Origin of the sequence: Sphingopyxis sp. CCNWLW2 (genome assembly GCF_037095755.1) — a bacterium.
GTDB lineage: Bacteria > Pseudomonadota > Alphaproteobacteria > Sphingomonadales > Sphingomonadaceae > Sphingopyxis.
Genome location: NZ_JBAWKJ010000003.1, coordinates 627,989 through 847,324 on the forward strand (window position 1 = coordinate 627,989; position 219,336 = coordinate 847,324).

General features: G+C 63.8%; 191 protein-coding genes, 3 tRNA genes and 3 pseudogenes. 97 read left to right on the plus strand and 100 right to left on the minus strand.

Features of this window, described 5'->3' with window-relative positions; genetic code table 11:
• Window positions 1-76 precede the first annotated feature (76 nt).
• A complete protein-coding gene (locus tag V8J55_RS20385) occupies window positions 77-673 on the minus strand; it encodes a response regulator transcription factor (RefSeq protein WP_336447400.1) in 597 nt (198 codons plus the stop codon).
• Between the two features lie 32 nt (window positions 674-705).
• Window positions 706-3,699, minus strand: coding sequence for a sensor histidine kinase (locus V8J55_RS20390; protein ID WP_336447401.1), 2,994 nt, complete (start codon window positions 3,697-3,699; stop codon window positions 706-708).
• A 118-nt stretch (window positions 3,700-3,817) separates the two neighbouring features.
• Here V8J55_RS20390 and V8J55_RS20395 point away from each other — a divergent pair, with 118 nt between their 5' ends.
• The 9 genes from V8J55_RS20395 to V8J55_RS20435 all read left to right on the plus strand — a co-directional run bounded on the left by V8J55_RS20395 (window position 3,818) and on the right by V8J55_RS20435 (window position 10,258).
• On the plus strand, window positions 3,818-4,198 hold the full coding sequence (locus V8J55_RS20395; RefSeq protein ID WP_336447402.1) for a hypothetical protein: 381 nt from the start codon (window positions 3,818-3,820) through the stop codon (window positions 4,196-4,198).
• Window positions 4,199-4,451: 253 nt separating this feature from the next.
• Entirely contained in the window at window positions 4,452-4,805 is a 354-nt protein-coding gene (locus V8J55_RS20400) for an ArsR/SmtB family transcription factor (protein ID WP_336447403.1), read from the plus strand.
• Window positions 4,792-5,268 (plus strand): SRPBCC family protein, encoded by a 477-nt coding sequence (locus V8J55_RS20405; RefSeq protein ID WP_336447404.1) that lies wholly within the window; start codon window positions 4,792-4,794, stop codon window positions 5,266-5,268. Before V8J55_RS20400 ends, V8J55_RS20405 begins: the two co-directional genes overlap by 14 nt.
• On the plus strand, window positions 5,258-6,169 hold the full coding sequence (locus V8J55_RS20410; RefSeq protein WP_336447405.1) for an alpha/beta fold hydrolase: 912 nt from the start codon (window positions 5,258-5,260) through the stop codon (window positions 6,167-6,169). Before V8J55_RS20405 ends, V8J55_RS20410 begins: the two co-directional genes overlap by 11 nt.
• A 428-nt stretch (window positions 6,170-6,597) precedes the next feature.
• On the plus strand, window positions 6,598-7,359 hold the full coding sequence (locus V8J55_RS20415) for an SDR family oxidoreductase (protein WP_336447406.1): 762 nt from the start codon (window positions 6,598-6,600) through the stop codon (window positions 7,357-7,359).
• A 28-nt stretch (window positions 7,360-7,387) separates the two neighbouring features.
• Window positions 7,388-7,804 carry a hypothetical protein gene (locus tag V8J55_RS20420; RefSeq protein WP_336447407.1) on the plus strand — a complete coding sequence of 139 codons (417 nt, stop codon included), beginning with the start codon at window positions 7,388-7,390 and terminating at the stop codon, window positions 7,802-7,804.
• 36 nt (window positions 7,805-7,840) lie between these two features.
• Window positions 7,841-8,305: a carboxymuconolactone decarboxylase family protein gene (locus V8J55_RS20425; protein WP_336447408.1), complete on the plus strand. Its 465-nt coding sequence runs from the start codon at window positions 7,841-7,843 to the stop codon at window positions 8,303-8,305.
• Window positions 8,306-8,419: 114 nt separating this feature from the next.
• Window positions 8,420-9,004 carry a glutathione transferase GstA gene (locus tag V8J55_RS20430; protein WP_336447409.1) on the plus strand — a complete coding sequence of 195 codons (585 nt, stop codon included), beginning with the start codon at window positions 8,420-8,422 and terminating at the stop codon, window positions 9,002-9,004.
• 60 nt (window positions 9,005-9,064) lie between these two features.
• Complete coding sequence (locus V8J55_RS20435) at window positions 9,065-10,258, plus strand: bifunctional alpha/beta hydrolase/OsmC family protein (RefSeq protein ID WP_336447410.1); 1,194 nt, start codon at window positions 9,065-9,067, stop codon at window positions 10,256-10,258.
• A 27-nt stretch (window positions 10,259-10,285) separates the two neighbouring features.
• Here the strand turns inward: V8J55_RS20435 and V8J55_RS20440 are convergent, their stop codons facing one another.
• The 4 genes from V8J55_RS20440 to pdxR form a co-directional block, all read right to left on the minus strand.
• Window positions 10,286-10,708, minus strand: a complete 423-nt coding sequence (locus V8J55_RS20440) for a DUF1810 family protein (protein ID WP_336447411.1) — start codon at window positions 10,706-10,708, stop codon at window positions 10,286-10,288.
• Between the two features lie 9 nt (window positions 10,709-10,717).
• A complete protein-coding gene (locus V8J55_RS20445) occupies window positions 10,718-11,002 on the minus strand; it encodes a GNAT family N-acetyltransferase (protein ID WP_336447412.1) in 285 nt (94 codons plus the stop codon).
• Between the two features lie 96 nt (window positions 11,003-11,098).
• Complete coding sequence (locus tag V8J55_RS20450; RefSeq protein WP_336447589.1) at window positions 11,099-11,749, minus strand: FMN-dependent NADH-azoreductase; 651 nt, start codon at window positions 11,747-11,749, stop codon at window positions 11,099-11,101.
• A gap of 21 nt (window positions 11,750-11,770) precedes the next feature.
• Entirely contained in the window at window positions 11,771-13,222 is a 1,452-nt protein-coding gene (gene pdxR / locus V8J55_RS20455; protein WP_336447413.1) for a MocR-like pyridoxine biosynthesis transcription factor PdxR, read from the minus strand.
• Window positions 13,223-13,494: 272 nt separating this feature from the next.
• Between pdxR and V8J55_RS20460 the strand changes: the two genes are divergently transcribed.
• The 8 genes from V8J55_RS20460 (at window position 13,495) to V8J55_RS20495 (ending at window position 22,802) form a co-directional block, all read left to right on the plus strand.
• On the plus strand, window positions 13,495-15,429 hold the full coding sequence (locus V8J55_RS20460; RefSeq protein WP_336447414.1) for a ferritin-like domain-containing protein: 1,935 nt from the start codon (window positions 13,495-13,497) through the stop codon (window positions 15,427-15,429).
• A gap of 31 nt (window positions 15,430-15,460) precedes the next feature.
• On the plus strand, window positions 15,461-16,210 hold the full coding sequence (locus V8J55_RS20465; protein ID WP_336447415.1) for an SDR family NAD(P)-dependent oxidoreductase: 750 nt from the start codon (window positions 15,461-15,463) through the stop codon (window positions 16,208-16,210).
• A 149-nt stretch (window positions 16,211-16,359) separates the two neighbouring features.
• Complete coding sequence (locus V8J55_RS20470; RefSeq protein WP_336447416.1) at window positions 16,360-17,010, plus strand: response regulator transcription factor; 651 nt, start codon at window positions 16,360-16,362, stop codon at window positions 17,008-17,010.
• Window positions 17,011-17,095: 85 nt separating this feature from the next.
• Entirely contained in the window at window positions 17,096-17,491 is a 396-nt protein-coding gene (locus V8J55_RS20475; RefSeq protein ID WP_336447417.1) for a response regulator transcription factor, read from the plus strand.
• Complete coding sequence (locus V8J55_RS20480) at window positions 17,488-19,527, plus strand: PAS domain-containing sensor histidine kinase (RefSeq protein WP_336447418.1); 2,040 nt, start codon at window positions 17,488-17,490, stop codon at window positions 19,525-19,527. Before V8J55_RS20475 ends, V8J55_RS20480 begins: the two co-directional genes overlap by 4 nt.
• Window positions 19,528-19,674: 147 nt before the next feature.
• Entirely contained in the window at window positions 19,675-20,571 is an 897-nt protein-coding gene (locus V8J55_RS20485) for an alpha/beta fold hydrolase (protein WP_336447419.1), read from the plus strand.
• 198 nt (window positions 20,572-20,769) lie between these two features.
• On the plus strand, window positions 20,770-21,729 hold the full coding sequence (locus tag V8J55_RS20490; RefSeq protein WP_443030840.1) for an alpha/beta fold hydrolase: 960 nt from the start codon (window positions 20,770-20,772) through the stop codon (window positions 21,727-21,729).
• 155 nt (window positions 21,730-21,884) lie between these two features.
• Window positions 21,885-22,802 (plus strand): MBL fold metallo-hydrolase, encoded by a 918-nt coding sequence (locus V8J55_RS20495; RefSeq protein WP_336447421.1) that lies wholly within the window; start codon window positions 21,885-21,887, stop codon window positions 22,800-22,802.
• A gap of 204 nt (window positions 22,803-23,006) precedes the next feature.
• On the opposite strand, the gene V8J55_RS20500 is transcribed toward V8J55_RS20495, so the two are convergent.
• The 6 genes from V8J55_RS20500 to V8J55_RS20525 all read right to left on the minus strand — a co-directional run bounded on the left by V8J55_RS20500 (window position 23,007) and on the right by V8J55_RS20525 (window position 32,577).
• Window positions 23,007-23,960 carry a hypothetical protein gene (locus tag V8J55_RS20500; RefSeq protein WP_336447422.1) on the minus strand — a complete coding sequence of 318 codons (954 nt, stop codon included), beginning with the start codon at window positions 23,958-23,960 and terminating at the stop codon, window positions 23,007-23,009.
• A gap of 116 nt (window positions 23,961-24,076) precedes the next feature.
• The gene (locus V8J55_RS20505) at window positions 24,077-26,431 is read right to left on the minus strand and encodes a TonB-dependent receptor (protein WP_336447423.1); all 2,355 of its coding nucleotides are present in this window, start codon (window positions 26,429-26,431) and stop codon (window positions 24,077-24,079) included.
• Window positions 26,428-27,363, minus strand: a complete 936-nt coding sequence (locus tag V8J55_RS20510; RefSeq protein WP_336447424.1) for a FecR family protein — start codon at window positions 27,361-27,363, stop codon at window positions 26,428-26,430. Before V8J55_RS20510 ends, V8J55_RS20505 begins: the two co-directional genes overlap by 4 nt.
• Window positions 27,356-27,901: an RNA polymerase sigma factor gene (locus V8J55_RS20515; protein ID WP_336447425.1), complete on the minus strand. Its 546-nt coding sequence runs from the start codon at window positions 27,899-27,901 to the stop codon at window positions 27,356-27,358. The genes V8J55_RS20510 and V8J55_RS20515 overlap by 8 nt, the downstream gene beginning before the upstream one ends.
• Window position 27,902: 1 nt before the next feature.
• Entirely contained in the window at window positions 27,903-28,970 is a 1,068-nt protein-coding gene (locus V8J55_RS20520; RefSeq protein ID WP_336447426.1) for a TIGR03032 family protein, read from the minus strand.
• A 28-nt stretch (window positions 28,971-28,998) separates the two neighbouring features.
• Window positions 28,999-32,577: an autotransporter outer membrane beta-barrel domain-containing protein gene (locus tag V8J55_RS20525; protein ID WP_336447427.1), complete on the minus strand. Its 3,579-nt coding sequence runs from the start codon at window positions 32,575-32,577 to the stop codon at window positions 28,999-29,001.
• A gap of 429 nt (window positions 32,578-33,006) precedes the next feature.
• Here V8J55_RS20525 and V8J55_RS20530 point away from each other — a divergent pair, with 429 nt between their 5' ends.
• From V8J55_RS20530 to V8J55_RS20540, 3 genes are all read left to right on the plus strand, one after another.
• Window positions 33,007-33,837 carry an alpha/beta fold hydrolase gene (locus V8J55_RS20530; RefSeq protein ID WP_336447428.1) on the plus strand — a complete coding sequence of 277 codons (831 nt, stop codon included), beginning with the start codon at window positions 33,007-33,009 and terminating at the stop codon, window positions 33,835-33,837.
• A 138-nt stretch (window positions 33,838-33,975) separates the two neighbouring features.
• Window positions 33,976-34,674: a dienelactone hydrolase family protein gene (locus V8J55_RS20535; protein ID WP_336447429.1), complete on the plus strand. Its 699-nt coding sequence runs from the start codon at window positions 33,976-33,978 to the stop codon at window positions 34,672-34,674.
• A gap of 101 nt (window positions 34,675-34,775) precedes the next feature.
• Complete coding sequence (locus tag V8J55_RS20540; RefSeq protein ID WP_336447430.1) at window positions 34,776-36,224, plus strand: catalase; 1,449 nt, start codon at window positions 34,776-34,778, stop codon at window positions 36,222-36,224.
• Window positions 36,225-36,309: 85 nt separating this feature from the next.
• Here V8J55_RS20540 and V8J55_RS20545 read toward each other — a convergent pair whose 3' ends face one another.
• The 3 genes from V8J55_RS20545 to V8J55_RS20555 all read right to left on the minus strand — a co-directional run bounded on the left by V8J55_RS20545 (window position 36,310) and on the right by V8J55_RS20555 (window position 39,704).
• Window positions 36,310-37,446: an epoxide hydrolase family protein gene (locus V8J55_RS20545; RefSeq protein WP_336447431.1), complete on the minus strand. Its 1,137-nt coding sequence runs from the start codon at window positions 37,444-37,446 to the stop codon at window positions 36,310-36,312.
• A 189-nt stretch (window positions 37,447-37,635) separates the two neighbouring features.
• Window positions 37,636-38,589, minus strand: coding sequence for an SDR family NAD(P)-dependent oxidoreductase (locus V8J55_RS20550; RefSeq protein ID WP_336447432.1), 954 nt, complete (start codon window positions 38,587-38,589; stop codon window positions 37,636-37,638).
• A 218-nt stretch (window positions 38,590-38,807) separates the two neighbouring features.
• Complete coding sequence (locus tag V8J55_RS20555) at window positions 38,808-39,704, minus strand: LysR family transcriptional regulator (protein ID WP_336447433.1); 897 nt, start codon at window positions 39,702-39,704, stop codon at window positions 38,808-38,810.
• A gap of 98 nt (window positions 39,705-39,802) precedes the next feature.
• Here V8J55_RS20555 and V8J55_RS20560 point away from each other — a divergent pair, with 98 nt between their 5' ends.
• Genes V8J55_RS20560 through V8J55_RS20570 form a run of 3 tightly spaced genes read left to right on the plus strand, consistent with a single transcriptional unit; the run spans window position 39,803 to window position 41,657 of the window.
• Window positions 39,803-40,552 carry an SDR family NAD(P)-dependent oxidoreductase gene (locus tag V8J55_RS20560; protein WP_336447434.1) on the plus strand — a complete coding sequence of 250 codons (750 nt, stop codon included), beginning with the start codon at window positions 39,803-39,805 and terminating at the stop codon, window positions 40,550-40,552.
• 31 nt (window positions 40,553-40,583) lie between these two features.
• Window positions 40,584-41,009, plus strand: coding sequence for a hypothetical protein (locus V8J55_RS20565; protein WP_336447435.1), 426 nt, complete (start codon window positions 40,584-40,586; stop codon window positions 41,007-41,009).
• Between the two features lie 39 nt (window positions 41,010-41,048).
• Window positions 41,049-41,657 (plus strand): outer membrane protein, encoded by a 609-nt coding sequence (locus V8J55_RS20570; RefSeq protein ID WP_336447436.1) that lies wholly within the window; start codon window positions 41,049-41,051, stop codon window positions 41,655-41,657.
• Window positions 41,658-42,272: 615 nt separating this feature from the next.
• On the opposite strand, the gene V8J55_RS20575 is transcribed toward V8J55_RS20570, so the two are convergent.
• Window positions 42,273-43,151 (minus strand): alpha/beta fold hydrolase, encoded by an 879-nt coding sequence (locus tag V8J55_RS20575; protein WP_336447437.1) that lies wholly within the window; start codon window positions 43,149-43,151, stop codon window positions 42,273-42,275.
• Entirely contained in the window at window positions 43,148-44,314 is a 1,167-nt protein-coding gene (locus V8J55_RS20580; RefSeq protein WP_336447438.1) for an aromatic ring-hydroxylating oxygenase subunit alpha, read from the minus strand. The genes V8J55_RS20575 and V8J55_RS20580 overlap by 4 nt, the downstream gene beginning before the upstream one ends.
• A 65-nt stretch (window positions 44,315-44,379) precedes the next feature.
• On the opposite strand from V8J55_RS20580, the gene V8J55_RS20585 reads away from it, so the two are divergent.
• A complete protein-coding gene (locus tag V8J55_RS20585) occupies window positions 44,380-45,000 on the plus strand; it encodes a TetR/AcrR family transcriptional regulator (protein ID WP_336447439.1) in 621 nt (206 codons plus the stop codon).
• A 43-nt stretch (window positions 45,001-45,043) separates the two neighbouring features.
• Here V8J55_RS20585 and V8J55_RS20590 read toward each other — a convergent pair whose 3' ends face one another.
• From V8J55_RS20590 to V8J55_RS20625, 8 genes are all read right to left on the minus strand, one after another.
• Window positions 45,044-47,398, minus strand: coding sequence for a TonB-dependent receptor (locus V8J55_RS20590; protein ID WP_336447440.1), 2,355 nt, complete (start codon window positions 47,396-47,398; stop codon window positions 45,044-45,046).
• Window positions 47,399-47,499: 101 nt separating this feature from the next.
• A complete protein-coding gene (locus tag V8J55_RS20595) occupies window positions 47,500-48,498 on the minus strand; it encodes a YeiH family protein (RefSeq protein WP_336447441.1) in 999 nt (332 codons plus the stop codon).
• Between the two features lie 11 nt (window positions 48,499-48,509).
• A complete protein-coding gene (locus V8J55_RS20600) occupies window positions 48,510-49,808 on the minus strand; it encodes an MFS transporter (RefSeq protein ID WP_336447442.1) in 1,299 nt (432 codons plus the stop codon).
• Between the two features lie 45 nt (window positions 49,809-49,853).
• Window positions 49,854-50,237: a carboxymuconolactone decarboxylase family protein gene (locus V8J55_RS20605; RefSeq protein ID WP_294048180.1), complete on the minus strand. Its 384-nt coding sequence runs from the start codon at window positions 50,235-50,237 to the stop codon at window positions 49,854-49,856.
• Window positions 50,234-50,818, minus strand: a complete 585-nt coding sequence (locus V8J55_RS20610; protein ID WP_336447443.1) for an RBBP9/YdeN family alpha/beta hydrolase — start codon at window positions 50,816-50,818, stop codon at window positions 50,234-50,236. Before V8J55_RS20610 ends, V8J55_RS20605 begins: the two co-directional genes overlap by 4 nt.
• 15 nt (window positions 50,819-50,833) lie before the next feature.
• Window positions 50,834-51,898: a 3-keto-5-aminohexanoate cleavage protein gene (locus tag V8J55_RS20615; protein WP_336447444.1), complete on the minus strand. Its 1,065-nt coding sequence runs from the start codon at window positions 51,896-51,898 to the stop codon at window positions 50,834-50,836.
• A gap of 20 nt (window positions 51,899-51,918) precedes the next feature.
• Window positions 51,919-52,767: a TauD/TfdA dioxygenase family protein gene (locus tag V8J55_RS20620; protein ID WP_336447445.1), complete on the minus strand. Its 849-nt coding sequence runs from the start codon at window positions 52,765-52,767 to the stop codon at window positions 51,919-51,921.
• Between the two features lie 12 nt (window positions 52,768-52,779).
• Complete coding sequence (locus tag V8J55_RS20625) at window positions 52,780-53,757, minus strand: quinone oxidoreductase family protein (protein ID WP_336447446.1); 978 nt, start codon at window positions 53,755-53,757, stop codon at window positions 52,780-52,782.
• A 112-nt stretch (window positions 53,758-53,869) separates the two neighbouring features.
• Between V8J55_RS20625 and V8J55_RS20630 the strand changes: the two genes are divergently transcribed.
• Window positions 53,870-54,907 carry an AraC family transcriptional regulator gene (locus V8J55_RS20630; protein WP_336447447.1) on the plus strand — a complete coding sequence of 346 codons (1,038 nt, stop codon included), beginning with the start codon at window positions 53,870-53,872 and terminating at the stop codon, window positions 54,905-54,907.
• Between the two features lie 50 nt (window positions 54,908-54,957).
• Here V8J55_RS20630 and V8J55_RS20635 read toward each other — a convergent pair whose 3' ends face one another.
• The 10 genes from V8J55_RS20635 to V8J55_RS20680 form a co-directional block, all read right to left on the minus strand.
• Window positions 54,958-56,604: an FAD-dependent oxidoreductase gene (locus tag V8J55_RS20635; protein WP_336447448.1), complete on the minus strand. Its 1,647-nt coding sequence runs from the start codon at window positions 56,602-56,604 to the stop codon at window positions 54,958-54,960.
• Between the two features lie 14 nt (window positions 56,605-56,618).
• Complete coding sequence (locus V8J55_RS20640) at window positions 56,619-59,540, minus strand: TonB-dependent receptor (RefSeq protein WP_336447449.1); 2,922 nt, start codon at window positions 59,538-59,540, stop codon at window positions 56,619-56,621.
• Window positions 59,541-59,618: 78 nt separating this feature from the next.
• Entirely contained in the window at window positions 59,619-60,584 is a 966-nt protein-coding gene (locus tag V8J55_RS20645) for a FecR family protein (protein ID WP_336447450.1), read from the minus strand.
• Entirely contained in the window at window positions 60,568-61,185 is a 618-nt protein-coding gene (locus V8J55_RS20650) for an RNA polymerase sigma factor (RefSeq protein ID WP_336447451.1), read from the minus strand. The genes V8J55_RS20645 and V8J55_RS20650 overlap by 17 nt, the downstream gene beginning before the upstream one ends.
• Window positions 61,186-61,292: 107 nt before the next feature.
• Entirely contained in the window at window positions 61,293-62,135 is an 843-nt protein-coding gene (gene kduI, locus V8J55_RS20655) for a 5-dehydro-4-deoxy-D-glucuronate isomerase (RefSeq protein WP_336447452.1), read from the minus strand.
• A 115-nt stretch (window positions 62,136-62,250) separates the two neighbouring features.
• Window positions 62,251-64,407: a hypothetical protein gene (locus V8J55_RS20660; RefSeq protein WP_336447453.1), complete on the minus strand. Its 2,157-nt coding sequence runs from the start codon at window positions 64,405-64,407 to the stop codon at window positions 62,251-62,253.
• A 43-nt stretch (window positions 64,408-64,450) separates the two neighbouring features.
• Window positions 64,451-67,234 (minus strand): TonB-dependent receptor, encoded by a 2,784-nt coding sequence (locus V8J55_RS20665; protein ID WP_336447454.1) that lies wholly within the window; start codon window positions 67,232-67,234, stop codon window positions 64,451-64,453.
• Between the two features lie 110 nt (window positions 67,235-67,344).
• Window positions 67,345-68,118 carry a FadR/GntR family transcriptional regulator gene (locus V8J55_RS20670; protein WP_235211909.1) on the minus strand — a complete coding sequence of 258 codons (774 nt, stop codon included), beginning with the start codon at window positions 68,116-68,118 and terminating at the stop codon, window positions 67,345-67,347.
• A gap of 262 nt (window positions 68,119-68,380) precedes the next feature.
• Window positions 68,381-68,875: a YdeI/OmpD-associated family protein gene (locus V8J55_RS20675; protein ID WP_336447455.1), complete on the minus strand. Its 495-nt coding sequence runs from the start codon at window positions 68,873-68,875 to the stop codon at window positions 68,381-68,383.
• 10 nt (window positions 68,876-68,885) lie between these two features.
• Window positions 68,886-70,211, minus strand: coding sequence for an MFS transporter (locus V8J55_RS20680; RefSeq protein WP_336447456.1), 1,326 nt, complete (start codon window positions 70,209-70,211; stop codon window positions 68,886-68,888).
• Window positions 70,212-70,380: 169 nt separating this feature from the next.
• Here V8J55_RS20680 and cyoA point away from each other — a divergent pair, with 169 nt between their 5' ends.
• The 7 genes from cyoA (at window position 70,381) to V8J55_RS20715 (ending at window position 77,189) form a co-directional block, all read left to right on the plus strand.
• Complete coding sequence (gene cyoA / locus V8J55_RS20685; protein WP_336447457.1) at window positions 70,381-71,562, plus strand: ubiquinol oxidase subunit II; 1,182 nt, start codon at window positions 70,381-70,383, stop codon at window positions 71,560-71,562.
• A gap of 17 nt (window positions 71,563-71,579) precedes the next feature.
• The gene (cyoB, locus tag V8J55_RS20690) at window positions 71,580-73,589 is read left to right on the plus strand and encodes a cytochrome o ubiquinol oxidase subunit I (RefSeq protein WP_294048184.1); all 2,010 of its coding nucleotides are present in this window, start codon (window positions 71,580-71,582) and stop codon (window positions 73,587-73,589) included.
• Window positions 73,590-73,593: 4 nt separating this feature from the next.
• Window positions 73,594-74,220 carry a cytochrome o ubiquinol oxidase subunit III gene (gene cyoC / locus V8J55_RS20695; protein ID WP_336447458.1) on the plus strand — a complete coding sequence of 209 codons (627 nt, stop codon included), beginning with the start codon at window positions 73,594-73,596 and terminating at the stop codon, window positions 74,218-74,220.
• 68 nt (window positions 74,221-74,288) lie between these two features.
• Entirely contained in the window at window positions 74,289-74,642 is a 354-nt protein-coding gene (cyoD, locus tag V8J55_RS20700) for a cytochrome o ubiquinol oxidase subunit IV (RefSeq protein WP_336447590.1), read from the plus strand.
• A complete protein-coding gene (locus V8J55_RS20705) occupies window positions 74,639-75,340 on the plus strand; it encodes an SURF1 family protein (protein ID WP_336447459.1) in 702 nt (233 codons plus the stop codon). Before cyoD ends, V8J55_RS20705 begins: the two co-directional genes overlap by 4 nt.
• A complete protein-coding gene (locus V8J55_RS20710; protein ID WP_336447460.1) occupies window positions 75,340-76,647 on the plus strand; it encodes an ATP-binding protein in 1,308 nt (435 codons plus the stop codon). Before V8J55_RS20705 ends, V8J55_RS20710 begins: the two co-directional genes overlap by 1 nt.
• Window positions 76,644-77,189, plus strand: a complete 546-nt coding sequence (locus V8J55_RS20715; protein WP_336447461.1) for a response regulator transcription factor — start codon at window positions 76,644-76,646, stop codon at window positions 77,187-77,189. The genes V8J55_RS20710 and V8J55_RS20715 overlap by 4 nt, the downstream gene beginning before the upstream one ends.
• Before the next feature lie 12 nt (window positions 77,190-77,201).
• Here V8J55_RS20715 and V8J55_RS20720 read toward each other — a convergent pair whose 3' ends face one another.
• The 5 genes from V8J55_RS20720 to V8J55_RS20740 form a co-directional block, all read right to left on the minus strand.
• A complete protein-coding gene (locus V8J55_RS20720) occupies window positions 77,202-79,316 on the minus strand; it encodes a prolyl oligopeptidase family serine peptidase (protein WP_336447462.1) in 2,115 nt (704 codons plus the stop codon).
• 149 nt (window positions 79,317-79,465) lie between these two features.
• Window positions 79,466-79,888 carry a DUF4112 domain-containing protein gene (locus V8J55_RS20725; protein ID WP_336447463.1) on the minus strand — a complete coding sequence of 141 codons (423 nt, stop codon included), beginning with the start codon at window positions 79,886-79,888 and terminating at the stop codon, window positions 79,466-79,468.
• A 42-nt stretch (window positions 79,889-79,930) separates the two neighbouring features.
• Window positions 79,931-81,454, minus strand: a complete 1,524-nt coding sequence (locus V8J55_RS20730) for an ABC transporter substrate-binding protein (protein WP_336447464.1) — start codon at window positions 81,452-81,454, stop codon at window positions 79,931-79,933.
• A gap of 149 nt (window positions 81,455-81,603) precedes the next feature.
• Entirely contained in the window at window positions 81,604-81,960 is a 357-nt protein-coding gene (locus V8J55_RS20735) for a hypothetical protein (protein WP_336447465.1), read from the minus strand.
• Between the two features lie 13 nt (window positions 81,961-81,973).
• Window positions 81,974-82,059 (minus strand) — tRNA-Leu (locus V8J55_RS20740).
• An 89-nt stretch (window positions 82,060-82,148) separates the two neighbouring features.
• Between V8J55_RS20740 and V8J55_RS20745 the strand changes: the two genes are divergently transcribed.
• Together V8J55_RS20745 and V8J55_RS20750 are read left to right on the plus strand one after the other, a co-directional pair.
• Entirely contained in the window at window positions 82,149-83,096 is a 948-nt protein-coding gene (locus V8J55_RS20745; RefSeq protein ID WP_336447466.1) for an ABC transporter ATP-binding protein, read from the plus strand.
• Window positions 83,093-83,860, plus strand: a complete 768-nt coding sequence (locus V8J55_RS20750) for an ABC transporter permease (RefSeq protein ID WP_037511456.1) — start codon at window positions 83,093-83,095, stop codon at window positions 83,858-83,860. The genes V8J55_RS20745 and V8J55_RS20750 overlap by 4 nt, the downstream gene beginning before the upstream one ends.
• 40 nt (window positions 83,861-83,900) lie before the next feature.
• Here V8J55_RS20750 and V8J55_RS20755 read toward each other — a convergent pair whose 3' ends face one another.
• The 4 genes from V8J55_RS20755 to aroA all read right to left on the minus strand — a co-directional run bounded on the left by V8J55_RS20755 (window position 83,901) and on the right by aroA (window position 88,324).
• Window positions 83,901-84,179: an integration host factor subunit beta gene (locus V8J55_RS20755; protein WP_037511459.1), complete on the minus strand. Its 279-nt coding sequence runs from the start codon at window positions 84,177-84,179 to the stop codon at window positions 83,901-83,903.
• Window positions 84,180-84,380: 201 nt separating this feature from the next.
• Complete coding sequence (gene rpsA / locus V8J55_RS20760; RefSeq protein WP_037511462.1) at window positions 84,381-86,093, minus strand: 30S ribosomal protein S1; 1,713 nt, start codon at window positions 86,091-86,093, stop codon at window positions 84,381-84,383.
• A gap of 276 nt (window positions 86,094-86,369) precedes the next feature.
• The gene (locus V8J55_RS20765) at window positions 86,370-86,999 is read right to left on the minus strand and encodes a (d)CMP kinase (protein ID WP_336447467.1); all 630 of its coding nucleotides are present in this window, start codon (window positions 86,997-86,999) and stop codon (window positions 86,370-86,372) included.
• Window positions 86,996-88,324 (minus strand): 3-phosphoshikimate 1-carboxyvinyltransferase, encoded by a 1,329-nt coding sequence (gene aroA / locus V8J55_RS20770; protein WP_336447468.1) that lies wholly within the window; start codon window positions 88,322-88,324, stop codon window positions 86,996-86,998. The genes V8J55_RS20765 and aroA overlap by 4 nt, the downstream gene beginning before the upstream one ends.
• Window positions 88,325-88,449: 125 nt before the next feature.
• Here aroA and V8J55_RS20775 point away from each other — a divergent pair, with 125 nt between their 5' ends.
• The 3 genes from V8J55_RS20775 to V8J55_RS20785 all read left to right on the plus strand — a co-directional run bounded on the left by V8J55_RS20775 (window position 88,450) and on the right by V8J55_RS20785 (window position 89,439).
• Complete coding sequence (locus tag V8J55_RS20775; protein WP_037511471.1) at window positions 88,450-88,773, plus strand: TIGR02300 family protein; 324 nt, start codon at window positions 88,450-88,452, stop codon at window positions 88,771-88,773.
• A 134-nt stretch (window positions 88,774-88,907) separates the two neighbouring features.
• Window positions 88,908-88,983, plus strand: a tRNA-Ala gene (locus tag V8J55_RS20780).
• 270 nt (window positions 88,984-89,253) lie between these two features.
• Window positions 89,254-89,439: a hypothetical protein gene (locus tag V8J55_RS20785; protein ID WP_336447469.1), complete on the plus strand. Its 186-nt coding sequence runs from the start codon at window positions 89,254-89,256 to the stop codon at window positions 89,437-89,439.
• Between the two features lie 149 nt (window positions 89,440-89,588).
• Here the strand turns inward: V8J55_RS20785 and V8J55_RS20790 are convergent, their stop codons facing one another.
• A complete protein-coding gene (locus V8J55_RS20790; protein ID WP_037511473.1) occupies window positions 89,589-90,035 on the minus strand; it encodes an RrF2 family transcriptional regulator in 447 nt (148 codons plus the stop codon).
• 151 nt (window positions 90,036-90,186) lie between these two features.
• Here V8J55_RS20790 and V8J55_RS20795 point away from each other — a divergent pair, with 151 nt between their 5' ends.
• From V8J55_RS20795 to V8J55_RS20805, 3 genes are read left to right on the plus strand one after another with little or no spacing between them, the layout of a single operon-like run.
• Entirely contained in the window at window positions 90,187-90,744 is a 558-nt protein-coding gene (locus V8J55_RS20795) for a hypothetical protein (protein ID WP_336447470.1), read from the plus strand.
• Complete coding sequence (locus tag V8J55_RS20800; protein WP_336447471.1) at window positions 90,728-91,444, plus strand: hypothetical protein; 717 nt, start codon at window positions 90,728-90,730, stop codon at window positions 91,442-91,444. The genes V8J55_RS20795 and V8J55_RS20800 overlap by 17 nt, the downstream gene beginning before the upstream one ends.
• A 33-nt stretch (window positions 91,445-91,477) precedes the next feature.
• On the plus strand, window positions 91,478-92,080 hold the full coding sequence (locus V8J55_RS20805) for an HD domain-containing protein (protein ID WP_336447472.1): 603 nt from the start codon (window positions 91,478-91,480) through the stop codon (window positions 92,078-92,080).
• Window positions 92,081-92,165: 85 nt separating this feature from the next.
• Here V8J55_RS20805 and V8J55_RS20810 read toward each other — a convergent pair whose 3' ends face one another.
• Both V8J55_RS20810 and V8J55_RS20815 read right to left on the minus strand, forming a co-directional pair.
• Complete coding sequence (locus V8J55_RS20810) at window positions 92,166-92,969, minus strand: enoyl-CoA hydratase-related protein (protein ID WP_336447473.1); 804 nt, start codon at window positions 92,967-92,969, stop codon at window positions 92,166-92,168.
• 257 nt (window positions 92,970-93,226) lie between these two features.
• Window positions 93,227-93,865, minus strand: a complete 639-nt coding sequence (locus tag V8J55_RS20815) for a hypothetical protein (protein ID WP_336447474.1) — start codon at window positions 93,863-93,865, stop codon at window positions 93,227-93,229.
• 77 nt (window positions 93,866-93,942) lie between these two features.
• Between V8J55_RS20815 and V8J55_RS20820 the strand changes: the two genes are divergently transcribed.
• Window positions 93,943-95,535: a peptide chain release factor 3 gene (locus tag V8J55_RS20820; RefSeq protein ID WP_336447475.1), complete on the plus strand. Its 1,593-nt coding sequence runs from the start codon at window positions 93,943-93,945 to the stop codon at window positions 95,533-95,535.
• A gap of 25 nt (window positions 95,536-95,560) precedes the next feature.
• Here the strand turns inward: V8J55_RS20820 and V8J55_RS20825 are convergent, their stop codons facing one another.
• Both V8J55_RS20825 and dinB read right to left on the minus strand, forming a co-directional pair.
• Complete coding sequence (locus tag V8J55_RS20825) at window positions 95,561-97,321, minus strand: hypothetical protein (protein WP_336447476.1); 1,761 nt, start codon at window positions 97,319-97,321, stop codon at window positions 95,561-95,563.
• A gap of 268 nt (window positions 97,322-97,589) precedes the next feature.
• Complete coding sequence (gene dinB / locus V8J55_RS20830) at window positions 97,590-98,729, minus strand: DNA polymerase IV (protein WP_336447477.1); 1,140 nt, start codon at window positions 98,727-98,729, stop codon at window positions 97,590-97,592.
• Window positions 98,730-98,830: 101 nt separating this feature from the next.
• On the opposite strand from dinB, the gene V8J55_RS20835 reads away from it, so the two are divergent.
• A tRNA-Gly gene (locus V8J55_RS20835) sits at window positions 98,831-98,904 on the plus strand.
• A gap of 200 nt (window positions 98,905-99,104) precedes the next feature.
• Window positions 99,105-100,322, plus strand: coding sequence for a tyrosine-type recombinase/integrase (locus V8J55_RS20840; protein WP_336447478.1), 1,218 nt, complete (start codon window positions 99,105-99,107; stop codon window positions 100,320-100,322).
• A gap of 123 nt (window positions 100,323-100,445) precedes the next feature.
• Here the strand turns inward: V8J55_RS20840 and V8J55_RS20845 are convergent, their stop codons facing one another.
• The 6 genes and pseudogenes from V8J55_RS20845 to V8J55_RS20870 form a co-directional block, all read right to left on the minus strand.
• Complete coding sequence (locus V8J55_RS20845) at window positions 100,446-101,018, minus strand: GNAT family N-acetyltransferase (protein WP_336447479.1); 573 nt, start codon at window positions 101,016-101,018, stop codon at window positions 100,446-100,448.
• A gap of 61 nt (window positions 101,019-101,079) precedes the next feature.
• Window positions 101,080-102,585, minus strand: a complete 1,506-nt coding sequence (gene tnpC / locus V8J55_RS20850; protein ID WP_336447480.1) for an IS66 family transposase — start codon at window positions 102,583-102,585, stop codon at window positions 101,080-101,082.
• Between the two features lie 64 nt (window positions 102,586-102,649).
• A pseudogene (gene tnpB / locus V8J55_RS20855) lies at window positions 102,650-102,994 on the minus strand (IS66 family insertion sequence element accessory protein TnpB); the annotation flags it as partial.
• Window positions 102,991-103,410, minus strand: coding sequence for an IS66-like element accessory protein TnpA (gene tnpA, locus V8J55_RS20860; protein WP_336447481.1), 420 nt, complete (start codon window positions 103,408-103,410; stop codon window positions 102,991-102,993). The gene tnpA and the pseudogene tnpB, both read right to left, overlap by 4 nt.
• A gap of 25 nt (window positions 103,411-103,435) precedes the next feature.
• Window positions 103,436-103,729 carry a hypothetical protein gene (locus V8J55_RS20865; RefSeq protein WP_336447482.1) on the minus strand — a complete coding sequence of 98 codons (294 nt, stop codon included), beginning with the start codon at window positions 103,727-103,729 and terminating at the stop codon, window positions 103,436-103,438.
• 90 nt (window positions 103,730-103,819) lie between these two features.
• Entirely contained in the window at window positions 103,820-104,518 is a 699-nt protein-coding gene (locus V8J55_RS20870) for a helix-turn-helix domain-containing protein (RefSeq protein ID WP_336447483.1), read from the minus strand.
• A gap of 145 nt (window positions 104,519-104,663) precedes the next feature.
• Here V8J55_RS20870 and V8J55_RS20875 point away from each other — a divergent pair, with 145 nt between their 5' ends.
• From V8J55_RS20875 to V8J55_RS20915, 9 genes are all read left to right on the plus strand, one after another.
• On the plus strand, window positions 104,664-106,862 hold the full coding sequence (locus tag V8J55_RS20875; protein ID WP_336447484.1) for a TonB-dependent receptor: 2,199 nt from the start codon (window positions 104,664-104,666) through the stop codon (window positions 106,860-106,862).
• A gap of 85 nt (window positions 106,863-106,947) precedes the next feature.
• Complete coding sequence (locus tag V8J55_RS20880; protein WP_336447485.1) at window positions 106,948-108,675, plus strand: peptidase M61; 1,728 nt, start codon at window positions 106,948-106,950, stop codon at window positions 108,673-108,675.
• Window positions 108,672-110,042, plus strand: coding sequence for an MFS transporter (locus tag V8J55_RS20885; RefSeq protein WP_336447486.1), 1,371 nt, complete (start codon window positions 108,672-108,674; stop codon window positions 110,040-110,042). Before V8J55_RS20880 ends, V8J55_RS20885 begins: the two co-directional genes overlap by 4 nt.
• Before the next feature lie 3 nt (window positions 110,043-110,045).
• On the plus strand, window positions 110,046-111,005 hold the full coding sequence (locus V8J55_RS20890; protein ID WP_336447487.1) for an ornithine cyclodeaminase family protein: 960 nt from the start codon (window positions 110,046-110,048) through the stop codon (window positions 111,003-111,005).
• A complete protein-coding gene (locus V8J55_RS20895; protein ID WP_336447488.1) occupies window positions 111,002-111,865 on the plus strand; it encodes a PhzF family phenazine biosynthesis protein in 864 nt (287 codons plus the stop codon). Before V8J55_RS20890 ends, V8J55_RS20895 begins: the two co-directional genes overlap by 4 nt.
• Entirely contained in the window at window positions 111,862-113,226 is a 1,365-nt protein-coding gene (locus V8J55_RS20900) for a metal-dependent hydrolase family protein (RefSeq protein WP_336447489.1), read from the plus strand. The genes V8J55_RS20895 and V8J55_RS20900 overlap by 4 nt, the downstream gene beginning before the upstream one ends.
• Window positions 113,227-113,356: 130 nt before the next feature.
• Window positions 113,357-114,679, plus strand: a complete 1,323-nt coding sequence (locus V8J55_RS20905; RefSeq protein WP_336447490.1) for a CapA family protein — start codon at window positions 113,357-113,359, stop codon at window positions 114,677-114,679.
• 279 nt (window positions 114,680-114,958) lie between these two features.
• A complete protein-coding gene (locus V8J55_RS20910; RefSeq protein WP_336447491.1) occupies window positions 114,959-115,288 on the plus strand; it encodes a hypothetical protein in 330 nt (109 codons plus the stop codon).
• Window positions 115,288-115,674, plus strand: a complete 387-nt coding sequence (locus tag V8J55_RS20915) for a carboxymuconolactone decarboxylase family protein (RefSeq protein WP_336447492.1) — start codon at window positions 115,288-115,290, stop codon at window positions 115,672-115,674. The genes V8J55_RS20910 and V8J55_RS20915 overlap by 1 nt, the downstream gene beginning before the upstream one ends.
• Before the next feature lie 127 nt (window positions 115,675-115,801).
• Here V8J55_RS20915 and V8J55_RS20920 read toward each other — a convergent pair whose 3' ends face one another.
• From V8J55_RS20920 to V8J55_RS20940, 5 genes are all read right to left on the minus strand, one after another.
• Window positions 115,802-116,254, minus strand: coding sequence for a hypothetical protein (locus tag V8J55_RS20920; RefSeq protein ID WP_336447493.1), 453 nt, complete (start codon window positions 116,252-116,254; stop codon window positions 115,802-115,804).
• Window positions 116,255-116,415: 161 nt separating this feature from the next.
• On the minus strand, window positions 116,416-120,165 hold the full coding sequence (locus V8J55_RS20925; protein WP_336447494.1) for a cobaltochelatase subunit CobN: 3,750 nt from the start codon (window positions 120,163-120,165) through the stop codon (window positions 116,416-116,418).
• Entirely contained in the window at window positions 120,165-120,536 is a 372-nt protein-coding gene (locus V8J55_RS20930) for a DUF2149 domain-containing protein (protein ID WP_336447495.1), read from the minus strand. The genes V8J55_RS20925 and V8J55_RS20930 overlap by 1 nt, the downstream gene beginning before the upstream one ends.
• A complete protein-coding gene (locus tag V8J55_RS20935) occupies window positions 120,533-121,066 on the minus strand; it encodes a MotA/TolQ/ExbB proton channel family protein (protein WP_336447496.1) in 534 nt (177 codons plus the stop codon). The genes V8J55_RS20930 and V8J55_RS20935 overlap by 4 nt, the downstream gene beginning before the upstream one ends.
• Window positions 121,067-121,069: 3 nt before the next feature.
• Window positions 121,070-123,079, minus strand: coding sequence for a TonB-dependent receptor plug domain-containing protein (locus tag V8J55_RS20940; protein ID WP_336447497.1), 2,010 nt, complete (start codon window positions 123,077-123,079; stop codon window positions 121,070-121,072).
• A gap of 478 nt (window positions 123,080-123,557) precedes the next feature.
• Here V8J55_RS20940 and V8J55_RS20945 point away from each other — a divergent pair, with 478 nt between their 5' ends.
• From V8J55_RS20945 to V8J55_RS20980, 8 genes are all read left to right on the plus strand, one after another.
• Complete coding sequence (locus V8J55_RS20945) at window positions 123,558-126,650, plus strand: TonB-dependent receptor domain-containing protein (protein ID WP_336447498.1); 3,093 nt, start codon at window positions 123,558-123,560, stop codon at window positions 126,648-126,650.
• 38 nt (window positions 126,651-126,688) lie between these two features.
• Window positions 126,689-128,326, plus strand: coding sequence for an AMP-binding protein (locus V8J55_RS20950; RefSeq protein ID WP_336447499.1), 1,638 nt, complete (start codon window positions 126,689-126,691; stop codon window positions 128,324-128,326).
• A gap of 273 nt (window positions 128,327-128,599) precedes the next feature.
• Window positions 128,600-130,081, plus strand: a complete 1,482-nt coding sequence (locus V8J55_RS20955) for a tannase/feruloyl esterase family alpha/beta hydrolase (protein WP_336447591.1) — start codon at window positions 128,600-128,602, stop codon at window positions 130,079-130,081.
• A 40-nt stretch (window positions 130,082-130,121) separates the two neighbouring features.
• Window positions 130,122-131,453, plus strand: coding sequence for an MFS transporter (locus V8J55_RS20960; protein WP_336447500.1), 1,332 nt, complete (start codon window positions 130,122-130,124; stop codon window positions 131,451-131,453).
• Between the two features lie 136 nt (window positions 131,454-131,589).
• Window positions 131,590-132,531, plus strand: a complete 942-nt coding sequence (kdgD, locus tag V8J55_RS20965; RefSeq protein WP_336447501.1) for a 5-dehydro-4-deoxyglucarate dehydratase — start codon at window positions 131,590-131,592, stop codon at window positions 132,529-132,531.
• Window positions 132,531-133,892 carry a glucarate dehydratase gene (gene gudD / locus V8J55_RS20970; protein ID WP_336447502.1) on the plus strand — a complete coding sequence of 454 codons (1,362 nt, stop codon included), beginning with the start codon at window positions 132,531-132,533 and terminating at the stop codon, window positions 133,890-133,892. Before kdgD ends, gudD begins: the two co-directional genes overlap by 1 nt.
• A gap of 82 nt (window positions 133,893-133,974) precedes the next feature.
• Window positions 133,975-134,826, plus strand: coding sequence for an NAD(P)-dependent oxidoreductase (locus V8J55_RS20975; protein WP_336447503.1), 852 nt, complete (start codon window positions 133,975-133,977; stop codon window positions 134,824-134,826).
• A gap of 31 nt (window positions 134,827-134,857) precedes the next feature.
• Entirely contained in the window at window positions 134,858-136,429 is a 1,572-nt protein-coding gene (locus V8J55_RS20980) for an aldehyde dehydrogenase (NADP(+)) (RefSeq protein WP_336447504.1), read from the plus strand.
• A gap of 30 nt (window positions 136,430-136,459) precedes the next feature.
• Here V8J55_RS20980 and V8J55_RS20985 read toward each other — a convergent pair whose 3' ends face one another.
• From V8J55_RS20985 to V8J55_RS21015, 7 genes and pseudogenes are all read right to left on the minus strand, one after another.
• Window positions 136,460-137,098 carry a LysR substrate-binding domain-containing protein gene (locus V8J55_RS20985; RefSeq protein WP_336447592.1) on the minus strand — a complete coding sequence of 213 codons (639 nt, stop codon included), beginning with the start codon at window positions 137,096-137,098 and terminating at the stop codon, window positions 136,460-136,462.
• 63 nt (window positions 137,099-137,161) lie between these two features.
• Window positions 137,162-137,383, minus strand: a pseudogene (locus V8J55_RS20990) (LysR family transcriptional regulator); the annotation flags it as partial.
• Between the two features lie 189 nt (window positions 137,384-137,572).
• Entirely contained in the window at window positions 137,573-138,331 is a 759-nt protein-coding gene (locus V8J55_RS20995) for a transcriptional regulator domain-containing protein (RefSeq protein WP_336447505.1), read from the minus strand.
• A gap of 187 nt (window positions 138,332-138,518) precedes the next feature.
• Window positions 138,519-139,361, minus strand: a complete 843-nt coding sequence (locus tag V8J55_RS21000) for a JAB domain-containing protein (RefSeq protein ID WP_336447506.1) — start codon at window positions 139,359-139,361, stop codon at window positions 138,519-138,521.
• A gap of 92 nt (window positions 139,362-139,453) precedes the next feature.
• Window positions 139,454-139,939, minus strand: coding sequence for a hypothetical protein (locus tag V8J55_RS21005; protein ID WP_336447507.1), 486 nt, complete (start codon window positions 139,937-139,939; stop codon window positions 139,454-139,456).
• Between the two features lie 29 nt (window positions 139,940-139,968).
• Window positions 139,969-140,301, minus strand: coding sequence for a hypothetical protein (locus tag V8J55_RS21010; protein ID WP_336447508.1), 333 nt, complete (start codon window positions 140,299-140,301; stop codon window positions 139,969-139,971).
• 58 nt (window positions 140,302-140,359) lie between these two features.
• The gene (locus V8J55_RS21015; RefSeq protein ID WP_336447509.1) at window positions 140,360-140,827 is read right to left on the minus strand and encodes a helix-turn-helix transcriptional regulator; all 468 of its coding nucleotides are present in this window, start codon (window positions 140,825-140,827) and stop codon (window positions 140,360-140,362) included.
• A gap of 493 nt (window positions 140,828-141,320) precedes the next feature.
• Here V8J55_RS21015 and V8J55_RS21020 point away from each other — a divergent pair, with 493 nt between their 5' ends.
• The 7 genes from V8J55_RS21020 to V8J55_RS21050 all read left to right on the plus strand — a co-directional run bounded on the left by V8J55_RS21020 (window position 141,321) and on the right by V8J55_RS21050 (window position 146,922).
• Complete coding sequence (locus V8J55_RS21020; RefSeq protein WP_336447510.1) at window positions 141,321-142,064, plus strand: helix-turn-helix transcriptional regulator; 744 nt, start codon at window positions 141,321-141,323, stop codon at window positions 142,062-142,064.
• 80 nt (window positions 142,065-142,144) lie between these two features.
• Window positions 142,145-142,756 (plus strand): acyl-homoserine-lactone synthase, encoded by a 612-nt coding sequence (locus tag V8J55_RS21025; protein WP_336447511.1) that lies wholly within the window; start codon window positions 142,145-142,147, stop codon window positions 142,754-142,756.
• A 10-nt stretch (window positions 142,757-142,766) separates the two neighbouring features.
• A complete protein-coding gene (locus V8J55_RS21030) occupies window positions 142,767-143,669 on the plus strand; it encodes a phytanoyl-CoA dioxygenase family protein (protein WP_336447512.1) in 903 nt (300 codons plus the stop codon).
• Between the two features lie 14 nt (window positions 143,670-143,683).
• On the plus strand, window positions 143,684-144,286 hold the full coding sequence (locus V8J55_RS21035) for a GntR family transcriptional regulator (RefSeq protein WP_336447513.1): 603 nt from the start codon (window positions 143,684-143,686) through the stop codon (window positions 144,284-144,286).
• 96 nt (window positions 144,287-144,382) lie between these two features.
• Window positions 144,383-144,520: a hypothetical protein gene (locus V8J55_RS21040; RefSeq protein WP_336447514.1), complete on the plus strand. Its 138-nt coding sequence runs from the start codon at window positions 144,383-144,385 to the stop codon at window positions 144,518-144,520.
• A gap of 15 nt (window positions 144,521-144,535) precedes the next feature.
• Complete coding sequence (locus V8J55_RS21045) at window positions 144,536-145,210, plus strand: lasso peptide biosynthesis B2 protein (protein ID WP_336447515.1); 675 nt, start codon at window positions 144,536-144,538, stop codon at window positions 145,208-145,210.
• Window positions 145,207-146,922 carry an asparagine synthase-related protein gene (locus tag V8J55_RS21050; RefSeq protein WP_336447516.1) on the plus strand — a complete coding sequence of 572 codons (1,716 nt, stop codon included), beginning with the start codon at window positions 145,207-145,209 and terminating at the stop codon, window positions 146,920-146,922. The genes V8J55_RS21045 and V8J55_RS21050 overlap by 4 nt, the downstream gene beginning before the upstream one ends.
• 57 nt (window positions 146,923-146,979) lie before the next feature.
• On the opposite strand, the gene V8J55_RS21055 is transcribed toward V8J55_RS21050, so the two are convergent.
• The 4 genes from V8J55_RS21055 to V8J55_RS21070 form a co-directional block, all read right to left on the minus strand.
• Window positions 146,980-148,968, minus strand: a complete 1,989-nt coding sequence (locus tag V8J55_RS21055; RefSeq protein ID WP_336447517.1) for an Atxe2 family lasso peptide isopeptidase — start codon at window positions 148,966-148,968, stop codon at window positions 146,980-146,982.
• Window positions 148,962-151,889 carry a TonB-dependent receptor plug domain-containing protein gene (locus V8J55_RS21060; RefSeq protein ID WP_336447518.1) on the minus strand — a complete coding sequence of 976 codons (2,928 nt, stop codon included), beginning with the start codon at window positions 151,887-151,889 and terminating at the stop codon, window positions 148,962-148,964. The genes V8J55_RS21055 and V8J55_RS21060 overlap by 7 nt, the downstream gene beginning before the upstream one ends.
• 81 nt (window positions 151,890-151,970) lie before the next feature.
• On the minus strand, window positions 151,971-152,879 hold the full coding sequence (locus V8J55_RS21065) for a FecR family protein (protein WP_336447519.1): 909 nt from the start codon (window positions 152,877-152,879) through the stop codon (window positions 151,971-151,973).
• The gene (locus tag V8J55_RS21070) at window positions 152,876-153,460 is read right to left on the minus strand and encodes an RNA polymerase sigma factor (RefSeq protein WP_336447520.1); all 585 of its coding nucleotides are present in this window, start codon (window positions 153,458-153,460) and stop codon (window positions 152,876-152,878) included. The genes V8J55_RS21065 and V8J55_RS21070 overlap by 4 nt, the downstream gene beginning before the upstream one ends.
• A gap of 1,075 nt (window positions 153,461-154,535) precedes the next feature.
• On the opposite strand from V8J55_RS21070, the gene V8J55_RS21075 reads away from it, so the two are divergent.
• The 3 genes from V8J55_RS21075 to V8J55_RS21085 all read left to right on the plus strand — a co-directional run bounded on the left by V8J55_RS21075 (window position 154,536) and on the right by V8J55_RS21085 (window position 157,940).
• Window positions 154,536-155,567 (plus strand): ArdC family protein, encoded by a 1,032-nt coding sequence (locus tag V8J55_RS21075; protein ID WP_336447593.1) that lies wholly within the window; start codon window positions 154,536-154,538, stop codon window positions 155,565-155,567.
• Window positions 155,564-155,983: a DUF2958 domain-containing protein gene (locus V8J55_RS21080; RefSeq protein WP_336447521.1), complete on the plus strand. Its 420-nt coding sequence runs from the start codon at window positions 155,564-155,566 to the stop codon at window positions 155,981-155,983. The genes V8J55_RS21075 and V8J55_RS21080 overlap by 4 nt, the downstream gene beginning before the upstream one ends.
• A gap of 85 nt (window positions 155,984-156,068) precedes the next feature.
• Window positions 156,069-157,940 (plus strand): ParB/RepB/Spo0J family partition protein, encoded by a 1,872-nt coding sequence (locus V8J55_RS21085; RefSeq protein WP_336447522.1) that lies wholly within the window; start codon window positions 156,069-156,071, stop codon window positions 157,938-157,940.
• Between the two features lie 183 nt (window positions 157,941-158,123).
• On the opposite strand, the gene V8J55_RS21090 is transcribed toward V8J55_RS21085, so the two are convergent.
• Complete coding sequence (locus tag V8J55_RS21090; protein ID WP_336447523.1) at window positions 158,124-158,417, minus strand: hypothetical protein; 294 nt, start codon at window positions 158,415-158,417, stop codon at window positions 158,124-158,126.
• Window positions 158,418-158,850: 433 nt separating this feature from the next.
• Here V8J55_RS21090 and V8J55_RS21095 point away from each other — a divergent pair, with 433 nt between their 5' ends.
• The 6 genes from V8J55_RS21095 to rlxS all read left to right on the plus strand — a co-directional run bounded on the left by V8J55_RS21095 (window position 158,851) and on the right by rlxS (window position 163,706).
• On the plus strand, window positions 158,851-159,174 hold the full coding sequence (locus V8J55_RS21095; protein WP_336447524.1) for a DUF736 domain-containing protein: 324 nt from the start codon (window positions 158,851-158,853) through the stop codon (window positions 159,172-159,174).
• Window positions 159,175-159,332: 158 nt separating this feature from the next.
• A complete protein-coding gene (locus V8J55_RS21100) occupies window positions 159,333-159,602 on the plus strand; it encodes a helix-turn-helix domain-containing protein (RefSeq protein WP_336447525.1) in 270 nt (89 codons plus the stop codon).
• Complete coding sequence (locus V8J55_RS21105; protein WP_336447526.1) at window positions 159,595-160,167, plus strand: S26 family signal peptidase; 573 nt, start codon at window positions 159,595-159,597, stop codon at window positions 160,165-160,167. The genes V8J55_RS21100 and V8J55_RS21105 overlap by 8 nt, the downstream gene beginning before the upstream one ends.
• Window positions 160,155-160,862, plus strand: coding sequence for a lytic transglycosylase domain-containing protein (locus tag V8J55_RS21110; protein WP_443030841.1), 708 nt, complete (start codon window positions 160,155-160,157; stop codon window positions 160,860-160,862). The genes V8J55_RS21105 and V8J55_RS21110 overlap by 13 nt, the downstream gene beginning before the upstream one ends.
• A gap of 240 nt (window positions 160,863-161,102) precedes the next feature.
• A complete protein-coding gene (locus V8J55_RS21115; protein ID WP_336447527.1) occupies window positions 161,103-161,462 on the plus strand; it encodes a hypothetical protein in 360 nt (119 codons plus the stop codon).
• A gap of 267 nt (window positions 161,463-161,729) precedes the next feature.
• Window positions 161,730-163,706, plus strand: coding sequence for a relaxase/mobilization nuclease RlxS (gene rlxS / locus V8J55_RS21120; RefSeq protein WP_336447528.1), 1,977 nt, complete (start codon window positions 161,730-161,732; stop codon window positions 163,704-163,706).
• A gap of 302 nt (window positions 163,707-164,008) precedes the next feature.
• On the opposite strand, the gene V8J55_RS21125 is transcribed toward rlxS, so the two are convergent.
• Both V8J55_RS21125 and V8J55_RS21130 read right to left on the minus strand, forming a co-directional pair.
• A complete protein-coding gene (locus V8J55_RS21125; protein ID WP_336447529.1) occupies window positions 164,009-164,965 on the minus strand; it encodes an endonuclease/exonuclease/phosphatase family protein in 957 nt (318 codons plus the stop codon).
• A gap of 11 nt (window positions 164,966-164,976) precedes the next feature.
• Window positions 164,977-165,687, minus strand: a complete 711-nt coding sequence (locus V8J55_RS21130) for an alpha-ketoglutarate-dependent dioxygenase AlkB (RefSeq protein ID WP_336447530.1) — start codon at window positions 165,685-165,687, stop codon at window positions 164,977-164,979.
• 79 nt (window positions 165,688-165,766) lie between these two features.
• Between V8J55_RS21130 and thiS the strand changes: the two genes are divergently transcribed.
• On the plus strand, window positions 165,767-165,967 hold the full coding sequence (gene thiS / locus V8J55_RS21135) for a sulfur carrier protein ThiS (protein ID WP_336447531.1): 201 nt from the start codon (window positions 165,767-165,769) through the stop codon (window positions 165,965-165,967).
• 135 nt (window positions 165,968-166,102) lie between these two features.
• A pseudogene (locus V8J55_RS21140) lies at window positions 166,103-166,195 on the plus strand (thiazole synthase); the annotation flags it as partial.
• Between the two features lie 141 nt (window positions 166,196-166,336).
• On the opposite strand, the gene V8J55_RS21145 reads toward V8J55_RS21140, so the two are convergent.
• Together V8J55_RS21145 and V8J55_RS21150 are read right to left on the minus strand one after the other, a co-directional pair.
• Entirely contained in the window at window positions 166,337-166,834 is a 498-nt protein-coding gene (locus V8J55_RS21145; RefSeq protein ID WP_336447532.1) for an asparaginase domain-containing protein, read from the minus strand.
• An 83-nt stretch (window positions 166,835-166,917) separates the two neighbouring features.
• Window positions 166,918-167,286, minus strand: a complete 369-nt coding sequence (locus tag V8J55_RS21150) for a RidA family protein (RefSeq protein ID WP_336447533.1) — start codon at window positions 167,284-167,286, stop codon at window positions 166,918-166,920.
• Between the two features lie 402 nt (window positions 167,287-167,688).
• Between V8J55_RS21150 and V8J55_RS21155 the strand changes: the two genes are divergently transcribed.
• Entirely contained in the window at window positions 167,689-168,912 is a 1,224-nt protein-coding gene (locus tag V8J55_RS21155) for an MFS transporter (protein ID WP_336447534.1), read from the plus strand.
• An 81-nt stretch (window positions 168,913-168,993) separates the two neighbouring features.
• On the opposite strand, the gene V8J55_RS21160 is transcribed toward V8J55_RS21155, so the two are convergent.
• The 3 genes from V8J55_RS21160 to V8J55_RS21170 are packed head-to-tail and all read right to left on the minus strand — an operon-like array spanning window position 168,994 to window position 171,802.
• On the minus strand, window positions 168,994-170,109 hold the full coding sequence (locus tag V8J55_RS21160; protein WP_336447535.1) for an NAD(P)/FAD-dependent oxidoreductase: 1,116 nt from the start codon (window positions 170,107-170,109) through the stop codon (window positions 168,994-168,996).
• Window positions 170,106-171,509, minus strand: a complete 1,404-nt coding sequence (locus V8J55_RS21165) for an FAD-dependent oxidoreductase (RefSeq protein WP_336447536.1) — start codon at window positions 171,507-171,509, stop codon at window positions 170,106-170,108. The genes V8J55_RS21160 and V8J55_RS21165 overlap by 4 nt, the downstream gene beginning before the upstream one ends.
• On the minus strand, window positions 171,506-171,802 hold the full coding sequence (locus tag V8J55_RS21170; RefSeq protein ID WP_336447537.1) for a (2Fe-2S)-binding protein: 297 nt from the start codon (window positions 171,800-171,802) through the stop codon (window positions 171,506-171,508). The genes V8J55_RS21165 and V8J55_RS21170 overlap by 4 nt, the downstream gene beginning before the upstream one ends.
• A gap of 206 nt (window positions 171,803-172,008) precedes the next feature.
• On the opposite strand from V8J55_RS21170, the gene V8J55_RS21175 reads away from it, so the two are divergent.
• The 5 genes from V8J55_RS21175 (at window position 172,009) to V8J55_RS21195 (ending at window position 179,460) form a co-directional block, all read left to right on the plus strand.
• Complete coding sequence (locus tag V8J55_RS21175) at window positions 172,009-172,938, plus strand: LysR substrate-binding domain-containing protein (RefSeq protein ID WP_336447538.1); 930 nt, start codon at window positions 172,009-172,011, stop codon at window positions 172,936-172,938.
• Window positions 172,939-173,324: 386 nt separating this feature from the next.
• Window positions 173,325-176,234, plus strand: coding sequence for a TonB-dependent receptor domain-containing protein (locus V8J55_RS21180; protein WP_336447539.1), 2,910 nt, complete (start codon window positions 173,325-173,327; stop codon window positions 176,232-176,234).
• Between the two features lie 365 nt (window positions 176,235-176,599).
• Window positions 176,600-176,845: a hypothetical protein gene (locus tag V8J55_RS21185; protein WP_336447540.1), complete on the plus strand. Its 246-nt coding sequence runs from the start codon at window positions 176,600-176,602 to the stop codon at window positions 176,843-176,845.
• A 65-nt stretch (window positions 176,846-176,910) separates the two neighbouring features.
• Window positions 176,911-177,747, plus strand: coding sequence for a HEPN domain-containing protein (locus V8J55_RS21190; RefSeq protein ID WP_336447541.1), 837 nt, complete (start codon window positions 176,911-176,913; stop codon window positions 177,745-177,747).
• 672 nt (window positions 177,748-178,419) lie between these two features.
• On the plus strand, window positions 178,420-179,460 hold the full coding sequence (locus tag V8J55_RS21195; protein ID WP_336447542.1) for an IS110 family transposase: 1,041 nt from the start codon (window positions 178,420-178,422) through the stop codon (window positions 179,458-179,460).
• Window positions 179,461-180,000: 540 nt separating this feature from the next.
• Here the strand turns inward: V8J55_RS21195 and V8J55_RS21200 are convergent.
• The 3 genes from V8J55_RS21200 to V8J55_RS21210 all read right to left on the minus strand — a co-directional run bounded on the left by V8J55_RS21200 (window position 180,001) and on the right by V8J55_RS21210 (window position 184,928).
• Window positions 180,001-180,420, minus strand: coding sequence for a DUF3703 domain-containing protein (locus V8J55_RS21200; protein WP_336447543.1), 420 nt, complete (start codon window positions 180,418-180,420; stop codon window positions 180,001-180,003).
• 192 nt (window positions 180,421-180,612) lie between these two features.
• Window positions 180,613-182,247: a tannase/feruloyl esterase family alpha/beta hydrolase gene (locus V8J55_RS21205; protein WP_336447544.1), complete on the minus strand. Its 1,635-nt coding sequence runs from the start codon at window positions 182,245-182,247 to the stop codon at window positions 180,613-180,615.
• A 65-nt stretch (window positions 182,248-182,312) separates the two neighbouring features.
• Entirely contained in the window at window positions 182,313-184,928 is a 2,616-nt protein-coding gene (locus V8J55_RS21210) for a TonB-dependent receptor domain-containing protein (RefSeq protein WP_336447545.1), read from the minus strand.
• 177 nt (window positions 184,929-185,105) lie between these two features.
• Here V8J55_RS21210 and V8J55_RS21215 point away from each other — a divergent pair, with 177 nt between their 5' ends.
• From V8J55_RS21215 to V8J55_RS21245, 7 genes are all read left to right on the plus strand, one after another.
• On the plus strand, window positions 185,106-187,085 hold the full coding sequence (locus V8J55_RS21215; protein WP_336447546.1) for a cellulase family glycosylhydrolase: 1,980 nt from the start codon (window positions 185,106-185,108) through the stop codon (window positions 187,083-187,085).
• A gap of 100 nt (window positions 187,086-187,185) precedes the next feature.
• Complete coding sequence (locus tag V8J55_RS21220; RefSeq protein WP_336447547.1) at window positions 187,186-188,673, plus strand: carboxylesterase/lipase family protein; 1,488 nt, start codon at window positions 187,186-187,188, stop codon at window positions 188,671-188,673.
• Between the two features lie 13 nt (window positions 188,674-188,686).
• Window positions 188,687-189,742, plus strand: coding sequence for an alpha/beta hydrolase (locus tag V8J55_RS21225; protein WP_336447548.1), 1,056 nt, complete (start codon window positions 188,687-188,689; stop codon window positions 189,740-189,742).
• Window positions 189,743-189,753: 11 nt separating this feature from the next.
• Window positions 189,754-191,910 (plus strand): glycoside hydrolase family 3 N-terminal domain-containing protein, encoded by a 2,157-nt coding sequence (locus tag V8J55_RS21230; protein ID WP_336447549.1) that lies wholly within the window; start codon window positions 189,754-189,756, stop codon window positions 191,908-191,910.
• Entirely contained in the window at window positions 191,907-193,265 is a 1,359-nt protein-coding gene (locus V8J55_RS21235; protein WP_336447550.1) for an MFS transporter, read from the plus strand. Before V8J55_RS21230 ends, V8J55_RS21235 begins: the two co-directional genes overlap by 4 nt.
• The gene (locus V8J55_RS21240; RefSeq protein WP_336447551.1) at window positions 193,262-196,591 is read left to right on the plus strand and encodes a glycosyl hydrolase; all 3,330 of its coding nucleotides are present in this window, start codon (window positions 193,262-193,264) and stop codon (window positions 196,589-196,591) included. The genes V8J55_RS21235 and V8J55_RS21240 overlap by 4 nt, the downstream gene beginning before the upstream one ends.
• A gap of 63 nt (window positions 196,592-196,654) precedes the next feature.
• Complete coding sequence (locus V8J55_RS21245; protein ID WP_336447552.1) at window positions 196,655-197,263, plus strand: TetR/AcrR family transcriptional regulator; 609 nt, start codon at window positions 196,655-196,657, stop codon at window positions 197,261-197,263.
• Between the two features lie 613 nt (window positions 197,264-197,876).
• Here the strand turns inward: V8J55_RS21245 and V8J55_RS21250 are convergent.
• Entirely contained in the window at window positions 197,877-198,104 is a 228-nt protein-coding gene (locus tag V8J55_RS21250) for a hypothetical protein (RefSeq protein ID WP_336447553.1), read from the minus strand.
• 38 nt (window positions 198,105-198,142) lie between these two features.
• Entirely contained in the window at window positions 198,143-198,601 is a 459-nt protein-coding gene (locus V8J55_RS21255) for a hypothetical protein (RefSeq protein WP_336447554.1), read from the minus strand.
• Between the two features lie 245 nt (window positions 198,602-198,846).
• Between V8J55_RS21255 and V8J55_RS21260 the strand changes: the two genes are divergently transcribed.
• Window positions 198,847-199,299, plus strand: coding sequence for a hypothetical protein (locus tag V8J55_RS21260; protein WP_336447555.1), 453 nt, complete (start codon window positions 198,847-198,849; stop codon window positions 199,297-199,299).
• A gap of 225 nt (window positions 199,300-199,524) precedes the next feature.
• On the opposite strand, the gene V8J55_RS21265 is transcribed toward V8J55_RS21260, so the two are convergent.
• A complete protein-coding gene (locus V8J55_RS21265; protein ID WP_336447556.1) occupies window positions 199,525-199,941 on the minus strand; it encodes a DUF3703 domain-containing protein in 417 nt (138 codons plus the stop codon).
• A 244-nt stretch (window positions 199,942-200,185) separates the two neighbouring features.
• A complete protein-coding gene (locus tag V8J55_RS21270) occupies window positions 200,186-200,497 on the minus strand; it encodes a hypothetical protein (protein WP_336447557.1) in 312 nt (103 codons plus the stop codon).
• Window positions 200,498-200,713: 216 nt separating this feature from the next.
• Between V8J55_RS21270 and V8J55_RS21275 the strand changes: the two genes are divergently transcribed.
• Together V8J55_RS21275 and V8J55_RS21280 are read left to right on the plus strand one after the other, a co-directional pair.
• The gene (locus tag V8J55_RS21275) at window positions 200,714-201,208 is read left to right on the plus strand and encodes a hypothetical protein (RefSeq protein WP_336447558.1); all 495 of its coding nucleotides are present in this window, start codon (window positions 200,714-200,716) and stop codon (window positions 201,206-201,208) included.
• A gap of 189 nt (window positions 201,209-201,397) precedes the next feature.
• Entirely contained in the window at window positions 201,398-202,057 is a 660-nt protein-coding gene (locus V8J55_RS21280) for a hypothetical protein (protein ID WP_336447559.1), read from the plus strand.
• Window positions 202,058-202,101: 44 nt separating this feature from the next.
• Here the strand turns inward: V8J55_RS21280 and V8J55_RS21285 are convergent, their stop codons facing one another.
• Together V8J55_RS21285 and V8J55_RS21290 are read right to left on the minus strand one after the other, a co-directional pair.
• Window positions 202,102-202,488, minus strand: a complete 387-nt coding sequence (locus V8J55_RS21285; RefSeq protein ID WP_336447560.1) for a DUF4087 domain-containing protein — start codon at window positions 202,486-202,488, stop codon at window positions 202,102-202,104.
• Between the two features lie 90 nt (window positions 202,489-202,578).
• Window positions 202,579-203,205: a hypothetical protein gene (locus V8J55_RS21290; protein ID WP_336447561.1), complete on the minus strand. Its 627-nt coding sequence runs from the start codon at window positions 203,203-203,205 to the stop codon at window positions 202,579-202,581.
• A 63-nt stretch (window positions 203,206-203,268) separates the two neighbouring features.
• Here V8J55_RS21290 and V8J55_RS21295 point away from each other — a divergent pair, with 63 nt between their 5' ends.
• A complete protein-coding gene (locus tag V8J55_RS21295) occupies window positions 203,269-203,730 on the plus strand; it encodes a hypothetical protein (protein WP_336447562.1) in 462 nt (153 codons plus the stop codon).
• Window positions 203,731-203,877: 147 nt separating this feature from the next.
• On the opposite strand, the gene V8J55_RS21300 is transcribed toward V8J55_RS21295, so the two are convergent.
• The 3 genes from V8J55_RS21300 to V8J55_RS21310 all read right to left on the minus strand — a co-directional run bounded on the left by V8J55_RS21300 (window position 203,878) and on the right by V8J55_RS21310 (window position 207,906).
• A complete protein-coding gene (locus V8J55_RS21300; protein ID WP_336447563.1) occupies window positions 203,878-205,509 on the minus strand; it encodes a Na+/H+ antiporter in 1,632 nt (543 codons plus the stop codon).
• Between the two features lie 555 nt (window positions 205,510-206,064).
• On the minus strand, window positions 206,065-206,574 hold the full coding sequence (locus V8J55_RS21305; RefSeq protein WP_336447564.1) for a DUF3617 domain-containing protein: 510 nt from the start codon (window positions 206,572-206,574) through the stop codon (window positions 206,065-206,067).
• A gap of 147 nt (window positions 206,575-206,721) precedes the next feature.
• A complete protein-coding gene (locus V8J55_RS21310) occupies window positions 206,722-207,906 on the minus strand; it encodes a DUF1624 domain-containing protein (RefSeq protein WP_336447565.1) in 1,185 nt (394 codons plus the stop codon).
• Window positions 207,907-207,961: 55 nt separating this feature from the next.
• On the opposite strand from V8J55_RS21310, the gene V8J55_RS21315 reads away from it, so the two are divergent.
• A complete protein-coding gene (locus tag V8J55_RS21315; RefSeq protein WP_336447566.1) occupies window positions 207,962-210,034 on the plus strand; it encodes a TonB-dependent siderophore receptor in 2,073 nt (690 codons plus the stop codon).
• Between the two features lie 61 nt (window positions 210,035-210,095).
• On the opposite strand, the gene V8J55_RS21320 is transcribed toward V8J55_RS21315, so the two are convergent.
• The 7 genes from V8J55_RS21320 to V8J55_RS21350 all read right to left on the minus strand — a co-directional run bounded on the left by V8J55_RS21320 (window position 210,096) and on the right by V8J55_RS21350 (window position 216,952).
• Complete coding sequence (locus V8J55_RS21320) at window positions 210,096-210,506, minus strand: Rap1a/Tai family immunity protein (protein ID WP_336447567.1); 411 nt, start codon at window positions 210,504-210,506, stop codon at window positions 210,096-210,098.
• A 51-nt stretch (window positions 210,507-210,557) separates the two neighbouring features.
• On the minus strand, window positions 210,558-211,379 hold the full coding sequence (locus V8J55_RS21325) for a TIGR04222 domain-containing membrane protein (protein WP_336447568.1): 822 nt from the start codon (window positions 211,377-211,379) through the stop codon (window positions 210,558-210,560).
• Window positions 211,376-211,846 (minus strand): glycine-rich domain-containing protein, encoded by a 471-nt coding sequence (locus V8J55_RS21330; protein WP_336447569.1) that lies wholly within the window; start codon window positions 211,844-211,846, stop codon window positions 211,376-211,378. Before V8J55_RS21330 ends, V8J55_RS21325 begins: the two co-directional genes overlap by 4 nt.
• A gap of 242 nt (window positions 211,847-212,088) precedes the next feature.
• Window positions 212,089-212,370: a CtrA inhibitor SciP gene (gene sciP, locus V8J55_RS21335; protein WP_336447570.1), complete on the minus strand. Its 282-nt coding sequence runs from the start codon at window positions 212,368-212,370 to the stop codon at window positions 212,089-212,091.
• Between the two features lie 196 nt (window positions 212,371-212,566).
• Window positions 212,567-213,079: a YcxB family protein gene (locus V8J55_RS21340; protein ID WP_336447571.1), complete on the minus strand. Its 513-nt coding sequence runs from the start codon at window positions 213,077-213,079 to the stop codon at window positions 212,567-212,569.
• A gap of 426 nt (window positions 213,080-213,505) precedes the next feature.
• Window positions 213,506-214,705, minus strand: a complete 1,200-nt coding sequence (locus tag V8J55_RS21345) for an MFS transporter (protein WP_336447572.1) — start codon at window positions 214,703-214,705, stop codon at window positions 213,506-213,508.
• Window positions 214,706-214,729: 24 nt separating this feature from the next.
• Window positions 214,730-216,952 carry a TonB-dependent receptor gene (locus V8J55_RS21350; RefSeq protein WP_336447573.1) on the minus strand — a complete coding sequence of 741 codons (2,223 nt, stop codon included), beginning with the start codon at window positions 216,950-216,952 and terminating at the stop codon, window positions 214,730-214,732.
• A gap of 301 nt (window positions 216,953-217,253) precedes the next feature.
• Here V8J55_RS21350 and V8J55_RS21355 point away from each other — a divergent pair, with 301 nt between their 5' ends.
• Window positions 217,254-217,862 carry a TetR/AcrR family transcriptional regulator gene (locus tag V8J55_RS21355; protein ID WP_336447595.1) on the plus strand — a complete coding sequence of 203 codons (609 nt, stop codon included), beginning with the start codon at window positions 217,254-217,256 and terminating at the stop codon, window positions 217,860-217,862.
• Window positions 217,863-217,932: 70 nt separating this feature from the next.
• On the opposite strand, the gene V8J55_RS21360 is transcribed toward V8J55_RS21355, so the two are convergent.
• Window positions 217,933-218,787, minus strand: coding sequence for a metal-dependent hydrolase (locus V8J55_RS21360; protein WP_336447574.1), 855 nt, complete (start codon window positions 218,785-218,787; stop codon window positions 217,933-217,935).
• 28 nt (window positions 218,788-218,815) lie between these two features.
• Entirely contained in the window at window positions 218,816-219,214 is a 399-nt protein-coding gene (locus V8J55_RS21365; RefSeq protein WP_336447575.1) for a 2Fe-2S iron-sulfur cluster-binding protein, read from the minus strand.
• Window positions 219,215-219,336 lie beyond the last annotated feature (122 nt).

The following is a 219,336-nucleotide window of genomic DNA, read 5'->3' on the forward strand; positions in this document are numbered from 1 at the left end:
CGATGCGGCGCGCGCGTGGCTATAATCGCCGAGGGGGCGGTCGATTAATCCGGCGCGATCAGTCGGTGGGCGTCTATCACAGGGTCATGATGCCGCGCTTGAGTGCGGCGGTCACCGCGTGTGTACGATCGCGCACGTCGAGCTTTGCAAAAATGCTCTTCATGTGGGCTTTGACGGTTTCCTCCGAAATCGAGAGTTTCCAGGCCACATCCTTGTTCGCCGCACCTGCAGCGACGAGGGTGAGTATGCTGATCTCACGCTCGCTGAGCGGATCATCGGCCGCGTGGTAGGCGATCTCTTGCGCTATCTCCGGTGGAATGTGGCGGCGGCCGGCGTGCACCGCGCGGATCGTATCGAGCAGTTCCTTGCGCACCGAGGTCTTCAGCAAATAGGCTGAAGCGCCCGCTTTCAGCGCCTGTGCAGCCTGCACGTCGCCGTCGTAAGTCGTCAGGACGATGACGCGCGCATTACGCCATTCACGCCGGATGGCGGTGATCGCCTCGATGCCTCCCATCCCGGGCATCTGCAGGTCCATTATCGTAACATCCGGGCGCAGGTTCGCGAAAGCCGCAACGGCTTCCTGGCCGTTCGAGGCCTCTCCCACCACGATCATGTCAGGCTGGAATTCGACGATCGCGGCGATGCCATCGCGGAGCGCGGGATGATCGTCCACCGTCAAGATCCGGATTCGCTGTGATTCTCCGCTCATCTCGCCGACCCCAACCACCGGTTCAGGAACGCGGACCACCGCCTGCGATCATAGGAGGGTACGTAGGCGGCACCGGCGGGGATCGATAGCACGACTTCGGTGCCCGCGTTCTTGCGGCTGCTTATCGTAAGAGCGCCGCCTACTCGGAGCGCCCGCTCGCGCATTCCGGTGAGGCCGAAATGCCCTGTCGGGGCATCCCCGGCCGCCAGTCCGGCCGGAAGTCCGACACCATCGTCGTGAAGGTCGAAGCGGAGTTCGCCCGACCGGTAGCTGAGGATGGCTTCGATCCGGCGCGCCCGCGCGTGTTGAAAGGCGTTGCGAATCGCTTCTGCGGCCACATTTTCCACTTCGTCATGAACCATCGGATGCAGTTCCCTTGGATGGCCTTCGACAGTCAAGGCAAAACGAGTCGTCGAATGGGCGGCCATCTCTTCGGCGACATCGGTGATGGCTTTCGCGAGGTCCCCGCTCACGGTGCGCAGTTCGCGGACGCGGTCGCGGCCCTCAATCAGCGCTGCATCAGCCCTGTCGAGCGCCTGCTCGACGACCGGCCGAAGCGGCTGGTCTGGAGGAATGCGGTCGGCGACGGCCTGAAAGCGCAACACCAGCCCCTGAAACGATTGCAGCAAGGTGTCGTGCAGTTCACGAGCAATCCTCTCGCGCTCGGCAAGGCGTGCCTCCAGGGCAGCCCGTACACCCGCGGTGACCTGCCTAAGCCGGAGTGAATAGGCTATCCACAACAGGGCGCACAGCGCCAGGATCGTCAACAGCATGAACCAGTTCGATTGCAGAAATGTCGGTGGGATGGTGAACTCGAGGGTCGCACCGTCGCGGTTCCAAACGCCGTCGTTGTTCCTGGCAATAACCCGAAAGCGATAAGTACCGGGCCCCAGATTGGTATAGAAAGCCTGACGCCGTAGGCCGGGGTTTTGCCAATGCTTTTCCGCGCCTTCCAACTGATAGCGGACTAGGACCCGCTCGGGGATGGACAGGCTGAGGGCGGAAAAAGCGATTTCAATCGAAGTGGTGCCGGACGGCAGGGTCACCCGGGTCGGATCGCGGTGAATTACTCCATTTGCGCGCAACGCCGAAACAGTGACCGGTGGGGGGATTGGATTGCGCCTCAATCGAGTGGGATCGATCCAGACCGTACCGGCCGCGGTGGCGAACCACAGCCGCCCGTCGCCCCCGCGGACGACATCGCGTTTGCCCTCCCGGACGTTGTAGGCTGGCAACCCGTCGCGCGAATCGAAAATCTGCGGGTTCAAAGGACGACTAGGATCGTCGAAAGCGCGATCGAGCTCCGCCGTCAGCACACGCGTGATACCCCGTCTGCCCATGAGCCAGGTTTCGCCGTCTGGTGTCTGCGAGATTCCGGTTAGTCCAGCAACGGCAGGAACCTGTTCCGCGTCGAGGAGGCGAACGCTTTCGCCGCGAAGCCGCGCGAGGCCGAATCCCCCGCCAAGAAGAACGCCGTCCGATCCTTCGTACATCGTCCGCAGGTCGCGCAACGGCCGCGCACGGCCGATCTCGGTCTGGCGCGGAAAGTCTATCCGGCGGAGCGAACCTGTGGTGACCGAGACGAGCAAGCTGCCGTCCCTTTTCGCGATCAGCGTCTTTCTGGCCCGCGTGCCATCGCCTCCCAAAAGTGCTTGAAACGTCCAACCGGTCCCCTTCTGGCGGTAAAGGCCGCCCGAATCCGTGAGCCACAAGGCCCCGTGCCGGTCGACGGCGCAATCGTTGAAGCCCATTTCGGAGGAGGGGCGGGGGAGGTCGGTCCGCCGGTTGTCGTGAAAGCGAACCAAGCGGCGCGCCGTGACCATCCAAATGACGCCATCCGGTCCTTCGCAAAGCGCTTCCGTGTCTCCCCCCTTGTCCAGCACGACGTCCGGCATGCCCCGCGGGCGGATTCGATAGATCCGATCGGCGCCTCCGACGTAGACGCTCCCGTCGGAGGCGCCGAGCAGGACATCTCCCCAAGCGGGAATATGGCTTAGCAAAGGCTCGACGGCGACGTGCGCATCGCGAAAACGATCCAGCCCCAGCGCCGTGCCGACCCAGATATTGCCCTCGTGATCCTCCAAAACCGCAGGGGAAAGGTTAGAGGTGAGGCCGTCGCTTTCCCGAATGACGCTGACTCGCGCAGCCGCCGCGGCGGATGAAGATTCGCCGGCCGCGTCAGGAGTCAGCACGCGGAATATTCCTTCGGGTCCGGTGATGCCCCAGAGGTTCCCGTCGCGATCGAATAACGTACCGACCGCTCGCGGCGCGGGCGGCGTTGGATATAAGAACCGGCCCAAGCGCCGCGGCGCCACGGCCCGCGTTCCACCCGCGTCCGTGAGCCAGATCTGGCCGGCCGCGTCTTCGCTCAGCGCCGCATGGCCGATGGGAATGACTGTTGCTTTCCGGAACCGGTTGGTTCCTCGGGGCAGCGAATAGACTGATTGAAGGGTGGTCAGCCATAGAGTGCCGTCGCGCGCGGCGAGGATGTCGATGGGGTGCTCCTGCGGCAACCCCCAGCTTGCGCCCACCTGTCGCCAGCCCCCATTCTGATAACGCATGAGGTGAGGGAAGACGCCGCCCAGTTCGGTCCAGATCGCGCCGTCGGCGGTCTGTGCGAAGGATATCACATAGGCCCGCGCGTTCGGCACGCCGGCGTCGCGCAGTTTTCCGCCGCGATAAGTTTCAATTCCGCCGGACGAATAACCGACCCAGACAGTGCCGTCGCGAGCGACCATGAGGGCGCTGACGGCGGTGCGGTCGTCCCGAGGCCGGGCGGGAGATATCCGCTCGAAACTGATTCCGTCGAAACGGAACAACCCGTCGCGGGCACCGATCCAAAGATAGCCATCGCGCCCCTGCGCCAGCGAAAGGATGAAGTCAGGAGCGCCATCCTCGGCCGAGGTCCAGCGGGTGTGGGTATATTGCGCGATGTTCCGGGTAGGATCGAGCGCCCATGCCGGTGCGAGCCCGACCAATGTGGCAAGCATGACCGCCGCCTTGAGCCACTGAGCCAACCGCATGGCATGCCTTTGCCCAAGCCGCCCGATCGTGCAAGCCTCGAAAGGGTGTTTGCCCCATAGCGCATATGGGGGTTCTGGTCGCCGGTTGACCCGCTACCAACAGTTCATGAAGCAATTGTTTTCGGTTTATCCCGCCGGCCTTGCTGGTTTCGCGCTGCTGCTCTTGCGATGTTCCCTTGCGCTTGTTCTCACATTCTCGGCATCGGAATTTTTCGACCTTCGTTCCTGGCCGGCGCTCCTTGTTGATGGGCTGGCGATCGCTTTGGTTGCGGGCTTTGCTACCCGGATCATCGCCGCGTCGGCGAGCGTAGCCGGTGTTCTGGTACTGGTGGCCAATGACCACGCGACGCTGATTTTTCTCGCCGGCCGATCGATCGACGCCCTCGCGCTGGCGTTGATTGGACCCGGCGCCTATTCGATTGACGCAGCGTTGTACGGGCGTGCCACGATCAACTTGCCCAGGTGAGCTTCGATCGCGGAGTTCTCCAGACCTTGCGCCGGTGAGAGCGACCGGGCTTTCCCATAGCCGCTTGGGTTCCCAATTCTCACACGCGTCCGGGACCAAGCATCTCGTTTCGGCTGTTCGTTATGTCGAAAGACGGACGAGTTCAAATCGGTCATAAAATATCGAACTAAAAGTTTCCTCTGTCGGAAACTATCCTTGACTCTCGTTGTGCTGATGATAGTTTCCTTTAGAAGAAACTATTGGATGCGAGACGATGCACGCCCAAACTCAGGCCCTTGACCGCATGTTCCTGGCGCTAGCGGATCCCCATCGCCGCGGCATGGTCGAACATCTCAGCGTCGGGCCGGCGACGGTGAAGGAACTGGCAGCCCCTGCAGGCATGCGGCTGCCCTCGGCGGTCAAGCATCTCCAGGTGCTGGAAGCGGGTGGGATCGTGACTTCCCGAAAGGCAGGTCGGAGCCGCACCTACAGCCTCGAGGCCGGGGCATTGAGAAGGATTGGCGATTGGGCGCGCAGCCGGGAAGCGGCGTGGAACAACGCTTTCGACCGGCTTGGCGAAGCGATGCTGCAGATAGCTGAAGAAGGAACCACCCATGACGAAACATAAGATCGAGCACAGCATGTTCGTGATCGAGCGTGACCTGCCCGGAAGTCCCAGGCACGCGTTCCGCTTCTGGTCCGAGCCCGAACTCAAGGACCGCTGGAGCGGTTGCCACGCGGACTGGACGACACTCGAAGACCGGTTCGACTTTCGGCCCGGCGGGATGGAGATCAAGCGCTGGCGCACCCCCGAGGGCGATGAACTGACGTTCCACGCCTTCTATCTCGATATCGTGCCCGAACAGCGGATCATCTACGCCTATGAGATGAGCTTCAAGGGCGAACGATTGTCGGCTTCGCTCGTGACGATCGAGTTCAAGTCCGTCGATAGGCGGACGCAGATGAAGTTCACGGAACAGGCCGTATTTCTGGCGGGCGGAGGCGCCGGTGAGCAGCGTGTCCTTGGGACCGAGCAAGGTTTTGACAGGCTTGCTGATGTCATGGTGCACGAGGCTTCCGATGCGGCGTGACCTTGTCGCTGTTCGACGTGCGCCGGGGCCTTGGTATGTCGCCCGGCCAATTTATCGCGCCGCCGCTCTTTGTCTCCTGTTTGTCCTTTCGGCCGCAGTCGCCAGCGCCCAGCCTGCTGGCGGGAAGAGCGGATATGCCGAGATCGGCGCGCTCAAGATGTACTATGAAGTGCATGGCGAGGGGGCGCCTTTGCTGATTCTGCACGGGGGCGGATCCACCGTTGGGACAAGCTTCGGCGCCATCCTGCCAGAGCTTGCGAAAGCGCATATGGTCCTGGCGCCCGAACAGCAGGGGCATGGCCATACCGCCGATCTCGACCGGCCACTATCCTACCGGCAAATGGCCGACGATACCGCTGCACTCTTCAAGCGGCTGGGTCTTCGTCAAGTCGATGTGCTGGGCTTCAGCAATGGCGGAGGCGTTGCGATCGAGCTGGCGATCCGGCATCCCGAGCTGGTTCACCGGCTCGTTCTGGGCTCGGTCTATTATCGCCGCGACGATATTCGTCCCGAGTTGCTGCGCTCCTTTGAGACCGCTAACGCGCAAAGCATGCCCGAAATCTATAGAAAGGCCTATCTTGCGGTAGCGCCCAATCCCGACGACCTCCCCAGGCTGACGCCGAAGCTGATGCACAACCTGCTGTCGTTCGAAGGATGGAGCGAGGCGGAGCTGGGCTCGATCCAAGCGCCAACCATGATCCTGCAAGGTAATTATGATGTGGCTCCGCTCGAGCATATTGCGGCGATGGCTCGCATCATTCCGGGCGCGCAAGTCGTCGTTCTGCCGGGAGGCCACGGCGCCTATTTGGGTGAAGCGATGGCGGCCATCCCCGGAAGCCGCCTCCCCACATATGCGACGGGCATTATACTCGAGTTTCTGAACGGAGGAGCGCCCCGATGACATGGGTCAGAAAGGCCGCGGAGAAGGCTTCTCCTGATTGTATGTAATGGCCGAAAAATGGGAGCCGGACAGGTGGGATGCTCGTCTGCCAATTCGTTGGCCATGGGGGGAAACCGGAAAAATCCCCATGTTCATCATCTCCGTCGGGTCCGATTAACACGGCTCCTTCAGTATCCGCTGCCTTGACGGCGGGGTCGTGCGCGGATCCGGGATCGGGAAGGAGGCGATCCGTCGCGCTCGGTTCTTTTGAGCGATCCGGCCGCATCGGTGTAAGATGCAAGATATGACGGTTTTCTTGTACCGAGCGGGGAGCAAAGCCCCATGGTACAGAGGCTTTCGCATGTCTCAGGTCTGCACTCCGCTGCGGACCTTCGATAGTTCTCCAGACATCGGACGCGATTGGCGTCGTTATCTGGAAGGCAAAAGCCATGAAGATCGTCGTGATCGGGGGGACCGGGCTCATCGGTTCGAAAGTTGTTACCAAGCTCGAAGAGCGCGGGCATCAGGCGATTGCCGCGGCGCCCAACACCGGCGTCAACACCATTACCGGCGAAGGGCTTGCTGATGCGCTGACCGGCGCGCAGGTAGTCGTCGATCTCGCCAACTCGCCATCGTTCGATGATCAGTCTGCGATGGACTTCTTCCAGACCGCGGGCCGGAATATCGCCGCAGCCGAAAAGACGGCGGGCGTCGGCCTGCATATCGCGCTGTCGGTCGTGGGCACCGACAAGCTGCAGGACAGCGGCTATTTTCGCGCCAAGCTGGCGCAAGAAAATATCATCCGCGACAGCGGCATTCCCTATACGATCCTGCACGCCACCCAGTTCATGGAATTTTTGCGCGGTATCGCCCAATCGTCGATGATCGACGGCGAGGTCCGCCTGTCGGATGCCTTCATCCAGCCGATGGCGGCCGAGGATGTCGCCGACGCGGTGGTAGCTGCGGCGCTCTCCGAACCGGCGAACCGCATCATCGAAATCGGCGGGCCCGAGAAATTCCGCCTGTCCGAGATCGTCGCGACGGTGCTCGCATATGACAAGGACCCGCACCCCGTCACGGTGGATTCCGAGGCGCGCTACTTCGGGGTCAAGCTGGCGGAGGATTCCTTGATCCCCGGTGAGGGCGTGAAGCTCGGCGCCACGCGCTTCGACTGGTGGCTCGCCAATGTGCCGCCGCCGCCGAAGAAATAAGCGTCCACACCATCGAAGGAGCTTCGCCATGTTCAAGCAGATCAGTCTCGGCCTGGCCGTCATTCTCGGTATCGGGGCCGAAGCAAATGGGCTTTACATGCTCTATTCGCCCGCGGGTTGGTATTTCGCGGTGCCGGGCGTCACAACGACCGGTCCTTTCAACCAGCATTTCATCCGTGACATCGGCCTGATCTTCCTTTTCATGGGGACGGCTTTCCTTGTCGGCGCCTTCCGGCCGCAATATCGGGTCTTGCTGTGGGCGACCGCCACGCTGTGGCTCTGGGGCCACGCGCTGTTTCATTTCTGGGAGGTCGCGGTCGGCATCTGCGGACCCGAGGTCCTGGCTCGCGACTTTCCCGCCGTCACGCTTCCCGCAATCCTCGGCACTCTGCTGACGGCCTGGGCCGTCGCGGACGCCCGGCGTACCCGCGCGCAGCCTGCCTGAACGATTCTACCCCACCGAAAGTGAAGGAGACGAATGATGACCCCGCGTATGAATATTTTCCAAGCTGCCCCCGACGCCATGAAGGCCATGCTCGCCGTCGAAGCCAGCTTTGAAACTTCGGGCCTCGAACATGGCCTGATCGAACTGGTGAAGCTGCGCGCGTCGCAGATCAACGGCTGCGCTTTCTGCATCCACATGCACGTCAAGGACGCGGTCAAGCATGGCGAGAATGACATGCGCATCCACCTGCTCAGCGCCTGGCGCCATTCACCGGTCTTTACCGACCGCGAACGCGCGGCGCTCAACTGGACCGAAGTACTGACGCGTGTCGCCAAGTCGCATGCCCCTGATGCTGACTTTGAACTGCTCAAGGCGCACTTCAGCGACAAGGAGATCGCCTATCTGACCGTTGTGATCGGCGCGATCAACTTCTGGAATCAGGTGCAGATCGGTCTTCGTATGATCCATCCGGCTGAAGAAGCTGCCGCCATCGCGGCCTGATGAACCCCACGGGATTCGAAGCCGCCGACCCTCCCGCTTCGATCCCGACTGTCGCTGGAGCGCTGCCCCCTCTTCCGCCGCGCTCCAGCGACTCCTTTTTCAGGGAATTGCACCATGAAGCTCTATTATTGCCCCGGGGCATGCAGTCTCGCTGCCCACATCGCGCTCGCCGAAGCTGGCGACCCGTTCGACAGCGAAAGCGTCAATCTCAAGACGAAGATCACCGCAAGCGGCATGGATTTCAACGGCGTGACGCGAAAGGGCTATGTCCCGGCGCTGCGTCTCAACGATGGCGAGTTGGTGACCGAGAATATCGCGGTGCTCGACTATATCGCCGGACGATATCCCGTCTTCGGCGTCGAAGGGCCGCTTGGCCGCACGCGGCTGCTCGAAGCGCTCGCTTACATCTCGACCGAGATCCACAAGAGCTTCAAGCCCTTCTGGCACAATGGTACCGACGAGCAAAAGGCGGTGGCCAGCGCCTATATCACCGCGCGCATGCGCTATCTCGCCGACACGATCGGCGGCGATTATCTGTTCGGCGATCGACCGAGCGTCGCCGATTTCTATATCCTTGTGATGGCCCTGTGGGCTGGGCGCTTCGGCGTCGAAGTGCCGGCGCCGCTGGCGGCGCTTGCCGAGCGACTCAAAATGCGTCCGGCCGTGCAGGCGACACTCAAGGCCGAAGGCATGGCTTGATCCATGCTCTGCAAACCAGGCGAAGAGTATTAGAACAGACGCCCAGTCAGGAGAGCCATCATGCCGACGCGCCCCTTTGATTTTCCCAATGCCGCGGGCGATACGCTGTCGGGCCGGCTCGAGCTTCCAGTCGGACCCGTGCGTGCGTGGGCGCTGTTCGCGCACTGCTTCACCTGCGGTAAAGACAACAAAGCGGCGGTACGCATTGCGCGGCGGCTTGCGGGTGCGGGCGTCGGCGTGTTGCGTTTCGACTTCACTGGTCTCGGGCGCAGCGAAGGCGATTTCGCCGCGACGGGTTTCGCGCACAATGTCGAGGATCTGGTTGCCGCGGCGGGTGCGATGGCGGCGCTGGACATGTCGCCGATGCTGCTCGTCGGACACAGCTTCGGCGGCGCGGCGGTCGTTGCGGCCGCCGGCTCGCTGCCCGGCGTGCGCGCGGTCGCTACGATCGCGGCACCTTTCGAGATCGATCATGTGCTGGCCCAGTTCGATCCCGACGCGCTCGCGCGGATCGAGCTTGAAGGGAAGGGGATGGTATCGATCGGCGGCCGCCCGTTCGCGGTCGGGCGCGAACTTGTCCGGAATCTGCGCGATCAGGAACAGGGGGGACGGCTTGCGGCGCTGAAGCGCCCGCTGTTGCTGCTCCACTCGCCGACCGATCAGGTCGTCGGCATCGACAATGTGACGAGCATATATCTTGCCGCCAAACATCCCAAGAGCTTCGTCTCGCTGGACGGTGCCGACCATCTGCTGAGCAGGGCTGGCGATGCCGATTTCGCCGCCGACATGATCGCATCGTGGGCCGCACGCTATCTGCCCGAACCGCTTCCTACCGCGCTCAGCCGTTTCGATGCCGAAGCGGAAGAGACGGGCCTCGGCAAGTTCCAGCTTGCGATGCGCGCCGGCAAGGCGAGTTTCATTGTGGACGAACCCGAAAGTCTCGGCGGCCTTGGCTCGGGACCGACGCCCTTCAATCTCCTGTCCGCCGCGCTTGCCGCTTGCACGACGATGACGCTGCGCCTCTATGCATCGCGCAAGGGCTGGCCCATCGAGCGCATCCGCACCGGAGTCGCACACCGCAAGGAAACGGGCACGGAAAGACCCGATGTTTTCAGTCGAAGTGTCGAGATCGAGGGCAACCTTGATTCCGCGCAGCACGCCGAACTGATCTCGGTCGCCGACCGCTGCCCCGTCCATCGCACGCTCGAAACCGGGTCGCGTTTCGATCCGACCGAAGCCGGCTGGGACGTCTGATCTGATCCTGCGGGACGCTGTCCGGCCTCAGCCATCGCGATGGATGCGGACGATCGTCTCCTCATGGACCATATCGTCGTACCAGACGGCGAGGACCGATCGCAGCAACACCTCATTCGTCGCTTCGGCGAAGAGGGTGAGCGAGGCGTGGAGCTTGTCGGCATCGGCTTCGCCGAATACTTCGCGTGCGCTGCTGCGCACGAGGCGAAAGAGCGTTTCGACGCATTCGCGGTAGCGGTTGCCGATCGGGGGGAAGGCGAGATAGGCGCGCGCCGCATCGAGCTCGGGGAGCGCGAAGCCATTGCCATCGTCGGCCGCGCTCGCCAGGCGCGGGAAGATATGATCCATATAGGGCGTGCACATCGCGCCCCGCCGCAGGATGTCGATCGCGTCGTCATAGGTGTCGGCCTGCGCCGCCACGAAGCGCTCAAGGTCATATTCATCGATCATGGCACGGACTCACCCCGCCACGACGTCGGCGTATTCGGGATGCTGCCGAAAAAAATTGACCATGAACTGGCAACGCAACACCGCCTTTCTGCCCGTCCGTCGCATCAGCTGGAAAGCGCCGGTCGCGAGTTGTGTCGCGATGCCAAGGCCCCAGAATTCGGCAGGCACTTCGGTGTGGATCAGCACGAGCCGTCCTTCATCGTCGACGCGATAAAAGGCGGCTGCGGTCGATCCATCGGGCAGGTCGAGCTCGAAAGAGCGCTTTTCGACATTGTCGATCACTTCGGCGTCCATGACTGTTCCCCTTGCGGAATGAGAGACTGGGATCAGCTTAGGCGCGGGGCAGAGCGGCAACAGACCCAAGGGTTGAGGATATGATTGTACCGTTTGTTAAACGGCCTCGGCGTGCGTCGGCAGGCTGCAATCGTTCCACGCCTCGGCGACCAGGGCCAGCTCTCGCCTGGCCCGCTTCAGCGCAGCTTCGCGTTCGCTCGCCCGCGCGAACTGCAGCGGCTGCGCGTCGACAAATCGGGGTTCGGCGACACCGATGAAGCCGAAAGCAGCGCGCAGCGAAGGCGTGAGCGCATCCATATCGGCGAAGGGCGTTCCGGGACGCAGGTCGACGCCGCGGGTGGTGATGAACAAAGTCTTTCGGCCGCCGAGCTGCCCGACGTAGCGACCATCTTCGGTCGCGACATAGGTCATTCCCCCGCGTACCACCGTATCAACGAACGCCTTGAACGACGCGGGCATCGTCCAGTTGTGCATCGGCATCGCAAAGAGCAGCGCGTCGGCGTCAAGCAGCCGCCGGCACAGCGTATCCGAGGGCGCTAGCGCGGCTTCCATGTCCGCTGTTCGCTCCTCTTCCGGCGTGTAGGTTGCGGTCGTGAAGGTTTCGGTGATCGCCGGCATCGGCTCGGCCGCGAGGTCGAGATAGTCGATTGTCAGCGCGGGGATGCGGAAGCGGAGCTGTTCAACGAAGAAGCGCGACAGCGTCCGCGAGTTTGAGGTCTCGGATTTCGGGCTGGCGTCGACATGCATCAGTTTCACGGCATTTCTCCCTCAGGCTGCTTTGGCTTCAACCGGCGAAGCCACCGGATTGTCGATCAGCGTGGCGAGCACGTCGCACGCCTTGTCGAGCAACGACTTGCGCAAATTGGTCACGCAGAGAACGAGTCCCGCCTGTGCTTCGGCCGGCCGGCTGTGCCAGATCGACAGCGGCGCAGGAGCAATCCCGAATTCGGGCGCGCGCTTCGCCAGCGCGACATCGTCGTAGCCGCGCGGCAGGTGCGCGATCACCGCGAGCCCCGCAAAGGCGTCGACCGCGATCCTGGGATCGATCCGCGCGTGCAGATCGTCGCGGCGTTGGCGATACAGGTCTTTCATGTGCCGCAGATGGCGCAGGAAATGGCCGTCGGCGAGAAAGTCGGTGAGCGCGAGCTGGGTCGTGACATTCGGTGCGGGGTTGAGATAGCCTGCGACCTCACCAAAGCGTGCGGCCAGCGCCAGCGGCGCGACGACGAAACCTAGGCCGAGCGCGGGGCTGATCGTCTTGCCGAAGGTGCCGATATGGATCACCCGTCCGGCGGGATCGTCGGCCGCCATTGCCGGAGCCGCGCGCCCGCCGAGCTGCAATTCGCTCAGATAATCATCCTCGATAATCCACGCGTCCTCGCGCGCCGCCCAGGCGAGCAGTGCGACCCGGCGTTCGGGCGACAGGGTAACACCGGTTGGCGCCTGCTGTCCCGGGGTGACGATGGCGAGTGCGGCATCGGGGGCGGCGCGAACGCCATGGTCGACGCGAATTCCCTTGGCGTCGACCGGCACTGGAATCGGCTTCAGTCCAGCTATTTCGAGCGCGCTGCGGGCCACCGGATAGCAAGGGTCCTCGACCCACGCCGACCGCCCGTGCACGCCCAGCGCGAGCAGAGTGAGGCAGAGGCCGTTCTTGTAACCCGTGGTGAGAAGGATTTGGTCGGGGTGGCAACATATGCCGCGCGTGATCGCGAGTTGCGCCGCAATCTGTGCGCGAAGTTCTGGCTCCCCGCGCGGGTCGGTCGGTCCGACCGGCGCCATCGCATTGGCGCGCACCGCCCGAGTGCGCAGACGCGCCCAAAGCTTGGCCGGAAAGGCATCCTGCGCCGGGGCGCCCATCTGAAAGGGGAGGGGTTGCAGCGAAAAGCCGCGCTCGAGATCCTGTAACGGACGCGCAATCTCGATCTGTTTCACCGCGATTGGCCGCGGACCCCGGCGCTCGGCGACGCGCGTCCCCGCGGCGCCGGCCGAATAGACGAGAAACTCGTCGGCGAGCGCTTCATACGCGGCTTTCACCGTCCCCCGCGAAACGCCGAGCTGTGCGGCGAGATCGAGCCATGAAGGCAGCCGCGCGCCGGGCCGCAACCGGCCCTCGGTGATCGCAGCCCGCAACGTCGCGCTGATCTGGGCGGTAATCGGTGTCGAATGCGAACGATCGATCGCGAAGGCGATCCGTCCGGGATCCCATGGTGCATTCATCTCATCACCTCATGGTACTGTTAAAAGCCTCTCGATGACGCTGAAGCTATGCCCGTCGTTGGGGTGCTGTCGAGGCGGGGGCGACCTATCCAAAGGTACAGTATGCGCTGCCCCGCTGGCTAGGTCGGGTGCGGCTTATCCGGGCAATCCGGACGCCCGGCGGATTATTTGGTACAATCGGCTTGTCAGCTCTCGTGTCTAACCGGCGGCGCTCGATGGCCTATTCTGACGCTGCATTGATCGCTTGGCGATCGTGCAAGGAGGGTCAGGAAATGGACGACGTCAAGACGGCCGTGAGCCGCGAAAAGCTTTTGCACGCGCTCTACGAAGCTGCCGAACTCGAACAGAATCTGATGTGCACCTATCTCTATGCCGCCTTCAGCCTGAAGGATGGCGAAGGGGAGGGGCTGAGTGCGGCGGAAGGCGAGGCGATCGCACGCTGGCGCCGCGCGATCCTCGACGTCGCGGTCGATGAGATGAGCCATTTGGTCGCAGTGTGGAATATAACGTCTGCTCTGGGCGGGGCGCCGCGGTTCGGACGCACCAACTTTCCGATCGATGCTGGTTATCTGCCCGCCGGGATTGTGGTCAAGCTCGCGCCCTTCAGTGCGGAGGTGATCCAGCATTTCATCTTCCTTGAACGCCCCGAAACATCGGCCGAACCCGACGGCGACGGCTTTGCGGTCGCCGACCCACCAAGCCGGACGCCCGTAGCGCCGCGGCTGACCCCGGCAGGTTATGATTATGCCACGATTGGCATCTTCTATCAGACAATCGAGGCCGACCTCCGCGCGCTGGTGGATGCGATCGGGGAGAAGGCGGTCTTCTGCGGCGATCCGGCGCTGCAATTGTCGTCGGCTGAGGTCAATCTCGCCGGCGCGCGGGCCGTCACCGATCTCAACAGCGCGCTTGCCGCGTTGACCGAAATTATCGTCGAAGGGGAGGGGGCTCCGTCGGACCTCGAGACGTCGCATTTTCATCGTTTCCTGACGGTGCGCGCCGAGATGCAGCAGCTTTCCGTCACCAATCCGGGCTTTGTCGCGGCGCACCCGGCAGCGGTCAACCCGGTGCTGCGCAAGCCGCCACGGCCCGAAGGCCGCGTCTGGCTGGAAAATGCCGATGCCATTGCCGCGGTGGATTTGGCGAACGCCATCTATGCGCTCTCTCTTCGGCTGCTCGCGGGGGCTTTTGCGTTGCCGCGTGCGAATCCCGACAAGGCGCTCTACACCGGCTGCGCGATCGGCTTGATGCACGCGCTGACCGCGATCGCCGAGCGCGCCGCGCGCCTGCCCGCGGGGCCGTCGAACCCCGGATGCAACGCGGGTGTTTCCTTTACCGCTTTGCGCGAGGCCGCATCGCTTCCGCAAGGGACGAGCGCGCGCCGGCTTTACATCGAACGCGTCGAGGAACTGGGCGCCGTTGCGGCGGCGATGGATACCGCTGATCCACGGTGCGACCGCGCGGCGCGGATTTTGCTGAAGCAGGCGGACCGGCTACGCAGTGCGCCCCTGGCGGCGACGGCATTGTCGCCCATTCCGCCTTCCGGTGCTCCCGTTTCGCAAGCTGCGCCGGCCGGATCCGGCGACCAGGCGGAAGGCAAGGATGTCACAGTCAATTTCGACGGCCGGCGCTGTATCCATGCACGCGTCTGCGTCACGCAGGCGCCTGCGACATTCCTTGCGGGGGTTGAAGGGGCGTGGATCACGCCCGACGAAACCGATGTCGATCAACTATGCAGCGTCATTCGCCAATGCCCGTCGGGAGCGCTGAGCTATCAGCGCCGCGACGGCAAGACCGAACCCGTGCCGCCCGTTAACCTGATCGGCCTCCGCGAAAATGGCCCATATGCGGTGCGCGCGGACATGGTTCTCGATGGCGCGCGCGCCGGGTTTCGCGCTACGCTCTGCCGCTGCGGCGCGTCGAAGAACAAACCCTTCTGCGACAAGTCGCACAAATATATCGGTTTCGAGGCGACGGGCGAACCGCCGGGCAAGGACACGCCGAAACTCGCTTTCCGCGATGGTCCGCTCGCGATCGATCCCGAACTCGACGGGCCGCTGCAGGTGCGCGGCAATCTGGAGATCGTCAGTGGAACGGGGCGAGCGATCGCTTGCGTCGAAACGGCACGCCTGTGCCGATGTGGCGGCAGCGGCAACAAGCCGTTCTGCGACGGTACGCACCGCAAGATCGGTTTTCGCAGCGAATGAACATCAAAATCCCCCAGAAAGAAGGTAGCCAATGAATAGTTTGCAAGGAAAAGTCGCGGTGATCACCGGCGGTAACAGCGGCATCGGTTTGGCCGCAGCGAAGCTCTTCGCGCAGGAAGGCGCAACGGTTGCGATTACCGGACGCCGTCAACAGGTCATCGACGATGCGGTGCGCGAAATCGGTGCGTCGGCGATCGGTATCCAGGGCGATGTCGCCGACCCTGAGCATCATAGCCATGTCGCCGAGATCGTTCGGGATCGTTTCGGTCACGCCGACATCTATATGGCGAATGCCGGGATCAATACGATCACGCCTTCACACGATGTTTCGGAACAGGAATATGACGTGCAATTCGCGGTCAACGCGCGCGGCACCTTCTTCGGCGTCCAGAAAATCGCACCGATCCTTCGCGACGGCGGTTCGATCATCCTCGTCGGCTCGCTTGCGAGCGACAAGGTGCTCGACGGCCATGCTGTCTATGCAGGCACCAAGGCGGCAATCGGCGCGTTCGCGCGCAATTGGGCGCTCGAGTTCAAGCATCGTGCCATCCGCGTCAACATGCTGAGCCCCGGACCGACCGAAACCGCGATTCTCGAAAAGCTGGGGGTCGCGCCCAAAGATCGCGGCGCGTTTATCGACATGATGGCAGGCGCGATTCCGCTCGGGCGCCTCGGTCAGCCGGATGAACTTGCGCAGGCGGCACTTTTCCTCGCCTCTAATACCAGCAGTTTCATCACCGGCATCAACCTGCGCGTCGATGGCGGTATGGCGCTGCTTTGACGGACAGGTTAGAACCGCGCGGCAGGGGCGATAGCCCTTGCCTCGCGAAACATCGATTTGTACGACTTCATTCCACGCAGCGTGGCGCGCTTCCGGCGCGGTCCGCCCGTGCAAAACCCTGCTTCTTCTCTAACTTCAGAGGTTCGGCCATGAGCAGCAATGTTGCCAGCGAAGAAGCGCCCGTCGTCCTGATCGTCGATGACGATGTCGAGGTGCGAACCGCAATCAGCGAGTTGATGTTTTCGGTCGGCATGGAAGCTGCCTGTTATGGATCGACCCGTGAACTGCTGGAATCCCCGCTGCTCGAAAGAGCGGGCTGCCTGGTCCTCGACGTACGCATGCCCGGATCGAGCGGGCTAGATCTCCAGCAATATCTGACGGGTTCGGGTGTCGAAAAGCCGATCGTCTTCCTGACCGGGCATGGTGACATTCCGATGTCGGTGCAGGCGATGAAGGCTGGCGCGATCGACTTTCTTACCAAGCCGGTCCGCGATCAGACCCTGCTCGACGCCGTCGTGTCGGGGATCGAGCGCGACAATGCGCAGCGCGCGAGCGCGCGCATTGTGCAGCAGCATGTCGAACGCTTTGCGACGCTGACGCCCCGCGAAAGCCAGGTTATGCGCGAAGTCGCGCGGGGCCGGCTCAACAAGCAGATCGCCTATGACCTCGGTATCACGGAGATCACGGTGAAGCTTCACCGCAGCAATGTGATGCGGAAAATGCAGGCGGCATCGGTCGGCGAGCTCATTCGCGCGTGGGAGAAATTGCCTGTCGCTTTACGCGAAACCGGCGCAGCCTAGCCTTTGGTATGGTTACAATGCGTCGCCAGCTACGCGAGAGAGATATTTTTGACCCGTCCGGTCGCGTGAAAGAGGGCCTCGCCGCTTGCCCAATACCCCCCTCGTCGCAGTCGTTGATGACGATGATTCCATCCGCGAAGCGCTGTGTGATCTGTTGATGGTTTCGGGCCTCGCCTGCCATTCGTTTGGCGATGCCGATGCCTTTCTCGCAGACTACGCACCTGGCATCTATGATTGCCTGATCACCGATGTCCGCATGCCCGGGATGAGCGGGATCGACATGCTGGAAAGCTTGCGGTCGCGCGGATCGGGCCTGCCCACGATTGTCCTAACGTCGGTTGTCGATCCGCGCGAACACGAGCGGGCAACCTGCCTGGGTATTCACGCCTGGCTTACCAAGCCTGCTGCCGGCGCGGTGTTGCTGGCGCAGCTGAAATCAGCGATTGCGAGCGACGTCTGGCCTGAGAGGCCGCAGTCATGACGCAGGCAACGCCCGGTGGCGGAGTGCTGCCGGCGCATGCGCCGGATATCGCCGATTTTGCATCCGAAAGCGTGATTATCTTCGATGCCGGCGGGACGATCCAATATTGGAACCCCGCGTCGGAGGCACTGTATGGCTGGCCGCCACTTGCGATGATCGGCCGCGGTATCGGTCACCTCTCGGCGCGAAGTGCCAATGAGCATGAATATTGGCGGCTGCTGCTTCAGGAGGGAACGTGGCAGGGCCTCGTCAGCCGGCGCACGCCATCGGGATCGCATGTCGCGGTCGACATCCGGCAATATGTGCGTTTTCACAGCGATGGGACGCCGCGCGACATTATAGAATATGGACGGCAATCGCTTGGCGAGGGCGCGGAAGCGGGCGGTGACTGGCACATCCCCGACCGGTTGATGGCAGCGAGTTGGGAGATCGACATCACTGGGGCGCAGGCGCTGATCGCTTCGCTGGCAGAGCAGCGGCAGGGAGCGCTGCGCGGCGCACCGGGCCAGTTGAACGCGGCTTATCTCGAGCTGGTACAGGCCACGCGGATCATCAACGTCAACGAGCGGACCGCACGCCTCGTCGGCGGCAATCGCGGCCGGGCCTTGATGATCGGCCAGTCAGTCGCCGGCTTCTGGCCGCTCGACAGTCGTGCCATATTGGGCGAACTGATCGTCGACGCGGTGACGACGGGGACGAAGGACGCGACCCACCGCCGGCAGCTGGCATCCGACGGCATCTTGCGCGATCCGCTGGTAACGGTGTGGCGTGCCGATGATCCGACCCGGCTTTATATTGCGGTAAACGGGACTGCGGACGACGACCGCTCCTACCTCTATCTGCGTGCGAGCGAGGCGCGCTACCGCAAACTTGTCCATTATATGCCTGTCGCCCTTTGGCAGGTCGATGCCAGCCATATGGGGAAAATATACGCTGAAATCCGTGCCACGGGCGTTGAGGATTTCGCCGCCTACCTCGCTGCGCATCCCGAACTTGTCGAGCGCGCGGCGAACACTGTGCCCGTCACTGACGTCAACCGCGCCGCGGTGCAGATGTTCGGCGGCGCCAGCGCGATCGATCTCCTCCGGCCAGTGGGATATCTGTTCGCTGAAAACCCAGCGTCGCTGCGGAACGTGATGATCGGCCGCTTCAACGGCCAGCCGAACCACAGCGAACTTACCAGGGTTCGCACCTTCGACGGGCGGGTGCGCGACGTGCGGATGTCGGTGACCTATCCCAATGCCGCGGGAGAACTCGACGTCACGATCTTCAGTTTCGAAGATGTCACCGAGCAGCTGCGGGTGGAGGCCCAACTGCGGCAGCTTCAGGCTGATTTCACGCATGCCGCGCGCCTGTCTACATTGGGTGAATTCACCACTTCGATCGCGCACGAAGTGAATCAGCCGCTCGCCGCAATCGTCACCAATGCCGAAACAAGCCTGCGCTGGCTGTCGCGTTCCGATCCCAATATCGAAAAGGTTCAGGAACTGACGACGCGCATTACCGCGAGCGCGCGGCGCGCGAACGATATCGTCCAGCGTATCCGCGGCATGGCGGCAAAGCGGCAACCCGAACGGGTCCCGATTGACCTCAACGATGTGGTCCAGGAATCGCTGCTCTTCTTGCGCCACGAGGTTGAATCACGATCGATCCGCATCACCACCGATTTCGCAAAACGATTGCCCAAGGTGGTCGCCGACCGGATCGAACTGCAGCAGGTGCTCGTGAACCTGTTGATCAACAGCGTTCAGGCGCTCGAAGCGCAGGGTGAGGACGAGCGCGAAATCATCCTGACGACGCGTCTCGACGGCGCAATGTTGATCTTTAGGCTTCGCGATAGCGGACCTGGTATCCCCGCCGACGATCTCGGCAGGATCTTTGAAAGCTTTTTCACCACCAAGGACAGCGGGATGGGGATCGGACTCGCCATCTGCCGATCGATCATCGGTGAACTGGGTGGATCGATTGCCGTCTCCAATCATCCAGGCGGCGGCGCGCAATTCGACCTCGCCATTCCGGTCCCCGCAGCCGCCTGACTTCGCTCGAAGGGACTGTGGAATGGCTCGTAAGGCCTTCTGCGCCCGCGCCTCACCAGCGGCGGCCGTGTAAAATAGACCATCCACCGCGTCGTCAGGCCGATGCGGCGCCGCAGGTCTGCGGATGGCGAAGACCCAGACAACCCTATGCTTTGGGTGGAGCCTCGCGCGACCCTGGTGTGGCCGGCCACATGCTTTGACCCGATAGGCCAGCTGGCCTCGTCGGTTCATGCTGGTGGTCATCAACAGCCAAGGAGGATTACCATGTATCGCTCTGTACGTTCGGCGGCACTTGCCGCTCTGCTTTTTTCGGGCCCCGCTCACGCGCGAGTCGAAACAGCGGCCGCCAAGCCGACCATCGTTCTCGTTCACGGCGCCTTCGCCGATTCGTCGGGATGGAAGGACGTTATCGCGCAGCTCGAAGAGCATGGCTATCCGGTGATTGCCGCGGCGAATCCGCTGCGCAGCGTCGCTGGCGATGCCGATATCATTGGCTCGATCGTACAATCGATCGAGGGGCGCGTTATCCTTGTCGGGCACAGCTATGGTGGCGCCGTCATCTCCGAAGCAGCGACGAACCGCCCCAATGTCAAAGCGCTCGTCTATGTCGCGGGCTTCCTGCCCGAACCGGGCGAGTCGAGCTTGACGCTGTCGGCCAAATTCCCCGGCAGCACACTCGGGGAGGCGCTGAATCCCGTAAAGCTGTCCGATGGCTCGACCGACCTTTACATCCAGACGACAAAATTCCGCGCACAATTCGCCGCCGACGTGCCCGAAGCCCAGGCAGCCCTGATGGCGGCAACCCAGCGGCCGGTCGCGCAGGAAGCGCTGACCGAGCCCTCGCGGACGGCTACGTGGAAAAAGCTGCCGAGCTACGTCATCTATGGGTCGGCTGACCGGAACATTCCGGCCGAAACAATGCGTTTCATGGCCAATCGAGCGCATGCGCGCAAAACAGTTATGATCGAAAACGGATCGCATGCCCTGATGGTGTCTCATCCCCGTGAAGTCGCGTCGCTTATCGAGGAAGCTGCGGCTGAATGATCCGTCTGCGCCAGTTTTTGGGACATCAAAACGGATAGGCGGCTTTCAAGTTTTTCGGCTGCGATGCTATTCTTGCGGCACAGCTGAGGCCGGCTCAAGGAACATGTTATGGTCAGTATCTCATCCGAACCGTTTGACCAGAACCGGCGGGGATTCTTGCGAGGAGGTGCGCTGATCGCCGCCACCGCCCTAGGGGGCGTGGCTCAGGCCCGAACGACCAGCGCATCGCGTGGAGCCACATTACCGACATCGTCATCCTTCGGGCCGGTCAGGCAAGTCGATGCAGGAGTCCTCAGCATCGGCTATGTCGAGGTGGGGCCGGCGTCGGGCCTTCCGATCCTCCTGTTCCACGGTTGGCCATATGCAATCGACGCCTTTGCCGAGGTGGCGCCGCTGCTTGCGGCGAGGGGCTATCGAGTCATCGTTCCGCATCTGCGTGGGCACGGCACCACGCTGTTCCGGTCCGACGCAACGCCCCGCAACGCGCAGCAGGCTGCGCTCGCGACCGACGGGATCGCACTGATGGATGCATTGGATATTGAGAAAGCGGTCGTTGCGGGCTTTGACTGGGGCGCGCGCACCGCCAATATTATGGCTGCGCTCTGGCCCGAACGCTGTATGGCGCTGGTCTCGGTCAGCGGCTATTTGATCGGAAGCCAGGCAGCGAGCGCCAAGCCGTTGCCGCCCGCGGCCGAACTGCAATGGTGGTATCAATTTTATTTCGCCACCGAGCGCGGCAAAGCCGGCTATGCAGCGAATACCAACGACTTCAACAAGCAGATCTGGAAGCTCGCCTCGCCGGAATGGAAGTTCGACGACGCGACGTTCGATCGCTCGGCAGCGGCATTCGCCAATCCGGATCATGTCGATATCGTCATCCACAACTATCGCTGGCGGCTCGGTCTCGCGGACGGCGAACCGCAATATGATGCCGTCGAGGCAAAGCTGGCGGCTGCGCCCCCGGTGACTATCCCCGCGATCACGATGGAGGGCGATGCCAATGGCGCGCCGCATCCGAATCCGGAGCAATATCGCGCGAAGTTCACCGGTCCCTATGCCCATCGCCTGATCACCGGCGGCATCGGGCACAATTTGCCGCAGGAAGCGCCGGCCGCATTTGCGCAGGCGGTGCTCGACGTCACAAAGCTTGCAGGATGAGCGGGATGAAGATCGGCGCCTTCGGAGTAGAACCTATCTCGAAGCACAGGTCCACCTGCTCCTTGAATCGCCCAATCCTGTCGGCCCGCACGATACCGGCAGCCGACTAGACGTGCGACCAAAGTCTCCCCACGAACGAAGAAAAGGAGACTGGCGTGACCCTCGAGACTGTCATAAAATCTGACGGACCTGCCCGCGACGAGCTGGTGCCGTCCCGGTATGCACTGCAGGTCGGCGACATCGACGTGCTGGTGATCAGCGATGGTGTGTTGCCGATCCCGGCGCATGTGCTGGCGCACAATGTCGAACCGAATGTCCTCGACACTTGGCTGGACGAGCAGTTCCTGCCGCGCGAAGTGGCCGAGTGGCCGCTGAACGTTCTCGTTGTACGCAGCGGCGACCAGACGATCCTCGTCGATGCGGGACTGGGCATGGACCCGAACCTCAAGCTGGAAAAGGCCGGACGTTTGGTGCAGCGGCTGGAAGCGGCCGGGATACCGCTTGAATCGATCACCGACGTGGTGGTGACCCATATGCACATGGATCACATCGGCGGACTGATCATCGACGGTACGCACGAGCGCATGCGCGCGGATTTGCGCGTTCATGTCGCGGCCGCGGAGGTGGAATTCTGGAAGAACCCCGACTTCTCGCGGACTGCCATGCCAGACGGCTTTCCCGATGCGCTGCGCGGCGCAGCGAACCGGTTCATGGCGCAATATGAGAGCCAGATCCAAACCTTCGAGAAGGAAGCCCAGGTAGCGCCGGGCGTGGTCGCGCAGCTGACTGGAGGCCACACGCCCGGGCATTGCATGGTCCGCGTCGCGTCGGGCGGCGAACAGCTGACCTTCGTCGGCGACGCCATCTTCCAACCCGGCTTTGATCAGCCCGGCTGGTATAATGGCTTCGAGCATGATCCCGAAGAATCCGAGCGCGTCCGCATCAATCTGCTGCGCGAATTCGCCGAGACCCGTGAGCCCTTCGTCGCGACGCACCTGCCGTTTCCGTCGATCTATCATGTGGCGGTTGCAGGCGACGCCTTCCGGGCCGTGCCCGCGGTCTGGGACTATTGACCGCCGACCGCGCGGAAGCGGCGTAATTTTATAGAGGTCGCCGGCAGATCTCTCTCATAAAGTGACGGCCATGATCCAGATAATGGACCATGGCCGTTTCGTTGTGGCGGTTTTAGCTTGGGAAGGCGAACAGTGTCGCGTTGCAGGCGATGAGCTTAAAGCCCCCCGACGATCTCCTGATCGGCAGGAGGCAAAGCCGGTCAGCTATCTTGGAAGCGCTATTCCAATATTCTTAAGATGGCCCGGATTCTCTCGCAGTCGTGCCTGGATGTCATGTTCCAATGACCGGCCAGCAAGCCATAGCGCGAGGTTGCGCACATATTGGCGGATCGATCTCTGCGCATCGACGGAACCGGCAAGCGAATGGCCAGGCTTCTCGCTGACGAACGTGGGACAGCCCATCTCCGGATCCCAATTATAGTCGGCGAAATGATGGAAAGTGGACTGCGCGACCGCCGGACCGCCGTTCGCCGACGGCTCGAACGCGACGGCGAGATTGAAATCCTTGCCGCTCGCCTGGCTCAATCCCGTCGCTATGACGCGCGCCGACGTCTCGCCTTCGGGAACGCCGACCGCGCCCTCGTGCGGATGGGCCGGCAGATAATGCAACAAGCCGTCGGCCGCCCACGGATCGCTAAGCAGGATATGCGGCGGATCGGCGATCGTGATCGTCTGAAAATCTCCGTTCGCGCCCGAATGATAGTTCGGCCACAGAATATAATCGGTTTCCCGGTCGTCCGGGATATGGCGGCTTGTATCTGGCTCCGGACGGGTGCTGTGGAAAAAATGCGCGTTTCCGACACCGCTCAGCGTGCAGACCGAATTACCCAGATCCATATGATCGCGCGTCACGAGCAAGCCGCGGCCATTCTCCCTGAAGCGGCTGATCGCCGCGCAGTCCTCGTTGGTCAGGCCGTCACCGGTATCGACCGCGAAAAGCCAGAGTTCGTCGAAGTCGGATTGGTCGATTTTCGACAGAACCGGATCAGGAGCGCCGGGCGCAGTGCGGTCCCGGGCGGTCACAGCGCACAACGGCCAACCGTCATCGTCGGTGAGGTCCGACAGATAGTCGCGCAACAGTGAGAAGCGCCCGATATTCCAGTCATCCTCGATCGACGGGATGGTGGTCTGAAGCAGGATGCGAATGGGGGAGGACAATGTTTTTCCTTTGGCTGACAAGATTCGTCCAGCCCTAAATTACCCGCATCGGTTTGCTTATTCAGACCCAAGAATGTGCCAATATGCTGTACCATCCGCATGTCGCCGAAATTCGGCTAGCGTCCTTCCATCCTGATGCCGAGGCTGAACCGGCGGGGCGTTTGCGGAACGAAAAGATCCGATGCGCCCGGTTGCGCGAGCGACCCGAGCGCGAAGCGATTTCCGGCGGCGTTGAAAAGATTGGCGACGCCCAGCTGGAGTTCGGCGCTGCCAAGCTTCCACGACGCGTCGAGATCGACGTCGGTAAAGCCGCCCTGCCATCGCGCGAGTTCGGGGCCGATGCCCAGTTGTGACCGGCCGGTCCGACGTAGCGTCGCCGAAAAGCGATAGGGGTGCTTCGCGTCCGCGGAACTGGCGTATCGGACGGCCAGCCGGGCGTTGATGTCGGGAATGTTGGGCAGGCGTCCTTCGGGAACGATGATATGGCTTGGCTTTGTGGTCGTGACGAGTGCTCGGTTCATCGTGATGCCGGCATTCAGTGTAAGTCGTTCGGACAGGCGCCATTGCGCCGTCGTCTCGACCGTAAACGTCTTCGCATCGCCGATATTCGCGGTCGTAAGATAGCCGGCAGGGTCGATGATATCCGCCTGCACGTTGCGCCAGCGACCCACCGACAAGCTGAGCCCTCCCGTCAGCGGCCGGTCGTCGCTTGCAGGGCGGCGGACCGCCACCTCCCACGCGGCATAGCGATCACCCGACAGGACAATGAAGCCGGCAGATGATGCCGCTGCGGTCGGAGGGCGATAGCTTGCGGCATAACGGACAAGAAACTGGACGTCGCCAGGCAGCGCCAGAAGTGCCGACGCGCCGGGAAGGACTTTCCAGCCCTCGTCGTTCCAGTTGAAAAGCGACCCGGAAGAGTTCGCGCCCGATATGTGGAGGCCATGCCCGCGCCATCGCGCCGCGCGTCCGCCGATCGAGAGGGCGAGGGACCCAATTGCCTTCGACGCTTCACCGAACAGGATATATTCGCGTATCGATGCCGCGGTGTTCGTTTCGAACGGCGGCTCATCCCGATAGTGCAGCGCGGATGAAAAGCGGGTTCTGCTGTCGACGACCGAGCCGCCGATAAGCCAGCCGCTTCCTCCCGATCCCGAGCGGCCGACTCGTATCTCGGCCGAAGCCACGTTCGATATCTCGCGCCGGGTTAGAGCCAGCGTGTCAGGAAGGGGGGCGCTCGCGTCGAAAATATCGTGCAGGCGCGTATGCGAACGCGAGAGGTTCGCGGCGATATCGAGCCCGTGTTGCTCTCCGCGGAGCGTGACCGACACCAGCCGGAAACGGTTGGAGTAAGGCTGTGCAATAGTGGTCGCCCGCGCGAGGCGGTCGAGGCGGCGATCGACATAAGCTGCATCCCGTCCCTCGATATCCTGCCAGACGCCGAGAATATCTGTGCGCCAAGAGCCGTTAGGCGCGACACCCAGGGAGATTCGACCCCCCGATATGTCGAGCAGATTGCTATTCGTGGCGCCCCGCGTGAGATCGTCGATATAGCCGCCTTCGCGCACCCGATAGCCGACGAGACGGACGGCCCCGTCGCTCCACCCGAGTGGCAGATTCAGCATTGCTGCGGCTTCCGTGCCCGGCGTCCCGCCGTTGATAGCCGACGTGGACAGCGTGGCTTGTAACTGCATGCGGTCGGGATCGGGCCGGTTGGGCTCGATCCGTATGATTCCGCCGAGCGAACCAGCTCCATAAAGCGTCCCCTGCGGTCCGAGCAGAATTTCGGTACGGGCGATATCATAAAGGCGCAGATCGGGGTCGGGACCCGAATAGTTGAGACGCGCTTCGCCAAGATATTGCCCGACTGTCGCCTGCGTGCGCCCGCTAAAGCTCGAATCGCCGACTCCCCGCAGGAATAGTTTGTCGCGCCCGGGGCCCAGATGGGTCGAGCTGAGCGACGTTCCGGCGCGTTCGATCGCTTCGGTGCCGCGAAATTCGGCATGGATCAGGTCGCTCGCGTCGATGGTCTGGACGCTGCCCTGATAATGCGATCGGCTCGTCTGGCGCTTGCTTGCCGTGACAACGATCTCGGCCTTGGGCAGAGGCGACTGAATTTTCGGCGCGGGAAGGGAGAGCTGCCCCGCGGCGCGTTGCGGGCGGCCGCGGGGCGCCAGGATAAGGCGGAAATTGGAAGGATCGAGGACCACCACGTCGATGCCAAGGCCTCGTACCATCCTGCGGAGGGCCTGTTCGGCCGTCATCCGGCCACGGACCTTGCCTATTTTTAAATTGGCGATCGCGGGATCCGCCAGAGCGATGCTCGACCGGGTTTGGGCACCCAGCGCGCGTAGCCCGGCTTTCAGCGTTCCCGCGCGAATGTCGACCGGCACAGCCTCGCGCGCGTGCGCTGGATTGGCCAGCACGAGGACGGCTCCCGCAGCGACGACAATGCCGAAACCATCCCTCATTTTCCCGGCGAAAGTGTCCACCCATCACCGTCGCGGCGCACGTCGATTCCGAGCAGTGGTCCCAACCGCGCCATGCTGCCTTCAACGTCAAGGTCGAGCTGGATGGTCGCGCTGATCCGCAGATTCGCCGCTGCCGGTGAAGCTGAAACAGGGATACCAAGCTCGCGTGAAAGATCGGCTGCGACAGTGTGTAGTGGTGCATTGTCGTAATCGAGCCTGGGAGTCGCCCATCGGCCGATCGCGTCCGTCGCGACCGAACTGCGAACTATTCGATCGCCTGTTGCAACAAGTCGCTCGCCCGGCCGCAGCTCGGCTCGACTTTTCCCGCTCTGAAATGCGATGGCCCCTTCAGCGACCGCGACTTCGGTCCTATCGCCTTGCCGGTTGACGATGAAACGCGTTCCCAAATTTTGGACCATGCCGCCGTTAAAGGTGACGCGAAACCGCGTGCGCGGATCGTGAGCGACGTCGAATAGCGCCTCGCCGGTGACGAGTTCGGCCGAGCGAGGCAAGTCGCGGTCGAGTCGCATCCGGGTCGCGCCGTTCAGGACGATCTGGCTGCCGTCGGCGAGCGATATATGTTTTCGCTGCCCTTCCCGGGTCACGACCTCATACGCCCCGTCGGGGCGGAGCGTGAAAAAGGCGAGAACGGCAAGTGCGGCCGCGGCGCCAGACGCGAACCAGCCGGTCCGGCGCCATCGCTTCGGCAGGTCTTCGTCCGCATCGGCATCGGACACGAATAGCGGCGGATCGGCCGCCAGATCGTCGCCCAATGCAGCGTCGAGCGCCGCGAGCCGCTGGTAGAGAGCTGCGTGCGATACATCGGCTTCGAGCCAGTCGGTGAATGCTTCCCAATCGTCGAACAGGGGATCGCGCTGGCGGGCGAGCCAGTCGATTGCGGCGTTCCGCGAACCGGGCCCATGTTCAGCCATTGTCTTCATCCTTCAACGCTGCAATCGCCCGATAGGCGCGTTGAATATCCTTTTCCACCGCGCTCAGGCTGATGTGATAGCGTTCGGCAATGACGCGCTGGCTCAAGCCATCGACCCGAAAAAGAAAAAAGATTTCCTGCACGCGGGTACCGCATGCCGCGAGACGGGTTCGGGCGCGGGCGACTTCCTCCTTTGCGGCTAGGTCTACCTCGGCGGCGCTCGCGACGCCGACCAGATGCGCCTCTCCCCAGGCTTCGTCGCGTGCCATATTTCGGGCGTCGGCCCGATAATCATTGAGCATTAGGTTGTTCGCTGCACGAAACAGATAGCTGAGCGGGTCCATGATCGGTCCGGTCGGCTTCGACGCGATCCGAACCCAGAGCTCCTGTACAAGGTCTTCGGCACGAGCCCCGGCACCGCGAGCGCGCAGGAAACGCAGCAGCCGATCGCGGTGCGCCAGATAGACGGCTTCGAGACCCGTGGGAAGCGCGGCGGCTGCGTTGATTATTGTCTGCTCGGTCACGGCTTGCGCGCCCATCTCAGATCGGTTCGCCGAATGCGCGAATGGCGAGGACGGGCAGTGGATCGAAGGTGAGCATCCGGTCCGCTTGCGCGCTGCGCGGGGCGACGGCCGAGGGACAGAGAATTTCCGGCATCACGGCAATGTCGAAAAGCTCGCTCTGTGGCCCGTGAAAACGCAGCCATTCTATAATGTTCCCGCTCACAAGCTCGATCACCATCACCCCGCACCATGGGGCGGCGCGGCCTATGCTGATACGCTCGTCGATTGGCAAGCCCGTGAATGATTGCTCGCGTGGTTTCGATAGAGTTACGAGCGCATGGCCGTTGTGGATCGCGAGGCCGCGCAGGAAACCGGGGCAGAAAGCGACGTCCCGGCGCTCGCCGGTGTCGAGGTTCAGACGGACGATCTGGCCGCGTCCGCTCTCGAGGAAAAAAAGGTCGCGTCCGACCAGCCGCGGCGAATGCGGCATCGATAGCCCGTCGGCTATGGTCGCGCCCGTCGCGACATCGATAATCAGCCCGCCGTCGCTGCGCTGATCGCGCCAGCCGCCCACGATGTCGCTGCGCCCCGCCGCGGTGACGAAAACGGGCTCACCATCGACGCCGAAGGCTACGCCGTTAAGGTGGCAACGATCCTCGGGGGTAAGACGGCTGATGAACTCGGGTTTCCAGAGCGGACGGAAACTGTGCCGGATGCTGGGTGTGGCGAGACAGGAGTAGGCGGTGTTTACGAAGACGATCTGCCCGCCGCGGTGCACACCCATTTCGTGGATATCGAGGTCGCCGGTAATCTGCGCATTGCGGGGAACGAAGACTGCATCATGGCCTGCGTCGTCCTGTTCGCCCGGCGGCAGGATATTTTCCAGCCGCCATATCTCACGCTGGCCGGCGAGATAGAGCCGCCCGGGGCGCCAGGCGAGCCCCATGGCACGGTCGAAGGCGGAGCGGCTGACTGCCACTGCGCCTTCGGAATCCGACCCCACCAGAATCAAAAGCCCTGTCTGATAGGATGTGCAAGCGAAGCTGAGCCGGTTGTCTCGCAGCCAACCGGCCAGCCCGCGCGATGCGGATATGTCGTCGGTCAAATCCGAATCCTCGATCGCATGCGCGTCATCAGAAACCGATCCGGAAACCGACGCGACCGGTCAGCCCGTCATAGCCGCTGCCGATTTCCCCCTGGCCCTCCGCGTAAGCTTCGAAGCCGTCGGCGGTGCGATAGGACAGACCAACACGTCCTTCGCCGAATGTTCCGAGGCGGTCGCCCTCGATCCGCTGGCTCTCGCCGGCGGTCACGGTCAGGCCATAATCGTCGCCGAAGATCCGAACCGCGTTGCCGCTGGCGTAGAGGGTCAACGCGCCGCCGTTCGCGAACTGGGTCGTGCCGCCGAACCGGGCACCGATGCGCGCCTTGACCTGCTTCGACTTTTCAAACTCAAGCCGCTGGGTCGCGGTGCCGAGGCTGTCGATGTCGGTGGCCGACCAGGCCAGGCCGACGGTCGGTTCGACGAACATGCCCGTGCTGCCGAAACGCATCCCGACTTCGCCGTCGACGCCCCAGGTCGAGCCGCCGATGTCCTGCGTCGATGCGAAAGCCGAGGTCTCGAGTTCGACGTCGTGATGGTCATATTTGACGAGCAGGTTCGCAAAGAGCCGCTCGCCGACATAATTTGCATAGATGCCGACATTGGCGGTCGACAGCTCGATCCGCTCGCCGCTGTCGCGATAGCGCAGCTTCGACGTGGCGTAACCGCCGGTCAGGCCGAAACGCAGCGCGCCGGTTTCGCCGCCGCTTCCGAACAGGTCGTAGCCGATCTGGCCGCCCCGCAGCGTCTGACGATAGTCGAGGTCGATCGCATCGTCGCCGTCGGCCGTGGACCAGTCGCGCGTCGCGCGGCCGCCCTGCAGTGAGCCCCACAGGCGTGAAACCGCACCGAGATCGCCCATCAGCGCGTCGCGGCGCGACAGGCCCTGCGTGCGCCACAAGTCGGCGCTCGCGTCCCACATATGATCGGCGGCCCGCAGCGCGCCGAGCTGGCGGAATGCCCCGGCGCCTGCGCGGCCGACAAGGCTGTAGCTTCCGCTCGCCGCATCATAGGTCAGCGCATAACGGACGAGGCCGATATCGCGCGTCGCCTCGGCGAGCGTGAAGGTGTCGGCAGCCGATTTGCCTTCGACTTCGACAAGCAGGACGCCCTTGGCCCCCGTAATCTTTGCCTCGGTGGGATCGGCGGAGAGTGCGATAGCGGTCGACCCCGATGCCGAACCTTCGATCACGAGGCGGTCCGATGCGCGGCCGGCGCCGTCGATGTCGAGATGCACTACCGCATCGTCCTCGCCGACATAGTCGCCGGCGATCGTCAGCACGTCGCCCGTCTTCTCGTTCCCGAGATCGATCACGCCGCTGTTCTCGAACCGCTCGAGGCCGTCGAGGCGGAGGTCGCCGCCCGCGCGAACGACGCCGCTGTTGCGCAGCACGTCGGTGCCGCTGCCGAAATCGCTATCTTTGGTGACGATGAAGACCCCGGCATTGTCGAACAGATCGTCTCCGCTGGAAAAGCGGATTCCGCCGGTAATCGTGCCTCGGTTTTCGAGCGTGATCGTTCCATTCTCGACCCGAACTGCAAAGCCGTCGACTGCCTCGATCGTGCCGCGGTTGATGACGTGCGCGTCGCCGGCGAAGGTCGGGAAATTTGCCGGGGGGGCTGCAAAGGCGGCAATGCCGATCCCCCCGCCCGCCGTTTCGTCGCCGGGATTGGGGCAGGGGTTCGGCGATCCGTCGCCCAGATCGGGCAGTGCGCAGCGCGCGCCGACCGCGTCGATTACCAGACCGTCCTGACCGCCGAAAACGTGCGCGCTTGCGCCAATGTCGATTGAAACATTTTTGCCCCGAGCCACCACCGCGCTGGCGATTTGCGAGCGGATGTTGCCGCGCAGATCGAGTGCGACGTCCTCGATCATATCGGTATCGATCGCCGGTCCCGACACGGCGCTGACATTGCCCGCGAGAATAGAGGCGTTGCCGAGGCCGCGCGCGCTGATGCCCATCGCCCCATCGCCGCTGACGGCGACATTGGCGGCGCGGATGTCGATGTCGCCCCCCAGGGAAACGGGGTTATCCGGAGATGGTCCCGAGTAGAAGGAGACGAAGCGGGTGCGGGCCTGAATTCCGTGCGAACCTGCGCCCTCGGTCACGATATTCTGCGCTTCGATCGAAACCTCGCCGTCCTCGCCGATTGCGCGAATCCCGATCGCCCTGTCGCCGGAGGTCGCGACGTCGCCGATCGCCCGGATTACGGAGGCCGCGTAGCGACTGGTGATCCAGAACGCGTCCGCATTGGCCCCTTCGGTCGATATCTTTCCGCTCGTTAGAACAAGATTCTCGCCGCCCGTCGTCGAACTCAATATGCCTGCCGACCAGTCACCCTTTGTCATCAAGGCGCCGAGCACGCGAATATCGTTTTCTTCCCCCGTCGCCATGATGGCGTAGGACGTGTCGCCGGCCGTAGTGACCTCGCCGGCAATGATGCTCGCCTTGCCTTTCAGGGCCGAAACTGCGATCGCGTGCGCAACTTGGCCATCGGTGGAGATGTCCGTGACGCGAACATTGGCATTACCCGCGGTAGATGCCGCCTCGGCGCCCCGCGCGAAATCGCCTTTGACATGAATCGAACCTGCCTCGGCAATTGCGTTGCCGAATCCCGATATGGCAACGATACCGGCGCCATTCTCGGCGGTGAGCGATCCGACTTTTACGAACGCGTTCCCGTCATTAGACGCCGCTACGATACCGCCGCTGCCTTCACCCTTGAACGTTGCGGTTCCCACCGAAACATAGGCCGTTCCGGCAGCCGAGGCGTTGACGCCGCTGCTCCCCGTCCCTTTGATGTCGAGGTCGCCTATCTCGATCATTCCGACACCCTGACTGTTCAGGACAATACCGCTGTTGTAATTGCCGGACAGATTGATCCGGCCGACCGAGATCGCCGTCACGCCATGGATCGATTGCCCTTCATATTCGATGCCGCTGGTGACATTGGCGCCCCAGATATAGTCGCCTTGGCCCTCGATCGTATCGACGACGATATTCGTATCGCCGCCCGAAACGACCTTGATCCCGTCCGATGCAAAACCGTTGGTCGAGATAGTTCCGGCATTGATGGATACGTTGCCGGGACCACCCTGTTCGACGACGATACCGTTCGAGTGATCGCCGACCGTATGGACCGACCCGACGTTGATCGAGGTCGATCCGAACGGGGTCGCGGCGGTAATTCCCGCAGCCACTTCGCCGGGAGTGACAACTTCGGTCGAGACGCTCGCAAGGTCGATCACGATGTCGCCGTCGGCTTCGACGGCGGCTCCGGTCGCGTCGCGGGTGGAGATCGACGTCCCGGAGCCGTTGATGGCGACTGTGCCGCCCGTCCCGAACCCGGAAATGGCGATGATGCCGGCTTCGCCGACGGCAGGGGTCAATACCAGACCATCCTCAAGATCCAGGATGATATTCCCTGGTGCGTCATATCGGATGCCCTCGGGATATGCCGCTCCGTCCGACGGGCAGAAGACTTGCCCATCGATCAACGGTCCGCAGGCGTTTTGCTGTTGGGCCGCGGCCGAATTCGCCCACAGCAGCGTCGCAAGTGCCCCGATGCTGGCGGTCGCAAGATTGCGGCGTGTGCGGCTGGAAATCATCTCTCATCCCTTTCTGTATTTCAGCGCGAGCTGAAGGTTCGAAAGGGAGACACCGCCGCTTGTGCGCACCCGCATATGAGCTGAAATATTTTTCGGCGGCGGTCGAAGGTTGACGCTCTGCCGGGGTGCGATGCACCGCGCCGTCTATAAGCATGCGACCAAAGGATAGGTCGGTTCGATCCTTGGCACGATGCACAAGCGGGTCTTCAAAACGCAATATGCACATGTCCGGTCCTCGCGTCGGGGATTTGGATATTGCGGTAACGTCGGCCAGTCAGGGGATATCATATGGCGATTTTGGAAGACTTCATGCTCAACCGCCGGTCATTTGTCGCCGCTGGTGGCGCGGTGGCGATCGCGAGCAGTCTCAACTGGCCGAGCTCGGCCCTCGGCGCACCTCTCCCTTCCGCAAATCAAGGAGCACATCCGATGAATTTCATTACCGCAGCCGAAGGCGTGCAGATTTTCTACAAGGATTGGGGGCCGCGCGACGCGCAGCCGCTCGTCTTCCATCACGGCTGGCCGCTGACCGCCGACGAATGGGACAACCAGCTCCTCTTCTTCCTGGCGCAAGGATACCGCGTGATCGCGCACGACCGGCGCGGCCATGGCCGCTCGACCCAGACCGATACCGGAAACGACATGGACACCTATGCCGCCGATGTCGCGGCGCTGGTTGCGGCACTGGACCTTAAGGGCGCGGTGCATATCGGCCATTCGACCGGCGGCGGCGAAGCCGCGCATTATGCTGCGCGCGCCAAACCGGGCACGGTTTCGAAACTGGTCCTCGTCGGCGCCGTGCCGCCGGTGATGGTCAAGAAGGCGAGCAACCCGGGTGGTCTGCCCATCGAGGTGTTCGACGGGTTCCGCAAGGCGCTCGCCGCCGATCGCTCGCAATTCTACATCGATGTCGCCTCGGGCCCCTTCTATGGCTTCAACCGCGACGGCGCGAAAGTCAGCAAGGGTCTGATTCAGAACTGGTGGCGTCAGGGTATGGTCGGCAGTGCCAAGGCGCATTACGACTGCATCAAGGCCTTCTCCGAAACCGACTTCACCGATGATCTGAAGAAGATCGAGGTGCCGACGCTCGTCATGCACGGGACCGACGACCAGGTGGTTCCCTATGCGGATTCGGCGCCGCTTTCCGTCAAGCTGCTCTCGAAGGGCGTGCTCAAAACCTACGAGGGCTATCCGCACGGCATGGCGGCGACGAATGCCGACGAAATCAACAAGGACATGCTGGCCTTCATTCGCGGGTAGCGGCCCGGCCGGGGCGGGCAGCGTTGCCGCCCCGGCCGAACCCCACTCTTCCAAGATCGAACGCCCGTCCAGTTCGTTCTCCATCGAAAACCTGCGGCCTTGGCCGCTACATTGGATGAAACGCCTGTCGGAGGACATATGGGACAGTTTATTGATATCGATCTCGAAGGTGGGTCGATGCGGGCATTCGTCGAACATCCGGCATCCGGAAGCGGCCCGGCCGTGGTGGTTCTGCATGAGGTTTTCGGCGTCAACGACGACATGCGCGCGAGCTGTGTGGAACTCGCGCGGCAGGGCTTCGTGGCCGTGGTTCCCGAACTCTTCTGGCGACAGGAACGCGGCGTGGAGATGTCCCATTGGACACCCGCCGAAGTGGATAAAGCAATTGCGCTTTATGAAGCTTACGACCGAGATCAGGGTGCAAAGGACATCGCTCGCGTCATGCAATTCGCGTCGGCGCTTTCGAGCACCACCGGAAAGGTCGGCCTTTTAGGCTATTGTCTCGGAGGTCTTATGGCTTTTCTGGTAAGCGCGCGCCATGGCGCGGACGCCGCCGTCGCCTATTATCCGGGGGCCGCTGAAAATTATGTCTCGGAAACACGCAACATCCGGACGCCCCTGATGATTCACCTCGGTGAGGAGGATGAATATATTTCCAAAGACGCGCAGAGAGCGATCAGGGAAGCGGTGGCCGAGAACCCCGCGGTGATGGTTCACAGCTATGCTGGCTGCGCCCACGCCTTCGCCCGGCACACGGGCACGCGCTATGACGCCGGCGCCGCTGCACTGGCCAACGGGCGAACCTGGCAGTTCCTGAAGACCAATTTGATCGGCTAGCCTTGAGCTTCGGTCGCCGCTGCGTCGCCCCGTGAATCGCCGGGCCGCCGCCGCCAAGCCGCGAGGCGGCAACGCTCGTCGCTCCATCCATGGAAAAGATCATGACTGACACCAACCGCCGCATGACACTCGCCAATGGCGCGCCCGTCGCTGATAATCTGAACATCAAGACCGCTGGCCCGCGCGGTCCTGCCCTCCTCGAAGACATCTGGCTCATCGAAAAGCTCGCGCATTTCGACCGCGAGGTGATCCCCGAACGGCGGATGCACGCCAAGGGCTGGGGCGCCTATGGCAGCTTCACTGTTACCCACGACATCACGCGTTATACCAAGGCGAAGATATTCTCCGGCATCGGCAAGAAGACCGATCTCTTCATGCGCTTCTCGACTGTCGCCGGCGAGCGCGGCGCCGCCGATGCCGAACGCGACATTCGCGGCTTCGCGATCAAATTCTACACCGAGGAAGGCAATTGGGACGTGGTCGGCAACAACACGCCGGTCTTCTTTTTCCGCGACCCGCTGCGCTTCCCCGACCTCAACCATGCGATCAAGCGCGACCCGCGCACTGGCCTCCGCTCGGCCGACAGCAATTGGGATTTCTGGACCCTGCTGCCCGAGGCGTTGCACCAGGTGACGATCGTGATGTCCGATCGCGGCATCCCCAAAAGCCTGCGCCACATGCACGGCTTCGGCAGCCATACCTATTCGATGATCAACGCGGAGAATGAACGCGTGTGGGTCAAATTTCATTTCCGTACGCAACAGGGCATCGAGAATCTGAGCGATGCGGAAGCCGCGGCGCTGATCGCAGACGACCGCGAAAGCCACGGCCGCGACCTGCTCGATGCCATCGACGGCGGCAATTTCCCCAAATGGACCTTGTTGATCCAGGTGATGACCGAGGAGCAAGCGCGCGTCCACAAGCACAACCCGTTCGATCTCACCAAGGTCTGGCCGAAGGGCGATTATCCGCTGATCGAGGTCGGCGAGATGGAATTGAACCGCTATCCCGACAATTTCTTTGCCGAGGTCGAGCAGGCAGCATTCTCACCGTCGAACATTGTGCCGGGGATCGGCTTCTCGCCCGACAAGATGCTGCAGGCGCGGCTCTTTTCCTATCCCGATGCCGCGCGCTACCGGCTCGGGGTCAATCACAGCCATATCCCGGTCAATGCGCCGCGCTGCCCCTATCACAGCTATCATCGCGACGGCCCGATGCGCACCGATGGCAATCTTGGCGGCACGCCGAGCTATTGGCCGAATAGCAAGGGCGAATGGATGGGCGATGACCCCGCGCTCGCCGAACCGCCGCTCACGCTCGAAGGCGCGGCGGCACACTGGGACCACCGCGTCGAGGAGGATCATTATGAGCAGCCGGGCGACCTGTTCCGGCTGATGTCGCCCGAACAGCAGCAACTGCTTTTCGACAACACCGCCCGCGCGATGGGCGATGCGCGCGACGAAGTGAAGCGGCGTCATGTCGAAAACTGCACTCGCGCCGATCCCGCCTATGGAGCGGGCGTCGCGAAAGCCCTCGGGCTTTGGTTCTAGAAAGGCGACACCTCTTGAAGACCGCGGTCTAAACGCTCGCGTCTTAGGGTTGCGGCCTGACACCCGTCGCCAATCGACATAAGCATTACCGGAATTGTCGAAACGCCTTCCGAACCTCCTCGACAAAGATTTTCGGCTGCTCCCAGGCGGCGAAGTGGCCCCCGCGTTCGACCGTGTTCCAGTAGAACAGATTCGTCCACTCTCGCTCGGCCCAGATGCGTGGAGCACGGTAAAATTCGCCGGGAAAGATCGTCGCCGCCATTGGCAGATCGATCTGGCCGGCGGAATAGCCGCCAAAGCCGGTGCGAAAGACTTCCCAATAATATCGCGCGGACGAAGTGCCCGTGTTCGTGAACCAGTAGAGCGAGATGTTGTCGAGGATCGCATCGAACGCCACCGGCGGTCCTTCGTGACCGTCATTGCCCGACCAAGCATCAATCTTCTCGAACATCCATGCCGCTTGTGCGACCGGTGAATCAGCCAAGCCATAGCCGAGCGTCTGAGGCCTCGTTCCCTGAAGGTTCGCATAGGCGGTGCCATCACTTTGAAAATCCGCCATGCTGGTGAGCGCGTGCCTTTCTTCGTCGCTTGGATCGACCGGATCAACCGCCGGAAAGACGAGCGGTAAATTCACATGCGCGGCAGCAAGGCCTGCCGGGCGAAGCTGGGCCAGGCGGTGGGTGATCAGGGACCCCCAATCGCCTCCTTGAGCGACCCAATGCGTGTATCCGAGCTTTCTCATCAAAACGCCCCACGCGCTTGCGGTGCGTTCAGCATTCCATCCGGCGACGGTCGGATGCTGCGAAAATCCGTAACCCGGTATCGACGGAATAACGACGTTAAAGGCATCTGCGGCGTTTCCTCCATATGCCTCGGGGTCGATCAGCGGACCGATACTGTCGAGAAACTCAATTACCGAACCCGGCCAGCCATGCGTCAGTATGCCCGGGAGCGCGCCTGCCCGTGGCGACCGGACGTGGATGAAATGGATGTCTAGGTCGTCAATTTTCGCGTGAAACTGGGGATGTTGGTTTATGCGCTCCTCAAAGCGCCGCCAGTTATGGCGATACCGCCAATGATCGATTAGTTGGCGGGCGGTTTCGAGTTGCACCCCCTGACTCTTGTTATCAACGACTTCGCGGTCCGGCCACCGGGTCAAGGCAAGCCGAGCTTTCAAGTCGGTGATTGCGTTTTGCGGTATCTGCACTTTGAACGGGGTCATGGAATGTCTCCTTCAAATTTCGCCCGGGATGCGCTGGCCATGTCGGAGGCTCCATCCTTTGCCGGTCGTCAGAATGAGGAGGGAGCGCTGAGTTCACCCAGGGAACGGGGCATCGTGCGGGCGCTCGGCCTTGGGTTATGCCCTCTCTCTCCGGCGGCTGGGGCGGTCGCACTCCGCTCCCAATGCGCATCATCCAACCAGTCGTTCGCTAAGGATCCAAAGACGGTCCGCGAGTTCGGGATCGCTCGCCCACGGCTTCACGCCCCGCGTCGCCCCCTCCGCGGCAACGGGCGCGATATCGCAATCTTCGCAATAAACGCCGCCAACTCCCTCAAGTTGGGTGCTGACCGCACACCAAAGCTGGGTCGCGGCACCTTGGGGCACACTCTTCCGGTCGTTCGCCGGATCGATGATGGCGGCGCCGCTGTCGGCCATGATATTGTGTCGGAGGAGAGTTTCCGACGGTGTATGGCGCATGAGTCCGGTCAGAATAGCTCCGGGGTGAAGCGAGAAAGCCCGGATCCCACGGTCCCGATAACGTGCGTCGAGGGCGACCGCGAACAGGGCGTTAGCGGTCTTCGACTGACCATAGGCGACCGACGCGTCATAGGGACGTTTCACGAAGGCGGGGTCGTCGAAATCCATCGCACCGTGGAAATGGCCGCGGGACGAGACGGACACGACCCGCGCACTTCCCGAATTTTGGAGCGCCGGGAGCAATTGCTGCACCAATCGAAAATGGCCGAGGTGATTCACCGCGAACTGACCTTCATTACCGTCAGCATCGCGGAACAGGGGTGGGATCATAATCCCGGCGCTATTGATCAAGATGTCGAGGGGCGCGCCTGACACCAGAAAATCCATGGCAAACCGGTCGACGGATGTGCGATCGAGTAGGTCCATCGGCGCGACGGTGAGCCGTGGTATCGAGGCGGTTTGCGCGAGCGCCTTCGGGACGTCTCGAGCCGGCACGATGACATGGGCACCCGCTTCCGCTAACACCCTGGCGCTTTCCAGCCCAAGCCCCGAATAGCCGCCAGTAATTATCGCGGTCTTTCCCGAAAGATCGACTCCCTCCATGATCTGCTGGGCTGTCGTGAAGGCGTTAAAACCGGAATTGAGGGGATGCTGAATGGTCGGCATGAAGGGCTCCTGGATCGAACGTGAGGTACGTCGGATGAGATCGAAGCCGAAAGGTAAGGCGAAGCGGCCTTGGAATTAGGTGCGAGAGTTGATGGTTTGAATGTACCAAGAGGCCGGAGCTGAACTGGAACAGGCGACAGCCTCATCATTCTGTGGCCCCGAGTGCGGATCGGCCTGGGCGCGGCGCATCCATCGGCGTCCTGATGTCCTCTTGGACGTCAGCCCTTCGCCGTGTGCGGTGCCAACGCCATCGCGATGAAGTCGTTGAACAGACGGACGCGCAGCGGCGGAAATCTGCCAAAAGCATGAAGCGTCTGCACCGGAACCGGCGCGAGCGGCATCGCTGGCAATATCTCGACGAGCCGCCCCGTCGCCAGGTCTTCCGCCACGGCGGCGCGCAGCAATTGTGCTATCCCGATCCCGTTCAGTGCTGCAATTCGCATCGCCTGACCGGAATCCGTATCAAGGACGCTGCCCGTATCCAATCTTGAGCCATCGGCGAAAATGATCGGTGAGGCGCGGGATCCCAACAAATAGCGGATATGTGCGGCTTCGGCGATATCTTCGACCGAAGCCTGCGCCCCGCTGCGTTCAAGATATGCAGGGGATGCTACGAGGATGAGTGACAGTTTGCCGAGCGAGCGAGCGATCCAGTCGACCGCATTCACTTCGCCAGCGCGCAGCGCCACATCAAAACCTTCGCGAACGAGGTCGACATGACGATCCGTGATGCTGATTTCCAGCGCGATGTCGGGATAAAGCGAGACAAAGTCCCGCGTCAGCGCATCAACAAGGATCGGGCCCAATATTCCGGGCAGGCTGATCCGCAGCCGTCCGCGCGCGCTGCCCGCGTCTCCGAGCACTTCGTCAGCATCCTCAAGCGCCTGAAGCAACGGCGCGATACGCTCGTAATAAGCAGCGCCGTCCGCCGTTAGCGACAACGACCGCGTCGATCTGAGGAACAACTTCATCCCGAGTTGGCGTTCGAGCCGTTCCACGCTTTTTGATATCGCAGAGGGCGTCGATCCGGCCAGCCGGGCCGCGGCACTGAAAGATCCGGCTTCGACGGCGCGGACGAAGGCCAGCAGGCCTGTGGCGTGCTCAAGAGATTTCATTCGAGAGTTTTTGGCAAAGGTGATGTGCCTTTGTCCACCCTTATTTGCCTCTCTGGAACCGCCATATCGCGTCCATCTGCAATGAAAAGGTAATGACCATGTCTCGTTTAAAAGGAAAGGTGGCGGTGATCACCGGCGGAAACAGCGGCATTGGCCTCGCGACCGCGAAGCTTTTTGCCGAAGAAGGCGCGCAGGTGGTGATCACCGGCCGCCGCAAGCAGGTAGTCGATGACGCCGTGCGCGAAATAGGCGCCGGCGCGATCGGCATCCAGGGTGATTCCGCCGATCCCGCGCATCATCGGCTGCTGGCCGATTTCGTCCGCGAACGCTTCGACGGCGCCGATATCTATATCGCCAACGCCGGCGTGATCACGATCACGGACTCGCACAATGTGTCCGAGGCCGAATATGACACGCAATTCGCGATCAACGCGCGCGGCACCTTTTTCGGGGTGCAGAGCATGGCCTCCGTCCTGCGCGACGGCGGATCGATCATCTGCCTCGGGTCGCTCGCGAGCGACAAGGTGCTCGACGGCCATCCCGTCTATGCCGGGACCAAAGCCGCGATCGGCGCTTTCGCGCGGAGCTGGGCGCTCGATTTCAAGGCGCGCGGTATCCGCGTCAACATGCTGAGCCCCGGACCGACCGATACGGCGATCATCGAAAAGCTCGGCATCGCACCCGAGGATATCGAAGGTTTCGAAGCGATGATGGCGGGCGCCATTCCGCTTGGCCGGTTCGGTCGTCCCGAAGAACTCGCACAGGCCGCACTTTTCCTCGCGTCGGACGCGAGCAGTTTCATCACCGGCATCAACCTGCGCGTCGACGGCGGAATGGCACTGATCTGACTCCGCATCTCCCCAAATGAAAGGAAATACCATGACCAAATCTACCATCGACCCCGCGATCGATACGCTGATCCATGACGTCGTTCATGTCGGCAGCGCCTATGACATCGAGGGCATGGAACAGCTGTACACGGCCGACCAGAGCTTTCTGGTGCTTGGCAGCAATGGCGAGGTCACGCGGGTCAGCCGCACCGACTCATTGGCCGAATTCCGTTCGCGCCGCGACGCCGGCGAACCGCCGCTGTCGACCGAACATCGGGTGCTTCACGTCGAACAACAGGGCGATCATGCGACCGCGATCCTTTATCGCCGCATGAGCCCCGAAGCGCCTGCTGCAATGTACGAACTGCGGCTGCGTAAGGACAGCGGCCGCTGGATGGTCGCGGGTGAAACCGTGACTCCCTGGCCCGGCGGCATCGACGGGAACTTCCTGCCCAAACGCCGGCAAGCCGCCTGAGGATCATCTTCTCCCCCCACACTGACCAAAGGATTTACGATGAAATATCTTCTTATACCCCTTGCGCTCGGTCTTGCTGCGACGAGCTACGCGCAACCCGCAGCAGCTCAGTCCTTCGAAGGTCCATATGTCGGGGCTCAGGCCGGCTGGACCCAGAACAAGCTTGGTCAACTCGACACCGATGTTGGCACGGCACAGGTCGATCGGTCGCGCGACGCAGCCACAGCGGGCATATTCTTCGGCTATAATATCGAGCCGGTCCACCGGATCGTCGTTTCTGCGGAAGGGGCGGTCAATTTCGGCTTCGATGACGGCGTCGCCCGGTCTCAGAAGGATGCGATGGCCAGCATAAATCCGGAATATGGTTTCGATCTGGGCGTTCGTGCGGGCTATCTCGTCACCGATAAAACACTCGTTTACGCGCGCGGCGGTTATGAAAATGTCCGCGCGTCAGCCCGCCTCCTCGACCTAGAGGGGCCGCGTAGCGGCAAGGATAATTTCGACGGCTGGACGATCGGTGGCGGCGTAGAGCGGTTCGTTACCGATCGCATCTCCGCGCGCATCGAATATCGCTACAGTGACCTCGGTGGCAGCGGATCCAAGTTCGAGCGGCATCAGGCGCTCGCCGGCGTCGCCTGGCATTTCTAAGCGCGTCCGGCGATTTCCGATCGAGGCAAGCCTGTCTTGCCTCGATCGATCCGCGCGGATAACCAAGCCGTGCCGAACTTGGCGGCAATCCGGCAACGGATAGGGCGGCTACGCGGGTTTACTCAGCCATCAGCTTTCGTGGTGTAAATCATGTGTAATGACGCCGCCATTCGTCGCAATGTTCTGCTAACGTTCCAAATCGTCGCCGACACGAAAAATCCAAGATTATCCGTGGTTTTCCATCTTTCACTAACTATCGAAATACCTGTTCTGTTGGACTGTAAATCTGCCCGGGTTTCCGTACGCTGGTTCGAATCCAGCCCTGTCCACCACCGCCCCAAAGGGCGCTGAAAACCCTAGAAAACATAGGTTTCTGACCTTCCGTTGCTACACAAAGTTGCTACACGGAGGCATGGAAGCTGTGTTCAATTTATCCCGCAGAAAAGGGTCCGCGAAGTGGCAGGTTCGGAAGCGTTGGCCGACTGACGTTGCCAGAATCCTCCCCGGTGAGTTCAATATGTCCACCGGAGAGAAGGACAAGAAGGCCGCGCAGGGGATGCTCCCAGTGATCGCGGCGGCATAGCGGGCTGACCGGGCGATGCGGAGGCCGGATTATCAGGCATGATGCTCCTTGTGCAGGGCATGTCTGGAAAAGGCGATGATGGCATCGTTGAAGATATCGTTGCGGTCGCCCGCGACCATGTGACCCGCGCCGGCGATATCGGCGACCTCGAGCCGGGGGAGCCGGCGGCGAAACGCCGCGATGCTGGCATCGCTCACGACATCGCTCGACAGGCCGCGAACGAGCAGGACGGGAAGGTCGGGGAGGGTGGCCAGTGTTTCGGCGGCTTCCGGCAAGGCGCCGAGTGAGTCCGACCGCTGCCTGTCCAGCATCCGCGGATCCCAATGCCAGTAGAGCCGCCCGTCGTCGCGGCGGCGGAGATTCTTCATCAAGCCGCTCGTATCGCGCGTCCGGGGCCGGTGCGGATTATAGGCATCGACCGCGGCGGCGGCTTCCTCGACCGAGGCGAAGCCGCTCCGGTGACTGTGCATGAAGGAGAGGACGCGCTCGATACCGCGGGGCTCGGGTTCAGGGGCGATATCGACCAGCACCAGTCCCGCGGGTCGCAAGCCCTTATGGATAGCGTGAATCGCGGTTGCGCCGCCGAGCGAGGCGCCGACGAGGATGAACGGGACGTGCAGGAGGCTGGCCACAGCCTTCAGATCATTGGCCCGGTCGCCGATGAAATAGGCACCATCGGGCGACCAGTCGCTGTCGCCATGCCCGCGCGCGTCGAAGTTCAGGGTTTGCAATCCCTCGGAGCGCAGGCGCTCCACCGCGCGGCTCCAGCTATGCCGCGTCTGACCCCCGCCATGGAGCAGGATCACTGCCGGGGCGCCTGCCGGACCGCCATGATCGACGACGAGGTCGAGACCGTCCGCCGAGCGAATGATGCGCTGTTGCAACGGTAGTATATGCTGGACGTCGGTCATGCGGGTTTCCTTGTGGTGGCGGTGTCGAGATGCTCCATCACCGTTTGATTGAACCGGTCGAGCGCCCCCTCGAACCGTCCGAACAGGAAATGATCGTTCGCGCCTGAAGCCAGCCCGGCGTGAATGCCTTCGCCGATCCTAATGTCTTCCTCCAGCGTCTTGATGGTGATCGCGTGGTTGCGCTGCCAATGGCCGTCGCCTTTCCCTTCGCCCGGTTCGCTGCCGGTCGGGGCGAGCGTTGCGAGGCGAAGACTGGTGCGGCCGGGCGCGAGCGGCTCCTGCCTGATCCAGACCACATGATCCTGCTGGACGAGCAACTGCGTCGTCGGAAACAGCGTGTAGACGAGGTTGGCATGGTCGCGCATCCGCCAGCCATCGCGCGAGGTATCGGTGAGCGCCGCCACGCCGGTGCGCGGCAGGACCGAGCGCAGATGCGGCCCCAACGCACGATAACCGGAGAGATTGTCCTCGAAATAGGGGCCGATGGTGTCGCGATGCGCGACACGGAAGTGATAGGATTCGATTCCGCCTTCGATCAGGAGCTTCCAGTTGGCGTTGCAGACCATGCGGTCCTCGGCCGCGATCGTCATTGCCGCCATCCCCAGCGCGTCGAGCTCGTCCGCGAGCGGCGCGAAATAGCCGTCGAAGTCGAAGCCGCCTCCGGCATCTCCCGCCACCCAGACGAAACCGAAGGCTTCATGCACCGGCAGCGGCTTCAGGCCGATACCCGTCTTGTCGATCCCGCCGAAGCCGCTCTCGAAATGGGGGGCGCCGACAAGCGGGCCCGAATTGGCATAGGTCCAGCCGTGATAGGGACAGGTGAAGCGATGCGCGCAACCCGATGCGGCCTCGACCAACCTTGCACCGCGGTGGCGGCAGACGTTGAGAAAAGCATGCGCCGCGCCCTGCCTGTCGCGCGTCAGCAGGACGGGAAGGCCGTGGACGTCGCAGCGCAGGAAGGCGCCGGGGCCAGCGAGCTCGCTGACATGCGCCGCGGCCTGAGGCAGGCGGCGCATGATCGCTTCGCGCTCGCGGGTGAAGCGTGTTTCGTCAAGATATTGTTCGACGGGGCTCTGCGCGACGGTCTCGTCGAGGAAAAAGCTTCGGGTCGCGGCGAGCGACCGCAATTCATCGATGAGTTCAAGTTCGACCCCGCGGTCCATGCGAATCCCCTTACCGGTTGGTAGGGACGTTGACTTACCGATCGGTAGGCGTCAAGTCATGGCGCATGGCTACGGCTTTCAAAACCTCCGCTTCCACCCGCGACCGCATGATTGAGGAAGCGCGCGCGCTATTCGCGGAGCGCGGCTTCTACGGAGTCAGCATCGCCCAGATCGCGGCGGAGCTTGGCCTGACGAAGCAGGCGCTGCTCCATCATTTCGGAACCAAGGAACGGCTCTATGGGCTGGTGCTGGAACAGATCGCGGTCGAGCTGGCCGGTCTGAAGGCTTCATCGGAACCGGGAGCCGACGCGGCCTGGCAGTTGCAGGACTGGCTCGTCGCGATGATTTCCGACACGCCGCCGCGGATCGAGCGGTCGCGACTTTTGATGCGCGAAATCCTCGACAATCAGGTCCGGGCTGAACGCGCCGGATCCTGGTATCTCAAGCCGTTTCTGGGCGAGCTTGTAACGATGCTTCGCGGCGTGCCGGGCTGGTCGGGCGCTTCGGACGCCCAATTGCGCGCCACCGTGGTTCAACTGCTCGGCGCGGTCAATTATCATGCCGTGTCCGGCCCGACCTTTCGGGGCATCTTTGGCACGGAGGCCGCGCAGGCCATGAACGACATATTCGCATCGCAGTTGCGGCATATGGTGCATGCCGTGCTGGCAGCAGGACCGGAGGCGTAGACGCTGCGGCACGGCATCACTGTACCGTGCCGCAGCGATCGCTTTAGAACCGGACGGTTGCGTTGACACCATAGGTTCGGGGTTCGTTCGCGAGGATGCGGTTTGCCGTGCTCCCCAGAAAGGCGCCGTTGTTGAGGCCGAGCGCCGCGCCGAGCGGTTGATAGACCGCGAGCGGGCGATAATGGGTATTGGTGAGGTTGCTGCCGAAGATCGCGAGCGACCAGCGGTCGTCGGGGCCGTTCAGCGTCAGCCGCGCACCGAGCAAAGCATAGCCGTCGGCGATCGATTGCGGATTGGCGTCGTTGACCGTGCCGACATATTGGTCGGATACAAAGGAGACGTTGGCGTTGGCCGCCCACGTCCATCCGCTCGACCCGATATCGCCGTTCCAGTCGACTGCGACATTGCCCGACCAGGGGGGCGAGAAACTGTTCGGCTTGCCGGTCAGGTCCTGCGTCCCGCCGATACCGGGCAGGCCCGAGGCGCCCGCGAAATCGGTGAATTCGGAGTCGAGATAGGCGAGCGAACCCGAGAGCGAGAAGCGGTCGGATGGGGCGAGCCTCAGGTCGAGCTCGAACCCCTGCTGGCGCAGGTTTCCGGCGTTGCGGACGACGAAGCTGACTCCGTCGAAGGCGCGATCCTGGAAGCCCGATATGTCCATGCGAAAGAAGGTGATGTTCGCGGTGAGCGCGCGATCGAGCCAGCTTGTCTTGGCGCCGATCTCGTAATTCTTGACCGTCTCGCGGTCGAAGATGCGCCGCGTCGAGATGAGATTGCCCTGCGGGTCGAAGGTCGACAGCGACGGTATGCCGCCGCCCGAGTTATAGCCGCCCGATTTATAGCCCGTCGAATGGGTGGCAAAGAGCATCACGTCGTCGGCCGGCTTGTAGTTGAGGCTGACGCGATAGGTGAAGCGGCCTTCAGAAAGACCGGGATAGTCGAGTATCTCGGGCGCGCGGATCGTCTGGGTGAAGGGGCTCGATAGCTGCGAATAGCTGCCGCGTTTGCGGTCGTTGGTCCAGCGGCCGCCGAGGGTGAGCGTGAGCGCGTCCGAAAGATAGATATTGCCCTGCGCATAGGCCGCGATGCTGCGGACCTTCTGATACACGTCCTGATCGGTCGCGGCGACGCCGCCGGTGCTCGCGAAATAGGCGGCGCAGGCGGTGCGTCCCGGTCCCGCGGGGACGAGGACGTTGCAGAATTGCGTGTCCATGTTGAGCTGCTCGCCGAGGGCGAATTTCTCCTCGAAATAATAGACCCCCGCGACCATGTCGAAATGACCGCCCAGCCATTCGCGTTCGGGTGAGATGAATTGCAGTTCGTGGTTCTGGCTGCCCGAATCGAACAGGTTGCGCCGCGTCGCGAGCGGGACGGGCAGGAAGATGATGTCACCGTCGAGCTGGTCGTTCGTCCATTTGCGATAGCTGTTGACGAGGCGCAGCGTCGATCCGCCGCCGATTTCGAGCGAAGCAGTGCTCGACACGCCCCAATTCTTGTCGAGCAGGCCCGAGGCGACCGACTGGTTCATCACCCGGTCGTTGAGGTTGGTGTCGGGGCCGCCGCTGAACGCCGCGCGGAGGAAGGCGAGCCGCGCCGGGGCGACCGAGGCGGGGTCGAAGTCGAAATTGACGACGCCGTCGCCGTCGAGCCGCGTATAATCGCCGCGCACGATCCATTCGAGATTGCCGAACTCGGCCTTCACCGTGCCGCGCACCGCGACGTCGTCCGACCCGCCATAGGTCTTGCCGTCGTAGACGTTCTTCCACGGCCCGTCATACCATTGCCCCATCGCCGCAACGCGCGCCGAGACATTCTCGCCGAGGGGGACGTTGATGTGACCCGACAGCTTGTAGCGGTCGAACGAGCCGGCTTCGGCCGACACCGCACCCGAAAATTCGTCCTCGGGCAGTGCGCTGCGGATCGACAGCGCGCCGACGCTGGCGTTGCGTCCGAACAGTGTGCCCTGCGGGCCGCGCAGCACCTCGACCCCGTCGATATCGAGGAAGGCGCCGAGGATCGAGCCCGAGCGCGGGACATAGACGCCGTCGACGAACACCGCGACGCTCGGTTCGATCAGCGTGTTGGCGAGGCTGCCGACGCCGCGGATGCCGATGCGCGTCGAGCCGGTGTTCGACGAACGGACGGTCTGGAAATTGGTCGCGACGCGGCCGAGGTCCATCACGGTGAGGACGTTGGCGCTCTCCATCGTCTCGCCGCTGACCGCGGCGATCGAGATCGGCACATCCTGGATATTCTCGGCGCGCTTCTGCGCGGTGACGACGATCGCGTCGCCCATGTCGTTCGCGGTGTCGGCGGGTTTCGCCTCCTGCGCGGCGGCAGGCATGGCCGCGAGTGCGGCAGCGAAGGCGGCAAGGCTCGTGCAGGCAATCGACTTCATATTTCCCTCCCAGGATGATCTATTGGTGATCTTTGATCGAAGGCTATCGGCGCTCGGGCGGCGATATTTCACATTTCGTGACAGGTTTTTTGCAATGCGCGTCACATGGGCACGAGCGCGAGCCAGCCGAGCACCATCGCGGCGAGCAGCACCGTCTCGCCGACCATCAGCGCGACGGGCTTCCAGCCGACCTGCACCAGATCGCCGAGCCGGGTCTTCATGCCGATCGCGGCGATCGCGGTGACGAGGCACCAGTGAGACAGCCGGCTTCCGGTTTCGGTCACCGCTGTGGGCAGGGGGATCAGGCTGTTCAGCGCGACCAGCGCGACAAAGGCGACGACGAACCAGGGCAACGACGGCGGGCGTTCGCCGCCCGCTGCGCCGGCTTCGCGGCGGCTGATCTGCCCGGCGACGAGGATGACGGGCAGCAGCATCGCGACGCGCAGCAGCTTGACGATCGTCGCGGTGTCACCGGCATCGGGCGAGATGGCGTAACCGGCACCGACGACCTGCGCGACGTCATGGATCGTCGCACCGATGAAGACGCCGGCGGCATGATCGTCGAGCCCGAGCGCCCGCGTGATCAGCGGGTAGAGGACCATCGCGGACGTCGACAGCGCCGACACGCCGATGACGGTGAACAGCGTTGCCTGTTCCTTCTTCGGGTTCGGCGGCAGCGCGGCGGACAGGGCCATCGCCGCCGAGGCGCCGCAGATCGCGGTCGCGCCGCCCGACAGGAAACCGAACAGCGGGTTGAACCCCATCGCGCGTGCCGCGAGGGTCGAGATCAGGATCGTCGCGCCGACGAGCGTCACGACCATCACCACCGGCCCCCAGCCGAGCGCCGAAACCTGGTCCCAGCCGATGCGGAAACCGAGCAGCGCGACGCCGATCCGCATCAGCCCCTTGGCGGCGAAATCGATCCCCGCCTGTCCGCGCGGCGCCTCGGTCACGAAGTTGAGCGCCATGCCGAGCAGTAGCGCATAGAGCATGACCGGCGCGTCATAATGTTCGGAGAGGAAGGTCGCGGTCGCGGCGACGACGAGCGCGACGGCGAGGCCCGGCGCCGGGGCAGCGGCGCGCGCAGCGAATGATGGCATGATGCTGGTTCCTAGGGTTGGGAGGCGACCGTATCGAGGTCGGCGAGATAGCTGCGCCGCGCGGCGAGGAAGAGCAGCGCGGCGATGACGGCCGCGATCGGCAGGAAGCGCAGCGCGTCGAGCAGGCCGATCGTATCGGCGATGCGCCCGGTCAGGATCGGCCCCGGCGCGAGTCCGAGCAGATTATGCGCGAGCGTCAGCGTTGCGAAGGCCGAACCGTGGAGCGCGGCGGGGGTGAGGTTCGCGACCATCGCGCCCGCGGGCCCGGTCGTCCCGGCGACGAAGAACATCGCGATGCCGAGCAGGACAAGCTGGGGCAGTCCCGGCGGCAGCATCAGCGCGACGGTGAGTGCGATCGCGCTACCGAAGCCATAGCCCGAGGCAAGCAGGATTTTGCGGTCGGGCCGGCCCTGCGCGGCGCGGTCGCTCGCCATGCCGCACAGCACCATGCCGCAGCCGCAGATGAGCAGGAACAGCGCGGCCATGCGTCCGGCCGCATCGACGGGCATCGCATAATAGCGGTTGAAATAGCTTGGAAGCCACGCGGGGAGCGCCCCCGCAGCGAAGAGCTGAACGCCGCTTGCGCAATAAGCGAGCCGCACGCTGCGGTTGGCGAAGAGCGCGCGGAGCGAGGTGCGCGGCGCGGGCTCCGATGTATCTGCGGTGCGCGCGGTCGATCCGGCGATCTCGGCGATCCGCTTTTCGCGGACGACCAACGGATAAGCGACGGCGAGCAACAGTCCGCCGAGCCCGATCACGGCAAAGGCGGCGCGCCAGCCGTGGCTCGCCGCGATCTCGCCGCCGATTGCGACGCCGAGCACCTGCCCGAACAACCCGCCCGCCATGAAGGCGGCCGAGAGCGTCGCGCGCAACCGCTGCGGAAAGACGCTGATGACGACCGCGATGCCGACGCTGCCATAAGCCGCTTCGCCGACGCCGACCATGATCCGTCCGATAAGCATCTGATGATAGCTCGCGGCGACCGCGCAGAAGAGGGTGGCGAGGCTCCACAGCGCCGCCATCAACGCGAGGCTGCGCACACGGCCCCAGCGGTCGGCGGCGAGCGACAGCGGGAAGGTCAGCAGCCCGACCATCAGCGCGACGACGCCCGACAGGAGCCCGAGTTCGGCGTCGCTCAACGCCCATTCGGCCTTGAGCAGCGGGAAGACCGCGTTCAGCACCTGCCGCGCCATATAGTCGGAGATCAAGAGCCCGAAGCTCAGCGCGAAGACGATCCAGCCATAGAGCGTCGTGTCGCGCGGTCCGCCGGCCGCAATGCCGCCGTTCGCCGTGGGTGCCATTACCGCCATGCCCGTCTCCAATCCGTTGTCGGGAAGCCGGTGGGCGCGATCATGTCAATCCTGCGCCGCGCCGGGCATCGCCAGCCCGCGCGCCTTCATTTCTTGAACAAGCATCGGCGCGCCGAGCGCGACCGAATGCAGTCCGAGCACCGCGACGGCTTCGAGCACCGCCATCACTTCCTCGGGCGTCGCGCCCTTGTCGAGCGCGGCGGCGATGTGGCGGCGCGTGCCCGGTGCGTACATATGCGTGCAGGAGGCATCGACCGCGATTGCCAGAAATTCATAAATCTTCGGATCGAGCACCCCGCGCCGCAGCGGCAACGTGCCCGCAGCGAGGAAGGTTTCGAGCCATTCGGGATCGAGCGCCGCCATCTCGTCCCACGCGGCGTTCCACTGGCCGCCGGCGCGCATAGCATCGCTGACGGGGGTGGCGCTCATCGCACCGCGCTCCGGGCATGATCGTCGAGCCGATCGAGCAGTCCGAACACCTCGGGCCACGGTCCATAGCCCGCCGCCGGATTGAGGTGCCCGACCTCGCCCGCGTCGTGCAGCGTCGCGCCCCACGCGTCGGCGAAGCTCGTAACCCGATCGAACGCCGCGAGCGGATCGTTGCGGCTCGCGACGACGAGCGCCGGGAAGGGCAGGGGCTTGCGCGGGATCGGCAGCCAGCCGCCTTCCTTGAGCGCGCCCGGTTCGGGATAGCCCGCGGGCAGCGGATTTTCGATGTCGGCGGGGGCGACGAGCAGCGCCGCGCGGATCGTCCGCGTTGGCGCGAGCGCCCAATGCACCGTCGTCAGGCACCCGGCGCTATGCGCGACGATCACCACCTCGCCGGTTATGGCACGGAGCGCGGCGTCGAGTGCCGCGACTTGCCCCGCGCGGCTGAGCCTGTCGGCGGCGAGCGGTGCGACCGTCACCGCGCCGGGGATCGCCCGCGCGGCATGGGTCTGCCAATGATCCTCGACATGATCCCGAAGCCCGGGAACGAAGAGGATTGTCGTCTCGCCGCCGAAAGCCATCACCGCTCTCCCGCCTCAGGCCGCGTAGCGCAGCGGCAGCGCGCGCTGGCCGGGCTGGCGGTTGGGCGCCATGCCGAGCTTGGCGAGCGTTTCCTCGACCGAATTATATTGCACGCCAATCTTGTAGATCTCGCGCGCTTCCTTCGCGGTCGCGACCTCGCGGCCGAGTTCCTTCGCGATGCGGACGATCTGCTCGATCCCCTGCACCGACGTCATCTTGTTGCCGTGCTGGTCGTAAAGCGTGTCCTCGATGCCGCAGCGGACATGCTGGCCGAGGCACATCGCCATGACGTTGACCGGCAGCACATGGCGCATCAGCGTTTCGAGCGTGACGGTCGACCCGTCGGGCGCGCGGCGGATGAACTCCATGAAATTATTGGGGTTCGGCCCGTCGAAGCCGCCGCCGATGCCAACCCATGTCAGGTTCAGCGGCCCCTTGTACAGCCCGCGGCGGACGAGCCGCTCGACCGTTTCCATGTCGGGCATGCAGGTCAGCTGGAAATGCGGCTGGATGCCCGCCGCGGTCAGCCGGCGCAGATGCTCCTCGACCCACTGCGGACCCGCGGGCACCACCATCTCGCGATACGCCTGATACAGCGCGGGATTGGCGAGCGAGGTCTGACCATATTCCTCGTCGGTCATCAGATCCATGATGTTCATCTGGGTCGTGTTGACCGCGATCGTCACCTGGTCGGGCGCGGGCTTCAAGTCGGCAAGCATGTGACGGACCTCGTCCGACAGCCACTTCGCTTCGGCCCCGTCCTCGTCGCTTTCGGGGGCGAAGGAGATCGAGCCGCCGACCTGGATGATCATGTCGGGCACGCGCTCGCGCACCCCGGCGATCAGCTCGTTGAATTTCGACAGTCGCTTGCACCCCGAGCCATCCTCTTCGCGGACGTGGAGGTGGAGCACGGTGGCGCCGGCGTTGTAGCAATCGACCGCCTTCTGGATATGCTCTTCCATCGTAAGCGGAATATCCTCGGGGAAATCGTCGGGATGCCATTCGGGGCCGTAGGGCGCGACGGTGATGACCAATTTGTCCTGCGTTTCGGGAAGCAGGCTGTCGTCGAGAAATTGCATTGTCTCTCTCCTTTTCGTTATCAGTAGGGGCGGTCGCCGACGATGCCCGCGCGCTCCATGCGGCGGATCGTGGGCGGGTAATCCATGACGGCGTAATGCTGGGTCGAGCGGTTATCCCAGATCGCGACGCTGTTCGGCTGCCAGCGCCAGCGGACCTGATATTCGGGGATCGCGGCGCGGCCGATCAGCCAGGCGAGGAGCTGGCTGGCCCCGGGCGCATAATCCTGACCGTAGCGGACGTTTTCGGCGGTGTGGAAATTGGTGAAGTGCGTCGTGAAGCCGTTGACGAACAGGATCTTCTCGCCCGTCTCGGGATGGGTGCGGACGACCGGATGCTCGGCGTCGGGAAAGCGTGCCTTCAACGCGTGGCGCTGTTCTTCGCTCATCCGTGCGCCGAAGCTCGCCTCGATCGAATGGCGTGCCTTCAGGGGCGCGATGGTCGCCTTCACAGGATCGGGCAGGTCGGCATAGGCTTTCGCCATATTGGCCCACATCGTGTCGCCGCCGACGGGCGGACAGGCGACGCAGCGCAGCACCGCGCCCATCGGCGGCGCGTCGCGCCAGGTCGCGTCGCAATGCCAGCTATTCTCATAATAATCGGGCGGCGAGGTCTCGTCCTTGTAGATCTGCACCAGCCCCGGATGCTCGGGATCGCTGCCGACCACCGGATGATCCTCGAGCGCGCCGAAGCGGCTGGCGAAGGCGACATGGTCGGCGCGGGCGATGTCCTGATCGCGCAGGAACAGGACCTTATGTTCGAGCAGTGCGGCGCGGATTTCGGCGAACAGATCGTCGCTGCGGGCCGCTTCGGCAAGGTCGATGCCGCGGACTTCGGCGCCGATATGCGTGGTGAGCTTTTCGATCTTCATCGTCCCTCTCCCTCAGAGCACGAAGATGGATGATCCTATCGTCTGGCCGGCTTCGAGTTCGCGATGCGCGGCGACGCAGTCGTCAAGGGCGTAGCGCTGGCCGATTTCGACCTTGACGCGGCCCGCGGCCAGATGGCCGAACCACAGGTCCGACAGTTCGGCGCGCTCGGCGGGGTCGGCATAATAGTCGGCGAAGCCGGGGCGGGTGAAATAGACCGACCCCTGCATCAGAAGCTGAAACGCATCGACCGGCGGGAAAGGCCCCGACGCGGTGCCGCAGGCGACGAACACGCCGCGCCGCTTGAGCGACTTGAGCGAGCCCTCGAACGTGTCCTTGCCGACGCTGTCGAACACCGTCGTCACGCCTTCGCCATCGGTCAATTCCTTGACCCGCGCCGCCACATCCTCGCGGCGGTAGAAGATGATCTCGTCGCAGCCGAGCGAGAGCGCCTTTTCGGCTTTCGCCTCGCTCGACACGGTGCCGATGACGCGCAGCCCCATCAGCTTGGCAAGCTGTACCGCGAGCAGCCCGACCCCGCCCGCCGCGGCGTGGAGCAGGATCGTGTCGCCGGCCTTCATCCGCGGATTGGTCTTCGCGAGCCAATAGGTCGCCGACAGGCCGCGCATCGTCGACGCGGCGGCGTCCTCGAACGAAATGACATCGGGCAGCTTGAACAGCGGCGCGGCGGGCATGATGCGCGCCTCGCTATAGGCGCCGAGCGGGCTGCCGTTATAGGCGACGCGGTCGCCGGGCGCGAAATCGGTGACGCCGTCGCCGACGGCCTCGATCACGCCCGCGCCCTCGACGCCGATTCCGGCGGGAAGCTGCGCGGGATAATAGCCCGAGCGGAAATAGGTGTCGGCGAAGTTGCAGCCGACGGCGGCGTGGCGAATGCGGACCTCGCCCGGATCGGGGTCGCCGACCGCGACATCCTCGACCCGGAGCACTTCGGGTCCACCGGCTTCATAAAAACGAACGGCTTTGGCCATCTCTCACTCTCCCATTACGATGGGGGGTAGAGCAGTGCCCGCTTGCACTTTTCACATTTCGTGACATAATTTTGGCATTAGACGCCAACGGGCGCGATCAGAGGAGAGAAGCGTGGCCGAACTCGTCCGCGTTGCGGCGCTGACCGGCTATTTTCCGGCGATGCGGGGGCTGGGCGCCGACCCGCGGCCCTTGCTGCGCGAATGCGGATTGTCGCCTGAACTGTTCGCGAATCCCGAACAATTGATCTCGGCGCGAGCGACCATGCGCCTTCTGGAACGCAGCGCCGAAGTGACAGGGTGTGAGACGCTCGGCCTTCGCATGGCCGGGGAGCGCGCGCTCGCCAATCTCGGCGTCGCCAGCCTGTTGATCGCGCACCAGCCGACGCTCCGCCTGGCGCTTCAGGCGATCACCGAATTTCGCAACCAGATCAACTCGACGCTCGTCCTGCATGTCGAGCCTTTCGGTGAGGAGGTCGTGCTACGCGAAGATTTTGCGCTGAGCAGCCCCGAGCCGCATCGCCAGTCATCCGATCTCGCGCTGGGCGTTCTCGTGCGCCTCTGCGCGAGCGTGCTGGGCGACAATTGGTCGCCGCTCTCGGTGTGCTTCTCGCGCGGCAAGCCGCGGGCGTCAGAAATGCAGGTCTATCGGCGGCTGTTCCATTGCGATGTTACGTTCGATTGCGAGTTCAACGGCCTTGTCATCGCCGCAGCCGATCTGGACCGGCCCGCGGCGCGCGCCGATTCCGCGCTTGCCGGTCATGCCCGCGAGCTGATCTCGTCGGTGATGAACCCCGCGATGCGCACGGCTGCACAGGAGGTTGAGCAGTTGATCATGCTCTTGCTGCCTTCGGGACGCGCCACGGTCCAATATTGTGCCGAATCGATGGGAACAACTGTGCGCACGCTGCAACGAATGCTCGACGCCGACGGGACGAGCTTCAGCGATCTCCTCAACCGTGCGCGAATGCAACTTTCTGCGCAATATCTCGCCAATCCGCGCACGCGGATCACCGATGTTGCCGAGATGCTCGGCTATGGATCGATCGGCGCCTATACCCGCTGGCATGGCCAGATATTCGGCGTGTCGCCGCGCCAATGGCGCCTTTCGGCGATCCAGAGGCAGCCCACACCATCCGCTTCTGGTAACTAGGCGCCGGGATTCATTGCCGAGTGCAATGAGTCTAGCGTCCGGGGTTCCTGTCAGTGCGCAAGTTCGAGGATCTGCCCCTCCGACGTCAGTCTTGCGCGAAGCTTGTCATAGTCGACATCCTGCACGGCGATCCGGTCGTCGATCGCGATCGATGACGCTGCGGCCGCGGACTGGCCGAGGATCATAAACACCGGCTCCATTCGGATCGAGCCATAGGCAATATGCGACGCCGACAGCGCGACTGGGACCAGCAGGTTCGTGGCTTCGCGCTTTTTCGGCACGATCGCGTCGTAGCTGATCGGATAGGCGCGGCCGGGGCTGATCTCGATATTGCCCTCGTTGCGGGCGAAGCCGCGCGCGTCGACGATCCGCTGCACATTATGCGAATCCATGTTGTACGAGCCCATGCCGACGGGCCGCGGCGTCGGCTTGGCGCCGCGCAAATGCGGTTCGGTCATCACGAAGTCGGAGACCATGCGGCGCGCTTCGCGCACATACATTTCGCGCGGCCAGTGACCGGTGCTGGCAAACTCGTCCTTGCAGAGGCCCCATTTCGACATTTCCGCGCGGGTCTCGGCGGGCACGCCGGGGTCGTTCGCCATGAACCACAGCAGCCCCTGCTGATAGGTCGTGTGCTCGCGCGCGATCGCGGCGCGATCGGCATCGCTGCCCTCGGGATAACCATAGTTCATCCCGATATTATCGAACGAGAAGGCGCCGAAATTATTCGTGTCGGTCTTGCCGTTGGGGATGCGGTCGAACTTGCGGAAATAGTCGCGGTGGCCGGCGTCCATATAGCGCTGGAGCAATATATACTGGCTCGCGTCATAACCTGCGGGCTTGGGGAAGGGCACGCGGTTCGCCGGCACGTCGGTCAGGCACATGCGATAGGTATAGGCCTGGATCTTGCGGTCGGCGGTGCCGTCGCGTGCCGGGCGTTCGGCGCTGATCCGCGGCACCAGCCCGCTCGAGGGATCGCCGGGCAAGCGATACGGGTCGATTTCGAGCGTGAACTGGTGGTTGGTGGTGTTCGCGAGCTGGACGCCGTTGAGCGTCTCGCCATAGGTCGCGTTGCTCTCACGCCCGACGGTAAAGCTGATGCCCGCGCCGGCCATCAGGTCGCCTTCATAGGTCGCGTCGATGAAGATTTTTCCCTCGAAACGCTGCCCGGTTTTAGAGCGGAACGCGGTGATGCGATTGCCGTCCATCTCGACGCCGCGCTTCGACCGGTCGAGCGGCTGATTGCGCACGATGGTGACGCCCGCCTGTTTTGCCCAATCCTCGAAGATGCGCTCGGCGACCTTCGGCTCGAACTGCCACATCGCATCGCCATCGACGAAATTCTCGGCCCGGGCGGGGCGCGGGGCGTGGACCCAGGCCGACGGGTCGTCATAATATCGCTTCACCTTGCGGTAGAATTCGAGCGACAGCCCGCCGATCGCGCGGTGATTGCCGGTGTCGGACCAGCCGAGGCCGTTGGTCGACATGCCGCCGAGATAGTCTTCGCGGCACACCAGCAGCACCGACCGGCCGAGGCGTCGCGCCTCGATCGCGGCGACAACCCCGCCCGAGGTGCAGCCATAAATGACGATGTCGGCGCGCGGATGCGGCTGGGCGGCCGCGGGAGAGGGAAGGGCCGCCATCGGCAGAAGCCAGGCGGACAGGGTGGCGAGGGCGCGGAAGCGCTTGCGGTTCATGGTGATCCTCTTGGTCAGAAGCTGGCGGCTACGCCGAAGAAGATCCGGCGATCCTCCTGCGCGCTGAACGTCAGGCGATCGGGTTCGCCCAGATACTGGCGGTCGATCGCCTTGGTCAGATTGATGCCCTCGAAAGTCAGGCGCAGATTGGGCGTCAGGTTGATCTGCGCCGATGCGTCGAGCTGACCGCGCGCGGAGATATAGGTATTACCGCCGCTGGCCGCGCCGCCGACCGAGTTCAGATATTTGCTGCGATAGGTATAGGCCGCGCGCACCGAGAAGATGTCGTCCTCATAATAGCCGATCAGCGTATAGCTGTCGCGCGATAGGCCAGGGAGCGGAAGTCGCTCGCCGGTGATCGAATCGACCAGCGGCGTGGAGCTGTCGACATAGGTGTAGTTCGCCTGGATGCCGAGATTGTCGAACGGCGCCGGCAGGAAGCGGAAGGCTTGCTGATAGGCGAGCTCGAATCCCTTGATGTCGCCGTCCTCGCCATTTTGCGGCTGCGATATGTCGAACAGCCCGAACCGCTCGGAAAAGCCGGGAATGAACTCGCGGGTCACGGTGTTGACGGTGAAGGAATCGACCTTCTTGTAAAAGACCGCGCCGGTAAGCGAACTCGAGGGCGCGAAATACCATTCGAGCGTGGCGTCATATTGCGTCGCCTCGAACGGCCGGAGATTGGGATTGCCGCGCGAGCCGGTCATGCTGACGGTGTTGGGCACGAAGCTGGCGCTGACCTGATTGAGGCCCGGCCGCGCAACGACCTCCGCCCCGGCCAGGCGCAGCGTCAGATCGTCGGTGAAGTCGATCGACAGATTCGCGCTGGGCAGCCAATAGTTGAAATCGGCCTTGGTCATGGTCGTGGCGGTCGGCGACAGAAATCCCTTTGTCGCGCGCGCCGTGCTGACATAGCGCACCCCGGCGTTGCCCGAATAATGCAGGCCGCCGATATCGCCCTCGAAATTGCCCTTCACATAAGCGCCGAGCGTATCCTGCTTGACGTCCTTGATCGAGGTCGGACCGACGGTGATCGTCGTGTCGTTGGGATCGGGCCTTGCAAGGCCCAGCCCATCGCGGGCCGCCCATTTGTCGAGCGTGCCGCCGAGGAGGTCGCGGGGAAAGGCGCCGTCGGCGCCGGGGAAGAAGGTGCCGTAATCCTTGCCGTAGCTGAGCCCGGGTAGCTCGTCGACGGTCAGGATGCCGTCGCCGTTCGTGTCGCCGGCCGCGAGCAGGCTGGCCGCGACGGGCAGGTTCTGCGGATCGGCGGCGAGCAGCTTTACGCGCTCGTAGCGCACCCCCGTCTCTACCGAGGACAGGATGCCCCATTCGGTCTGATATTCCCAGTCCAGCCGCCCGTCATAGCCGCTGTTCTCGGTCACCGCGTCATAGTCGAAGATCGACAGCAGCCGATATTGCGACGGGTCGTTCGGGTTGAAATTGGCGTCGATCGACAGATCCGGCACCGGATTGCCGGCCCTGAAATCATAGCTCGCGTTCGCGGTGTTGCCCGCGCGCGGCACGACCACATAAGCGAACGACGCACCCGGCCCGCCGTCGCTGCCCTTGCCATGAGCATAGGACATGTCGAAGCTCACGCGCGCGCGGTCGCTCTCCCATTTGACCGATCCGCCGAGCAGGGTCGATTTGAGGTCGGTCGGCTCGTCATAGATCAGCGGCCGAAGGGTCACGCCGGTGAAGGTGCCGGCGACGACCGTGTTGCTGTCGTTCACGATCGCGTCGGTGTCGTTGTTGTTGAACAACACCTGGTAATTGACGCTGTTCCGCTGGCGTTTGAGGTGGTTGAAGGTCGCGTCGAGGATGATTTCGAGTGTGTCGGTGGGGCGCCACTGCGCGGTGCCGTTCACCGTCAGCCGCTGTTCGGCGCGATTGAAGATGCGCGCCATGAAGCGGTTCGGGCGGTACAGGCCCGGATCGTCCACGCCGTCGCCATTGCCGTCGATCGCGCCGGTCTGTGTCCAGCCGCCGGCATCGAACGAATGACCCTGCGTCTTCGTGTCCGAATAGGCGATGCTGGCGAGCAGGCCGAAACGCTCGCCGAAACTCTTCGAAACCATCGCCGAGCCGCGATATCCGACATGGTCGGCCTGATCGGCATAGGCGCCCTGGAGGCGTCCGGCGGCGACGAAGTCCTTGAGGTCGAGCGGGCGCTTGGTCTTGAGGTTCACCGTCGCGCCGAGCGCACCCTCGGGCATGTCGGCGGTGGGCGACTTGATGACGAGGATCGAGGAAATGATCTCGGGGCTCACCGATTCCAGCGCCGCGTTACCGCCATTGCCCGGCCCGATATAGTTGCGGCCGTTGATCTCGAGCCGGTTTTGCGAAATCCCGCGCACGGTGAAGTTCGATCCGTCGCCCTCGCGCCGGCTGATCTGGACGCCCGTCACGCGGCTCATCGCTTCGGCCACATTCTGGTCGGGCATCTTGCCGATGTCCTGCGCGGTGATGACGTCGACGATCGACTGTGCTTCGCGCTTGGCGTTGATCGACTCCTGAAGCGACGCGCGGATGCCGGTGACGACGATGTCCTCGCCGGCTTGCGTGTCGGCTGCAGGGCCGGAGGCTTGTTGTGCGGGAGTGTCCGCCAGGCTTGCCTGCGTGACCGCCGCGCGGCGCTTCAGCACGAACGCGTTGCCGACCTTGACCGGGACCAGGTCGGTGCCGGACAGAAGCAGCCGCAGCGCCGCGGCTACCTCCATCGATCCCTTGACGCGATTGACCCGCAAGCCTTCGGTAATGGCTCCGGGGGCGAGGATCTGGATGCCGGCCTGATGCGCGAACATCGGGATGCCGGTCTGCGCGGCCTGCGCGGGAACGTCGAAACGGCGGACTTGTGCGGCCGCCTCGGCGGGCAAAGCCACGCCGCATATGATTGCGGCGGCGGTCCCCAGCAGATGAATACGCGCGTGCGTCAATTCGATCCTCCCCTTTTCATCGGGCGCCCTATTGCCGGTGCGCTCTCGATACCAAGAGTCCGCGCCGGCGGGTTTCCGTCAGGGTAGCGGGTTCTTTTTTCGCGCCAGTCGGATCTCGCCGGGGGTGGTCGTGACGGCGACGTCGAGCGAGGCGGTCAACGTCGCAGCGAAATCGGCGGGGCGGTCGATCTGGAAAAGCCCCACCAGCCGCGCGCTCGCCAGATCCGGGTCCGCGATCACCAGCTGTTGGCGATTATAGCGGTTGAACTGTTCGACGGCGCTGCCCAGCGTCTCGTTTTCCAGCGCGATCTCGCCGCTGCGCCACGCCAGCGATCGCTCGATCGCGGCGGGCTCGGTCGCGATTTCGGGTGCCGCCGCGCCGGGCCGGAAGGTGGCATATTGCCCCGCCTCCAGGATCGTCATCGTCCCGCCGCTGTCGGTCGCCCATGCGGCGACCCGGCCTTCGGTGACGGCGACGCGCACGCCGCTGTCCGTGCGGCGCACCGAGAAGGCGGTGCCGACCGCGCGCACCTGCGCGATGCCGGCATCGACGACGAAGGGGCGCTTGCGATCCTTGGCGACCTGAAACCAGGCCTGTCCCTCCCGCAGCGCGATGCGGCGGCTGTCGTCCGCCATGGCGACGCGCAAGCTGCTGCTGGTGTCGATCGTGGCGACCGAGCCGTCGGCGAGCGGAAGCCGCCTGATCTCGCCGCGCGCGGTCGTCACGCGCTCGACCATCAGGTGCGGCCAGGCGACGATCCCGGCAATCCCCGCCGCCATCGCGCCGGCGGCGCCCGCGAGTAGCCACCGCCGCGTCGGGGCGGTCGTGGGGGGAAGGGGGCGCGCAACATCGATAGGCGCGCCCGCTGCCACCGTGCCCTCTGCCACCGCACGGTCGATCGCACTCAACCCCGCCTGCGCGCGGAGCAGCGCACCGGCGTGGCGGCGATCCTGTGCCAGCCATGCATCGAGCTCGGCGCGTCCGGCCGCATCGAGCGGGTGACGCAGCGCCCAGGCGGCGGCCTCTTCAGCGTGATCGCGCATGCGCAACGCCTCCGTCCGACAATCTTCCCTGCTCGGGTTCCGGTTCGGTGATCAGCTTCAGGATCGCGCGCAGGCTGCGGCTCGCGTCATTCTCGACCACCGCCTCGCTCACGCCCATCGCCGCCGCAATTTCCTTTTGGGTCAGCCCTTCGACCCGGCGCATAAGGAAAATCCGCCGGGCGCGCTCGGGCAGGGTGGCGAGCGCCGCCTGTACGCGCTCGAGTTCTTGGCGTGCGGCCGCGAACCGTTCGGGCGAGAGCTGGTCGCTTTCCGATTCGGCATCGAAGGTTTCCGCCAGCGCTTCGATCCGGACGACGCGTGCGTGCTTGCGCTGCCGCAGCGCGAGGTTTCGGGCCATGGTGAACAGATAGGCGCGCGGCGTCGTGACGTGCGCGACGTCATCGAGCTGGGCCAGGCGGCAATAACATTCCTGCACGATGTCCTCCACGTCGGCCGCGGCGACGAGCCGTCGCTGCAGCCATAGCCGCAGGTCGCGTTCGTGCGGCAGGATCTCGCGTCCCACCCACTCGGCTAGCGCCTCGCGTTCCGTCGTTCCACTCCTCTCACCCTCTAAGAGGCCCGGCCGCGATGTTTCCGTCAACCGAGATGCTGAATCAGGTTGTTTAATTCCGCTCGATCCGCCTCCGCCGCGACGCCTGAAGGCCGTCGCTCGCCGTTTCCGCCGATTGCCGGTTAAATATCAGCAGCTTAGGCGAGCTGACAGATGTCGAGGACGTTCATGTCGTCATAGTCCTGGTTCTCGCCCGCCATGACCCAGATGAACGCGTAGGCGCTGGTGCCTGCGCCCATGTGGATCGACCAGGGCGGCGAGATCACCGCCTCGCCGTCCGCCATGACGATATGACGCGTGGCGTCGCCCTGACCCATGAAGTGCATCACCCGGCCTTGCTCGGGATCGTCGAGATCGAAGTAGAAATAAATCTCGCTCCGGCGTTCGTGGACGTGCGGCGGCATCGTGTTCCACACGCTTCCGGGCTTGAGGATGGTGAGGCCCATCGCGAGCTGTGCGCTGTCGCATACGCCCGGGATGACGAGCTGGTGGATCGTCCGGTCGTTCGCCTCTGCCAGACTGCCGCGCTCAAGTATCTTGGCCGTGGCGAGCGGCAGTTTTCGTGTGTCGAAGGCGCGGTGGGCGGGGGATGAGGCGAGATAGAAACGCGCGCCGTCGCCGGAAAAGCTGACGTCTTTCGCGCCCATCGTGACGTATAAGCTGTCCTTCGAGCCTAGCGCGAACGGCTCGCCATCGACGGTGACCGTCCCCGCGGCGCGGCCGACATTGACGATGCCGAGTTCGCGCCGCTCGAGGAACGGGTGGCCGGCAGCGGAGGCGGGTTCCGATTGATCGGGCAGGCGGACGCTCCCGCTCTCGACCAGCACCCCGCCGATCACCAGCCGGTCGGCATGGGTGTAATTGAGCACGCATTGGTTCGGGCGAAACAGATTCTGGATGAGATAGCGATCGCGCAATTCGTCATTGGACACGCCCGCCATCATGTCGGGATGAGTGGCGTAATAGGTTCGATCGAACATGGCTGCTCCGAAGAAGGACCGGGCCGGGCCAGTATGTTGGCGGCACCGCTCCGCGTCAAAAGGCCACGTGCAGTTGCCATCGAAGCGATGACGACTGCACGGGCAGGGGAGGTTCTTATTTCCCTTTCAGGAATACCGGCGGCGTGTAGGCGCCGTTCGTCGCGACGTCCCACACCTCGATGCGCGCCCATTTCCGGCCGCTGAGGTTGACGCGCTTTTCGATCGTGCGCGTGCCGAACGGCGCGGCGCCGGTCAGGTCGATGCGATCGCGATAGACTTTTTTGCCGTCGCCACTCACGACTTCGGCGAAGGCGGGCGGGAAGGTCCATTCGATCTTCGCACGCACCACGGCATTGCGTCCGAAACTGGCTTCCTCGCCGCTCTTCGCGCCGTCGATCGTGAATTCGGGGATCAGCACTTCGCCGGTGGTGGTGAAGAAGCGACCGCCGCGCAGCGCGTCGAGCACGCTCTGCCAGCCGTCGGAATAGCGCGGCAGCGGCCCGTCGAGCCGGAGATAGTTGATGTTCATATGCGCATAGAGTTCGCTCTCGTCCGAGAGCTGGAACACGTCGACCTCGCCGGGGGCGAATTTGCGCTCGGACGGTTTCGCCGCCCAATTGTTCATGTCGTCGAGCGTGTCGAGCACGCGCGTGCCGAGGCGCGGCAGCGAATAATCCGACGGCATATTCTTCCACGCGCCGCCGAGGAAGCGGTCGCTCTTGAAGAAGGGCGTGTCCTTATGCTTGTCCGGGAAGCCGTACGAACCCTTGATCCTCGGATGCGCGGTCCACATCAGGCCGTTCTCGTCCTGCATCAGCTTCAGGACATCCTCCGGCGAGCCGACATGATAGATTTTGCCGAGCTTCGGATCATTCTCGACAAAGGGCTGTCCCTCCTTGCGGTCGAGCGTCCAATAGACCGGCTTGGGGAAGAAGCTGATCCAGTGCCCGCCGAGCTGGACGTTGGGCTCCTCGCCCGGAAGCAGCAGCAGCTTGTCGTCGGATAGCCGCGCGGTCTCCGCGTGCATCGTCTTGAGCAAGGTCAGCCGGTCGCCGGCGCGATCGAGCGCCTCGCGCCCGAGGTGAAGTTCGGCGAGATGGACGATCTCGACGTTCATGTCCTTGAAGCGCTTGACGAAGGGCGGGGACTCGAGCCCGTCGGGCACGCCCGTCGATTGCTGGAACCGCGCCGTGTTCAGGAAGGCTTCGGTGTGTTCGACATGATAATGGCTGGTGAAGGTGCGATGCCCGTCGAGCGCCTTGAAACGGTCGCCGCGGGTGTAGGCGAGCGCGGCCTTGGTGACGCTCGCGGCGTCGCCGCTGTCGGGCAGCAGGAAGACACCCATGTCCTGCGTGGTGCCCGGCGGGGCGTTGACCCACGGCACGTAGCGCCGATCGCCCTCGAGCGTCTGGCGCACGCCGAAGCTCGTGCGGCCGGCGAGGTTGCGATAGTCGTTGCCGTACCACGCCGAATTGTCGTTGTTGGCGTAATCGAGCGGGTAGTAGAATTGATGCGGCGGCGGGACCACGCCCAGCGACCCGCCCGCGGTTCCTTCGGCGACGATCATGCGGGCGCGCACCTTGGGCGAGACCGCGGGTTTGCGCGATGCATCGCCTTCCTTGCGCACGATCGTGTCGGACAGATCGGTGAAGGCGATCGAGCGCCAGGGCAGCGCCGCCGATGTCGCGACGCTGAGCCCGGCGTCGAAGGTGTAGGCGGTGGCGGGGCGCTGCGTCGACATCACCATCGCCGCACGCACCAGCCGCGAACCCGGATAGATGGTGAATTGATAGGTGCCCGAGAAGGGCCCTGCCGCCGCGCCGCCGACAATCACCTTGGTATAGCCGCCCTCCGCGCGCACGCTGATGTCGCTGCGCGCGAGTGTCAGCGGGAAGCTTTCGAACGGCCGCGTGCGCGGATTGTCGAAGAAGACCGTCCAGCCCTCTTTGAGATCGCGCGTGCCGACGGTGACCACGCCGGCGGGATCGATCCCGCCGAGCACCGTCTTGCCCGCGATCGAGACCGCCTCGATCAGCGGCTTGCCGGGATCGAGCGACAGGACGAGCTGCGCGCGCTCGCCCGCAGCCGAGGGCCAGTCGATCGTCACCGAGCCCTGCGTCCGCGCAACGCGCACGTCGCCGGGTAGCGCCTTGTCCGACGCGTTGAGAACCGTCGCCGGTGCCTGCGCGTGCGCTGTGCCGGCGACCGCCAAGCTGCCCGCCGTCAGCGCGGTTGCCAGCCCCAGCGCGGTGAAAATCCGTTTCCTGTTCAAACCATCCTCCTGTTTATCGTCATTCGCGGTGCCGTCATCGGGGTCAGAAGTTGAAGCGGACGCCGAGCGAGTAGGTTGTGTCGTCGTTCCGCACCTCGCGGACGAAATCCTCGCGCGATTCGAAGTTGCGCGTTTTCTGGCCCGTGATGTTCGTACCGGCGAGGCTGACCGTGATATTCGGGGTCACATCATAATTCAGGCCGAAATCGAGCCGCCCCGCGGCGCGAATGCCGTTGAGTCCGACGGGGATCGAAACCGGCCGGAGCGAGAGGCCGTTGGTGATGTCGCCGTCGAAATATCTGGAGCGGTAGGTGTAGATCATCCGCGCCGAGATGCCGTATTTCTCGTAAATCAGGCCGATGTTGTAATTATATTTGGAGACGCCGAGCAGCGGCAGGCCCTGAAGCCGGTCGCCGGGGGTCGTCACCTCGCTGTCGATGACCGTGAAGTTCCCGATCACGCCCGCGCCGTCGAGACCTTCGGGAAGGAAGTCGAGGAACAGCTGGCCGCCCACTTCGACACCCTTGATCTTGGCCGAGCCCAGGTTGCGCGGGGTCGAGATCACATATTGCAGGCCGTCGATCGTCCGCACCTCGGTCCCGTTGATGATGCGGTCGGTGATGTCGCGATAGAAGCCGACGACCGAGACATAATTGCTGCGGCCGAAATAATATTCGAGCGACGCATCGAAGCTGTCGGCTTTTTGCGGCCGGAGGTCGGGATTGCCGCCCGATCCGGAGTTCTGGATCGTGCTGACGTAGGAGACGACATAGCTGAGCCCGGGATTGAGCTGGCCGAAGCTGGGCCGCGAAAGCGTCTTCGAATAGTTGAACCGTGCCTGGAGGCCGTCGCCGAACTGAACGCGCGCGCTGGCATTGGGCAAGAGGTCGGTGTCGCTGGTCGAGCGCTGAACCAGCACGACGCGCGATGTGCTCGTTGCCGGATCGGTCACGCGGCCCGAACCCGCAATGTTCCGGTCGGTGCGGGTGAGGCGGGCGCCCACCATGCCGTCGACCGAGATCGCATCGGTCAGCGAGAATTCATACCCCGCCTGCAGGAAGCCGGCATAGCTTTTTTCCTGCGCATCATAATCGCGCGTCGGGTCGAAGGCCGGCGTGTCGGGCGAGATGCGGTACAGCGTCCTGAGCTGCCGCTTGATCGATTCCTGCGTCAGATATCGGGGATCGATCTGCAGGAAGGATGCGCCGCCGTTCATCTGCGGGACCCCGGGGGCCTGCGAGAGAATATCGGAGGGGAGGCCGGCGCTTGCCAGCGGGGTCACGAACGAACCGCCCGGGGCCGGCGGGCCGCCGAGATATTGCTCGAACCCGGCTTTGCGCCGCGCGACGCGAACGCCGGCCTGAACATAGTCGAGGAAGCCGTCGAAGTCGTATTTGGCGTCGCTCATCACCGACCACAACGTGCCGCGGCTGCGGTTGATGTCTTCGGTCATGCCGTTGGCGAAGGCGAGGCCGGCCGGGTCGTTCATCGGGTTGCCGGGCATCGTCGCGCTGACTTCGTGATTGTCATCCCTGACCTGCACCAGTTCGGCGATGCGCTTGCCGATATCGACGCGAAAGCTGTTGTTCCGGTTGATCGACGACTCATAGGAGATGTCGGTATTCCAGCTGAGCGCGCCGATCTCCTTGTTGAAGCCGGTTGCGATCACATAGATGTCGGTGCGCGCCTTGTTGGCGACGGTCGCGGTGTAATATTCGAGATTGCGTGCGGTATAGCCGGTGGCGTTGCACAGCTGGCGGATCGTCCCGGTGCCTGTCGGATTGGTCGGGCTGCGCACATTCCCCGAATAATAGCCGTCGGGGCCGACCGCGAAATCCTCGCAGGTATCGCCCGCGGTCGCCTCGAACGACGTTCCGGTGAAGGCGCGGAAGGTCGGGCGCGCCTGATAGACGTTGCCGCGATAGCCTGCGAACAGGCCCTCGACATAGATTTTGGTGTCGGTATCGGGCGCCCATTCGAGTGAGAAATTGCCCTGCGGGCGCTCATATTTGCCGAATTCGATCGCGGCGGCGAAGCCGGTGGGCGAATGCAGGTTCTGCGGCGAGCCGGCGGGGCCGGCGCTGGTCGCGCGCGTCCAGTCGTTCCACGCGACCGGCCGGGCATATTTATTGCGTTGATAGGAGACGCTGGCCATCGCCGCGATCTCGCCTTCACCCGCGTCCCAGCGGTTGGCGACGAGCAGGCTCACCGCCGGATTGATCGTGTTCTTCGAACCGGCTTCCTGCAGATAGGTCGCGCGCGCGCTGCCCGCGATCGTCAGTTCCTTGAAGTCGAGCGCGCGGCGGAGGCGCATATTGACGCCGCCCGCCACGCCGCCTTCGAGCCGCTCGGCCGAATTGGACTTGTAGACATCGACGCCCGCCAATGCTTCGGCCGGCAGATCCTGGAATGAGAAGCCGCGGCCGACGCCGGTGAAAATCTCGCGTCCGTTGAGCGTGGTGATGATGTCGTCGAGGCCGCGGATGCGCGCGCCAACGATCTCGTTGTTGCCGCCGACGACGACCTGCACGCCGGGCACGCGCTGGAGCGCCGACGCCGTGGTCAGGTCGGGAAGCTTGCCGATGTCCTCGGCGACGATCGAATCGACGACGGCGGTCGACTCGCGTTTGATCTCGGCGGCGCGGGCAAGGCTCTGCCGGATGCCGGTGACGACGATGTCCTCGCCGTTCTGCGCGTCATTCGCCGCCGTACTCGCAGCGGTCTGATTGGCGGATGGTTCGGCGGCCGGCGCGGTCTGCGCCTTTGCGATATGGGCGCCGCTGGCGAGCGCGATCAACGCCACGGAAGCGCGAAGACTGATCTTCAATGGAACTCTCCCTGTAAGACATCATATAAGTTAAGCGGATTGATCATATAATTCTGTCGGACGTAATTCGGTGCCTGAGTTGCCCTTCAGGTCATTGATGTTGGTGGGATTCAGCCCGTCGGGCTGTGGGAGGACATAAAGTCTTGCAGATCGCGGTGCCGTTTGAGGCTGCTGCTCATGTGGCTCCGTGCCGCCACCCGTGCGGCGTCGGGATCGCGGCGGATGATGGCGTCGAGGATCGCCTCATGCTCTTCGCTGATCACCGCCTTGTAACGCGCGCCGACATAGCTTTGCCCCTGGCGCAGATAGAGCGAGCGCGGCGGGACCAGGCGGACGCCCAGGAAATCGATCAGCTTGGCGTAATAGGTGTTCTTGCTGGCCCGCGCGATGACGTTGTGGAACTCGACATCGGCCTTGACCGAATCGTCGAGGCCGATCGCCGCCTCGCCAAGGATCTTGAGCTGCTGGCGCATGCTCATCACATCGACCTCGCTGCGCCGTTCGGCGGCCAGCGCGGCCATCTCGGTTTCGACGCTGAGCCGCAGCTCGAGCAACTGGATCACGTCGCTGAGATTTTCGACCTCTTCGCGCGTGATCTGAAATGCCTGATAGCGTGCGGTCTCGCTGACGAAGAGACCCTTTCCTTGGCGCGCCTCGACCAGTCCGGCGGCGGCGAGGCGGGCGACCGCTTCGCGGACCACCGTCCGGCTCACGCCCAGCACGTCGACGAATTCCGCCTCGGTGGGAAGTTGCGAGCCGGGCCAGTTTGCGCCGGACAGGATGCTTGCGCGGATATGTTCGCACGCGGCGTCGACCAGCGACGGCCGCCGCTTGCGAAGCGCCAGCCGCTCGTCGTGCACAGCGTCGGTTCCGCCCTGCCTCACGCGCCCATTCTCCCGCCGCCAGCGCTTGATGCGCCATACCCGACTCACATTACCAGTTATAAGTTATATGACAACTTAAATAATTTCATTTCATTTTAGAAAGATGTTCGAAACGCGCAGGGCCAAGCGCGTGCGCCTGAGGCGGGGAGGTCACCCGTATATTTGCAGAGGGCAAGCGCTTCCCAGTGGGACGTCGGCTCGGTCGATCCCCGATAGGCCGGACATTGTGCCATCGGCGATGTCGCCGTGCGGGACGTGTCGCTCAGTTCCAGTCGCGGGCGAGGAAACGCGCCTTTGCGCCGCCGAGGACGCCGATGGCGCGATCGATGTTGCGTTGCCTTGCCGCGTCCGATTTCAGATTGGCGAGGTAGCGCAGAATTTCCTTCTTGAGACTCGGCTGGAGGCCGTTCCATCTGGCCTTGGCCCCGGCGTCTTCATCAAGGCGCGCCGCAAATTCGGGCAGCATGTCGTCTTGCGGGCCGCTGCGATAGGCGGGATCGAAGGCGACCGACACGTCGACGGTGTCGCCGACGTCGGTGCCCGACGCCTTGCGGACGACGCCGTCGAGATACAGGTAAAAGCCCCCGTCGCCCGTCGGCATCATGTTGATCCGCCACGCGGGATCGGGCTGGCCGTTCACCTGGACGCGCACGGGCAGGGGCTTTTTCCAGCCGGCCTTGATCCGCCGCGCCCGTGCGACGCTGACCGGCACATAGGGATTGATCCCCTTGCGCTTGATCTTCGCCCGGAATTCCATCGGTGCGCGGTCAGCCGATCGTGCTCGCCAGTTCGCGGTTGAGCCAGAGCGCGACGAGCGTGCCGATCGCGCCCGAGAGCAGATAGGCGCCCGCGGCGATCAGCCCGAACTGGCTGGAGAGCCAGAGCGCGACCATCGGCGCGAAACCGGCGCCGAACAGCCAGGCGAGGTCGGAGGTGAAGGCCGAACCGGTGTAACGGTGGCGCGGATGGAAGTTCGACGAGAGCGCGCCCGACGACTGGCCGAACGACAGGCCAAGCAGTGCAAAGCCGAGGATCATAAAGGTCGCTTCGCCCGCCTGACCGGCGTCGAGCAGTTGCGGCGCGAAGCCGCTGAACGCCGCGATCGCAGCGGCGGTGACCGCGAGCAGCGTGCGGCGGCCGACGCGGTCGGCGAGCATGCCCGAGGCGACAATCGAGCCGACGCCGACGACCGCGGCGATCGCCTCGATCATCAGGAAGCGGACCGGGCTTTCGTCGGTGAACAGGAACACCCAAGACAGCGGATAGACGGTGACCATGTGGAACATAGCGAAGCTGGCGAGCGGCGCGAAGGTGCCGATGACGATCGTCTTCCATTCCGACCGCACCGTTTCGAGCAAAGGCGCGGGCTGGAGCGCGCGGTTCTCGAACAATTCTGCATACTCGGGGGTCACAACGATGCGCAGCCGCGCGAACAGAGCGACGACGTTGATCGCGAAGGCGACGAAGAAGGGATAGCGCCAGCCCCACGCAAGGAAATCCTCGGCGGGCAGCGCCGCGATCAGGAACATGAAGAGCAGGCTGGCGACGATGAGGCCGAGCGGCGCGCCGAGCTGCGGGATCATCGCGTACCAGCCGCGCTTGTTCTCGGGCGCATTGAGCGCGAGCAGCGAGGCGAGGCCGTCCCACGAACCGCCGAGTGCGACGCCCTGACCCATGCGGAACAGCGCGAGGAGCAGCGCGGCGCCGATGCCGGCCGTTTCATAGCTGGGGACGAAGGCGATCGCCGCGGTCGAGCCGCCGAGCAGGAACAGCGCGATGGTGAGCTTTGCGCCGCGGCCATAGGCGCGGTCGATCGCGGTGAAGATGATCGTGCCGACCGGACGCGCGACAAAGGCGAGCGCGAAGATCGCGAACGACCAGAGCGTGCCCGTCAGCGGATCGAGATGCGGGAAGACGAGCTTCGGGAACACCAGCACCGACGCGATGGCATAAACGAAGAAGTCGAAGAATTCGGAGGTGCGGCCGATGATGACGCCGATCGCGATCTCGGCCGGGTCGATGCGGTGGCCGTCTTCATGGAGGGCGCGGGCGTCGCGTTCGACCTCGGTAGTGGGCACGGTATCGGCAGCCATGGTAACAATCCTTGAGCTGGCGCCATTCGCAGGACAGGATGCGACGGCACGAGTCGGTCATAGGGCAAAATTACCCCGAATGAAAATGCCCCTGCGCGATCATGGACGGTCGCGGGATTGGACAAAATGTCCTATGTGCAGTGCAGCAAAGGAGGCCTAGGCGCGCATCATGCCAAGCAATCTCCCCCGTTTTCCCGCCCGATTGCGGCTTCTGCCGCTGCTCGCCGCGCTGCCTCTCTTGTCGGGCTGCGGGCTGGTCGTGCTCGATCCCGCCGGCGACGTCGCGCGCCAGCAGGGCGACCTGATCGTCCTGTCGACCGTGCTGATGCTGCTGATCATCGTGCCGGTGATGGGGCTGACGATCTTCTTCGCGTGGAAATATCGCGCATCGAACAAGGAGGCGACGTACAAGCCCGACTGGGACCATTCGACCCAGCTCGAGCTGGTCATCTGGTCGGCGCCGCTGCTCATCATCATCTGCCTCGGCGCGGTGACGTGGGTCGCGACGCATTTGCTCGATCCCTATCGCCCGCTCGCGCGCACGGCGCCGGGCAAGCCCGTCGCGGCGGAAGTGAAGCCGCTCGACGTTCAGGTCGTCGCGCTCGACTGGAAATGGCTGTTCATCTACCCCGAACAGGGCGTTGCGACGGTAAACGAGCTGGCGCTGCCGGTCGATCGGCCGGTCCGCTTCCGCATCTCCTCCTCGTCGGTGATGAACAGCTTTTACGTACCCGCGCTCGCGGGGCAGATTTACGCGATGCCGGGCATGGAAACGAAGCTGCACGGCGTGTTCGACAAGACCGGTGAGTTTGAGGGCTTTTCGGCCAATTATTCGGGCTGGGGCTTTTCGAACATGCGCTTCGCGGTGAAGAGCCTGCCCGCGGGCGAGTTCGACAAATGGGTCGCGACCGCCAAGGCTTCGGCCGAAGGCGACCTCAGCCGCGATACCTATCTGAAGCTCGAAAAGCCGACGCACAAGGAGCCGGTCCGCCGCTTCGCCGCGAGCGATCCGCAGCTGTTCGACGCGGTCGTCAACATGTGCGTCGAGCCCGGCAAGATGTGCATGCACGACATGATGTCGCTCGATGCCGCGGGCGGCGCGGGCATAGCAGGCATCGGCAATGTCCGGCAGGTGACCTATGACAAGTTCGCCGCGCGCGGCACCGTCGACGCCGCGCGCTGGAGCATACGTTATGTCGCGGCCGCTTGCAGCGCGCCGGTGATGTCGAACGACCGCCCCGACGCGAAGCGGGTCGCGCCGGCGATGCTGAAGGGCGAGGGGCTTCCGGTCCCGGCCAAGCCCGAACGCACCGCGCTGAGCGCGCCCGCCGCCACCCGCCCGATGTCCTGAACCGAGCCGAGATCCCCATGACCCCGCATCCCGCACCCGAAACCGGCCCGATCCTTGGCAAGCTGTCGCTCGAGGCGCTGCCGCTGCACGAGCCGATCCTTGTCGTCACCTTCATCGGCGTCGTCCTTGGCGGCATCGCCGTGCTCGGCCTGATCACCAAATTCCGCCTCTGGGGCTATCTGTGGACCGAGTGGTTCACCACCGTCGACCACAAGCGGATCGGGATCATGTATATGATTCTGGGCCTGATCATGTTCCTGCGCGGCTTCGCCGACGCGATTATGATGCGCATTCAGCAGGCGATGGCGTTCGGCGGGTCCGAAGGTTACCTGACCCCGCATCATTATGACCAGGTGTTCACCGCGCACGGCGTGATCATGATCTTCTTCGTCGCGATGCCGTTTATCACCGGGCTGATGAACTATGTCGTGCCGCTGCAAATCGGCGCGCGCGACGTCAGCTTCCCCTTCCTCAATAACTTCAGTTTCTGGATGACGACCGCGGGCGCGGTGCTGACGATGATTTCGCTCTTCGTCGGCGAATATGCACAGACCGGCTGGCTGGCCTATCCGCCCTTGTCGGGCATCGCCTACAGCCCCAATGTCGGCGTCGACTATTATATCTGGGGCTTACAGATAGCCGGCGTCGGCACCACCCTGTCGGGCATAAACCTGATCGTCACGATCCTGAAGCTGCGCGCGCCGGGCATGGGGCTGATGAAGATGCCCGTCTTCACCTGGACCTCGCTCTGCGCGAACATCCTGATCGTGGCGTCCTTCCCGATCCTGACCGCGACGCTCGTGCTGCTGACGCTCGACCGTTATGTCGGCACCAACTTCTTCACCAACGACCTCGGCGGATCGCCGATGATGTATGTGAACCTGATCTGGATCTGGGGGCACCCCGAGGTTTACATCCTCGTGCTGCCGCTGTTCGGCGTCTTTTCCGAAGTCACCTCGACCTTCTCGGGCAAGCGGCTCTTCGGCTACACCTCGATGGTCTATGCGACGATCTGCATCACGATCCTGTCGTACCTCGTGTGGCTGCACCATTTCTTCACCATGGGATCGGGGGCGAGCGTCAACAGCTTCTTCGGCATCACGACGATGGTGATCTCGATCCCGACGGGGGCCAAGCTCTTCAACTGGCTGTTCACCATGTACCGCGGCCGCATCCGTTTCGAGCTGCCGATGATGTGGACGGTCGCCTTCATGCTGACGTTCGTTATCGGGGGCATGACCGGGGTGCTGCTCGCGGTGCCGCCCGCCGACTTCGTGCTGCACAACTCGCTGTTCCTGATCGCGCATTTCCATAACGTGATCATCGGGGGCGTCTTGTTCGGCCTTTTCGCGGCGATCAATTACTGGTGGCCCAAGGCGTTCGGCTACAAGCTCGACGTCTTCTGGGGCAAGGTCAGCTTCTGGTGCTGGGTGGTCGGTTTCTGGGTCGCTTTCACGCCGCTCTATATCCTCGGCCTGATGGGCGTGACGCGGCGCATGCGCGTGTTCGACGACCCGAGCCTGCAAATCTGGTTCGTGATCGCAGGCATCGGCGCGCTGATCGTCGCCGCGGGTATCGGCGCCATGCTGGTCCAGTTCGCGGTGAGCATCTGGCGCCGCAAGGAGCTGCGCGACACCACCGGCGGCGATCCGTGGGACGGCCGCACGCTCGAATGGGCGACCAGCTCGCCGCCGCCCGACTATAATTTCGCCTTCACGCCGGTGATCCACGACCTCGACGCATGGTACGACATGAAGAAGCGCGGGCATCAGCGGCCGGTCGATGGCTATCGCGACATCCATATGCCGAGCAACACCGGCACGGGGATCATCCTGTCGGGCTTCTGCCTCGTCATGGGCTTTGCGCTGGTCTGGCACATCTGGTGGCTGGTCGCGCTGAGCTTTGCCGCGACGATCGTCGGCGCGATCTATCACACCTTCAACTACAAGCGCGATTTCGATATCCCGGCGGCGACGGTCACCGCGGTCGAGGAAGCGCGCACCCGCCAGCTGGCGGCCGGAGCCTGATGCGATGAGTGCCAAGACGATAGCCGCCGACGCGCCCGTCCAGTTCTACGACCTCGACGAGCATGCGCATCCCGAGGGGCACAGCACGATGCTGGGCTTCTGGATCTATCTGATGAGCGACTGCCTCATCTTTGCGATCCTCTTTGCCTGCTACGCCGTGCTCGGGGGCAGCTATGCCGCTGGCCCGGCGCCGAAGGATCTGTTCGACCTGAAGCTGATCGCGCTCAACACCGCGATGCTGCTCTTCTCGTCGATCACCTATGGCTTTGCGGTGCTGCAGATGCAGCAGGGCAAGGTGCGGGGCGTACAGATATGGCTCGCGATCACCGGCCTCTTCGGGCTCGCCTTCCTCGGGATCGAGCTTTACGAATTCCACCACCTGATCGAGATCGGCGCGACGCCGCAGCGCAGCGCCTTCCTGTCGAGCTTCTTTACGCTCGTCGGCACCCACGGGCTGCACGTCACCTTCGGGATCGTGTGGCTGGTGACCTTGATGTTCCAGCTGTCGAAGCACGGGCTGATCGCCGCGAACAAGCGCCGCGTGATGTGCCTCAGCATGTTCTGGCACTTCCTCGACGTCGTGTGGATCGGCGTCTTCACCTTTGTCTATCTGATGGGAGTGCTGCGGTGAGCCCCAATACCAATCAAAGTGGCCCGCACGCCACCGCCCACGCGCACGACGGTCCTCACGAGATCGAGATGCCGCACGCGTCGATGCGCGACTATGTCATCGGCTTTGTCCTGTCGGTGATCCTGACCGCGATCCCCTTCTGGCTGGTGATGACGATGCCGCTCAGCGCGGGCGCGACGGGCGCGATCATCATGGGCTTTGCGGTCGTCCAGATCGTCGTCCACATGGTCTTTTTCCTCCATATGACCCCGAAGGCCGAGGGCGGCTGGTCGCTGACTTCGCTGATCTTCACCGTGATCGTCGTGGTGATCATGCTCGCGGGCTCGCTGTGGGTGATGCACCACCTCAACACCAACATGATGCCGATGCCGCACGAACCGACGAGCCAGACGGCGGGTACGACGACGGGTCAGGTGCCGTGACACGCACTCGCCGCGCGGTTTTTGCCGCGGCGGCGCTGATCGCGGCGATCGGCCTCGCGGCGCTTGGCGTCTGGCAGATCGAACGGCGCGTGTGGAAGCATGAGCTGGTCGCAGCGGTTGAGGCGCGTGTTCATGCGGCGCCGGTGGCTGCGCCGGGGCCGGGTGCGTGGGATGCGGTCGACGCGAAGAATGACGTCTATCGCCGCGTGACCGCGACCGGGCAGTTCCGACATGATCGCGAAACGCTCGTGCAGGCGGTGACCGATCGCGGACCGGGCTACTGGGTGCTGACCCCGCTCGAAACGCCGCGCTTCACCTTGCTCGTCAATCGCGGCTTCGTGCCCAAGGATCGGCGTGATCCGAAAACGCGCGCCGCGGGCAATGTCGCGGGGCCGGTGACGGTGACCGGGCTGCTGCGCGTCACCGAGCCCGAGGGCGCATTCCTGCGTTCGAACGATGCGGCGGCGGGCCGCTGGTTTTCGCGCGATGTCGCGGCGATCGCGAAGGCGAGGGGGCTCGGCAACACCGCGCCCTATTTCGTCGATGCCGATGCCTCGCCCAACCCCGGCGGCTACCCGGTCGGCGGGCTGACTATCGTGCGCTTTCCCGACAATCATCTGGTCTATGCGCTGACCTGGTTTGCGCTTTGTGCGCTCAGCCTCTTTTTTGCATGGCGGCTGTGGCGTATTCGCGATTGATGACCCGCCCAACCATCCCTGCGACCACGCCTTCGAGGGCGCCCGCCGGCCGCCGCAACATGACGCTGCTGATCCAGCTGCGCTGGATCGCGGTCGGGGGCCAGCTCGCGACGATCGGGATCGTCAGCGGGCCGATGGGTATCGCGCTGCCGCACGCGCCTCTGCTCGCCGCGATCATGGTGCTGATCGCGATCAATTTCGCGAGCATCGCCTTGCTCCGCCGCGGCCGCGCGGTGACCAATGCCGAGCTGACCGCGGTGCTGCTGTTCGACGTTGCGGCGCTCTGCTGGCAGCTCCACCATAGCGGCGGGCTCGCTAATCCCTTTGCCTCGCTGTTCCTGTTGCAGGTCGTGATCGGCGCGATCCTGCTCACCCCGCGTTCGTCGTGGGCGATCGTCGTCGCGGCGCTCGCCGCGCTCGCGGCGCTGCGCGTCGATCCGACGCCGCTCGTGCTGCCGCCCGCTTACGCCGGCGATCCGATGGGGCTGTATCTGAAGGGCAGCTTCGTGTGCTTCCTGCTGATCGCGGTGCTGTTCGTCGCTTTCGTCACGCGGATCAACCGCAACCTGCGCGATAGCGACGCCGCGCTCGCGACGAGCAGGCAGCGCGCGGCTGAAGAGGACCATATCGTGCGCATGGGGCTGCTCGCGTCGGGCGCGGCGCATGAGCTTGGGACGCCGCTGTCGACGCTGTCGGTGCTGATCGGCGACTGGAAGGCGGCGCCGCGGCTCGCGAAGGACCGCGAGATGCAGGAGGATCTCGCCGACATGGATGCGGCGGTGCAGCGCTGCAAGGCGATCGTCAGCGGCATTTTGATGTCGGCGGGCGAGGCGCGCGGCGAGGCACCGCAATTGACGACGATGCGCGCCTCGTTCAACGAGATCGTCGCGCACACGCGTGCGGTGCGCCGCCCCGGCACGGTCGAATTCAACGACCGCTTCGGTGCCGATGTCGCGATCGTGTCGGACCCCGCGCTGCGACAGGTGATCGGCAACGTGCTCGATAACGCGGCCGAGGTGTCGCCCGACTGGACGCGCTTCACGACGTCGCGTGACGGCGACATGCTGGTGATCGAGATCGCCGATCAAGGCCCGGGCTTTAGCCCGGAGATGCTGGAGAATTTCGGCCAGCCCTACCGCTCGACCAAGGGCCGCCCCGGCGGCGGGCTCGGCCTGTTCCTGCTCGTCAACGTGCTGCGTAAGCTGGGCGGTGGCGCGAGCGTGTCCAATCGCGACGTGGGCGGCGCGCTCGTCCGGATATTCCTGCCTATTTCGGCCCTGGCACGGCCCGATGGAGAGAAGGCATGACCGAGGTCGAGGATAGCGGGCGACGCTTGCTGATCGTCGAGGATGACGAAACCTTCGCGCGGACGCTGAAACGCTCGTTCGAGCGGCGCGGCTATGCGGTCGAGGTAGCGCATAGCCCGGAGGAGATGGATGCGCTGCTCACGGCGTTCCGGCCCGGCTATGCGGTCGTCGATCTGAAGCTGGGCGGCGCGTCGGGGCTGGCGTGCGTGCAGACGTTGCGGGCGTCGGATGCGACGATGCGGATCGTCGTGCTCACCGGCTTTGCGAGCATCGCGACCGCGGTCGAGGCGATCAAGCTCGGCGCCTCCTATTATCTCGCCAAGCCTTCGAACACCGACGATATCGAGGCGGCGTTCGACCGCGCCGAGGGCAACGCCGAAACGCCGCTCGACGCGCGTCCGTCGTCGATCAAGACCGTCGAGTGGGAGCATATCCACCAGATTTTGGTCGAGACCGATTTCAACATTTCGGAGACCGCGCGCCGGCTCGGCATGCACCGGCGCACGCTGGCGCGAAAGCTGGAGAAAAGGCAGATCCGCTAGGCTGCGGCGGCGCTATTTCTTCTCGACCAGCTCGCGCAGCAGGAAGCCGTGGAGCATCGCGGCGCGCACCGCATCCTCGGCATGGTCGGCGCCGACCGAATGGCCGCCCTCCAGATATTCGTGATAATAGACGCGGTTGCCGTTCTCCATCAGCCGCGCGGCATATTTGCGCGCGTGGCCGGGGTGGACGCGGTCGTCCTTGGTCGAGAGATAGAGGAAGGTCGGCGGGTATTTCACGCCCTTGCGGATATTGTGATAGGGCGAATATTTCGACAGGAACGCCCAATCCTCGGGCACGTCAGGATCGCCATATTCGGCGACCCACGAGGCGCCCGCGAGCATCTTGTCGTAGCGCCACATATCCTTGATCGGCGAGCCCGAGATTACCGCGCCATAGAGGTCGGGGCGCTGCGTCATCGCCGCGCCGACGAGCACGCCGCCGTTCGAGCGGCCCGAGATCGCGATCTTGCCCTTTGCGCTGACGCCGGTCTTCACCAGATCCTCGGCGACCGCGTGGAGGTCGTCGAAGCTCGCCTGGCGCTTTTCGCGCAGCGCCGCCTGGTGCCAGGCGGGGCCATATTCGCCGCCCCCGCGGATGCCCGCGAGGACATAGGCGTTGCCGTCCTCGACCCAGAACAGGCCGAGCGGACCGGCGCGGTACGGCTGACCGGTGAGATAACCCGGCGTCTGTGCCGAGCGGAACCCGCCATAGGCGTGGATCAGCGCCGGAACCGGCGCCTCGCTGTCCGATTTCTTCAGGACGAGGAAATAGGGCACGCGCGTGCCGTCCTTCGAGGTCGCGAAGCGCTTTTCGACGAACATTTCCTTCGCATCGAAGGTCGCGGGCAGGCTTTGGACGGCTTGCGGCGCGCCGGTTTCGCCGACGGCATAGAGCGTGGGCGGCATCAGCATCGTCTCGGCGGTGGCAAGGACGATATCGCGCCTGCCGATCGTCCCCGCGATGGTCACGGTCGCCTTGTCGGCGAGCGCGACCTCCTTCTGGCTCCATTGGCCGCTCGCGGGATCGCGGCGGAGCGCGAACAGCTTGCCCTCGACATCGTCGAGCGCCTTCACCCACAGGATATTGTCGGTCGCCGAGACATTCTCGATCGCCTGCGCCTTCGTCGGGGTCATCGCGGTGACGATCGGCACCTGCCGGTCGGCGGACATGTCGGCGAGCGACAAGGAGACGAGCGAGCCCGCGGGGATATTCGCCCAATCCTTGTTGAGGAAGATGATCAGCTGTCCGTCGACGACGTCGCGTACACTCGCGGTGTCGGGAACGATCGTCGAGATATAACGCGAGCCGTCGATGTTCCGCAGCTTGATGTCGGTGGTGTAGAAGGTCTTGCCGCGACTGATCATCGGCCAGCGCTTGTCGCCGTCGGTGAAGGCGAAGACGTTCATGCCGACGTCTTCCTGCTCGCCTTCGGCCACGGTTTCGGCCGACGCGAGCGGAGTGCCGCGTTTCCAGCGCTTGACGATGCGCGGATAGCCCGACGCGGTCATGCTACCCGCGCCATAGTCGGTCGCGACGAGCAGGGTGTCGGCATTTTCCCATGTCACGCTGCTCTTCGCCTGCGGCAGTGCGAAGCCGCCGGTGACGAAGCTTTTGGTCGTGCGGTCCCATTCGCGGACGATGTCGGCGTCGGTGCCGCCGGGGCTCAGCGAGACGAGGCAGCGTTTGTAATCGGGCGCGAGGCAGTTGGCGCCGTGCCAGACCCAGCTCTGTTTTTCGGCCTTGCCGAGCGCGTCGACGTCGATCAGCACCGTCCAGACGGGCTTGCCGGCGAGGTAAGCGTCGAGCGGGCTCTGGCGCCAGATGCCGCGCGGGTTGGCGGCGTCGCGCCAGAAATTGGTGATCGTATCGCCCATCACCTCGCCGGGCATCGCGATCTGGCGGTCGTCGTCGAGAATTTCGCGCGCGCGCTTGCGATCGGCCTCGAAACCCGGGCGGTTCGTGATCAGCTTATCGGTGGCCGCATTTTCCTTTTTGACCCAGTCGAGAGCCTTTGTGCCCTCGATATCCTCAAGCCAGAGGTACCGGTCCTTGTCTTGCGGCGCGGCGGTGGCGACGGCGGTGATCGAACAGCTGAGGGCAAGCGCGGCAAGGCTGGCGCGGATCATTCGGAAAGTCTCCCCTGGGGTGTGGAGGCGCTGTGCTAGCACCGTCACACAGTACAAGGAAGCATCGTCATCCCGGCGAAGGCCGGGATCTCGACGTAGAATGAAATCGCAACGATGAGATCCCGGCCTTCGCCGGGATGACGGATAAATTACTGGTCGATGATGATCGTGCCCGGGTGATGCTTGTCGAGATGCTTCTTGATGATCCGGAGATTGCGCGTGTTCGAGCGGAAGAAGAAGTCGAACGCGTCGCCGACGAGCGGGATCGCGCCGAGCGCGGTATCGACGCCGAGATTGCCGACCATGCGCCAGATCTTCCACTTCGGCATGCCGAGGTTGCGCGCTTCCCAGATGAGATAAGCGCCCATCGTCGCGGCGATCACGTCGCCGACGACGGGGACAAGCCCGACGATCGCGTCGAGGCCGACCGGGCGGTTGATGCCGGGGATGATAAAGCTGCGTTCGAGCAGGATTTCCAGCGTTTCGACGCGCTTGCGCAGCGCGGCGGGGTCGTTGCGATTGGAAATCAGCGCGTCGAAGATCGCATCGGGATTGGGCGTCGAAGGGGCCATCGGGGTCCTTTCACAAGCGCTCGAAGTTGCAGCGCCACTGTATTAGTTAGGTAAGGCGATCACATGATTCAATGGGTGTTGCGCGCGGCCGTTCGCGCGGAGGCCCGTGAGGCGCTGCGACGCGACCGACCAGCGGAGCGGCGTCGCGAGCGGAATGAAGGGGCCATAGCGGGCGAGAACCGCCTCGGCCTCGCTGACCTGTACCCGGCGTTGGCCGGCGTCGATATTGACCGTCGCCTGGTCGATCAGCTCCTGCGCCTCACGGTTGCACAGCGTATCGCGGCGGCACGAGAGGCGGCGCAGCGCCCAGAGCGCATCGTCGTTCGGTGCGACTTCGTCGATCAGGCGGAGGTCGGCGGTCGACGCCATCGGGACGCGCTGGCTCGGCACCCCGATCGCTTTGAAATCGGCGGAGACGTAAGCGAAGAGGATGCGCCCGCCGGGGGTGTCGGGGACCGCGATGCGCACTGGTTCGATCGCGCGTCCGGCGCCGCGCCAGGCATCGACCACGCGCTTCGCCTGTGCGAGGCGCGATGCCTCGTCATATTCGGCCCAGGCAGGGACGAGCGGCGCGGGGCCGCCGTCGCGCGCGTAGAGCGACGGACGCAGCGTGACCTGCGGCTGCCATTCGGCGAGCCCGAAGGCTTCGATCAGTCGCTCGCGCCGGATCGCGCGGATGAGTGCGTCGCGGTTGGCGTCGACCGCGAGGAAACCCTCGGCGCGGACGAACGACAGGCCGAACAGGCCGGGGACCGGATCGACGACGAGGCGCGAACGGCCGATGTTCGACGCGGCGAAATAGGGCAGGGTCGAAAAACGGCCGCCGATGACGCCATCGGCATAGCCGTTCTTGAACCGCGCGAGCGCGCCCGCGGGCGATGTGCCGACCAGCTCGATCGACGCGGCGGGGTCGTTCGCGGCGGCTTCGGCCGCCTCGGGGTCTTCGGCGAGCGGGTCGGGGACGGGCGAGAGCAGCACCGCGCGGCCGATCCTGCGCGCGCGCATCGGGCCCCAGCCCATGCCCTTGTTGACGATCGCCATCGAGGGCTGCGCGAGCAGTTCGAGGATAGCGGGCTGCGGCACCGAAAGGCGGATTTCGATCACGGTGTCGGTCATCGCCTTGATCGTCTCGACCTCGGGGAAATCATTCTTGAGGACGTGGCGGCTGGCGGGGGCGAGATAGGAGCGCAGGATTGCGGCGACATCCTCGGCCGTGACCTTGCGCCCGTTGGTCCATTTGGCTTCGCGAAGGCGGAAGATATAGCTGCGCCCATCGGTGGTGACCGTCCAGCGATCGGCGAGGCCGGTGTCGATTTGACCCTCGCCGTCATAGCGGACCAGTCCCTGCGAGGTCGCGTCGAGCAGCGCGGCATTGGCGGACGACAGCTCGCCAGCGAGCGGCGTCGCGGCAGGATTGAGCGTGCCGATCGCGGCGATCTTCACAGGGCCGCGCTCGCCGAACAAGCCGCAACTGGCGAGCGACAAGAGGGCGAGGCCGGCAAGGGTGCGGCCACCGAACCGGCGGCCCTTTTCCGCAATCATGGACGTGTCTGTTTCGAACGGCATCGCGGCGCACCATAGCCATGGGGACAGGCGCGCTTCAAGGGCCGCGAATCCTCGCCAGCAGCCAGGACTGGCCGGGCGCAGACAGCGCGAAGCGAGGGCCGGACGAAGCGACCGCCTGCCAGCTCGGCCGCGCAGCGCGGCGATACGGACTATTCAGCCTTGGCTTCGCGATAGCCCAGAAGCCATCCGCTGTCATAGGCATAGCAGAGGGCCCCCGCTGCTCTCCGCTCGGATTTTTCCAGCTTGCTGACATCGATCGTGCCAGGGCGGCCGGGCGCCGCGCAGGCTTGCAGGATCCCGCTCATTCTTATGGCCGCCCCGGGGTCGATCCCATAGCGCTGTTCGACGCTGATTGGCGGTGCAGGTGCGCGGCGCGGCCAGGGCAAGGCTGGCCGAGGTGGAGATGGTGGGTCGATCTTGGCTGCCTCCTCCGGAGAGGCTGGAGGCTGGGCCATCGCCGACGGGGCAAATGGTGATAGCGCCAGCAACAACAATATTTCACGCATAAAGCCCCCGTTCTGGTGCGGACGGCGGGACTTGAACCCGCATACCCAGAGGATGGCAGATTTTAAGTCTGCTGCGTCTACCGATTTCGCCACGTCCGCATGTTCCGGAGGGTCAAGCCGATGGGTTCATGGAGGTCAAGCGATGTTTGGCGCTTCCCGTGCCCGGACGGCTCGGCTAGACCCATGTAATGACAGCAGTCCTCGAAATTTCCGGCCTCGGAAAAACATATAAGAGCGGTCACACAGCATTGAGCGATGTCGACCTTTCCATCAACAGGGGCGAGATTTTCGCGCTGCTCGGGCCGAACGGCGCGGGCAAGACGACGCTGATCAGCATCGTCTGCGGAATCGTGACCGCGACCACGGGCAGCGTGACCGTCGCGGGGCACGACCATGCGCGCGATTATCGCGCCGCGCGGACGCTGATCGGGCTGGTGCCGCAGGAATTGCACACCGACGCGTTCGAAACGGTGATGGCGACGGTGAGTTTCTCGCGCGGGCTGTTCGGCAAGCCGCGCAACCCCGGGTTTATCGAGCAGCTGCTGCGCGACCTTTCCTTGTGGGACAAGCGCGATTCGAAGATCATGGAATTGTCGGGGGGCATGAAGCGCCGCGTGATGATCGCGAAGGCGCTCTCCCACGAGCCCGAGATTCTCTTCCTCGACGAACCGACCGCGGGGGTTGACGTCGAGCTGCGCCGCGACATGTGGAATATGGTGCGCGGCCTGCGCGAGCGCGGCGTCACGATCATCCTCACCACCCATTATATCGAGGAGGCCGAGGAAATGGCCGACCGCGTCGGGGTGATCACCGGCGGGCGGTTGATCCTGGTCGAACAGAAGGACGAGCTGATCAAGAAGCTGGGGCGCAAGACGCTGACACTCAATCTGGCCGAGCAACTGGAGGCCGTGCCCGTCGAACTTGCCGACTGGAAGCTTGCGCTCGCGGGCGACGGGCACGAACTCGTGTACGAATTCGACAGCCAGGCTGAGGCGACAGGGGTGCCCTCGCTGCTGCGGCGGATGACCGACATCGGGGTCCAGTTCAAGGATCTGCATACGCGGCAAAGCTCGCTCGAGGATATTTTCGTCGGGCTGGTGCACGAATCGAATGGCGTGAAGGGAGCCTCCGCATGACCGCGAACTGGCGCGGCGTGCGCGCAATCTACGCGTTCGAAATGGCGCGCTTCGGGCGCACCTTCTGGACCAGCCTGATGCTGCCGGTGATCACCACCGCGCTCTATTTCGTTGTCTTCGGATCGGCGATCGGCAGCCGGATGACCGAAGTCAGCAACGTCCCCTATGGCGCGTTCATCGTGCCCGGGCTGATGATGCTGACGATGTTCACCGAAAGCATCAGCAACGCCTCGTTCGGCATCTATATGCCCAAATGGACGGGGACGATTTACGAAATGCTGTCGGCGCCGTTGTCGCCGCTGGAAACGGTGATCGCCTATGTCGGCGCCGCCGCGACCAAGTCGGTGATCATCGGGTCGATCATTTTTGCGACCGCGCACCTGTTCGTCGATGTGCAGGTCGCGCACCCGCTGTTGATGGCGGCGTTTATGATCCTGATGGCGGTGACCTTCTGCCTGTTCGGCTTCATCATCGGGATCTGGGCGCAGAGTTTCGAGCAGCTTCAGGTGATCCCGATGCTCGTCATCTACCCGCTGACCTTTTTGGGCGGGGCTTTCTATTCGCTCGACATGCTGCCCGCGGCGTGGCGGACGGTGACTTTGTTCAACCCCGTGGTCTATCTGATCAGCGGGTTCCGCTGGACCTTCTTTGGCAAGGGCGATGTCGGGATCGAGGTTAGCATGGGCGCAGTGACGCTGTTCCTGGCGCTATGCCTGGGCGTCATTTTCTGGATGTTCCGCACCGGATACCGGCTCAAGAACTGATGGTGATCGCTGGACCGGCGCCGCGGCGCGGCGCCCGGTTTTAGCCGTTCAGGCGTTCGCGCATTTCCTTGCCCGGTTTGAAATAGGGCACGTTTTTCGCCTTCACGTCGACCGCCGCGCCCGTCCGGGGGTTGCGGCCGGTGCGCGATTCGCGCGACCGGGTGGAGAAGGCGCCGAAGCCACGCAGTTCGACACGCCCGCCCGAAGCGAGCTGATCGACGATGGAATCGAAGAAAGTGTCGACGATGCGCTCGACCTCATCGACCCGCAAATCGCTGTTTTCGCTCGCGATCTTTTGAACCAGTTCTGACCGGATCATGTGCTTCCCCTAATATACAGTCACGCATTCCCCGCCGAAGCGGGTCCCGGTCGTTGCCGGTCAATTGTGCGTGAGACCCCTCCCAACGCGCGGAGAAGGTATCACGAATCCTTGTTTGATCAAAATATATCGCGACACGAAAAAGGCCCGCAGAGGGACACTCTGCGGGCCTTTGTTTCGCCTGACGGCGGAAGGAGGAAATTAATCCTTCTTGCCGGCCTTCAGCGCCTCGCCGAGGATGTCGCCGAGCGACGCACCCGAGTCCGACGAACCGTACTGCGCGACGGCTTCCTTCTCTTCGGCGATCTGCATCGCCTTGACCGAGAAGTTCGGCTTTTTCGAACGGTCGAAGCCGATGACCATCGCATCGAACTTCTGGCCGACCTGGTAACGTTCGGCGCGCTGTTCGTCGCGGTCGCGGCCAAGGTCGGCGCGCTTGATGAAGCCGGTGGCGCCATCTTCGCCAGCCTGGACTTCGAGGCCGTTGTCGCGGACTTCGAGGACGGTGACGGTGATGACGTCGTTCTTCTTCACCGAACCGGCAGCGGCGGTGCCGCCGCCAACGGCCGGAGCACCCTTTTCAAGCTGCTTGATGCCGAGGCTGATGCGTTCCTTCTCGACGTCGACGTCGAGAACGACGACCTGCACGGCCTCGCCCTTGCGGTGGAGGTGCAGTGCTTCTTCGCCCGAGATGCCCCAAGCGATGTCCGACATGTGAACCATGCCGTCGACGTCGCCCGGCAGGCCGACGAACAGACCGAATTCGGTCGCGTTCTTGACTTCGCCTTCGACGACCGAGCCCACCGGGTGGGTTTCGGCGAATGCGCCCCAGGGGTTCGACTGAGCCTGCTTGAGGCCGAGCGAGATGCGGCGCTTGTCGCTGTCGACTTCGAGGACGATGACGTCGACTTCCTGGCTGGTCGAAACGATCTTGCCGGGGTGGACGTTCTTCTTGACCCACGACATTTCGCTGACGTGGACCAGGCCTTCGATGCCGGCTTCGAGTTCGACGAACGCACCATAATCGGTGATGTTCGTGACCGTGCCCGACAGCTTCGCACCGACGGGGTACTTGGCGGCGACGCCTTCCCACGGATCGCTTTCGAGCTGCTTCATGCCGAGGCTGATGCGCTGCGTGTCGCGGTTGATGCGGATGATCTGGACGCGGACATTGTCACCGATGTTGATGACTTCGCTCGGGTGGTTGACGCGCTTGTAGCTCATGTCGGTGACATGGAGCAGGCCGTCGATGCCGCCGAGGTCGACGAACGCACCATAGTCGGTGATGTTCTTGACGGCGCCTTCGATGATCTGGCCTTCTTCGAGGTTCTGGATCAGGCCCGAGCGCTGTTCGGCGCGCGTTTCTTCGAGGATGGCGCGGCGCGACACGACGATGTTGCCGCGGCGGCGATCCATCTTGAGGATCTGGAAGGGCTGCGGCAGGTCCATGAGCGGGCCGACGTCGCGCACGGGGCGGATGTCGACCTGCGAACCGGGAAGGAACGCCACGGCGCCGCCGAGGTCGACGGTGAAGCCGCCCTTGACGCGGCCGAAGATGACGCCTTCGACGCGGGCTTCCTTGTTGAATTCTTCTTCGAGGCGGTCCCAGGCGGCTTCGCGGCGAGCACGGTCGCGCGACAGCATGGTTTCGCCATTGGCGTTTTCGACGCGGTCGACATAGACTTCGACTTCGTCACCGACATTGATGTCGGCCTTCTGGCCCGGCATCGCGAATTCGCGAAGCGGCACGCGGCCTTCGCTCTTCAGGCCGATGTCGATCACTGCCAGGTCGTTTTCGATCGCGGTCACGGTGCCCTTGACGACGCGGCCTTCAAAGCCGCCGTCGGCACCACCAAGCGATTCATCGAGCATCGCGGCGAAATCGTCGCGCGTCGGGAAAGCCGTAGTGGCCATAGTTGTGTTTCCTTACTTCATTTGTTCCGGCCAAGCGGTTGGATCCGCTGGTCTTAATGGCCGATCTGCCATGCCTGCCGGATGCAGGACACAGCATCCTTCGAACATTAGCGGGCAAGCCATGGGCAAAGCAAAATGGGCGCGACGGGTGCATCCCCTCACGCCCGACACTCGGTTTCGAGCGACGGTTTGACCATGCCTCGACCTGCTAAAAAGCCCGTCGGACGGCGCGCATATAGTCTTCAGGCCCTACGGAAGCAAGGCGAAAAGCCCGTTTTAGCCGCACGCCTTCCGGCGCTCTTCGACGAAGGCGATCGCGGCGGCGAGCGCGGCGTCGCGGTCCATGTCGGTGTTGTCGAGCAGCATCGCGTCGGGCGCGCACATCAGGGGGGCATCGGCGCGGCCGGTGTCGCGCGCGTCGCGGGCGTGGACATCGGCGAGCACGGCGTCATACGTCACATCGACGCCGCGTCCGCGCATTTCGGCATGGCGGCGGCGCGCGCGTTCTTCGGGGCTGGCGGTGACGAACAGCTTCGCGTCGGCGTGCGGCGCGATGACCGTGCCGATATCGCGCCCGTCGAGCACCGCCCCGCCCGGTTGGTTGGCAAAATCGACCTGACGCTGGAATAATGCAGCGCGGACCCCGGGGTGAACCGACGCGCGGCTGGCGAGGCTGCCTGTGCTCTCGAAGCGCAGCGCGGGGTCATCGAGCAGGCTGTCCGGAAAATCGCACGCGGCGAGAGCGTCGACGGCACTGTCTGGGTCGCCGTGGTTGAGCTGCGTCTGGTAACCGACCGCGCGATAGAGCAGGCCGGTGTCGAGCACGGGCAGGCCGAAATGAGCAGCCAGCCCCTTGGCGATCGTGCCCTTGCCCGATGCGGTGGGGCCGTCGACGGCGATGATCATTGCTGAAGCCCGGCGAGCAGTTGCTCGAAATTGGGGAAGCTGGTCGCGACGGGGGCGATGTCGTCGATCGTCACCGGCGCCTTGCTGGCCAGACCGGCGACGGCGAAGCTCATGCAGATGCGGTGGTCGAGGTGGCCGGCGATGGTGGCGCCGCCGGGAAGCGGGTCGCCGCCGGTGCCGTCGATGATCAGCCCGTCCTCGGTTTCTTCGACGCGCGCGCCGATCGCCTTGAGCCCGGTCGCCATCACCGCGATGCGGTCGCTTTCCTTGACGCGCAGTTCGTCGAGCCCGGTCGTGACGGTGCGGCCTTCGGCGAGTGCTGCTGCGACGAAGAGGATCGGAAATTCGTCGACCATGCTCGGCACGATGGCGGGGTCGACGGCGATGCCTTTGAGCGCGCTGTGGCGGACGCGGAGGTCGGCGACGGGTTCGCCGCCCACCTCGCGAGCATCGAGCAGTTCGATGTTGCCGCCCATCTGTTGCAGAACCTCGACCAGCCCGGCGCGGGTCGGATTGAGGCCGACATTGGCGATGGTGACGTCCGACCCCGGAACGAGGAGCGCGGCGACGATGAAGAAGGCGGCCGACGAAGGGTCGCCCGGAACGACGATCGTCTGCGGCTTCAGCTCGGCCTCGCCGCGGATGCGGATTTGGCGCGTGCCATCAGCGCCCAATTCGACGGTCAGGTCGGCACCGAAGCCCTTGAGCATGCGTTCGCTATGGTCGCGGGTCGGCACGGGCTCGATCACTTCGGTAACGCCCGGCGTGTTGAGACCGGCGAGCAGCACCGCGCTCTTCACCTGCGCCGAAGCCATCGGCAGGCGGTAGGAAAGGGGGATGGCCGGCGCAAGGCCGCGCACCATCAACGGCAGGCGGCCGCCGGGGGAAGCGCTGATGTCGGCGCCCATCTGGCTGAGCGGATCGATGACGCGGCCCATCGGGCGGCCCGACAGGCTGGCATCGCCGATGAAGGTCGTGGTGATCGGATGGCTCGCGACGAGGCCCATGAGCAGGCGGGTCGAGGTGCCGCTGTTGCCCATGTCGAGCGCTCCCTGCGGCTGGAGGAGGCCACCGACACCGACGCCGTGGATGCGCCATTCGCCGTCGTCCTGCCGCTCGATCGTCGCGCCCATCGCGCGCATCGCGGCGGCGGTGGCCAGCACGTCATGCCCCTCGAGCAGACCGGTGACGCGGCTTTCGCCGACGGCGAGCGCGGAGAGCATCAGTGAGCGGTGCGAGATGCTCTTGTCCCCCGGAATCGCGATCCTACCTTTGAGCGGAACGGAAGCGGAAAAGCTGCGCGGCGTGGCGGTTTGATCGGTCATGGCGTGCGGCTTTTGACAGCGGCCTTGCAATCTGGCAAGGCGCACGCCGATTTGACGGATAGCTATTCAAGCCCCGTCGCTCTTCCGATATTTCTATCCTGTTTCCAAAGGGTTACGAGGCATATATGATCAAGGCTGAATGGGGCACGAAGCGTAGCTGCCCGAAATGCGCAACCCGATTCTATGATTTGACCAAGGACGATCCGGTGAACTGCATCAATTGCGGTTACAACTGGATTCCGGAATCGGTGCTGAAATCGAAGCAGCCGATGCCGTTCGAGCAGATCGAAAAGCCCGGCAAGGTCGCCAAGGAAGAAGGCGTCGACGAGGATCTGGATCTGGACGTCGATGTCGACGAGGACAGCGATTCGCCCGACAATGACGTCGACCTCGGCGGCGACGACGATCTGGGCGTTGCGACGGGCGACGACGAGGACGTCGAAACCTGATTTTTTCGGCGAGGGGTCAAAAAGGCATCGCAAGATGCATTTGGCCCCTTGCATCACTCGGCGGCGCTGCTAAAGGCGGCGTCCCGGTCGCAGCAGTCAAGCATATTGGCGAGGGCGACACGATGAAATGGTACGGGGCCTTAGCTCAGCTGGGAGAGCGCCTGCATGGCATGCAGGAGGTCAGCGGTTCGATCCCGCTAGGCTCCACCATTACAAAAAAGGCCCGCGAAAGCGGGCCTTTTTTGTTGCGCTGCGCTGCGACAGGGCCCCCTCTCCGGTATTTGAAAGTCAGCGACCCGATTCCGCAAGCTGGCCTAACGCTCTCATTTTCGCGACGCTGTGCTCGCTTGCCAAGCTGGTGTTTCGCGCACTGGAAGCATCGATAAAGTGTTTCGGCCCCTCTATTGTAATCATTCGGAAAAGCTGCTGAGATCGACCTGTCAGAAACCTGACGGATTAGGGCAAGTTAGGAGCAACGATATGCAGCGAAAGTTCATCGTACCGATCCTGTTCGGCGCATTGGTCACCTTCAGTTCCGCGGCCACGCCTGCCGTTTATGCTTCCGCGCCGGCCATTAGTACTCCTGTGCAGTTGGATGGCCCGAAATTTTGCCTGCCCGGCTGTGATTTCGACGAGAATAGCCAGCGATGCTATTGTCACCCCTGACAAGGAGGCAAACGCCTCAGGGCGCCGGGATCCGGGCTGTTGCCTGAGCAACAGTCGCCGTTTCCCGGAGGCTGTGATCTAGTCAGGCGTCGCCATTCAAAGAAAGGCCCGCGAAAGCGGGCCTTTTTTGTTGCGCGGCGGGCGGGTGGCTATTCGGCCGCTTCTTCCTTGTCGAACACGGGCTCGAGCGCGATCGGGTCGGCGAGGGTGATGCGGTCGAGGATCGACGCGGTGTCGTCGCGGACTTTCAACATCAGGCTGCGCAGCCGGCATTCGGATTCGGGCAGGCAATTCTTGCAATGTTCGTGCGCGTTGCGCGCCGCGCACGGGACGAGCGCGAGCGAGCCGCGCGTCAGCCGGACGAGATCGCCATAGCTGATGTCGATCGGGGGGAGGGCGAGCTGATAGCCGCCGTCGCGCCCGCGCTGCGAAATGAGCAGCCCCTCGCGCGCCATTTCGGACAGGATCACGGTCAGGAATTTGGGCGGGATATTCTGCGCCTCCGCAATATCCGCGAGCTGCACCTGCCCCTTGCCCCAATGGTCGGCAAGATGCTGGAACGCGCGGATCGTATAGCGGGTTTTTTGCGAAAGCATGGGGCGTTACTGTGACATATTCAGCCTTAATTCAACCTGTCTGGATGACATAAGTTGCAGAGTTGATGAAAATCACAGCGGGTGGCATGAACCACCCCTATAAAGGTCGCATGGTGGCCCGGCATCGGGCGCGGCAAGGGTGATTGCGATGATGCGTAAAATATTGGCGACCCCCGCGGTGCTCGCGGCGTGCCTGCTGGCCGTCGCGCCCGCACAGGCGCAGTTCGGAAGCCTGCTTCGCAAGGTGACGACCCCCGCGCCGAAACCGAGCGAAGAGGGCAAGGGCGGCTGTCCCAAGGGCAAGAAGGGCAGCAGTGCGGGCCGGAGCATTTTGGGCGGTGTGCTCAACGAGGCGATCGGCAGCGCGGCGAGCAAGGCCGGCGTCTACAGCTATGTGCCGATTTCGGAGGTCAGCGGGACGCTCACCGACGCGATAGCCTGCCGTCTCGACCCGGCCGAGCAGGTGCAGGCGGCGGCGGCGACCGAGGAGGTGACGCGCGGCGAAGAGGTCGGCGCGACCGCGAACTGGACGAGCGAAACGCGTGAGAATGTCAGCGGATCCTCGACCATCGCCGCGAAGAACGAACTCGCCGATGGCTCGCAATGCATGAGCGTCACCGACATCGTGATCGTCGAGGGCGAGGAAACGCGCGTGTCGAAACGGATGTGCAAGGGCCCCGGTCAGGCGCGCTATGTCCTCGCGGCGTAAAGCGTTTCGCGTTGCGGCGGCGGCGGGGCTGATCGCCTGCCTGACCGGTGCCGCTAAGCCGGCGATCGACCCGGCGAACCCGACCTGCCCGCTGACCCCCGACTGGTCGGCGAACCCGACGATGAAGCTGACGCCTGTCGCCAAAAAGAACGGCAAGGTGCTGCTCGCCGAGGGGCGGATTGATGCGGGGCTGCCCGACCGGCTGAAAGCCGCGCTCGCCGCCAATCCCGACGTGAGCGAAGTGTGGCTGCGCTCGCCCGGCGGCGACGCGCGCGCGGGCAATGCCGCGGGGCGGATCATCCGCTCGAACTTTGGCCTCACGACGCGCATCCCGGCGGGCTGGGCCTGTTTCAGCGCGTGCAATTTCATCTTCATGGGCGGCCAGCCGCGCGTGATCGATCCGGGCGGGCTGTTTATCGTCCATATGTTCACGCGCACCGGCGACCGCAGCGCGATCGACATGAGCGTCGCGATGGGCACCGACGCGACCAAGGAACTGATCGGCGACATCGAACAGGATGCCGCGCTGCTCGCGAGCGAGGATAATGATTTCCTGATCCGCATGGGTGTCTCGCGCAAGCTGTTGACCGAGGTGATGTATCAGCAGAAAGCGCTGGCGAACGCCGACGACAAATCGACGCGCCGCTGCCTGACGCAGGCGGAGGTCAGGACCTATAACGTTGCAAATAACAACGAATAGGATAGTCTCTCCGTCAAAATAGGAGAGGCTGCCATGAACGAGATGACGCACGATCACGCCACTTTCCGGTCGATGATCGACGGAACGCAGGAAGATTGGGACATTATCGCGCGCGAGCAAAAGGAGTTCGCGCCGAACAATGGCAAGCGCATCCTCGACCATCTGAAACTGCTCGGCGGCGATTATGGCGGCTTTCCGGTCGACCGGCTCGAACATTGCCTGCAGACCGCGACGCGCGCGCACAGGGATGGCCGCGACGAGGAATATGTCGTGATGGCGCTGCTCCACGACATTGGCGACACGCTGGGCGCGTTCAATCATCCCGACGTCGCGGCGGCGATCCTCAAGCCCTTCCTGTCAGAGGAAAATCTGTGGATCGTCCAGCATCATGGCGTATTCCAGGGCCATTATTTCTTCCACTATCTCGGGCTCGACCGCGACATGCGCGACCAGTTCAAGGATAGCCCTTATTATGCGGCGTGCGCCGAATTCTGCGAGAAATATGACGCGCCGGCGTTCGACCCCGATTACGACAGCGAGCCGCTCGAGTTTTTCGAGCCGATGGTGATGCGCCTCTGCTCCTATCCGCGCACGAGCATCTACAAGAAGGTGATGGTCGAGGAGGCCGCGGAGTAGAGGCCGTGCTCCCCGGCGAAAGCCGGGGCCCATTTCATGGTTGGTCCTGGACCCCGGCTTTCGCCGGGGCGCACTATGGGCGGGCTTACTTGCCCTTGAACTCGGTCTTGCGCTTCTGCTGGAAGGCCATGATGCCTTCCATCGCGTCGGCGGTGCCGCCGGCGATAAACTGGCCCTTGGCTTCGGCGTCGAGCGTGGTTGAATAATCCTGCGACAGGCCGTCGCGGAGCACCTTGCGCATCGTCCCGAGCGCGATCGTCGGGCCATTGGCGAGGCGGGCAGCGAGCGCCTTGGCCTCAGTGATCAGGTCGGCATCGTCGACGCATTTATAGATCATGCCCCAGTCAGCGGCCTGTTCGCCGCCGATCTTCTCGCCCAGCATCATCATCTGCAGCGCGCGCGGCACACCGATCAGGCGCGGCAGCAGCCACGACGAGCCACCGTCGGGGACGAGGCCGATGTTGACGAAGGCCTGGAGGAAATAGGCGCTCTTGCCCGCGATGGTGAAATCGCCCGACAGCGCGAAGCTACACCCGACGCCCGCCGCGGGTCCATTCACCGCGGTGACGACGGGGATGTCGAGGTTCGCGAGCGCGAGCAGCATCGGATTGTAATGACCGCGCAGCGCGTTGCGGCTCCGCGCCCCGCCGCTGACCGCGCCGCCACCCGAACGATCGCCCGCCAGATCGGCGCCCGAACAAAAGCCGCGCCCTTCGCCGGTGATCAGCAGCGCGCGCGCGCCGAGGCCCGGCAGATGATCGAGCGCTTCGCGAATGTCGTCGGCCATCGCGGGCGGCATCGAATTCAGCCGGTCGGGGCGGTTGAGCGTGATCGTCGCGACATGGTCGGCGAGTTCGAGCTTGATCGTGTCGAAGGTCGGAAGGGTCATGGGGAAGAATCCTCTCGCGGGTGCTTTACCTTTACGTTCACGTAAAGATGTGACTCATTTGCAGGGCGAGTGCAAGAGGGAAGGGCGCGACGAGGGGCGTCTGCTTTCGACCATTAGTTGCCGTCCGTTTTTCTAACCCCGTTCGCATCGAGCGAAGTCGAGATGCCCCTCGGGCTAGGCGTGGCGCCGATGGGTGTCTCGACTTCGCTCGACACGAACGGAAAGAGGGATGGCAGCTCCCCGCCCCAAAGCGGTCGTTACTCTCCGTCCAGCCGCCGAAACCGCATGTCGCCCTCGGCGCGATGAAGCGTCAGCCCACGCTCGGTCTTCTCCGCGCAGGCGCCCTCGAAATTCACGACACCCATATCGTTCGGAACGATGATCACGCGCAGCTTGCCGCCGTCGGCTTCGGTGAGTTCGAAACGCGGCGCGGTGATGCCATAGATCGGCGCGCGAACCTCGATCCCGCGCGGGGTGCGCTGATCGTCCTCGGGCATCGTCCAGCCGTAAACCTGCGTGTAATCTTCGGCCGGGTCCCCGCTGTCGAAGCCGATCGTGAAATCGACCCCGGGGATGCCTTTGCCATTGGGCCAGGTGACGAGCAAGGTGGGGACGGTGCCCTCGACCTCGATCAACGCGCCTTTCTCCATCGCAGGCGGCACCGGCCTGGGATCGGTGGTCAGGCAGACCATGCCATCGCGCACTTCCCAGCGCCCCTCGGCCTGCTCGTCGAGCGCGCCCGCGGCGAGCATATACTGGAAGCGGCCGTCATTGCGGATCAGCAGTCCGCCGCCGACATCGGGGCCTTCGGCAAGGCTATATTCACCGACAAAGGGGGAATCCTGCGCCGCGGCAGGGGCGGCGATCAGGGCGGCGGCGAGGAGCAGGGTTCGCATGAACCGATCATGCGTCCGCCGGGGCGCGGACGCCAGCCCCTTTCCACAGGTCGCGCCACCTGCTAGGCGCCCGCGCCATGTCCAAGCATCCCGACCGCCGTACCTTCGCCATCATCTCGCATCCCGACGCGGGTAAGACGACGCTGACCGAGAAATTGCTCGTCGCGGGCGGCGCGATCCATATCGCGGGCGAGGTCAAGGCACGCGGACAGGCGCGGCGCGCGCGATCCGACTGGATGAAGATCGAACAGCAGCGCGGGATTTCGGTGACCTCGTCGGTTATGACCTTCGAACATCAGGGGCTCGTCTTCAACCTGCTCGACACACCGGGGCACGAGGATTTCAGCGAGGATACTTATCGTACGCTGACCGCGGTCGACAGCGCGGTGATGGTGATCGACGCCGCGAAGGGCATCGAGCCGCAGACGCTGAAGCTGTTCGAGGTGTGCCGCCTGCGCTCGGTGCCGATCATCACCTTCATCAACAAGGTCGACCGCGAAGGCCTGCCGCCGTTCGAACTGCTCGACGAGGTCGCCGACCGGCTCGCGCTCGACGTGTGCCCGATGAACTGGCCCGCGGGCATGGGTGGGCAGTTCGAGGGGATCTATGATCTCGTCGATCCGGCGATCATGCGTCCGGGCGGCGACGCGTCGCGCATGTATGAAGGCCACCGCGCGAAGGTTGCGGGACTCGACGACCCCGCGCTGGCTGGGGAGCTTTCGGAGCGCGGGCTGGCGCACCTCAAGGAAGAGACCGAGCTGGCGTCGGCCTGTTATGCGCCCTTCGATGCCTCCGCTTACCGCGCTGGCGATCTGACCCCGGTCTATTTCGGATCGGCGCTCAAGGAATTCGGCGTCATCGACCTGCTTTCGGCGCTCGCCAACCATGCGCCGGGGCCGCAGCCGCAGCCCGCCGAACCCGCGCCGGTGCAGCCGGGCGATGACGCGGTGACCGGCTTTGTGTTCAAGGTGCAGGCGAATATGAACCCCGCGCACCGCGACCGCATCGCCTTCATGCGCCTGTGCTCGGGCAAGTTCGAGCGCGGGATGCGGCTGATGCAGGGCGGGACGGGCAAGGCGATCGCGATCAGCCGTCCGATGCTGTTCCTCGCGCAGGACCGTGAAATGGCCGAAGAGGCGTTCCCCGGCGACATCATCGGCATTCCGAACCACGGCACGCTGCGCGTCGGCGACACGCTGTCCGAACGCACCGACATCACGATCACCGGGCTGCCGAACTTCGCCCCCGAACTGCTGCGCCGCGTCGCGCTGGTCGATCCGACGAAGACCAAGCAGCTGAGGAAAGCGCTCGACGACATGGCCGAGGAGGGGATCATCCAGGTCTTCTACCCCGAAATCGGGTCGAATATGGTCGTCGGGGTCGTCGGCCAGCTGCAGCTCGAAGTGCTGATCAGCCGTCTCGATGCCGAATATAAGGTCGAGGCGAAGCTCGAGCAGTCGCCTTGGGACACCGCGCGCTGGATCGCGAGCGACGATGCCGCCGCGCTGAAAGCGTTCCAGGCCGACCATCGCGGCGCCAGCGCCACCGACCGCGACGGTGCGCCGGTGTTCATGGCGAAGGATGCGTGGGAAGTCGGCTATGTGACCCAGCGACATCCGTCGATCCGGTTTACGGCGACCAAGGAGCGGCGCTTCGCTCCGGCCGATTGACGCCGGGACCGAAGCGGGCGTCCATTCAGCCGGCTGCTGCCGCGGGCGTTTCGACCACGGCATTACTCGTCGGAAGCTGAACCGGAACCGGCGGATTGACGATCGTCTGGAAATTGGGGCGGTCACAGCCGTCGCCATTTTTCAGTGCCGCCAATTTGGTACGGATTTTCTCCCAGTTGGTGGCGCCGACCTCGGTGGGCGGACCGATCCAGAAATGGCTCAGTACGGGTTTCGGGTTAGCTTGGCCCGGCGCAATCAGTTGCCCGGCAAATCCAAGCGCGATCACAACGACACGACCCTCGCTCATCAAGCCAAGGTGGACTGCGACCCCGTCGACGGGAGTGTCGCCGGCGGGCGTGTCGGGAAAGGCAAAATCGGCGTTCCCGCCGGCGAGCGTCACGGCCCGGCAGCGCGCCACCGACAGGGCGGGAATAGCGTTCATCAGACCGGCAAATTGCGCACGGGTGGCGACAATACCCTTGTTTCCGACAACGGCGTCACCCAGCTTCGCCTTCAGAATATTGTCCATGTCATATATGGTTACGCCGCCGGCGACATATGCCGGTAGGGCGGTCTTATTCGCTCCGATCACGAACTGCTGGCTGTCGCCCGCGGCTGTCATCAGCGGGGCTTTGTCCTTGATCGGTTGATAGATGTCGAAGGGTATCGAAAAGCGTTCGAGCGTATCGATGGCTTCGCGGGTCGTCAGGCATTTGATGTTGGCTATGTCGGCGGCGACCGCCGAATTGCGGGCATGGGCGAACAGGATGATGCGTGCATCGTCCGAAGAGACGCCCATGTTCGTCAACTGGATGAATGCCGGTGCGCATGCGGCGTCGAAACCCGCTGCATTCCCTGCGTTATTGCTCTGCTCAGCCAGATTCTTGAATGCACCGCCCAGTTGTTTCCAACTTTTTCCGGCGCCTTCCTTCATTCCCGCTGGGATCGTGGCATCCAATATGGATGCAAGATCGGCGGCATCCGACAAATTTGGATATTCGCGGTTGCCCGACAGCAGGCTGCCTTGATATTCCAAGCTAAATTCGAAACTGGCATATTGGGCTGCCGCATTCCCGCCCGGCGCGGACCACGACCAGGGAAATTTCTTGGGGAGGAAGCTGGTCGCAATGTCGGAATCAGCCGGCTTGACGACAAGCGGCCGCGAGAATGTGTAGGGATCCCCGGCCGCTGTGGCACCGGTAAGAACCGGCTGGCTATTTCCGAACAGACTCAGTTCGGCTTGCGAGCGGATAGAGTATTTGTCGCTTTGCGTGTCGCCGAAGAACAGATTGCCGACCGGACCGAGCAGGTTGGCGAAGGCTGATATACCCGTCCAGAAGGCGGCCTTTCGCTCTTCATTTTCGGAAACGACCACCCAGGGCCGAAATTTAATCTCGGCTGCGATTGCCTGCGGCGTGCGATGATCGATAGCGATCCATGGACCGGCATATCGGTCGTTCGCTTGGTCGAAATAGGAAATTTCGAAGCGGCATGCTTTCTTGCCCGATCGCTTCCAGTGGAAAAGATTGACCTCCGCGGTCATTTCCTGGCCGTCTTCGGATTTTCCGAGCGGCAAGATGGCGGCCATCCCGGCCTCGTATTTCGTCTCGAACAGCGTGTGCAGAAACTTATAGTCCGGAAGCTTCTCGAATATGCTGTTGCAATTCTGGATATCGTCGATCGAAGGCTTCTTGTGAATGAGAAGCCTGTAATATCCAGCGTTTATGCTCTTCTTTTTACGAGGGATGGCCACATCGTTCTGATCCGGCCAAAGCTTCTTTTTCATTTCCTGGAAAAAGTCGGCCGCCGCTGGCGGGAGAGGGGCTGCGGCGGACGCCGTGCCTGGAAACAATATTATGGGGCAGATCGCGGCGATGAACCATCGCCGGTGCGGATATTGGCTTGTCCGACGATGGAATGTAGACCCTTGCTTGCGCCACATAACTGCCCCCACAGTCATTCCATTAATGGATATTAGTCTAGCTGGCCAAATCTGCTCTTGTCAAAGCGATCACCAACCAATTTGGCCGGATCCAGGTGAGAGCGCGTGGTAACTATTGTCCGAGCAGACTCAAAAGATCGATTGTCGTCGCGGCGGCGGCGTCCTCCTCGTCATCCTCCTCGCCTTCGAACTTGCTCAGCGTGACGCCGAGCAGGCGGATTCCTTGTTCGGTGGGGAGCAGAGGCGCCAATATGGCTTCGCCCGCGGCGAGCAGCGAATTGCCGTCGAGGATCGGCGCGGCGACCGATTTGGCCCGCGTGATCGTGCGGAAATCGGCGTAGCGCAGCTTGAGCGTCACCGTGCGGCCGCGCGCGCCCTTTTTCGCCGCCCGGTCCCACACGACGGTGCAGACATGCGCAAGCGCCTCGCGGATTTCGGTGTCGGTGATCAGGTCGTTGAAGAAGGTCCGTTCGCCGCCGAGCGATTTCAGCGGACGGTTCGACTTGACGCGGCGATGGTCGATCCCGCGCGCGAGGTTGAAGAGCCATTCGGCGCTGTTGCCGAAGTGCTCGGCAAGCCACATCGGATCCTTGTCCGCAAGATCGGCGCCCGAAAAAACGCCGAGCCCCTCCATCTTCGCCGCGGTTACCGGGCCGATCCCATGAAAGCGGCGGATCGAGAGTGTCTGGACGAAGGCGGCGCCCTTGCCGGGCGGGATGATCGTGATGCCGTCGGGTTTGTTTTGGTCCGAGGCGAGTTTCGCGATAAATTTATTGTACGAGACGCCGGCGGAGGCGGTGAGGCCGGTTTCGGCGCGGATGCGCTGGCGGATCAGCTTTGCCGCTGCGGTCGCGCTGCCGAGCCCGGCCTTGTCGGCGCTGACGTCGAGATAGGCTTCGTCGAGCGACAGTGGTTCGACCTCGTCGGCATAGTCGCGGAAGATCGCGCGGATCTGGTGCGAGATGTCGCGATAAACCTCGAAGCGCGGGGGCACGAAGATGAGGCCGGGGCACTGGCGCTTCGCGGTGATGCTGGGCATCGCCGAGCGAACGCCGAACTTGCGGGCTTCATAGCTGGCGGCGGCAACGACGCCGCGCCGCGACGAGCCGCCGACCGCCACAGGCTTGCCCCGCAGCGACGGATCGTCGCGCTGTTCGACCGAGGCATAAAAGGCATCCATATCGACATGGATGATCTTGCGGACCGGGGCGTCCGCGCCGTCGTCGGATCCATGATCGTCGCCGTCTTGCACGGCGCATCTTTAACATGTTGCCATGATGTTCTCAATGGCGCGCTCGACGAAGCGCTTGACGAAACTGGGGCAAAATGGCAATCGCCGCCGACCTTGGGAATGCGGGTATAGCATAGTGGTAATGCTCTAGCCTTCCAAGCTAGCTAGGCGGGTTCGATTCCCGCTACCCGCTCCAAGTTTTCATCCGACAACGTCCGACCTTGCCTTTGAAAACCGCAGTAAACTGCAGTATATTCTCTTTCGTTCTCCGACGACATCCGGCCGCTTCCGGCGCCAGCCGGGCTGGTTTGGGGGCCACTTTAGGGGCCACGGTTACAGGCTCAATTCGAGTGGCCCCCATCGTGGGGGCCACTTTGAAGAGAGGTCTTTGAAAGGATGGCACTTTCTGACATCGCGATCCGGAACGCTAAACCGCGCGAGAAGCCATATAAGATGGGTGATTCGCTCGGACTCTTTTTGCTGGTTCAGCCTAGCGGCGGTAAGTTGTGGCGGTTGAAATATCGGGTTGATGGTCGCGAGAAAAAGCTTGGATTGGGCAACTACCCCGAAATCGGCCTGAGCGAGGCCCGCCGGCGCCGTGACGATGCGCGTCGCCTGATCGCGGATGGGAGGGACCCTTCTCTCGAAAAGCAACGCGAGAAGGCGCGTGCTCGAATCGAGGCCGCCAATACATTTGGCTCTATCGCTGACGAATATTGCCGCAAGCGGCGGCGCGATGGCGAGCGTGCCTGGGCTAGCGCCACAGCGACGAGGAGCGAGTATCTTCTATCGCAACTCGCTATCTCGATTGGTCGCGTGCCTGTTGCCGAAATCGGACCTGCTGACGTGCTCGCCGCTGTTCGGAGGATCGAGGAGAGGGGCAATCTCGAAAGCGCGCGGCGTACGTTGCAGCTCGCAAGCAGCGTGTTCCGCTACGCGGTTGCGACTGCCCGGTTGCCTTCGGACCCGACGCGAGATCTGCGCGGCGCGCTCTTGACGCCAAAAGTCACGCACTATGGGGCGATCACTGATCCCAAGAAAGCAGGCGAGTTGCTCCTCGCGATCGATGGCTATGACGGTCATGCCGTAACCAAGATCGCTTTGAAGATCGCGCCGCATGTTTTTGTCCGCCCGGGCGAGTTGCGGCAAGCGCAATGGGGCGAAATCGATCTCGATGCAGCGCTTTGGATTATCCCCGCGGAAAGGATGAAGATGCGAAAGCCTCATCATGTGCCTCTGTCGCGTCAGGCTGTCGAACTTTTCAAATCGCTGCAATCGCTTTCGGGGACAAGCGGATATGCTTTTCCATCGATCCGCACGCGACGGCGTCCTATGTCCGACAATACTCTCAATGCTGCACTGCGCCGGCTCGGATATTCAGGCGACGACATGACGGCGCATGGTTTCCGGGCGATGGCGAGCACCTTGCTTAACGAGGAGGGGATATGGACGCCCGATGCCATCGAGCGAGCGCTCGCACATGGAGACGGTGACAAGGTCCGGGCAGCTTATCATCGCGGTGCTCACTGGAAAGAACGGGTAATAATGGCACAGTGGTGGAGCGATCATCTGGATGGACTGCGACAAGAGGCCGCCGCCGGATGCCGGGACTAAACACCTAGAAGCGGTCAAGTCCGGCAGTCAACGCCTGCAGGCAGACAGACCTGCAACCAGTGTCATCCGCTCAGCGTAAGCGTGGCGTGGTGACCGCCTTGTGTTTTGTTGCGGCGGTTGCGTCTATAACTCCAGGGCCATCACATAAAACCCGATTTTCTGAATATCGGTGTCGAACGGCACTTCACCGACTATTCGGAATCCACTCTTTTCATATGCTCGTTGGGCCCTATGATTTGGTTTCAAAACGTCCAACCAGATCAACTGAGCCTGTTTCTCCCTGGCTTGTTCCAAAAGGAATGCGAGCACGAACTGACCGATCCCCTTTCCGGTATGCGTCGGCTGAAGATATAGCTTTTCAAGTAGTGTGCCTGTCAATTTGGAACCCGGCAGCAACTGCGATGGCTTGGTCTTCGCAAAACCGATGGCGGCCCCTCCGGACTCGACGATATAAAAGCTCGCCGATCCGGTTTCCATGTCGCGCGCAATTTCATCTGGATCGAATTGCTTCTCGGCGAAAGCGCGTAGACCGGCCTCAGTCCAGTATTCCCCAAAATTAGTAAGATACAAGCTGATTCCGATTGAATTCAGCATCTCTATGTCATTGAAATGGGCCGAGCGAATGGTTGCAAAATCTTCGGGGCCTTCGACAGCTAGCTGAGGTACGTGCTCTTGAGTTCTGGTTTGCTCCACCATCTAGAAAAGTCCTCTGTCTGACAGATGTTTATATGAAACTGGTGCCCGCAGGGACGATCCACTACGCCGCCATCGAGACCAACTCTTTGCCGGTCGGCTTCCATCTCCACGGCATCAGCTCGTCCCATCGCGAGGCAGGCCAATCGTCGGCAATGCGCTGCATGACATCGGCGATATAGGCCTGCGGCTCGACGCCATTGAGCTTGGCGGTCTCGATGACGGAGTAGATGGCGGCGGCGCGTTCGCCGCCGGCCTTTGATCCGGCGAACAGCCAGTTCTTGCGCCCGATCGCGATCGATCGGATGGCGCGCTCGGCGATATTGTTGTCGATCTCCACGATGCCCTCGTCGATGTAGCGGGTCAGCGCGTCCCAGCACTTGCGGCCGTAGAGGAGCGCCTTCGCCATCGCTGACTTGGGCGACAGGCGGCGCAGGGCGTCGTCGATCACGCCGCGAAGCGCGTCGATCTGTGGCATTGCTTGCTCTTGCCGGTGTCGGCGCCGGACATCAGGCGGCTGGCCGCGGACGTCCTCTTCGATCCGGTAAAGTCCGGAGATGTGTGTCAGAAGATCCGTGGTGAGCGGGGTCGGGCTTGTCTGGTGGCACTCGAAGATCTTGCGCCGGAAGTGGGCCCAGCAGGCGACCTCCTGGACGCGATTGCCCTGGTAGAGCTTATCGTATCCGGCATAACCGTCGGCCTGGAGAAGGCCGGTGAATGCCTTGAGCTCGCGCTGTGGGATGCCGCTGCGATCGGGCGTGAACCGATACCAGGCGAGCGCTGGGATGGCGGCGCCCGATGCACGGTCATCGACGACATAGGCCCAGAACCGCGCCTGCGCGGTGCGGCCCTTGCCGGGTACGAGCATCGGCACCGGCGTGTCGTCGGTGTGCAGCTTGGCGGCCTTCAGTCCTTCCTCGCGGATCCGGCTGACGATGGGGTCGAGCAGGTGCGCGGCCTGGCCGGCCCAGCCGGCGAGGGTCGAGCGATCGATGTCGATGCCCTGCGCCGCCATCATCTCTGCCTGGCGGTAAAGCGGGAGATGATGATCGAACTTGTGGACGACGACATGGGCGAGCGTGGCAAAGCTGGCCTTGCCGCGTGCAATGGCCTTCGCCGGCGCCTGGACGATCTTGTCGCAGGCGCGGCAGCTATACTTGGGCCGCACGGTTCGAATGGCGCGCCACTGGACCGGGGCGACGTTGAGCTGCTCGTCGCTGTCCTGCCCGAGCGGGCGCAGCGCGCCGCCGCAATCGGGACAGGTGCAGTTGCCGGCCTCGGGCTCGATCCGTCGTTCGGCGCGCGGCAGATGATCGGGCAGCGCGCGCACCGGCGCGGGTCGCTGGACGGGCGTCCTGTCGGCGGTACGGCTGTCCGCAACCTCGGCTTCGCCTTCGAGCTCCTCGAGGGCGAGCTCGAGCTTCTCCGACGACTGGCCGAAGGTCATGCGGCGAAGCTGCGCGAGCTGGTGACGGAGGGTATCGATCAGCGTGTCGCGGGCCGCGAGAGCGGCTTCTAGCTCGGCGATCCGAGCGTCCTTGTCGATGCGGGAAGAGGCTGGTTCCGACACCCCGTATACCTAGCAATACAGGCGCTGCGATGCCAGTAAAACCCGCATTTATCCGCCATTTTTTTCCCGCCAGCAAGTGCGCCGCGGTGCGCTCGGGACGCCGCCAGTCGATGCCTTCGAGCAGCATCGAAAGCTGCGCCGCGGTAAGGCTGACCTTGCCGGTCTTGGTGATCGGCCAGATGAGCCGGCCCCGATCCATGCGCTTCGAGAAGAGGCACAGGCCCTGGCCGTCATACCAGAGCAACTTGACCAGATCGCCGCGCTTGCCGCGGAACGCGAACAGCGCCCCCGAGTGCGGACTCTTCTCCGGCACCTGCTGCACCAGCACCGCGAGGCCGTCGAACCCCTTGCGCATATCGGTGGCGCCGCAAGCGAGATAGATGCGGGTCGACGGCGACAGCGGGATCATCGGACAAGGATGGACATCACCCGAGCCAATGCCCCGGCATCAACCCTCGCATCGACGGTGAGCCGCACACCCGACGGGAGCTCGATCCCGATGTGGCCGGTTCCCATCAACGCTACGGTCGGCACCGACACCTCGACTTCGGCAAACGACGGCGGCGACGCGCGCTTCGTTCCGGTCAGATCGCCCGCCAGTGCTTGCCGGCGCCAAGTATAGAGGAGTCCGCTGCCGATCGCGTGCCGCTTGCAGGTAGCGCTGATCGAGCCACCGGAGCCAAACGTCTCGCGCAGAATGGACAGCTTCTCGTCCGCCGACCAGCGGCGGCGCCCGGCAACCACAGCGATCTGACTACTCATATGATTACTCATATGACCACTCACGAGAGTGCTCGCTCTCGCCACCTCGATATCCTCGCTCATCACCGCTCCTGGCAAAGAGAGGCAATCAGCACCCAGCAGCAGCTTCCCGCAAGGCGGCCTTCAGGACACGGATACCGCTCAGCGCGGCGATGTCTCGCCAAAAGACGCGCAGGATTGTTGCTCCCCTCGCTGCTGGGATTTGCGAAGAATCGCGTTCAACGACCTCGCCACCCAACCGAAGATAGAATCGTAGAGCCGCCTCATTGGCTTCGAATACCCACAGATGAACACCGTGGGTTGTAGCGTCCGCCTCAATGCGGCGAGCAACCGCCTCTATGATGCGCGTCGGGGACAGGAAGTTTGAAAAGGATTTTCGCATTTCCTCTTTTTTCGAAACAAGTTCGGCAAAGGGTGGGCCACGATTGCGACAGGGCCCGCCGGGATCGTCAACGCGTGGGGCCGGTGCGGTTCAGCTGAAAGGTTCCGCGCTATCATGGGCTACGCGGAGCGCGTCGCGATGCGAGCATATCCACAGGATCCTCGTTTCCTCGGTTTCCGAGCCGACGAGAACATGTCCGCCGCGGCTGTCGAAATAGACGCTGTCGCCGGGTTCGAGGACCAGCGGCTCATAATGCTCGCTGTGGAGCGTGACTTCGCCGCTGCAGACATAGACGAATTCTTCGCCCTCGTGCGCGGGCATATCGAGCGGATCGAACTGGCCGCCGGGTTTGATGATCGTGAAGAGCGGAAGAAATTCCTTGTTCGATACATCGGCGGCGAGCGCTTCGTAGATATATCGCGGAGACTCGAGGATCATCCCCTGACCTCGCCGCGTCACGCCGCGCCGGCCGCTGGACAGGCCGCGCGGCGACGGGTTGAACAATTCGGCGACGTCGACCTCCAGCCCCAGCGACAATCGGAGGATCGTCTCATAGCCTGGCGATAGCTGGCCGCTTTCGATCTTCGATATCGTCGACATCGAAACGTCGCTGCGCTCCGCGAGCTTGCTGGTCGTCAAACCGGCACGCGTCCGCAATGTCTTGAGGATCGAAGCGATAGCGGAGCCTTGGCTACGCGTGTTTTTTTCGGGATTTGCAGCCCGTTTCGCTTTCACATTCCGCTCCGCCAACGCATTATTTCCTTTAAGAAATCTATCGTCAGCTATCATCCATGAAAGTTGCCCGTCTGAAAACCCCTCAATTTCGGGCTGTGTCGTGCCCCAATGATGGCCGAGGGGGGCCAAAAGATTTCCTATATTGACCTCATTGAGTACTATGATACGTAAAAACGTATAAAGGGAAAGGGAGCAACATATGACTCGTATGATCAAGGGCCGTCTTCACCTGAGCCTGGGCGCAGCCGTCGTCGCATTGACCGCCGTGCCGGCATCGGCCCAGACGGCGAGAAACGATGCGCTGCCCGAGGATATCGTCGTGACCGCGAGCAAGCGCTCGGAGCCGCTGCAGCAGGTCCCGAGCGCCGTCTCGGCAGTCTCCGGTGAAGCTCTGGAGCAGGCGGGGGCTGGCCGGCTTAACGAGATTTTGAGCAGCACGCCCGGCGCCACGCTCAAGCCGACCGGTTACCCGGGCCGCAATTCGCTTGTGTTGCGCGGTATCAGCTCCGGGTCGAGCCAGGCTGGGTCGAGCGTTGGCATCTATATCGACGACACGCCCGTGGGTTCCTCGACCGTTTTCTCGGTCGGCGCGCTCCTCACGCCCGATATCGACCCCTATGACCTTGAGCGCGTCGAAATCCTGCGCGGTCCGCAGGGCACGCTCTATGGCGCCAACACGCTTGGTGGCCTCCTCAAGTTCGTCACCCGGGCGCCGAACCTCGAAGAGGCGGAGGCTGGCGGTCGCGCCCAGGCTTCGGTGACCAAGGGAGACGAATCCTATCTGCTTGGCGGCCGCATCAACCTACCGGTCGTCGAGGGCAAGCTCGCTATCCGGGCATCGGGCAGCTACCGCCGCGATGCGGGCTGGATCGACAATGTCGGCCGCGGCAAGAAGGACGTCAACGATATCCGGACCACGAGCGGGCGCGTGGCGGCCTTGTTCCAGCCGACCGATGCACTCTCGTTCAAGCTGAATTACCTGTACCAGAATATCAGCGCCGACGGCGCGGGTTACACCACGATCGACCGGAATGCGAAGCCGGTTTTCGGCGATCTCACCCAACAGGCGCTGGTCGACGAGCCCACCAGGTCGCGGTTCCATATCGTCTCCGGGACGGTGTCGTACGACATCGGATCGCTGAACCTGTCCTCGATTACCAGCTACGCCTATTCGCGTAATCTTTATCGCCGTGACTCCTCGCCGGATTTCCAGCCGCTCCTGGGCACCACCGATCCGCTGACGTTCGATGCCAGGTCGACGACGAAGAAGTTCACAGAGGAGGTGAGGCTCGCCTCCGACGCCGACAAGCCGCTCAGCTTCGTCATCGGGGGCTTCTATACGCACGAGGACAGCGGCTATCTCCAAAGCTTGAGCGTCACCGATGCCAATGGCGTCGTGTCGTCGACGTCGCCCTTCGCGCGGGCCCTGCGGAACAATCAGCTCTCCGACTACCGGGAATATGCCGCATTCGGCAACATCACCTACATCGTCTCTCCGCTCCTCGATATCACGCTCGGGGCGCGCTACAGCAAGAATGAGCAGGATGTGCAGTTCCGCCGTTCGGGCGTTTTCGGCAACCCGTCCAACCCGAACGGAACGAGCGTCGTCGATAATCATTCGTCCGACAAGGTGACGACCTATCTCGCCAATGCACGGCTTCACTTCGCGCCGAGCAAGATGCTCTATGTGCGTGTCGCCAGCGGATATCGTCCAGGCGGCCCGCGTAATTTCCCGCCGGTGGCGATCCCCCCGGGTCTGGCCTCGCAGTTCCTTCCCGATCGCGTCTGGAATTATGAAGCGGGTCTGAAGACGCAGTGGGCGAATGGTGCGGTTACCGTCAATCTCGCTGCGTTCCGGATCGACTGGGACGATATCCAGCTGACCCAGCTCGTATCGGGCTTCAATCTCCTTTCCAACGGCGGACGGGCGCGCAGCGAGGGTGTCGAACTCGAGGCGGTGCTGCGCCCGACCGCGGGCTTTGTCGTCCGTTACAATGCCGGCTACACAAAGGCACGGCTGATCGACGCGGCCCCGGCGCTCAGCGCCCAGGCCGGCGATCCTATTCCCTATGTCCCGAAATGGGCGATGGGCATCGACGCGAGTTATAATTTCGCCGTTTCCGGCAATTGGGACGCGAATGTCGGCGTGAACTTGCAGATGCAGGACAAGCGCGTCAGCGGCTTTGCTCTCGATACGCAGCGGCTCACGCTGCCAGCCTATGAAACCATCGACCTTCGAGCCGGCCTCACCTCCGCGAACGGGTTGGAGATCAATTTCTTCGTCCGCAACCTGGGAGATACCAGGGGCATCCTCAATTCCGAGGAAGCAGGCGATTTCTTCCGTGCCGCCATCACCCAGCCGCGTACATTCGGCGTGGGCATCAACAAGACGTTCTAATAATCCCGGTTCGGGCGGAGGTGAGTAGATGCAGGCGCTTTTGCAACGCGGAATGGTTCGTGCCCGATATATCCTGGGCGGCTCGATGGCCGTCTCCGCGGCGGTCTGCGCTTCGGCGGCGAGCCCGGTGGGAGGCACGGCAGGGGAGGCGGAACGCCTGCCTTCCCTGTCGGTGGGCCTGAAGCCGATTGTTGCTGCCGACGGTGAGGCCGACGAAGTCGAAGCCACGATCAGCATCGCGGCACGTTCGATCGAGGCCGGTTCGCCTGTCGTCCAGCTTCCGCTGGTTTCGGGAAATGTTCTGACCGCCGCCACGACGCTGGCGGGGCTCGATGCGCGCGATGACCTTGGATCTCTCTCTCTTGCCGCAGAAGACAGGGGCGACGACGCGTCCGGATTTCGCGTCTGGTCCGCGCGCCGCGCGGTGCGCGGAACGCTCGTCCTCAAGTATCGCGTCCCGGCGGCCGGCCTGACGGGAGTGAGGGGAGCGGGAACGCCGGTCGAAATGCGCGCGGACGATAACGCCGTTTCGGGAAGCGCATCGACATTCCTGTTGCTTCCTCCGGGGGCCGACGCCTTTCGCTTCTCCCTCAAGTGGGACCTTTCGGCGTTCCCGGCCGGCAGCAAGGCGCTGAGCAGTTTCGGCCCCGGCGATGTCGCGCCTCGCAATGGCGTCGGTCTCGAGGCAATCCGCTCATCCTTCTTCATGGCGGGGCGGATCGGAACCTTCCCGTCGCCCGGAGGCGCCAAGGGCTTCAATGCCGCCTGGCAGGGATCGCTGCCGGTGCCCGGCGAACCGCTCATGCAGTGGACGCAATCGCTCTACGACCATTACAGCCAGCTCTACAAGCGCTCGCCCGAGGAGCCCTATTCCGTATTCGTAAGATATAATCCGCTGAACGGCGGGGGCGGCGTCGGCCAGTATCGATCGTTCGTTCTGACCTACAAGGACGAGTGGCCGGCCAATGAGGACGAGTGGCTGAAATTTGTCCTTGCCCATGAAATGTACCATACGTTTCAACCGCAGATCGAGGCCGCGCCCGGGACGATGAGCGGGTCCTGGTTCAACGAAGGAACCGCCGTCTTCTATGGCTGGACGCTTCCGCACCGCTTCGGGTTGAGCGGTTCCGACTATCTGCTGTCGCAGGTGAACATGTCGGCGATGCGCTATTACACCAGCATCAAGGCGCATCTGTCGAACGACGAGGTTGCGAAGAATTTCTGGGCCGATACGCGTATCCGCATGCTCGCCTATGATCGCGGCGCCTTCTATTTCGCGCTGGTTGACCAGGCTATTCGCAAGCGGTCGGCGGGCAAGCGTTCGCTCGACGATCTCATGCTCGTGCTGAAAGAGCGCGAGAAGGCGAAGGGCACGCTCACCGCCGCCGACTGGGAAAGCGTGGTTTCCGCAGAACTCGGCGCCGCCGCGGTGACCGATTTCCGGGATATGCTGGCCGGGAAACTGCAACTGCCCGGCGGCGATGTCTTCGGCCCCTGTTTCAGGCGGACCTCGAAGATGCTCCGGCGCTACGAACTGGGCTTCGATCCCGAAGTGCTGGTCGAGAAGGACCGGATCGTTCGGGGGCTGGTAGCCGGATCGGAAGCCGAGAAGGCTGGATTGCGCAACGGCGACCGGCTCGTGAGGCCCGTCCCGCAGGACTTCGCGGCGAGCAGTCAGACCTTCAAGCTGACCTACCCCGTACGCCGCGGCTCGGAGGAGCTCACCATTTCCTATCTGCCCCGCGGCGAGGCGGTCGCCACACCGCAATGGGAGCGTGATCCGGATGCGCCCGCCGCGACGTGCCGCCAGTGAAGGCTATCGCCGCCAAAGTGCTTCCATTCGGCGTGAAACTCGGATGGGCCATCGGCGAGTTCGCGATCGCCTGCCATATGGCGATCGTCAGCATATTCCTGCTCTTCTATCTCACCGACGTGCAGCATATTCCCGCGGCGCTGGCTGGCACATTGCTGCTTGTCCCGCGCATCTGGAACATCATTACCGATCCGCTGATGGGCGCGATTTCCGACCGCGTCAAAACGCGTTGGGGCCGGCGGCGCCCGTTCCTTCTTGCGGGCTCGGTGTTGTGGGGCGCGTCCTTCGCCGCGCTGTTCTGGATTCCGGGCGACTGGAGCGTGGCCGCCAAATCGGCATGGTTCGGCGTCGCCTATTTCCTCGTCAACAGCAGTCTCAGCCTTTACCATGTTCCCTATTCGGCGATGGCAGCCGAAATGACCATGGACAGCCGCGAGCGCTTGTCGCTTGTAGGCTACAAGGAAATCGCCGCGCGGCTGTCCGTTTTGCTGGCAGTCATGGTGAGCCCGCTTCTGGTTTCCGCGGCGCCTGACGCCGTCACAGGGCACCGGTGGGTGGGTATCCTGGCGGGAACGCTCATTTCGCTTTCGGGCCTGGTGGCATTTTTCTCGACGGCCAAAGCGCCCTCCACGAATATCGAACGGCACACGGTAGACTGGCGAACCCAGCTACGCACCCTGCTGAGCAACAAGCCTCTGGCTTATCTGTCCGGGGCGTTTCTGTTCAGCTCCGCCATCGACGCTTTCTACAGCGCGATGCTTATCTATCTGCTGACGATCGTGCTGCAGCAGGATGGCGCCGTCATGGGAGTCCTTTATCCCATAGGATCGCTGACCGCGATCGTCATGACTCCGGTCTGGAGCAAGATCGCACAGCGCATCGGCAAGCGCGCCGCCTACAGCGTTGCATTCGCGTGCGCGAGCGTGGCGTTCGCCTTGTCGTTCCTCCTGTCGCCGGGGCATTTCTGGCCGCTGATTCCCTTCATGATGCTCGTGGGCGCGTCGATGGCGGGGCTGTTCCTGCTCCCGGGCGCAATGGTGCCCGATACCGTCGACCATGATGCGGAGATCAGCGGGCTACGCCGTGAAGGCACGATTTACGGTGCCTGGATCTGCGTCCAGCAAACCGGGATGGCGCTGGGGGCGTTTCTCGTGGGCGTGTATCTCGATCTCATCGGTCACCAATCCGCGCCGCGGCCGTCCGCCGCGACGACCGAGCCCACCCTCATCAAGTTCGGTTTTGCTTTCGGGCCCTTGTTGCTGGCCATCGCCGCGATCCTTCTGCTCCGGAAATACACCCTTGCAAGCCGGTCTGGTGACGAGGAATCCAAAGTTTCTTGTGTCTTATCAGTGCTTTACAAGGAGTAGATGATGATTGTCCTGAAGCGGGAAGATGTGCGTGCGCGCCTTCCTTGGCCCGATCTGATCGAAGCGATCCGGCAACGGTTGGCCGAACAGGAGATCATTGGTCCGCAGCGCCTCGCATTCGATATGGAGGGTGGAAGCCAAGGGGGCGGGGGCACGCTGCTTGTCATGCCCGGTTGGCACGGGAGCCAGGTCCTTGGTGTCAAGATCGTCACATTCTGGCCCGACAATGGCGACCATGGCCTCGCGTCGCATGGCGCGAATTATCTGCTTATGGATGCCCGGTCGGCCGAAATCCTCGCCAGCCTCGATGGCGAAGAACTGACCCAGCGGAGGACCGGAGCGGTATCGGCACTGGCCGCCCGCTTCCTGTTGCGCCCCGATGCATCCACGTTGCTCGTTCTGGGGACCGGTCCGGTTGCCGAGCAGCTGGCCGAGGCGCATCAGGCGAGCGGACGCTTCTCGCTGATCGAGGTCTATGGCCGCACGGCGGCGCGTGCCGCCGCGATGGTCGAACGGTTGAATGCCAAAGGCGTCGAATGCCGACTCAGCGAGAATCTCGAACGATCGGTGAGGGCGGCCGACATGATCGTGACCGCGACCTCTTCGTCGAGCCCGCTCTTCGACGGCAGCTGGATCCGCCCCGGTGTCCATCTCGATCTTGTGGGCGGATTCCGGCCCAATATGCGCGAAATCGACGATGCCGCGATCAAGCGTGCCACTGCTGTCTGGATCGACACGCCGGCTGCGATCGTCGAGGCCGGCGATCTGACGCAGCCCATTGCAACAGGGCTGTTGGCGCCGGAGGACATCGCCGGGGATCTCCGGAGCCTCGTGACGGCTCCTCCGACGCGCGGCCCGGGCGACATCACCATCTTCAAAGCCGTCGGTTTTGCGCTTCCGGACCTGGCGGCGGCGCAACTTGCCCTCGACGCCGAACTGCCGTCGGTCCGGCGCGTGGGGTGAGCATCGTGACGGGCGCGGCACATATCTACAGGGTCAATGCGTTCACCGCCTCGGTAGCAGGCGGAAATCCGGCAGCCGTATGCCTGCTCGACGAATGGCCGTCCGACGATCGCCTCCGCTCGATTGCAATGACCTCGGGCCCTTCGGTGACAGCTTTTGTCCTGCCCGCTGTCGATGGCATTTTTCCGCTGCGATGGTTCAGCCGCGGCGGACGCGAGGTGCGCAGCGTATGCGGCCACGCGACCTTCGCCGCGGCGCATGTCCTGACCAGCGAAGAAGCGGCGCTGGCGACATTTTCTTTCGAGGCGGTCTCGGGCCGCTTCGCGTTCAGGCGCGGCGGGGCGTTGCTCGAAATGCATGCTCCGGCCTGGGCGGTCGCCGCACATGCCGTCCCGGCCGAGCTCCAAGCCGCATTGAAGACGGGGCCGCGAAAATGCTTCAAGGGCGATCGGGACTGGCTCCTGCTCTATGACGGCGTTGACGAACTCGCGGCCCTCGCGCCCGATTTCGACCGCATGCGGGCCTTGGGCGATGTCGGGATCATCGCCACGGCGCCGGCCGGCGCGGACAAGATCGCTTTCCGCTTCTTTTGCCCGGGTTTCAGCATCGGGGAGAATGAAGACCCCGGCACCGGCTCCGCGTTGAGCAGCCTCATTCCCTTTTGGGCCGCGCGGCTCGGACGGCGGACACTGTCGTTCGATCAATTGTCCGGGAGGGGGGCGTCGTTCGTTGGCCGCGAGCGCGGCCTTGCGGTCGTGATCGGCGCCCGGTGCGTGACCACGACGATCACTGCGTGCCGCGGAGCGTCCGCCGACATGGTAGCGCGCCCGGCATTCCGGCGAGAAGGAACAGACTCATGACTGAAGGAAGACTCGATCGAAGAGCTTTCGTACGTGGCGGTTTGACGGCGCTTGCCGCGTGCGGCCTGCGCGGCGGCAGCAGCATGGCCCATGTCCCCGATCGACCGGGAGCGACCATCGCCTTTCGCAACTTCCGGCTGTTCGACGGTGTGAACACGAGTCTCCACGACGGCAAGCAGCTGTTCGTGCGCCAGGCGTCGATTCTGGCGATCGAGGCGGCGGCGGTCGCCCCGCCAGCCGACGCGACGATCATCGATTGCGGCGGCCGGGTGCTGATGCCGGGCCTCATCGACGCCCATTATCATAGCATGTTCGCCACGCTGCCGCATGAGCGCGCGGGGGCGATAACGCTCGATGCGCTCGTCCTCAACGCCGCTGAGGACATGGAGGCGGCCATCATGCGCGGCTATACCACGGTGCGCGACGTGGCGGGATTGAGCTTCGCTCTCAAGGACGCGATCGATCGCGGCGCGATCGCCGGCCCCCGGATTTTTCCGTCCGGACTCGCGGTTTCGCAAACGTCCGGCCATGGTGACTTTCGCGAGCCCAACGAGCTCAGCGCCTACTCCGGCGATGCCCGGGAGAGGGCCAATTATCTGTCTGTGATTGCGGATGGCGTGGATGCCGTGCGCCGCAAAGTTCGTGAACAGCTGTTCCTGGGTGCCTCGCAGATCAAGGTGATGGCGGGTGGCGGTATCATTTCGCTGCGCGATCCCCTGGATTCGTTGCAATACAGCTCCGAAGAACTGCGGGCCGCAGTCGAATGCGCTGCGGACTGGGGGACTTATGTCACCGTGCATGCCTACTCACCGCGCGCCATGGAACGCGCAATAAACGCCGGCGTAAAATGCATCGAACATGGCCATCTGGCGGAAGAGGCGACCGCCAAGCTCATGCGCGACCGCGGCGTCTGGTGGTCCCTCCAGCCGTTTGTGCCGCTCAAGACCACCGAACTTCAGGATCCGCGGCAGACCAGGAAGCTTCAGTCGGTCCTTGAAGGCACCGACCGGGCGTATCGCCTGGCTCAGCGTTTCGGCATCCGCGTGGCATATGGCACCGACTACACGATGAATCCCGAGGGGGCGGCCAAGCAAAGCACGCGGCTTGCAGCCTTGTCGCGCTGGTATGATGCTGCCGGCGGGCTGCGGATGGCAACGAGCGAAAATGGTGCGCTTTTGGCGATGTCGGGGCCGCGCAACCCTTATCCCGAGGGACCGGTGGGCCGGATCGAACGAGGCGCCTATGCTGACATCCTTGTGGTCGACGCCAAGGAAATTCCGTCGCTGGCAAGCTTCCTGACCCCCGAAACCAGCCTGCGGCTCATCATGAAGGACGGTCGGATCTTCAAAAACTCCCTGTAGGGCTGCCGCGCGGCGGGAGGCGCTGCCGGGGGCTACGACATGGTGCAGGGCATGTCGGCCGTCGGTGCGGCGAGGTTAATGGCCGGTCCGGACCACCAAGTTCGAATATTGTGAAGAAGGATATATTGCGATGACCAGTCCTGATACCCGGATGCGATCCAAGATGGCGAGAATGCGGCAACCGCGGCTTTGCCGGATGCTCGCTGCCGGCGCGCTGGTTGCCGGTCTGGCATTTCCGAGCGTGTTGATTCCTCGCACCAGCGCGCAGACCATCGCCACCTTCAAACCAAATCCCGCCGACCAGATACCCGCGAAGCGTAAGGCCGGCACGATCGCCGATGGCTTTACGCTTGCGGCTGTCGGCGATCTTGTCGGACCTGAAATTCCGGTCATGGGCCTCGAAGATCCTGAATTTGCCAAATTGGTCGACATCTTGCGAAACGCCAGCGTGGCGGTCGCCAATGCGGAGACTCCGGTTTTCGACCTCCGTACGCCCGGAATCTATCCGGAAGGCGGAACGAGCCAACCTTCGAAGCCGCCCGTGATCGCCAAGGAATATGCGCAAATGGGGTTCGATGTCCTGAGCATGGCTTTCAACCATGCAGGCGACTGGAGCCCGCCCGCTCTGGAACAAATGCAGCATTTGCTCAACGAGGCGGGCATCGAGACGATGGGTTATGGCATCACCCGGGCGTTTGCGCAGGCTCCGGCCTATGTGAATACGCGCTTCGGCAGGGTCTCGTTCGTTGGCGTGACCACGACCTTGAATCACGCCGGAGGCATGGCCTCCGACGGGGTCGGGTTCACGCGATCGCGGGCGGGCGTGAATGCGCTTCGCCTGAATAAGGACAAGAGCTACAACGAATATGATCACTACAACCAGCTTCGCGCCCTGCGCTTCGCCAAGGATGTTTCCGATCTGGCCGTGCTCTATGTCCATTCTCATGAAGAACCGCGGCTTTTCACGAAATTCTATCGCGATGCCATCGATGCCGGCGCAGATATCGTCATTGCAAGCCACACCGAACCCGAGCGCCGCGGCATCGAAATTTACAAGGGTTTCCCGATCTTCTACGGGATCAATCCCTTCTTCTATTCGATGTACGAACTATCGACGCCCAACCTCGAGCGCTACGAACAACTTGATGTCGACCCGCGCGCTTCGATCCCGCGAGACATTATCGATCACCAGTTCGCGCGATACCGGGCCCACGAAATGTTCGGAAGCGTCATCGCAGTGATCCATACACGCGGTGGACGCCCGAGCGAAATCCGTCTCATACCGATCGAATTGCGAGAGGCCGCCAAGGACTATCGCAACGGTCATCCGCGGCCAGCAAACGCCGAGCAGGGACGAGAAATCCTTGACGGAATAGCCAAGGCGTCGGCCGTCTACGGCACCAAAATCCGCATCGAGGACAATGTCGGTATCATCAGCATTCCGGCAACTTGAATTTTCATCGTTGCCGAGTGAGGGCGCGCGATACAGCGGACGGCGCATTTATCGGCGCCAACCAATTAAGGCGTTCTGAAGCCGCATTTATGAAACAAAAGTATCACCTCGACGCGTTGGACCGAAAAATCGTCATGCTTCTCCAGTGAAGTGCTTGGGGATGGTGGTCCGACACACGACAAGATCCAGCGGGATTGAATCATCCGTGCTCATACAGTCCGGCGATCCTTGCTGAACCCGCTAGAAAGCGCCGCCGTCGCCCGAAGGATCTGCTCCGCTATGGAACAGGCCGGGTTCGACCTCTTCCACCAGATTGACGATCGCCAGATGTTTTCCGAGATCATATCTTGTCGGATCAAGAGTGAACCCGCGATCGACCAGATGTTCCTGGACTTCGGCGGGCATATCGACGTGAATCCGGACCTTTCCATCTTTCGGGAACAGGCGGGGCAGGGTAATCAACTCGGCGAAGTCGCCAGATATGCCAAGCCCGAGCTTCAGAAAAAGCAAATAGGTCAGCGCGCCGTCATTCAGAGCGAGACGGACGATCCGGATGCTCTCTGTCAGCAATCGCGGCCCGTCGTTCCACGGCCTGGAGGAGGATCTTGATGCGAACTGATGACCGGCTAACGCGTGGCCTCAAGGTGCGCCGCGAAGTCATGGGCGCGGCGCGGGTCGCATCCTCCATGCCCGGGCCGGCCGACTTCGCATATGATCTCCAGCGCCTCGCGACGGAGATGGCGTGGGCCGAAGTGTGGACCCGCGAAGGCTTGGATCGTCGGTCCCGGTCGATCGCGACGGTTTCGATGCTCCTTGCCCTGAACCGGAGTGCCGAGCTCAAGTCCCATTTCGTCGGGGCCGCGAACAACGGCTTGTCGAACGACGAGTTACGGGAACTGGTGATCCACTCGGCAATCTATTGCGGGTTTCCTGCCGCGCTCGAGGGAATGCGAATACCTTGCGAGGTTATGGACAAGAACGCCGCGCCGGATTGAAGCGGCTCGGCGATGGCGAATCCTCGCTTCCGACGTTTTCTGCCTGAAACCTGCCTGTTCGAAATCGGCCACATCTGGTCACTGCCTTGCCAGCCTAACGACATGAGATGGGAGAGCGTGGGCGGCCTTAAAGCGCGCGTGGTTCCAACTTCATTTCCGGAATGGCACGCCGCTCTGTGCCCAGCATGCCCGAGCTTTCCCAGACGATGACGACCGTCTGCTGATACATTTGGCGCTCGACGTCGACAAAGGCGCCAAGAACCCGGATGATCGCGCTGTCGCGCCCGTTGCAGATGATTTCAACCCGGTCCAGCGACCTGAGAGGCTGGAGAGCGGCATCGACGATTTTGCGCTGGTGGTCGGATAGCGCGCGGGAAAAACCGGCGATCCCGACCACCGTGACGCTCTGACGTTCGCGGACAAACTCCGCTCCGACAATCCCTCCGTCACGACAGGTCACGACCACGCGGTCGGAGTTGGTCAGCGGGTTTCGCCTGTCCGGGGTTTCATGTGCCGCCGTGGGCGGCGGAGGCACGGGTTCAGCAAGTATCAAGGCGGCAGCCGAAATGAGAAACACCAAATTACCTCCGGATTATCCAATGCCGGGTCTAAGATGCGAGAATCTTGTCCGCAACCTGTGGCAGGTGCGCAATGTCGGCTATTCCGGACCTCGGCCGAAATGCCGACAGGCGCCTCGCGGCCATGATCGACTGGCAGCCAGTTCAGCGATTCGACGAAAGCCTACCACCTTGGCGTCGACGCCGCGCCGCTGACGACGAGAACCAGAAATAGAGCGATGATGGCCGCGATCGAGAAGGGCGGGGCCTGGCGGGACGACGTCAATTTGAGGGTGGCGGTGGCAACGAGCTCGTACCCGGATATCGGTGCTTGAGCCGATCGGCGCCCGGCCTTGGCTACGGCTTGCTTTCCCGGACGACCCGGTGCGGAATTGTGCCCGATTCTTCCTGCCTTACGGGCTGCCCCAAACATCGTTTGCGGGCGGGACAAGGCCCGCGCGCCAACCGCCGCCAGCCGCGCCAACTCGGCGCGAGTTTGGGCATCCGCGTTCCAGTCGCCGCGATCGATGGCGTCGCGCATCGTGGCGATCAACTTGCTGCGCGCGGCGGGATTATGATCGGCGAAAAAGCGGTCCATCCCCAGATCGTAGCGATCGCGCAAATAGACGTCGCGGACCGCTTCCCAATCGCGGTCTGTCACCAGCTCGGGGCGCATCTGCTCCCAGAGCGACAGCGAGTCGGTGAGGTCGGTCATGTAGCGCGCGCCATTATAGCCGCTCGCCTGCATCGCCCTGATCCACGCCGGATTGAGGTAGCGGCTGTCGCGCTCGCGGCCATAAAAGCGATCGAGCGTTTCGAGCCGGGGCTGGCCTGGCGTCTGTTCGTTGGCGATATAGGCATCGATCGTGCGTCCGCTCGCCTCGCGCACCGCCATCGACAGACCGCCGAGATAGGCGGCGGGCATCGGCGTATCAAGCAGGCCATAGGCGCTCGAAGTGCGGCTGAAGACCGCGGCATCGACACCGCCGAGGTTGGCGTTGAAGGCGGCGCCGTCGGGCTCGCCTTCACCCTCGTCGCCATAAGCATGGCCGATGCGGGCCCGATAAAGCCGGTTCAATTCCGGCTTGCTCCAACCTTCGCGATTGGCAAATTGCGTCGACGGCGAATAGGCGCCGGGTGCGGTAGAAAAGATGCGGCGTAGCGCGCGCTTTTCGGCCTGCTGCCGCTCGATGCCCTGCGCTTCGAGCGCGGCGATGCGGGCGCGGGTTTCGGCGCGGACGGGATTGTCGGGCTCGTCGGCGGCAGCGGCCAGTTTGACCGCCTTCGCGATCAACGAAAGCTTCTCGCCGAAATGATCGCGATAGGTGCCCGACGTCGTCACCAGCACATCGACCCGCGCGCGGCCAAGCGCCGCACGGTCGGTCAGTGCGACATCGACGACCTTGCCGCGCGCGTCGCGAAGCGGGCGGACGCCGAGCAGATGGAATATCTGCGCTTCGTTCGTCCCGCCATTTTGCGCGGTTTCATTCGACCACAGCACGAACGCGACCTTGCGTGGTGGTCGGCCGTGCCTGGTGCGATAGTCGGCGAGCAGGTCGTCGGCCAGCTTCACGCCAGTTTGCCATGCCTCTTCGGTCGGCACCGCGCGAACGTCGAGCGTATAGGGATTGCGCCCGGCGGGCAGCGCGTCCGGGTTGCGGATCGCATCGCGCATTGGTCCGGGCGGTACATAGGCGCCCGCCAGCGCCGCGATGACCGTATCCATTTCGCGCGGTGCGCTCGCGATCCGCTCGGCATAGTCGCGGGCCTGCGTGGTGGTGGCCGGATCGAGCGCGCCAGCTTGCCCGGCGATGGCGCGGCGGACATCGTCCAGATCGGGCGGTGTCGCGCCGACCCCCAGCATCGCCTGGACCATCCGCGCCTGCACATCGGCGGCGGGCGCCTGGCCAAGGATATGGCCGCCGAGCGGAATAGGCACCGCTTCGGCCTCGGCGAGATATCGATCCAGCGCCGGTCGGAGCCGGTCGATTGGCGCCGTCGCCGGATCGAGGCCCAATGCCCCGTCGAGGCCAGCCTCGATCGCGGCGGCGCGCAGCGCAGCCGGATCGACCGGCTCCGCCTCCAGCAAAGAGCGGATGGCCCCGAGATGCGGAGGAAGGCCAGCGCGCGCGAACTGTGGCATGAAGCCGATCGTCACCGCCTGCGTCCGCCGCTTGTTGCCGACGCCGCCATTGGCTTGCAGCGGGAGCGGCTGGATGTGCGGCAGCGCGCCGATCAACAGCCCGACCGCATCGGCGGCCGCGGGGCCTTCCTGCTTTCCTGGCATGAGCGACAATTGGGTGAAGAGCGGTACGTAAGCGTCGGTTCGCCCCTGATGCTGCATCCAGAGGTAGAAGGCGAGATATTGATGATGCGGAGGCAGCGCGCCAATTTCCGCTAGCGCCTTGCCGCCCGTTTGCGGGCCCCAGAGCGGATGGGCGGCAAGCGTGATCTTGCCGAAATGAAGGGCGGGAATGACCAATTGCCCGTCGATGGCCATGATATCGCCCGGTGGTGGGCCCCATATCCGTTCGACATCCTGCCGCAGCGCTTCGGGCAGGGCCGCATACCAGCTGCGATAGCGCGCGAGCGGGATGGTGATCGCGCCCTGCGCGATGCGTTCGCGCAGCCCCGCGGCGTCGGTTGCCGCGACATTGGTCGCTTCGTCGGCCAGTCGCTGCGCGAGTTCGGCGGGATCGGGGATTGGCCCTGTTCCGGTATCATATCCCTCCGCCTTCAGGCGGTGGAGCAATGCGACCATGCTGCCTTGCGCATCCATATAGGAATCGGGGTCGCTGCCGACGTCGGCCTTGCCCGGTTCTTCATTATGATAGCTGATGACGATGTGCTTCGTCGCGTTGGGCAGCCGGCGGAGCCGGGTCCATGCCATCGCGCGGGCGACGCGCCAGCTGATTTGCTGCACGATGGGCTCGTAGCGGGCCGTGCCGTCAGGCGCGCGCTCGCGCGCCGCGACGACCATCGGTTCGACGATGCCGTCGAGTTCGCTCATCGCGAGCTCACCAGTCGAGGCTGGAGCGAACCCGCCGAGGCTTTTCGCCCAGGCTTCGGCATCGCGGCGATAGTCGGTCGCGCACATGAGCGGCGCCACGCCGAGCCGCTCGGCTTCGGCGACACCGGCGTCGGCCGAGGCATAGTCGATCCGGTTCGCGCAGAGGATCAGCGCGTCGAGCCGGGTATCGCCAAGGAGCGACGATGCGAGATCGCGGCCACCCTCGCGCCAGACGGGCACCGGCAGTCCGCCCTGCCGCTCGATTTCACGAATCAGCGCGGTGATCATCTGCGCATTGTCGGCGAGCACAAGGCTGCGATAGAAGAGCAGCCCGATCCTGGGGCGGTTCGCACCGTTCGGAAGTCGTGCAGTTTCCCAGTCTAGATAGGTTTGCGGCGAGGCGAAGGGCGCGGGTGCCTCGGGGTGCCAGAGCGCCAGCGGCGGATATTCGACCGGCGGGGGAATAGCGATACGGCGCCCGAGCAGCCGCGCGGCGGCATAAGCGAACAGCCCCGCATAATTTTCCTCGGTCGCGTTGGTCCAGTAGCGCGCGATATCGGGATGAAGAGCCGGGTCGATATTGCCCGCGATCGGCGTGCCGGGTCCGACGGCGAGCATTTTTGTGCGGCGCTTGGTGGCCTCGATCTGCGCAGTGAAATTGAGCAGCCGCGGCCCGGCCGCATCAAGCAGCACAAGGTCGTAGCGCCCGAGATCGACGCCCTCGATGCTGGGCAGCAGCCCGCCGCCGAGCCCGAAGAAATCGACCGACACCTGGTCTTCGGTACGCTTCGCGCCGGCCTTGGCGATCGTCGGCATTTCGGCGATGTGGATCGAGACAAAGGCGATGCGCGGCTTCGCCTCTTCGGCCCGTGCCGGCAGGATCGTCGCAAGAACGAGTAGAAGCAGGGCGATGGCGCGCAGCATTATCGCGTCTTCCCGGCTGCCGCTTCCGCTTCGGGAACATAGACAACCTTGCCGCCGGGCAGGCGATAGGCGACGCCGAGCCGGTCGCCATTGCCGCTGAGCTTGCGATCGCTCACCTTCTCGACGCGGATTTGCTTGCCGTCCTTGCGCACGATCTCCATCCGCCCCTGTGCGTCGGTGCGCGTCATCGTCCAGCTACTGTCGGGATCGAGCAGCGACGGGGCGCCCATCATCGAATAGAGCGCGACGACCATCGCGACGATGAAGGCGAGGCTGATGTCGAACAGGTTGGCGACGCCCGACAGCGGGTCTTCCTGCCAGCCTTCGTCGTCGCGGCGCCGCGCGAACCGGACGGGGCGGCGGCGGCTCATGCTTCCTCGCGCCGCAGCGCCCGCTCGGCATGGAAGCGCACGGCGTCGAGATCGGCACGCGTCCAGCCTTCGCGGACCATCGCGACCAGATAGGCGACGACGCCGACCGCAAGCCCGACCACGGTGCTCGAAAAGGCGATGACCATGTTCGATGCGAGGACCTGGAGGTCGCCGCGCGCCAGCCCCGATAGCGCCGTTGCCATCGGGATCAATGTGCCCATCAGCCCCAGCGACGGCCCGACGCGGATCGCGAAGCGCACCGAATTGAGCGAGCGCGCCGCGTCGCTTTCGGCGCGTGCGACGATTTCTTCCGCGGCGAGTTCGTCGTCATGGGAGTTGCCGGTCAAAGCCGCGTCGATCGCCGCGCGGTAGCGATCGCGCGCGGGACGTCGGCCGCGTGCGCGTCCGATGAAGCTGCGCAGGAAAAGCCCCACGGCGATCATCGTCCAGATGACGACCCCGATCAGGCCGATGACAACCGGCATGAACAACAGGTCAGCGATCGCGCCGAGCGCGTCCTTTGCCCACATGGCTCAAAGGCTCCTGACATAGCGGAGATAGGCAGTGCGTCCGGGCATCCAGTAATCGGCCTTTTCATAATAGGTAATGTCGAAGGCGTTGGCGATTTCGAGGCGGAAGCCGTCTTTCGTCGTGGGTTGCCAGCGCAGGCTGAGATCGACGGTGGTGAAGCGGTCAAGCGTGAAAACGCCGCCCGTGCCGCCAGTGAAAATCCGCCCCTGACTGTTGTCGGTGTCGACCCGGTTGCCGTTGAAGCGCATCGTGACGGTGCCGAACAACGTTCGCCCGTTGGACAGGGTCAGCGATCCGGTGGCTTTCCAGTCGGCGACGTTGCGGATCGGGCTGATCGTGCCGCCGGTGACGTCCTCGGCCTTGAGGATGTGCGTAACGCTGCCGTTCAGCGTGATCCGGTCCGCGGTCCAGCCGAGCATTTCGCCGGCGTCGAGTGTGAATTGCCCCTCGACACCCTCGATGCGCGACCGGTTGGCATTGATGTAGCTCGTTTCGCGCAGCCTCGGCGTGTCGGAGAGGATTTGGGTCGTGATCCGGTTCCGGGTGCGCGACCGGAAATAGGTGACATCGGCGCTCAGCGCGCCGCGTCCGAAGCCGAGCCCTGCGTCCCAGCTGGTGTTGCGCTCGGGCTGGAGGTCCGGGTTGCCGTAGGTGACGCGGCGCTGGATGCCGGCGAACTCCTCATTTTCCCCGGCCAGTTCGCTGCCCTGCGGCGGCACGAATGCCCGCCCGATCGTGCCGTGCAGGCGAAACCCGCCGCCCAGCTTCAGCACCGCGCCGCCGCGCGGGTTGAACACGCCGAAATTGGCTGCGCCCGGGGTGAAATTGCTCTTGTAGGGCGTCGCATGGGTCTGGACCTTGATCCAGTCATAGCGCCCGCCCGCCGTCAGGATCAGCCGCTGATCCCAAAGCCCGAGTCCCGCCTCCGCGAACAGCGCGCGCGTCTCGCGGCTTTCGTTGGGCGAAAAGGGGGCCTTGCGCGTCCTGTCGGCGAGGAAGGATCGGCGCACCGCCTCGACGCGCTGCCAGTCGGCGCCATAGGTGAGGCGCAGCGCCGGGCGGATTTGCCAGCTGTCCTGGAGCTGGGCACCGCGATATTCGGTGCGCGTGTTGCTCGACACAAAGCGCGCGGCAGAGAGGGGTGCGGTATAATAGTCGTAATTCTCGCGCGAGGCATATCCGACGATCCGGATTGCGTGGTCGGGGGGGGTCAGCTCCAGCCGGATGTCGCCGCTGACACGGTCGGTCTGGTTACCCGACGGGGTCTTTGGGTTATAGGATTGCGGGCCGGGGGCGTCATTGTCGAGGCTTGCGAAATCCACGCTCGCGTCCAGGCGTGCGGTCGGGGACAGGCTGCTGCCGATCCGGAAACGTCCCGATCCACGCCGCGAGACGCTGTTGATCTGCGTCTGGCCGTTGCCGATGCGGAAGTCGCCCTCCTGATTGACATATCCGAGGTCGAGATCGAAATCGACGCCCCCGACGAGATCGCCGCCCAATGTCGCGCCCGCCCGCACCGTCGAGAAGGATCCGCCGCCGAGGGTGAACCGGCCGCCGAGCGGACCCGACGATCGCCTGGTTATGATGTTCACCACGCCCCCGACCGCCGAAGCGCCGTAGAGCGCGGAGGCGGGGCCTTTGAGAATTTCGACGCGCGCAATGCTCTCGGGCGCGATCGTCGTGAAGCTGGTCGAACCCGACGGGCGGCCGTCGACGAGCACCAGCACCTGCGGGTTGATCGTGAACTCGAAACTGGGGCGCAGACCGCGCAAGCCGATCCCGCCGAGCCCGTTCGGATATTGAATGACGTCGATGCTCGCCGTCTTCTTGAGCTGGTCGAGGAAGGTCGTGCCGACGGTGTTGGCGAGCTGTGCGTCGTTCACCACTTCGATCGAAGATGCGACGTCGTCGCGCCGCTCTGCCGTCCGGCTCGCGGTGACGACGATATCTAAGGCCTGAGAGGCGTTGCCGACGATCGGTGTCTGGGCATAAGCGGCGGAGGGGAAAACCATTGCGGCCGCAGCGCAAAGGCGCGCGGCATCGAAAGCTGAACTCAAAACGACCCCCAATTTGCTGATTCGCGATATGAGATAACATATCTCTATGATTTGGCAAATCGCTATTGCCATATGGAAGAATGAAGCCTCCCCGGCTCTTGCCGGGGGCCATCGCCATCTGATCGTCCGCCCCCAAGCGACGGCGCTTGTCGCGAAACGGTCTTGCCATGGCCGCCCTTCAGGACGGCGTTGACGGCCCGCGGAGCGATCTAGCCAGTCAGCATGCTGGGCGACGAAGCTGCCGCTTCCATGACATCCTCGGAGAATGATGCTCCATCTGCATCATTGAATGCCTCATTAAGATTGGCGCGAAGATGTCGCTCGGTGACACCTTGGGGGAACGAAACAAACGACGGCCGAACGATGCCCGCATCAGACCTGCGGGATAACGATCAGATGGCACGATCGAGAGATTGGGTGAGGGAGACTTGAGATGAAATCAGTGCGTTTCAGACGGCAACGCGCCGTGATCTTCAGCGCGGTCAGCGTCGCGGCCTTGATCAGCGGTCACGGCGCTGCTCATGCGCAAACCGAGGCTCCGGCCGAAGTCGTTGAAACGGTCGACGTGGAAACCGCGCCGCCCGCCGAAGCCGCGATCATCGTCACCGGCTCGCGCATTGCCCGTTCCTCCGACACCACCTCTCCTGCGCCGGTCGCCGTAATCGGTGGAGACGCTCTCGACGAAAAGGGGTTCACGCAAGTTGGGCAGGCGCTCAACGAAATCACGTCGCTTGCTCCCTCGCGCACCTTCAATCGGGCGCCGTTGGCGAATGGCCAGGCGGTGGCGGGTCAGCAATTCCCGAACATCTTCAACCTTGGCCCCGCGCGGACGCTGACCCTCTTCAATGGCCGCCGCATGGTATCGAGCACTTCGGGGCTGGGCGACGAGGCCGTCGATACGAACATCATTCCGACCGGGCTTCTGCAGCGCGTAGACGTCGTTCAAGGTGGCGGCGCTGCCGTCTATGGCTCGGGCGCGATCGCGGGCGTCGTGAACTATATTACGAAGAAGGATTTCGAGGGGGTCGAGCTACAGGCTCAATATGGGTTCACCGGCCGCGGCGATTATCGGACACCTTCGATCCGCGGAACATTTGGCCACAACTTCCTCGACGGGCGTGCCAATATCGCGGCCGAGTTCAGCTACTCGGATTCATCGCCTCTCCAGATTTATCAGCGCCCCGACAGCACATCGTCCTTCGGCGTCGCTCCCAATCCGGCACCGGGGGCCGGTTCGAACGGCATTCCGGGTTCGGTTTACATTCCCGGCATCCCGCAGCCTGGCGGTCGCAGCCCGTTCATCGATCCGAGCGGCCTTGTTGTCACCAGCACGACGGTGTCGAACATCAACGGCGTCCTCCGCTCGAACGGTCTGGGCTTCACCTTCGACAACAATGGCAATGTCATTCCGACCGATCTCGGGACACCGGTACCCGGTTTGCCGGTCTTCACCGTGGGCAGCGATCTCGACAATGCCGCGCTTCGCCTGGGAACCCTCGTTTCGGGCGTGCGCCGCGAAATCGGGACCCTCATCGGCCGCTTCGATGTGACCGACCATATCAAGATCTCCGGCGAGCTGCTCTTCGCGCGGACGAGCTCGATCAATCCGCAGGCCAATTCCTCCTTTGGGCAGTACACCGCGTCACTGACCGGGAGCTATCCCGCGCTGCGTCCAATCGCGTTCACCAATGCCAATCCCTATCTGTCGACGAGCGCCGTTGCGCAGCTCAGCGCTGCCAGCCCGGCTTTTGCCTCGGGGCAGCCGCTATACCTGTCGAAGGTGCTCAACGTCGGATCCGATTATCTTGACCAGCGCTTCACGACCGAAACGTTAAACGGCGTCGTGGCAGTCGATGGCGACTTTGAAGCGCTAAACCGGAAATTCTTCTGGGGCGTGTCCTTCTCGCACGGCGAGGTGACGTCGAAAGTCAAAGGCTATAACATTGTCGCGGCGAATCTGCGCAATGCGGCCGATGCCGTGCGCAATAGCGCCGGCCAGATCGTCTGCCGGATCAACGCGACGACGACTGTCGATCCGGCTTGCGTTCCGATCAACATCTTCGGGGACGCGGAGATCACCGATCCAGCGGCCTTGAGCTATATCTATGCACGAAGTGGCGCCTCGACTGCCGCGTCGATCGGGAATGTGAAAAACACGCAGGATGACCTGCTTGCGACGTTGAGCGGCGATCTCTTCCAGCTTCCGGGCGGCCAGTCGCGGTTCAGCCTGAGCTACGAGCATCGCAGCCAGAAGGCGGTCTTCACGCCAACAGCAGGCGATCTGGCCGGCATCTTCTTCACCCCCGCGCAGGTGGCGGGGAGCGGGAAGCTTCACACCAACGAGTTTGCCGGCGAGCTCGAAATTCCCCTGTTCGGGGGCGACTTCTCGCTGCCTCTCGTAGAAGCCATCGACCTCAACGCGTCCTTCCGTTTCGTCGACAATTCGCTCGCCGGAAAGGACTCGGTCTGGAGTGTGGGCGGGCGCTGGACGGTTGGCGAGGGCCTGACGCTTCGCGGCACGATCAGCCGCAACTTCCGGGCACCGTCCATCGGCCAGGTGTCGGCGCCGCCCTCCATCTCGCTCGGCGCGGCACGCAATCCGTGCAGTCGCACCACCATCGGCCAGGGGCCGGATCCGGCAACCCGCGCCGCCAACTGCCTCGCGCTCTTTGCGGCCAATCCCGATTTCGGACTTGCCACGCTCCCCGCGGGAACTGCCAATACGCCGGCGAACCGCTTGGCCGCATTCACTGCGACGACCATCTCGGCCGTTCAGATAACAACGCAGGGCAATCCCGCGCTCGAGAATGAGCATGCGGACACGATGACGGCAGGTTTTGTCTTCCAGCCTCGCTTCATTCCGGGTCTGTCGATCTCGGCCGATATCATCCGGGTCAAGCTCGACAATGCATTGACGCTCTTCACTGCGCAGAATTATGCGAACAGTTGCTTTGACGCCGCGCCGCAGCCGACGGAATTTTGCAGCACCTTCACCTATAATGGGGTCGGCGACATTGTGACCGGCATTTCGTCGACCGTGAACGCGGGCAAGTCGGTGTTTCACGCCGAGACGTACAATATCGACTATCGCTTCGGCCTGGACTCGATCTGGGACAAGCTTCCCGGTTCGCTCAACCTGATCGTGCAGGCGACGCACAATACGCTCCAGACCGTCACGTTCGCGGGCACGACGACGCGGACCGACGACACGATCCAATTGCCGGACTGGGTGGCACGCTTTGCCGCCCACTATCGCAACGGGCCATTCCGGCTGAACTACAGCCTGAACTATCTGCCCTCGGCGCTGCTCACCTCCACTTCGACGGTGACCAACTCCCCCGATGGTGTCTTCAAGGTAAAGTCGAATGCACGCCACGACATCTCGATGGAATATCAGGTCAACGACAATTACACCCTGCGCGCGGGCGTGAACAATTTCACCGATGAGCTGCCCTCCTATCCCACATCGACCTATGGCGACATTGTCGGCCGCAACTATTTCGTGTCGGCAAATTTGAAGTTCTGAAGGGATATCGGGACCGGATTGTTCGATCGGAGATACATATGCACAGCTCGTTCCTTTCCACACCCGACAAGCGGGTCCATGATCTCAAAAAGCTCTTCGGGGCCTCCTCCGCCAGCGCTGCGCACCTTCTTTGCGACCGGTATGACGCCGATCGTGCGGCCTACCATATTCTGGACGCAGACCTGGACGACAGGGTCCTGAGCTACGGCGACCTGCAGAGGGAGTCGCGGCGCGTCGCGGCCGGGCTGGCAGCGATGGGGATCGGGCAGGGCGATTGCGTTGCTACCCTCATGGGCAAAAGCCGAAACTATCTGATAGCGCTCGTGGCGATCTGGCGCTTGGGCGCGGTGCATGTCCCGCTGTTCACGGCCTTCGCGCCCCCTGAAATCGCGCTTCGTCTCGAGGCCAGCGGGGCCAAACTCATTGTCTGCGACGCGGCCCAGCGCGCAAAACTCGATACGTCGAGGGCGGCCGGCTGGAAGATCGTTACCACCGGCGCCCCGCTCGACGGCGATACCGACTTTCAAACGCTGTTGGCATCGACCGATCCTGTCCCACCGCCGGCGGCTGTCGGCGGGGACGGAGCGCTGATCCAGATATTCACCTCGGGTACCACCGGCCGACCCAAGGGAGTCGCCGTTCCGCTCCGCGCGCTGGCAAGCTTCCAGATTTATGCAGAATATGGCCTGGGGCTGTGCCCGGACGACCGTTTCTGGAATGCGGCCGATCCTGGATGGGCCTATGGGCTCTATTTCGGCATACTGGCTTCGCTGATCACCGGGGTGGAGAGTTTCCTCTATACGGGCGGCTTCTCGCCCGAGGCCACGGCGAGGATTCTCGAAGATTATCGGATCACCAATTTGGCCGCTGCGCCCACGGTGTATCGATCGCTCGAACATGCCGGCGTCGATTTCGGCAAACTGGCTTTGCGCTGCGCATCGAGCGCCGGTGAACCGCTCACGCCTGAGGTAAACGAATGGGCTGCCCGGGCACTGGGGGTCGAAGTGCGCGATCATTATGGCCAGACCGAAGCGGGGATGATGATCAACAATCACCATCATCCGGAACTGAAAGCGCAGTTGCGCGCGGGCTCCATGGGCGTTGCGATGCCCGGATGGACCGCAGAAATCCTGCAGGAGTCCGCCGATGCGCCGGCAGCGCCGGGTCAGCTGGGCCGCGTTGCGATCGACATCGGCGCTAGCCCGTTATTCTGGTTCGATGGCTATATCGGCGAACCCGACAAGAGCGCACAGAAATTTAGCCCCGACGGGCGATGGTATCTCACCGGTGACATTGGTCGGCGGGACGAAGATGGTTTCTTCTATTTCGCCTCGCGCGACGATGATGTGATCATCATGGCCGGCTACCGGATCGGACCCGTCGAAATCGAGGCGGTGCTCACGAGGCACCCGGCGGTTCTCGAATGCGCCGCTGTTGCGGTCGAAGATGCCGTGCGAGGCGAGGTTCTGGAAGCAGCGGTCGTCCTCGCGGCAGGATTTGAGCCGTCCGAAGAGCTTTCGGCGGAGTTGCAGACGAAGGTCAAACGCGAGTTTGCCGCGCATGCCTATCCGCGGCAGATTCACTATGTCGCGTCGATCCCCAAGACGGCGTCGGGCAAGCTCCAGCGCTTCCTGGTCCGCAAGACGCTTGCCGAGCGCGCGAAATTGCCGGTCTGAACATTCGATCGGAGGGGCGGGCTGGTCCGACTGGTGTTTTTCCGAAATCAGCGTTGAAATGGATATGAGATGAGCCGTTCGAAGTGCATAATCTGGCCCGCCCTTATGGCGGTCGCGGCGGTTGCCACCCCCGCCGAAGTTGCGGCGAGCGAAGCGCCGGTTCCTCCCGTCGTCCCGGGTTGCGCGCAATTGTCCGGTCTCCAGATCGCGGCCTCGCAGATTGGCATTTCAAGCGGTTCGGCGATTGTCACCTCGGCGACGTCCGGGACGGTCATGACGCCGCAGGGCGAGAAACGCCATTATTGCCTCGTTCTGGGCGAGATCGCTGCTCGGACCAGTGGCGCATCGCCCATCCGCTTTCGCGTCAACCTCCCCGCCGCGTGGAACAGCCGGTCGCTGCAGATGGGGGGCGGCGGCTTCAACGGGCTGTTGACCGACGGCCTGGGGCCCGCCCGTGACCAGCCTGCAAGCATAGCGACGCCGCTCGCACGGGGATATGTCACGATCGGCACCGACTCCGGGCATCAATTGAAAAGTGCCGACGACCCCGAGGTCGCCCGGTTCGCGCTCAACGACGAGATGTTCCGTAATTTCGCATTCGAGGCCTACAAGAAGGTCGCCGATGTGGCGGCCGTTCTCATCGAGACCCATTACGGTCGGGCAGCGAAATATCGGTTCTTCCTGGGCGGTTCCGAGGGAGGGCGCGAGGCGCTCACGATGGCGCAGCGATATCCCGGCAATTTTGAAGGCATTGTCTCGGTCGTGCCGGTCATCAACTGGACGGGTCTGTTTACCACTTTCTACAATTTCGGGGCCGTCCAGCGGAACGGCCTTGGGTCGATCAATGCAGCAAAGGTGCGCCTGATAGCCGATCATGTGAACGCGACATGTGATGCCCTCGATGGCATCGCGGACGGGGTGGTCACCAACTATCTTGCCTGTCCGGCCAAGATGGAGCTGCGAAAGTTGCGCTGCCCCGATGGAAAGGATCTGGGCGACACCTGCCTGTCCGACGGCCAGCTCGCCACGCTGCGAACCGTCTACGAACCGACTCCGATTCCGGTCGAAACGCCGAATGGCATCACCAGCTATCCGCCGCGGCTCTTCGGCAGCGAGATCGCCCCTGGTCCGGACGGCCTCGCTCGCTGGGTCAGTACCGGTACGCCCCCGACCGAAACCGGCTCTGACGCGCGGGGTGTCGTGTACGGATGGAATTATGCCCGCTTTGTAATCGCCCGCGACCCGTCCTTCGACGTCAGGACATATGATCCAAAGAATTTCGAGACACGCATCAAGGCCGTGGCGGACCTGATGGATTCGACAAACCCCGATCTCTCGGGCTTCTACAAGCGCGGTGGAAAGCTGATCCTGCGCGAGAATGCAGGCGATTTCGCACAGAGCCCGATCGTCGGCATGCACTATTTCGAGAGCGTCGTTGCCAAAATGGGCAAATCGACCGTGAACAGGTTCATGCGCTTCTATGTGTCGCCGGCGTCCGCTCACAGCGGCCGTGCGTCGAGCCTCACGACAGGTGTTGCCGTGCCGACCTCGCATGACCTCCTCGAGGACATCGACAAGTGGGTCAGCGAAGGAACCCCGCCGAAGGATATGCTCATTCAGGTGCGCGAGAGCGAAGGACCGGCGTTCAAGGTCGAAGCGTCACGCCCGATGTGCCGTTATCCCCTCTATCCCCACTATGTCGGCGGAGACGCGACGGCCGCGACAAGCTACCGCTGTCGCAAGTCGGGCAACTAAGACGAAGACGATGACAGCGGCCGCCGATCGGGGGAATGTTATGAGGCAGGCAAGCGAGCGTATCGGGCGGGTCCGTTATACGATTGTGGCGATATTGTTCGCAGTGACGATCGTGAACTATGCCGATCGGGCCATTCTCGCGATCACCGCCCCGGTCCTGTCCAAAGATATCGGGATCAATCCGCTCGAGCTGGGAATCGTTTTCTCGGCATTCGGATGGGCCTATTGCGCCGCCCAGGTGCCTGGTGGATGGCTCCTGGACCGGTTCGGGACGAAGCGTGTCTATCTTGCGGGAATATTGCTTTGGTCGATCTTCACCGCCGCGCAGGGTGCGGTAGCGGGGCTGGCAGGCGCCGCGGCGATCGCGACCTTGTTCGCACTTCGTTTCCTTGTCGGGCTAGCCGAAGCGCCATCCTTTCCCGGTAACGCCCGCATGGTAGCGGCCTGGTTTCCCGCATCCGAGCGCGGCACCGCGTCGGCGATCTTCAACTCGGCCCAATATTTCGCGACGGTCCTGTTCGCGCCGATCATGGCCTGGATCACCTATGCGTTCGGCTGGCCCTCCACCTTCATTTTCATGGGCGGCATCGGCCTCCTGGTCGCAGCTGGCTGGTGGGGCTTTGCCCATGAGCCGCGCCACCATCCGCGTATCGGTAACGCCGAACTGACCTTCATCGTCGAAGGCGGCGGCCTCGTGGATATGGATAGCGCCGCGAGGCCGGCACGCGCGAAGGGCGATACGCTTCGCGCCCTCAGAGTCTTGCTTGGCCATCGGTCGCTATGGGGTCTTTACCTCGGGCAATTCGCCATCAACACGCTAACCTACTTCTTCATCACCTGGTTCCCGGTCTATCTCGTCGAAGAGCGCGGCCTGTCGCTCATCAGCGCCGGCCTCTTCGCCTCAGCACCTGCGATCTGCGGTTTTCTTGGCGGTCTGGCGGGAGGGTTGTGGTCCGACTGGCTGCTTCGGCGCGGTTTCTCGCTGACGGCTGCACGCAAAATCCCGATCGTCACCGGGATGCTCATCTCGATCAGCATCATTTTTTGCAATTACACGGACTCGCTGACGCTCGTGCTCGTCTTCATGAGCCTTGCGTTTTTCGGCAAGGGCGTTGGCGCGCTGGGCTGGGCCGTTGTTGCAGACATGGCGCCACGTGAGTTTGCAGGCTTGAGTGGCGGCCTGTTCAACATGTTCGGCAATCTGTCGTCGATCCTCACACCGATCGTGATCGGGGCCATTTTGCACACGACCGGCTCGTTCAAGCTTGCCCTCGTATTCGTTGCGGCCAACGCTCTGCTCGCTGCCGTCAGCTTCGTTGTCGTGGTCGGCCCGATCCACAGGCTTGGGGCCGGCGAAGAGACGCAAGCATGAGTGCCCGTCGATGCTCGTTTTGCATCGCGCCATTCCGGCATTGGCTTGGCCATGCACCGGTCGATGAACCTACAAGCGATACACAACAACAGCCGCGCGGCGCAGCACGCCGACCGGTTCAACTGAGGAATTTCGCATGATGTCTCCCGCTGAGATGGCGCGCATTATTGGCTCCGGTTTGCTCTCTTTTCCCGTCACGCACTTCGATTCCGAGCATCGTTTCGTCGAGGGGGCGTACCGCGAACATTGCGCGTGGATGATGGAGCATGATGTCGCGGGACTCTTCGCCGCTGGGGGTACCGGCGAGTTCTTCTCGCTGACACCTGATGAAGTCGGGCGCGTCGTGAAGGCTGCGGCGGACGAAGTCGGCGGCCGCGTGCCGCTTCTCTCGGGCTGCGGCTATGGTACGGCGATCGCCGTCGACATTGCGCGCAATGTCGAAAAGGCGGGCGCTGACGGCATCCTGTTGCTGCCGCCCTATCTTACGGGTGCCAAGCAGGATGGCCTGGCCGCGCATGTCGAGGCGGTCTGCAAGGCCACGAGCCTTGGCGTCATCGTCTACAACCGCGACAATGCGATCCTCGAGGAGGATGCGCTCGCGAGGCTCTGCGATCGGAATCCCAATCTGGTGGGCTTCAAGGACGGCGTTGGCGACGTCGAACTGATGATGCGGATTTTTGCAAAGCTTGGTGACCGGCTGACATATATCGGCGGCCTTCCCACCGCCGAAACCTTCGCACCTGCCTATCTTGAAATGGGAGTGACCACCTATTCGTCGGCCATCTTCAACTTCATGCCGGAATGGGCACTCGCATTCTACTCGGCGGTTCGCGCCCGCGACAATGCCACCGTGATGGCAGCGCTTCGTGATTTCGTGCTACCCTATATTGCTCTGCGCAATCGCGGGCGCGGCTATGCCGTATCAATCGTCAAGGCCGGGATGAATCTTATTGGCCGCCCGGCGGGCCCGGTTCGCCTGCCGCTTCTCGATCTGCTCCCGGCGGAACGCGAAGAGTTGAAAAGGCTCGTCGACCGGGCAAATGCCTCGATTGGCCAGACGGCGCTGCAGGAGGCGTGATGGACGTTTTGGAGTCTATATCGCAATCGGCCACGCACGGCTTGCCGCGCATAACGGAGATGCGTGTCGTTCCTGTTGCGGGCGAAGACAGCATGTTGCTCAACCTGAGCGGTGCGCACGCGCCCTATTTTACGCGGAATATCCTTGTCCTGACCGACGGCGAAGGCCGCATCGGGGTCGGTGAAGTGCCTGGCGGGGAGGCGATCCGCACGACCCTCGAGGATGCGCGCGACCTCGTCCTCCAGGCACGGATTGGCGACTATAATCGCGTGCTGAACAATGTGCGATGCGCTTTCGCGAACCGCGATTCCGGTGGGCGGGGGCTGCAAACCTTCGACCTTCGAACGACGATCCATGTCGTCACCGCGATCGAAGCCGCCTTCTTCGATCTGCTCGGGCAACATCTCGGTGTGCCGGTGGCCGCACTGCTCGGCGATGGGCAGCAGCGCGATCGGGTCGAGATGCTCGGTTATCTTTTCTATATTGGCGACCGGAAGCTGACGGGCCTTCCGTATCGGAGCGGCTCGGGAGCGCGTGACGACTGGGATCGCCTTCGCGATGAAGAAGCGCTCACAACCGACGCGGTCGTTGCATTGGCCGAAGCCGCGCAGCAGCGATATGGCTTCAGGGACTTTAAACTCAAGGGCGGCGTTTTCGAAGGCGCTCAGGAGATGGAGGCTGCAACGGCGCTGGCGCGACGCTTCCCCGAAGCGCGTATCACGCTCGATCCGAACGGCGCATGGTCGCTCGCCGAGGCGATACGGCTGTGCCGCGACAAGCAGGATATCCTTGCCTATGCCGAGGATCCCTGCGGCGCCGAGGGCGGATTCTCCGGCCGCGAGATTCTGTCGGAGTTCCGCCGCGCGACGGGGCTTCGAACCGCGACCAACATGATCGCGACCGACTGGCGTCAGCTCGGCGCGGCAATCAAGCTCGATGCGATCGACATTCCCCTGGCGGATCCGCACTTCTGGACGATGCAGGGATCGGTGCGCGTTGCGCAGATTTGCGACGCATGGGGCCTCACCTGGGGTTCGCATTCCAACAATCATTTCGACATTTCGCTCGCGATGTTCACCCATGTTGCCGCGGCCGCGCCCGGGACGATTACCGCAATCGATACCCACTGGATATGGCAGGACGGCCAGCGCCTGACGCGTGAGCCCTTGCAGATTGAGGATGGCCACATCGCGGTGCCGACCGCACCTGGCCTGGGCATCGAGCTCGATTTTGACGCGCTTGAGCGAGCCCATGAGGTCTATCTCGCGCATGGGCTTGGGGCACGCGACGACGCCGGGGCAATGCAGTTTCTTGTGCCGGACTGGCGGTTCGATCCCAAGCGGCCGTGCCTCGTACGCTGAGATGACGCACGGCGCGATCGTTGCGGTCGGCGTTCTGCCGGACCCGTTGGCCGCGGAGCTGGATGCTCGGGGCGGGTGTCGCGTGCCCGTGTCGCTGGACGTGCCAGAAAATCTGGATCGCGCTGCAGTTCGCGTCATTGTAGCGAGCGGCTCGCAAATTCTTCCGACGTCCTGGCTCGACCGGTTCCCGAACCTTGCAGCAATTGCCGTGCATGGAGTTGGAACTGACGGGATCGACCGGGCGGCAATGGACCGGCGCCGGGTCGTGGTTCACACGACGCCCGAAGCGCTCATCGGCGATGTCGCCGAGCATGCGATCGGTCTCCTGCTTGCACTCCTCCGCCATATTCCCGCCAATGATCGGTTTGTCCGCTCGGGCGCGTGGCGAAAGGAAACGCCGCCGGCTCTCGGGACCAGACTGGCGGGGCGCGCGATCGGTTTCCTTGGGCTTGGCCGGATCGGGCAGGCTATAGCCGGACGCCTCCAGTCCTGGGACGCCGAAATTCATTATTCGGCGCGCAATCGCCGCACAGACGTGCCCTTTCGCTATCATGAAACAGCCATGGAGCTGCTCGCGGCCGTCGATACCGCGTTTATCACCGTTCCCGGCGGCATAGAGACGACGGCGTTGGTCGGTGCGCGCGAACTCGCGGCGCTTGGCAGAAATGGTGTGCTGATCAACGTGGCACGCGGATCCGTCGTCGATCCGGATGCCCTGTTCCAAGCCCTGAATAGCGGCTCGATCCTGGGAGCGGGCCTCGATGTTTTCGACGAAGAGCCTGCGGGTGCGCTGCGTTTCGCGCCCCTGGCGAATGTCATCTTGCAGCCGCATCAGGGCAGCGCAACGATCGAGGCCCGCGAAGCGATGAAACGGTCCGTGCTTGCCGCCGTGAGGGCCCATCTTGTGACGGCCGATGGCGGCCAGGCGCATTGAGCAGGCAGCAATCTGCAACGGAGGAATTTGAGTGGCACTTACCGGCAGCCTGCTGATTGGCGGAACCGACCGCGATGGAACCCACGGCACAGTTCATGGTCTGGATGCCGCCACGGGCGCGGTGCTCGAACCTCGTTTCGGCGGTGCGTCGCTCGCCGATCTGGACGATGCCTGCGCCTTTGCCGCGGAGGCGTTTCCCGCATTCTCTTCGATGGCGCCTTCCGGGCGGGCGAAGCTGCTGGAGGCGATCGCGCAGGGGATCGTCGACCTTGGCGATATCTTGATCGAGCGGGCCATGCAGGAGACGGGGCTCCCGCGCCCGCGTCTTGAGGGCGAACGGGGGCGGACCTGCGGCCAATTGCACATGTTCGCCGACGTCCTGCGCACTGGCTCCTACCTCGAAGCCAGAATCGACACCGCCCGGCCGGATGCGCAGCCGCCGCGGCCCGATCTGCGTCTGATGAAGGTTGCGACCGGACCGGTCGCGGTCTTCGGCGCGTCGAATTTTCCGCTCGCTTTCTCGGTCGCCGGGGGAGACACCGCGTCGGCGCTTGCCGCAGGCTGCCCGGTCGTCGTCAAGGCGCATCCGGCACACCCGGGGACATCGGAGCTCGTTGGAAGGGCCATTCAGTCTGCCATCACCGACCTTGGCCTGCCGGCAGGAATATTCTCGCTGATCGTGGATAGTGGTCACGAGATCGGAGCCGCTCTCGTCGCCGATCCCCGTATTAGCGCCGCAGCGTTTACGGGCTCCCGAAGGGGCGGGCTGGCTCTTGTCGAGATCGCTCGGCAGCGGAATGTCCCGATCCCGGTCTATGCCGAAATGAGCTCCATCAACCCTGTGATCTTGTTGCCGGCGGCTCTGAGAAATAGTGCAGCCGATATTGCGCGGCGCTTCGTAACCTCGCTGACTTTGGGGGCAGGCCAATTTTGCACCAATCCAGGCCTCTTGCTCGCGATTTCGGGCGAAGGTCTCGAAGATTTTCTTGCGGAGGCCGAGGTCGCGCTGCGGGATTCGCCTGCGCAGACGATGCTTTCGCCTGCCATCGCAATGGCCTTCGAACAGGGCATCGGCAAGCTTGCAGGTCATGCCGGGGTTACAACCCGGGCGCGCGGTCTGAGCGGGCATGAGCGCACGTGCCGCGCGGGCCTCTTCATGACAGAAGCCGACGCCTTTCTTCGCTATCCGGAGCTTCAGGAAGAAATATTCGGGGCTGCCTCGCTCGTCGTAATCTGCCGGGACATGGATGAACTGCTCGTTGTTGTGGATGCGCTGGAAGGCCAGCTGACCGCTGCGATCCACATGGCCGAAGAGGATATCGGTTCCGCGCGGCACGTCCTTCCGGCGCTGCAGGCAAAAGCGGGGCGTCTGCTCGTAAATGATTTTGGCACCGGCGTCGCCGTGTCGCACGCCATGGTCCATGGAGGCCCATATCCGGCGACCTCCGACGTTCGTTCGACGTCGGTTGGCAGCTTGGCTATCGACCGATTTCTCCGGCCGATCTGCTATCAGGACATGCCGGACGAGCTGTTGCCGGCACCCTTGCAGCGTGCCAACCCGCTCGCAATTCCGAGGCTGGTGGACGGCTCCAGGGAGAGGTGAACGGACGATGTTCGCCGGCCGACACGGTGATCAGCTGGCCGGCAGCATCGAGAGGATGCGATCGAGTGCGGGATTGTCGCTGTCGGCGCGCCACACCAGATAGAGTTCGACGGGATCGGCCACACCATCGATCTCGCGGAATATCACATTGTCGAAGTGGAGCGCGCGCGCTGCGGCGGGAACGATAGCGTGTCCGAGGCCGGCTCCAACGAGAGCCAGAATCGAGTGGATCTGGCTGAGAAAATGAACATATCGCGGCGTCGCGCCGGCATTGAGAAACAGGCTCGCCAGCAGGTCGTGAAAATAGCGCGCGCCGTCGGGCGAGTACATGATGATCGAGGCTCCGTCGAAGTCTTCGATAGCAGCGGTTTCTCTGGCGCCGACCAGGTCACGGACGCAAGACGCCGCGAGCAATCGTTCGCGCATCACCAGTTGTGAACGGAACTCCGGCCGGCGAATGGGCGGACGCATGAGGCCAAGGTCGATCTGGCCGGTCAGAAGCGCGTCCGTCTGTTCGACGCTGACCATCTCCTTCAGGTTGATATCGACGTTGGGCAGATTTTCGCGGGTCGATGCGAGAAACTTCGGAACGAAACTATACCCTGAGGCGGCGGTGAACCCGAGCGTGATCGACCCGACTTCGCCGCTCGTGGCACGCTTTACGGTCAAGGATGCTGCTTCGCTCAATCGCACGATCCGGCGCGCGTCTGCGAGAAAGGCCTTTCCCGCGGATGTCAGCTCGACCGAACGATTGTTTCTTTTGAAAACTTCAACGCCGAGCAATCTCTCAAGCACCTGTATCTGTCGGCTGAGGGGAGGTTGCGTCATATTGAGCCGCGTGGCGGCGCGGCCGAAATGGAGCTCTTCGGCAACCGCAACGAAGCAGCGTAGATGCGACAGTTCGAACACGGCCTTGCTTGGCACATGCCCGGCGGGCAGGCAAGAAACCTCCATCAAAGCCGTAAAGTATTTATACTGGCGAGAACCTCCGGATCCCGCGTTCTGCTAGCTGAAATCCAGACGGCAAAGCCGGGGACCCCTGAGCGGGCGCTACAGAGTCTGAGCAAGCTGGCAACCCCTGGCGCACTGTCGGAAAACGGCCCGATGTCGCCAGCCGCGACCGTCGTGCGTCATCCCGCGGGCTTAGTCGAACCAGGGCCCTGCGAGCGGTTCCGCCAGATATCGCCGCGCGGTCTTGACGAGCCGCTGCACCCGCAGCCGGTAGGACGCGCTTTCCACGCGCCAGCGCGATGCAGCGATCGCGTCTCCCCAGAGTTCGCGCGCGATGGCCTGCTGGTTTGCGCCCGCCAGCAAGGCGTCGCCAACGCGTAGCTCCGTGATCCAGTGCGCCGCCTTGCGTTCCTTCGGCACCATCGATCCGGGAAGATGGCCTTTCTCGGCAAGAACGACGAACTGTCTCAGGGATTCGAGTTTCGGCCTGGCCGACTGCAAACCCGTTATGCGGTGCTCGACAAGAACCGGGCCGCCCAGGAGCGTGCCGTCGTGCAAGTCGAGACGGACGGCCCAATGGCCGTCGCTGAGGAGCCAGTGCTCATTGCCGGACGCGTCTATTTCGACCGACACGAGCGCAGCGACGTCGCGCACATCGAAAAGATCATCGGCCGGGCTGTCATTTGCGGCGGGCCTCCCGTGCAGCACCCGCGGGTCCCGGTCGATGCTCCAGATCGGCCGCGCGGCGGGCGTCGCAAGGGCAGGATCGATCCAGCCTAACAGCCCGATATCGGCGAGGATGCGGGCCGGAGCGAAGGCTCGCGCCGCCCATTGGCGCCGATAGCGACTGTTACGGCGCAGCCATTCCCACGCAAAGGCCCGGCGATCCGAAATCAGCAGCTCGGCATAGGCCTGGGGCGAGCGCCAGTCGGCAGCTGGCCCGCCTATCATTTCATATACCCGGAATATTTTCGGAATATTTTCATGCGGCGGCAATGCGACGACAATGAGCCGACGTCAGCGGCTGCCGGGCAGCGGTGTTGATCGGGGCGTCAGCAGGGCCGGTACCGGCACAAAGCCGGACAGATATCCACGGCTGCGGATGCCCGTATCGGGCAGCGACCGCGCGATGCGCTGGCTATTCGGTTCCTTCGGCAAAATAGGCGCGCAGCCGGTGCGTGACGCCGGGCGTGAGGCTCACGAGGCTGCGCCGGCCGTCATGAGCGTCCGGCGATCGCTCGAGGATGCCGGCGTCGCAGAGGCGCTGGATGAGCTTCATCGCGCTGCTCGTCGGGATCGCCGCAGTGATACAGAGCGAGGACATGGAGAGCGTCTGTCCTCGCGACTGATGGATGAACAGGTCGACGAGCATGTCCCAGGCCGGTTCGCCAAAAAGCTCAGGACATCCAAGGAGCTGCCTGCGCAATATTCTGCGCCGCATCGTAGTTTCGGCGTTTCGCCGTGCGAGCGCATCCATCTCGTCGGCGGGATCCGAATGGCTCCGCAGGAAGAAGGGCAGGAACTTTCCGCGCCCTCGCGCCTTGGCCGACCCCTCGATCAGATTATTGGTTCGCGTTCCCGTCACGATGATGTGCTCGAGAATTTCGACGTCGAGCGCGCGTCCGACCTCTTCCAGACGCCGTGTCGCGCTCAGATCTTCCTCGCTCGGGGCGGGATCGCCGCTCGGATGGTTGTGGACGAGAATGATCGAGGCGGCGTTATGTTCGAGCGCGCGCCGGAAAATGGTCCGCGGATAGATCGCCAGTTGCGCGAGCGAACCCCGCTGGAACTCCTCGTCGGCGATCAGGCCGCGCGCCGGATCGAGAAACAGGATGCGCAGCCGTTCCTCGGGCAGGCTACCCATCGACGCGATGAGATATCGGCTGAAGCGAGGATTGCCCGGATCGATCCGGACCGTCCGGAGCTCGGAGCGCATTCCTTCCAGCATCGCGTCGCGAACATCGCCAAGAAATGAGGCCATGCCTGGATAGCCATCGAGAAATCGGGTCAGGCGTTCGGGAGATTGCGACCAGAGCCGGCCAAGGCTTGTGAACTCGTCGAGAAGTTTCTGCGCTATGGAATCGCAATGGTCGGGCGCGACCGCCGCGACCAGCCTAGCCAGGACCGATCGTTCCCGTTCGCGCGCAGACGCCTCTGGTGCCGCCAGGTTGCAAGGGCGAGAAGCGGAGGCAGAAGCCAGGATGCAGCGACCTGCATCGTCTGGTACGCCGCTGGATGAACCGAAATCTCCATCGCCTTGCCGACATGGGCCATCAGCGGAAAGATCTGGAGAACGGCGGCGGGTATCGGCCAGAAGCGATGGGCCGTCAGTGCCAGCAGCAGTGTCGCGCCAGCCGCAATGAGATCGATGGCCAGATGCCCGGTATCGATCGAGCTGAAGCGCGGCGGGACAAACAGATGCAGGATCTGGTCCGCGAGCGCCATTGCGATCAAGATCAGCGCCATCGCCCGCTCGGGTCCGCCGCCCTTCCTCAGGGCATAGACGAGGACCGTCAGCAAGATCGTCACGAAGATTGCGATCCGAACCATCGCGATCAAAAATCATGCAGGCGGTCCCCGGTCAATGTTCAGGATGCGATTGTGACGCCATGCTCTCCGGCGGCGGCAAGCGCGGGACATTCATGAAGGTCGAGGCCGGCGCTCTCGCGTGCGATGCCGACGAGGTCCCCGTGAACGCGCAGGACGTCCCCGCTTGCGCCGACAAGCGCGGTCTGGACCTTTGCCAGGCGCCGGATTGTCGCATGGCCCTGGACGGCGTCGACCCCCGGCGTGTCCCGGCGCGCGGCGACGACGCTGGTCATCAGCGACGCGACCGCAATCAGCGCATCGTCGATACGCGTTTCCGCGGCGGGAACCTGTTGCTGAAGCCGCGCAACGGCGAAATTGATACTCTCGGACATGACGTCTCCTCTGCCGGAAGCATATGCTCCGGCGGTTACTCTGCAGGTTTGAGAAGGCTCAGCCGGAGATGAGGCGCGACAGCGACTCCGCAAGGCCCAGGCTGCCGAGGAGGAAGACGATCAGAGCGACGAGCAATGTCGCGATGATCGTCAGCCTTGTGCCCGGCAGGTGGTCATGCCTCCAGATCTTCCCGGACGGCGGGTGCGATCCCGAAAGGCGATCCCGGAGCGAGCTGTTGTCATCGAGCCCCTCGAAGCCGGAAACGCCACCGTCTGGAAAGTCGGATGCAACGAGGGTGGGGAGATCGGCAACCTCCACCGGGTCGTATGCGATCCGATGGTATATGCTTCGCAACCGCGCGTAGCGCAGCGCCACCTCGTCCCGGTCGGCCGCACCGAGCGCGGTCCTGGCATTTGTGATGCGCTGATCGACCGTATATTTCGATATGCCGAGCTCGCGCGCAATCTGCTTCGACGTCTTGCGTTCCAGCACCAGGTCGAGACAAGCCCGCTGCTTGTCGGTCAATCGGTTCCAACGCAGTCGATCGTCATTTGGGGAAGGTTGCGACCCGTCCATCGTCGAAGTTTCGTCACGTCCCTTTCAGCCAGGCTGCTTCCTGTTCCAGATGAGTTTGACATTGAAGTCCTTGTTAAATCAACTTTCCTTCGGTCCAGCCGGCGAAGACCTCCCGCAATCCCATCGTGCAGGCAACGGGTTGCGCATCTCGCGCCCGGTCATTTCCGCCCTCGCCCGACAATTGAAGTCTTGTCGGGCAGGGGACTGTTTCAGATGATCGCCGGCCCGCAACAACAATTCTCAAATTGAGACTAACTACCGAATAAGTTTGAAATATTTATGTCATATTGTAGCTTGGCCGCGCTCCGCATCGCTTTCGGCCAGCATCGATGCGCCACCGCGGTGACCCCGCCATTTGAGAAGGCGAGGGGATCGGCACCGGACAGGGAGCAATGCCGGAGAGGATGGTTCGAGAACGCCGCCGGCATTGCCAAGGGTCGCAATGCCAACGCTCGATGCCGCACAGCGACTCGCGGCCGAAGTCTTGAAGGTCGCGAGCGAAGACGCGTTGATCGATATTCTCGACGAGGCCTGCTCGAGGCTGGGATGTTCGTGGTACGCGCTGAGCCACCACATCGACTTCCTGGCTGCGCCCGAGAAGGGGCTGCGCATCCACAATTATCCCGAAGACTGGGCGCGATGGTTCGACGAACAACGGCTTGGCATCTGCGATCCCGTCCATCGCGCAAGCCGCCGCCGCGCCGCGGGCTTCCTCTGGCACGACATGCAGACCTTCTCGCGGCCCCGGCGCGGCGACGAAGCGATATTGTCGCGCGCGCGCCGGCACGACATTCATGACGGGCTCACGATCCCCACGCACGTCCCTGGGGACGCGCACGGATCGGTATCCTTCGCCTGGCAGAAAGGGACATATGCGACGCCCGAGGCCCTGATGTTCGCCCAGACGATCGGCGCTTTCATATTCGAGGCGGCGCGCCAGCTCTCGGGCCTCGTCCCTGCCAATGATCAGCCGCGCCTCACGGACCGGCAGATCGAATGCCTTCTCTGGGCCGCGCGCGGCAAGTCGGATTCGGTGATCGCGCAGATCATGGATCTGCAGACCGATACGGTCAGCGAACATCTGCGTAACGCCCGCGCGAAATACTCCGCGCGAAGCCGTGTCAGCCTTGCGATCCGCGCCCTGTTCGACGGGACGATCTGCTTCGGCGACGTCGCCGGCGGTTAAAACACCCCCCTTTCTTGGTATGGCGAAAACGATTTTTCCGGTTCAATTGGTCTGTCTCTTTCAACCAAGGAGACAAGTTGATGTTCCTCACGGTCAACCAGGACAACCGGGCGCGCGAACATGCCGCGCTCCGCTCGATGTTCGAAGCGCGCAAGCGCGTCTTTGTCGATCTGCTCAAATGGGACCTGCCGGTGCTGGCGGGCCGGTTCGAAGTCGATCATTTCGACGATCCTTTTGCCACTTATCTGATCGTCACCGACGGCGGGCGAGAGCATCTCGCCTCGGCGCGACTTCTGCCGACGACGCGACCGGCGCTTCTCGACGGACTCTTCCCGCACCTCGTCTCCGGCCCGGTCCCGAACGGCGCGGCGATATGCGAGATCACCCGCTTTTGCCTTTCGCCGGGCGTGGGGGCGCGGCAGCGCCGCGCTGCGCGCGACACGCTGCTCGTCGGGCTCGTCGACCATGCACGGGCGAATGGCATCAGCACCTACACCGGCGTCGCCGAACTGTCCTGGTTCCGGCAGGTCGCGCAGTTCGGCTGGGATTGCCGCTTGCTCGGCGAGACAGCGATCCATGATGGCCGCGCGCTGGTCGCGCTCGCGATCTCGATCGACGCGGACACGCACGCGAAGCTGGCCGGGACCGGCATCGTCGCGACCGGCACTTCCGTGCCAGCCCAGGCCGCATGAGGAGGGTGCGATGTCGGTTCATCCTCTCCCGCGGAGCGGCGGGCGCTGTGCCGCCGCTGCGCAGCGCCTGGCCGCCGAGGGCTATGTCCGGCTTCGCGGTGCCGCCCCGGCTTCGCGGATCGCGGCGATCGCGGCGGATCTCGCACCACGTTTCGAGACGACGCCCTTTTGCTCGGGCGGCTTCTACGGAGAACGGACCAAGCGGTTCGGGCGCCTCCTGATCCGTTCGCCGCATGTCGCGGAGCTGGTGCTGCACTCCGGAATATTGGCGCTCGCCGAAGCCGCGCTCGGTCCTTGGTGCGAGCGCATCCAGCTCAACCTCACCCAGGCCATCGAGCTCCATCCCCGCGCGCTCGCGCAATTCCCGCACCGCGATCAGAATATGTGGCAGGGGGCGCTCGGCGAGGTCGAATATCTGCTCAACGTGCTGTGGCCGCTCAGCCCCTTCACCGCGGAAAATGGCGCGACGGTCGTCTGGCCGCGAAGCCATGGCGCCGCGGCGTTGGTCGAGGAGCCGAGGGCGGCACCGGTCGTCGCCGCGGCCGACCCGGGCGACGCGATCGTCTTTCTCGGTTCGACGCTCCACGGCGCGGGCGCCAACCGCAGTGACGGCGTCCGGCAGGGGATCATCATCAGCTACTGCCTCGGATGGCTCAAGCCCTACGAGAATCCGTGGCTGGCCTATCCGCCCGAGATTGCGCGCGACTTCCCGCCCGAGCTCGCGGCGCTAGCCGGCTATGCGCAGCACCGGCCCAATCTCGGCAATTTCGAGGGGCAATGCCCGTCGGTGCTGTTCGCCGGCTATCCCGATGAGCCGCTCGCCGCGACCGATGCGCTGCGCCCCGATCAGGAAGCGCGGCTTGCCCGGTATATCGCGACGCAGCGGCAGAGTGGCGGGAGGTTTGCGGAATGAACGCGGGATCGACAATGGAGCGGGTCTATCTCGACCTGAAGGCGAGGATCGTCGGCGGCGCCTATCCGCCCGGCACGCGTCTCGATCCCTTCCACCTCGCAAAGCGGCTGGCGGCAAGTCCGACACCCGTCCGCGAGGCACTCCATCGGCTGTCGGGCGAGCGCATCGTCGATAGCTGGCATCAGGAAGGCTTCCGTCAGCCGATCTTCGCCGAGGCCGATCTTTGCGATCTCTACCATTGGGCCGGCGCGCTCGTCCGGTTCGCGCTGAGCGATCCGCCGCGTCCTCCCGGACCGGGCACCCTGCTCCCGATGATGGAGGTTGAAGATTATCAGGCGCGAGTCGCGCGGTTGTTTCGGGCAATCGCGCTGCTCAACGGCAATCGCGAACTTCGCTTCGCCATCGCCAACATGATCGAACGCAGCGAGTTTTTCCGCGCAGCCGAGGCGCGCACCGACCCGAGCGCCGAGCATGTCCTCGCGTCGATGGAGGCGGCCTTCCTGAAGGCCCATTGGGCTGAACTTCGCAGCAAAAGCGCGCTTTTCCACCGGCGCAGGGTCGCGCGCGCGGGGCGGGTCGTCGCCGAAATCCGACCGCGGTCGCAAACAATCGAATGATATTTTCCAGACAGGAAAAGCACATAAACTCTATTTTTCCCAACGGCGTAGCTTCGACGGCGCCGCAATCCCGCGGTATCAGCAAAGGAGGGTCCCATGGACCGTCACACCATCGCCGAAGACGGCATCGAAGAACTGGGCGTCGCCAGCGTCGAGACGCGCGGCACCGAATTCCCGGTTCCGGAATCGATCGGGCGCAAGCTCGAACCCGACGCCGGCATTTCGGTCGACTGACAGCCGGAGGGCGCGGTGCGATCGCGTGCCGCGCCCTTACGCCCCGATATGCGCTATCATCTTCCCGACCATATCAGCTTCGGCCTGTTCGGCGAGCGCGCGGTCCTTCTGGATGCCGTCGCCGATCGCTATTATCTGCTTGCCGGACCTGACGCCGATTTTCTCGCGGGTGTCGCGAACCCGGTGCCTGCGGACCGTCTTGCGGCGCGCGGATTGCTCGCGCGCGGCGCAGGGCAGGCGATTGTCCCCGTCGAAGCACGCGAACGAACGGCAAGCGCTCTCGAGGCTCGGGGGCGTGTGGCGCGGATGAGCGCTTGCGAGGTTGGAGGCCATCGGCTGGAGGCATCGCTCTCGCTTCGCTTTCGCGGTCTTTCTCCGACCATCGAGCGGTGGCGCCGGCTGCGCGCCCGACGAAGCGATCCCGCCGGGCGTAGCAGCCAGGCCGGCGGCGTCGGCGATCTCGCGCGCGGCTATGCGAAGGCCCGGCTCTATGTTCCCGCGCGGCGGCGCTGCGTTCCCGACAGCCTTGCATTGATGCGTTGCCTCTGGCGGCGCGGGCATGATGCCGAGCTCTATTTCGGGGTCAGGCTCGCGCCCTTTGCCGCGCATTGCTGGGTGCAAAAGGGCGATCTGCTCCTGTCCGACCCGCTCGATATCGTCCGCGAATTTACGCCGGTGTTTCGCCTGTGAGCCTGCGGCTTGCCCTTCTCGGCGGGGACAGCCGCGAGCGCGAGCTGCCGCGCGGCGTGGCGCATCTCGCCGCCGTCGGCTCGGCTGCGCTGCTCGGCGACGCGGCGACGCCGATCGGCGTTGCCGGGAGCGTCGTGCTTGCCGGCTGGGCCTTTCGCAGCGCGGGGTTCGGGACATGCACGGAGCTTGATGGAGGGGAGGCGGACCGGATCGTTGCCACCGGCGGGCGCTGGGCGCTCGAAAATCTCTGGGGCAATTATATCCTCTTCTGGGCCGACCGGGAGGGGCGCGCCCATATCCTGCGCGCGCCGGTCACCGGCCCGGCGATCTATCATATTGCCGCGGGGGAGGCGGGTTCGGGCGCGGCTCTTGCTTTCACCGACCTCGCGCTGGCGCGCGCGCTCGGTTTCGCGCTCGACCGGCCCGATGCGGCCGCGATCGATGCCGAGATGCGGATCCCGCTGCTGCGCGGCCATGCGACCGGCCTTCTCGGCGTCCGCGAAATCCTGCCCGGCGAGATCGTCCGGCTCGGCCGTGCGGCGGCGCTTCCGCAGAGCTGGTCGCCGTGGGACCATATGAAGGACGCGCCGCGCCGCGTCGAACCCGACGCGCTGCGCAGCAAGGTGATGCGTGTCGTGTCGGCGTGGAGCATGCGCTTCGGGCGGATCCAGCTCGAGCTTTCGGGCGGGCTCGACAGTTCGATCGTCGCGGCCTGCCTCGCGGGGCGGCACGGCGACTGGCGCGCGATCACCATGGCGACCTCCGATCCCGATGGCGACGAGCGTGTCTATGCGCGTGCCGCCGCCGAACGGGCCGGAGCGCCGCTCTTCGAGCTCCTGCTATCGGGGGATCCGGTCGATCCGACCGCGCCGATCGCCCGTCTGCGTGCGCGTCCGGGCGGGTTCGGTCTGCTCGCGCCCGTCGACGCGCGTCTCGGCGCCGCGGCGGCGGACTATGGTGCCGAGGCCATATTCACCGGGGCGGGGGGCGACAATATCTTCGGCTATCTGACCTCGGCGGCGCCGATCGTCGACGCCCTTCGCTTCGCAGGGCCGCGCGCCGCCTGGAATGCCGCGGGCGATCTCGCGCGCGTGATGAACGACAATGTCTGGAAGGCGCTGCGGCTCGCGGCGCGCAAGACCGTGGTGCGGGGGCGTTTCTGGCCCTCCGACAACAGCCTGTTGTCGCAGCGCTTCGCGGGTCGCGTACCCGAGCATCCCTGGCTCGTTCGCGCGCGTGCGGCATGGCCGGGGCAGCGCACCTATGCGCTCAAACTGCTGCCGATCCAGCCGTTTCTCGATGGATATGACCGGGCGCTCGCGCTGCCGATGATAGCGCCCTTGCTCGCGCAGCCGCTCGTCGAATACGGGCTCGGGGTGCCGAGCTGGCAATGGGGCGAAGGCGGCCAGGACCGGGCGCTTGCGCGCCGTGCCTTCGCGAGCAATGTGCCCGAGGCGGTGCTCGCGCGGCGGATCAAGGGACGGATTGAATCGCTCTTCTACCCAAGCTTCGACCGGCACCGCAGCAATCTGCGCTCTTTTCTTCTCGATGGCTGGCTTGCGGGGGAGCGGCTGATCGATTGCGATGCGGTGCGCGCGCTCGTCGATGGCGAACGGCGTGCCGATGGCGTCGCCGCCATCCGTCTCCTGCACCTCGCCGACATGGAGCGCTGGGTCCGATCGCTGGCGTCACCGCCGCCCTCGGCGAGCTGACTGGTCGCGCAAACTCGTGCCGGACGCGCACCGGGGAGGCTGCGTCCGGCACGAGCGCTACGGCGCGGGAACGGGCAAGGACTCTCCCGCGCCGAGCTGGCGCCAGCGCAGATATTGTTCGCGCTTGGCGGGGTCCGGGTCTTCCTCGTCCTTGAGCCAGAAACGATACCAGTCGAGATTGCGCTCATAGACCGCGCGCTTGTGGACGGGCTGTGTCTTGATGTGCGGCTCGTCGGCGAAGAGGATCATCTCGGCGGGCTTGCCCGCGCGCTTGAGCCGCGTGTGAAACTCGATGACATAGCGCGCTTCGGACTCGGGTAGCTGCATGAGGAGCGGCGTGTCGATGCTTTCGGCGTCGGCGGCGGGCGCGAGCATTGTCCATCGCGCGCGGTCGGTGTCGGGATCGCCGAGCTGCCAATAGCGCGCGAACATCTCGGAGAAACCGCGACCGGGGAGGGCGTTTGCCCAATAATAGATGTCGCTGATCTGCCCCGAGGAGCTGGTCGCGGCGGCGAAGCGCGGCGATTTGCGGATCGCCCAGAGCGCGACCTCGGATCCGAAGCTGAGGCCGCCGATGCCGACGCGCGCGCGATCGACGATCCCCTTCGCGGCGAGATCGTCGATCGCCCTTTCGATATCGGCGAGCGCCAGCGCATAGCCCGCCTCGATCCTGCCGCTCTTCGGCGTGCGCGTGCGATCCATGCAGAGGACCGCGATGCCCTGTTCGACGAGCGGCAGCATCGGAATCTCGTCGCCGACGCCGCCTTTCAGAAAGCCCGCGCAGTGATAATATTGGATGACGAGCGGCAAGGGGCCTTTGGTTCCGGCGGGACGAAGCAAGATGCCGGTCACATCGCCATCCCATTGCATCTCTTCGGCCGAAGCCGCGATGCGCCGCCGGAAACCGGCATTGGGGTCGGCGAGCAGGTGCGCCTTGCCGTCGGCATAATCGATCCGGACGAGGCGCGGCGGACGCAGCGGACCGCTCTCGGCGCAGACGAGCGCCTGGCCTCCCACCGCGCAGCGGGGTGCCCGGTAGGCGGCGCGCTGCGCGCCATCGGTGGTCGCGATGCGGCGGGCTTGCCGCGCGCCGACACGCCAGGACCAGAGGATCTCGCGCGCGCTGCCTTCGCGCTCGAAGAGCAGGATCGTGTCGGCGCCGGGCAGCCAGGCGAGCGCCGCGAGGCGCGAAGACCGGCAGACACGCGCTTCGCAGGCAAGCACGCGTCCGTCGGGGCGCATGACGGTGACGCCTGTCATATCGCCGTCGGCGCGGATCTCGGCGAGGCTTCCATCGCGCGTGGCGACGCGCTTTCCCTGTTCGGCGCGGGGGGCCGGAAAACCGGAATCGGGATGGGCATCGGGTGCGATTTTGCCGTCGATGCCGATGGTTCGCTGTTGACGCGGCGCGTCCCACAAGAGCCGCTCGCGTTCGAACCATTCGGTCGGGAGCTGCTGCATCACGCGCCGGCCATCCGCGATCGCGCCGCCCGCGACGGGCTGCATGATGTCGAGATGCCGGTCGGCGACGACGCCCTCGGCATAGGCGCGCCGCTCGGCCCCGGCGATCGCGGCGCGTGTCGCCCCGACCGTAAATCGCAGTGCCTTGCCGTCGGCGGACAGCGTGAAGTCGAGGATGTCGGCGTCATCGACCACTTCGCGGAGCGCCACGCCGCCCTCGCGCCAGTGCCAGATGCCGACCGCGCCATCGACGAGCGCGCGGAAGCGCAGCCCGCGTGAGTCCATATCCCATATCGGCACCTGCTCGGCGAGCCCGCCCGAACCCTCATATTGGGCCGCGCCGCCGCTGCCGGCGTGGACAGGGGCATTGCCCTTCAGGTCAGCGATATACCAGTCGAGCATGGTGCGATTGCCGGCCACCGACGCGCGCGCGACCCGGTAGGCGACGCGTTTTCCGTCGGGCGAGAGGGTGGGCGCACCGATCTCGGCGACCTCGACGAGATCGTGTGCCGCGATCGGCACACGCGCCCGGTCGGCGGGGGAGGCGGGCGCGGTGGCGGCGAGCAGGGTCGCCAGCATCACCATGCGATCACCGCCTGCAGCGCGATCATGCGCCCGATCGCGCTCGCCTGTTCGGGGTCGTAGCCGAACGCCGAATTGCTCGTGCGGAACTGCGCGTAGGGCGGCGCCGTGTCGAACAGATTGTTGACGCTGAGCGCGAGGCGGAACGAACGATCGGCGGGATCGCCGATGCGCGCGCCGAGCTGGAGATCGAAGGTCGTCCAGCTCTTGACCCGCTCGGCGGGGGTGATGGTGAGATTGCGATAGGCGGCGACATGATGGACGCCGATGCCGCCATCAAATTGTCCGAGGGTGAAGCCCGCACGGCCGCGGAGGCGCAGCTTGACCGGATTGCCGAGCGTTCCGAGGACATCGACCGCGGGCGCCGCCGCAGTGATCCGGTTGTCGATCGTGAACAGCCGGGTGCCGCCGAGCGACAGCGCGACGCTGCCTGCGCCGACGGGGCGCGTATAGCCGATGTCGAAATCGAGCCCCTGCACCTTGGCTTTCGAAAGGTTGAAGGTGCGCCCGTCGACGATCGCCCCGACCTCGCCGGGCGTCACGCCGAGCGTGTTCGCGAAGCTCGGATCGGCGAAATAGGCGGCGACGGTCGCGGGGTCGGGATTGTCGTCGACGATCGAGGCATAAATGTCGCGGCGCGCGAGGAAGTTGAAAAGGTCGAACGAAGCGGTGGCGATGCGGTCGCGGTAGCCAATGTCGAACCAGGTCAGGCCGAGCCTCGCGCCGGGGATCGCGGCCGGTTCGAGATCGAGGCCCGCCGTCCAGGTCGTCGCCTTTTCGGGCCCGAGGTCCGGGCGGAAACCGAACAGCCCGAGCACCACCGTCCGCCCGGACGGCGCCTCGGGATCGGGGAGGACGATCGTCTCGTAAAAGGCATTGGCGGTGCCGACGAGCTCGTCGAAGAAGGGGGCGCGGAACGAGCGCCCGTAGGAGGCGCGCAAGGTCAGGCCTTTGACCGGAACCCATTGCACCCCGAATTTGGGATTGGCGGTGTCGCCGACGTCCGAATAATGTTCATAGCGTCCCGCCGCCGAGAGGGTGAGCACACCGGGGAAGACGGCGCCCGCGTCGAAGACCGGCACGACGAGTTCGCCGTAAAGCGCACGCACGGTGCGATGGTCGGGTAGTCCCGCTATGCCCGAGGTCGTTGGCGTGTCGGCGCTGCGGTCGATCGTCTGGGTGTAACGGAGCTGGTCGCGGCGATATTCGGCGCCGATCGCCATTTTCGCGTCGCCCGCCGGGAGCGCGAACAGGGGGCCGTCGGCACGGAAGGCCGCGGTCCGGTTCTGATAGCGCACGCGGCGCGTCAGGCTGCCCCGCAAAGAGTCGATGAGCGCGGGGTCGTTGACCGCGCCGTCGCCGAACAGCTTGATCGCCGCCGCGGGCGTGGTTGCCGCGGCGGCGCGGGTGAGCTTGAGGCGGTGGACGATATTGACCCCGTCATTGCGCTCGCGCTGGAGGCCATAGCCGCCCGACAGCTCGAGCGACCAGGCGCCGAGGCTCGCGCGGGCGCCGAACATGGTGTTGATCGCGCGCGACGAACCGCGCACCCCCTCAGGGCCGAAATCGGCGGTCGGGTCGTAAGCGACGCTGATATTCTGGCCGGTCCCGATCGGGTCGACATACCAGGGATTGGTCGGACGCACCGTGAGCTGGGTGATGCCGAAAACCCGCTGCCGCGCTTCGAAATGCCGCTCGGCATAAAGCGCGCGGGCGAAGAGCGTGACATGATCGCCGATGTCCTGTTCGGCGGCGGCGTAGAGGCTCGTGCTCCGCTGACGCGGCAGGATGTCGATATGGCGCCGCGTGTCGCCGCGGTTGAAGTCGCTGCTCGGAACGAGATCGGCAGCCGTGAGCGCGGTGCCGTCCTGGCCGCGCGGGATCAGGAAGCGCTGGCCGTTCGCCGCGACGATCGTCCCCGGATTGGCGAAGTTCGAGCGGAGGTCGGGGCCACCGAAAGGCCGGAGATCCTCGGTCGCGAAGCGCCGTTCGGTCGACGGCAGATTGTCGCGGCGATAATATTCGCCCGCGACGACGAGATGGCCGCTCGACCACCGCGTGCCGAATATCTGGCTGACCTGATATTCGCCGAAGTCGCCATCGGCGGTGCCGGCGCGCAGCCGCGTCTCGGCGCCCTCGAAGCGATTGCGGAAGCGGATGTTGACGACCCCGGCAATCGCGTCGGAGCCATAGATGGCCGATGCGCCGTCGGTGAGGATCTCGATACGGTCGATCGCTGCCGACGGCACGAGCGAGAGATCGGTGAAGGCGCCCGAGCCGCCGCCGAGAGCGGGGCGGGCACCGTCGAACAGCGTCAGCGTCGAACCGCTGCCGAGCCCGCGGAGGTTGATGCCTGTCCCATAGGTGAGATTGGTGTTCGCATAGCCGCGCGCGCTTGTCCCGACATTCGCTTCGGCGGGGCCACCCGAGAAATTCTGCGGGATCGTCTGGAGAAACTCGGCGATCGTCGCGCGGCCGCTGCGGTCGAGCGCGTCGCGGTCGATGTGCTGGACCGGCGAACCCACCGGACCGGCGCCGCGGATGCGCGTGCCGGTCACCACAATGGCTTCATCCGCTGTCCCGGTTGCGCCGGATGCGGCTTCTCCGGTTTCCGGCCGGATGATCAGCGCGCCATCGACGGTCTCGGTCTTGAGCCCGGTGCCCGCGAGCAGCCGCGCGAGCGCCGCGTCGGCCGACAGGCGGCCGCGGACCGCACGGCTTCTTTTGCCGGCGACGAGACGCGACGCCGCGACGACTTCGCGCCCTGAAACTTCAGAATAGCGCCGCAACGCGTCGCCGAGCGGCTGCGCTGCGATGTCATAGTCTCGTTGGTCGGCTTGTGCTTGCGCCTCTGCCGCGGGCGCATGAAGCACGGTTGCCGCCGTACCCGCAAGCAAGGCCGCGATGATCATATTCTTTGTCATTCTACCCTCCCGAGCGGCCTCTGGTGGCCGTCTGGGAGCGCAAAACACCGGCGTGGCAGACCCCACCCCCCGGGGGCCGGGCTATTTTTTACTCAGGACGATGTCCCCGGCTTGGTTCTCGGCCTCGAGATCGAGCGCCGCTGCAAGCGTTCGCGCGAGCCGCCGCCTGTCCGACACGTCGAACCGTCCCGTGACCGGAAGCGCCGCGAGCGCGGGGTCGGCGAGGGCGATACGCTGGCCGCTCGCCGCGTTGGCGCGGTCGAGCACGGCACCGAGCGGCAGCTTGTCCACGGCGATCGTGGCCGTCGGCACCGGGTTCGCCATCGCGGGGGTGCGGCGCGGACCCGACGCCGGGACTTCGGCAACCTCGCCCGGGGCCAGCCGGAGCGCCTCGCCCGCAGGGCCGGCGCGGACCTCGACCGCTCCCTTGATGAGCTTGATGCGCGGGACGGCGTCGCGGGCGTCGACCTCGAAGACCGTGCCGATCGCGCGCGTTTCCGAGCGTCCTGCGACGACGATGAAGGGCCGCGCCGCGTCGTGCGCGACGTCGAAGCGCGCCCGCCCGCCGTGGAGGATGACACGGCGTTCGCTATCCGACAGCTGCGGGTTGACCCAGGCGCCGTCCATCAGCGTGACGGTCGTCCCGTCGGCGAGCCGGAGCTGGCCGGGGAGCATCGGGCCTGCGGCGATCTGCGGCTGGTCGCCCCGGCCCTGGAGATACCAGGCGAAGCCGAGTGCAAGTGCGATCGCGGCAACCGTCGCCACGGCCCAGCGCAGGCTGCCGGGCGCACGGGCGTCGCTGCGTGCCTTCGCCTCGATGCGCTGGCGCGACGTGGTGCCGGAATAATCCCAGTCGTCGACGGCGCGGGCATAGGCGTCGGCGTTGCCGGGCTGTGCGCGCCAGCTTTCGAACCGGCCTCTTTCGGCGTCGCTTGGCGTTCCGCGCATCAGGGCGGCCCAGTCGGCCGCCTCGCGCTGCTGCCGCGTCACGGCTGCGTGTCTCGCGCCTTGCGGATCGCGACGAGGGCTTTGGCGATATGCTTTTCCACGCGCTTGGGACTCATCTGTTTGATCTTCGCAATCTCGGCATAGCTCAGATCGTCGAACCTGTGCATCAGGAATACATCCCTTGTGGCGGGGCTGAGCCGCGCGATCGCGTCCTCGACGCGGCGGATCATGTCGCGCGCCTCGAGCGCGGCGTGCGGGTCGGGGCCGGCGATATCCTGCTCCTCATAGCTGTGATGCGCTGTGTGGAGGCGGCGGACGCCGGACCGCGCGCGGTTCTTGAGAATGCTCCGCGCCGCCGCGGCGACATAGGCGGCGGGAGCATCGAGCAGGCCGACGCGGTTGCCGGTCGCCGAAAAGACGCGGCGGAAGGTTTCCTGGACGAGATCGGCGACCTCCTGCGGCGGCACGCTGCGCCGGAAGATGCCCGCGACCTGGTGATGCTGCGCCGCATACAGCGCCTCGGCGCGCGCGGTGGCGCCGAAGCCCGCCCAGTCGTCGGGCGGCAGCGGATCGGCGGCATCGAGGCCGCGCCGTCCGTCCTTCTCGCTGTCGTCATAGTCCATCGCGTCCGCCTTCGAGTAGGCAGCGACGGCGCCGAAAAGCCGGGCGTTGAGAACAGGTACGAGAAACCCGCGCCGCCGCCTTTGGCCCGAGGGCTTGGACATGCGCAGACGGCCACCCGGCGGGATGGCATTCAGGGACATTGACTCTCGAACGGAGTTCTCACGCTCCGGCATCCGGCGCTTCGCTGCCCGATGCCGGACCAGCATAACCGGCTGTGCCGTAAGGGCAAGAGTCTCCCAGGAGACCTGTCCCAATTGGACAGGATTCGGGGGTGGCCGCGGCGCGGAGGGGCGGAGGGATGGCGGAGGATGGGGGGAAGGGAGACGGAGGGGCGGCTCTTGGTTTCGACCGGGTTCGACTGCGGCGAGCAGGGGATTGGATTTACAAAGTAGCTGCTGATGTGCGCGGCCCGAATGGAGCGCGCACTGGCGGCGGCAGGCGCCGCCAGAGGTCGCGCGCCTGCACGGTTGGCCGCGCTGCGCTCTTGGGCTCGCTGATCTTGGCGCGGCGGCGGCTAAGCACAGCTGCGCGCGCACGCCGCCGCGCCTGCGGCTCGCCAAGGGCGCGAGTTGGTTGGCCCTTCGGGCCGGGATCGAGGTCGATTGCATCGAAACGTCGGACCGGGGCCGTTCGGGGCGGTCTGGCGACCGGGCGGATGCGCGGGCGCGTCGTCTGAGTTCCAGCTGAGGACGCCGCGCGGGGCGCGGCGGCGCTTTGGTGAGCCGGCACCTCGGACAGCGGCGCGGGCGGCGCACGGCCTGTGGGACCGCCCGGCGCCCGCGCAAGCCCTTCTTCGTCGAGCTCCTCCGCTTCGCTGCGGCCCTTCGGGTGCGCGCCCGCCTTGCTGGGCGGTCCCGTGACCGTGGATTCGCCGCCCGCCCCGCTGTCCGGGGCCGGCCGCGGCGGATTTTGGTCTGGAGGAGACGCCCCGTGAGTGCATTCCCGCAAGCCTTGGCCCCGGCCGCACCGTCCGAAAACCGCGCGCCCGCACCCGCACCCGCACCCGCGCGCGGCGCGCGGAAGCGGCGCGGTGAGGCTGTATCGCGCAAAGACGACCATGGCGCGGCGCCGCGTGTGTCGCTCTATGACGAAGTCACCACGCAGATCATCGCCGAACTCGAAGAGGGGCGCTTTCCTTGGACGCGCCCTTGGGACGCCGCTGCCTTTGCGCCCGGCCTTCCGCGCAACGCCGTAACGCGCCGCAGCTATTCGGGCATCAATATCCTGATACTCTGGTCCGAGGCGGTGCGGCGCGGGTTCGGCGCCCAAGGCTGGCTCACCTTCCGTCAGGCTAGGCAAGCGGGCGGACAGGTCCGCAAGGGCGAGAAGGGCACGACGATCTTCTACGCCGCGCGCTTCACCCCGAAGGGCGGCGAAGGCGGCGCCGAGGTTGCCAGCGCCCCAGCACCCGAAGGGCTCGGCGGCGCGGGGGAGGGCGATCGCTCGATTCCGTTCCTCAAACGCTTCACCGTGTTCAACGTCGCGCAGGTCGATGGTTTGCCCGAACGCTGCACTGCGCCCGACCCCATTCTCTTGCCCCGCGAAACGATCCCGGTCGCCGAGGCGCTGCTTGCGGCGAGCGGCGCCGATATCCGTATCGGCGGCAATGAGGCTTATTATTCGCCATCGGGCGATTTCGTCGCACTGCCGCCGCAACAGGCGTTCTTTGAGCAGATCGACTATTGTCGCTCCGCGCTCCACGAACTCGGCCACTGGACCGGTCATGGCTCGCGGCTGGACCGCGACCAGACGGGCGGTTTCGGTAGCGCCGCCTATGGCCGCGAGGAACTTTGCGCCGAACTCGCGAGCGCCTTCCTGTGCGCCGCGCTCGGTATCAAGCCGACCGTGCGCCATGCCGACTATCTCGGCGCATGGCTCGCGATCATGCGCGCCGATACGCGCGCGATCTTCAAGGCGGCGAGCCTTGCAAGCAAGGCCGCCGACTATCTGCTCGCCTTTGCGCCCGCATCTGCGGAGCACGGCACGGGAGGCACGCCCGGGTCGGCGGAACGCGATACGGGAGGCGCGCCCGCGTCAGCGGGGGGCGACATGGAGAGAGCGCCCGAAAGCGCGCGCGGCGAGGATGCGGCGGGAGCGGGCCAATGACCCTCATCCCGTCGAGCCTCGTCTTCGCGCTCAACGCCAACGGGATGACGAGCCGCATCCGCGCCGCGCGCGAGGAGCATTTCGACCCATGGCCGGTCGTCAAACTCTATAATCCGCTCGGACCCGCGACATGGCTCGCGACCGAACTCTGCGACGATGGCGACACATTGTTCGGTCTTGCCGACCTCGGTTTCGGCTGCCCCGAACTCGGCGCTTTCTCGCTCGCCGAAATCCGGGCGGTTCGGCTGCCGTTCGGGATGGTTATCGAGCGGGACCTTCATTTCGACCCGATGGGGCCGCTCTCGCTGTGGGCCGACGAGGCGCGGCGGCTCGGCTCGATACCGCGCGCCGAAGCGGCGATGCGCCGCCGGAAATCCGACCAGCTTCTGCCCGATCCAACCGGGGAAGGCAGCTGACGCGGCGGCGCGTTTTCGCCGTCATCGAAGCCGGTCCGCCCAATCGCAAAACCCGACGGACCGGCGCTCACTAGGAGCGAATGCCATGAAACTCGATTTTATCCCGCTCGACAAGCTGTCGATTGATCCCGCGAATATGCGCGCCAAGGGGCGCGACCCCGACGTCGGCGACATATTGCCCAGCATCCGCGAGCGCGGCGTGCTGGTTTCGTTGCTGGTCCGGCCCGGCGCCGAGGACGGCCATTTCAGGATTTCGGCGGGCCGCCGCCGCTTTACCGCCGCGAATATCGTCGTGCGCGAGGGCGGACCAGCGCGCCCCCTGCCGTGCGGCATTCTCGAAGAGGGCGACGACGCCGACGCCATCGAAGTCTCGATGCTCGAAAATCTCGCGCGGGTCGCGCCCGACGAGGTCAGCCAGTGGGAGGCGTTCGTCAAGCTCGCCAAGGCGGGGCGGAGCGAAGCCGAAATCGCGGCGACCTTCGCCTTCGAGCCGCAGGCGGTGAAGCGCATCCTCGCGCTCGGCAATCTCTTGCCGCGCGTCCGCACCCTCTACCGCGCGGGCGATATCGACCAGACGACGGTCAAACAGCTGACCCTCGCCTCGAAGAGCCAGCAGACGGCATGGCTGGCGTTGTGGGACGACGAGGGCGCCTATTGCCCGACGGGCTTCCGCCTGAAAGGCTGGCTGTTCGGCGGCGAGGCGATCAAGGCCGAGCACGCGCTGTTCGACGTCGAGGCGGCGGGGGTCACGGTGATCGCCGACCTGTTCGGCGACGCGGCGCTGTTCGCCGACGTCGATGCCTTCTGGACGCTCCAGATGGCCGAGGTCGAAGCGCGCAAGACCGCCTATCTGGATGAAGGCTGGAGCGATGTCGTCATTCTCGAACGCGGCCAGCATTTCAATCGCTGGCAGCATAGCCACGCGCCCAAGCGCAAGGGCGGGCGCGTCTATGTCGAGGTGCGCGACAGCGGCGAGGTGATCTTCCACGAAGCATGGCTGACCGAGAAGGAAGCGGCGGCGCGCGCGCGCGGCGAGAAGGGCGCGACGCCGGCTCGGGTGGCGCGGCCCGAGGTGACGAGCGCGATGAACAGCTATATCGACCACCACCGCCACGCGGCGGTGCGCGCCGAACTCGCCAAACATGGCGGGGTCGCGCTCCGCGTGCTCGCGGCGCATGTCATCGCGAGCAGCGACCATTATCGCGTCGCTGTCCAATCCTATGTCTGTGCGAAAGACGAGGTGCAGGAGAGCGTCGAGACGTGCGGCGCCGAGGTCCTGTTCGACGAGCGCCGCCGTGCTGTGCTTGCAGTGCTCGGCTTCGATGGCGAGGATTTGACGGTGACCGCGCGCCGCGCCGGTCAGCGCCAGTTCGCGCCGATTTTCGCGCGGTTGCTCGAATTACCCGATCCGGTCGTGCTCGAAATCGTCGCGATCGTCATGGGCGAGACGCTCGCGGCGGGGAGCGAGGCGATCGAGATGATCGGCCAGTATCTTGGCGTCGACATGGCCAAGGTCTGGACCCCCGACGCGGCCTTCTGGGGCCTCATCCGCGACAAGGAAGTGCTCGGCAAGATCGTCGCCGAGGTGGCGGGCGACGACGTCGCCGCCGCCAACGCAGGGCAGCAAGCCAAGGTGTTGAAGACGATTGTCGTCGATCATCTGGACGGCGCTAATGGTCGTTCGAAGGTCGAGGGATGGGTGCCGCGCTGGATGCGCTTCGCGCCGACGCCCTACACCGCGCGCGGCGGAGTGGGGAGCGTCGCGGCGCACGACCGCTTGCTCCATATCATCGCGCGCGCCGCCGAAGCCGAGGCGGCGCGCGACACGGAAGCCGAAGCCGAAGCCGAAGCGGAAGCCAGCGCGGCAGCGGAAGAAGCCGGGGCCGATACCGCGACCGATAGCAGCGAAGCCGGTGACGGCGCGGCAGTGGACGAGGATAGGGCGCTCGCGGCCTGACCAAGAGGGAAGGGCGGCGGCGCACCGCCCTTCCTTTTGCCAGAGCTTTTTGCAGCCCCGAGGCCCGGCGCGCCGCCCCTGGCGGGGCGGCGCGTGTCTTTGCGTTGGTTGTGGTGATGCCGCGCGGCAGGCCTTCGGCGCCGCGCGATGTTTCTTCTACCGGCCGCCAGCGTTGCGGCGCGATCAGGCGAGCAGGCGGCGGAGGAAATAGACGCGGAAAAGGTCGAGCAGCGCCTCGGCCGCCTCATTGTCGTTCGCGTGCGCGGTCACTTCCAACCCGCCGTCGGGAGCTGGCTCATATTCGAACGGATGGAGCCCCGTCAGGCGGAGCGCGGCGGGGTCGAGCCCGTCACGGCGGAGGCTCGCGAGGGCGTCGTCGTCGAGCGACAACCCGATCCAGATCCCCGCGCTGCGCGCCGCGATCATGCCGGGATCGCGGCCCTCTACCGCGATACTGAGCTTCGCCTGTCCGTCCATTTCGATCCCCTGTGCCGCCCGTCATCGGGTCCGGGCGATTGTCCGCAAATCGCGTCGCCGTCCCCCCACGAATCCGGCGCCGCAAGCTCGTTGCCTTGCCTCGAAATCGCGCGGTTGGCCATCCGGTTTCCGGCCTTGCCGTCACGGTTCGCCGCATCGCCGTTCGATCTCCTGTCGCTCCGGCGGGCGCCATTCGGGGCTGGTGGAGGCGGCCTGAAACGGCGCGGCGGCGGCGCAACCGGCGCGCCCGGCTTTTTTCCCCGGCGGCTTCGCCGCCTCCTCGCGACCCGCTTGCAGCGTCCAAAAAAGACCGGGCGCGCCGGTCCTCCGCTCGCGCTTCGGCCCTTCGGGTGCGCCGCCGCCTGATGCCCCGTTCTTCGTGTCCGCCACGCCCCGGGAATGGTCCCGGCGGTGCATTTCAAGGAGACGAACCATGGCAGCAATTGGCTTTGTGAACGGCAACATGTCCGACGGATATCGCGGCCAGCTCAAGACGCTTTCGATCCGCGCCGAGATCGAAATCCGGGCCAACAGGTCCAAGAATGGCGACACTCAGCCCGACTTCCGGGTCTTCTCGGACAATGTCGAAATCGGCGCCGGGTGGGTGCGCGTGGGCGAAGTTTCAGGCAAGGAATATGTCGGCCTCGCGCTCGCCGCACCCGAATTCGGGCCGCGCCGGATCTACGCGAACCTCGGTCGCGCCGCCGGCCAGGACGACGACGATACCTACGCGTTGATCTGGAATCCCGACAACTGACGCTCCCCCACCTCGCCCCCCGCGCCGCTTCCGGCGCGGGGGCTCGTTTTTCGGTGGGTCATTCTTCGAGCCTCTCCGCCCGGCGCACCGAAGAGCATCTCTGGCGCACCAGGCGGCACCGAACGGCACCGCGCACCACCGAGCCGGAGACACGAAGGATGAACGAACAGGATGACGAGATCATAAGGGCGCGGGTGGCCAAACATGGCAGCCCGTTCCTCAACACCGAGCAGGCGGCCGCCTATCTCGGCCTTTGTCCGCGCAAACTCCAATATATGCGCAGCCGCTGCACCGGACCCCGATACCGGCTCCACAGCCGCTTCATTCGCTATCATATCGACGACCTCGTCATCTGGTCGCGCTCGACAGCGCCCGCCGACGAAGCTCCCAAGAGGCGCCCGAACCGGAAGGGGAAGGGCGATGCGTGAGCGTCCCGACCTCCCGCTGATCGCATGGGGCGAAGCCCTTCGTTCCGCGCGTCTCGCGCGCCAGCGCCGCCAGCTTCGCCTCGCTTTCGCGGCGTTCGGCATTGGCGCGCTTGGTCTCACTATCGCCGTGCCGCCGACCCCGCGTCTCGTCTGGAACGTGAGCGCCAGCGCGCCGCGCGGTCTCTATGTCGTGAGCCCCGGCGTGCCGGTCGCGGCGGGCGACATGGTGGTCGCACGCACCCCCGACCCGTGGCGGATGCTCGCTGCAAAGCGCCACTATCTGCCCGCCAATGTGCCGCTGGTGAAGCGCGTCGTCGCCGCGCGCGGCGATGTCGTGTGTGCGCGCGGCCCCGACATTTCGATCAATGATATTCCTGCTGTGACGCGCCGCGCGCGCGACGCCAAGCGGCGCATCCTGCCATGGTGGGAGGGCTGCGCCCGGCTCGGCGGCGGCGATGCCTTCCTGCTCATGGCGAGCGAGGATGCGTCGTTCGACGGGCGCTATTTCGGGGTCACGCGGGGGCGCGATATCCTCGGCAGGGCGCATCTCTTGTGGGCGCGCTGACACGCCGCGCGGCGTTGTTCGCCGTCCTCCTGTCGTTTGCCGCCGGACCCTGTTTTGCGCGCGAAGGGGCGGCTTGGCGTGCCCATGTCACCGACGCCGCCGCGCGCTTCGGACTTCCCGAAGAGTGGGTGCTCCGCGTCATCGCCGCCGAGAGCGGCGGGCGAACCGAGCTCGGGGGCAGGCCGATCACCAGCCATGCGGGCGCGATGGGCCTGATGCAGGTGATGCCCGCGACCTGGGCGAGCCTGCGCGCGCGCTACCGTCTCGGACCCGATCCGCACGACCCGCGCGACAATATCGTCGCGGGCACTGCCTATCTCCGCGATATGTACGACCGATTCGGTTATCCGGGGCTGTTCGCGGCCTATAATGCGGGGCCCGGACGCTATGGCGAGCATCTCGCGCGCGGCCGTCCGCTGCCGCGCGAGACCCGTGACTATGTTGCGAAAATCACCGGGCAGGCGGCATTGCCGCGCGCGACGGCATTGCCTTCGCGCGGCGGTGAAGCGGAGGTGTCGCAGGCCGAAGTCGACCCGATTTTCTTCGCGCGAAGCGTGCGTGAAGGCCCTGCATCGCGCGAGACAACGCCGCAGGCGGGGGCACCGGAAGCCATCAATCATGGGGCGCCCGAACCTGGCGCGGGTCGTACGGACCCGCTCTTCCTGCTGCGCAGCGGCGGCGATGATAAGCGCTAGAACATTGGCCGAGCGCCGGGACGAGAGGGTGGGGCTCGTCTCGGCAAGGCCGAGTATGACGGGCGGCGGCGCGGCTGTGCAAGGCCGGCGGGTGCCCCCCAATTTGCTGCGCAAATCGGTTCCCCCCACCGCCGCTTCGCGGCGCCTGCGCTGCGCTCCGGCGGCCCTGACAGCCGCGCCGCCGCCCGTCCCTGAAACATCGTTCCCGACTTGGGGAACGGTCGATTTCAGGAGGATATCATGGTCGGAGCTGCAATTTCTGGCGCTGCGGATCGCGTGTTCGAACGACTGGTTTCGGGGCTCGAAGCCGAGTTCGGAAGCGCGGCGGCGGAGGGGCTGGCGCGGGTCTTTGTCGAAGCCGAAGGCGGCGATTTCTACTGGGAAGCGCGTGAGAAAATGCGCTGGCTCGGGCTCTGGGAAGGGCTCGACGAGGAGCAGGCGGATGCCCTCGACCGGGTGGCGGTCGCTGGCGTCTTCGACGGGCGCTGCTATGTCGCGGTGTTGCTCGTGGATAGCTGTGACGCGGTGCAGGGCTTGCTCGGGGTGCGGCATTTCGAGAAACGGGCGGCGGCCGACGACGCCTTTGCCAAAGCGCATTGATCGTCATCGGTGGTCGAACGGGAGCGGCGCCTGTGCGGCGCTGCTCCCTTGTTTTTTACTCGTCGCGGGGTGGGGCGGCGGATGGAGGGAAGACGCGGTTTCGGGCAGGAAGCGGGGAAGGCAAGATAAAAGCAGAGTCTCGCAAGGCGAGCCATCTTCTTGTCTGCACATCCTTTTTTACGAGACGCGGCATGCTGCCGCGAGACTCTTGCGCCGAAATCTGCGTGTTTCAGCCGCCTGGCGCGAGATTCAGGCGTGCGCGGCGCGATGAGCGGCGACGAGGAGGATTTCGAGCCGAAGCTCGGAAAGATGCGCGGCGTGCGCGGCAAGAAGGCGCGCAAATATCTCGGCCGTCTGCTCGCTGCGGGCATTGCCGCCGCGGGTGGTGCGCGGGCGGGACGCGGGACCTTCGACGGCAGCCGGATCGGGCGTGGCAGCGCGGCGGGCCGTCTTCTCGCATCGCGCGGATCGTCCGACCGATTTGCGGCGCGGCGCGTGATCGTGAAGACGCGGCTGGTGCGGCTCGGCGGCAAAGGGCTGGAGGCGGCGCGTGCGCATCTCAAATATATCCAGCGCGACGGCGTTACCCGCGAGGGCGATCCCGGTGAATTATACGGGCCCGAAGCGGATGTCGCCGACGGCAAGGCCTTCCTCGCGTCCGCCGCCGGCGATCGGCACCAATTCAGGCTCATCGTGTCGGCCGAAGAGGGCGATCTTTATGCCGACCTGAAACCCTTCGTGCGGCGGTTGATGGCGCAGATGGAGGAGGACCTCGGAACAAGCCTCGACTGGGTCGCGGTCGACCATTTCAACACCGGGCACCCGCACAGCCATATCATGCTGCGCGGCCGCGACGATCGCGGCAAGGATCTGATCATCGCCCGCGACTATATCGCGCATGGCCTCCGCACGCGCGCGAGCGAGATCGCCACGCTCGATCTCGGGCCGAGGACGCAGCTTGAGGTCGAGATACGGATGCGGCGCGATATTGATGCCGAGCGGCTCACCACTGTCGATCGGCAGCTGCTGCGCGACGCCGAGCGCCATCCGCTGGTTACAGCGAAAGACGTCGATCCGGTCATCCAGTCGCTCCGTGCCGGGCGGCTGCAGAAGCTCGGCGCGATGGGGCTCGCCGACGAGCTCGCGCCGGGGCAGTGGCGGCTCGCGGAAGATCTGCGCAAGACGCTGACCGGGCTTGGCGAACGCGGCGATATCATCCGCACGATGCAGCGTGAGCTGACCGCGCGGTCGCGCGCGCCGGCGCCGGGGGATCGTGTCATCCACGATAGCGTTGCGCCGCTCACCGAGCCGCTCGTCGGGCGCCTCGTCGCGCGCGGCCTCGACGACGAACTCGCCGACCGCCATTTCCTCATCGTCGACGGCATCGACGGGCGCAGCCATTATGTGGCGATCGGCAAGGGCGACCGCGCCGGGAGCATGGCCGAAGGGGCGATCATACGGATCGTGCCGGCAGCGGGGGCGATCCGCGAGGTCGACCGCACGGTCGCCGAGGTCGCCGCGGCGAACGACGGGCGCTACGATGCCGCCGCGCACCGGCGGTTCGACGGCCGCGCGAGCCCGGCGTTCGTCGAGACGCATATCCGGCGGCTCGAGGCGATGCGTCGCCTGGGCCTGGTCGAGCGGGCCGCCGACGGCAGCTGGCCGATCGCACCCGATCATGCCGACCGGGCCCGGGCCTATGCCGCGATGCTGGCGCGCGAGCGCCCGGTTACGGTCGAGCTTTTGTCGCCCGTCCCGATCGAGCGGCTCGCGCGCGCCGAAGCGCTGACCTGGCTCGACCGCGAGGCATCGCGCAATGAGGCCCTGCCGATGCGCGACAAGGGATTCGGGCGCGAGGTTCGGACCGCGATGACGACTCGCCAGCAATGGTTGATCGACGAGGAGCTCGCCGACGCGGCGGGCGAGGGGATCGCCTATCGCCGCGGCTCCCTGGCGGCGCTGCAGCGCCGGGAGCTTCTGCGCCTCGCGCGAGGCCTCTCGGCCGAGCTCGGCAAGGCATTCGTCGAGGCCCGCGAAGGCGAGCGGGTCGAGGGCCGGCTTGCGCGGCGGATCGAGGCCGCCGGCGGGCGCTATGCGCTCGTCGAAAAAGCGAAGCAATTTTCGCTGGTTCCGTGGAAGCCGGTGCTCGACCGCCATGTCGGCAAGGAGGTCGGCGGCGTGGTCCGCGAGAGCGGAATCAGCTGGACGATCGGGCGGGGCCGTGGCGGGCCGACGATCAGCTGATCGCGAGCGCCCGTGACCGGTTGCGGAACGCCACGAAAGTTCAGCTTGGCGGCCGCGTCAAATCTCTTGTTTCCGTAACGTCATAGGCTCGCTTATCGGAAGGCATCGGCGCCGTATCGCGCCGATGGGGAGGGGGCTCTCAAAAATAATGTTGCCGGCTGAACAAGCGACCCGTTCGGCCGTACCTTGGCGGCATTGCGTGTGCGAGAGTCCCGGCTCGCAGCCGCAATGCCGTCATTTATCTCGCGCCTTTGCGGGCCGGTCGCCTGGCATCTCGATCTTGCTGCCCCGGCAACGCTGGATCAGTCGGCCAGCGTCACCGAAACCGGGCAATGGTCCGAATGATGTTTTGCGCCTGGCGCATAGGTCGTTTCTTCGAATCCACGCATCGCGGCGGCGGCACGGCGGTCGAGGACGATATGGTCGATGAAACTGTCGTAGCGCGGATCGCAGCGCGGCCGTGTTCCTTCGTCGGCGAGGCGGAGATCGGCGTTGGCCGGCTCGCTGTCGTCGATCTCGCGCCAGACGCCATCGCCGGGCAGCGCGAGGCGCCGGTTCCAGTCGCCCAATATCGCGAAACGGTCGGGGCCATTCGCCGCCGCGTCGATCCAGCTTTCGAGCGCCGGGATCTGCTGCCGCAAGACCGGGCACGCCTTCGCTTCGGCGCCCGAAAAGCATCCCGATTTCAGGTGGACCGAGAGGAGTCTGGTGGGTGCTTGCCCGCGCGGTCGCAGCGTGATGTCGACGCCCGAACGAAGTTGCGGATTGCCGAGCATCAGCGAAGTCAGGTCGGCATGGCGGTCGAAGGCAATGCCCTTGCGGATCGCGAAGCCGACGGCTTGGCGGATGACTTGCTGTTCGGGATGCTTTCCGCCGCAGGTTCCGCTCGGGTTCCCGGGCCGCGTTTCCATCACGATCGTGAAGCGCGCCGGATCGAAAATCCGCGCTGCGGCCTTGGGGTTCTCGGCTTCCTGGAACGCGATGACGTCGGCGTCGAGCGCGTCGACGATCCGGCGCATCGCGGCATAATCTTCGGGCACTCGCGGGGCGCAGCCGACGCCGTCCTTCTCGGCCAGAAATTCTAGGTTCCAGCTCGCGAGCTTGAGCGGCGCGGCGTGCGTCGTGCCGACCGCGGCGGGCCGACCCGGTTGCGGCGCGCAGGCGGCAAGCGAGAGGAGAAGGGTGAGCGGAGCGGCGAGGTGGTGCGACATGCGCGGCTTGTGCCGTCGTTGCGCGTCGACATCAATCGCGGCGCGCACGGCTTGTCGCATTATCGGAGGCTGCGGAAAGTGACCGACCAGCGCGGCGCGTTCATCGCGGCGATACTATGCTCCCAATCGTCGCGAACCTCGCCTTGCATATGGTAGATCGACCGCGGCGCGAGATCCGCGGTCGCACGGTCGAAGCCGCCGCGGCGCCGCCGCCGGAAACGCATCGTCGCGGGCGCCCCCAGCGAGACGCCGATGACATGCTCGAAGACCGGGCGGTCCTTGTGCCAGCCGATACCGGCGCCGGCCCCATATTCGATGACGAGCGCCTGCTCGAGGCTCGCGGCGTCGATGCCGGCGAAAGCAGCAGCACGGGACCGAAGCGGCGCGAGCCAGCCGGGTATCGGCTCGCCCGGCGCGAAGCGGCCGGTCTGGAAATCATAGGTCCAGCCGTAGGAGCGCGTCAGCCTTTTTCCTTCCCACTGCTGGAACTGGAACGGCGTGAGACCGGCGGCTTCGATATGCGCAATCAGTGCTTGCTCTGCGCCGGCATCTATCAGCGTGTCGCGATAGGCGAGGCCGGGGAGGAGCGGCGCGCCGAACAGATCGGCCTGCGCACGCGCGCCGCCCCGTGACGGGTCACAGCGGCAGCGCGCTTCCGCCTGGGCCGGGACAATGTTCAGCATGTCGTGACCGTAAATCTCGGGCTCGCATGTGCCGAGCAGGTTGAGGTTCGGGCCCGAGAGGAGGGAGACGATGGGCTTGGCTGTCACTGCGCGGTCTTCCGATTGCTACGCGATGCACTCTCCTATACGGGCTGCTCGGCAAAGGTACAGCGAGGCAGATTCCGGCGTGATCTCAGTCATTCTCAACGGCGAACCCCGGCAGGTGCGTGAAGGCAGCATCGCCGACCTGGTCGCCTCGCTGGGGCTCGATGCGAAAAAGGTCGCGGTCGAGCGCAACCGCGAGATCGTGCCACGCTCCACGCTTGGCGATGTCGCGCTCGCCGAGGGAGATGCGCTGGAAATAGTCCATTTTGTGGGGGGCGGTTGAGTCGTCGGCGGACCAATGGAACGTTGCCGGACCGAGATTCCCCTCACGCCAATGTAAGGATTTCGAACAGAATGCCGCGACGGTCGCGACGTCGGCGAGCGTGGCACGATCGCGCGGTTGCGGTGCGCGGCGTCCATGTCCGATCCGGGCGCGCCGCTATTGAGCGATTTCATCGACCCGGAGAAGATCACCTATCGCCTGAACACGGCGGGTTGCTTCAACACCGACGATGCGATCCGCGCGCTGCGGCGCGCGCACGAGGCGGGGAGCTTGGACATCGTCAAGCTCGGCGACGCCCTGGACTTGTTCGTCTCTCGCTTACGGGCGCTTTGCGAATATGGCATCTCTGATCCCGCCAAAGCGGTTTCGTCAGATATTCACAAATGCGCCGAGCTCGCGGTCCTTTCGCACGTGATTTGCACGAAAAACTGTTCCGTTCATGGTAATATAGACGCCGCACGGAGCGATCTGGGCTGTTGCGAAGGCCATGCCGAGATTGAACACGGCATCGCTTTCCGCGAAGCGCGCGGGAGTTAGTGCACCGACCAGCACGATTGTTTTTCCCGGGACGTCGGCCAGCGCGTTCGCCGTTTCTGTCATGGTATCAGTCCCATGAGTGATAATCAGGCGGTCGACCTCCGAATTTGCGATCCTGTGTCGAATAAGCTCGCGATCCTGATCACACAGGTCGAGGCTGTCTTTCCGGAAGATCTCGGAAACCTCGAATGGGAGAGATACCTTGGCCGACCTCAGAAAATCGGCAACCTTGCTCTCGCCAACCTGATATTTGCTGAGCTCGTCGAAATAGCTTTTGTCTATCGTTCCGCCGGTTGTGAAAATCTGTATCCGGGTGTCGTTCATCAACATCTCTCCCGACAATGGTGCGGTATCGCTCTTCTTTGTTAAATGACGGGCGTCGGTCAGCCGCTGTGCTCGGGCGACAAGGCGAACTATCGGTCAGATGCCGTCGCGGCCGAGACTATGATTTCCACGAGCACGTCGGGCGCGCCCATCTCGCATTGCGCGGTCGCGCGTGTGGGACTGGCATTTGGTGCAACCCACGCGTCCCAGACCTCGTTCATCGCGGCGAAATCACGTTCGATATTCTTGAGCCAGATTTGCGCGGTGAGTAGCCGACTGCGGTCGGTTCCCGCCTCGGCCAGCAGCGCATCGATGCGCTCCAGCGCCTGGACAGTCTGTCCACGTACATCCTGACTACGGTCGTCTTTGGCGGTCATGCCCGCCAGATAGACAACGCCATTATGGATCACGGCCAGGCTTGCGCGTTGCGCACTCCTCAAGCGGGCAATTTCGTTCATGTCCGGCTCCCTTCGGATGGTCAGAATGTGCGTCTCGTTGACACGCTATGGCGGGATGCGTGTCCCCACCATCAACTCCGCCGAGCCGCTACCGCTCATCGGGGCCGACGATCAACATACGATCTGGGATCGACATATTCTCAACAGTTATACGCGAGCGGGGAGCCCGGAGGCTCTGAACGGACATCGAATTTGTTCCATAACCTTTTAGAATAGAGTCCTCTATAATGCCCAATGGACGACTATCCGGTGCGTTGATACCTTTGCCAGGCCGACCAAGACCTGATCGCGCGGGGCGAATGCAAATGCGTGAAGGAGGTTCAGGCGGCAGCCCTGCCTGCGCAGTCTTGAGGAACCAGAACAATGAACGGACCAAGTCGATGGAAGGCACGGTACAGCGTCATGCTCGTATTGATTGTCTCGTTCCTGGTATCCTCCATAGACAAGGTGGCCATAGCGGTCGCGCTCCCCTACATCGCGCATGACATGGGCTTCAGCTCGATGGCGATGGGGTCGGTCCTGAGCGCTTTCTTCCTGAGCTATTCGCTTTCGCAGATTCCGGGCGGGTTGCTCGCCGATCGATTTGGCGCGCGCAAGGTCGCGACGATCGGCATGGTCTGGTGGTCGGCCTTTACGGGACTGTCAGGCGCCGTGACGAACCTCGCTCAACTGGTGAGCGCCAGATTCGTCTTTGGTCTGGGCGAGGGCGTGTTTCCCGCCTGTGCATTTAAAACGATCGCGAACTGGTTTCCCCGGCGCGAGCGGGCAACGGCCAACTCGATCATGTTCGCTGCCAATTTTTTAGGCATGGCATTGGCGCCGCTCCTGGTGGTTGCGATCATTTCCCTGTCGAGCTGGCGCCACGTCTTCTTCGCACTGCTGATCCCGGGCTTGGTGGCTGCAGTCCTGTTCTGGCGTTTCATTCCGAACCACCCAAGGGAAAAGCGGGGGATCGCCGAGACTGAAATCCGCGAGATCGCGGGAGAAGATGCGGACAAGCCCGAACAGAAGGCAGACCCCCTCAGGAAGGTCCTGCTCGATCCGTTGGTGATCAAATATTTTCTGATCATCTTCACCTTCGACCTGACCTATTGGGGGTTCACTTCGTGGCTGCCGACATATCTCGTCAAGGCGAGGGGGCTTTCGATGATGGAAATGGGAATCTACGCCTCGCTTCCGGCTTTTGCGGGTACATTCGGATGCGTCATCGCCGGCTGGATGTCGGATCGCTTCTTCAGCCGCATGCGCCGCACACCGATCATTCTCGCCGAACTCCTCGCCGCGGTCTTTCTCTATCTGACCTTTACGGTCACCTCGACGGGGGCGCTTATGCTCTTTCAAACGCTCGCCGGCTTTTTCATGATGTCCTTCTTCGGGGTGTTCTGGGCGCTGCCAATGCATACCGTCTTGCCGCGCAACATGGGCGTGACCGGCAGTTTCATCAACATGGCCGGGCAATTCGCTGCTGTTATCGCTCCTTTGATCATCGGCGTCCTCGTGACCGTCTCAAATGGAGGTTTCGGGACGACCTTTGCCTTCCTTATCGGGGCACTGCTTGTCTCATGCGGACTGGTGCTCACACTTCCAGGTAAATGGGAAAAGCCGGAGCAGCCGGCGCTAGCCTGACCCGCTTCTCGCTCGTCCGATTGGCAAGGCACGGCAGCCAGGCCCCACCTGCGCGTGGTAGCGGCGGCTCGAGGCTGCGGCTCAGTTGAAGCGCTTTATGCTCATTTTTTCGATGGGGGTGGACGTCGAACCGGTCGCTATCAATTCAGCCATCACTTCGCCGACGCCAGGCCCCAGTTGAAACCCGTGTCCCGAGAAGCCGCAGGCATAGAATGCGTTTTCGGCCGTGGAAGAACGCCCGAGGATCGGAAGATCGTCGGGCGTGAACCCTTCGAGTCCGGACCAGGATCGAACGATCGTGGCTTGCGCCATGATCGGAAAAATCGCCAGCGCGGCGGCGGCGGAAAGCCGGAGATGCTCGAAGCGGATCTCGGAGACATTGGTATCCGGATCGGGCGTTCCACGACGCCCGCCACCGATAACGACGGTCCCATTCGCCATCTGCTTGAACGACAAGGGGCGGCCGACAGGGCCGCCGACCACGGCATTGCAAAAGTGCGGGAGGCGGGCGGTGACGAGCATCATGGGAGCAACCGCCTCGATAGGCGCATTCTCACCCAATTGACGCGCCAGCTTTCCTGCCCAGGCGCCTGTACAGTTCAGCAGGTAGCGCCCGGTGAAGGTTTCGCCGCCGCGACAGCTTATCTGCCAGTCCGCGCCTTGCCGCCGCACAGCCTCGACTGCAAGCCCCTCATGAAAGCACGCACCCAGCGCACGGGCCTTGCGCTGAAACGCGAAGGTCGTCTGGTAGGGCAGGGCGAAGCCATCGTCCAGGCTTGCCAAAGCGCCGATCAGATGCGGTGAGACCGCCGGGACGAGGGCGCGCAGCTGGGTCTGATCCAGAACTACCTCATGATCATAGCCCATGGAATTGAGGTCAGCGACGCGCGCGCGCATCTCATCGAGTTGCGCTTCGGTTTCGGCTACCTTGATCTGTGGTGCGCGCTGGAAGCCGCAGTCGTCGTCGAGGAGAGTCTCTATCCTGTTCCAGATCTCCATCGAGCGCTGCGAGAGCGCGAGCTCCGCATAGTCCCTGTTCATTCGCCGGACGCCGCCGGCATTCACTCCGGAGGCATGTCGCGCGACCGTGTCTTTCTCGATGACAATGACCGAAAGGCCACGCATTCGTGCGTGAAGGGCCGTGGAGCAAGCCTGAATGCCTCCGCCGACGATAACCAGATCTGCAGTACGGCTCATCCTCTCGCCCCGCCTTCTATGGTGTCGCGATCGCTTTTCTCGCCGCTGAAAGCTGCCAGCTGTCCGAGCTGTAGAGGCTTCAGGGGTGGACGGATGCGATAATAATCGACCAGCGATGGCGTTTCGCCCTTGCTGGCGGCAATAATCTCGGTTGTCGTCAGTCCGCACATGCGCCCTTGGCACGGTCCCATGCCCGGCCGGATGAACGATTTTACCTGATTGGGCCCCGGTGCGCCGAGATCGATCGCCGCGCGGATTTGGCCAGCCGTCAGCTCCTCGCAGCGGCAAACCACCGTGTCGTCCGCGGGAGCCAGAATCTGGGACGACGGCGCGTACAGCGTTTCGAGAAAGGGTCTGATCGTCGCCTCGCGCCGTAGCTCCCCCCGGATCGCGGCCGGATCCGAGGCGATGGACTTTCCGGCCTTTTCGGCAATCCGCAGACCGGCTAACCGCCCCTGGAGTTCCGCAGCCAACGCGCCGCCGATGCCGCCGCCGTCCCCGGCAACATAGATTCCGGGAACGCTCGTTTCACCATAGCTATCGAGAACCGGTGCAAAGCAGCGCTGGCGTTCGTTCCATATATGCTGGCAACGCAATAACCGGGTTATTTGCTGGTTAGGCACCACACCCTGATGGAGGGCAACCAACTCAACCGGCAGTTCGTGATGACCGCCGCCGGACTCAAAACATAGTGTTTCGGCGCGCTCATTGCCGCGGATCGAAATCGATGTCGCATCCCGATAGACTGGCAGCCCCGCCCGCCGGACCGTCCGCATCATCTGGAGCCCCTTGCGCAGATACCCGATTGCGGCGCCGTTGAGCGCCAATTTCGCGAGAGCCGCGATGTAGCGTGAACGCGGTACCGTCTCGACAATGGCCCGCGGTTGCATATCGGCGGCGATCATCTGGGCAGCGAACAACCAGAGCAGCGGCCCCGAGCCGACCAGAACGGCATTATCGGGCACCCGCCCGTTCGCTTTGAGCATGATCTGGCATGCACCGACGGTGACAACGCCGGGCAGCGTCCAGCCCGGCAGCGGCGTCGATCGTTCTATGGCGCCGGTGGCGACGATCAGCGCACCCGCCGAGAAGCTCGTAAGAATACCGGCCTTCGAATAGAATATCTCCAGGTCGGGATTTACATTCACGACCGTCGCGCCGGAAAGATACACCGCGCCGCTGGATCGGAATTCCGCTGCGAGGTCGCGGCCGCGGGCGTAATCCTTGCCAAGGATTTCGAGGCGCAACGCATCCGCCGCCTCGACTGCGCGATATATCTGGCCGCCCGGCTCGGGCTGCTCGTCAAGAACGATGGTCGAAAGCCCCGCGCGGGCGCTTTCAATCGCGGCAGCCATGCCGGCGGGCCCCGCGCCGACGATCGCAACGTCATACTGGTTCATGCCGGCGCATCCGGTCCGGCCGGCTGACTGCGGACGACCATGCCCTGCCTGACTTGCAGCATGCACGCCTGGGAGTTGAAAGCGCCGTCCACCTCGACCAGACACTCGAAACACGCCCCCATCATGCAGAAGGGCCCGCGCGCGACGCCGGAGATCGGCGATTTGCGGACGGAAATTTCCCCTGCTGCGAGGAGAGCGGACGCGACGCTGTCGGTCGCCGTCGCGCGGACTGGCTTGCCGTTGAAAGTGAAGGTAATATTCTCTCCGGACGAACCTTGTATTTGTTTTAACATCGCGTTTCCCTGGGGCCTGGACTCGAATTTTCGGCAGTGTTTGCTCCGCCTGGCTTGACGGATCGGGAGCGCCACGCCGTCATTCGCGACCCGACGTGCCGATCATGGAAGGGGAGGGCTATGGGCTTGCAAGCGGCAGCAGTATTCGCCCATATCATATTCGTCCAAGTCGAAATTTTGCGTCGAACATTCTGTCAGGATATACTATGCCGCGGCACATCAACCTTCGTCAGATCGAGGCCTTCAAGGCACTTATCGAAAGTGGCACCGTCAGCCGCGGTGCATTGCTGTTGAACATCTCACAGCCGGCCATGAGCAAGCTGATCGCCCATCTGGAGTTCGATACCCAGCTGAAGTTGTTTGATCGCGTGAAGGGACGGCTCGCCCCGACCGAGCATGCAATGCGCCTCTATGACGAGATCGGGCGCGTTTTTGCCGGTGTTCGGCAGGTGGAAAGCGCCGTCGAGGCCATACGCCGGGAAGAGCAGGGGCGCATTGCGATCGGCGTTCTCCCCGCGCTGGCAGGCTCCTTCGTTCAGCGCGTCACCACGGCGCTCCTGCAGGAACACGGCAATATATTCTGCTCTATCGAGTCGCTGGGATCGCCCTGGATCGTCGAGCGGCTCATATCGCGAAAACTCGATATCGGCTTGGTGAGCAACGCGATCGACAACCCCTATGTCGCCCGCGAGCCGCTGATGGAGCATGCGCTGGTCTGCATCATGACCCCGGACCACCCCCTCGCTGCGAAAGCGGTGATCCGGCCGGGAGACCTTCACGGCGAGCCTTTTATCTCGTTCCATCCGGAGACCGACATCGCAGCCCTTGTCGATACTATGTTCGATGAGCACGAAGTGCGTCCGAATTCACACGTGGTGGCCAACGTGACACCGACAGTATGTGAGCTCGTGGCAGCCGGGCTCGGCGTATCGATCGTTCATCCGCTGTCGTTGAGTGGTTTCGAACATCGCCTCGTGGCGAGGCGTTTCGCGCCGACGATACCGTATCACTTTCAACTTTGCCGCAGCACGGACAGCCGGAATGCGCGCCTCGTCGAAGCCTTCGTCCAGCAGGCGCGGGCAATAGCTCTTCAGATTTCGAACACGATGCTGGGAGGCCCGCTTCCCGATCCATGACCGGTCCGGGCCCGGTCTCCTCGCGTAGCTTTCAATAGCGTCCACGCTCGATCAATCGAGAGCGCCGGCCCACGCCACTCCAAAATGACCGGCCGCGATCTCTCCGAACCGACTCCGAAGTTCCTCCGTCCCTCATCGCCGGGACGTGCGTCGACGGCTTCGCAATCGACGCCTGTGGTGAAACGCGGGAATCGAATGGCGTCGCATGTGGAATTTTACGGCCGGCCTTGGCTTGGCCCGGCGCTGCAACCTCCGCGCATTCTGCACCCTGCTCAAATAGTATAACTCTGAAGAATAGACAGGCCGATTTTCCGACTTTGACAGAATTAGGTCATCGCTCTCATTCTGGGCCCCTCAAGGCAGAAAACGTCAGAGGAGGGGTTAAGATGGCCAAGACCAGCATTCGCGCGATCCGTTTGGGCAGGACGCGTTTCTTCAGCCTGAGCGTAAGCGCATTCGCTCTTCTTGCTATTCCGGCCGCAGCCTTCGCTCAGGAGGCCGACGCTTCGGACGCCCCGGCCCCGGTAGCGGCGCAGGATGACAGTCCGGTATCCCAGGAGCCGCCCGCCGCGAGCACGTCCGATGTCTCGGAAATTACCGTTACCGGCACGCGCGTGATACGCGACGGATATGAAGCGCCGACGCCGACGACGGTTCTTGGCGCCGAGGAGATCAACAAGAAGGCACCTGCCAACCTTGCTGATTTCGTCAACCAGCTTCCGTCACTCTCCGGCAGTGTGAACCCGCGGTCTTACTCGGCGGCGATCAGCCTTGGATCGGCTGGTATCAACGCCCTCAATCTTCGGGCGCTTGGTTCCAATCGTACGCTCGTCCTTCTCGACGGTCGCCGCGTCGCCGCGTCGACCGCGAGCGGGCTGGTCGACATCAACACCATTCCGCAGGCGCTGGTAAAGCGGGTCGATGTCGTCACCGGCGGCGCGTCGGCGGACTGGGGTTCGGATGCCGTCGCCGGCGTTGTGAACTTCGTGCTCGACAAGGATTTTACGGGCATCAAGGGAACGATCCAGGGAGGCGTCACCACTTATGGCGACGACCGCAACTACAATGTCTCGCTTGCCGCCGGCACCCGATTTGCGGACGGCCGGGGCCACATCATGGTGAGCGCGGAAATCGCGCATAACGAAGGTATCGCGGGCAATGGCGAGCGCGACTGGTACAATGGCGCAAAAATCTTTGCCAATCCGAACTACACGGCGACCAACGGCCAACCGCAGTTACTGGCGCTGCCGAACGTCGGCTTCACGACGGCGACGCCCGGCGGCATTATTACGAGCGGACTGCTCGCAGGAACCTACTTCGGACCGGGTGGCACGCCAACGCGGCTGAACTATGGTTCGATCGTTAGCGGCAACTTCATGGCGGGCGGCGACTGGCGCTATGCCGATTTCGGCGAGTCCGGTGATCTCGACCCGCGGCTCAGCCGGCAAAGCATATTTGGCGCGGCAAGTTTCCAGGCAACCGACCATCTCGAAGTGTATCTTGAAGGTTCGTACAGCCGCGCCACGTCGCGCGCGGCATCGACCGATCAATTCAATTTCGGCAGCTACACGATCCAGCCGGACAATGCCTTCATCCCGGCAAGTATCGCCTCCCAGAATGCGTCGTCGTTCAGACTCGGCACGTTGCACTCGGATCTCGGTCCAATCATTGCGAGGACCAAAAGATCGTCGCTTCGCCTCGTTGCAGGCGCAAAGGGCGATTTCGAGGCGTTGGGCACCGATTGGAAATGGGATGTCTCGGGCCAGAAGTCGGTCACTCACGCCGATGCCAGCACCCGGATCACCGTCACGGCGAACCTCCTCAACGCGATCGATTCGGTCCGTTCGCCGACGGGGGCGATCGTCTGCCGGTCGGCGCTGACGAACCCGAGCAACGGATGCGTGCCCTACAATGTGTTCGGAACCGGCGTGAACAGCCAGGCCGCTGTCGACTATGTTCTCGGCAATGCATTTCTCAACAGCAAGCTGACCCAGGATGTGTACGCCGCGACCTTGCATGGCGATCCGTTCTCGACCTGGGCGGGCCCGGTATCCTTGGCGTTGGGCGTCGAGCATCGCCGCGAAGCGATCTCTGGACGCGTCGATGCGCTGGATGCCGCTTCGCTCGCGACCTCCGTGGCGAACAATGCAGCGCGGATTCCACCATATTTCGCCGGAAACTATCTGCCTACATTCGGTTCATATCATGTGACCGAAGGCTTTGTTGAAGTGGTCGTGCCGCTTGCAAAAGCGCTCGATTTCAACGGTGCCGTCCGTGCAACGGACTACAGCACGTCGGGCTATGTGACGACCTGGAAAGCTGGTCTGACCTACAAGCCCGTGGACGATGTCACGTTTCGTATCACTCGTTCGCGGGATATTCGCGCGCCAAATCTTTCGGAACTTTATCAGGCGGCGGGCGCCGCCGCCGCCGCGGTCAATGATCCGTTTCGCGGCAACGCGCTTGTGCAAACCTTCCAGGTGACTTCGGGCAATCCCAATCTGAAACCCGAGCGGGCGGACACGCTCGGCCTGGGGGTCGTTGTCGAACCGAGGTTCATTCCGGGCTTTGCCTTGTCAGTAGATTATTACAACATCGATATCAAAGACGCGATCTCGACGGTTAATGCGGCCGCAGTCGTGGACCAGTGCTTCGAAGGGAACACCGCGTTTTGTTCCCAGATCACCCGCAATGATGCAGGCGTTATCGCTTCGATCGGCGTGGTGCCGGTCAATGTCGCCAAGCAGATTTCCCGTGGCATCGACTTTGAAGCCAGCTACCGCCGCCCGCTTTTCGACGGTTCCTTGACCCTGCGTTTCCTCGGCACGCGTTTCCTCAAGAGCTATTCGAACGACGGCATTACCGCTGCAACCGATCTCGTGGGCACGAATGGCACCAGCGGAAGCCTTCGAACGTCACTTCCGAAGTTTCGCTACACGGCAACCATCGGTTACGATCGTGATCCCTTCTCGGTCTTGCTGACCGCACGCGGGTTCAGTGCGGGCAAGATCAATACATCCTATATCGAGTGCACGTCGAGCTGTCCGGCTTCGACAGTCGCTCACCCGACGATCAACGACAATCATATGCCCGGCGCGATCTATTTCGATGCCAGTATGTCGGTCGATATCTCCAACCAGCTCGAAGCCTTTCTTGCGGTCGATAACATCGCGAACAAGGATCCCTATCAAATGCCATACGGCCCCACGATCGGGGCGAACCCCATCAGCGTCAATCCCGTCCTGTATGATGTATTGGGGCGTACCTTTCGAATGGGCGTCCGATTCAAATTATGATCTTCGTTCGTTGGCGCGGTCCGGGTTGTTTCCAGCCGGAACGAAACGTCCGGTGCTTTATCGGCAGGGCCAGTCCCGGCCGATAAAGCACATTGGCCTGGCGATTTCGGCCGGCGGTTTCATTAATCCGGGAGCTCCCCGGATTCTACCGGATGCGCGCAGATATCGATCCTATGCTCAAAATCGCCTGTCGGCACATCGCCGGTTGGACTGGATACCTATAAGTCTCTGACTAGCCGGGGGTCGACCCACGACGTCGGCGCCTTTCGCATCCGTCCCCGACGCCGGGATTTTGTCGTTGAAGATGTCTGCGACTGTCCGGCGAGCGGCGCATCGACCGCCTCGGCGCCGAACGGAAGCACGTGGTGCCGCGCGCACGCGCCATCGATCCGCGCAATTTTGGCGCGAAGATCGGCGAGGACGGCAGGGTGGCGCATGATGTCGTAGGACTCGGCACATCGTTTGCTTGTTCTCTCTTTGTTTCTTGTCAGCCAGCCAAGTCAGGCGCGACGCCGCAACTTGCGCCCAACATAAGCGCGATCCTGTCCGGAATGAATCGAGTTTGGCTTGCCAGAGTCTTGATTGTCGGCCAGATTCAGGGGCTGACATGAAAATGGATATCGATCATCTTCCGGGGCGGCAGCAGGGCGAACTCCAGCGCATCAAGGATGTGCTGATGGAGGAATTCGCGCGGTCTATCGAGCGCGCGACCAAGGCTGAAAAGCGCAACGGCAAGATTCTGAAGATCATCCTGTTCGGCAGTTATGCCCGGGAAGATTGGGTTGACGAGCCTGAGAATGGCTATCAGTCGGACTTCGATCTGCTCGTCATCGTCAGCCACGAAGACCTGACCGATATCTCCGATCATTGGTATATCGCCGAGGATAAGATCCTTCGCGATCCTGAGGTCGGCCGGACGCTCAACATCATCGTTCACACGCTCGCGGACGTGAACCGGGCGCTGACGCGCGGCGAATATTTCTGGGTCGACATCCTGCGCGACGGCATATTGCTGTACGAACTGCCGAACCACGCTCTTGCCCAGCCGAAACCAATGACTCCAACCGACGCGTACGAGATGGCGGTGGAATATCACTCGGTCCAAATACCGAAGATCGACAGCGCCCTCAAAATTGCGCGTTTCGCGATCGACGAAGGCGAACGAAACGATGCGGCATTTATGCTTCATCAGGCGGTAGAGCGGGCTTACGCGGGCTACCTATTGACGCATACGTTCTATTTCCCGCGCTCACATAATATCAAATTCCTACGCTCGCTGGCGGAAGACCGCGAACCGCGGCTGATTGAGGCCTGGCCCCGTGACAGCAAATTGGACCGACGCCGCTTCGAGCTGTTGAAGCGCGCCTATGTCGAGGCGCGATATTCGCCGAACTATGAAATCACCGTCGAGGACCTCGAAGCGCTTGCGGCGGCCGCCCGCAACCTGCGCGAGCTCGTCGAGCGACTTTGCCGGGAACAACTGGACCGGCTGCGTTCGGCCGCCGGACGGTAGCGCTCCGCCCTGCGGTCAACCGGGCGTATATGCCTTCCCGTCACCGATAAACCGCTTGCTCCGGGCTTTCGCGTCGGCCCGGAGAACGGCCATCTCGGCATTGTTACATTCGTCGCCGCGAACCGAGCCATCCTGACACCCGGCGAACACCTCTCGCGCCTCGTCGACATGCGCGTCGAAATACTGCTTGCTACGTGGCTCTTCCTTCCCTCAGCTCGCCAGCGCGGTTCCGATAAGCATGAATCCAATAACTTGCGTCTTCATCAGGCCCTCCTTTGCGAGCCGACAAATTATCGCGGGGCACCACAACGGAGCAACAAAAGACCGCAGAAACTCTCAAATCGAGAGCGATTGTTTGCGCGCACGGTCGTCAGGCGGTCGGACATTTGATAAAGGCATCACCGGCCGGGCGGCCGTCGCATATGTGCAAGCCTCGGCTAAAAGCGACGGCGCAAGTTCTCGAACTTGTTCTCAACGCCCGGCCTCATTCCACTGAAAATGACGGCTTTGCGCCCGATGTCGGCCGTTCCGGCCTTGATTGGCGTCTTCCGAAAAGATGGTGTATCGCGGCGGCTGCATTTCAGGACCGGCATCTGAGTTTGCAGCCCCTTCATCTATGATGGTTTGATCGGGGTCATCCTGGCCTTGAGCATCAAGGAGGGAGTGACGGCGATGACGCATTTCGTAGGTCTGGATGTATCGGTAGAAGAGACGGCGGTTTGCGTCGTCGATGAAGTGGGCGAGGTCGTATGCGAGCGCAAGGTCCCCACAGAGCCTGATGACATTGCGGTTTTGCTGACGTCGATCGGCGGTGATTATGTCCGGGTTGGGATTGAGGCGGGCCCATTGTCACAATGGCTGGTCAATGAGCTGAGCGCGGCGGATATTCCTATGATCTGTGTCGAGACCCGCCATATGAAAGCGCTTTTGATCGCCCAGCAGATCAACAAGAGCGATCGTAACGACGCACGCGGGATTGCACAGATGATGCGTGTCGGCTTGTTCAAGCCGGTCCATGTGAAGACGCTGGCAGCCCAGGAGCAACGGATGCTGCTCACCAGTCGTAAGCTGATCCAGCGCAAGCTGCTGGATATCGAGTGCGACATGCGGGGAACGCTGCGCAACTTCGGACTCAAGGTCGGGGTGGTAGGCGCTACCGGCTACGAAGGACGTGTCCGCGAACTGGTGGAACGCCTGCCCAGGTTGGCTGCGATCGTGGAGCCGCTACTGACGGTCCGACGCGTCATGCGACAGGAACTCGCGGTTTTGCACAAGATGCTGATCGATATCGTGCGCGATGACCCGGTATGCCGCCGCTTCATGACCGTGCCTGGCGTCGGACCCGTTGTCGCTCTGACCTATCGGGCGTCGGTCGATCAACCGCACCGCTTTTTACATAGCCGAGCCGTTGGCGCTCATGCCGGCCTAACGCCTAAACGACATCAATCGGGTGAGGTCGACTATGATGGGGGCGTGTCCAAATGCGGGGACGCCATGCTGCGTTCCATGTTGTACGAGGCCGCTCAGTCAATGCTGACCCACAGCAAGAAATGGTCATGGCTCAAGGCCTGGGCCGTACGGGTCGCTCAACGCCGTGGCATGCGCCGCGCGCGGGTTGCCCTCGCTCGACGGCTTGCCGTCATCCTTCATCGCATGTGGATCGATGGCACCGACTTCCGTTGGAGCAACGGCGCTACCGCACCGGCGGCGTAACGAAAGACCCTCTAGACTTTCCACCAGATCTGCCCCGGCAGAAAGATGTCCTCACGGGGACGACGGGTGAAGCGAGTTCGGAATGACTGCAGATTCTGGCACCTCACAGTGCCAAGGGCGCTCGAAAGATTGAACCGCTCCATCCTTCTTACCCCATCATGAGGCGGCAATACACCGACCTCGAAGAGAAGCACGAGCTCCGTAAGGGACATCAGCTGCGCAGATCATGAATGAAAGGATTTGTTATGACCCAATGAATCTCGCTTGACCTCCGCCGCGATAGAGAAGCAGTCATTCGATCGAAGCACCTAACCACCGCTTCGCGCGATGTCGGCCATTCGGAATGTCTTTCTACAGTCCAGAAAGCGGCTATTCGAGACCCTCTTTAAGAGCGCGTGCTATCATCGTCACGCACAGGAGTAATTGTCGGTAGGACGGATGGGATCGCAATCGGCAACTCGAGCGCGGGAACCCGATCAGGACCTACATGGGTTCAGACTTCAGGCTCAAACGTTCGAAATGACATCAACGAGCCGAAGCTCATCGTCCCGAAAGCAGGAAGGCGGCGGCGAGCGCGGCGAGCAGGGCGCCGCGCGCGATCAGGCCGTTGCGCAGCGAATGACCTTCGAGACAGGGTTGCAGATCGGGCGGGATCGGCATCGGCCGCGTTGCCGGCACATCGGCTCCGCCCGTATTGCCGACGGGAACCCAGCCGGCAAGGTGGAAGGGGGCCGCCCCGATCAACCGGACGAGCTGCCCAAGCGCTTCCTTGGTATCCGACTGCCCGAGCGCGAGCCGCAACATGTGAAAATGCGTTTTCATATGCGAGACATACCAGCGCTGGCCGAGAATATGGGCGCGCTCCAGATGGCGCTTGGAAAGCGCAAGATCGCCGCTCGCTTCGGCCGACCGCGCATGGTCCATTTCGCTGGCAAAAACGGCTTTGACATCCGGTTTCATGACAAACCTCCCCCTAAAAGTGACGCAACGCTACTGCCGCCAACGCCCTTCGAACGACCGTCTCTGCGGACGGTGCATTGCTCATATCAGGTTGAACACAAGCCGGCAGAAGAAAAAGCACCTCGGCATCTTTTGGTTTCCGCGAAGACAGGCTGATGCCCTTCGTCATCTTTCATGGAGCGCTTTTGCAGCTCAATGGCGAGGAATCTCGCAGCGGAAACTTGTGAAGTGATCGGGGGCTCCGGAGCCGTTCCATATGGCGACGCGGGGAAAAGCACAGAGCAACCCCGAGCGCTCGGTCTTGGCGAGCCGGCGATCCATCGGGCCGACCAGGAAATTGCTCGCGGACACGGCGACAAGTTCTTCGGGCGCGCGGCCGCGGGTGACCCACGCCTCCAGTGCGGCGCCGATATCTTCCTCGGGCCGCGCGCCGGGATAGGGCGGAGCGCCCTGGCCGAAGCTGTTGAGCCCGGGGCCGGCGTTGCAATGCTGCATGCCCGGCACCATGAATAACCGCATATTCTGCTCGGCGGCGGCGCCCATGCGGGCGCGTACGCGCTCATAATATTCGATCGACATTTGCGGCGGAATCGCGGCATCGCCCCAGCCGTGATAGAGGATCAGCTTGCCGCCGCGTGCAAAGAAGGCGCTTAGATCGGTGCTATTGGCGTTGAGGATCGGGCCGATTGTTTTGTCGAGAAAAGGTCCGTCGCGGCTGAAATCGAAATTGGCAAAGCTCGCGTCGGGCATGTTCGCGAAGAAGCGCGGCAGCCCGAGACCGAACACGCCCGCGCCCGTCATCATGGGATCATTCGACGATATCCATGGCGCCCAGCCGCCGCGATGCGCCTCGGCACCGGCCGGTTCATATCCGATGCGCGGCGCGCGGGCGATCGGCGGCCCGCGCAATATGTCGGCGAGTGCGGCTACCTGGTCGCCGGTCAGGCAGGAATCGCCGTCGGCGCCGGTACAGCGTAGCGGCTTCGGGTCGAAACGGCATGCGCGCGGATCGCGGACCAGCCCGTCCTTTTGCCCGTCGAGTGCGTCGCACTGCGCCAGCACTGCGGCCTCGATCGCGGGCAGCTTTGTCGGCGGGATATTCGATCCGGGCGTGCGCGTCAGGCTGGCCCCGTTCCAGATGAAGATCTGCGATAGGCGCGTGAAATCCCACGCCGGCGCGCCGGCGATGATCCCGTCATAATCTTCGGGGTAGCGCTGCGCCGCCATCAGCGCCTGTCGCCCGCCGTTCGAGCAGGCGCTGAACACCGACAGGCTGGGCTTGCGGCCGTAATAGGCTTCGATGATCGCCTTGGAATTGACCGCGGTCAGATGGATCGCGCGGTGGCCATAATCGATTTGCGCGTCGGGATTGCCGACGGCCCACGGCGCGGTGAAGCCGCCGGGCGCGTGGCCGGTGTCGGTGCTGGCGACCGCATAGCCGCGCGCGGTACCCTCGACCAGGCCACCGCGATAATTGATGTCGCCGGCGAAGCCGCCGTTGCCGGCCCCATGGAATTTGCCGTTCCAGCCGGTCGCCGGGAGCCAGGTTTCGAAGACGATGTTCGATCGCGGGGCGGGCTTGATCGTGCCGATGACGCGGCAATGCGCGGGAAGGGTGATACCGACGCCGTCGATCTGCGCGTTGTTGCCGGTATAGGGGCCTGCGTCGACGAAGACCGCCGAGTTGATCTCTGTGTTGGCGAGTTTCAGCCCCTTCAGCGCGGCGCATCGCTGCGCCGCCATGGCATGCGTTGCGGCCACCGCCGGAGCAGCCGTGACCGCCAGCGCCGCCGCGCCACATGTCCAGACCAGATGCCGTGCCTTCATCGTCCGTTCCCCTTCAGCGCGCCGCGCAATGTGTCGAATAGCTTCATCGTCGCCGCCGGAAAGGGTCAGAAGGTCTTGCGGATTCCGAGCTGCACCATCCGTCCGAGCGTCGATCCGTTGAATTGCGCGAAATTGGTGCGCGGCAGGTTCGCATAGGCCGGGTCGACATCGAGCAGATTGTCGATGTTGAGGGTGAGCTGCGTACCCGCGAGCACGCCGCCCGCGGGCACGTCCCACGAAAAGCGCAAATCGACCGTCTGGAAGGATTTGATCCGCGTCTGGCCCACCAGTCCCTGGATCGGGTAGCCGCCGCGATAGTTGAACACCGCGCGGCCGGTGAAGTCTCCGACCTTGCCGCCGAGCGTGCCGACGAAGAAGAGGCGGCCGGTGCCGTTCTTCAGGGTGTTTGTGAACGGTCCCTTCGATCCGCCGGTCGAAAAGTCGCGATTGAGCACATAATTGCCCGCGAGGTCGGCCATTAGCGTCACCTTGCCGACCGGCCGCGTATAGTTAAGGTGGAAGTCGACGCCATCGGTCTTGAGCGCGCCGAAATTGTTGAGCCGCGCATCGGCAAGCAGATAGGGCGACCTGCCGACATAGAGCAACGCGATATCGGACACGCCGACGAGCTGCATCCCCGCAGTTGCCGCGCGCGCCTGGGCGAGCGTCGGGTTGATCGTATAGAAGGAGGCGAAATTCGGGTCGGTGAACAGCGTTGCCGCCGAAATCAGTCCGATCGCATCCTTGAAATCGACCTTGTAGTAAGTCGCGCTGGCGAGAAGGCCGGGCACGGCGTCAGGCTTCCAGTCGAAGCCCGCCGAGAAGGTCGTCGCAGTCTCGGGCTTGAGGTTCGGGTTGCCGCCCGCGAGGATGATCGTCGGGCGGAACAGATCGGTGATCGGACTGCCGACCTGGCGGAACGGACTGATCGGCAGAATCTGCGCCTGCTGACCCAGTCCGCTGGTTGCTTCGAGGCCGGGCGCGTGGAACGACGTGCCGTAATTGCCGCGGATCGTCAGATCGTCAAACGGTTTCCAGGTGATGCCGACCTTGGGGTTGGTCGTGCCTCCGACATCGCTGTAATCATCGTAGCGCACCGATCCGGACAGGGTGAGGCTGCGCAGGCCCGCCGCGCCGTTTGCGGAGCCGAACAGCGGCACGACGATCTCGCCGAAGAGGGACTTGACGTTGCGCGACGAAAAGGCGCGCGTCGTGCCGGGGGCGCTGGCAAGCGTTCCCTTCGGTCCGGGGATCAACGTCTGCTTGAGGTTGTTATAGTGATATTCGGCGCCGAGCGCGAGGCGCACGTCGCCGCCGCCGATCGCGAATAGCGGCCCTTCGGCGACGATGCGGCCTTCCGCGAGTTCCTGCACCCCGGTGTCGTGATTTTCGAAATCGTCGATCGCCGCGAGTACAGCCGGGTTGCTCGCGCCGGGGTTATAAGGGTTGAGTGCGGCTGCGAGCGTCGTACCGTTCAGCGCTGCGGTGATCGCGGTGACATTCACCAGCTCTTCACGGATCTCGCTGTGGCTGCGCCCGAAATTCGCGAGCGTGCGCAGCTGCCAGCGCCCGCCGACGTCGAAATTCATCCCGGCGGTAATCCCCGCCGACTGGAAGTTCTGCCGCGAGACATTGCTCGGTCCGAACACATCGGCAAAGGAGAAGGCGACATTGTGCGACGTCTCTGTGCCGATCGGGCGGAAATAGGGGTTGGCCGCGGTGATCGTGCCGCTGGTCGACGATTGCGCGGTTTTCACGTCGGTCTTGCGCTGCGACCAGTAAGCCGTGGCGTTGAACTCGATTCCCGGCGCCAGCTCCTGCGTCAGCGACGCGAAGACACTGTGGCGTTCTTCCTGCGGATAGACGTCGATCTGTTTGGGTTCGTCGCAGCGATTGATCGTGCCGGCCACGCGGCCGGGCAGGGCATAGGTCGTCGTGCCGATCAAAATATTGCCCGGCGAACAGGCGGTGCTGCGCAGGTCCGATCCGCCGCGATCGAGATGATTGCTCGTCATATAATCGCGGTCGGCGCCGTAAAGATTGCTGTGCCAGGCATAGGCATAGGCGACATAGAGTGAGCCCGTGCCCCAGTCCTTGCCCGCGATGATGTCGCCGTCGGCCTGCTGGTAACTGTCGGCGAAGCCATAACGGGCGCCGGCCTCGACCCCGTTGAAGCGTCGGCGGGTGATGAAGTTGATGACGCCGCCGATCGCGTCGGAGCCATAGATCGACGAACCGCCGTCGGGGATCACGTCGACGCGCTCGATCACCACCGGCGGGATGATCGTCGGGTCGGGTGTGGAGGACAAGATGCCTTGGCCGACGAGCCGCCGTCCATCGACGAGCATCAATGTGTTCTGCCCGCCGGTTGCGCCGAGATTGCGCAGATTGGGAAAGAAGACGGGGCTGCCGCGATCTGAATTGGCGCGCGGCACGCTGCCGAAATAGCTGAGCTGGGGGATGTTCGCGAGCAGGTCGGTCGACGAGGATACGCCGCTTTCGACGATTTCGGCACGGTTCACGCCGATGACGTTCGTGCCCGTTGGGGCAATGCCGCGGATCAGCGTTCCGGTGACGATGATCGCTTCCTCCGCAATGTCATTGTCCGACTGGATAGTTGATTCTTGCCGCGATTCGGATGCGGCATCCTGTGCCCGTGCGGTCGCAGCAGTGAGCAGCATTGCCAGCAAACCCAGACCAGATACAGATGATTTAAGTTTGAAATTCCACGACATTCCTATCCTCCCGCCAGCGCCGATTGGCCGGCGCCCTCGTTTCTGAATTGGCTATGGACGAAATCATCCAATGCCTTTATTGACCATTTGAATAATGAAAATATTCGAGCAAGGGAAGAGGGAATGCGAAGGCGGATGATCGATGCGGTGGAGGGGCGGTTCATCGACCCGCAGGGGCGCGAGGTGCTGCTGCGCGGCGTCAACCTCGGCGGCGACTGCAAGCTGCCCTTTCCCGACGGCGGCACGCATCTGCCGGGCGATTTCTCGGATCACCGCGACGTGAGCTTCGTGGGCCGCCCGTTCCCGCTCGATCAGGCGGACGCGCATCTGGCGCGGATCGCGGGCTGGGGGTTCAACTGCCTGCGCCTTCTCGTGACGTGGGAAGCCATCGAGCATGAGGGGCCCGGCAAATATGATGCGGCCTATCTTGATTATATCGCGGCGATCGCGCGGCGGGCCGAGGCGCACGGGTTCATGCTGTTCATCGACATGCACCAGGATGTGTGGAGCCGGATGACCGGTGGCGACGGTGCGCCGGGCTGGATATTTGAAAAGCTCGGGCTCGACTTCACGCGTTTCGATGCCGCGGATGCAGCGCATGTCATGCAGCACCGCTATGACCATGCGCGTGCCGATGCCCGGCAGGAAGACAATTATCCGATGATGAGCTGGGCGCGCAATTATCGCATGCCCGCGAACGCTATCGTCTGGACCGCCTTTTTTGCGGGCGCGCTGCTGACTCCCTGCTGGCTGGTCGATGAAGAGAATGTTCAGCATTACCTGCAGCGTCACTACCTCAACGCCATGGCTGCGCTGGCCGGGCGGCTCGCTGGTAACGCCGCGGTGATTGGCTTCGATACGCTTAACGAGCCGAGTCTCGGCTGGATCGGGCAGACGATGAGCGCGCCGCAGCTTGCGGCGACGCGCGATGCGCCGATACCGGTGCGCGCCGGGCCATGCTGGACGCCGTTCGCGGCGCTGCGGGCAGCGAGCGGCATGGCGGTGACCTTGCCGGTCCTCGCACCCGGCGCCGACGGCGCGATGGAAATCGCGGGTGAACAGGTCGCCAATCCGCGGGGCGTGTCGATCTGGGCCGACGGCGCCGCCGATCCCTATGCCGCAGCGGGCGCGTGGAGCGGACCGGGCGACGATGCGCGCGTCCTCGACGAAGAATTTTTCCGCCGCACCGGCGACCGTGCGATCGATCCTGATACCGATCTGCTGCTGCCGTTTTTTCGCAAGGTCGCCGCAACGCTGCGCGCGATCAACCCCGATTGGCTGATCTTTGCCGAAGTGAATCCGTATCAGCTCGGTCACGGGCGCGGCTTTCCGCAGGGCATGCCCGAACGCTGCGTCAACGCGAGCCATTGGTACGATGTCGACATCCTGTGGAAGAAGAGTTTCGACAGTGCGGCCGGCCCCGCGGCGCTACGCACGCGTTATATCGACGAGATCGGCCGCCTGTTCGATGCCGCTGATCCGGCACGTGCCATGCCGCGGCTTATCGGGGAGTTTGGCATCCCTTACGATCTCGACGGTGGCCGCGCCTATTCGCGCTGGGCAGCGGGGCAGCGCGGCGACGCGCTATGGACGACGCACGACGCGGCGCTGACCGCGATGTACGACGCGATCGACGCCCTGCGCATCTCGTCGACGCAGTGGAACTATACCGCAAGCAACCGCAACGATCTGCGGATCGGCGACGGCTGGAATCAGGAGGATCTGTCGATCTTCTCGCCCGATCAGATGGCGGATGGCGGCGATGGCGCGCGTGCGCGCAAGGGATTCGCGCGGCCCTGGGTTCGCCGTGCGCAGGGGCGTATCGCCGCGATGCGGTTCGACGCAGAGGTAGCGCGGTTCGAGGCGGCGATCGATGCCGATCCGGCGATTGCGGCGCCGACCGAGATCGTGGTTCCCAAGGCGCATTTTCCGGGACCGGTCGCGGTCGCGGTTGATCCGCCCGCGCGCTGGACCTTCGACCGCGACAGCCGGCTTCTTCATGTCGAGGCGGCTGCTCCGGGGCGGATGGTCGTCGAAGTCCGGCCGGCGGGCGAAGCGCGTGTATCGCGGCGCGACAGCGAATTTCAACCCGTGTCGCACTGAACAGGACTCGACAAGCTCGTTATGCAAGTGGATAGTTAAACAAGTCAATCGGGAGAGGGTCGTGAACAAGACAGGATTTTGGATCACGGTGGCGTTGGGGATGGCAGCCGCCTCCCCGGCGGCCGCGCAGGCGGCGCCGGTTGTCGCCGTCGATGGCGGCAAGCTTTCGGGTGTCCGTAATGGCGACGTCGTCGCCTACAAAGGGATTCGCTACGCTGCCCCGCCGGTCGGCGAGCGCCGTTGGCGTGCTCCCGCCCCGGTCCCCGGCTGGCCCGGCGTTCGCGCCGCGACCGATTATGGTGCAGATTGCGAGCATAACCGCCGCGAATGGGAGGCCGACCGCGCTGATGCCCCGATGGGCGAGGATTGCCTGTACCTGAATATCTGGACGCCCGCGAAGCCGGTGAAGGGCGGCGCGCCCGTGCTGTTCTGGATCCACGGCGGCGCCTTTACCGCCGGATCGGGTGCGCAGCGCGCTTATGACGGGGCAAAGCTTGCGGCGCGTGGCGCGGTGGTCGTGACCTTCAACTATCGTCTCGGCCGCTTCGGGTTTTTCGCCCATCCCGCGCTGACCGCCGAGGCAGGGACGGCGGCGACCGGAAACTGGGGGTTGATGGACCAGCTTGCGGCATTGCGCTGGGTCCGGAAGAATATTCGCGGCTTTGGTGGCAACCCGGAAAATGTGACAATCTTCGGCGAATCTGCCGGCGGCGGGTCGGTGAACCAGATGATGGTGATGCCCGCGGCGCAGGGCCTGTTCGCAAAGGCGATCGCCCAATCGGGCGGCGGCCGCGACGAGGGGGTGTCGCTTGCCGATGCCGAAGCCAAGGGGGTCGCCTTTGCCGGCGAGGCGGGTGCGGCCGGCAACGATCCGGCGGCGCTCCGCGCCATCCCGGCCGACAAGGTTCGCGGCAAGATAACGCTGCTTAATCCCGAGACGAAGACATATTCGGGCCCGCTGATCGACGGGCGGCTCGTGCAGGGGCGGGTCGAGGTTCCGTTCCTCGCCGGACAGCAGGCGAAGCTCCCCTATATGGCGGGGGCGAACAGCTACGAGATCGGCTTTCTTCCCGAAGCGTTCCGCAGCGCCTTCGTCGCCGCGGTTGGCGGCGCACTTGGTGCGACGCAGTCCGAGGCGAAGGCGGCTTATGGCTCGGCCGAGGCGTATGAGCAGAATCTCGTCGGCGACCTGATGTTCGTCGAGCCCGCGCGCTTCCTCGCTGGGCTCGCGGCGCCGAATGGCAGCTACCTCTATCATTTCGACTATGTGCCGACCGCCAAACGCACCACCGACAAGGGGATGCCGCACGGCGCCGACGTCTATTATGTCTTCGGGAACCTTGAGGATTTGCACGTTGTGACGACCGCGGAGGATGAAGCGATGGCAAAGCTTGTCGGCGATTATTGGGTCGCCTTCGCACGGACCGGCAATCCCAACGGCGCCGGCCGGCCGACGTGGCCGGGCTTCGCGCCCGGCGGCGAGCGAATGCGCTTCACGGCGGGCGGAAGCAGGTCGGAAAGCGCCAAATCACCGGCGCTCGACGTGCTGGCTCGCTTTGGCGACGCCAAGCGTGACGCCGCGCGCTGAACAGGGGGACAGGATGCGATTTTTACTGATGGCGGCCATCGCCGCGCTGCCTTGGTCCTCGGCTGCGTTGGCGCAGGGCGCGACCGCCTCCGAAGACGAGCTGCGCTTTGCCGTGCCGGACAGTATTTCGTCCGAAGCGACGGCGCTCCTGACCGCAGGGCTTGCTGCACAGCGCAAGACGCGCCCGGATCGCCTTGCGATGGGGCATGACTTCGTACAGGCGCGCGCGCTGGCCGAGCGGGGCGCCGACGACCGCATGACCGCTGCTGCGGCGCGCTACGAAGTCACGGTGACCTCAGCAGAACTCGGCGGCGTGCCGGTGCTGCGCGTCAGTCCGAAGAACGTCGCGAAGGGCAGACGCATCCTCCTTTATGTCCATGGCGGCGGCTGGACGACGGGTTCGGCGAAATCGAGTTTCCGCAGCGCCGCGATCTATGCGGCGGCGACCGGTCTCGAAGTCGTTTCGGTTGATTATGTGCTCGCGCCCGCACAGGATTTTCGCGGCGTAACCGGACAGGTCGCGACGGTGTACCGCGCTCTTCTCGCAGACGGGCACAAGGCATCGCAGATCGGCCTTTATGGCGATAGCGCAGGCGGCAATATCATCCTCGGCACGACGCTGCGCCTGCGCGACGAAGGCCAGCCTCTGCCCGCGGCAATCGTCGCGCTGTCGCCTTGCACCGACCTTGGCGGGGCGGGCGACAGCCGGCTGACGCTTGCCGATGCCGATCCGGTGCTTGACAGCGCCGAGATGCTGAAAGCGGTGCGTTTCGCCTATGCCGGCAGGAATCCGGAGGTGGCGATGCACGATCCTTGGGCGTCGCCGGTGCGCGGCGACTATAGCCGGCCTTTCCCGCCGGCCCTGATTCAGGGCGGGACGCGCGAATTGTTGCTCAGCGACTTCGTGCGTCAGTATCAGGTCATGCGCGGTGCAGGTCGCGAGGTCGTGCTCGACCTTTATGAAGGCATGCCGCACGTCTTCATGGGCTTCCTCGCCGACGCGCCCGAAGGGAAGCAGGCGATTGCGATCGCGCGCGATTTCCTGCTGGCGCGGCTCGCGAAAGATTGAGAGGGGTCGAGGTGACGGGACCGACGCCCGAGCAATTGCTCGCCCAAATGACGCTTATCGAAAAGGTCGGCCAGCTCAGCCTCTATTCGGCCGACGTGCAGTGGACCGGCAATCTGGTGAACCCCGAACTCCGCTTCGAGGCGCCTGAAAAGCGCCTCGACGACATTCGGGCGGGGAAGGTCGCCGGCATCTTCAACCTGCCCGGTGAGGCGCAGGTGCGGCGGCTGCAACGCATCGCGGTCGAGGAATCGCGGCTCGGTATTCCGCTCCTGTTCGGCGCCGACGTGATTCACGGCTTTCGCACCGCTTTTCCCGTCCCACTGGCCGAAGCCGCGAGTTTCGAGCCCGAGCTTGCGTGTCGCACCGCCGCGGCGTCGGCCGCCGAAGCCGCCGCCGAAGGCGTCCACTGGACCTTCGCGCCCGGCGCCGACATCTGCCGCGACGCACGCTGGGGACGTGCAATCGAAAGCTATGGCGAGGACCCCTTTCTGGCATCGGCCTTCGCTGCGGCGCGCGTGCGCGGATTCCAGGGCGACGATCTCGCCGATCCGCGCCGGCTGATGGCGACGGTCAAGCATTTTGCGGCTTATGGTGCGGCCGAGGCTGGTCTCGACTATAATACCGCCGAGCTGTCGGCGACGACGCTCGCCGAAGTCTATTTGCCGCCCTATCACTCCGCGCTCGCGGCAGGTGCCCGTTCGGTCATGACCGCGTTCAACGATATCGACGGCGTGCCGTGCAGCGCCAATCCCGATCTGCTCACCGGCCTGTTGCGCGAAAATTGGGGGTTCGAGGGCTTCACCGTCTCGGACTATAATTCGGACCGCGAGATAATCACGCATGGCCTCGCAGAAACCCCGCGTGAGGCAGCGCGGCTCTGCTTCCTCGCCGGGCTCGACATGTGCATGGCGAGCGGGCTTTACGCCGACCATCTTGCCGAACTCGTCGATGCGGCGGAGGTGCCCATCGAAATGCTCGATCAGGCGGTGCTCCGCGTGCTGCGCGCGAAGCAGGCGCTCGGGCTGTTCGACGATCCCTATCGAGGACTTGCCGCGGGGAGCGATCGGGGTGAGACGAGGATGCTGGCGCGCGAGGCTGCCCGGCGCTGTCCGGTTTTGCTCCGTAATGAAGGCGGTGTCCTTCCGTTGAAGCGCGGGCTGAAAATCGCGCTCATCGGTCCGTTTGCATGCGACAAGGCGCATCTGAACGGGGCTTGGGCGGTTTTTGCCGACAGCGACGATTCGCAAAGCCTCGCCGACGGGCTCCTTGCCGCAAGCGAGCCGGATTATATGCGGATTGAAGCGGGCTGCGAGATCGAAGGACCGCTCAAGGGTGGCATCGCCGCAGCGACCCGCGCGGCCGAATGGGCCGATGTCGTGATCCTTGCGCTGGGCGAGGGGCAGCATATGTCCGCCGAATCGCGTTCGCGCACCGATCCTGCGGTCCCCGTTATGCAGATGGAACTTGCGCGCGCGATGCGCCGCACCGGTAAGCCGCTGGTCACGCTCCTCCGCGCAGGGCGGCCGCTGGTGGTTCCCGAACTTGTGACGCTGTCCGACGCGCTGCTTGTTACCTGGTTTCTCGGCGCCGAAACCGGCGGTGCGGTCGCCGACCTGCTGTTTGGCCGTGCCTCGCCGAGCGGCCGCTTGCCGATGAGTTTTCCGCGCCATGTAGGACAACTGCCACTCTATTATGCGCGCAAGGCGACCGGCCGCCCGCCGACTGATCCGCCGATCGACCCGCCGCCGCCTTTTACCGCGCGCTACATCGATACGGCACCCGGCCCCCTCTTTCCCTTCGGTTTCGGCCTTGGGTACGGTCACGCGACCTATGGCCCGGTCCGGCTCGACAGCGATCGCCTGGCGTGGAACGGTGAGATCGCCGCATCGTGCATTGTCAGCGAGACGCGGGGCAGGACGATTGACGAGACCGCGCAGCTCTATATCCGCGACATCGCATCGAATCCGGTACGGCCGGTGCGCGAGCTGAAAGGGTTTCGCAAGGAGCCGATTGCCGCAGGCGGGATGGCGAAGGTCGGCTTTGTGATCTCCCGTGACCTGCTTGCGCGTGCCGACGGAACGGTGGAACCGGGGGCGTTCGACCTGTGGATCGCACCGCATGCCGAAGCTGGAGTGCCCGTGCGCTTCGTGCTGGAGGCGCCGCGATGACCGGGCGGCTCGGCTGGAAACGCACTATCGCCTTCGGCTCGGGCGATTTCGCGTTTAACCTCTATTGGCAGAGCCTGACGCTCTACCTCCTTTTCTATTATACTGAGGCCGTAGGCCTCTCCGCCGCGTCCGCGGGGCTGATTTATATGGTCGCGTCGATATGGGACGGGATCGTCGATCCGTTGATCGGCGCAGCGGCCGACCGGACGCGCACGCGGTGGGGGCGGTACCGGCCGTGGCTGCTGCTGGGTGCGGTGCCGCTCGCGCTCGGTTTCGGTCTGCTCTACTGGCCCGCGCCGCTCCAGGGCGGAGCGCTGGTCGCGGCGGCGATGGCTGCGCACCTTCTGTTCCGTAGTCTCTACGCCGCGGTCAATGTCCCCTATATCGCATTGACTGCACGGATCACGCGCAGCTCGGCAGATCGGGCGAACATCGCCGGTGCGCGGCTCGTGTTCAGTACGATCGCGGGAGTGATCGTCGCGCTCGTAACCCCGCGGGTCGCAACATGGGTAACCGGTAGCGCCGACGGCGCGCAGGGCTATTTCGTCGCCGCCGCGATTTTTGCCTTTCTCGCAACGCCGATCCTGTTTTTCGTCTTCTCGACGACGCGCGAGGACGAAGGCGCCGCCGCCCCCGCCGACGATGTCCCGTTGCTCGGAAACTGGCGCATTCTGTTCGCCAATCGCGCCTTCTGGACGCTGGTGATGGCGAGCGCGTTGTTCATCGCCTGCTACACCGCCTTCGCCAAGTCGATCCTCTATTATTTCAAATATGTTCTCGATGCACCCGACGCGGGACCGACCGCGCTGGCGCTGGGCGGGGTCACTGGGCTCGCCATCATCCCCGCGTGGATGTTCGCGGCGCGCCGGATCGCCAAGCGAACCATCTGGCTCATGAGCTGCGTAATCTTCGGAAGCGGTCTCGTCGCGCTTGGGGTCTTTCGGTTCGACAGCGTGGGACAGATGAATCTGTTCGTCGTCTTCATGCAGCTGGGGTTTCAGGGTATCGTCTTCGCCTATTGGGGAATGCTGCCCGACACGGTCGAATATGGTGAGTGGAAGAACGGCCTGCGTCGTGAAGGTTCGTTGTTCGGCGTCGCTTTGCTATTCCAGAAGGTGGCGCTTGGCCTCGGCGCCGGATTGTTCGGCGTTGCGCTCGACAGCGTCGGCTTTGCCGCGAACCAGCATCAATCTGCCGCGACGATCGACGGCATGCGTGCGATCATGGTGCTCATCCCGCTCTTCGGTGTCCTCGCGTCGGCGGCGCTGATGGCCCTCAACCCCCTCCGGCGTGGTGTCCACGAACGCATCGTCGCCGAAATTGCGGGTCGCAGTACGGGAGAGATCGCGAAATGATCCGCGAAACTGCAATCGCATTGATGGCGTCGCTCGCGCTCGCCGCGCCGCCCGCAGTTGCCCAATCCGCCGACCCGATGCGCGAAGATTTCGCCAGCCCACCGCACGAAGCTCGTCCCTGGGTGTGGTGGCATTGGCTTGACGGCAATGTGACGCGCGAGGGGATCAACCGCGATCTCGAATGGTTCGAGCGGATCGGCATTGGCGGCTTCCAGCTTTTCGACGTCGCGCAGCCGGGAGTGCCCAAGGTCGTCGACCACCGGCTGATTTACATGCGCCCCGACTGGCAGGGCGCGTTTCGCCACGCGATCGCCGAGGGCCGCCGGCGCGGCATGGAGGCGGGGATCGCCTCCTCGCCCGGCTGGAGCGAAACCGGCGGCCCCTGGGTCACGCCCGAAGCCGCAATGAAGAAGCTGGTGTGGAGCGAAACGCTCGTCGAAGGTGGCCGACGTTTCGCCGGCCGCCTTGCACCGCCGCCTGCGGTGGCTGGCCCCTTTCAGGATATCGCGCGGGATCAAGCGGCGAAGGCGACAGCGTCCTTCTATCGTGATGTAGCGGTGCTTGCGTGGCGCGTCCCCGCCGATGCGGGCCCCTTACCTGCAGCGAAAATTAGTGCGAGCGGCGGGACGCTCGATGCCGCGCTGCTGACCGGGTCGGCACTCGATCGTGCACCGGGCGCGGTGCTGCCACTGGCGCAGGCATCGCCGCAATGGGTCCGGTTCGACTATGACCGGCCGCAGACGATCCGTTCGGTTGTTGTCGGGTTGACGCGGCCGGGACTGTTCGATGTCGCGCCGATTGCCACGCTGGAGGCGAGCGAAGACGGTGCGGCCTTTCGCGCCGTTCGCGATCTGCCGCTCTCAACCTTCCACCAGAATACGGTCTCCTTTCCCGCGGTGACCGCACGCGCCTTCCGCGTGACCTTCCGGCCGCCGACCAGGATCGGCACCATCTGGCGCCGCATCCTCAACCTGCGCGCGCCGGGCATCGCCAACAACCGCTACGATCAGCCGCCGCCGGTGCAGGACATCCGTCTCCAGCGCCTCGCGCTGCTTCCCGACGCGCGCGTTACGCGCTTTGAGGACAAGGCCGGTTTCGCTACCGCGCCGGACTATTATGCACTAGCCACGCCCGAGGCTGATGCCGGATCGATCGTGCCGGCCGCGGGCGTCATCGACCTCACCGCGCGGCTGACGCCCGACGGCAGCCTCGACTGGACCCCGCCGCGCGGCCGCTGGCAGGTGCTGCGCCTCGGCGCGTCGCTGACCGGTGCCGTCAATGCCCCAGCCCCGACCGAGGCGACAGGGTATGAGGTCGACAAACTCGATGCCGGCGCGGTCGCGGCGTATATGGATCGCTATCTCGACACCTATCGTGCGACGCTGCCGCCTGAACTGCTCGGCGCGCGCGGCGTCACCACGATTCTCAACGACAGCATCGAGGCGGGCAGCCAGAACTGGACGCGGGCGATGATCGATGCGTTCAGGGCGCGCCGTGGCTATGATCCGACACCGTGGCTCCCGGCGCTCACGGGCCGTATTGTCGACAGTGCAGAAGCGAGCGATCGCTTCCTCTGGGACTATCGCACGACGATTGCCGAACTGCTTGCCGCCAATCATTACGGCCAGGTCGCGATGAGTGCGCGTTCCGCTGGATTGCGCGTGCGGGCCGAGGCGCTTGAGGATCATCGCCCGATTCTCGGCGACGATATGGCGATGCGTGCGCACGCCGATGAACCGGCGGGGGCGATCTGGGCACCCAATCAGAAAAGCGGCATCGATCCGACGTCGATCGCCGACCTGCAGGGCGCCGCCTCGGTCGCGCATCTCTATGGCCGCGATGCGGTTGCAGCCGAAGCCTTCACTTCGGCGCTCGCGCCGTGGGCGGGCTCGCCGAGGTCATTGAAGCGCGTCGCCGATACCGCCTTCGCGCTCGGCGTTACCCGGCTGATGCTCCACAGCAGCGTCCATCAGCCGGTCGAAGGAAAGCCGCCGGGGCTGACGCTCGGTATCTTCGGCCAATATTTCAACCGCAACGAGACCTGGGCCGGGCAGGCGCGCGCGTGGATCGACTATCTCGCGCGCTCGCAATATCTGCTCCGTCAGGGGCAATATGTCGCCGACATTGCCTATTTTCACGGCGAAGAGGCGCCGCTCACGGGGCTCTATGGCGAGCATGAGGTCGGCGATATCCCCGCGGGGCACGGCTTCGACTTCGTCAACGCCGGCGCGCTCGTCAATTTGCTGCGCGTCGAGGACGGACGGCTCGTCACACCCTCCGGCATGGAATATCGCTTGCTGCAACTCGGCGGCACATCGTCGGAAATGACTTTGCCAACGCTCCGCCATATCGCCGCCCTCGTCGACGCGGGTGCAACGGTGGTCGGCAAGCGACCGGTCGGCTCGCCGAGCCTCGCCGACGATCGCGCCGACTATGACCGTCTCGTCGCCAGCCTGTGGTGCGAGGGGCGCGTGCTCGACATCGCGGCGGCGGAAGCCTTGAAGCGCCTGGGCGTTGGGCCCGACTGGCAGGTGACGGGCGAACCGCTGCCCCTCCGCGTGCTCCACCGGACGATGAAGGACCGCGATATTTATTTCCTGGCGAGCGGTTCGCGCAGTGCCGCCCGGACCGAGATCGCCTTTCGTGTGATCGGCCGCGCTCCCGAACTATGGGATGCCGACAGCGGTGCAGTGACGCCGCTGCCATACCGTGTCGAGGATGGCCGGACGATCGTCCCGCTCGTTTTCGATCCCGACGGGTCCGCCTTTGTCATTTTCCGCGAAGGTGCGGGCGCGGCGCCGAAATCGGCGACACGCGAGGAACTGCTGCTCGACCTTTCGAAAGGGTGGACGCTTTCTTTCCAGCCCGAACGCGGGGGCCCCGACGCCTCCGTCCTTGCCGATGCTGCCTCATGGAGCGAAAGCAGCGACCCGCGCATCCGCTATTTCTCGGGCACCGGCAGCTATAGCCGCGACGTGACGCTCGACCGGCACCAACTCGCCGGCAAGCGTTTGTTGCTCGACCTTGGCGAGGTGGGCGAAATCGTCGATGTCGTTGTCAACGGCCGGACCCTCCGCACCTTGTGGAAGCCTCCCTATCGTCTCGATATTTCAGCGGCGCTAGTGCCGGGGGCAAATCGTATCGAGCTCAGGGTCACAAATCTCTGGGTAAACCGGCTGATCGGCGATGCCCGGCCCGGCGTCGACAAGCGCACCGCGACCGCGATTGCCACCTATCGTCCCGATGCGCCGCTGCTACCTTCGGGGCTGATCGGACCAGTCCGGCTGATCGCGCTGCGCCAGGATCTTCGCTATTCAGATGGATAATGACTTGATGCCGCGGCAAACTGCGGGCACCGGAGAGGCCGATCATCCAAAGAGGAGCGAGTTTTGAATCAGCGTGTGCGGCAGAAGGAAACCACCAAGGCGAGTATCCTCGAGGCGGCGCTGCACGAATTTTCGACGCACGGCTTCGAGGGGACGGCAACCCGCGATATTGCCGGGCGAGCGGGAGTCCATCACGCGCTGATCAAATATCACTTCCAGAACAAAGATATGCTCTGGCGCGAGGCCGTGACGTTCCTTTTCGATCGCCAGCTCGGCGAAATCGCGCACTCGCCACAACTCGAAAATTATACCGACAAGAAGGAATATGCCCGCGACATGCTGCGCCAGCGCGTCCATTATTGGGCACAGCATCCCGAACATGCGCGGCTGATGGTGCAGGAAAGTTGCCGCGATACCGAACGCTTCCGCTGGATGGTCGACACGTTCATCGTCCGCACCAGCCGCTCGTCGGGCGCCTTTGTCCAATGGCTGCAGGATGAGGGGCTGGTGCCCCCGGCGTCGCTGCCGGCGCTCGTTTATATCCTCGTCGGCGCGGCGCAGCTTTTCTACACGCTTGCACCCGAAGTACAACGCGTCTGGGGCGTCGATCCGACCAATTCTGCCGCAATCGAGGCTCATGTCGACGCGCTGGTGCGACTTGTGATCAGATAGCCTGGGGGTTTTGCAGGCCATGCCGTCCCATACATGGCCTCGGCGCGACGCCTGTTCGTGCGGGGTGCCTGCTCATTCCTCTGTCCTAGCGTCGGCTGCCACCGCGAAGTTTCTGCTCATAGATGCGGACCCTTTCTTCGAGCCGCCGGTCGGCGGATGCCTTGCCGAATTTCCGGGCCCGCGATTATTTTCGGGCATCAGCGAACGCCGATAGGCTCTGCTGGCGACAGCGCGGCTTGGCATGGCCTTTTTGTCGCTATCGCTCCTGTGCTTCATGACTTGCGAATGCGTATAGGATCCCACGCCGTCGACCATCGGCAAGGAGGCTCCTGCAGATCCCGGGATCATCAACAAACCGCTGGTGAGGTGCGTGAATGATTGCAGCCTTTCAAAGCCTGAAAAGACAGCCGACTCAGTCGGCACCGGCTTTGCCGTTTCCTGCCGACCGACCGCTGGCAGCTTCGTGGGCCTCCATCGGCTGGTAGTTTTCGAGCGTGTAGCCTTGGGATGTGTTGGCGATGAGCGTCCGCCCGCGGCATTCATAGCCATATTCCTCCCAACTGGCCCGCCATTCGATTTGCCCCCAGTCGTGTCGGGCCCCGCCGTTCGAGTATCAGATCTGGGCGCCATAGCGCGCGCTGGCCTTGCCGGACCGCTCGATTCCATTGATCCTGCGTTCGACCGTCACGATACGGCGAATGCCTTCGGCATCTCTCGTGAGCGGTGCTTCGATCTTGATGTCCTGGGCGGCGCTGTCCTTGAGAAAGGCAAGGCAGACTCTGAAGCTCTCCATCGTCTGCTGCCGTTCGGGCGACGAGACCGTGCCGCTCGCCGCAACCATCGAAGCGCTGCACGGCAGCATGGCCGCGAAGCTTCCGGTCAGGGGGAGGATATGTCGACGCGAACAGGGCTGTTCCGGACTCGGCACCGCCCCTCAAGCTCGACGTCGCCACCTTCGGTCGCAAGATAGGACCCGCGCAACGGGATATTCTCTCCGTCCTCGGCGCTCGATGTCGCGAACGCCAGTCGCGCCCTTGGCTGAGTGCGCAGTGCGAAACCGAAGGATGGGCCAAGCTCGGAGGAGGGCGCCTCGATCGTGGCGCTTTTGAAGTACGTCCGGCCATCGGCACGCGTGTGGATATAGGGGATGGATTTTCCGACGATCAGGCCGGTTTGCGCGGGAAACAGGAAGACATAGTCGCCCGCCGGATAAGGCTCGGGCCGCCGCTTCTCGCGGCGGGTCGCAGCGACGGTGCAATCGTAGCGCTGGCTGACCTCGACATTTTCGGGGAAGGCGGGAGCCGCGGCTACGGCTGCGATCGTCAACAATAGACTCATCTTCTGCCCTCGCTCTAGGACGGGAAAATTCTGTGCGGCGGCGCGCGGCAGCGAACTGGCCGCGAGTGCAAAACCCGGGTAGCCGCAACAGCCCCTGCATCACTATCCCGGCTCTTCCGGATTCGATGTGACGGCGGTCACTGAACCGGCGGTCGATGGCATTCATGGCTGCGGAGAGGCGAGGATACGGCGTCCCCTGCCGGAGCCAGCAACGGATCACCGCTTCAGGCAAAGGAGTTGTCCCGATGATCTGGAATTTCGCGTCTCTGGTTGCAATCGCTCTTTCTGGCCTTGCCGATCCGCAAGACCCGCCTGCTCCTGCCGTAACACCGGACCGGATTTCTTATGCGGGGGCCGGCAATGGCTGGACCGGCGGGCGCACCGAATGGTGGATCGATCGTTCGGGGCGTGGCTCCTACCGTACGACCATCGACCACAAGGCGAGCGGCAGGTTCGACGCGGGACCGCAGGGCTTCGAACGCATCCGGGCGATATTGCAGCCGCTTGAGGGCGTGCGTGAACTGCCTTGCGATGGGGCGGTCACCGATCAGGGGATGGGCGTGCTCAGTTGGCGAGGCGGCGGGCAGGAAGCCAGGTTGCATTTCGATTTCGGCTGCAATTTTCGCCAGCCCAACGCCGCCCGCCAGCGGCTGGGCGAGGCGAGCGAACATATGCAGCTATGGGCGCGGGCAAGATGATTAACGGTTCATTGCCCGAACGGTCTTGACGGCCATATCCTGCCTTCTTCGAGGCAATGGTGCTTCTGGCCGTCGTGGTCTGGCTTGGCATCGGTCTCGAAAGCAACGTCCGCCTTTGACGGCGTAGAGTTGAAAGCCGTCAGTCCGCTTCCGGCCAAGCCCGGCGGCGATGCACCAACGGCGCCGATGGGTAGCGTGTAATCGGGATATTGATGAGCCGTTGGCTCATCGTGCAAAAAGCAGGAAAGCGGCAAGCGCGGCGAGGAAGGCGCCGCGTGCGATCAGGCCGTTGCGCAGCGATTGACCTTCGAGATGGGATTGCAAGTCGGACGGGATCGGCATTGGCAGGGTTGCCGATACATCAGCTCCGCCCGTGTTGCCCACGGGAACCCAACCGGCAAGGTGGAAGGGGCCGGCTCCGATCAACCGGACGAGCTGCCCACGCGCTTCTCGGGTGTCCGACTGTCTGAGCGCGAGCCGCAACATGTGGAAATGTGTTTTCATATGCGAGACATACCAGCGCTGGCCGAGAATATGAGCCCGTTCCAGATGGTGCTTGGCAAGCGCAAGATCGCCTTTTGCCTCGGCCGATCGCGCATGGTCCATTTCGCTGGCAAAGGCGGCTTTGACGCTTGGTTTCATGGCAAACCTCCCCGTAGCTGCGACGCAGCGCCATCGCCGCCGTCACCTGTCTAGCGACCGTCCTTTGCGGACGGTGCATTGCGCATATCAGTTTAAACACCAGCCGGCAGAGGAAAACTCGCCCCGATATCTTTTAGTTTCTAGTGTCCGAGCAGGCAGATGAGATTCAGATGCCAGACGTCCCTTCGATGCTTGGTGGTCGCCAATTGGTCGGAAATTCGGACTCCCGCTTATGCACCTGAATCTAGCGCTGGGGTTTGCCGCCGCGGAGCTTTTGCTCATAGCTGCGTACCCTTCCTTCGAGCCAGCGGTCGGCGGGCGCCTTGCCAAATTTCCTGGCCCGGCGACTATGTTCGGGCATCAGCGAGCGCCGGTACGCCCTGCTCTTGGCGGCTCGGCTCGGCGTGGCTTTCTTGCCGCTATCGCTCCTGTGTTTCATGACCTGCGAATGCGTATAGGATCCCACGCCGTCGACCATCGGCAGGGAGGCGGCCGCGGACGCCGGGATCATCAGCAGGCTGGTGGCGAGACAAGAGGCAAGGAACAGGGGCTTCATCGAATATCTCCTCCATCGGGAGCCGCTACAATGGCGGCGGCAACCGGCCTTCGCGGGCTGGCGCCGACCGCAATATTTCGCACTGCTTCGAAAATCTGTGATTGCGATCATAGATTGGCCTTGATCGTGATTTAATAATCCGAACAGTGACATGGCTGTCGCGTAGGCCGGCCGCGCACCGAATTTGCAGCGATGCTGCCCAATCGAGGAGTCCTTATGTTTTCCCTGTTCCCGGTGGCGCTTTCCCTTGCTGCTGCCACGGCCGCCACGGGCGGCGCTACCTTCTGCAAGCCGGCGGAGACGCCCGTTTTCTCGTGCGAGCTCGGCAAGAAACGCGTGTCGGTTTGCGCGAGCGATCGGCTTTTGACCTATCGTTACGGGACGCCGGGCAAGGTCCCCGAAATGCAGATCAGCAGCAACGGCAAGGACGGCCGCGTTCACAGCGACGTCGTCGTTGGCGGCGGTGGCGGTCAGCAGACCAGCCTGCGCTTCAGCAACGGAAATACACATTACATCATATTCAGCGGATATGCCGGCAGTCTGACCGACAGTCCGGGCAAGCAATGGTCGGGCCTCGATGTGCTGAAAGGCACCACCTCGACGAGCAACCGGCAGTGCGGCGCCAGGAATCTCGTTCCGCTTACCTCTTCCGGCGTCCCGACCTTCGTTCCGGCGGACGAGGAAAATGGCCCGTTCAGCGGCTGGCGTTGAGCCGCATGAAACTTCAACGGCACCGGGCCCCGAGCGCTCCCGCGCGGACAATCGGAATATGACATGAAAGCAGCCTTTTGTTTGTTGCCGCCGGCATGCATCGCAGCGGCCATTTTCCTGATGCCCGGGACCGCCGCGGCACAGAGCAGCTATCCCTGCAACGGATCGCCGGGTGAAAGGCAGGTCGGAATGGCTGGTGGCTCGCCCGGTCTCGCGCCCTTCCCGATCTGCGTCGCGGGTCCGGCTTCCGGCGGGAGCGGATCGGGTTACGGGGCGAGCGTCGCCGCGGCATCGTCCTACGATCCGGTCCTCGACGCGATGGTACGCGATATAATGGCGCGGCAGAAGTTGCTCGCCGCCGAGCAGGCACGCGCTGCCGCGATCGACGAGAAGATGGCGCGCGACCCCGCGTTCAGGCGAATGCATCTCGGTGCATGGGATTTCTTTCAGGCTGACCCAGGAGCGAAACCGGGTGAAACCTGCACGGCGGTCTGGATGAAACAGGGCGAGTTGGTCACCATCTCGGGCCCCGGACCCGATTATGACGGAGGCATGCTGACCTTCTGGAGCAACGATATCCCGCAGCCCGCCGACATGCGGACGATCACGGTCACGATGAAACAATCGCGCTATCCCGCCCAGACGGTAAAGGCGGTCAACTATACGATGCCGGGTCAGGCATTCGGCGCCATCTCGCTGACCGTGCCCGACATCGACAAGGCGATCGATACGATGCTCGATGTCGAGCAGTTCGAGATACTGGTCGACGGCAAGCGCGTGTCCGATATCGGGTGGAGCGGTGGAAACGGCGCGCGCGATCGGCTGCGCGAATGTATTCATCCCGGTTAAACAAAGGGGCTATCGCCGAGTGATGGCCGGCAGGCGGCACCGGCCTACATCTTGGGCAACCGCTTGTCGGCCCGGCATGTCTTGAGCGGCAGCGGGGATCCCGAGGCTATGCGGACGACCCGCCGGCTTTTCTTGTCCACCTGCATGTCGAGGCAGGTACAAGAGTAACCGTATCCGCGGCGATCGACGACCGAGCTTCCACGCCCCATGGCCGGCAGCCGTGCCTCATCCGCGTCCGATATCTGGTAACCACCTTGCTCGCCAACTATCCATCGCCCGTCGCGATCGAAAAAATAGCTATTGCCCGGCGACGGATTGGAGAGCCAGCCGCATCGCTTCTGGGCAGTTTCCTGCCGCGCCGCTGCCGGCAAAACGGAGCCGAGGCAGAGGACAGAGACTATGCAGGCGGTCAAGGGGAGTGTGATTTTCATAACGACGGTCTTTCGTATGCGGGTTCGTCCCGCGTGAATTATCGGTTCATTCCGCGGCCGAAAAGGCAATGGGTTCAATCGGCGCCTTAGTTACCGCTGACTTTCCGCCGTTTCGCCAGCTTCCATCGGCTGGTAGCTTTCGAGCGTATAGCCTTGGGACGTGTTGATGATGAGCATCCGCCCGCGGCATTTATAGTCATGTTCTTCCCAACTCGCCCGCCATTCGATTTGGCCGAGATCCGGGCGTGGCCTGCCGTTCGAATACCACACCCGCGCTCCATAGTGCGCACTGGCCTTGCCCGATCGCTCGATGCCATCCGTCCTCCGTTCGATCGTGACGATACGACGATTGCCTTCGGCATCTCCGCTGAGCGGTGCTTCACTCTTGCTGTCTTGGGCGGCGCTGTCCTCGAGATAGGCGAGGCAGGCGTCGAAGCTCTCCATCGTCTGCTGCCGTTCGGGCGACGAGACGGTGCCGCTCGCCGCAACCATTGAAGCGCTGCACAGCAGCATGGCCGCGAAGCTACCGGTCAGCATATGGATCTTGGGCATAATTATTTCCTCATCGGGCCGGCCGATCAGAATCACCGGTAGGCCGTGCTTTTTTCCGGAATACCGGTAAGAGAATGCTATCCCAGCCTTTCTGGATGCAATGTGATGACCGTCACTGAGCCCGCGCTCGAGACCGTTCATGGCTATGGAGAAGGTATGTGGCATCGCTCGCCGGCGTTTCGCAGGAACCTGCAACCCGTCGCCGGTCAAGGCAAAGAAGTTGTCCCGATGATCTGGAATCTTGCATCGCTCACCGCAATCGCTCTGGCAGGCCTTGCCGGTCCGCAAGACCCGGTCCCGGGCGTTTCGGGCGCTGACACGCCCGACCGGATTTCCTATGCGGGAACCGGCAATGGCTGGACCGGCGGACGCACCGAATGGTGGATCGATCGGTCGGGGCGCGGATCCTATCGAACGACGATCCGACAAACGATGGATGGCAGTTTTGACGCCGGACCGCGGGGTTTCGAGCGCATCCGGGCGATATTGCAGCCGCTCGAGAGCATGCGCGAACTGCCTTGCGACGGCGCAGTCACCGACCAGGGGGGCGGCGTGCTCAACTGGCGACGAGCCGGTAGGGACACGATATTACGCTTCGATTTCGGCTGCAATTTCAGGCAGCCTGACGCCGCTCGCGAGCGACTCGGCGAGGCGAGCGAACAGGTGAAGGATTGGGCACGGTCGAAATGACGGGTGGTTCACCGTGCTAGCGGTTTGACGGGCACAATCTGACTTTTTTCTTCTGGGCATCGTCGCAGTTTGGCTTGCCACTGCCTCGCAAAACAATGTCCGCTTATTCCGACGCGAAGCCGAAAGCCGTCAGGCAGCAAGCGGCCATTAGCCGCGGTAACGCGCCTCTGACAGATCAAGTTCACGGATCAGCTTTCGGGCCACCTCACTACCGATTGCGCGAGTGCGGGCGAGTTCCACGAGCGCCTCGCGCTCGGCACTGACACCTACAAGCTGGAAGTCCCGGACAAGCTGTTCCTCCTCCCGGCGCGCTTCAGAAAGACCTTGGCTACGGCTCTCGATGCGTTCGCGGTAAAAATCCATGACGCGCGTGCCTGCGGCCGCGTAGATATCAGCTTCGCCGCGCTCCTCGGCGAGCGCGTGCTGGCGCCGCTCGATCGCGCGAATCGCGGACTCGGCTGTCGCCACGCGGGCGGCATCCTCCTCGGCTTGCTTGGATGGCTCGGGAGGCATTACCAGCCCCTTCAGCAACAGCGGCAGCGCGACGCTGGCCAGGAGCAGCGATACGATGATGACACCCGCAGCGAGGAAGATCGCGAGATCGCGAGCAGGAAAGGCCGTGCCGTCGTCGAGTGCCAGCGGCAAGGTCAGGACGCCGGCCAGCGTGATCGCTCCGCGCACGCCGGCGAACGACATGGCGGCGACCAGCCGCCAGTCGGGACTCTGCAGTTCGTCATGTCTATCGCGTTTGCGCAGGATGGTGAGCCGCAGCGAAACCCATACCCAGGCGAAGCGCAGCGCCGCCAGCCCTGCGACGATCGCGATAACATAGACCCCGAGCCACCAAGGGGTGCTGTGTCCGGTCAACGCCACCGTTTTATTCGCGCCCGCGAGGATCGCGGGCAATTGCTCGCCGAGCAGCACGAAGATGATACCATTGAGGGTGAACTGGATGGTGTCCCAAACCGAGTTGCGCCTCATACGCGTGACGGCCATTGCCTGGCGCGAAATTTCGGCAAAGGTCATCGTGACCCCGGCGCTCACCGCAGCGAGGATGCCCGAGGCATGGACATGTTCGGCGAGCAGATAGGAGCCGAACGGGATCAGCAGGCTCACGAGAATCTGCGAGCCAGTGTCCTCGCCCCAACGTCTTGTTACCCAAGCCTTCGCGCGCGTCACCGCCAGCGTCACCGCGATACCGATCGCCAGCCCGATCCCGGCGACCCAGAGGAAGTTGAGCGCCGCGGCGCCCGCGGAAAAGGTGCCGGTGAGCGCTGCGGCGATCGCGAAGCGAAGGCAGACGAGGCCTGACGCATCGTTCAGGAGCGATTCGCCTTCAAGGATGTGCATCATTCGTTTCGGGATCGGCACACGCGCCGCGATGGAGGAGACGGCGATCGGGTCGGTTGGCGATACGACGGCGGCAAGTGCGAATGCGACGGCCATCGGCATCGCCGGGATCATCCAGTGGATGAACAGGCCCATGCCGATGACCGTCATCAGTACGAGGCCGAGCGCAAGTTCGACCACGGTCGAGACGTCCTTCAGCAGCTCATCCTTTGGGATGCGCCAGCCGTCGAGGAACAGCAGCGGCGGCAGGAAGAGCAGCAGGAACAGTTCGGGGTCCAGTTCGACCCTGTAGGGAGTGGACAGGCCGATGGCCGCCCCGAGGAGAATTTGCACGAGCGGCGTCGGCAAGGATATCGGCAGCATCCGCGATATCGCTCCGCTGACGACAACAGCCAACAGCAGAAAGAGTACGATCGATACCGTATCCAAGAACCATCTCCATTTCGCGGGGTTTGGCCATTTTAGAGGGCGGGGCTGGCGCGGCGCAACCCTGGACGGAAGCAGGCCGATTCTGGCATTTCCGAGAGCAGGTCTACCGCTGAAATGGGCCTGTCCATTATCGCCGAGATTGTCCGCTACCCTGTACACCAAGTACCATCAGCCCTCTCTCTCGCCTCCATGGCGGCGGAAAGTTCCTGTTTTCCATGTCAATAAGGCATTGTGGGAATAGCAGTCGGGAACAGGTCTCGGAAAAGCGAAACCCACGGCCCTCCGCCAGTGCGACCGGCGTGATCGGATTCTCTTCATATGTTCCCGGTCGGGAGAGGCATGTGGCAGCGAATTAAGTACGCTTGGTCCTCTCGTAGTAGTTGTTCCGCCTTCATTGGAACGGCAGTTGTCTAACCGCAGGCCCACGCCGGCGAGATGCGCGGCGTATTCATCTGCGGACATTCAATTTGTCCGCGGTGGATGTCGTTGTCTCTAGGGATTGACCATTGGAAAAGGGGAACGGTCGCCGACCGCGCCCCTTCTCCTCACCTGAGCTTAGCCCTTACAGGGGCCGATGTTGGCGCTGGTGACCTGCATCTGCATTTCCAAGTCGCCGCCACCCATCGGCGACTTGCCCTTCGAGATGACAAGAACGTCGGTCTTCATGGCGCCGAGGGTTCCTGCGAGGGCGAGTTCAACCTTTTGCGCGCCTTGTGTGCATGTCCCCGCAACGTCGATCTTGCCGTCGCCGATCTGATTCTTGCTCCAGGTGCAGGCCTCGCGATAGCCTTTCGACAGCGCACCGGCGACATCCTCCTTGTCTGCCTGTTCCTGCGTGAGGCACTGTTCGGTGCCGCTGGCGGCCGCGAACTGCTTCGACATCTGGTCCTTCACATTATCGGGAACGCCCGGCATCTCGAACTTGACCAGCTTGACGTCGGTCTTCCAGTTCCCGCCTTCGCGCTTCACCGTCCCGGTCGGCGCAGCCACCGTATCGTTGCTCTTGCCGCAGCCGCCCAACACCAGCACTGCGTACAGCGCGGCGACCGTCAAAAACTTCTTCATGCTTCGATATTCCTTCGACTGTTGCTCTTGGGTCCCCCGGGAGGTCGCAAACGCTTCACGCCCCAAGCGATTGCGAGCGGGCATGAATCAAGAATTCAACGGGATGCACCTAAGCCACGTATCGGCGCAGGCGTCGGCACACACCCTTTAAAGATAACGCATCCACCATTTCGAACTTTTACGCTTGCGCGGCGCGAACCAGCGGCATGCGAACCAGCAGGGGACCGCGACCGCTACCGCGAGCAGCCAAATCCAGCCGACTCCAGGAACGCTGACAAATCCTGCATCGCCCGCCGGCCAGACCATCGACGCAAGCCGGTTGAGCAGATGCAGCATATAGAGGTGGAGGATGTAGAAAAAGAGTGGGACCGATCCGAAGGTGACGAGGATCGCGCGCACAGACCCGGCAAGCCGCTCGAACGCCACCAGCAGAATGGCGCCTGCTCCCAGCGTCAGCAAGAGGAAGTCTGCCGAGGGCGGGTATTTTGTCAGGTTGAGGAAGCTCATCGCGCTATGCACCGCATCGCTGCCGACCGACCAGGGGAGCGGCTCGCCGTAGATGTTCACGATGCGCAGCACCATGAACAAGGACAGTGCGGCTGCCCCCAGAACGATCAACCGTCGGCGACGGATCGAAGGGGCGACCTCGCCGCGGAACCACGGGCCGATCGCATAACCGAGCGCGATGACGCCGATCCATGGGAGGAGAGGGTAGGAGGTGCGCGCGGTGCCGCCCCACGGCAGCGCGATATGACCGCGCTCGTGCAGGATTGCCCAGAGGGCGTTGCCCCAGCTTCCATCCTCGAACGCGATCCCGTCGAGGAGATTATGACCGAGGATGATCGCGAGGCCGACGGCGATCAGCGCGGCGCGCGGCAGATGCAGGAGCGCCGCCAGCGTGATCATCGACAGGCCGATCGCCCAGATCACCTGCAGGAAGACGGTCGCGGGAGTGAGGTCGAAGGTCCAAGCAAAGTTGATCACCGTCCATTCCAGCGCGACGAGGAACAGCCCGCGATTGAACAGGAAGGCCGAGGCGGCGTTCGGGCTTCCCTTGGCATCGCCATAGAGGAACGCCGCGAGCCCGGTCAGCGCGACGAAGACGGGCGCGCACAGATGCGCGGCGAGCCGTGTCGCGAACAGGGCGGGCGAGGTCGCCGCGACATCCATCGGATCGCTGACCTGTGCATGCAGGAAGAAAAACTCGCGCGTGTGATCGACCAGCATCAGCAGGATCACGAGACCGCGCAGCGCGTCGATCGATTCGATGCGGGACCGGGAAAGGAAGGGGGCGGGCGCCGCAAGGGGGGCCGGGGGAGCGGCGGTTGACAAGGCGATATTCATTTCGCAATGGGTAATGATACATCATAACAAAATAGGCAAGCCCTTGTCCCTCTCCCAACTCGCGGCCTCGGCTGCTCTCGCCGCTGCTGCGCCCGCTACGTCAGCGCTCGTGGAAGATTCCGGTCCTCGGGCGCCCGATGCCGAAGCGAGCGAAATCGTCGTCATCGGCACGCGAAGCGGTCGCGTTGACCGGACGCTGTCTTCGGATACCGCGACCGAGCGCATGTCGCCGTCGAGCCGGTCGCTTGAGCGCGATCTCCTGAGCGCGGCTGCAGTCTCCCGTCTTTCAGACGCGCTCGAACTGGTGAGTGGGGTCAGCAACCAGAATAACCGCGGTGGCTTTCTCGACAATTTCGCGATCCGCGGATTTCTGGGTACACCCGATGGCGGCGCCGAATATTATGTCGACGGCTTCCTCGCCAACCGCGGGATGGGGCCGCCGCGCGACCCGGCAACGGCCGAGCGCATCGAGGTGCTCAAAGGGCCGGCGGGCGCTCTGTTCGGCGACATCGATCCGGCAGGCCGCGTCAACATCGTCTCGAAGACGCCGCGCTTCGTGCCGTCGGCCAGCGCGATCCTCACCTATGGCTCGTTCGATACCAGGCGGATCGAACTCGACGTGACCGGACCGCTGTCGGACCAGCTTGCCGCGCGGATCGTGGTGGCGACCGAGGACAGCGACGGCTGGCGCGATCATGTCACGCTGAAGCGGCGCGTCGTGGCGCCGTCGCTGACCTGGGAGCCGGCTGCGGGCATCCGGCTGACCTATGTGGGCGAGATCACCCATTTCGATGCGCCCTTCGATCGCGGCATCCCGGCGCTGAACGGCGACGCCAATGCGCTCCCGGCCTCGCGCTACTACGGCGAGCCCGGCGACGGTACGACGCGCTTTCGTAACAACCGGCACCAGCTCACCGGCCTTACCCACCTCGGCAGCGGCTGGGCGCTGAATGGCGGCATCGCGTGGCGCACGGGATCGCTCAAGGGCTTTTCGTCCGACCAGTCGCGTCTTGTCGACGGGCGGACCTTGTGGCGCCAGCGGCGCCAGCGCGACTTCGTCGTCGACGATCTCTCGGCGCGCATCGAAATTGCCGGTGAACTTGGTCGCCATCGCCTGAGCTTCGGCGCGAAAGGCTATCGTCTCGACTATCAGGAACATTGGCTGCGCCGCAATCCGTCGGCGGAAAACCCGCACAGCATCGATATCTTCGATCCCGTTTACGGCAGCAGCGCCGCGCCGCTGCTGCCCTTCACCCAGAACCACGAGCGCCGCTGGTCGGGGACCCTCTATCTGCAGGATATGTGGGACGCGACCGATCGGTTGACGCTGTCGGGCGGGGTCCGTTTCGATGCTTATCGCCAGCGCATATTGAACGAGCGGACGGGCGCGATCGCCCAGGCGGTCGGCGAGCCGCTCAACTTCCGCATCGGCGGCCGTTATCGGGTGAACGACGTCTTTGCCCTCCATGCTAATTGGGGCGAAAGCTATATTCTGAATTCGGGCACCAGCCGGGAACTCGAGAGCTTCGCGCCCGAACGCGGCAAGGGATATGAATTGGGCATCACCGCGGCATGGCCGGGTATCGATGTGGCGGCGACCTGGTTCGACATTTCGAAATCGGGGATTTTGACGAACGATCCCGTCGATCACAATTATCTGGCGCCGGTTGGCCGGCTCACCAGTCGCGGCATCGAACTCGACGCGGCGATCAAGCTCGGCGGCCGCTGGCAGATCGTGGCAAATTATGCCTGGACGAAGGCGCGGGCCGACGATGCGGCCTTCGCGACCGACGCGGTGCTGAATGTGCCGGAACATGCAGGGTCGATGTTCGTGTCGGCGCGTTTTGCGGGCGCCAAGGATCGCGACCTGACGCTGAGCGCCGGCATTGCCTATATCGGCCCGCGGGCAGGGGCGATCGAAACGAGCGGCCTTGTCCTGCCGGGATATCTGAAGGCGAAGCTCGGCGCTGATTACCGCCTGTCGAGGTACGCCTCGGTCCGGCTCGCTGCCGACAATCTGTTCGATGCGCGTTATGCGCAAAGCTCTTACAGTCCGGTCTGGATATTTCCCGGCGCGCCGCGGACGGTGAAAGCTTCGCTCGAACTTCGATACTGAACAGCCGGTGGCCCGGCATAAGCCGGCCCCCCCCCTGCGTCCTTGACCGTCTGGACGGCGCTCATTTGTCGGCAGCGCAAGGGAAGCTATCGGCCAGCCCCTCGATCACCAGCGTCGATGCGTTCCCTTTGAGCCGCTCCGGCGGAACAGTGCGAAGATATGCGTAGACGCGATCGGTAAGCTCATGGGGAAGGATCGATCCCGCCCCGCACCAGCTACTCGCGCTCGTCGCATCCGCTACGCCGGCTATGTAGGCGGCGCCTTTGGCTGCTGCCTTGGTATCGTCAGCGTAGCCTGCCAAAGCGCCCGAATCCGGCCGTCTTTCCAGCGCGCTGATAAGTTCGCTTCCGCTGACGCTCCAGGTCCGAACCACATCATTTGGGCCGGTTTTTGCCGAAGAAACCTCAGCATGGAAAGCTGAAGACAGAAAAGCCGCAAGGACCAGCGCCAGGCATGAAAATGTTGCTTTCATCTTCTTACTCCATCGATCGGGCAGCGGCAGATTGAACGCGTCCCTTGTCATTCAGCCCCCGCAGCCGCCGCACCCGCCGCATCCACCCCCGCCGCCGCCACAGCCGCCGCCGCCATCGCTCGAGCCGTTGCTGTCGGTACGCATCTGATGAAAATCGGTGAGGTTCGAACCAGCGAGCACGGCGGTGCCGAAAAGCGCCACGGCAAGGGGAATTTCATCCGGCATCGGGGCGCGGCGGAGACGCTCGGCACGCGCTTGTGCGTCCTTGATCGTCGCGATGCCGTTCCGGGTTCGCTTTTCCAGCGTGAACCAGCGCAGCAGCGTGAGAAAGGCGGTCAGAATCATCAACGCCGTCAGAAAGCCGGTCGGATGATCGAGTGCGTTGCCGTAGCGCCAGCGCGACAGGCCAAGCGCGATGAGGAGCAGATAGGGCAGCGTCTGGCAAAGGCGGATCAGGATAACACGCGGCCGCCGCATGAGCAGCCCCTCGGCGATCAGGCTTTTGCGGACGTTCTCGGCGCTGGCGCGAAGCGCATGGTCGATCGCGCTCCAGTCGGTCGGCGAGGGGAGGGCAAGGATCGCCGCTTCACCGGGGCCGTGTAGGCCATTCGTGCCCTGGATTGCGACTTTTCGGTCCGCTGTTATCGCGATCGCATCTGCGGTCATAAGCCGCGTCGCGACAAGCTCGGCATAACGCTCGCGCCCGCCTGCCAGATAGGCGACCTGTTCGTCCGGGAGAGATCGGGCTTCCCGGCCGCGGGCGCGGAGAGAATGCGGAATGGCAAAGCCGAGATAGATGACGGCCATGAGAAGCATGGCATAAAGCGCGAGGAACTCGCTGCCGCTCCAGCTTGCGTGGCTGAACATTGTCATAAGACGACACTCCCGAACCATAGGCCAACACCGACGAGAAGGCAGGCTGCAATGATGGATGCCCCGCGGAGCGCGCTTCGCGGCAGCACGACCCCATCGCGCGGATGGACGCGGCGCGCGCGGGGATCGTCGATCAGACGCCGCGCCGCATCGGGCCAGATATCGTCCGGCGGCGGCGCGCCGAAAACCTGTTCGTATCGATGCAGCGTCCGGGCATATTGGTCGAAGAAGCGGGAGCGTTCATCGCTGCCGCCGGCGGTTGGGCCGTGGTGCAAGGGACGGCCGAGCACCTTGGGGCAAAATCGCTCCCAATAGTCGCGCGTATAGGTGAGGTGAAGGTGCCAGACCTGATCGACGGCGTCGGAAGGCGTCAGCTCGGCGTCGCTCGTAGCGGCGAGGAAGCAGAAACACCGATACTCGTCGAACACGCGTGCGGCGTATGCTTCGGCCCAGCCATTCTCGCGCACGAGGCGCGCCGTGAACGTCAGATCCGCTTTCTCGGGGCCGACCTCATAGGACCGAAGCGCGTGCCACACCGGATGGTCCGGGCTGATCGGTCGGGCGTGATCCGGCGCTGGCATCAGAACTGAAATATATCATGGGCTTGCGCGTGCATAAAGCGAATTTGGAAGGACGGCGCGAGCGGGACCAGTCGCCCGCGCCGTCCGGCCGGTGCCGCGCATGGTGGGGGTAGCGCGACATCGATCGATCAATCTATATGTCGTCCCCGATATCGCTGGAGCTTGGTGATGCGAAGCCCGGGAAGTCCGGAGCGATCGAGCGAGCGCCGCCACGAGCCGATTTCTTCATTGCTGAGCCTGTATCTGTCGCACGCCTCCTCGAGACTGAGCAATCCGCCGTCGATCGCAGCCAGGACCTCGGCCTTTCGGCGGCTGACCCAATAGGTCGTGCCGGACGACGGCAGATCGTCGATCGTCAATGGCCCGAGAGGACCCATGACCGCCGTCGGCCTCGTATCATATTCGAGCACGCGAACTCTCCGATCGCGCGGCTTTCGCCGCTTAGTGCCCCCCAACGGAAGTCTGCTCAAAATGCCTTAACAAATTCTTTCGGTGACGCGATCTGATCGCCTGCGGCGCGGAGCAATGTCCACCGCGCCACAGCCGGCGCCAGGAGCAGATTGAAACCTTCCGGACGACCCAAGGCTCCATCTTAGCCAAGGCCTTTTACGCGTGCTTGACGTTGGCGGCCACCAATTGCCTGAAGTCGTCGATCTGTGCTGGCGTGAGGACGCGCTTAGGCAGCATGTTAAACACGCGCGCGCCTTGATAAAGGAGGATCACCTTGCTGTCTTCCGTCCATTTGAGATAGTCGTTCCAAGGAACATTCCAGTCGCCCTGCTGTGCCTTGCTCCTAAAACCTTCCTCAGACCATGAAACCGTCATCGGGTGCTGAAGACTTTTCTGGTCTGCATAGGCCTTGCGAGCAAACACGGCAGCGCCCAAATAATATTGGTAGAGCGGTATTGTGACCACCACCGCCACGCACATGAAGAAGAGTGCAATGAAAGGCGCATCGGGGAATCGCAGCGCCAACGTGAAGAGCGAGCCAAGCAGCAAAGCAACGAACATCAGCCAGCAAACGAGCGCCCAGCGCGAGGTTGAATATTTCAGTATGAACAGCTTGTTGGCAGCAACATAGTCGTCGGCGGTCAAAGTGAAGGTGACGCTGCGGCTCATATCTCTCATTGCCTATCTGGTAAGTTTCCATACCTGTCGCATAATTCCCCAAACCTGCGATACATTTGCTGTCGCACTATGTCCGGTTTGCAGCACCGCGATCAAGCCAATGAACCTCTTCAATCGCTCGAATGCAGCCGTAGGGGCTCGGCCCGTTATCCAACGTCTGCTTGTCGCGATTTGCCGCCGGAAGCGGACAGGCTGCTAACGGCCAGAATTTGCCATCCTGCCATCAGGAGCCGCGTATCTACGAAGGTCGGATGACGTTCAAAGGCTTTTGCCGAAGGGCCTCTTCGACGAAGACCTCGCCGGTGCAGTGCATCAGGACGATAACAGGACACAATGTTGTACCTGGCGGATTCTCATCAGCCGGCCCAACATCGGCTGCGATGTCAATCCGAAGCTGATTTCGGGTCGCGAGATCAATCAGCTGATCCCCGGCGCCTTGGCGCGGGGCATTGCGAACAGCGCCATAAATGCCACGCCCAGCAGGATCGCGAAGCAGCTCCAAGTCCAGACGTAACTTCCAGTACTATCAAAAATCATGCCCGCCATAAGGGGAAACGCCATCGCCACCGGAGTCATGGCGGCGCGCGACCAGCCAAGAGCACGACCGTAGCCCGACAGACCAAACAGTCCGGCTATGCTTGCGCTCCATACAGGGAGCATGGCGCCTATTCCGAAACCGAAAACAGCTACCGCCATAAGCATGGTCGTAAAGCCGGGGGCGAGGGCAAGAAAGACCATTCCACTGAATTGCAGGGCCACTCCGATGCGCAGGGCGGTGACATGGCTAAGTCGATCGATCGAGAATCCGATGAGGATTTTGCCAACGACGGCACAGCCGCCAATCACGGAGAGGAGAAGCGACCCTTGCCCCGTGGTGAGGCCGCGCGTGCCCGCAAAAGTCACGAGCGAGACCATCGTGCCAGTATTGACGCCAGTCATGACTCCAGTGACAAAGCTGAGAATCCAGAAGCCGCGATGTCGAAACAGGTCGGCGAGGGGCATACGTGCATCTTGCCCGCGGGGAGCCGTTCCGGTGCGTTCGGCGGGCGGGAAATCGTCGGGGAGCCGAGCGAGTAACCAGACTGCGGGCAGCAACGCCAACATAGCGCCGGCGTAAATCACAAAGGTTGCGCGCCATCCTTCTTGGCGGATCAACATGTCCGTCAGCGGCGGGAAGAGAATGGCGGCGACCGATGCGCCGAGCACCGACAATCCCAAGGCGAGCCCGCGCCGCCGGTTGAACCAGTGGGAGACGAGGTAACTCGTGCACACGACACCGATGCAGACGTCCGCCATCGCGATGAGCGTGCCGAAAAGAATGACAATCTGCCAAATCCCCGTGGAGACACTTACCAGCAGGAAACCGAGCGCGGTGCCGACGATGCCGACGCTAGCGACCGAGCGAATGCCCCACCGGTCGAGCGCCATTCCGACAGGCGCGGAGCCAAGATTGCCGACGATGCCGACCATCGTGAAGCCGACGTTGATCACCGTGATCGGCGCGCCAAAATCCTTCGCAAAGGCCACCGCATAATTGCCATAGGCATAATAGACGGGACCCGCGCCCATCATGATCATGACCGAACATAGCAGGACTACCAGCCAAGCGCGGATCATGGGTTCAAATCTCCCTGACCGTCGTCAAAACAGATACTCCAGTTTCAGCCCATACTGTGCCGGCCGCTGGTAGGTGACGGAGGTGGACAGGTTTGAAATGAGAACCCCCGCAATCGGCTGCGCGTTAAAAATATTCTGGCCGAATATTGTGCCGCGCCAATGCCCGTCGGGCGTGGTGTACGCGACATTGGCGTTGAAGATCGCAAATCCCTTTTGCTGGAAATTTCCGGCGAGGTCATAGATCAGCCGACTGGTGTAGGAGCCGGTGACGCTGGCGAGAATTGTGCCGCCGCTCGCTGTGTCGGTCTCATAAGTGGCTGTGCCATTTGCCTGGAGGCGCGGCGTCCTGAGCAGTCGCTGTCCCGAGGCATCCAGCACGAAGGACGTGTTGCCGCCGATCGGAACTCCGGCCGCATCCGTCCGAGGTCGGAATCCTTGAGCCCCGGTAAAATCCGTATACTCCCCATGGGTATAGGCGATACCTCCGCGCAACGTGAGTCCGCGCGCCGGGATGACGTTCATATTGGCCTCGAAGCCGTAGATCTCCGCTTGTGCAGCGTTTCTCAGTGTTGGCGAAATCGACGTGGTGCCAAAGGCCGAGAACTGCAGGTCCTTGTAGCTGTAAAAATAGGCCGCGGTGTCGAACGTCAGCTTCCGCGATGGCGCCCCCTTGATCCCGATCTCGAATGCATCGACCGATTCCGGGTTGACCGCCTGAACCTGCAGGCTGTTGCCGTTGAAGACGCCTGACTTGAAGCCCCTGCTGTAGCTGGCGTAGGCGTTGACGCTCGGCGTGAGAGCGTAGCGGATGGACGCCCGCGGGGTCAGCTTTTCGAAATGATCATCTGCCGACACGAATGTTCCCGGCAGACCCGTCGCTGTGACAATGGTATTACCGGAGAAACCAGGTTCATCGCGGCTGTAGCGCAAACCGCCTATCAGTGTGAGGCGATCCGTCAGCTTGAAGGTGGCCTCGCCGAACGCGGCATAAGCGTCAATCCGGATGTCGTCGACATCGGTGCCGAACGTCAGCCGGGGATTGGGGTTGAAAACAAACTCGCCGCCGTACGACCTCAGATGATAGAAGCCGCGCTCACGATAATAGCTTGCCCCGGCCAGCCAGGTGAACCGCCCTCCCGACGCCGATGCCAGCACAAGATCCTGCGAAATCATATCGTCGCCGAAGCGAATGCGTGATTCCGAGAAGGTCACCGGAGTGAGGTCCGAATCCGTGACGACCGACTGACGTGCCTTCGAGAAGGCGCTGAGCGATGTGAGGGTCGCCCAGTCCATGTCGACCGTTATGCGCAAGCTGCCGCCGCCGGTTTTCACGCGGTTGAGCGGCACGATCCCAAGCGCTGAGGTGTTTTTTTCGGTCGGGATCAAGACATTCGGGAGCGTCGCGCGAACCTGCGTGTTGCCGTCGAGCGGCTGATTGCCGAACGTCGTCAAGTCGTTGAAGCGCGCGTAATAGCCTGCAAGCACAACGTCGACCCGGTCGCCGAGCTTGACCAAAAGCTTCGAGCGGACCGTGTGGAAATGCTTGTAGCCGAGTTTCCGGTCGAGATTGATGTCCCGGCGATATGCGCCGCCGTCGAGATAATCTGCCGAAATGTTCCAAGCGACCTTGTCGTCGACAACAGGCACATTAACGAACGCCATGGCTTCGAATTCATCAAAGCGACCATAGCTCACGCCTAGGCGGCCGGTGAGGTCGAAAGACGGCGTCTTGGTTGTGATGTTGATCGCTCCGCCGGCCGCATTGCGACCGAACAGCGTACCTTGAGGACCCTTGAGAACTTCGATCCGTTCGAGATCGACGAACTGCAGGTAATTGGCGGCCTGGAAAGGCTGATAAACACCGTCGACGTAAATCGCGACGTTGGAACTGTCGCCGACCGACGAACCGCTGGATCCGATGCCGCGAATGACGGGCTGGGCCGACGAGCCGACTGACTGGAAGTTCAACCCGGGCGTCACCTGGGTCAACGCGCGCGTGTCGGCGACGCCGGTGGTCGCCAATGCGTCACCGCTAAAGGCGGTCACCGAGATCGGCACTTGGCTCATGCGCTCTTCCCGCCTCTGTGCCGTTACAACGATGTCCAGGCCGCTTTGGTCACTCTCGTCCGCCTGTTCGCCCGGACCCGTCGTGGTCTGCGGCGGCTCGGACTGAGCCTGAGCAGGCATGGCAGACAGAGCGGCCGAGCAGGCGGCTGTCCACAGCAGCTGTTTGGAACGTGCTTTCATCGACTTTCCCTCCCCAGTTGGTTTCCGGCCGCGATCTCCCGGCGGATCCTTTGATTTGTTAGGATGTGAGACCTTCCGCATGATGCCTTGGAAGCGACTTTCGCAGCTCTAGCTCATGCGTTCCGGAATAAGCGCGCCGCGAAGCCGATCATCGCTGATCGTAATTGCATCTCGACCCGAACTGACTCATCCTGCTTTCTATCGAGTTATGTAAGTCATACAGTTTGTTTGATTGTCAACGACGGGCGGAGGACGAGATGCGTCTCATCATACATGCGATACAAAGCGTGGATGCTTGCTGGTGGAGCTAGATGCCGTCCGCCCGAACCGATGGGAGGTTCGCCGCTCGCGAACCCGCCAGGCGATCACTGAAGCCGCCTTTGCGACCTTCGTCGACGGGGGCTATCTTGAGACGTCGGTCGAGCAGCTCATCGCACGAGCTGGCGTGAGCCGGTCGACATTCTACGCCCATTTTTCAAACAAGCTCGAGTTGCTGGAAGCGCTAGCGCGGGAGCATATCGAACATCGCCATGCGCGGTTCCGCTCGCTCACTGCGTTGCCCGACCTGAACGAGGCCGCTATTCAGTCATGGTTCGACAATCTTGTCTGCGAGAGCCTTTCGAACGGCAAGGCGGTAGCGCTCTTCAGGCTCGCGGTGGCGCTCGATGCCAATATCATGCAGCAATTCGGTGCTGCGCGCGATGATTCCGCTGCCATCCTCGCGACGCGGTTCCCAGGGTTCAACGTCAAGGCGGGGCAGGGGCGGCAACGCGCCTGTCGGCGGGTCGCAGCCCATAGTTTTGTCATCATGATCGAACAATTCAGTTCCGGCCTCGCGGACGGTAGCTGGCCTATCGGGACCGAGGACACGAAATTCGCCCTTGTCCGAATGCTTCGCGACCAACTGTAGCGAACGTCATCGCGAGCCCGAGTGCGGCGGCTGTACTCTGACCGCGAAAAGGATGCGGTTGGGCTCGCCCTCAGAGCTGCGAGCCGGAGTGAGCTACGTCTCCACCCTTTTCGAAGCGGCTCAGAAATTCCCGCCAACCTTTCGGCTCCGGCTTGTTCGCCGGGTCGTAGAAGGGAGAGAGGACCTTGGCCAACTGCGGGAGGGTCTGCTTCTTCATGAAGGCCCTGAACTCGCCATGCGCTTCCTTCGAGCGCACCGCATCCGCGGGAGCCATGCGCGTCTGATCGACTGCTATCAGGGCGTTGCTGACTTTCGAGCTATAGGCGCCGAGGTGCTTCAATGCCGAGTAGAAGCCGTAACAGCGGTATAGCCAGCCGTTCCAGAAGCGTCCCCAGAGCGTGCGAGCATAAAGGGCGCGAAACAGCTGAAAGCACACTTCGCGGTGCTCATATTCTTCCGCCATATGCCATTTCCAGAGGAGGACCGCGGCATCGTCGGCTCCTTCCAGATACCGGTCATATTTCTCGAACCACATGACGGCGGCCACCGGACCCATCGACTCGAAACCCTCGGAATAGGCCATGCAGAATTTGAGCGAACGGTTCTCAAGCATGTCGGCATAATCGGCCTCGATCTGCTTCTCGAACGGAACGATTTCGGGATAATCTTCGCGGATGCGGCGATTGAACGCCGCATGCTGGCGATAATGTTGTGCTTCCTGCGCGATGAAGATGTCGACCCGGCGGTGGAGTTCGAAATTTTCTGCCGGGAGAAGCGCTTTCGCCTTCTTGAACACCTTGATTAGCCACGGTTCGACAAAGGCCGGAATGGTCGATGATGCGTTCACGCTGTGTGCGAATTCGCGGTGCGGCGACCAGTCGGGCCGAACTTGCGAATAGTCGATCTTGGGATAGCGCGCTTTCATCTCAGATCTCCATTGGACGAATCCCCGGTCAGCCCTGGCTGGCCGGGGTCGTCACGATCAGGCCATGCAACTCGGGCCGCAGGCGGATCTGGCACGACAGACGGGATTCAGGCCGACGATCAGACGCGAAATCGAGCATCGCATCCTCATCCTCGGACGGGCGCCCGACGACATCGCGCCACTGGGCGTCGATATAGACGTGACAGGTGGCGCAAGCGCAGCACCCCCCACATTCTCCGATGATGGCGTCGACGCCGTTGCCGCGCGCGGCTTCCATCAGCGACTGGCCGACACGACCCTCGACGAACGTCGTCTCGCCGCTTGCGCTGATGAACCGGACCCGCGGATGGAACCCGCCGTCGCCATCCACCCCAGGCATGAATGCCGCATCGGGCCCATCCACGGGGCGTTTGGAGTCCTTCGTCATCACGGCTGTTCCTGCGGCAACGGTCACGATCAGTCCAGCAGCGCTAATATTTGAGATTCATGAAGTTCATTCCGTTTTCGAACATGATTTTACGGGTGTTTTCTTCGGAGAGGTCCTTGCAG

What these genes read in the sequence shown, in the direction of transcription:
- cyoD (WP_336447590.1), top strand. Translation starts at nt 74,289, where the DNA reads ATGCCGCACGCGTCGATGCGCGACTATGTCATCGGCTTTGTCCTGTCG.
- kdgD (WP_336447501.1), top strand. Translation starts at nt 131,590, where the DNA reads ATGATGTCTCCCGCTGAGATGGCGCGCATTATTGGCTCCGGTTTGCTC.
- V8J55_RS20460 (WP_336447414.1), top strand. Translation starts at nt 13,495, where the DNA reads ATGGACGACGTCAAGACGGCCGTGAGCCGCGAAAAGCTTTTGCACGCG.
- V8J55_RS20785 (WP_336447469.1), top strand. Translation starts at nt 89,254, where the DNA reads ATGCAGCGAAAGTTCATCGTACCGATCCTGTTCGGCGCATTGGTCACC.
- V8J55_RS20820 (WP_336447475.1), top strand. Translation starts at nt 93,943, where the DNA reads ATGTCCAAGCATCCCGACCGCCGTACCTTCGCCATCATCTCGCATCCC.
- V8J55_RS20775 (WP_037511471.1), top strand. Translation starts at nt 88,450, where the DNA reads ATGATCAAGGCTGAATGGGGCACGAAGCGTAGCTGCCCGAAATGCGCA.
- V8J55_RS20825 (WP_336447476.1), bottom strand. Translation starts at nt 97,321, where the DNA reads ATGAAAAAGAAGCTTTGGCCGGATCAGAACGATGTGGCCATCCCTCGT.
- V8J55_RS21275 (WP_336447558.1), top strand. Translation starts at nt 200,714, where the DNA reads ATGTTTTCCCTGTTCCCGGTGGCGCTTTCCCTTGCTGCTGCCACGGCC.
- V8J55_RS20410 (WP_336447405.1), top strand. Translation starts at nt 5,258, where the DNA reads ATGCGGCGTGACCTTGTCGCTGTTCGACGTGCGCCGGGGCCTTGGTAT.
- V8J55_RS20995 (WP_336447505.1), bottom strand. Translation starts at nt 138,331, where the DNA reads ATGATAGGCGGGCCAGCTGCCGACTGGCGCTCGCCCCAGGCCTATGCC.
- V8J55_RS20480 (WP_336447418.1), top strand. Translation starts at nt 17,488, where the DNA reads ATGACGCAGGCAACGCCCGGTGGCGGAGTGCTGCCGGCGCATGCGCCG.
- tnpA (WP_336447481.1), bottom strand. Translation starts at nt 103,410, where the DNA reads ATGAGCGAGGATATCGAGGTGGCGAGAGCGAGCACTCTCGTGAGTGGT.
- V8J55_RS20530 (WP_336447428.1), top strand. Translation starts at nt 33,007, where the DNA reads ATGAATTTCATTACCGCAGCCGAAGGCGTGCAGATTTTCTACAAGGAT.
- V8J55_RS20390 (WP_336447401.1), bottom strand. Translation starts at nt 3,699, where the DNA reads ATGCTTGCCACATTGGTCGGGCTCGCACCGGCATGGGCGCTCGATCCT.
- V8J55_RS21115 (WP_336447527.1), top strand. Translation starts at nt 161,103, where the DNA reads ATGGTCGGAGCTGCAATTTCTGGCGCTGCGGATCGCGTGTTCGAACGA.
- V8J55_RS20420 (WP_336447407.1), top strand. Translation starts at nt 7,388, where the DNA reads ATGTTCAAGCAGATCAGTCTCGGCCTGGCCGTCATTCTCGGTATCGGG.
- V8J55_RS20795 (WP_336447470.1), top strand. Translation starts at nt 90,187, where the DNA reads ATGCGTAAAATATTGGCGACCCCCGCGGTGCTCGCGGCGTGCCTGCTG.
- V8J55_RS20585 (WP_336447439.1), top strand. Translation starts at nt 44,380, where the DNA reads ATGGCTACGGCTTTCAAAACCTCCGCTTCCACCCGCGACCGCATGATT.
- V8J55_RS20600 (WP_336447442.1), bottom strand. Translation starts at nt 49,808, where the DNA reads ATGGCGGTAATGGCACCCACGGCGAACGGCGGCATTGCGGCCGGCGGA.
- V8J55_RS21000 (WP_336447506.1), bottom strand. Translation starts at nt 139,361, where the DNA reads ATGGCCTCATTTCTTGGCGATGTTCGCGACGCGATGCTGGAAGGAATG.
- V8J55_RS20865 (WP_336447482.1), bottom strand. Translation starts at nt 103,729, where the DNA reads ATGCGAAAATCCTTTTCAAACTTCCTGTCCCCGACGCGCATCATAGAG.
- V8J55_RS20440 (WP_336447411.1), bottom strand. Translation starts at nt 10,708, where the DNA reads ATGATCGATGAATATGACCTTGAGCGCTTCGTGGCGGCGCAGGCCGAC.
- V8J55_RS20625 (WP_336447446.1), bottom strand. Translation starts at nt 53,757, where the DNA reads ATGGCCAAAGCCGTTCGTTTTTATGAAGCCGGTGGACCCGAAGTGCTC.
- V8J55_RS20430 (WP_336447409.1), top strand. Translation starts at nt 8,420, where the DNA reads ATGAAGCTCTATTATTGCCCCGGGGCATGCAGTCTCGCTGCCCACATC.
- V8J55_RS21290 (WP_336447561.1), bottom strand. Translation starts at nt 203,205, where the DNA reads ATGCCACATACCTTCTCCATAGCCATGAACGGTCTCGAGCGCGGGCTC.
- V8J55_RS21250 (WP_336447553.1), bottom strand. Translation starts at nt 198,104, where the DNA reads ATGGTTGCGGCGAGCGGCACGGTCTCGTCGCCCGAACGGCAGCAGACG.
- V8J55_RS20580 (WP_336447438.1), bottom strand. Translation starts at nt 44,314, where the DNA reads ATGGACCGCGGGGTCGAACTTGAACTCATCGATGAATTGCGGTCGCTC.
- V8J55_RS20465 (WP_336447415.1), top strand. Translation starts at nt 15,461, where the DNA reads ATGAATAGTTTGCAAGGAAAAGTCGCGGTGATCACCGGCGGTAACAGC.
- V8J55_RS21280 (WP_336447559.1), top strand. Translation starts at nt 201,398, where the DNA reads ATGGCTGGTGGCTCGCCCGGTCTCGCGCCCTTCCCGATCTGCGTCGCG.
- V8J55_RS20925 (WP_336447494.1), bottom strand. Translation starts at nt 120,165, where the DNA reads ATGCTGCGCGCCATCGCCCTGCTTCTACTCGTTCTTGCGACGATCCTG.
- pdxR (WP_336447413.1), bottom strand. Translation starts at nt 13,222, where the DNA reads ATGAATGCACCATGGGATCCCGGACGGATCGCCTTCGCGATCGATCGT.
- V8J55_RS20545 (WP_336447431.1), bottom strand. Translation starts at nt 37,446, where the DNA reads ATGACCCCGTTCAAAGTGCAGATACCGCAAAACGCAATCACCGACTTG.
- V8J55_RS20605 (WP_294048180.1), bottom strand. Translation starts at nt 50,237, where the DNA reads ATGAGCGCCACCCCCGTCAGCGATGCTATGCGCGCCGGCGGCCAGTGG.
- V8J55_RS20915 (WP_336447492.1), top strand. Translation starts at nt 115,288, where the DNA reads ATGCGAACTGATGACCGGCTAACGCGTGGCCTCAAGGTGCGCCGCGAA.
- V8J55_RS20620 (WP_336447445.1), bottom strand. Translation starts at nt 52,767, where the DNA reads ATGAAGATCGAAAAGCTCACCACGCATATCGGCGCCGAAGTCCGCGGC.
- V8J55_RS20730 (WP_336447464.1), bottom strand. Translation starts at nt 81,454, where the DNA reads ATGCCGTTCGAAACAGACACGTCCATGATTGCGGAAAAGGGCCGCCGG.
- V8J55_RS21285 (WP_336447560.1), bottom strand. Translation starts at nt 202,488, where the DNA reads ATGAAAATCACACTCCCCTTGACCGCCTGCATAGTCTCTGTCCTCTGC.
- V8J55_RS20485 (WP_336447419.1), top strand. Translation starts at nt 19,675, where the DNA reads ATGCTTTGGGTGGAGCCTCGCGCGACCCTGGTGTGGCCGGCCACATGC.
- V8J55_RS20790 (WP_037511473.1), bottom strand. Translation starts at nt 90,035, where the DNA reads ATGCTTTCGCAAAAAACCCGCTATACGATCCGCGCGTTCCAGCATCTT.
- V8J55_RS20435 (WP_336447410.1), top strand. Translation starts at nt 9,065, where the DNA reads ATGCCGACGCGCCCCTTTGATTTTCCCAATGCCGCGGGCGATACGCTG.
- V8J55_RS20715 (WP_336447461.1), top strand. Translation starts at nt 76,644, where the DNA reads ATGACCGAGGTCGAGGATAGCGGGCGACGCTTGCTGATCGTCGAGGAT.
- V8J55_RS20945 (WP_336447498.1), top strand. Translation starts at nt 123,558, where the DNA reads ATGAAATCAGTGCGTTTCAGACGGCAACGCGCCGTGATCTTCAGCGCG.
- V8J55_RS21025 (WP_336447511.1), top strand. Translation starts at nt 142,145, where the DNA reads ATGTTCCTCACGGTCAACCAGGACAACCGGGCGCGCGAACATGCCGCG.
- V8J55_RS21265 (WP_336447556.1), bottom strand. Translation starts at nt 199,941, where the DNA reads ATGAAACCAAGCGTCAAAGCCGCCTTTGCCAGCGAAATGGACCATGCG.
- V8J55_RS20560 (WP_336447434.1), top strand. Translation starts at nt 39,803, where the DNA reads ATGTCTCGTTTAAAAGGAAAGGTGGCGGTGATCACCGGCGGAAACAGC.
- V8J55_RS21305 (WP_336447564.1), bottom strand. Translation starts at nt 206,574, where the DNA reads ATGAAGAAGTTTTTGACGGTCGCCGCGCTGTACGCAGTGCTGGTGTTG.
- V8J55_RS20890 (WP_336447487.1), top strand. Translation starts at nt 110,046, where the DNA reads ATGATTGTCCTGAAGCGGGAAGATGTGCGTGCGCGCCTTCCTTGGCCC.
- rpsA (WP_037511462.1), bottom strand. Translation starts at nt 86,093, where the DNA reads ATGGCCACTACGGCTTTCCCGACGCGCGACGATTTCGCCGCGATGCTC.
- V8J55_RS20810 (WP_336447473.1), bottom strand. Translation starts at nt 92,969, where the DNA reads ATGACCCTTCCGACCTTCGACACGATCAAGCTCGAACTCGCCGACCAT.
- V8J55_RS21020 (WP_336447510.1), top strand. Translation starts at nt 141,321, where the DNA reads ATGCCAACGCTCGATGCCGCACAGCGACTCGCGGCCGAAGTCTTGAAG.
- V8J55_RS20565 (WP_336447435.1), top strand. Translation starts at nt 40,584, where the DNA reads ATGACCAAATCTACCATCGACCCCGCGATCGATACGCTGATCCATGAC.
- V8J55_RS20575 (WP_336447437.1), bottom strand. Translation starts at nt 43,151, where the DNA reads ATGACCGACGTCCAGCATATACTACCGTTGCAACAGCGCATCATTCGC.
- V8J55_RS21325 (WP_336447568.1), bottom strand. Translation starts at nt 211,379, where the DNA reads ATGACAATGTTCAGCCACGCAAGCTGGAGCGGCAGCGAGTTCCTCGCG.
- V8J55_RS20870 (WP_336447483.1), bottom strand. Translation starts at nt 104,518, where the DNA reads ATGATAGCTGACGATAGATTTCTTAAAGGAAATAATGCGTTGGCGGAG.
- V8J55_RS21175 (WP_336447538.1), top strand. Translation starts at nt 172,009, where the DNA reads ATGCCGCGGCACATCAACCTTCGTCAGATCGAGGCCTTCAAGGCACTT.
- V8J55_RS20905 (WP_336447490.1), top strand. Translation starts at nt 113,357, where the DNA reads ATGACCAGTCCTGATACCCGGATGCGATCCAAGATGGCGAGAATGCGG.
- V8J55_RS20525 (WP_336447427.1), bottom strand. Translation starts at nt 32,577, where the DNA reads ATGATTTCCAGCCGCACACGCCGCAATCTTGCGACCGCCAGCATCGGG.
- V8J55_RS21100 (WP_336447525.1), top strand. Translation starts at nt 159,333, where the DNA reads ATGAACGAACAGGATGACGAGATCATAAGGGCGCGGGTGGCCAAACAT.
- V8J55_RS20405 (WP_336447404.1), top strand. Translation starts at nt 4,792, where the DNA reads ATGACGAAACATAAGATCGAGCACAGCATGTTCGTGATCGAGCGTGAC.
- V8J55_RS20720 (WP_336447462.1), bottom strand. Translation starts at nt 79,316, where the DNA reads ATGATCCGCGCCAGCCTTGCCGCGCTTGCCCTCAGCTGTTCGATCACC.
- V8J55_RS21350 (WP_336447573.1), bottom strand. Translation starts at nt 216,952, where the DNA reads ATGAAAGCACGTTCCAAACAGCTGCTGTGGACAGCCGCCTGCTCGGCC.
- aroA (WP_336447468.1), bottom strand. Translation starts at nt 88,324, where the DNA reads ATGACCGATCAAACCGCCACGCCGCGCAGCTTTTCCGCTTCCGTTCCG.
- V8J55_RS20840 (WP_336447478.1), top strand. Translation starts at nt 99,105, where the DNA reads ATGGCACTTTCTGACATCGCGATCCGGAACGCTAAACCGCGCGAGAAG.
- V8J55_RS20800 (WP_336447471.1), top strand. Translation starts at nt 90,728, where the DNA reads ATGTCCTCGCGGCGTAAAGCGTTTCGCGTTGCGGCGGCGGCGGGGCTG.
- V8J55_RS21170 (WP_336447537.1), bottom strand. Translation starts at nt 171,802, where the DNA reads ATGTTAAAACAAATACAAGGTTCGTCCGGAGAGAATATTACCTTCACT.
- V8J55_RS21260 (WP_336447555.1), top strand. Translation starts at nt 198,847, where the DNA reads ATGATCTGGAATTTCGCGTCTCTGGTTGCAATCGCTCTTTCTGGCCTT.
- V8J55_RS21095 (WP_336447524.1), top strand. Translation starts at nt 158,851, where the DNA reads ATGGCAGCAATTGGCTTTGTGAACGGCAACATGTCCGACGGATATCGC.
- V8J55_RS21165 (WP_336447536.1), bottom strand. Translation starts at nt 171,509, where the DNA reads ATGAACCAGTATGACGTTGCGATCGTCGGCGCGGGGCCCGCCGGCATG.
- V8J55_RS20750 (WP_037511456.1), top strand. Translation starts at nt 83,093, where the DNA reads ATGACCGCGAACTGGCGCGGCGTGCGCGCAATCTACGCGTTCGAAATG.
- V8J55_RS20400 (WP_336447403.1), top strand. Translation starts at nt 4,452, where the DNA reads ATGCACGCCCAAACTCAGGCCCTTGACCGCATGTTCCTGGCGCTAGCG.
- V8J55_RS20910 (WP_336447491.1), top strand. Translation starts at nt 114,959, where the DNA reads ATGGAACAGGCCGGGTTCGACCTCTTCCACCAGATTGACGATCGCCAG.
- cyoC (WP_336447458.1), top strand. Translation starts at nt 73,594, where the DNA reads ATGAGTGCCAAGACGATAGCCGCCGACGCGCCCGTCCAGTTCTACGAC.
- V8J55_RS21225 (WP_336447548.1), top strand. Translation starts at nt 188,687, where the DNA reads ATGCGATTTTTACTGATGGCGGCCATCGCCGCGCTGCCTTGGTCCTCG.
- cyoB (WP_294048184.1), top strand. Translation starts at nt 71,580, where the DNA reads ATGACCCCGCATCCCGCACCCGAAACCGGCCCGATCCTTGGCAAGCTG.
- V8J55_RS20450 (WP_336447589.1), bottom strand. Translation starts at nt 11,749, where the DNA reads ATGCATGTCGACGCCAGCCCGAAATCCGAGACCTCAAACTCGCGGACG.
- V8J55_RS21090 (WP_336447523.1), bottom strand. Translation starts at nt 158,417, where the DNA reads ATGGACGGACAGGCGAAGCTCAGTATCGCGGTAGAGGGCCGCGATCCC.
- V8J55_RS21190 (WP_336447541.1), top strand. Translation starts at nt 176,911, where the DNA reads ATGGAGGAATTCGCGCGGTCTATCGAGCGCGCGACCAAGGCTGAAAAG.
- V8J55_RS21010 (WP_336447508.1), bottom strand. Translation starts at nt 140,301, where the DNA reads ATGTCCGAGAGTATCAATTTCGCCGTTGCGCGGCTTCAGCAACAGGTT.
- V8J55_RS20765 (WP_336447467.1), bottom strand. Translation starts at nt 86,999, where the DNA reads ATGATCATCGCCGTCGACGGCCCCACCGCATCGGGCAAGGGCACGATC.
- V8J55_RS21145 (WP_336447532.1), bottom strand. Translation starts at nt 166,834, where the DNA reads ATGTTGATGAACGACACCCGGATACAGATTTTCACAACCGGCGGAACG.
- V8J55_RS20745 (WP_336447466.1), top strand. Translation starts at nt 82,149, where the DNA reads ATGACAGCAGTCCTCGAAATTTCCGGCCTCGGAAAAACATATAAGAGC.
- V8J55_RS21220 (WP_336447547.1), top strand. Translation starts at nt 187,186, where the DNA reads ATGGCAGCCGCCTCCCCGGCGGCCGCGCAGGCGGCGCCGGTTGTCGCC.
- V8J55_RS20550 (WP_336447432.1), bottom strand. Translation starts at nt 38,589, where the DNA reads ATGCCGACCATTCAGCATCCCCTCAATTCCGGTTTTAACGCCTTCACG.
- V8J55_RS20805 (WP_336447472.1), top strand. Translation starts at nt 91,478, where the DNA reads ATGAACGAGATGACGCACGATCACGCCACTTTCCGGTCGATGATCGAC.
- V8J55_RS21030 (WP_336447512.1), top strand. Translation starts at nt 142,767, where the DNA reads ATGTCGGTTCATCCTCTCCCGCGGAGCGGCGGGCGCTGTGCCGCCGCT.
- V8J55_RS20880 (WP_336447485.1), top strand. Translation starts at nt 106,948, where the DNA reads ATGGCCGTCTCCGCGGCGGTCTGCGCTTCGGCGGCGAGCCCGGTGGGA.
- V8J55_RS21180 (WP_336447539.1), top strand. Translation starts at nt 173,325, where the DNA reads ATGGCCAAGACCAGCATTCGCGCGATCCGTTTGGGCAGGACGCGTTTC.
- V8J55_RS21205 (WP_336447544.1), bottom strand. Translation starts at nt 182,247, where the DNA reads ATGAAGGCACGGCATCTGGTCTGGACATGTGGCGCGGCGGCGCTGGCG.
- V8J55_RS20415 (WP_336447406.1), top strand. Translation starts at nt 6,598, where the DNA reads ATGAAGATCGTCGTGATCGGGGGGACCGGGCTCATCGGTTCGAAAGTT.
- V8J55_RS21040 (WP_336447514.1), top strand. Translation starts at nt 144,383, where the DNA reads ATGGACCGTCACACCATCGCCGAAGACGGCATCGAAGAACTGGGCGTC.
- V8J55_RS20610 (WP_336447443.1), bottom strand. Translation starts at nt 50,818, where the DNA reads ATGGCTTTCGGCGGCGAGACGACAATCCTCTTCGTTCCCGGGCTTCGG.
- V8J55_RS20635 (WP_336447448.1), bottom strand. Translation starts at nt 56,604, where the DNA reads ATGAACCGCAAGCGCTTCCGCGCCCTCGCCACCCTGTCCGCCTGGCTT.
- V8J55_RS21195 (WP_336447542.1), top strand. Translation starts at nt 178,420, where the DNA reads ATGACGCATTTCGTAGGTCTGGATGTATCGGTAGAAGAGACGGCGGTT.
- V8J55_RS20935 (WP_336447496.1), bottom strand. Translation starts at nt 121,066, where the DNA reads ATGTGGGCAAAGGACGCGCTCGGCGCGATCGCTGACCTGTTGTTCATG.
- V8J55_RS20875 (WP_336447484.1), top strand. Translation starts at nt 104,664, where the DNA reads ATGACTCGTATGATCAAGGGCCGTCTTCACCTGAGCCTGGGCGCAGCC.
- cyoA (WP_336447457.1), top strand. Translation starts at nt 70,381, where the DNA reads ATGCCAAGCAATCTCCCCCGTTTTCCCGCCCGATTGCGGCTTCTGCCG.
- V8J55_RS21070 (WP_336447520.1), bottom strand. Translation starts at nt 153,460, where the DNA reads ATGGACTATGACGACAGCGAGAAGGACGGACGGCGCGGCCTCGATGCC.
- V8J55_RS20515 (WP_336447425.1), bottom strand. Translation starts at nt 27,901, where the DNA reads ATGGGCGCGCAAGCCGTGACCGAGCAGACAATAATCAACGCAGCCGCC.
- V8J55_RS21255 (WP_336447554.1), bottom strand. Translation starts at nt 198,601, where the DNA reads ATGAGTCTATTGTTGACGATCGCAGCCGTAGCCGCGGCTCCCGCCTTC.
- V8J55_RS20540 (WP_336447430.1), top strand. Translation starts at nt 34,776, where the DNA reads ATGACTGACACCAACCGCCGCATGACACTCGCCAATGGCGCGCCCGTC.
- V8J55_RS21085 (WP_336447522.1), top strand. Translation starts at nt 156,069, where the DNA reads ATGAAACTCGATTTTATCCCGCTCGACAAGCTGTCGATTGATCCCGCG.
- V8J55_RS20590 (WP_336447440.1), bottom strand. Translation starts at nt 47,398, where the DNA reads ATGAAGTCGATTGCCTGCACGAGCCTTGCCGCCTTCGCTGCCGCACTC.
- V8J55_RS20535 (WP_336447429.1), top strand. Translation starts at nt 33,976, where the DNA reads ATGGGACAGTTTATTGATATCGATCTCGAAGGTGGGTCGATGCGGGCA.
- V8J55_RS20510 (WP_336447424.1), bottom strand. Translation starts at nt 27,363, where the DNA reads ATGGCTGAACATGGGCCCGGTTCGCGGAACGCCGCAATCGACTGGCTC.
- V8J55_RS21055 (WP_336447517.1), bottom strand. Translation starts at nt 148,968, where the DNA reads ATGGTGATGCTGGCGACCCTGCTCGCCGCCACCGCGCCCGCCTCCCCC.
- gudD (WP_336447502.1), top strand. Translation starts at nt 132,531, where the DNA reads ATGGACGTTTTGGAGTCTATATCGCAATCGGCCACGCACGGCTTGCCG.
- V8J55_RS20735 (WP_336447465.1), bottom strand. Translation starts at nt 81,960, where the DNA reads ATGCGTGAAATATTGTTGTTGCTGGCGCTATCACCATTTGCCCCGTCG.
- V8J55_RS21080 (WP_336447521.1), top strand. Translation starts at nt 155,564, where the DNA reads ATGACCCTCATCCCGTCGAGCCTCGTCTTCGCGCTCAACGCCAACGGG.
- kduI (WP_336447452.1), bottom strand. Translation starts at nt 62,135, where the DNA reads ATGTTCGATCGAACCTATTACGCCACTCATCCCGACATGATGGCGGGC.
- V8J55_RS20755 (WP_037511459.1), bottom strand. Translation starts at nt 84,179, where the DNA reads ATGATCCGGTCAGAACTGGTTCAAAAGATCGCGAGCGAAAACAGCGAT.
- V8J55_RS21345 (WP_336447572.1), bottom strand. Translation starts at nt 214,705, where the DNA reads ATGATCCGCGCTTGGCTGGTAGTCCTGCTATGTTCGGTCATGATCATG.
- V8J55_RS20940 (WP_336447497.1), bottom strand. Translation starts at nt 123,079, where the DNA reads ATGGTTTTCCCCTCCGCCGCTTATGCCCAGACACCGATCGTCGGCAAC.
- V8J55_RS20900 (WP_336447489.1), top strand. Translation starts at nt 111,862, where the DNA reads ATGACTGAAGGAAGACTCGATCGAAGAGCTTTCGTACGTGGCGGTTTG.
- V8J55_RS21035 (WP_336447513.1), top strand. Translation starts at nt 143,684, where the DNA reads ATGGAGCGGGTCTATCTCGACCTGAAGGCGAGGATCGTCGGCGGCGCC.
- V8J55_RS20425 (WP_336447408.1), top strand. Translation starts at nt 7,841, where the DNA reads ATGACCCCGCGTATGAATATTTTCCAAGCTGCCCCCGACGCCATGAAG.
- V8J55_RS21150 (WP_336447533.1), bottom strand. Translation starts at nt 167,286, where the DNA reads ATGAACGAAATTGCCCGCTTGAGGAGTGCGCAACGCGCAAGCCTGGCC.
- V8J55_RS20680 (WP_336447456.1), bottom strand. Translation starts at nt 70,211, where the DNA reads ATGGCTGCCGATACCGTGCCCACTACCGAGGTCGAACGCGACGCCCGC.
- V8J55_RS21210 (WP_336447545.1), bottom strand. Translation starts at nt 184,928, where the DNA reads ATGCTGCTCACTGCTGCGACCGCACGGGCACAGGATGCCGCATCCGAA.
- V8J55_RS20570 (WP_336447436.1), top strand. Translation starts at nt 41,049, where the DNA reads ATGAAATATCTTCTTATACCCCTTGCGCTCGGTCTTGCTGCGACGAGC.
- V8J55_RS21105 (WP_336447526.1), top strand. Translation starts at nt 159,595, where the DNA reads ATGCGTGAGCGTCCCGACCTCCCGCTGATCGCATGGGGCGAAGCCCTT.
- V8J55_RS21215 (WP_336447546.1), top strand. Translation starts at nt 185,106, where the DNA reads ATGCGAAGGCGGATGATCGATGCGGTGGAGGGGCGGTTCATCGACCCG.
- V8J55_RS21360 (WP_336447574.1), bottom strand. Translation starts at nt 218,787, where the DNA reads ATGAAAGCGCGCTATCCCAAGATCGACTATTCGCAAGTTCGGCCCGAC.
- V8J55_RS21270 (WP_336447557.1), bottom strand. Translation starts at nt 200,497, where the DNA reads ATGAAGCCCCTGTTCCTTGCCTCTTGTCTCGCCACCAGCCTGCTGATG.
- V8J55_RS20615 (WP_336447444.1), bottom strand. Translation starts at nt 51,898, where the DNA reads ATGCAATTTCTCGACGACAGCCTGCTTCCCGAAACGCAGGACAAATTG.
- V8J55_RS20950 (WP_336447499.1), top strand. Translation starts at nt 126,689, where the DNA reads ATGCACAGCTCGTTCCTTTCCACACCCGACAAGCGGGTCCATGATCTC.
- V8J55_RS20675 (WP_336447455.1), bottom strand. Translation starts at nt 68,875, where the DNA reads ATGGAATTCCGGGCGAAGATCAAGCGCAAGGGGATCAATCCCTATGTG.
- V8J55_RS21295 (WP_336447562.1), top strand. Translation starts at nt 203,269, where the DNA reads ATGATCTGGAATCTTGCATCGCTCACCGCAATCGCTCTGGCAGGCCTT.
- V8J55_RS20960 (WP_336447500.1), top strand. Translation starts at nt 130,122, where the DNA reads ATGAGGCAGGCAAGCGAGCGTATCGGGCGGGTCCGTTATACGATTGTG.
- rlxS (WP_336447528.1), top strand. Translation starts at nt 161,730, where the DNA reads ATGAGCGGCGACGAGGAGGATTTCGAGCCGAAGCTCGGAAAGATGCGC.
- V8J55_RS21060 (WP_336447518.1), bottom strand. Translation starts at nt 151,889, where the DNA reads ATGACAAAGAATATGATCATCGCGGCCTTGCTTGCGGGTACGGCGGCA.
- V8J55_RS21160 (WP_336447535.1), bottom strand. Translation starts at nt 170,109, where the DNA reads ATGAGCCGTACTGCAGATCTGGTTATCGTCGGCGGAGGCATTCAGGCT.
- V8J55_RS20505 (WP_336447423.1), bottom strand. Translation starts at nt 26,431, where the DNA reads ATGAGGGATGGTTTCGGCATTGTCGTCGCTGCGGGAGCCGTCCTCGTG.
- V8J55_RS20595 (WP_336447441.1), bottom strand. Translation starts at nt 48,498, where the DNA reads ATGCCATCATTCGCTGCGCGCGCCGCTGCCCCGGCGCCGGGCCTCGCC.
- V8J55_RS20470 (WP_336447416.1), top strand. Translation starts at nt 16,360, where the DNA reads ATGAGCAGCAATGTTGCCAGCGAAGAAGCGCCCGTCGTCCTGATCGTC.
- V8J55_RS20815 (WP_336447474.1), bottom strand. Translation starts at nt 93,865, where the DNA reads ATGCGAACCCTGCTCCTCGCCGCCGCCCTGATCGCCGCCCCTGCCGCG.
- V8J55_RS20645 (WP_336447450.1), bottom strand. Translation starts at nt 60,584, where the DNA reads ATGCGCGATCACGCTGAAGAGGCCGCCGCCTGGGCGCTGCGTCACCCG.
- V8J55_RS20445 (WP_336447412.1), bottom strand. Translation starts at nt 11,002, where the DNA reads ATGGACGCCGAAGTGATCGACAATGTCGAAAAGCGCTCTTTCGAGCTC.
- V8J55_RS20955 (WP_336447591.1), top strand. Translation starts at nt 128,600, where the DNA reads ATGACGCCGCAGGGCGAGAAACGCCATTATTGCCTCGTTCTGGGCGAG.
- V8J55_RS20845 (WP_336447479.1), bottom strand. Translation starts at nt 101,018, where the DNA reads ATGGTGGAGCAAACCAGAACTCAAGAGCACGTACCTCAGCTAGCTGTC.
- V8J55_RS20710 (WP_336447460.1), top strand. Translation starts at nt 75,340, where the DNA reads ATGACCCGCCCAACCATCCCTGCGACCACGCCTTCGAGGGCGCCCGCC.
- V8J55_RS20725 (WP_336447463.1), bottom strand. Translation starts at nt 79,888, where the DNA reads ATGGCCCCTTCGACGCCCAATCCCGATGCGATCTTCGACGCGCTGATT.
- V8J55_RS21340 (WP_336447571.1), bottom strand. Translation starts at nt 213,079, where the DNA reads ATGAGCCGCAGCGTCACCTTCACTTTGACCGCCGACGACTATGTTGCT.
- V8J55_RS20555 (WP_336447433.1), bottom strand. Translation starts at nt 39,704, where the DNA reads ATGAAATCTCTTGAGCACGCCACAGGCCTGCTGGCCTTCGTCCGCGCC.
- V8J55_RS21200 (WP_336447543.1), bottom strand. Translation starts at nt 180,420, where the DNA reads ATGAAACCGGATGTCAAAGCCGTTTTTGCCAGCGAAATGGACCATGCG.
- V8J55_RS20930 (WP_336447495.1), bottom strand. Translation starts at nt 120,536, where the DNA reads ATGAGCCGCCGCCGCCCCGTCCGGTTCGCGCGGCGCCGCGACGACGAA.
- V8J55_RS21320 (WP_336447567.1), bottom strand. Translation starts at nt 210,506, where the DNA reads ATGAAAGCAACATTTTCATGCCTGGCGCTGGTCCTTGCGGCTTTTCTG.
- V8J55_RS21365 (WP_336447575.1), bottom strand. Translation starts at nt 219,214, where the DNA reads ATGACGAAGGACTCCAAACGCCCCGTGGATGGGCCCGATGCGGCATTC.
- V8J55_RS21235 (WP_336447550.1), top strand. Translation starts at nt 191,907, where the DNA reads ATGACCGGGCGGCTCGGCTGGAAACGCACTATCGCCTTCGGCTCGGGC.
- V8J55_RS21240 (WP_336447551.1), top strand. Translation starts at nt 193,262, where the DNA reads ATGATCCGCGAAACTGCAATCGCATTGATGGCGTCGCTCGCGCTCGCC.
- V8J55_RS21155 (WP_336447534.1), top strand. Translation starts at nt 167,689, where the DNA reads ATGCTCGTATTGATTGTCTCGTTCCTGGTATCCTCCATAGACAAGGTG.